Below are 226,554 nucleotides of genomic sequence, written 5' to 3' on the forward strand. Positions count from 1 at the left end.
CGAGGTCGACGGTCGAGGCGACCGCGGCGTGCGACGGAATCCGGGTGCGCAGCAGCTGATACGCGCCCAGCCGCAACGCGTCGAGCGCCGAGCCGTCCACTTCGGACAGCGGGCGGTCCGAGCACGCCTCGATGACGGCGTCGAGCAGGCCCTGGGCTCGCGCCGCGCCGTAGGTGAGCTCGGTGGCCAGGGCCGCGTCGCGGCCGGTGATGCGCCGGTCGCGAAGCATCTGCGGCAGCACCAGGTTCGCGTACGCGTCCCGCTGCCGCACGGCGCGCAGGGTCTCCAGCGCGGCGAGGCGTGCCGGGTCCTCCACGGGTGGCCGGGAGGGGCCGGTGCGCCGCTTCGGCGGGTGCGGCCTGCTCGGCCGGGAAGGCTTGGAGGCGCCTCGCGAGTGGTTGGTCATGCGGTGTACTCCACTGTCTCTGGCTCCCCTGCGGCGACACGGGTCACGCGCGCCGCGTTCATGTCCTGCCGCTCACCGGCGACGCCTGCCGAGCTCGGCCGGGTGCGCCTCATGCGATGCGCTCCCCTGCTTCGATCCGCGTGCCGCGCGCCCAGTCGGTTGCGGCCATGCGCTTCTTGCCCTGTGCCTGGACCTCGCCGAGGGCCACGGCGGTGGTCGCGGTGCCCACGAGCACGCGCTTGCGCTCGACGAGCACCTCGCCTGCCGGCAGCGTCACGTCGGCCACCGGCGTCACGGGGCCGAGCTTGAGCCGCTCGCCCCGGAACTCGGCCCACGCGCCGGGCTCCGGCGTCACGGCGCGCGCCAGGCGGTCGACGGCCGCGGCGGGCGTGGTGAAGTCGAGGCGCGCGTCCTCGACGGTGATCTTCGGGGCGTAGGTGACGCCGTCGGAGGGCTGGTCGACGGCGACCAGGCTGCCGTCCTCGATGCCGTCCACAGTGGACAGCAGCAGGTCTGCTCCCGAGACGGACAGCCGGGTCAGCAGGTCGCCGGAGGTGTCGTGGTCGCGCACCTTCTCGGTGACGACGCCGAACACCGGGCCCGCGTCGAGTTCCTTGACGATGCGGAACGTCGAGGCGCCGGTGATGTCGTCGCCGTTGCGCACGGAGGCCTGCACCGGCGCGGCGCCGCGCCACGCGGGCAGCACGGAGAAGTGGAGGTTGACCCAGCCGAACTTCGGCACGTCGAGCGTGCGCTGCGGGAGCAGGTTGCCGTAGGCGACGACCGGGCAGAGGTCGGGTTCCAGTGCGCGCAGGCGGTCCAGGAACTCGGGATCACCGGCCTTGGCCGGGGTGAGGACCTCGATGCCGTGCTCGTCGGCGAGCGCGCCCACAGGGGAGCGCTCGAGCCGGCGGCCGCGGCCGGAGGGTGCGTCGGGGCGGGTGACCACGGCGACGACGTCGTGGCGGGAGGAGTCGATGAGGGCGCGCAGCGAGGGCAGTGCGACCTCGGGCGTACCGGCGAACACGAGTCGCATGGTCAGCTGGACCTGCCGAAGAGTGGGTGCGGGCTCTGCTTCAAGGTGGGGACCGTACCGTCGAACCACTCGGACTGCCGGATTTCCCGCATGGCCTGCTTGCGGGTGTCGGCGTCGAGGCGGTCGAGGAACATCACGCCGTCGAGGTGGTCCGACTCGTGCTGGATGCAGCGCGCCAGCGTCTCGGTGCCCTCGACCTCGACGGGCTCACCGTGCATGTTCCAGCCCTTGGCCACGACGTGCAGGTGGCGCTTGCAGTCCCACGACATGCCGGGGATGGACAGGCAGCCCTCGGAACCGTCCTGCATCTCACTCCCGACCACGTCCCACGTGGGGTTGATGAGATGCCCCGCGAAGCCGTCGCAGTGGTACGTGAACACACGCAGTCCAACACCGAGCTGAGGCGCGGCGAGTCCTGCTCCGCCGGCGTCCTGCATCGTGTCCCACAGGTCCTTGACCAGGGTGCGCAGTTCCTTGTCGAAGTCGGTGACCTCGGTCGCCGCTGTGCGCAGCACGGGGTCGCCGAACAGGCGGATGGGTTGGACGGTCACGCAGTGCTCCTCGTGTGGACTGGAGGTCAGTCTACGAGGAGCGCGCTCAGTGCTCGGACGCGCTGCCGAGGAAGATCACGCCCACCAGCGCCACGACGAAGTGGCCGGTGAACCGCAGGGCCGTCAGCACGGGCCGCAGCAGCGCGTGGATGTCGAGGTGGGCTGCCGGGGCGCTGGTAACAGTGGTCGTCGTCATGCCATGAACTGTGCCGTTCGCGCAGGTCAGCTCACATCGGCTCGAGGTATCGAACCCGGGTCAGCCCGAGGTAGGAAGATCAGGTGCAACACTCGGCCATTAGGTGGACACCTCCAGGTCATGAGGCTGATGCGACCGAGCTGGGAGGGGGCGGCCGCCTTGCCGGACGACGCCCCGCCGGACGCCGAACTGTGGGCACGAGGCGACGAGCGCGCCTTCGGTGAGCTGTACGACCGCTACGCCGAGGCCGTGTGGAACCACGCGTACCGGCTGACGGCGTCGTGGTCGACGGCGGAGGACCTGACGTCGGCGACGTTCATGACGGCGTGGCGCCGCCGTGGCCAGGTGACGCTGGTCCGGGACAGCGCGCTGCCGTGGCTGTTCACCGTCGCGGGTTACCTCGCCCGGTCGGAGTTCCGCCGCAGGACCAGGTTCACCCGCCTGCTGACGCGCGTGCCCAGGAACGACGTGCAGGGCGACCACGCCGAGGAGGTCGTGTCGGCGCTGGACCACGAGGCGCGCCTGAGCCAGGTGTTGCGGGCCGTGGACCGGCTGCCCCGCGCCGAACGCGAGGCCGTCGAGCTCGTGCTGCTCGGCGAGCTGACCACCGCGGAGGCCGCCGAGGCGTTGGGGGTGGCCGAGGTGAGCGTTCGGTCGCGCCTCTCCCGCGCACGCAGCCGCCTGCGCAAGGTGCTCTCCGACGACACCCTGGAGGTGGAGTGATGACGATCGGCCTGCCACCTCGCCGCGCGTTGCCCGAGGACGTCAAGGAACGCATGCGCCCGGACGTCGCCGGGGACCGGGGCCGTCACCCCCTCACACCGCTGGCCGTCGCCGCCGGTGTGGTGCTCCTAGTGGTAGGCGGTGTCGTCCTCACGCGCCCCGCGCCCCACGCGCTCGATCCGGGCCGCGATGGAGTCATCGCTCCCTCCGAGCGCGACGTCACCCGGTGCCGGGACGCCCTGCGGGACGCGACCTGGTCCTCCTCGAAGATGGTGGTCTTCGGTCTGCGCAAGGTGCTCGTCGGTGACGACGGCCGCTTCTGCGAGCTCACGAGGTCCAGGGCGACGGTGGCGTCGAAGGAGTTCGAGCCGGTCGCGTTGGGGACGGGCAGGATGACCCACCGCACCGGTCAGATCATCGCGGGCGTACCGCCGCAGGGCGCGCGGACGGCGAAGGCGCGTGAGGTGGGCCCCTCGCACAGCCGCAGTTCCAGCGGGAGCGTGGTCACCCCGGATTTCTTCGTCATCCACTCGCAGAACGCGATGGCTTCGTCCGAACTGATCTTCGACGGCACCGTCACGCAGATCCCGCCCGTGCAGCTCGAACGGTTCCCGGAGTGGCCGGCGGACGGCGAATCCGACAGCTACGAGAGTGGTGACGCGGACTCCCGCAGTGCGGTGAACGTCCTCGCCAGGTGCGCCGACAACGCCTTCGCCACCAGCGGGAACGCGGACGAGCTGAGGGGCTGGGAGCCGTTGCTGATGACGGACCCGAACCAGCCGGGCGGCATGCTGCTCGCGCATCGCGGCCACGAGGAGTGGGCGAACTGCCCTCTGTCCGAATCAGATCCGGGTGCCCTCTCGACGATCCGGACCGCCGACCGGGCCCCCGAGTCCGCCGCGGTCCTCATCGGCGGCTACCAGTCGGGAACGCGGTTCGTCGTGGTCGGCCGCACCCACAGGTCCGCGAAGGCGGTGGAGGTGTCCGACAGCGGCGGGGCACGGGTGACGACCGAGGTCGCCGACGGTCACTTCATCGCGATGCTGCCCGTCACGGGCTCGCCGCCCTCCCCCGCCACCCTGCGCCTGGTCGCCCGCGACGAGCGAAACAAGGTCGTCTACGACGGCGGCATCGGCTAGGCATGTCCCCATGACGTGGACAGCACCTGAGGTCGAGCTGGTCGAAGAACCCCTGCTCGGCGCCGAACGCCCGATGCTGGAAGCGTGGCTCGACCGCCATCGAGCCACCTTCCTGGCCAACTGCGCGGGACTGAGCGGCGAACAACTCGCCATGACGTCCGCACCGCCGTCGAACCTGAGCCTGCTCGGCCTCGTCCGCCACCTCTCCGACGTCGAGCGGATGTGGTTCCGGGTCCGGCTGGCGGGCCAGGACGTCAAGACCCGCTACAGCGCGCCGGGCGAGTGGAACGACGGCTTCGAGCACCTGGACCCGGCCCGTGCCGAGGCGGAGTACGCGGACCTGCTCGCCGAGATGGCGGAGTCGCGCGCCGCTGCGGCCGGCCGGGACCTGGACGACACGTTCGTGCACGAGCGCGCCGGTGAGATCTCCGTGCGCTGGCTCTACATCCACCTGATCGAGGAGTACGCGCAGCACAACGGTCACGCCGACCTCATCCGCGAGCGCATCGACGGCCGCACCAACTCCTGACCGTCCGCTGGGCGGCTGGAGCACGGATGCCCGCGCTCCAGCCAGCTCAGGACGTGCTCAGCCCACCTTCACGACGCGGGCCGCTCCACCGCCGCGCCGGGTCGGCTCGGCGACGGCGCGCCAGCGGCCGTCCTTGGCGCGTTCGACGGCCGTGGCGGCGCCGATCTCGGCGTTCTGGCTGAACCTGTGCCCGATGGCCTGCAGGCCCGCGGTGGTCGAGGCCGCGATGAACGCCGCCTCGGCCGGGGTGGTGGCCGCGTTGCGCTGGGAGGCGCGCGGGGCCGCCACGGCGTCGACGAGGGACATCTTGCGGTCCAGGCGGGCGGTCAGGATCTGGGTGACCGTGGTGATGATCGTGGAGCCGCCCGGTGAGCCGACGGCGAGCACGACCTTGCCGTGGTCGAGGACGATCGTCGGGGCCATGGACGAGCGCGGGCGCTTGCCGGGGCCGGGGAGGTTCGGGTGCGGAACGCCGGGGGTCGGGGCGACGAACTCGAAGTCGGTGAGTTCGTTGTTGAGCAGGAAGCCCCGGTTCGGGACGACGATGCCGCTGCCGCCCTCCGCCTCGATGGTCAGCGTGTAGGCGACGACGTTGCCCCAGCGGTCGGCGGTCGTGAGGTGCGTGGTGCGCTCGGCGTCCTCGCGCAGTGCCGAGATGCCGGCGGTGGCTTCGCAGGCCTTGGGGTTGCGCGGGTCGGCGGCGGGCTGCGGGGCGGGCAGCACGGCGTCGGGCTTGATCAGGCACGCGCGGCTGTCCGCGAACTTCTGCGAGAGCAGGCCCTCGGTCGGCACGCGGGAGAACTTGGGGTCACCGACCCAGCGCAGGCGGTCGGCGAAGGAGAGCTTGGTCGACTCGATGAAGCGGTGCAGGTACTCGACGTCGGAGACCTTCGACAGGTCGGTCGACTCGAGGATGTTGAGCGCCTCGCCGACGGTCGTGCCGCCGGACGACGGTGCCGCCATGCCGTAGACGTCGAGGCCGCGGTAGCGCGTGTGCGTCGGGTCGCGGCGTTCGACCTGGTACCGGGCCAGGTCGGAGACCTGCATGTCACCGGCGCGGACGTTGCGGGTCGAGCCGGGCACCACCGGCGGCGTGCGCACGGCGTTCACCAGGTCACGGCCGACCGCGCCGCCGTAGAGCGACGCGAGTTCGGTGCGGGCGAGCTCGCGGTAGGTGTCGGCGAGCTGCGGGTTGCGGAACGTGCTGCCGACCGCGGGCGGCTGGCCGCCGGGCAGGTAGAGGTCGCGGGTCGAGGTGAAGTCGGCGAAGCGGGCGGCGTTGTTCGCGATCTGCGAGTTGAACGTCTGGTCGACGACGAAACCGCGTCGTGCCAACGACTCCGCGGGCGCCATGGCCTCGCGCAGATTCAGCGTGCCCCACTTGCGCAGCGCCTGCTGCCACGTCTTGGGCGTGCCGGGGACGCCGACGGACTTGCCGCTGGTCATCGCCTCGGCGAACGGCAGGGGCTTGCCGTCCTCCACGAAGAGCTGGTCGGTGGCGGACCGCGGCGCGGTCTCCCGTCCGTCCAGAGTGGACACACGCCCGCTGCGGGCGTCGTAGTGGACGAAGAACCCGCCGCCGCCGATGCCCGCGCTGAACGGGTCGGTCACGCCGAGCGCGGCGGCGGTGGCGACGGCGGCGTCGACGGCGTTGCCACCGCGGCGGAGCACGTCGATGCCGATCTGGGACGCGTCGGGGTCGACGCTCGAGACAGCGCCTCCCCAGCCCACCTGTTCGGGCACGCGTGGCGCTGATTCCGCCGCGCCCGCCGGAGCAGGCGCGACCATCACGACGGAGAGTGTGAGCGCGGCAACCGTTCGCAACATGCGGAAACTTCTACTCCGTTGCGACCGGATGGCAACACTCCTTGAGGAAGGCCTAAGGTGCGGGCGTGTCGATCGATCTTGACCAGTTGCGAACCAGTTTCACGAACACCCCGCTCGACGAGGCCGACCGCGAGGAGGCGTTGCACCTCCTGCTGCGCGAACGCCGCGACGGCGACGCCGGCCTGCTGCGCCACCTGCTCGCCGAGGAGACCGCCGCGCACCAGGAGGGCTGGGGCGTCAGCGAGGCGCTGGGCCTCGCCGCGCTGCTGCTCGCCGAGTGCGGCCGCGAGGACGACGTCTGGGCCCTCTGGGAGGCCAAGAACGCCTCCTTCGACACCATGGCGGGCCTCGACGGCTTCCTGCTGTTCCCGGCGGGCATCGCGGGCACGACGGCGCACGTGATCGCGGGCGAGGACCACCCGGAACGCGGCGACCTCATGACCTACCTGAGCGAGTACCTCGAGTACGAGAAGCTCACCGACGAGGACATCCGCGACCACATGGCGGGCCTGCGCTCCCACTACGAGGGCTGAACGCGCGTCAGCCTGGGCGGGCCTACAGGACCTCCAGCGGGTCGAGCTTGATGCGCACCAGGTCCTGTTCCTTGCGGGCCGTCCGCACGGCCTGTGCCTCGGCGAGCACGGCCGCGAGCTGACGGCCCTCCGCGCGGGCGACCCGCACCAGGGCCCGTTCCTTGGTCTCGTCGTCGCCCAGCGGTACCGGGCCGAGGATCTCACCGGTGGGCGGCAGGCGGAGTTCGTCGAGCACGGCGTTCACCGCGTCCGGGGTGCCGTCGACGGTCGCCATCCGGACCGCCGGCGGGAAGCCGAGCTCGGTGCGCGCGGCGAGCTCGGTGGAGGCGTGCCACACCGGGTCCCAGCGGACCAGGGCCTGCACCGGGGTGAGGGACGAGTCCGCGATCACGACCACGCGCCCGTTGCCCGGCCGCACCAGGCCCGCCGCCGTCATCCACCGCCGCAGCGCCTCCTCCGAGGCACGGAGGTCGGCCCTGCCCAGCAACGCCCACCCGTCGAGCAGCAGCACCGCGCCGTAGCCACCCTCGGCCACGGGTTCGGCGCCCGGCGTGGCGACCACCAGCGACGGTTTGCCCGGCACCTTGGTCAGCACCTCGTCCGCTCCGCTGGTCCGCACCGGGTAGCCGGGGAACGCCCGCCCGAGCTCCTCCGCGGTGCGCCTGGCGCCGATGATCTGTCCGCGCAGCTTGCGCGACCCGCACGTGGGGCAGCGGAACCCGGCCTCCGTCGCCGCGCACCACCGGCAGTACGCGGGCTTCGGCGCCCCGTCCTGGGTACCTCCCGGCAACGCCAGCGGCCCGGCGCACCGGCGGCACCGCGCGGGTCCCCGGCACTCGCCGCAGGCGAGCGACGGCACGTATCCCCGGCGCGGCACCTGGATCAGCACCGGCGAGTCGGCGAGGGCGAACCGGGCCGCGTCGAACGCGATGGACGGCAACCGGGCGGTGCGGGCCGCCGAGTCCTTGACGTCCTGCCAGTCGTTGTCGCCCACCGACACCACGCGCGGCGCGACGGACCTCAGCGTCTCCCGCGACGCCACGATCTCGTGCGCCCAGCCCGTCTCGACCAGCAACTGCGCCTCGGCCGTGCGCGCGAACCCGCCGATGAGCAGCGCGGCCCCCGTCATGTGCGCGCGCTGCACCAGCACGTCGCGCACGTTCGGATACGGCGACCGCTGCTCGACGTGCAGGTCGTCCCCGTCGTCCCAGACCACGAGCAGCCCGGGATCCTTGACCGGCGCGAACGCCGTCGCCCGCGTTCCCACGACCACCCGCGCCACACCACGACGCACGGCCAGCCACCGCTTGTAGCGCTCCGACGGCCCGAGGTCGGCCGACAGCGTCACCACGCCCTCGATCACCTTGGCGCACGCCTCGGCGACACGAGCCAGATCGCGGTGGTCCGGCACCACGATGGCCACTCCGCGCCCGGACGACGCGACAGCGGCGGCCGCCTCCGCGAGCCGGGCGGGCCAGTCCTCGGCCGGCAGCGCCTGCCAGACGGCGTGGGCGGGACGCCCCTCGCGCAGGGCCTCCAGGTACTTCGGGCCGCGGGGATAACGCGACCAGGCGTCGGCGGGAACGGGCGGCAGCTGCGACCGCGCGGGCGCGTCCGTGGGAGGGGCAACGGGGGCAACGGCAGGCGAAGCCTCGTCAGAGGGCGGCTCAGCGGCGGACAAGCTCTCGCCTGCGACGACCGGCTGCTCCTCGGAACCCCCACCGGCCACCACAACGTGCTGTTCCTCGACGGGTCGCTCGCCGACGACCTCCTCCGCCACCTCAGCCGGTTGCCCCGCAGAGGTCCTGTCGGCCACCTCAGCCGACTCCCCAGCCGACAGTTCCCCCACCCACGCGGGAAGCTGCGGCAACGGCGGCGCCTCCCCCGACGACGCGGCCTCCGCGCGGGCGTGCCGGGGCGGGATGGCCAGCCGCAGCACGTCGATCATGCCGCCCGCGTACCGGTCCGCGATCGCCCGCGCCAGCACCGCGATCTCCGGCGCGAGCACCGGCTCGGGCGACACGACCTTCTCGATGAAGGCGAGCTTCTTGCCGTACTCCGTCGTCTCGACGCGCTCCAGCAGGTATCCGTCGACCAACTGGCCCGCGAACCTCACGCGGACGCGGCAGCCGGGCACCGCGGCTTCGTCCAGTTCGGACGGAACCGAGTAGTCGAAGGGCCTGTCCAGGTGGGCCAGCGGCACGTCCACCACGATCCGGGCGACCGGCAGCGACTCCGCGGGGACCCGCTCCCCTTTTCTCGCTCCGGTCTTCGCGCTCATGCCTCCTGGTGTATCAGACACCCCCGACAGTCACGCGTTGCGCCTCACCAATCCGGTGAAGCCCGCCACGAACAGGGTGGCGAAAGCCCACGCCAGGACCTGCAGCAGCCACGTCACCGCCAGAACGGCCTGGCCCGCTCCCGCGGCCGTGTCCACGGTGCACCGCGCCGAATCCACCTTGACCAGCGGCGTCGCCACGTTCAGGGCGTAGCCGACCTGTTCGACCACCGAGCACCGCACCGCGCCGGAGACCAGCACCACACCGATCGACACGGCGAGCACCCCGGCCAGCCACACGAGGGCCAGGCCAGGCCGGTAGCCGTGGCCGACCGTCACGCCGCGCAGGAGGTGCCAGGCGCGTCCCCACCGCGAGAGCTGGCCGCGGCGGCGCAGATCACGTTGCTGGGCGACCCGGATCCGCCGCACGTCGCGTTCGTGCCCGGCGCCCTGGTGCGCGGCGGCGAGCTGCGCCCATGGCTGCGCCGAGTAACGCAGGGTGCGCGCCGGCAGGAACGCCAGCCAATCGTCCAAAGTGGCGTCTCGCGGCAGGCCCTCGTAGGTCAGGCCTTCGAGCTGCGCCCTGCCCTCGACCCTCTCGAAGGACAGGAACAGTTCCTTGCCCACGCGCACGTGCCGCAGGTCGAGCGCCACGTCGGACGAGCTGAAAAGCCCCTCCCGCAGAACGAGCTGCCCGTCGACCCGCGTCCCGCGCATCCGCACCGACGCGTGCTTGCCGCCACCGGTGACGTGACACCCCTGGGACAGGAAGATCCCGTCGCCGACCCGCAGGTCGACCAGGAAGATCCCGTCCTCGAAACGCGCGCCGGCGCACCGGAGCACGGCCGAGATCTGCGACCCGCTCAGCGTCACCGAGCCCTCCGCGTGGAACCCGTCGTCGAGGTAGACGCTGCCGCCGATGCGCATGTGCAGCGCGTCGATCGACTGCGCGGCGCTCAGCCGGGCACCGCTCAGGCTGAGGTTGTGGTCGACCGTCAGCCCGCGAGCGTGCACGGCGGGCGCGGTCAGGCCGCGCAGGTCCAGCTGCGTGAACTGCGCCCGGTCGAGCAGCACCGGCTGCTCGGTCGTGCAGTCGCGCAGCACCAACGGCTTCTTCGCCACGACGTCGGACAGGTCGAGCTGACCCGTGATCTTCGCGTCGGCGAGCACGAACCCGCCGGGATCCAAAGATTCATGATCGATCATCCGCCGCCGGATCTCGTCCCCCGTGATCTCCACGGGCGCAACGTTAACCGGAGATCGACTCCTGGCCGTTCTCGATGTGACCGCACAGACGGCGGCGGAACCCCGGTTCTTCCTCCACCGTCACCGTCAGGTCGTACCAGCCGGAGTTCATGATGGTCAGCCACGGGATCACGTGCCGATGCCCCGGCCTCACAACGTAGCGACGCCGCCCCAGCACGAACGTCAGCCGCGTCGATCCGCTGTTCTCGAACGTCAAGGTCAGCACACGGCTGTATCCGCGCACCGACGACGAGACGCGCGCACGGTCCGTGGAAGTGCCAGCGAACTCACGACGGAAGCCGTTGGGACCCAACAACACGAGGTCGTGCTTACCCGCAAGCTCCAGCGAAGCCGCGGACGCGACGTCGAAGTGCTGCGGCAGCGCGAACTGCCCTGAGTACGGGTACAGAGCGAAGTGCACCGACGCCGCGCCGGAGTTCGACATCTCCAGCAACGACCCGCGCAACGACGCGTCAGGCTGGTACGGAAGGGCGCGCGCACGCCGCCGTCCGGCCTCCTGCTCCGGCATCTTCTGCTCGGACGGCGGCGCGGGACGCCAGCGCGGCGTGGCGGGCGGCACCGCGGCGGGCTCACCGACCTCGGGCCACGTCCGGCGCCGGTCGAAGTCGAACGCCGAGGTCAGGTCACCGGCGACGGTCCGGCGCCACGCGGAGATCTCCTCCGACCGCACCCCGGTCCACTTCTCCAGGAACCGCGTCATCGACGTGTGGTCGAACACCTGCGAGTTCACGTAACCGCCAACGGACCACGGCGAGACGACGGTCATCGGTACGCGCGCACCCAATCCCAACGGCCGGTCACCCACGTACTCGTCGGCAACGGACAACGGCGGGCGCGGCGGCGGCACGTGGTCGAAGAAACCGTCGTTCTCGTCATAGGTGATGAACAGGACCGTCGACTCCCACACCTCCTGGTTGGACGCCAGCGCGTCCAGCACCTGGTAGGTGATCGAGGCGGAGGCCGCGGGCGAGGACGCGCCGGGGTGCTCGGAGTCCACAGAGGACGGGACCAGGTACGACACGGCGGGCAACCGTCCGGCGGTGACGTCCGCGCGGAACGTCTCCCCCAGCCCGCCCGGCTTCACCCGGTGCAATCCGCGCGTGTACAACGACTTCTCCGCCGCGGAGAGCTTCGAGAGGTCCAGCGAGCCGATCAACGCCGGGTCGCCCGTCCCGTACAGCTTGTCCAGCGACTTGAACCCGGCGGGCAGCACCTTGCGCGCGATCTCCTTGAAGCGCAGGTAGAACTCCAGGTTGTTGTCCTGGAAGTTGTCCCACTCCTGATACACCCGCCACGACTTCCCAGCGGCCTCGAGGCGTTCCGGGTACGTCTTCCACGTGTAGCCGCCGTGGGTGTCTTCGCTGTAAGCGGCGTTGCCGGTCGCGCGGCCGCCTGAGGGCTCGAAACCCGTGTACCCGGACACCCAGTAGTTGCGGTTCGGTGAGGTCGAGGACGGCACCGAGCAGTGGTAGGCGTCGCACAGCGTGAAGGTGTCCGCGAGCTCGTAGTGGAACGGGATGTCCTGACGTGTGTAGAACGCCATCGTCGCCCCGGTCTTCGCCGGCACCCAGTTGTCGTTCCACCCGCCGCGCAACGCCGAGTGGCCGCCGTTCCAGCTGTGGTCCAGGTCGGCGATGTACTGGATGTCCCGTCCGGAGGCTGCCTCACGCACCGGGAACGGCAGCACGCCCGACTGGTTGAACACACCCCTCAGCGCGTTGCGGTCGGAGAACCCACGCACGCCACGCAGAGTTCCGTAGTAGTGGTCGAACGAACGGTTCTCCTGCATCAACAGCACGACGTGCTTGATCGCGCGCAACCCTCCCGTACGGGGCTCACGTGCCAACGCGGCGTACACCGACGGTGGCAGCAGCGTGCCCGCACCAGCAGCAGCGACGGCAGCCATGAACCCACGACGAGAAAGCGACATGAACCGAGTTTGTAGTCGCGGTACATGTCGCGTAACCAACCCTCGTATGAACAAAGGCCCCGGATGACCAGGGCCTTGTTCACAGATCACATCAGGCGGCGGCGATAGCGGCGGCAACGCTCTGCCGCGCGTCGAGCAGGCCCTTGCCGCACTGAGCGGCGGCGGGGAGCACCTTTGCCTTCAGGTGCAGCAGCACCTGCGCGGGCGTCAGCAACGCCTTGCCGTGCTGCACACGGGCGTGCTGCATCAACGCGACGACACCGGCGACGTGCGGCGTGGCCATGCTCGTGCCCTGGTAGCGCTGGTAGATCGACCCGGCGGGCACCGTCGGGCCGTTGTTCAGCGTCGACAGCACACCGTTGGCGGCCAGCGGCGAGGTCTCGCCACCCGGCGCGCAGATCTCGATCGTGGCGCCGAAGTTCGCGTACGAGGCCCTGTTGGCCTGCCGGTCCGTGGCACCCGTGGTGACGACGCCGACGCAGTTCGCGGGTGTGGCCCCGGCGGCGTTGGCCGAACTGTTGCCCGCCGCCACCACGACGGTCGCGCGGTGCACGTTGCGAGCGGTGTTGATCGCGTTCTGCAGCGTCGCGGGGCACGCCGCCGAGGGACCGCCGAGCGAGAGGTTCAGGACCTTCGCCGGGTTCGGGTTCGCCGGAACGCCCGGAACGGCGCCACCCGCTGCCCAGACGATGCCTGCGGCGATGTCCGCCAACGTGCCACCGCACGTGCCGAGGACGCGCACGGGCACGACCCTGGCCGACGGTGCGACGCCCGTGACACCGGTCGCGTTGTTGCGCAACGCCGCCACGGTGCCGGCGACGTGCAGCCCGTGCCAGCTCGAGGCCCGCGCCGCCGTGCCGGGACCGCACTGGTTCGCCAGCCGCCAGTCGCCCTGGTCCGCCGGGTTGGCGTCCCGGCCGCCGCCGTCCTTGGCGTAGGCCGCGTTGCTGATGAAGTCGTAGCCGCCGATGTAGTTGGCGGACATGTCCGGGTGGGCGGTGCGGCCGGTGTCGATCACCGCGACCCGCTGGCCGGCGCCGGACGGCCCGAGGTCCCAGGCGGGCGAGAGCTGGATGCCGCCGGTCGCCTCCCAGTAGTGCCACTGCTGCGGCCACATCGGGTCGTTCGGCACGGCCGTGGCCTCGAGCACGATGTTCGGCTCGGCGTACTCGACGTCACCGCGGGCCATGAGCACGCGGATCGACTCGGCGGCGTCCCTCGACGCCAGCACCTCGGCGCCGTCGGTGGCGTCGGCGACGGCCCGCGACTTCGACTGGGTGAGCGCGTCCCCTCGCGACGCGCCGTCGCGGAACTTGACGATGATCTCCTGCTCCTCGGGTTCCTCCTGCGCCGCCGCGGTCAGCGGCGTCACGGTCAACGCCATCACGACGCCGAGCAGAGCTGCCATGCCTGTTCTCACGGTCTTCCTCCCCTTCACGAGCGGACTGACTGCGAGAAGGAGAAACCGGCGCGGTTGTGGCACGGATGCGATGGCCACAACAGATTCACAACAGGCCACGCGTACTCACGTGCACAACGTCTTCGAGGGGGAACATCATGCTCACGCTCGTCATAGCGGCCGCACTGGCCGCATCGGGAACCGCCGCCGCACCAGAGCCCGCGACCGTCGCACGGGTCGAGGCCGGCAGGCTCGTCGTCACCGGGGCGCCGTCGCGCGCCAGCCAGATCCACGTCTCCGGCACCACCATCAGCGATGCCGGCACGATGCGGCCCGGCACCGGGTGCACGCGCCTGTCGGCCTCACGCGTCCAGTGCGCGCAGGTCCAGAAGGTCGTCCTCTACCTGGGCAACCGCGACGACACCGTGCTCTACGACAGCGCCGTGCCCACCGAGCAGCACGGTGGCGACGGCGACGACTCGTTGCAGGGCGGGTCGGGCGCGGACGTCCTGCAGGGCGGCGAGGGCGACGACGTGATCAACGGCGGACTGGGCCCCGACCAGTTGTTCGGCGGGGACGGCGACGACGTGCTCGACGAGCCGCAGGCCGACGCGGGCGGCAACTTCCTGCAGGGCGGCTACGGCAACGACAAGATCGACGGCGCCAAGCTGAACATGCGCGACCGCGCGGATTTCAGCGACCACTCCGAGGGCATGACGATCGACCTCGCGGCGGGCACGGCGAGTCGGCCGGGCGAGTTCGACCAGCTCAAGAACGTGCAGGACGTGTACGGCACCCAGGGCGACGACGTGCTGAGCGGCAACGCCTGGCCCAACAAGATGTACGGCCTCGGCGGCAACGACACGTGCACGCAGGGTCCGCTCGACATGTGCGTTCAGTGAGTTCGCCCGGCCGATGTATCAGGGTCGGCCATGAGAACTCCGCTCGTGCGTGGACCAACTAGACGTCCGCCTGCTCGGACCCCTTGAAGTCACCGGGCCAGGCGGCGTGCTGCGCCTCGCCGGCACGCGCCAGCGCTCCCTCCTGGCGCTGCTGGCGTTGCGCGCACCCTCGGTGCTCCCCGCAACGCGTCTGATCGACGCGTTGTGGGGCACCGAGCCCCCACTCACGGCGTTGCGGACGCTGCACAGCCACATCGCCCGCGTCCGTTCGGCTCTCGCCGCGATCGGCCTTCCGGACGTCCTGGTCACCACCACTGCCGGCTACGCGCTGCGAATCGATCCGACGCGCGTCGACGTCACACGGTTCGAGCGCGCTTCCTCACCCCGTGCGGCACTCACGTTGTGGCGCGGCGACCCCTTGACCGACTGCGCCGTCTCCGAGTGGGCGTCCGCCGAAATCACTCGATTGCATGAAGCACGTCTCGCGGCCGAGGAGGCGTTGGCACAGCAAGAGATCGGCCGTGGCGCCTACGGAGCCGCCGCCGCGCAACTCGAACGGCTCGTCGTCGGTCATCCGTTGCGAGAACGCTTCTGGGAGCTGCTCGCCGACGCACAACTACGTGACGGCCGACGCGCCGATGCGTTGAGCACGATCCGTCGGGCGCGCAAGGTGCTCGTCGACGAGTTGGGCGTCGATCCCGGACGGGGCCTGCGCGCGGTCGAGGCGGAGGCGCTCGCCTGTCCGCCCCCGGACTCCGACACGGGGCTGGTCGGACGGCAGCGCGAGACTCAGGACGTCGTGCGGCTGCTGGAGAAGTCGCGGCTCGTCACGCTCACCGGACCGGCGGGCTGCGGCAAGTCCCGGCTCGCCCAGCACGTCACGCCGTCGTCCACGGTGGTCGACCTGACGTCCGCGTCGTGCGTCGAAGACGCGGTCGCGGTGGCATTCGCGATCACCACACGTGAGCTGAGCACGCTCGGGAACGCGTTGATGGTGTTGGACAACTGCGAGCACCTACGGGCCGCGTGCGCGGCGTTCGTCGAGGCTCACCCACAGCTGCGTGTGCTCGCCACGAGCCGTGAACCCCTTGCTGTGCCGGGCGAAACGGTCTACCCGTTGCCGCCACTGGCCGTTCCCGACCCTGACGTGCATCGCTCGTTGGCCGAACTGGCCGCCTATGACGCCGTGCGGCTGTTCTTGGACCGTGCGGCACACACGTACACCGACGCCGATGCACCGGCGATCGCCCAGCTCTGCGCGGCGCTCGACGGCTTGCCGCTGGCGCTGGAACTCGCCGCCGCCCGCACGTCCGTCCTCACCCCCGCCCAGATCGTGCGGCGATTGCGTGACCGGTTCGGGCTGCTGGGACCGTTGCGGGCCGCGATCGCGTGGAGCCACGACCTGCTGACGTCGTCCGAACGCACGCTGTTCGCCGATCTCGCGGTGTGCGCGGGCGGGTTCCCGGCGGATCTGGTGGAGGCGCTGGCCAGTTCGCTCGACGCGCTGACCGGGCTGGTGGCCAAATCGCTCGTGCGGGTGTCACGGGTGGCGGGCGAGACCCGTTTCTCCATGCTGGAAACCGTTCATGCGTTCGCGATGGAGCAACGCTCTTCCGCACACGCACGTGCCGCAGACTTCTTCTTGTGTCTGGCCGAACGTGCCGAGGCCGACCCCACGGGCACGTTGCTCAACGAGTTACGCGTGGAGCACGCGAACCTGAGACGCACCATGGAGTGGTTCAAGTCGACCGGTGACGCGGGCAAGATCCTTCGCCTGGTGGTGGCGTTGGCCCGCTACTGGCACCGCACCGGCAACTACGGCGAGGGCCGGCAGTGGTTGAACGTGGCGCTGGAAAGCTCGGGACCGTTGCGCGGCAAGGCTTTGGCGTCCGCGGCGGCACTGGCGCTGCTGGAGTGCGACTACCCCTCAGCGGTGCGCTATGCTGAAGATGGATTGGAGACCGATCCATCCCTGGCCGGAAGGCTGCACCGGCTGCTCGGCTCGGTCGCGCGAGAACGCGGTCATTACGAAGCTGCGCTACACCATTACCAAGAGGCCGCGTGCGCCTCGAATCCGATGAACGCCGCCTACGCCCGGCAACTCGCGGGCGCCACGTCCTGGCTGTCCGGTGATCTCGTGGTGGCCGAGGCCGATCTTCAGGCATCACTGAAGTCACTGCGAGAACTGGGTGACCGGCGCGGTGCCACGTCGTCGCTCGCCTACCTCGGCGCCGTCGCCTGGTACCGGGGTGATGCCGTGCGGGCTCGCAGGATGCTCGACGAAGCGCTGGACACGTTCGGGGAACTCGAGTTCAAGGAGGGCATCGCCTGGGCACTGAACCTGCTCGGTGTGGTCGAACAGGGCACCGGCAACCCGCGGGCCGCGCGGCCGTTGCTGGAGCGCAGTCTCACGCTGCACCGCGAACTGGGCGATCGCTGGCGTGAGGCGAGCGTCCTGGAGGCTCTCGCCCGCTCGACGGGCAGGCGAGAGCTGTTGAGCGAGGCCGCGGCGATCCGGACCAGGATCGGCGCGCCGGTGCCGACCGTCGAACGGGACATGGCGCGCTCCGGTTAGCGTTCGGGCAACGCCCCGTTGTCACTCTCTTCTCAGGCAAGAAACCGAAGAGGGGAAACGACAATGAGACTGCGCATCGCCGCCGCCGCGCTCGCCATCGGACTGTGCACCGCCGGTGTCGCCCAGGCGGACGACGTCCCGCCGGAGTTCCAGAACAGACCGCCGCAGGCGGCCTGCTACAACGCCGTGCCCACGATCGTCGGGGCGGGCTTCATCCCCGGCGGCCCCGGCCCGGACGTGATCCTCGGCAGCAACGGGCCGGACGTGATCGTCGGCATGGAGGGCAACGACATCATCCTCGGTCTCGGTGCCGACGACGTGATCGTCGGCGGCCCCGGCAACGACCTGATCTGCGCCGGCTGGGGCGACGACAAGGTCGACGGCGGTCTGCACCACGACACCGTCTACGGCGAGCCCGGAGACGACACGATGCTCGGTGGCGACGGGATGGACCTGCTGTCGGGAGGCCTGAACTCCGACGACGGTGACGGCGAGGCAGGGTTCGACTTCTGCACGGCGTCCACCGAGGGCCAGGTCAGCTGCTAGCGACCGCCTGCCGCAACAGGATCTCCGTGGCCGGATCGGGTCTGATCCCGAGCTGCCGCAACGAGTCCAGCACGCGCGCACGCGTCCTCACCATCCTGTGTGGATTGCGTGCGCGCACTGCTGCGGCGAGCGCGAGCCGATGCCCGCGTGGCTCGAACGGCTCCAGTTCCAGGGCCCGTTCCGCCAGGTGGTGAGCCTCGGCCGGATCACCCGTGACGAGCCTGAGTTCGCCCAGTGCCAACAGGTTCCGCACGTGCCTGGTCCTGATGTCGGTGATCTCGGCCTCGCACAGGTCGGTCAGGTCCGGGAGCGGCTCTCCTCGCCACAGCGACACGGCGTCGTCGGCGCCCGCTTCCTGGAACGACCACAGGTCCACCGTCAGCTGATCGCTCCGGACGAGCCGGATCGTCTCGCTGTCGCTGCGCAGGAAGTAACTGGCCTCGCCGCCCGCGCGGCCGGGTTCCAGCAACCGCCTGAGGTGGGTCATGGTGACGCGCAGGTTCCGTGCGGCGCTGGCGGCGTCCAGTTCGGGCCACAGCAGGTCCATCGCCTGCTCTCGGGACAGCGAGGTGCGCAACGTGAGAAGGCCGAGGAGCTGCCGGACGCGTGCCCTGCGCAGTTCGGGTGCGTCGGTGGCGACGCCGTTCCTCGTGACGCGCATCGGCCCGATGACCTCGATGCCGATCGGGTGGTCCGGTGGCGCGGGCACGGTGGCGAGGAGTCTGGCGGCACCGGCGGCGAGGTCCGGATCCCTGGCCAGTTCACGGAACTGGCGGTGCGCGGCCGTTCCGACCCGATCAGCCAGCCAGGTGCCCAGGTGCGTGCTGCCCGCTGCCGCCTGACGCGCGGCGAGTTCGACGGACCACGGCAACGGCAGGAAGCAGAACGCGTGTGCTGCCGGTAGATCTCTTCGCAGATCGCCTTTCCTCGCGTCGAGGAACGCGCGCCCGGCAGCTCGTGCTTTGCGGTGCGACGGCCCCAGATCGATGCTGTCCCAGCGTTCTCTGAGTTCGTCGCTGAGCACGTACCCGAGCGTGAGAAACCGGCGCAGATGCCGTTCGGCGAGCGCGATCTCCAGCGGCCACCGGTCCAGGTGCTGCTTGTAGAGGTCGCGGGCCAGGTCTTCCTCCCCGCGTGTGACGGCCGCCGCCGCTTGCGCGGCACACGCCAGGACCGCGTCGCGCGGGTTGTCCTGCTCCGCCGCCGGTTCCGGAGCGGTCTCACCGAACGACGCCGCGACGACCGCGTGAATGGCCCGCGCCACGAACTCGTCGCGCGCCGTGCTGTCCGTGCCGTCTCCTTGGAAATCAACGGCTTCACCGTCGAACCAGCGAGCCGTCGCGGCATGACGACGGGCCAGGTCGTCCTCGAGCATCCGTTCGGCGAGTTCGGCCGCTTCCCGGCCCCGCCCGCACAGTGCCAGGCAATGCACGTGGAACCTGATCGTGGACACCGCAAGCGCTTGGGGCACAGCGTTGACGGGCGCCTGGGCGAGATGCGTGAGCGCCGCTTCCGGGTCGCCGGCGAGTTCGGCGACGACCGCGGCGACACTGTGCTGGAGCACTTTCAACACCGGCGACTGCGCGTCGAGCCGTTGGGCCCGTTGGGCAACAGCGGCCAGCCGGACCAGATCACCCCTGGAGTGCGCGGTGATCACAGCCTGTCCCAGCGCCACCGCCGCACTCTCGTGGTCACCGGCTTCCAGCATCACCGCGCACGCCCGGTCGACCAGGCAGTCGATCGACGGATCGGTGAAGTCGTTGGCGTGCACCAACGCGGCCTTCAGCAACAGGAACGCCGCCTCTTGCTCGTGCTGTGCGGGAACCGCGTTGAGCCACTTCTGAGCCGTAGCGCCCGGCAGGACCGACAGCGTGGTCCGCACGAGCTCGACCGCAAGCTCGGCGAGCAAAGTCCAGTCGCCGGCACGACACGCGACCCGCCCCGCCGCAGCCAGGTCGCCGCGCCCGGTGAGCACCTCGACGGCCCTGCCCCGCAGATGACCGGTGGACACCAGACCCGCCCACAGGTCGTGGGCCCGGTACCGCCCGTCGTCGAGCCGGTCGACCAGCGGCACCTCACGTGTGAGGTGCTCCAGATCAGTGGACTCCCCCGCCACGACGCCGACCTCCTCGGCCGTCGCCGACCCGAGGATCACCAGCGCGGCCAACGAGGTGCGCGTCCGCTCGGGCAGCCGGCTCAGCACCTCCTCCGCGGCGTACCGCCACGACGCGGCCGGACCGGCCGTGAGCGACAACCTGACAAGGGCCGGCCACCCCTGCAGGTCCTCGGTCAACTCACGCCCGAGTTTCCGGGCCAGCGCGGACGCTTCGGCGCCGGTGAACGCCAGGTCCTTCGTCTCGATGACCGCCACCTCTCCCGCCGCCTGCCTCCGAGCCAGCGGAAGGGCAGGCGTCGAGCGCCCGGACAACACGAGATGCGCGGTGTCGGGCAGGGCACGCGCGACCTGTGCGAGCAACTCCGCGCCCGGCGACCCGTCCGGGACCTCGTGGACGTCGTCGAGCAGCAGACAGACGTCCAGCGGAGCCTTGCCTCGCAACACCGCGAGGACCTCGCGTGGATCGCCCCCAGAGGCCGGATGTCCGAGGGCGCTGAGGATCGCCGACGCCAGACGGGCGGCGTCCTCGTGGCCGGGGCCGCACGTCACCCAGGCGTCGATGCCCCGCGGCGCCAGGAGGTTCGCCCGGACGGCCTGCGCCAGCGCCGTGGTCTTGCCGAAGCCGGGGCCGGCCGTGACCAGCGTGACCGGGCGGGACCAGCGGGCGCCGAGGCGGTCGACCAGCCGCAGGCGGGGCAGCTCGACGTCGAGCGGGCGCGGTACGGCGCGCAGACCGGTCGTGTTGTCCCCCACGGTGGGCGGAGGTGCGCGGAGGGCCGGAAATACGCGCCTGGCAGGCTTCCGCAGCTAGGAGGCGCCAGTTCCAGAGTGGGTGACGACCTTGGGATCAGCGCGAAGTCTGTGCCTGGACGAGGTCCCCGGATGCGAAACGGCCCGCCTCCCCGGTGGGGAAGCGGGCCGTTCGGGATTGCGGAGCGATCAGGCGCCGGCGGCGTTGCGCAGAGCCTCGGCGCGGTCCGTCGACTCCCAGGGGAGGTCGATGTCGGTGCGGCCGAAGTGTCCGTACGCGGCGGTCGGGGCGTAGATCGGGCGGAGCAGGTCGAGGTCGCGGATGATCGCGGCGGGCCGGAGGTCGAAGACCTCGCTGATGGCCTGCTGGATCTTCTGCGGGTCCACGGTCTCGGTGCCGAACGTCTCGACGAACAGGCCCACGGGGGCCGCCTTGCCGATGGCGTAGGCGACCTGGACCTCGACGCGGGTGGCGAGGCCTGCCGCGACGGTGTTCTTCGCTACCCAGCGCATGGCGTAGGCGGCGGAGCGGTCGACCTTCGACGGGTCCTTGCCGGAGAACGCGCCGCCGCCGTGGCGGGCCATGCCGCCGTAGGTGTCGACGATGATCTTGCGGCCGGTGAGGCCCGCGTCGCCCATCGGGCCGCCGATGACGAAGCGGCCGGTCGGGTTGGTGAGCAGGCGGACGTTCGAGGTGTCCAGGGTGAGCTCGGCGAGCTCGGGGGCCACCACGTGCTCGCGCAGGTCGACGCCGAGGAGCTTCTCGAGGTCGATGCCGTCGGCGTGCTGCGTGCTGATGACGACGGTGTCGAGGCGCACGGGCTGGTCGCCCGCGTACTCGATGGTGACCTGCGTCTTGCCGTCCGGGCGCAGGTACGGGACGGTGCCGTCCTTGCGGACCGCGCTCAGGCGGCGCGAGAGGCGGTGGGCCAGCGCGATCGGCAGCGGCATGAGCTCGGGCGTGTCGGTGCACGCGTAGCCGAACATCAGGCCCTGGTCGCCGGCGCCCTGCTTGTCGATCTCGTCGTCGGCACCTTCGACGCGGTTCTCGAAGGCGGTGTCGACGCCCTGCGCGATGTCCGGGGACTGCGCGCCGATGGCGATGTTCACGCCACAGGAGTTGCCGTCGAAGCCCTTCTGCGACGAGTCGTAGCCGATCTCGAGGATCTTCTCGCGGACGATCGTGGGGATGTCCGCGTAGGCCTCGGTGGTGACCTCACCCGCGACGTGGACCTGGCCGGTGGTGATGAGCGTTTCCACGGCGACGCGGGAACGCGCGTCCTTGGCCAGCAACGCGTCCAGGATCGAGTCGCTGATCGCGTCGCAGATCTTGTCGGGGTGTCCCTCGGTCACCGACTCACTCGTGAATAGCCTGCTGCCGTGCTGGCTCACGGACACTCCTTCGTTGCTGGTTGGACTTGGGAAAATACTACTGAGACTGCGTCAAGCGAGCGGTAACCGCGTCCCACACGGCGGACGCCACTTGTGTCTTGGGGCCGTGGGGTATAGGCGTCTCGGCGCCGTCCGGGGACAGCAGCCAGCCGGCGTTGTCGTCCTGCTCGAACGCCTTGCCGTCGCCGACCGCGTTCAGCACCAGGAGGTCGCACCCCTTGCGGCGCAGCTTCGCCCGCCCGTAGTCGAGCACCGACGTCGTCTCGTCGCCGGTCTCCGCGGCGAACCCGACGATCAGCTGGCCCGTCCTACGTGCGGAAACGAGTTCCACGAGGATGTCGGGGTTCTTCGTCAGCGCGATCGGGTCCGGGTCGCCGTCGGTCTTCTTGATCTTGTGTCCGGTGAGCGACAACGGCCGGAAGTCGGCGACCGCGGCGGCCATCACGACCACGTCCGCGTCCGCCGCGACCTTGTGCATGGCGTCGCGCAGTTCCACCGCCGAGCCGACCTTCACGAGGTCGACACCCGCCGGCGTGCTGAGATCCGCCGTGTTCCCGGCGACCAAGGTCACGCGTGCGCCGCGCTGGGCCGCCACCCTGGCGAGTGCGTATCCCTGCTTGCCGGACGACCGGTTGCCGATGAACCGCACCGGGTCGAGTGGTTCGCGCGTGCCGCCCGCGGAGATCGCGACGTGCACGCCCTCCAGTGTCCGCGCGAGCGCGTCGCGGCGCACCAGCAGCAGCCGGGCCAGCTCGACGATCTCGGCGGGGTCGGGCAGCCGGCCCTTGCCGGTGTCCTTGCCCGTGAGACGTCCCGACGCCGGCTCGGCGACGATGACGCCGCGCGACCGCAGCAACGCCACGTTGTGCTGGGTGGCGGGGTGCTCCCACATCTCCGTGTGCATCGCCGGCACCAGCAGGACCGGGCAGCGCGCGGTCAGCAGGGTGTTCGTCAGGAGGTCGTCCGCGAGGCCGTGCGCGGCCTTCGCGATCAGGTTCGCCGTCGCCGGGGCCACCACGACGAGGTCGGCGTTCTGCCCGAGCTTGACGTGCGGCACCTCGTGCACGTCGTCGAACGGATCCGCGGACACGACCTTGCCGGACAGCGCCTCGAACGTGGCGGCTCCCACGAACTTCAGCGCGCCCTCGGTGGGGATGACCCGCACGGAGTGACCGGACTCGGTCAGCCGGCGCAGGACCTCACAGGCCTTGTACGCGGCGATGCCCCCGCCGACCCCAAGAACGACCTCGGGGCGAACAGGGGCATCAGCGTCAGACGACGCGGTCACTCGCCCTCGGTGTGCTCGAGAAGGCCGGCGTGGATCTCGCGGAGCGCGATCGACAAAGGCTTCTCACGCGGGCCCGGCTCGACGAGCGGGCCGACGTACTCGAGCAGGCCCTCGCCGAGCTGCGCGTAGTAGTCGTTGATCTGGCGGGCACGCTTCGCGGCGTAGATCACCAACGCGTACTTCGAGCTCACCTGCTCAAGCAGGTCGTCGATCGGCGGGTTGGTGATGCCCTCCGGAGAACCGGTCAGGTGACCGAGCTCGGTGTGGGTGATCACTCGCATACTCCTGAAATTCGTGGTCCGACCATCAAGGATAGCAAGTCGGCCGCGGCCGACTTCACGTCGGCGTTCACGACGACCTCGTCGAACTCCTTCTCGGCCGCCAGCTCCTCGCGAGCGATGACGAGCCGGCGTTCGACGACGTCCGGGTGTTCGGTGCCTCTGCCGGTCAGCCGGTCGACCAGGTGCTCCCAGGACGGGGGCATCAGCATGACCAGCTGGGCTTGTGGCATCGCCTCGCGGACCTGCCGCGCGCCCTGCAGTTCGATCTCGAGCAGGGCGGGGCGGCCGGAGGCCAGAGCTTCGTCGACGGGCCTGCGAGGGGTTCCGTAGCGGTTGCCGGCGAAGTCGGCGTGTTCGAGGAACTCGCCGTCGTCAACCATCTGCTGGAACTTCTCGTGGTCCACGAAGTGGTAGTGCACTCCGTCGACCTCGCCCGGCCTCGGCTTCCTGGTGGTCGCCGAGACGGAAAAGTAGACGTCGGGTTGCTGCCTGCGCAGCTCCGCCAGGACGCTGGACTTGCCAACGCCGGACGGCCCGGACAAGACGGTGAGGCGGGAACGGGCAGAGCCCGTTCCCGCCTCGCTGCCAATCACTCTCCGCTGAACTCGGAAAGCAGGGCCTTGCGCTGGCGGTCGCCAAGACCGCGCAGGCGACGGCTGGGAGCGATCTCGAGGCGCTCCATGATCTGCTGAGCACGCACCTTGCCGACACCCGGCAGGGCCTCGAGCAGCGCGGACACCTTCATCTTGCCAAGGATCTCATCGCTCTCGGCGGCCTTCAGCACGTCCGTCAGGGTCGTGCCGCCACGCTTCAGGCGCTCCTTGAGCTCAGCCCGGACGCGACGAGCGGCAGCAGCCTTCTCCAGCGCTGCGGCCCGCTGCTCCTCGGTAAGCTGGGGAAGAGCCACGATTTCCTCCGTGGTGTGGATTCTTTTCGGATCGGTGCCGCGAACATACCGACCGCAATTGCCTGAGTACAACGTGACCCAGTCAGGTAAATCCTCAGCGGTCATGAGTGAAGCGGCGGGTGGTAGTAGTACCAAACCATCCGGCGGCCTGATCACCGCCACCGGCGACTCGTCGCCCACTCTAGGTGTGCTATGAGGCCGGTGACCAGCGGGGCAGCCGGTGGCGTGGACCCTACCAACACATGTTTGCCCAGGTGAGCGCACCACACCCGAAAAGGCGTGGCGCGCCCCGCCTCAGAGGCTGTCCTGCACGCTCCGCACGGCCCTGACCAGCGAAGACACGTCCGGACCATGTTTGAGAACATCTCGTGAAGAAGCTGGAAAGACGTTGCGCATGTCGGGTCCGAAGAGCCGTTTCAGATCAGCGACCGAGCCGCCCTGAGCACCGAAACCGGGCGCCAGGATCGGTCCGTTGAACCCTCCGAGGTCCACATCCGTTTCCCCGATCGTGGCACCCACGACAAGACCCACATCGCCGCACGGGGAAATGCCTGAATTTCGAGCCGCCGCGAAATCGATGATCGTCTGCGCCGCGGTTCGCCCGTCTGGAGCAACCGCCCGCTGGACCTGCTCGCCCTCCGGGTTCGACGTGAGGGCGAGCACGAACACGCCCCGGCCCGTCGCCCGCGCCGTGTCCAGGGCGGGCTGCAACGACCCGAAGCCGAGGAACGGGGAGACCGTGACGGCGTCACCGGCGAGCGGTGAGCCGTCGCCGAGGTACGCCTGCGCGTAGGCGGCCATGGTCGAGCCGATGTCGCCGCGCTTGGCGTCCACGAGCACCAGCGTGCCCGAGTCGCGCAGCTCCGCGATCACCCGCTCCAGCACGGCGACGCCCCGCGACCCGTAGGCCTCGAAGAACGCCGCCTGCGGCTTCACCATCGACACCTTGCCGCCGAACGCCTCCACGGCCGTCAGGGCGAACCGTTCGAGGCCCTCGGCGGTCCTGGAGAGGCCCCAGGCGTCCAGCAGGCTCGGGTGCGGGTCGATCCCGACGCACAGAGGTCCGTGCGCCCCAACGGCTTTCTCGAGCTTCTCGCCGAACGTCACGCGTCACCCCGCAGCGCGGCCTGGAGGGCCTGCAGCGGCTGGACCCCGATGTCACCCCGGATGAGCGCCTCGATGCCGTGCACGGCCGCGGCAGCGCCCTGGATCGTGGTCACACACGGGATGTCCTTGGCCACGGCGGCGGTGCGGATCTCGTAGCCGTCGATGCGCGGGCCGCTGTTGCCGTACGGCGTGTTGAAGATCATGTCGATCTCGCCGTTCAGGATCATGTCGACGACGTTGCCCTCGCCCTCGAAGTGCTTGCGCACCTCGGTGCACGCGATCCCGTTGCGCTTGAGCACCTCCGCCGTGCCCGAGGTCGCCAGGATCTGGAAACCGAGGTCGGCGAGCCGCTTGACCGGGAAGATCATCGCGCGCTTGTCGCGGTTCGCGAACGACACGAACACCTTGCCGGACGTGGGAAGCGAGCCGTACGAGGCCGTCTGCGACTTCGCGAACGCCTTGCCGAACGACGAGTCGATGCCCATGACCTCGCCGGTGGACTTCATCTCCGGGCCCAGCAACGAGTCGACGCCGTGGCCCTCGGGCGTGCGGAAGCGGTGGAACTGCATGACCGCCTCCTTCACCGCGACCGGCGCGTGCTCGGGCAGCCGGGCACCGTCACCGGTGGCGGGCAGGATGCCCTCGACGCGCAGTTCGGCGATCGTGGCGCCGAGCATGACGCGGGACGCGGCCTTGGCCATCGACACCGCCGTCGCCTTGGACACGAACGGCACCGTGCGCGACGCACGCGGGTTCGCCTCCAGGACGTACAGCACGTCGTCCTTGAGCGCGTACTGGACGTTCAGGAGGCCCTTCACGCCGATGCCGCGCGCGATGGCCTCGGTGGAGCGGCGAACGTTCTCGATGTCCGAGGCGCCCAAGGTGATCGGGGGCAGCGCACAAGACGAGTCGCCGGAGTGGACGCCGGCTTCCTCGATGTGTTCCATCACACCGCCGATGAACACCTCTTCGCCGTCGCACAGCGCGTCGACGTCGATCTCGATGGCGTCGTCGAGGAACCGGTCGACCAGCACCGGGTGCTCGGGCGTCACCTCGGTCGCACGGGCGATGTAGCCCGACAGCGACTCCTCGTCGTACACGATCTCCATGCCGCGCCCACCGAGCACGTAGGAGGGACGCACGAGGACCGGGTAACCGATCTCGTCCGCGATCTCCTTCGCCTCGCCGAACGACGTGGCCGTGCCGAACTTCGGCGCGGGCAGCCCGGCCTCGGTCAGCACCTTGCCGAACTGGCCGCGGTCCTCGGCGAGGTGGATCGCCTCGGGCGTGGTGCCCACGACGGGCACGCCGGCGTCGGCCAGGCGCTTCGCGAGGCCCAGCGGCGTCTGGCCGCCCAGCTGCACGATCACGCCTGCGACGGTGCCGGAGCGCTGCTCGGAGTGCACGACCTCCAGCACGTCCTCGAACGTCAACGGCTCGAAGTACAGGCGGTCGGAGGTGTCGTAGTCCGTCGACACCGTCTCCGGGTTGCAGTTGACCATGACGGTCTCGTACCCGGCCGCCCGCAACGCCATCGCCGCGTGCACGCACGAGTAGTCGAACTCGATGCCCTGGCCGATGCGGTTCGGACCGGAGCCCAGGATCAGCACCTTCGGCTTCACCCGCTGCTCCGCGACCTCCGTCTCGGCGTTCGGGTCGAGCTCGTACGCGGAGTAGTGGTACGGCGTCTCGGACTTGAACTCCGCCGCGCACGTGTCGACCGTCTTGTAGACCGGACGCACGCCCAGGCGATGCCGCAAGGTGCGCACGCCGTCTTCACCGGCCAGCTCCGAACGCAGCGTGGCGATCTGCCGGTCGGACAGACCAGCGCGCTTCGCCTTGCGCAGCAACGGTTCGTCGAGCACCGGGGCGTCCAGCAGCTCCGTGCGCAACGTGCCGAGCCAGGCGATCTGCTCGATGAACCACGGGTCGATCTTCGACGCGTTGTACACGTCCTCAATGGACGCGCCGAGCCGAAGAGCACGCTCGACCGTGTAGAGGCGGCCGTCGTGCCCGCGCTCCAACTGCTTCAGGGTCGACTCGAGCGTAGCGTCCTCGGGGTCGGGCTGCGTCCAGAAACCGACCGATTTCGTTTCCAGCGAACGCAGCGCCTTGCCCAGCGCCTCCACGAAGTTCCGGCCGATCGACATGGCCTCGCCGACAGACTTCATCGTGGTCGTCAGCGTCGGGTCGGCGCCGGGGAACTTCTCGAACGCGAACCGCGGCGCCTTCACGACGACGTAGTCGAGCGAGGGCTCGAACGACGCCGGCGTCTCCCCCGTGATGTCGTTGGTGATCTCGTCGAGCGTGTACCCGATGGCGAGCTTCGCGGCGATCTTGGCGATCGGGAAGCCCGTCGCCTTGGACGCCAGCGCCGACGACCGCGACACGCGCGGGTTCATCTCGATGACGACCATGCGGCCGTTGTCCGGGTGGATCGCGAACTGGATGTTGCAGCCACCGGTGTCGACGCCGACCTCGCGGATGACCTGGATGCCGACGTCGCGCATGTGCTGGTACTCGCGGTCGGTCAGCGTCATCGCGGGCGCGACCGTCACCGAGTCACCGGTGTGCACGCCCATCGGGTCGATGTTCTCGATCGAGCAGATGACCACCACGTTGTCGTTGCGGTCGCGCATCAGCTCGAGCTCGTACTCCTTCCAGCCGAGCACGCTCTCCTCGATGAGCACCTCGGTGACCGGGGACTCCTCCAGGCCGATCGCCGCGAGGCGCTCCAACTCGTCCGCGGTGTACGCCATGCCCGACCCCAGGCCGCCCATGGTGAACGACGGGCGGATGACGACCGGCAGGCCGAGGTCGGCGACGGTCTTGCGCACCTCGTCCATCGTCTTGCACACGGCCGAACGCGGGACCTCGGAACCGATGCCGCGCACCAGGTCCTTGAAGATCTGCCGGTCCTCGCCGCGCTGGATGGCGTCGATGTCCGCGCCGATCAGCTCGACGTTGTACTTCTCCAGCACGCCGCGCTCGTGCAGCGCGATGGCCGTGTTGAGCGCCGTCTGGCCGCCCAGCGTCGCCAGGATCGCGTCGGGACGCTCCTGCGCGATGACCTTCTCCACGAACTCGGCCGTGATCGGCTCGATGTAGGTGGCGTCGGCGAACTCGGGGTCGGTCATGATCGTCGCCGGGTTGGAGTTCACCAGGCTGACCCTGATGCCCTCCTCCCGCAGCACCCGGCACGCCTGGGTGCCGGAGTAGTCGAACTCGCAGGCCTGACCGATGACGATCGGACCGGAGCCGATGACCAGGATGTGCTTGAGATCAGTCCTCTTCGGCATCAGCGGGCCTCATTCATCATGGTCACGAAGTCGTCGAACAGGGGCGCGGCGTCGTGCGGGCCCGCCGCGGCCTCGGGGTGGTACTGCACGGAGAACGCCGGCGCGTCGAGCAGCCGGACGCCCTCGACGGTGCCGTCGTTCGGGCAGTAGTGCGACAGCACGGCGCGGCCGAACTCCGAGGAGAACTCCTCCCCCGGCGTGCCCTCAAGCGCGAATCCGTGGTTCTGCGAGGTGATGGCGACCTTGCCGGTGGTCACGTCGATGACCGGGATGTTGATGCCGCGGTGGCCGTAGCGCATCTTGTACGTCCCGCGGCCGACCGCGCGGCCCAGGATCTGGTTGCCGAAGCAGATGCCGAACAGCGGCAGCTTGCGGCCCAGCGCCTCGCGGGTCAGCGCGATGGCGTGGTCCTGCGTGGCCGGGTCGCCCGGGCCGTTGGACAGGAACAGGCCGTCCGGGCTCGTCGCGAGGATCTCCTCGAAGGAGCTCGTCAGCGGCAGCACGTGCACCTCGATGCCGCGCGCCGCCATCATCCGCGGGGTGTTCGACTTGATGCCCAGGTCCAGAGCGGCGACGGTGAACTTCTTCTCACCGATCGCCTCGACCACGTACGGCTTCGACGTGGTGACGTCGACCGCGAGGTTCGCGCCGACCATCTGCGCCGACGCCTTGACCTGCTCGACCATCGACGCGTCGTCGGACAGCTCGGCACCGGAGAACACCCCGGCGCGCATCGCGCCCTGCTCGCGGATGTGGCGGGTCAGGGTGCGGGTGTCGAGGCCCGCGATGCCGACGACGCCCTGGTTCGCGAGCTCCTCGTCGAGACCGCGCTTGGAGCGCCAGTTCGACGGCGTGCGCGCGGGGTCGCGGACCACGTAGCCGGCGACCCAGATCTTCGACGACTCGTCGTCCTCGTCGTTCCAGCCGGTGTTGCCGATCTGCGGCGCGGTCTGCACCACGATCTGGCGGTGGTAGGACGGGTCGGTCAGGGTTTCCTGGTACCCGGTCATGGCCGTGGAGAACACGACCTCACCGAGCGAGACGCCGGTCGCTCCGTACGCCTCACCGCGGAAGACACGTCCGTCTTCCAGCACCAATGCCGCGTTCGTCACGCCTTGTCCTCCGTGTTCAATGCCTTCTGGCTGAGAGCTTCAACCCATTCGCCGTAAACGTCTTTGTCGTCGCCACGGAAGCCCGTGTCGAACAAGTGGCCGTCGTTCTCCCACTGGACCACCAGCAGGCCTTCTTCGCTGAACATGACCTTCCCGGCGAGGCCGCGGTCGGTTCGCGCGTCCCGGATGGACTCGGCCGGGATGAACAACGGTGACGCGCCAACACGTTCGATGGCGACGCCCTCCGGCACGAGGCTCAGCGTGGCCTCGGCGCGGAAGCCGATGTCACCGACCTGGATGCGGTCCTGCCAGTTGCCCGCGTTCGTCGTTCCGATGTAGACGCCCGTGGTCGCGAGCCTGGGCTCACCCAGGGTCGCCGGTGTCGAGGGGAACGCCGGCAGGTCGGCCTGCTTGCGCTGACGTCGCTTCCAGCCGTGCCACATCCCGTAGACGCACAGGGCGAAGAAGACGAAGACCGCCAGGGACAGGAGGATGCGCGTCATTCCGCAATCCTCCCCGCCACCGCGGTCACCCGGCCACGCAAGATGGTGGCCGTCACCGCGGCGGGCAGCTCCATGCCCTCGAACGGGGTGTTGCCGGCGATGCTCGCGAGCTGCGCTCCGTTCACCGTCCACGACGCGTCCGGGTCGACCAGCACGAGGTTCGCGGGCTCGCCGACCGCGATCGGACGGCCCTGGTCGGTCAGGCCGGCGATCTCGGCGGGCTTCTCGCTCATCACGCGGGCGACGCCGCGCCAGTCCAGCAGACCCGTCCTGACCATGGTCTCGACGACGATGCCGAGGGCGGTCTGCAGGCCGAGCATGCCCGGACGGGCCGCCGACCACTCGCAGTCCTTGTCCTGGATCGCGTGCGGGGCGTGGTCCGTGGCGACGCAGTCGATCGTGCCGTCGGCCAGCGCCTGGCGCAGCGCGTCGACGTCGGCCTGAGTGCGCAGCGGCGGGTTGACCTTGTTGACCGGGTCGTAGGTGGCGAGCCGGTCGTCGGTCAGGATCAGGTGGTGCGGGGTGACCTCGGCGCTGACCTTGGTTCCGCGCGCCTTGGCCCACTTCAGGACGTCCGCCGTGCCGGTCGTGCTGACGTGGCAGACGTGCAGCCTCGCGTCGACCTGCTTCGCGAGGATGCAGTCACGGGCGACGATCGACTCCTCGGCCGCCGCGGGCCAGCCCTGCAGGCCGAGCCGGGACGCGTTCTCCCCCTCGTGCGCCTGGGCACCGACCGTGAGGCGCGGTTCCTCGGCGTGCTGGGCGATCACGGCGTTCAGGGACTTGGAGTACTCCAGCGCGCGCCGCATGATCAGCGGGTCGTGCACGCAGTGGCCGTCGTCGGAGAAGACCCTGACGCGTGCCTTGGAGTTCGCCATCGTGCCGAGCTCGGCGAGCTTCTCGCCCTTGAGCCCGACGGTGACGGCGCCGACCGGGTGGACGTCGACGAGGCCGACCTCCTGGCCGCGGCGGGCGACGTGCTCGACGATGACGGCGTTGTCGGCGACCGGGTCGGTGTTGGCCATGGCGAAGACGGCCGTGTAGCCACCGAGGGCGGCGGCCTTCGAGCCCGTCTCGATGGTCTCCGTGTCCTCGCGGCCAGGCTCACGCAGGTGGGTGTGCAGGTCGACGAAGCCCGGCAGCAGAACCGCGCCGTTGCCTTCGATGACCTCCGCGTTCTCGTCCGTGCCCTCGGCGATCACGCCGTCACGGATGAGAACGTCCTGCGGTGCCCCCTCGCCGTAGGGCCTAACTCCCTTGAGAAGCAAGGGTTTCACGCGTTTTCCTCCTCGTGGGCGAGCAAGTGGTACAGCACGGCCATGCGCACGTGGACACCGTTGCGGACCTGCTCGGTGATGGCGGCCTGCGGGCTGTCGGCGACGACGGAGGCGATCTCCATGCCGCGCAGCATCGGGCCGGGGTGCAGCACGACGGCGTGCTCGGGGAGCAGCTTCAGACGCCGCTCGTTGAGGCCGTACGCGATCGAGTACTCGCGTGAGCTCGGGAAGAACCCGCCGGTCATCCGCTCGGCCTGCACGCGCAGCAACATCACCGCGTCCTGCGAGGCGAGCTGCGAGTCGATCTCGTGCGAGACCGTGACCGGCCAGTTCTCGACGCCGGTGGGCAGCAGGGTCGGCGGGGCGACCAGCGTGACCTCGGCACCGAGCGTGGTGAGCAGGTGCACGTTCGAGCGGGCGACCCGGCTGTGCAGCACGTCACCGACGATCGCGACGCGGCGGCCGTCGAGACTGCCGAGGCGGTCGCGCAGCGTGGCGGCGTCGAGCAGCGCCTGCGTGGGGTGCTCGTGCATGCCGTCGCCGGCGTTCACCACGGACGTGTTCGTGTGCTTGAGCCAGCCCGCGAGCCGGTGGGCCGCACCGGACGCCGGGTGGCGCACGATCACGCAGTCGGCGCCCGCGGCCTGCAGGGTCAGCGCGGTGTCACGAAGGCTTTCGCCCTTGCTGACGCTGGAACCGGAACTGCTGACGTTGATCACGTCCGCGGACATCCACTTGCCGGCGATCTCGAAGCTGACGCGGGTGCGGGTGCTGTTCTCGTAGAACATCGTGATCACCGTGCGGCCGCGCAACGTCGGCAGCTTGCGGACCTCGCGGCCGAGCAGCGCCTGCTTCAGCCGGTCCGCGGTGTCGAGGATCGCGATCGCCTGGTCGCGGTCGAGGCCGTCGGTGGAGAGCAGGTGCTTCACTTCAGCACCACTCCGTCGCGACCGTCGAACTCTTCCAGCATGACCACGACGTCCTCCGTCTTGGACGTCGGCAGGTTCTTGCCCACGTAGTCCGCGCGGATCGGCAGCTCGCGGTGACCCCGGTCGACCAGCACGGCGAGCTGGACGGCGCGGGGCCGGCCGTGGTCGCGCAGGGCGTCGAGGGCGGAGCGGATCGTGCGACCGGAGAACAGCACGTCGTCCACGAGCACGACCAGCTTGTCGTCGATGCCGCCCTCGGGCAGCTTCGTCGCTTCCAGGGGCCTGGTGGGGCCTCGGCGCAGGTCGTCGCGGTAGAGGGTGATGTCGAGCGTGCCCTCGTGCACCGTCCGGCCGGAAAATTCGGCGATCTTAGCGGCTAGACGTCGGGCGAGGGGGGCTCCCCGGCTGGGAATACCCATCAAGACGACGTCGGGTGCGCTGGGTGCATCGAGAGCGGTCTTCTCGATGATCTGATGGGCCATTCGGGCGACAGTGCGCGCGACGTCACCGGCCGAAAGAATCTCGCGATCCCCGGCCGGATCCGTCGCGCCACGTTGACGTGACGCCACGGCTGGACCTCCTTCCCCGCCTCACTGGACGGGTCCTTAAAGGACGTCGGACACCTAGTAATAACTAGGCTGACCTGCACCGTATCACCTACGGACGGTCAACCATCCGAGTGGTAGGCCAGGCGTGGCGCGCGTCTCTCCTTGAGATCAGCTTGACCTGTCGACCACGGCGAGTAATCATTACTCTGCGTATCGATCTAAGCCTCCCCGCAGCACGCGCGTACTGCTGACGGGGCGAATGAACGGAGAACCGCCACATGGGCGACTACGCCAAGGCGTTGGGGGCCAAGCTCCGCGCTATCCGCCAGCAGCAGGGTTTGTCCCTGCACGGCGTCGAGCAGAAGTCCGGCGGTCGCTGGAAGGCCGTGGTCGTCGGCTCCTACGAGCGCGGTGACCGCGCGGTGACCGTGCAGAAGCTGGCCGAGCTGGCCGACTTCTACGGGGTTCCCGTCGCCGAGCTCCTGCCCGAGGGCCGGGTGCCCTCCGGTGCCGAGCCGGCCACCAAGATCGTGATCAACCTCGAACGGCTGCAGCAGCTGCCGGTCGAGAAGGTCGGCCCGCTGGCCCGCTACGCCGCGACCATCCAGTCGCAGCGCGGCGACTACAACGGCAAGGTCCTCTCCATCCGCACCGAGGACCTGCGTTCGCTCGCGATCATCTACGACATGACGCCGGGCGAGCTCACCGAGCAGCTCATCGACTGGGGCGTGCTGCCTCCCGAGGCCCGTCCCGCCAAGGAAGACTGAGCTCTCCTTCCGCCTTCGGAGCAGTGGCTCCCCTGACGTCCTGCCAGTCGCCCTGAGGACGTCGGGGGAGCCATTGCCGCTTTCTGCTGACGCTGTGTCAGCGCGGTGCCACGAGCCGGCGGACGTGCTCCCGGTCCGTGATCGCGTGGATCGCGGCGATCCGGCTCTCCCGCACCGTGAACGCCACCAGCAGGACCGGCTGTCCGTCCACTGTCGACACCAGACCGGCCTCGCCGCCGACGACGGCGGGTTCCACGCACGGCGCCGCCTGCAGCACCGACGCCTTGGGTGCGACCATGCCGGCACCGCGCAGCCAGATCTCCTCGGAGCGCAGCGTCACGTCGGCGTCCAGCACGTCCTCCCCCGCCAGGAACGCGTCGACGACCACGCGCTGCCCGGCCAGGTCCACATCGGACACCGGTCTGTCCGCCACCCGTCTGCGGGCCCGCGCCTCGACCTGCAGCGCGCCCAGCGGCGTGCGCCCGATCAGGGGCGCCACCTGCTCGAACGACTCCTCGAACATGTCGTGCAGCACGTACGCGACGCGTTCGTCGGGGGTCAGCGCGTCAAGTGCGGTCAGCACGCCGAGACCGGGTTCGTGGTTCGGCTCCCTGCTCACGACCGGGTCCGGCATCTGGAACCCGTTCCTCGCCCGCACGCGGAGCCTCGTGAGGCTGACCCGCGCCACCACCGTGCTCAGCCAGCCCGGCTCACCGCTCTTCTCGATCTTGCGGCTCGCCTCCCGCACCGCGTCCGCGGCCTCGGCGAACCGCCCGAGCATCCGATAAGCGAGCCTGTTCCCCTGGTCCCACTCCCCGATCACGTCGGTCCCCTTCACCTCGAGCGCCCACTTCCAATAGACACCCGGCGGGCGTTCGACGTGACCAGTGACGCCAGTGGTATTGCTCACGGAACAAGGGCGGCGAGTTGCTCTTTGTCCTGGATCACGTGGATTGCGGCGATCTGCCCGTCCCGCACGGTGAAGGCCATGATCGAGACCGGCACGCCGTCCACCCACGAGATGAAGCCGGCCTCGCCGCCGATGACCGCGAACTCGACGGACACCCGCGCGGCGACCCGGCGGAACAGGCTCGCCCGGTCCGCGACGTTCCGGCCGCCGATGACCTCCAGGGCGCCCGCCCGCAGCACGGCGTCCGGGTGCAGCACCGCGACCAGGCCTTCCAGGTCGCCTTCCCGCGACGCCTTGATGAACGCGCGGACCACCTCGCGCTGCTTCGGCAGGTCGACGTTCGGCTGCGGCCGGTCCTGCACGCGCTTGCGTGCGCGCGACGCCAGCTGACGGGCCGTGGCCGGGGTCTTCTCGATCAACGACGCGATGTCGTCGAACGGCACGGCGAACATGTCGTGCAGCACGAACGCAAGCCGTTCGTCGGGCTTCAGCGAGTCCAGCACGATCAGCATCGCGAGCCCGACCTGGTCCTTCGCGACGGCCTGCTGCTCGGGCTCCTCCCCCGTCTCGATCACGGGGTCGGGCATCTCGAACGCGTGCTCCCGCCTGTCCCGCATCATGTTCAGGCACACCCGCCCGACGACGGTGGTGAGCCACGCGGCCGGGTTGTCGATCTCCGCGGTGTCCGCGCGTTCGACGCGCAGCCAGGCGTCCTGCAGCGCGTCGTCGGCCTCGGCGAACGATCCGAGCATGCGGTGGGCGATGGCGCGCAAACGCGTGCGCTCCTGTTCGAACTGCGCGATCAAAGCTTCCCCCTGTGGCCTGGCACACAGCCTGTCACGTTCGTGAGCGCTGCCGGGTCGGGCAGGCAACGGACTCGTTCGGGAGGGTAATCATGAAGATCGTCGTCACGGGTGGAACCGGCGTTCTCGGCCGGCACGTCGTCCCCCTGCTGCGGGCGGCAGGAGCGGAGGTGGCGGTGCTGAGCCGCCGCGGCGACATCGCCTGCGACCTGCTCGGAGAGGTCCCGGCGATCGAGGCCGACGTCGTGGTGCACCTCGCCGGAGGGCAGAAGGGGGACGACGTCGCGACCCGCAACCTGCTGGCGGCGTGCCGAGGTGTCCGGCACCTCGTGTTCATCTCGGTGATCGGCGCCGACACCGTGCCGCTGGCGTGGTTGCGCACGAAGCTCGCCTGCGAGAAGGCGGTCGAGGCGTCGGGCATCCCGTTCACGATCCTGCGCGCGGCCCAGTTCCACGACCTCACGCTGACGATGGTGCGGGGTCTCGCGAAGCTCCCGGTCGTACCGGTGCCGGGGATGCGGTTGCAGCCGGTGGACACCCGTGACGTGGCGTTTCGGCTGGTCGAACTGGCGCTGGGACAGCCCGCCGGTCGCGTGGCGGACCTCGCCGGACCCGAGGTCCACGAGATGAGGCAGCTCGTGCGGGACTACCTGACGACCGCGGGCAAGCGCCGGCTCACGGTGCCGGTGCGGCTGCCGGGCAAGGCCGGGAAGGCCTACCGGGGCGGGCTGAACCTGACCCTGGACGGCGACCGCGGCACTCGCACGTGGGACGAGTTCCTGGCGGGCCGGTAGCATCCTGGCAACGTGACAGGACTTCTCGCTGATCAGAACCCGTTGCCGTCCGGTGTGGACTCCCGGCTGCGCGAGCACCTCACGTTCCTCATCGAGGTCGACCAGCTCAAGACCGTGCTGCGTGCGTCTCCTCTCGCGGCGGCGGACAGGCGTGAGAACGACGCCGAGCACTCGTGGCACCTCGCGCTGATGGTCATGACGCTCGCGGAGTACGCCGACGAACCGATCGACGTCGGCCACACGATGAAGCTCGTGGTGGTGCACGACCTCGTCGAGATCTACGCCGGGGACACCCCCATCTACGACACCGCGCTGGGCGAGAGTCAGCAGGAACGCGAGGAGGCGGCCGCCGACAGGTTGTTCGGCATCCTGCCGCCGGACGCGGGCCGGACGGTGCGGGCGCTGTGGGACGAGTTCGAGGCGCGGCAGACACCCGAGGCGCGGTTCGCGAAGGCCATGGACCGGCTGCAACCGTTGCTGCTCAACTGGATGGCGAAGGGCGGGACCTGGCGGACGCCCGGCGTGACCGCGGACGACGTGCGGGCGCGCAAGGCCGTGATCGGTGAGGGGTCGGCGAAGCTCTGGGAAGCGGCGCTGGAACTGATCGACGAGGGTGAGCGGCGAGGCTGGGCACGCGGCTGAACGCGCAACGGCCGTCCACCCCCGAGGGGCAGGCGGCCGTCAGGCGGATCAGGAACTACAGCACGGCGCGCAACTGGTCCGCGATGACCGCGATCCGGCCGAGCACACCGTTCACGAACCGCGGCGAGTCGTCCGTGGACAGGCCCTTGGCGAGCTCCACGGCCTCGTCGATGGCCACCGCGTCCGGCACGTCGGTCGCCCACAGCAGCTCGTAGAGGCCGAGGCGCAGCACCGCCCGGTCCACCGCCGGCATGCGCTGCAGGGTCCAGCCCTCGGCGTGCTCCGAGATCAGGTCGTCGATGCGGGCGCGATGAGCCGTGACGCCCTCGACCAGCGCGACCGTGTAGTCGTTGATCGGCGGGACGTCCGGGGACCCGATGCGCGAGGCCAGCAACGTCACCGCGTCGCTGCCGAGCAGGTCGGCTTCGTAGAGGAAGTCGACCGCGCGCTTGCGGGCCTTGCTCCGAGCACCCATCAGGACTTGTCGCTGATGCGGCCGAGGTAGCGGCCGTCGCGGGTGTCGACCTTGATCTTCTCGCCGGTCGTGACGAACAGCGGGACCTGGATCTCGGCACCGGTCTCGAGGCGGGCGGGCTTGGTGCCACCCGTGGAGCGGTCGCCCTGCAGGCCGGGGTCGGTGTGCTCGATGACCAGCTCGACCGAGGTCGGGAGCTCGACGAACAGCGGCACGCCCTCGTGCGTGGCGACCATCGCCTCCTGGTTCTCCAGCAGGTAGTTCGCGGCGTCACTGACCGTCTCGGCCGGAACCGGGATCTGGTCGTAGGTGTCACCGTCCATGAAGATGAAGTCGGTGCCTTCCTTGTACAGGTAGGTCATGCCGCGCTTGTCCACGGTGGCGGTCTCGACCTTGGTGCCCGCGTTGAAGGTCTTGTCGACGACCTTCCCGGTCAGCACGTGCTTGAGGGTCGTGCGCACGAAGGCGCCACCCTTGCCGGGCTTGACGTGCTGGAACGCGGTGACGGTCCAGAGCTGGCCGTCGAGGTTCAGCACCAGGCCGTTCTTCAGGTCGTTCGTGGTGGCCACGGTGGGATTTCTCCTGTGTAGGACGGGGGGTGTCAGACGACCACGAGTTCTTTCGTGGTCAGGGTGAGGAGCTCCGGCCCGCTTTCGCGCACCACGAGGGTGTCCTCGATGCGGACCCCGCCCCGCCCCGACAAGTAGACGCCGGGCTCGACGGTGACCGCCATACCGGCCGAAAGTGTACCGGCACCCGCCTTCGACAACGCCGGTGCCTCGTGGATCTCCAGCCCGACCCCGTGGCCCAGGCCGTGCAGGAACTCGTTCCCGTGCCCGGCCTTCTCGATCACCTCGCGCGACGCGTGGTCGACGTCGCTCACCCGCGCGCCGGGCGTGAGGGCGGCCCGGCCCGCCGCCTGCGACCGCGCGACCAGGTCGTACAGGTCGCGCTGCCAGTCCGCGGGCCTGCCGAGCACGAGCGTGCGGGTCATGTCGGAGTGGTAGCCGTCGACGAGCGCGCCGAAGTCGAGCTTGATGAGGTCGCCGGCGTGCAGCGTCGCGTCCGTCGGCGAGTGGTGGGGCACGGCCGAGTTCGCGCCGAACGCCACGATGGAGGAGAACGACGGACCCTCGGCGCCGTGGTCGAGCATGCGGCTCTCCAGCTCGCGCGCGACCTCGCGTTCGGTCCGGCCCGCGCGCAGTCCGCCGTGCCCGATCAACGCGGCGAGCGCCCGGTCGGCCGCCGCGCACGCCATCCGCAGCGCCTCGATCTCGACCTCGTCCTTGACCAGGCGCAGCTTCTCGACCAGGCCACCGGCCTTGTGCAGCTCGGCCTTGGTGGCGGCCGCGGTCAGCTCGTCCAGGCCGTCGACCGTGACGTGCTGGCTCTCGAACCCGAGCCTGCCCTTCGCCCTTGCCGCGAGCGTGGTGTCGCACGGCCGGTCGATCAGCCGCTCCAGGTCCGGCACCTGCTTGGCCGACTGGGTGAGATACCGGCCGTCCGTGCAGAACACGTCGTCGCCGTCCGCGCCGATGAGCACGGCGGCGTTCGATCCGGTGAATCCGGTGAGGTACCGGACGTTCAGCAGGTTCGTCACGAGCAGCGCGTCCAGGTTCGTGGCCTGGAGCTCCTGGCGCAGTGCGGTTCGGCGTGCGGCGTACGACGACATGTCTCGCAGCGTACGGCCAGTCCTAAGCTGTCCGCATGAGTCCTTGGTTCGTCCGTGCGTTGTGGATGGGGCTCCTGCACGGAGCCGTGCAGACCGGCGTGGCGGCGGTGGGCGTGCGCAGCCCCGAGGCCTCGTCGGTCCGGCCGATCGCTCTCGGCCTGCTGATCGTGGCGGCGGTGCTCTGGGGTGCCGTCGACACGCTGCGCGAGCTGGAGGGGCGCGGCATGCAGTGGTTCATCGCGTCGCTGATCGCCGGGCCGTTCGCCGGGGCCCTGGGCGTGATCGGGTCGGCGTTGCTGGTCGACCAGACCGGGCAGGAGGCGCTGTGGGTGGCGCTGACGGGCGGGGCGGCGTTCACGGCGTTGCTCGTGCTCGCCCCCGCGGGCCTGGGGATGCTGCTGGGCGGGTTCCTGGTGAAGAAGGACCCGGCTAGTCCGACGAGCTGACGGTGAGCAGGTAGCGCGCCGAGGTGCGGAAGTCGCCGAACTCCCCCTCGATCCGCAGCTCGTGCTCACCCGGCGACAACGGCGGGATCCACGCCCACAGCCCGCACGCCTGAGCCCGCACCCCGCCCCCGGGGGCTCCCACCGCGTTGTCCTTCACGGCCTGGAAGGTGATCCCGACCGGGGCGATCCGGCGCAGCTCGACCAGCTGCCCGTCGAGGGTGATCGAGCCCTTCCCGCTGGCCACGAACGTCTCGCAGTTCGTGACCGTGTTGACCGCCGGGCCGGCGAGCGGCCTCCCGGCGGGCACCTGACACCGGCGGTTGACGGTGCCACCGAACGTGCCGGCGAAGAACCACACGTCCTTCGGCTGGTCCTCCGCGCACCACTGCCCGGTCTCGTCGACCACGGGGTTGCGGTTCTCCGGGCTCGACGCGGCCCACGTCCACCACTTCGCCTGCAGCTCCTGGTCCGACAGCTGCCCGCTCGACTCCGTCGTCGTCTCGCTGCTGACGGGCGCGGGCTCCGGCGCGGCCGCGCACCCGGCCAGGAGCAGGGCGAACGCGGCGATGAACAGTCTCGGCACGATCGGCATCTTTACACGTTCAGACGCCGACCAGCTCGATTTCGAACCCGTCGTCGTTCTCCATGAACGCGGCGTAGTGGTCCGGTCCTCCCGCGTGAGGATGCCTGTCCGCGAACATGAGCTTCCAGCCGTTGGCCTCGGATTCCCGGGTCAGGCGGTCGACGTTCTCCTTGCTGCCCGCGTGCAGGGCGAGGTGGTTCAGGCCCGCCCTCATGCGGTCGTGCGGACCTGTCGCGGCACTGGACTGCTCGACCACGACGTAGGTGTCGCCGAGCTTCCAGCTGACGCCGGCGGGCCAGCGCTGGTGCTCGGTCCAGCCGAGCTCGGTGAAGATCCACCCGAAGGTGGACTCGGCGCGGGTGAGGTCGGGTACCCAGAGTTCGACGTGGTGCAGCATGGCCCCAGTTTTCTACGACCGGCGCCGGGGAGATCGTGCCGGACTCCTCGCGCCCCGCCGCAGGACGGCGGGCCGGAGTTCGTGCCGCTCGGGCAGATTCTCGGGCCCGCGCCCCAGTCGATGGTGGCGATCGACCGGGAACTCGACCAGGAGGTCTACGAGAAGACGAACCCCTGAATGCGCCATCCGGGCGGCGCTACTTTTCCGCTTCTCCGCCACACTTCGCATGATTTGCGCATTACCTCAGTCCGAACACCCGAATGCGGAATGTCCAGGATTTGGCCTGGGACTGACCGCTATCCGGAGCCTTTTCGGGTCATGATCGCAACTAGCCTTCTGGACATTCCATCGTGAGTCCCAGATCAAGGGCGGCCATGACCGACGAGTCCCGCACGCACAACAACGTCTCCGGCAACATCGCGGACACCAGCGCGGTCCTGCAGGTGCACAACCTGATGGGTGACCTGCAGTCCGCGATGGACCCCGCGCGGCCGGCGACCGCGGTCCGCCCGCGACTCGGCGCGAGCACGGTCGAGGCGGTGTTCATCAGCGCGACCGCGCTCGCCGCCGTCGCCCTGCTGAGCTGGCGCTACTTCCTGAGCGACAGCCAGCGCAGGGCGAGCAGGTAGCCCTCGACGCCGAGTCCGGCGATCACGCCGGTCGCGACCGCCGAGATGACGCTGTGGTGCCGGAACTCCTCGCGCTGGTGGATGTTCGAGATGTGCACCTCGACCAGCGGCGCCGTGAGCTGGGAGCACGCGTCGCGCAGCGCGATCGAGTAGTGCGTCCACGCCGCGCCGTTCAACACCACCGGGGTGGCGGCGTCGGCGGCCTCGTGCAGCCACCCCACCATCTCGCCCTCGTGGTTGGTCTGGCGGACCTCCACGTCGAAACCGAGGTCCTTGCCCTCCGCCACGCACAGCTCGACGAGGTCTGCGTGCGTGGTGCTGCCGTAGATGAGCGGCTCGCGGGTGCCCAGGCGGTTGAGGTTCGGGCCGTTGAGAACCAGGACCTTCACAGCAGCACCGTCCCGCCGGAGGTGGGCTTGGGTTCCGCGGCGACGGCTCCGTACGCGGCGGCGATCAGGGCCGGGTCCGGGCCTTCGAGGCGGCCGGGCTTCGCCAGGCCGTCGAGGACGACGAAGCGGAGCACGCCCGCCTTGTTCTTCTTGTCGACCTTCATGCCCTCCATGAGCTGCGGGAGGCCGTCCGCGTCGTAGGTCGTCGGCAGGCCGAGCGACTCCAGGACGCGCTTGTGGCGGTCGGCCGTCTCGTCGTCGAGGCGGCCTGCCAGGCGGGCCAGTTCGGCGGCGAAGACCAGGCCCACGCTGATCGCGGCGCCGTGGCGCCAGCGGTAGCGCTCGCGGCGTTCGATGGCGTGGCCGAGGGTGTGGCCGTAGTTCAGGATCTCGCGCAGGTTCGACTCGCGCAGGTCGGTCGTGACGACGTCGGCCTTGATCTGGATCTTGCGGCGGACCAGGTCGGCGAGCACCTCGCCCGTGGGGTCCAGAGCGGCCTGGGGGTCGGCCTCGATCAGGTCGAGGATGACCGGGTCGGCGATGAAGCCGCCCTTCACGATCTCGGCCATGCCCGCGATGAGCTCGTTGCGCGGCAACGTTTCCAGGGTCGCGAGGTCGACGAAGATGGCGTCAGGCTCGTAGAACGTGCCGACGAGGTTCTTGCCCGCGTCGGTGTTGATGCCGGTCTTGCCGCCGACCGCCGCGTCGACCATGCCGAGCAGCGTCGTCGGGATGTTGACCAGCCGTACGCCGCGCATCCACGTGGACGCGACGAAGCCCGCGAGGTCCGTGACCGCGCCGCCGCCGAGGCCGACGACGACGTCGGAGCGCGACAGGCCGATCTTGCCCAGCACGTCCCAGCAGAAGCCCGCGACGGCCAGGTCCTTGCCGTCCTCGGCGTCCGGGACCTCGACGCGGTGCGCGTCGGCGCCCGCGGCCTTGAGCTCGTCGACGAGCACCTTCGCGGTCTCGGCCAGCGTCGGCTGGTGCACGATCGCGATCTTGGCGGTGCCGCCGAGGAACTCGACGATGTCGCCGAGCAGGCCGCGGCCGACCACCACGTCGTAGGGCTTCTCCGCGGCGACCCGGATGCGCACGGGCTCGGTCATGCTTGCTCTCCCTTGATCACCGCGTCGGTCACCTGGTCCGGATCGAGCGAGTCCGTGAGGACCTCGATCGTCGCGACCTCGCGGTACAGCGGCAGGCGCGCGTCCAGCAGCGCCTTGAAGGTGGCGCGCGGGTTGATGCCGGTCAGCAGCGGGCGGTTGGCCGCCAGCCCCGTGCGGCGCACGCCCTCGGCCATGCCCACGTTCAGGAAGACGACGGTGTGCTCGCGCAGCCGTTCGCGGGTCGTGGCGGACAGCACCGCTCCCCCGCCCAGCGCCAGCACACCCTCGTGCTCGACCAGCGCCTTGGCGACCGCTTCCTCTTCCATGGCGCGGAAAACGGGCTCGCCGTCGTCGGTGAAGATGTCCGAGATGGGCTTGCCGGCCAGCTCGACGATGTCCGCGTCGACATCGCGGAACGGCACGCCGAGCCTGGCCGCCAGCAGCTCGCTGACGGTGGTCTTGCCCGCGCCGGGCGGGCCGACCACGACGTAGTGCGGGCTCACATGCCCTCCCAGCGGGCTTCCAGGGCCTTGAGGTACGCGTGGGCGTTGCGGCGCGTCTCGTCGAGCGAGTCGCCGCCGAACTTCTCCAGCGCGGCCTCGGCCAGCACCAGCGCCACGACGGACTCCAGCACCACACCGGCGCGCGGCACGGCGCAGACGTCCGAACGCTGGTGGATGGCGGTGGCGGCCTCGCCGGTGCGGACGTCCACAGTGGCCAGTGCGCGCGGGACCGTCGAGATGGGCTTCATGGCCACGCGGACGCGCAGGATCTCGCCGTTGGTGATGCCGCCCTCGAGGCCACCGGCGCGGTTCGAGCGGCGCGTCACGCCGACCGGGCCGCTGCCGCGGTCGATCTCGTCGTGCGCCTGCGAACCCCAGCGCTGGGCGGAGGTGAAGCCGTCGCCGATCTCCACGCCCTTCATCGCCTGCACGCCCATCAACGCGGCCGCGAGGCGCGCGTCGAGGCGGCGGTCCCAGTGCACGTGCGAGCCGAGGCCCGGCGGCAGCCCGTAGACGAGCACCTCGATCACACCACCCACGGTGTCCGCGGCCTTCTGCACGGCCTCGACCTCGGCGACCATCGCGTCGGTGCCGCGAGCGTCGAAGCAGCGCACCGGCGAGGAGTCGATCGCGGGCAGGTCGTCCGGCGTCGGCAGCCCGGAGTCCTCAGGCGTCACGGCCTTGCCGATCGACACCACGTGGCTCAGGACCCGCACGCCGAGCAACTGCTGCAGGAACTGCCGGGCGACCGTGCCGAGCGCGGTGCGGGCCGCGGTCTCCCGGGCGGAGGCGCGCTCCAGCACCGGGCGGGCCTCGTCGAAGCCGAACTTCTGCATGCCCGGCAGGTCGGCGTGGCCGGGGCGCGGACGGGTGAGGGCCTCGTTGCGGCCGGTGGGCTTGAGCAGGCTCGGGTCGACCGGGTCCGGCGACATGACCGTCTGCCACTTGGGCCACTCGGAGTTGCCGATCGTGACCGCGATCGGACCGCCCTGGGTCTTGCCGTGGCGTACGCCGCCGAGGATCTCGACCTCGTCCTGCTCGAAGCCCATGCGGGGCGAGCGGCCGAAGCCGAGCCGGCGGCGCCCGAGCTGGGCGACCAGGTCCTCCGTGGTCACCTCCACTCCGGCGGGCATGCCCTCCAGGACGGCGACGAGGGCGGGGCCGTGTGACTCTCCAGCGGTGATCCAGCGCAGCACGTTCACAATCCTTTCACAGCGTCGTCAACGCCCAGGTGGCGGCCAGCAAGCCCGGCCCGTGCGGCACCGCGCGCCGGTGCCGGAGGGCGGCGACACCGAGGGTGACCACGCTCGACAGGATCGCCGCAGGTAACAGCGCCGGCAACGGCAGCGCCGCGCCGAGTCCGAAGGCGAGCTTCACGTCCCCGCCGCCCATCAGCGCGGGCCGCCACCGCCGCACGGCGAGATGCGCGCCACCGAAAACGAGCGCCGACAGCACCGCCGCTCCCAGCCCGTGGAACTGCAGGAGCAACAACGAGGCACCCAACGGGAGGGTCAGCGCGTCCGGCAACCGGTGGTGCCGCAGATCGATCATCGCGAGCACGATGCCGAACCAGGCCAGCAGGAACGACGAGGGCGGAGCCTCCAGGACGGCGGCGACCGTCCACAGCGAACCCAGTGCGAACGCGAGCAGGACCGTGGTCATGGCACCACGGTCCTGCTCGGTACGGCTGAGTACAAATCCCGACCTGTCGTGAACGGTCCGTTCGCGACAGCCTTCAGGCAGGGCGGAACGGGTCAGCGAGACCAGTCGAACAGCGCGTCGTTCGCCACCACGTCGACGCCCAGCGCGAGGTCGCCGAGCACCTCGGCGGACGCGTCCAGCGCGATCACCGGGCAGATCGGCGCGAACCCGGCCGCCTCGACCTCGGCCGGGTCCCACGTCACGATCTTCTGACCGGCCTGGACCTGCTCGCCCTTGACGACGTGGAGCTCGAAGCCCTCGCCCTTGCGCTTCACGGTGTCGATGCCGAGGTGGACCAGGACGGCCGCCCCGTCACCGTTGGCGACCACGAACGCGTGCGGGTGCAGCGTGACCACGGTGCCGTCGAGCGGCGAAACCACATCGGCCTTCGATCGAACGGGCTCGACGGCCACACCGGGACCGACCATCGCCTCGGCGAAGACCTGGTCCGGAACCTCGGAGAGCGCGACCACCCGGCCGGCCACGGGGCTGCCGACGCGGAGGCTCACAGCAGGTCCTCGATGTCCGACGCGATGGTGTCCGCCTCCGGTCCGACGACGACCTGGACGACGTTGCCGGAACGCATGACTCCGTGCGCTCCCAACGCCTTCAGGGCCTTCTCGTCCACGACGGAACCGTCTTCGAGCTCGCACCGCAGGCGGGTGATGCAGGGCTCGATCTCGATGATGTTGTCCCGGCCGCCCAGCGCCTCGAGGATCTTCTGAGCCTTCTCGTCAGCCACGTTCGTACCTCTCGTTCCCGTAACAGCGGTTGACACCCGCTCGGTGCGCGGAGCATTCTCCCGCACCAACTGGTCTAGACCGGAAAGTACCACTAGCGAGGAGGTGAGCGAGTGAACGAGATCGTGGACGGGCCCAAGCCGAAGCACGCGCAGCTGCGCGAGATCCTGCGGCGGCTGGCCGAACAGGACCTCGCTCCCGGCTCACCGATCCCGTCCGAGCGCGATCTCGCCGAGCGGTACGGGGTCTCTCGCATCACCGTGCGGGCCGCAGTCGGCCAGCTGGTCGCCGACGGCCTGCTCACCCGGGCCAAGGGACGTGGGACGTTCACCGCCAAGCGGCGCTACGACCTGCAGCTCTTCCTGGCGTCCTTCACCTCGGACATGAAGGCGCGCGGGGTCGAACCCAGCACCGAGGTGATCAGCTGCGGCCAGGCGGCTCCCGGCTCGAAGGCCTCGCTGGGCCTGGAGGCCGACGAGTACGCGTACCGCGTCGTGCGGCTGCGCAAGGCCGACGGAGCCCCGTTGGCGCTCGAAGCCGGCTGGTACAGCCCGCACGTGCTTCCCGAACTAGACCGATGTGACCTGACCGGGTCGATCTACGAGATCATCGCGACCCGGTACGGCGTCCAGCTCGACCACGCGCGGCAGACCGTGTGGGCCGAGACCGCCGACGCGGAGACCGCGAAGGCGCTCGACGTCCGCAAGGGCAGCCCGCTTCTCGTGTTCAGGAGGGTCGCCAGCTCCGACGGGCGGCCCTGCGAAGACGTGACCTCCTGGTACCGGGGCGATCTCTACCAGGTGACCATGCAACTGGACCGGACCGTCCCGGGTTCGGGCCTCGACTCCGCCAAGGGAGGAACCCGATGAGCACGGACGCCGCAACCGGTGGTCGTGAGATCAAGGGTCTCGCCACGTTGCAACGCTTCGGTCGCAGCCTCATGCTGCCGATCGCCGTGCTGCCCGCGGCAGGCCTGCTGCTCCGCCTCGGTCAAGACGACCTGCTGGGCAAGGACGGTCTCGGCTGGAACGCCGTGGCCGCAGTGATCGGTGCGGCCGGCGACGCGTTGTTCAGCAACCTCGCCCTGCTGTTCGCGGTCGGCATCGCCGTCGGGTTCGCCCGGCGCGGTGACGGTTCCACCGCACTCGCCGCAGTGGTCGGCTACGTCACGCTGACGAGCGTCTTCAAGGCCATGTCACCGCTGGTCCTCGACCAGCCGACCGAAGCGGGCGCCAAGCCGGAGCTGATCGACTACCGCGTCCTCGGCGGTATCGTCGTCGGCCTGCTGACCGCACTGCTGTGGCAGAAGTACCACCGCATCAAGCTGCCCCCGTACCTGGCGTTCTTCGGTGGCAGGCGTTTCGTGCCCATCATCGTCGCCGGCGTCATGGTGCTGGTCGGTGTCGCACTCGGCCTCGTGTACCCGTGGTTCGACGCGGGCATCACCGCGCTGGGTGAGTGGGTCACCGGCAGCACGATCATCGGCGCCTTCATCTACGGCGTCATCAACCGGCTGCTCATCCCGCTCGGCCTGCACCACATCATCAACAACGTCGTGTGGTTCCAGTTCGGCGAGTTCAACGACAAGACCGGTGACATCCCGCGCTTCCTCGCGCAGGACCCGACGGCCGGCACGTTCCAGACCGGCTTCTTCCCGATCCTCATGTTCGCGCTGCCGGCCGCCGCTCTGGCGATCGTGCACACCGCGAAGCCGAGCCAGCGCAAGCTCATCGGCGGCATCATGGGCTCCGCCGCTCTCACCGCGTTCATCACCGGTGTGACGGAGCCGCTGGAGTTCGCGTTCATGTTCGTGGCGTGGCCGCTGTACCTGATCCACGCGGTGCTGACCGGTACGTCGCTCGCGATCTCGAACGCGCTCGACGTCCACTCGGGCTTCTCGTTCTCGGCCGGTGCGATCGACTTCATCCTGAACTGGAACATCTCCCAGAAGCCGTGGATGCTCATCATCCTGGGTCTGATCTACGGTGCGATCTACTACTTCCTGTTCCGCTGGGTCATCACCAAGTGGAACCTGAAGACGCCGGGCCGCGAGGACGACGAGTCCCCGGAGGCCGACGAGAGCATCGTCGGCAGCAGTGGCGACACGGCGGTGCGCGAGAAGCCGAAGCGCAACCCGACCGAACAGCAGTAACGAGAACCAGCTCTACCGGGAGGAACCATCATGGCCGAGCGACGGGTCACCGTGGCCAGCAAGGTCGGACTGCACGCCCGGCCTGCCGCACTGCTGGCGAAGGCCGCCGCCGACCAGCCGGTGACGGTCAGCATCGCCAAGGACGGCGGCGAAGCCGTTGACGCGGCGAGTGTTCTGGGTCTGATGACCCTGGGCGCCATGCACGGTGACGAGGTGGTGCTCAGCGCCGAGGGGGACGGAGCGGACGCCGCTCTGGACGCCATCGCCGAACTGATCGCCACCGATCACGACGAGTGATTCCGGCTGTGAGTGGTCTCGGTCGCCCCGATGACGGTTCCGATTTCCGGGACCACTCACAGCCCACCCGAAGTGCAGCACGACACCCGCGGTCACGACGCCGGCCAAGGTCGACGGCGTGGCCTGCGGGTAGCTCACCATCAGCCAGACGCCTCCCACGGCCAGTGCGGGCGGCACGATCAACCCCGCGGTCCACTTGCGCAGCAGCAGGAACGCGAGCGTCGAGACCAGCAGCGCCGCGCCGAGCGTGTCGCTGAACCGGTGCCAGCCCAGCGACACCGTCTCCGCCGCGACCGCCCCCGCGCCGATCGCCCCCGGCACCGCCACGAACAGCGCGAACCGCTGGGGCACCGCCATCGTCACCGCGATCACCGACGCCACCGCGGCCGTCGTGTGTCCACTCGGGAAGCTGTTGTGCACCAGCACCGCGTCGTCGTCGAGCGGCGGCCGCACCAGCACGTAGAGCTTCAACGCCTGCGCACCCAGCACCGAACCGCCGAGCAGCGCCAACGGCGCGAGCGACTTCTTACGTGCGAAGAGAACCACGAGGACCGCGGCGACGAGGATCGCCATGTCCACGTTGGACGCCCACGAGCGTTGGAGTGAGAGCTCGGGCAACGCGGCGTTCTCCGCCTTCTGCCCGAACGACGTCCACACCAGCGCGAAGTACGTGAAGAGGAATCCCAGCAAGCTTCCGGCCATGTGTTCGACGTTCCGCGAGCCGCTCTATGGGAACGTCCACGCCGTGTCATGGTTCCGCAACAGATCCGGCGCGGGTGCCGTTTCCCGCCGATAATGGATCTCGTGGCGATGGTGTTGCTGGTCGAGGACGACCCTTCGGTGCGTGAAGGACTCGGGCTGGCGTTGCGCCGCCAGGGACACGACGTCCGGGCAGCCGGAACGGGTGAGGAAGGCGTCGAGAAGCTGCGCGAGTCCCGTCCCGACATCGTGGTCCTCGACATCATGCTGCCCGGCATCGACGGCTTCGAGACGTGCCGGCGAATGCGCACGCACGCCGAGGTGCCGATCATCATGCTCACCGCGCGCGGCGACGACTTCGACGTGGTCGCGGGCCTGGAGGCGGGCGCGGACGACTACGTGGTCAAGCCCGTCGAACCCCGCGTGCTGGAGGCCCGGATCCGCGCCGTGCTGCGGCGGACCGTCTCCGAACCGTCGTCGATCGAACGGCACGGCTCGCTGGTGATCGATCGGGCAGGGTTGCAGGTCCTGAAGAACGACGTGAAGGTCGCGCTCACCCCGACCGAGCTGAAGCTGCTGCTCGAACTGTCCCGCACCCCCGGCCGTGTGCTGACCCGCCAGCAGATCCTCGAGGCCGTCTGGGAGCACGACTACCTGGGCGACTCGCGGCTCGTCGACGCGTGCGTGCAGCGGTTGCGCGCGAAGATCGAGGACGTGCCCTCCGACCCCGGCTACGTCCACACGGTGCGCGGCTTCGGTTACCGCTTCGGCCCCCGATGAGGTCGTTGTTCCGCGGCCTGCGCCCGCGACTGATGGCGGCGTTCCTGCTGTTGACGGTCCTGGGCGCGGTGGGAGCGGCGGGCGCCTCGTACGCGACCGCCCGCACGTTGCTGCTGGAGGACGCGCAGGACAACTTCATGAACCCGCTCGTGAAGGACGTCCGCGACTACGCGGAGCGCCTGACCGTGCCGCCGGCGCAGGAGGACCTGGACGGCTTCGGCACGTACCTGCGCGGCTCGGCGGTCGTGGTCTACCAGGATCTGCGCTCCACCCAGGGCCCTGACCCGTCGTTCATCCCCAACGACATGCGCGAGATGCTCAAGACGAGCGGGACGACCCTCTGGCAGCGCCGCACGGACCTCACCGACCCGTACGTCGTCGTGGGCATCCCGTTGGTCCGTGCGGATGGCACGCCCACCGGCGTCGAGGTGTGGGCGCTGCAGTACCTGAGAGGCCCGCAGGCGGCCATCGACAGCTTCTCGACCGCCGCCTGGGTGGGCGTCAGCCTCGTGCTCCCCCTCGCCCTCGGTCTCGCGCTCTTCACGGCCCGCGGCGTCCTGCGTCCCGTCCGGCGCCTCGGCGCCGCGGCCCGCGCGCTGGGCTCCGGCCGCCTGGACACCCGCGTGGACGAACGCGGCTCCGACGAACTCGCCGACCTGGCCCGCACGTTCAACCGCGCCGCCGAGCAACTGGAAGCCTCCCAGGCCGCCTCCCGCCGGTTCGTCGCCGACGTGTCGCACGAACTCCGCACCCCGCTCACGGCGATGAACGCCGTGACCGCCGTCCTGGACGAGGACGCCGACACCCTGCCACCGGACACGGCCGTAGCGGCCCGCCTGGTCTCCGCCGAGACCCGCAAGCTGACCCGCCTGGTCAACGACCTGATGGAGATCTCCCGCTTCGACGAGGGCCGCAACCTCCTCGAACTGGACGACTGGGACATCGGCACGGCCGTGCGCGACACCCTCGCCGCCCGCGGCTGGACCACGTCCGTGGAGGCCTCCCTGCCGGAAGGCGTGGTCGCGCGCGTGGACCGCCGCCGCCTGGACGTCATCGTCGCCAACCTCGTGGGCAACGCCTTGAAGCACGGAGGCGTCCCAGTCCATGTGACCGTACGACCGGGCGTCATCGAGGTCGCCGACCAAGGCCCGGGCATCCCGCCGGACGCCCTCCCCCACATCTTCGACCGCTTCTACAAGGCAGACACGGCCCGCTCCCGTTCCGAGGGCAGCGGACTGGGATTGGCGATCGCATGGGAGAACGCACGCCTGCACGGCTGCACCATCGAAGCGGCCAACGCGCCCTCGGGCGGCGCGGTCTTCACCTTGCGCTTGCCCTCGTGACCCTCACCGCGTGCGGCATCCGCCCGACCCCGGTCCTCACCGGAGCCGAAGCCCCCACGGTCTCCTCGCACACGCTGACCATCTTCCTGGTGACGGCGGCACACGACGGCCTGGTCCGCCGCACCCGCACCTACACGGGCACCGTCGACATCACGACCGCGATGAACCTCCTCCTGGCCGGGCCGAACGACGAGGAGAAGAAACTCGGCCTCACCACCGAACTGCCCGCGACGTCCTCGAAGGCGGTCCCGGTCCTGGACGTGATCGTGATGCCGGAGGACGTCGCGCCGCCGACGTCGAAGTGGGCGATCTTCCAGGTGCACTGCACGGCGATGGCGAGCCGCGCGAAGGTGGCGGGCGTGGCGCCGGTGGCCGACGAGTACTGCCCTTAGAACGCGCCGTGGCGTCGCGAGGGCGAAGCGAGCCACCTGCAGCCGCAACGCAAAGGCGAAGCCGAGGCGTCCCTCCACACACAACAGGGCAAAGCCGAAGGCAAGCCACCCTGCCCCGCAACGCAATGGCGGAGCCGAGGCGTACCTACCTGGGCGCACCGGGTAGCGGTGACGTGACCAGCTCGGCGATTGGGGCTTGACCTTGAGGGGCTGGATGCAATCGTGGCAGGGATCGGATGGGTTCCTGGGCCCATCTTTCAAGTCCGATCAGGCATCCAGCTAGAGGCTCGAGGTCAAGCCCCAATCGCTATCGGCGCGAAGCGGCGATGACCGGCACCGGCCCGTCTAGACCTGCGCAACCGCCCGAGCAAGGTGACCATCCGCAACGGCAGGCGACCACCCCGCTGGAACGCAACAACCAACGCAAGTCAGCCAAAGATGGAGAGCGGGGCGCACCGGCGGCCGTGGTGCCGGACCGGTTGGCCCACGCGCCCAAGCGGAGCCCCCGGCAGGCACACCCGTGCGCCCCACCCACCGGCCCCCTCCCAAGGTGAGCGGACCGGCATGCGATGACTCCGGCCGAGTGGCACATCGTCCGCAGCCAAACGAGTCGGACGTAGGCAATCACACGACGAGCATCGGCCGATATCGAACAGGCCAAGATCAAGCCGAAAGTTACGAACGCGCGGTGAGCTCCGCGGCCAGCGCCTCGCGCATGACGTCTTCCGGCGCGGGCATGCCCGTGAACTGCGCGACCTGCCCGAAAGCCTGGTGCAGCAACATGTCCAGCCCGGTGGCCAGTCGGGCACCGGAGGCCTCCACGGCCGAGGCGACCGGCGTGGGCCACGGGTGGTAGATCACGTCCAGCACGTACGGCGCCCGCGCCAGCGCGTCGGCCAGCGCGACGGTGGCCGAGGCGGGCACCGTCGACACCACCACGTCCGCCGCGCCGGCCAGCAGAGGAAGGTCCACAGCGGACAGTTCCAGCACCTCGACCGAGACGCCGACCCGCGCCGCGGTCTCCAGAGCCTCCACGGCGCGCGAAGGGTCGCGCACCACAAGGGAAACCGACGAGATCCCCAGGGTGGCGAGGCCGGCCAGCGCGGCCGTCGCCGTGCCGCCCGCTCCCAGCACCACGCCGTGCGTGCCGCCGGAGAAACCCTTCTCCCGCAACGCTCCCACGACGCCGTCCACGTCGGTGCAGTCGGCGTGCCACTCGGAACCCTTGCGCACCAGCGTGTTCGCCGCACCGACGGCGAGAGCTCGTGGGGTCACGACCGAGGCGAACGCCAGCGCGGCCCGTTTGGTCGGCATAGTGCAGGACAGTCCTGCCCACTCCGGGCCCAGTGAGGACACCAGAGCGGGCACCTCGGCCTCGGAGCACTCCAGGCGCGTGTACTCCCAGTCGAGACCGAGGGCGGCGTACGCGGCGTTGTGCAGCACCGGCGAAAGGGAGTGCTCGATCGGCGAACCGATCACCGCGGCCTTGCGCACCACTAGTAGACGCCGTCCTTCTGAGCCTTCTGGTCGTTCGCGTTGTGCTCCTCGAACGTCGTCGCGAAGCACGACGTGCCGTCCGTCTGGCACTTCACGAAGAACAGGATGTCGCCGCCCGCAGGCTTGATCGCGGCGGCGATCGCCTGCTGCGAAGGTGAGCCGATCGGTGTAGGGGTCAGGCCCTGGTTCTTGTAGGTGTTGTACGGCTGGTTCGCGGCGCGGTCCGCGTCGGACGTGCGGATGTGCGGCTGGTTGTTCCTGTAGTTGATCGTCGAGTCGAACTCCAGCCTCATGGGCTTCGCGATCCGGTTGTAGATGACCTGCGAGACCTTCGGGAAGTCCTTCTCGATCGCTTCCTTCTCGATCAGCGAGGCGATGACGAGGATCTCGTAGGGGCGGAAGCCCGTGTTCATCGTGCCGCCGGGGATGCCGGCGCCCTGCAGCTTCTGGACCGAGGCCACGATGACGCTGCGGATCAGCTCGACCGCGCTGACCCCCGGCTTGACCTGGTAGACGCCGCGCATGATCAGGCCTTCGAGGCGGAACGCGGGCTCGGCGGCCTTCACGTCGGCGAGCGCCCACTCCGGCACGCCCAGGGCCACCGGGTCGGTCTGCTCGGCCGCGGCCCTGATCTCCTCGGCGGACAGGCACGTCTTGGCGCCGTCCTTCTCCGTGCAGCTCGCGGCGGCGAGCTGGGAGTAGATGCCGGCGACGGTCTTGCCGTTGGCCTGGATGTCGGTGAGCTTCAGGCCACCGACGATCTGAACGGCCGGGACGCGCGTCTTCGGGTCGATCATCTTGGCGACGGCGGTCTGACCCGACATCTTCGTCTTCATCAGGTAGAAGCCGGGCTGGATCGACGTCACGCGCGCGTCGGTCTTGCTGGCCTGGATGAAAGCCGTCGAGGACGCGACGACGCCGTTCTCCTGCAGGGTCGACGCGATCTTGCTGACCACGTCGCCGTCCTGGACCTCGACGATCGTGTCCGTCTCGCCGGAACCCGCGTAGTCCTCGAACGACCCGATGCCTCGCAGCTCCTGGTAGCCGTAATACGCGCCACCCATGCCCACGGCGAGGACCAGCGCGACGACGAGCCACAGGACCGTCTTCTTGCGCTTCTTCGCCTTCGCCCTGGCGTTGTCCCGCTCTCGGTCGCGCTTTCTGACCGGGCGTCGCTCATCAGCTTCGGGGTCGGTGAACAACCCGAGATCGTCGCCGCTCACGCCTCGTCCTTTCGGGCGGACACCGAACGTGCCCGTGCGTCCAGCCAAGATTGCAGGATCTCGACAGCAGCGGCCTGATCGACCACGGCACGCTGTTTCTTGCCCTTCACACCGCGCTGCGCCAGCACGCGGCTCACCACGACCGTCGTCAGTCGTTCGTCGGTCAGCCGCACCGGCACCGGGGCGATGCGCCCGGCCAAGGCCGCAGCGTACGCGGTCGCTGCCTCGGCAGCGGGTCCGTGCCTGCCTGCCAGCGTCTTCGGCAGACCGACGACGACCTCGACGACGTCATGCTCGGCGACGAGGCGTACGAGCTCCGTGAGGTCGGAGCCCTTCTTCTCGTCACGCTGCAGGGTAACCAGCGGGGTCGCCAGGAACGGCGTCGGATCGCTGAGGGAAATTCCCACGCGAACCGACCCGACGTCGACGCCGAGCCTCCGTCCGAGGCCCGGATCGTCGACACCAGGAACATCAGCCCTGCTCAAGCACCTTGTCCAGTTCGTTCGTCAGGGCCGTGATGGCCTCCGGAACACCGGCAGGGTTCGTGCCACCACCCTGGGCCAGGTCCGGCTTGCCGCCACCACGGGCGGCGATGGCCGGGCCGAACACCGGGACGAGCTTGCCGGCGGCGAGCCCCAGGTCGCGGGCGGCGGCCGTGGTGGCCACGACGAAGCTGACCTTGTCGCCGTCGGCCGAGAACAGGGCCACCACACCGGGCTTGCTGCCCAGGCGGTTGCGGACCTCGCCACCGAGCGTGCGCAGGTCGTTGCCCGACACACCCTCGAGGCCCAGGGCCACGAGCGACAGGCCGCGGATGTCGAGAGCCTTGTCGGCCAGGGCGCCGGCGTTGCCGAGCAGCTCGGCGGCGCGGACCTTCTCGAGCTCCTTCTCGGCGGACTTCAGGCGCTCGACCAGCGACTCGATCCGCTCGGGCAGGCCCTCGGAGCCGACCTTGAGCATGTCGGAGAGGTTCTGCACGATGGCGCGTTCCTTGGCGAGGAACCGCATGGCCTCGATGCCGACGTAGGCCTCCAGGCGGCGCACGCCGGAGCCGACCGACGACTCACCCAGCAGGGTGATCGGGCCGATCTGCGACGAGTGCTCGACGTGGGTGCCACCGCACAGCTCGCGGGACCACTCGCCACCGATCTCGATGACGCGCACGGTCTCGTCGTAGGTCTCGCCGAACAGGGCGACGGCACCCAGCTCCTGGGCACCGGCCATGTCGGTGTAGACGACGCTGACCGGCAGGTCGCGGCGCACGGCGAGGTTCGAGACCTCCTCGATCTCGCTCTTGGCCTCGGTGGACAGGCCACCGGTCCAGGCGAAGTCGAGACGCAGGTAGCCGGGCTTGTTGTACGAACCGCTCTGCAGGGCCGACGGGCCGAGCACGTGCCTCAGGGCGGCGTGCACGACGTGCGTGCCCGAGTGACCCTGGCGGGCACCGACGCGCCACTCCGGGTCGACGCGGGCCTCGACGTGCTCACCCTCGCTGACCTCACCGGAGCGGACGCGCACCTGGTGCACCCACAGCTTGCGGGCGACCTTCTGCACGTCGAGCACCTCGAGCTCGGCGTTGGCCGTGACGATGGTGCCGGCGTCGGACTCCTGGCCACCGGACTCGGCGTAGAGCGGCGTGCGGTCGAGGACGACCTCGACGATGTCGCCCTCACGAGCGGACTTCACCCGAGCGCCGTTCAGCACGATGCCGCGCAGCGTGGCCTCGGAGGCCAGCTCGGTGTAGCCGGTGAACTCGGTCGGGCCCTGCTCCAGCAGCTCGCGGTACACCGACTGGTCGCCGTGGACGGTCTTCTTGCCGGCGGCGTCGGCCTTGGCGCGGGCGCGCTGCTCGGCCATCAGCTTGCGGAAGCCGTCCTCGTCGACCGTGAGACCGGCCTCGGAGGCCATCTCCAGCGTGAGGTCGATCGGGAAGCCGTACGTGTCGTGCAGCTGGAAGGCCTTGTCACCGGGCAGCGTGGCGCGGCCGTCGGACTTCACCTCGGCGGCGGCACCCTCGAAGATCCGCGAACCGGCGTCGAGCGTCCGCAGGAACGTGTCCTCCTCGGCCTTGAGCACCTGCTGGATGCGGGCGAACCCGCTGACCAGCTCGGGGTAGGCCTCGCCCATCGAGTCGCGGACGACCTCGGCGAACTGCTGCAGCACCGGCTCGTTCACGCCCAGCAGGCGCGACGAACGCACGATGCGGCGCAGCAGGCGGCGCAGCACGTAGCCGCGGGCCTCGTTGCCGGGCGTGACGCCGTCACCCACGAGCAGCACACCGCTGCGGGCGTGGTCGGCGATGACGCGGAAGCGGACGTCGTCGACCTCGTTGGCGCCGTACTTGCGGCCGGACAGGTCCTCGGCCTTGGTGATGACGGCGCGGACCAGGTCGGTCTCGTAGACGTTGTCGACGCCCTGCAGCAGGTAGGCGACGCGCTCGACGCCCATGCCGGTGTCGATGTTCTTCGACGGCAGCTCACCGATGACCGGGTAGTCCTTCTTGGCACCACCCTCGCCGCGGATGTTCTGCATGAAGACGAGGTTCCAGATCTCCAGGTACCTGTCCTCGTCGACTACCGGGCCGCCCTCCTTGCCGTACTCGGGGCCGCGGTCGTAGTAGATCTCCGAGCAGGGGCCGCACGGGCCGGGGACGCCCATCGACCAGAAGTTGTCCTCGACGCCGCGGCGCTGGATGCGCTCCAGCGGCATGCCGGCGACCTTCTGCCACAGCTCGATGGCCTCGTCGTCGGTCTCGTAGACCGTGACCCAGATGCGCTCGGGGTCGAAGCCGTAGCCACCCTCGTCCTGGGAGTTGGTGATCAGCTCCCAGGCCAGGCGGATGGCGTCTTCCTTGAAGTAGTCGCCGAGCGAGAAGTTGCCGGCCATCTGGAAGAACGTGAGGTGGCGCGTGGTCTTGCCGACCTCGTCGATGTCCGGCGTGCGCACGCACTTCTGGATGCTCGTCATCCGCGGGGCGGGCGGCGGGGCCTCGCCGAGGAAGTACGGCTTGAACGGCACCATGCCGGCGTTGACGAACAGCAGGTTCGGGTCGTCGAGCAGCAGCGAGGCGCTGGGGATGTACTTGTGCCCGGCCTTCTCGAAGTGCTCGCGGAAACGCTTGATGATCTCGTGGGTCTGCACGGGAAGTTCCTAAGTGTGTTGCTGGGGAATGTCAGAGCTATCCAAAAAAGGAAACACAGTCGAGGCGAACGGTCAGTGCTTCCCGTTCGCCCTGGGCGCTCGGCGCCCCGGCGTGAATCCCGTCTGACGTTCCACGGTGTCCTGCAACTCCTGTTCCCGTTCGGCCATTCCCGCGCGCACCTCGGCACCGAAGGAACCGAGAGCGCCGGCGAGTTCGCGCAGGCCTTCACCCACGTTAGCGCCGACCCCGGCCGGAGTCGCCTGCTTTGCGACCTCGGAGGCCTTCTTCGCGACGAACAGGCCCGCGGCGGCACCCAGGCCGAACCAGAAGAGGCGGCTCACTTCGCACCTCGCCTGGGACGGCGCTTGCTGTGCTTGTTCGGCTGTTCAGCGGCCTTGCGACGGGCCTTGACGGCCTTGCTCACGCCGTAGGACAGCGCGGCGGCCTTGACCAGCGGACCGCCGAGAGTGGCGGTGAACAGGCTGGTGAGCGCCGAGACGTTGCCCGTCACAGCGCGCGCGTTGGCCGTGATGCCGTCGACGCGCTCGAGCTGCGTGTTCACGTGCGTGAGCGTCGTGTTGGCCTCGACGAACAACGGGTCCGTGTTCTCGTGTGCCTTGCGCATCGCGATCGTGGCCTCGTCGAAGAACCGTGCTGCCTTGATCCCGACGAACACCAGCACGATCACGAGCAGAACGAAAGCACCGGCGGCGAGCCACCCTGGCGACACGGATCCTCCTGGTGAACAGGCGTTCAGGCTTGGTTGCGGAGGAGATTACCGGGTGGGCCCGACACTCGGCTGGGCGGCACCATTCGTTGATCTTCAACGACCTGTGACGCCGTCGATCTGCTCGCGGAGGACGTCGGCGTGACCCGCGTGCCGGGCGGTTTCGGCGGTCATGTGCGCGAGAACCCACCTCAGTGTTTTCGGCGCGTCGTCGATCGGAACCGCCGTCGGGGTCTCGGGGTGGCGGCCACTGACGGCCTTGTCGCTGTCCGCGATCGCGGCCCGGTAGTCCTCGACCACGTCCTCGGCCGGACGGTCGCGCGCCACGGTCATGCTCAGGGCGTCGTCGCCGGGGTCCTCACCGCCGGCGACGACGTGGGTGAACCAGAAGCGCTCGGCCCCGGCCAGGTGCTGGACCAGCCCCAGGATCGAGGTGCCGCTCGCGACCAGCGGCCGGCGGAGCTGCTCGCCGGTCAGTCCCTCCGCCTTCTTGAGAACGCAGTGGCGCTGGAACGCGAGGAACGCGAGGGCCGTGTCGAGTTCGCCGGTGTCAACACGAGGCACCGGTTCGCGCTGGGTCTCCTGCATGCCGAGAACGTACGGGACAGCTCATTGACGCGCGGCCGTCACAGCCTGTGAAATACCCGTCACACAGGGCTTGACATCGGCGGCCTTGCGCAACTGAAGTAAGGCAACCCTAAGTTGACCCGCGCAGGAGGCCAAGTGAAGCCGGTGTCGCACCTGGACTCCTACCGCCTCCAGATCACCGCGGGCCCGCCGCCGGTCCCGGAGCTGTCGATGCCGTGGGACGCGCGCGTCGCCCGTTCGGACGGCTACGACCTGCACCTCGTGCACCGCTGGAACCAGGCACCGCACGTGGCGGCGTTCTGGCGGCAGGCGTGGACGTTGCCGCACTGGGAGGAGGAGCTCCAGGCCCAGCTGAACGGCGACGACGTCCGGCCGGTGCTGGTGAGCTGGCACGGCCGCCCGGTGATCTACGCCGAGGTCTACCGCGCGGCCAGGCGGGCCGTCTCCCACTGCTACCGGGCACGGCCGCACGACCTCGGGCTGAACCTCGCGGTCGGAGAGCTGGCGATGACCGACCGCGGACTGGTGCGGTCGCTGCTCCCCCGGCTCACCGACGCGCTGTTCGAGGCCGACCCGCACTGCACGCGGATCGTGCTGGAACCGGACGTGCGCAACACCCGCGCCATCAGGTCGTTCGAGGCCGGCGGCTTCGTGGCGGCGGACGAGATCATGCTGCCGGGCAAGGTCGCGCTGCTGATGGTGTGCAAGCGCTAGGTGCTGTTCTGCGAGTTCGTCTGGTGAGAGACGCGGGCGAGAGTCCCGGAGCCCTCGGCCGCCGCTCTCGCCCGACGAGACTTGCAGGACAGCGCCTAGAACGCCGTGATGTCCTGCGGTGCGCGTTCCTTGCGACTGAGCGCGCGCACCACGTCGATCGCGCGATGCTTGTTGAGCGCCATGCGGGTCAGCAGGTCGATGACGGTCTCGTTGACGTGGCGGGGGAACTCCGGCGTCTCCACACCGACGCTCACCGCCAGGTCGTCGGAGTGCACGACGAACTCCATGAGCCGGCTGACCAGGTACTCGTCCACCCGCACCGACCACGGCCCCCAGTGCGGCATGCGCAGACCGCGGTCCTCCAGGCCGGGCAACGACTTCTCGAGTTCCCGGAGCGTCTGCTCGAACCTGTCGGCCAGCGCCGCCGGACCCTCCGCGGCCAGCTTCTCGCCGCCCGCGCGGATGCGGGTGTGGAACTCGGAGTCGACGTCCAGGTCGGTCCACTTCGCCCGCGCGTAGTGCTCCATCAGCGAGACGACCGGCTCGTCGCCGGGCGCGGCGGAGATCATGTCCGGCAACGGCAACGCCTGGTACGCGAGGTGGCCGGCGAGGCCGCTGACGCCGAACTCCGGCAGGGCGCTCGGCTTCTCCCAGTTCTCCGCGACCTGCTCGTGGCGCAGGAGGTCCAGGGCGATGCGGGCGGTGGTCAGGAAGTCTTCTCTGATCGTCACTTCGCCGAACCTACCGACGTCACCCGGTGGGGATCATCTCGATTTCCACCAGCCGGTCGCGGTGGCGGTCTCACTCGCCCCTGATCACCCGGCGCAGGCGCGGCAGCCGTTCCGCCACAGCGCGTTCGTTGCCACGGCCGGTCGGCTCGTAGTAGTCGCGCCCCACCAGGTCGTCCGGCGCGTACTGCTGTGTCAGCACGCCCTCGGGCACGTCGTGCGGGTACCGGTAGCCCTGCGCGTTGCCCAGCTTCGCGGCTCCCGCGTAGTGACCGTCGCGCAGATGCGCGGGCACGGAACCGATGGCGCCCTTGCGCACGTCCTCGATCGCGCCGTAGATCGCGGTGGTCACGGCGTTCGACTTCGGTGCGGTGGCGAGGTGGATCGTGGCCTGCGCGAGGTTCAGCGTGCATTCGGGCAGTCCGATGAGCTGCACGGCCTGAGCCGCCGCCACGCACGTCTGCAACGCCGTCGGGTCGGCCATGCCGACGTCCTCGCTGGCGTGGATCACCAGCCGCCGCGCGATGAAGCGCGGGTCCTCCCCCGCCTCGATCATCCGCGCGAGGTAGTGCAGCGCCGCGTCGACGTCCGAGCCCCGGATCGACTTGATGAACGCCGACGTCACGTCGTAGTGCTGGTCGCCGTCGCGGTCGTAGCGCACCGCCGCCTTGTCCACTGTGGACTCCAGCAGCGCCAGCGTGATCACGCCCTCGTTCGACGCCACCGCGGAGTCCGCGGCGGCCTCCAGGGCGGTGAGCGACCGGCGCGCGTCACCTCCGGCCAGGCGGATCAGGTGGTCCTCGGCCTCGGGTTCCAGTACCACGGACCCGCCCAGGCCGCGTTCGTCGGACACCGCGCGCTGGATCACCGCGCGCACCCCGTCGTCGCTCAGCGACTTGAGCTGCAGCACGAGAGAACGCGACAGCAGCGGTGACACGACCGAGAAGAACGGGTTCTCCGTGGTGGCCGCGACGAGCAGCACGATCCGGTCCTCGACCGCGCCGAGCAGGGCGTCCTGCTGGGTCTTGGAGAACCGGTGCACCTCGTCGATGAACAGCACCGTCGACTCGCCGGAGCGCACCAGGCGGCGCCGGGCCTCGTCGATGACGGCCCGCACCTCCTTGACGCCCGCCGACAGCGCGGACAGGGCGACGAACCGGCGCCCGGTCGCCTTCGAGACCAGCGTCGCGAGGGTCGTCTTGCCGGTGCCGGGAGGGCCGTAGAGCATCACGGACGCCGGCGTGGCGCCCTCGACCAGGCGGCGCAGCGGGGCACCCGGCCCGAGCAGGTGGTCCTGGCCGACGACCTCGTCCAGCGTGGCCGGGCGCATCCGCACGGCCAGCGGGGCGTTGGCCGCGATGCGCTCGGCCTTCTCCTCGTCGGTCGCGCCGAAGAGGCCCTCGTCGAACAGACCTTCGCTCATGCGTTCGAGCCTAGCCCCTGCCCTGCGAGCCTCGTCGGGCGACAGCGGCGGCCGAGGGCCCCGGAGACGGCACCGCCGCAACGCCCGAATACGCCCGGTATGAGGGCGTCGCGACGGCACCGCCTCCGGGACTCTCGACCGCGTCTCTCACCTGACGACCTCACAGGGCAGGGGCCGAGTCATGTGCGAGGATCGCGTTCCGTGCCCATCCCTCGTGCCGTGCTGCTCGCCGGACCCTCCGGCTCAGGCAAGTCGACACTCGCCGCCCACCTCGGCTGGCCGGTCCTGCGCCTCGACGACTTCTACCGCGACGGCGACGACCCGTTGCTCCCCCGCGACGAGCACGGCCGCGCCGACTGGGACGACGTCCGCTCGTGGAACGCCGACAAGGCGCTGCGCGCCGTGATCGAGCTGTCGGACACGGGCAGGGTCGAGGCGCCGGTCTACTCCATCAGCGAGGACCGCGCGGTCGGCACCCAGGTGATCGAACTCGGTGACGCGCCCGCGTTCATCGCGGAAGGCCTGTTCGCGGACCTGCTGGTCCAGGGCGCGAAGGAGGCCGGGGTGCTGCGGGACGCGATCGTGCTCGCGCCCAGTCCGCCCGTCACGTTCGTGCGCCGGTTCGCCCGTGACGTCGCCGAGGCCCGCAAGCCGGTCCCGACGCTGGTCAGGCGCGGGCTGCGGCTCATGCGGGAGCAACCTCAGGTGGTGAAGAGGTGCGTCAGCGCGGGCATGCGACGCACGACACCTTCGAAGGCGCGGACCGAGCTCGTTTCGTGATCAGGTTGCCGGGTGGCGGTGGGCCTGATCTGGCAGGATGCCGCTCACACCACGACCGGGGGTAGCCGAGATGTCCGAAACGCCCGGCTGGTCCTCACCGGACCAGCCCCAGAACCAGCCGCAGCAGCCGCAGTACGGGCAGCAGCCGCCCCAGTACGGCCAGCAGCCGGGCTACAACGCCCCGCCGCCGCCCGGGGCGGGCCCGACGATCAAGCCCGGCGTGATCCCGCTGCGGCCGCTCGCCGTCGGCGAGATCGTCGACGGCGCCATCACGACGATGCGCCGCTACCCGAAGCTGATCATCGGCGCGGCCGCGATCGTCGCCGCTGTCACGCAGATCGTCGGCCTGCTGGTGCAGCTGCCGTTCCTCGACGACCTCACCGCGGTCGTGACGCTCGACCCGAACACGGTCACGCAGGAACAGGCGATGGACCAGCTCACCGGTGCCATCACCGGTTTCTTCACCGGCACGCTGCTCAGCGTCCTGCTGCTGCTGATCGGCACGGTGTTCCTGTCGGGCTTCATCACCGTCATCGTGGGCCACGCCGTGCTGGGCAAGCCGGTCACGTTCGCGCAGGCGTGGGAGGAGTTCAAGCCCCGGCTGCTCCCGCTGCTCGGCGCGACGCTGCTCTCCGGCCTCGTGATCACCGTCGGCCTGGTCCTCTGCATCGTGCCCGGCGTCTGGCTGTGGGTGCTGTTCGCCCTGGTCACGCCCGCGCTGGTGCTGGAGCGCTGCGGCGTCACGGCCGCGTTCGGCCGGTCGAAGAAGCTCGTGGACGGCGCCTGGTGGCGGACGTTCGGCATCCTGCTGCTCACCGTCGTGATCGGCTGGGTGATCAGCTGGATCATCAGCCTGCCGTTCGGTCTGCTGGGCGCGGCGACGACCGGCTTCTCCGCCGACCCGTCGGCGGCGTTCAGCGCCGGTTCGCTGGTCCTGTCGACGATCGGCGCGATCATCGCCTCGACGATCACGCTGCCGTTCAGCTCCGCGGTGACCGTGCTGCTCTACGTCGACCGCCGGATGCGTTCCGAGGGCATGGACATCGAACTCCAGCGGGCCGCAGGGCATGGCGGTATCTGACGTACCGGTAGATCTCGGCCGCGACGAGGCGAGGGAGGCGGCCGTCCGGGAGCTCAGCGACCCGGCGTACGTCTCCGACGACCCGAACCCGCTGGAACGCGCCGTCGACTGGGTGCTGGAACGCCTCGGCGAACTGTTCGCCGGGGCGGGCGGCATGAGCGGCCTCACCGCAGTCGTGATCGTCGTGGCCGTGGTGGTGCTGATCGTCATCGTCGTCCGGCTCCGTGTGGGACGCACCGGCCGTGCGTTGCGATCGAGCGGCAAGGTGTTCGGTTCGACCGTCATGACGGCGGCCGAGCACCGGGCCGCCGCCGAGAAGGCCGCGGCCGCGGGCGACTTCGCCGAGGCCGTGCGTGAACGCTTCCGCGCGGTGGTGCGAGAGTTGGAGCAACGGGGCGTGCTCGACGCACGGGCCGGACGCACCGTGGACGAGGTCGCTTTCGAGGCGGGCCAGGCACTTCCGGTGCTCGCCGGCGACCTGCGCGGCGCGGCGGTGCAGTTCGACGACGTCTGGTACGGCGGCAGGCCCGCGACGGCGGAGGGGTACCAGGCGCTGGTCTCCGTGGACGGCAAGGTGCGCGCATGACGGCGGTGTCCCCCGACGCCGGGAGGATCTGGACGGCCGCGCGCGGTCCCGTGCTGATCGGCGTGATCATCCTCTTCGCGGCGATCGTGATCACGCTGCTGCGCGGCGGCGGCGAGGGCGGCGCGCTCGACCCCCGCTCGTTCCAGCCGGACGGCAGCCACGCGGTCGCGAAGCTGCTGGAGCAGAACGGTGTGCGCGTCGAGCTCACCGACAACGCGTCCTCAGTGGACGGTGCGACGCTGTTCGTGACGCAGCCGAACCTCATCGACCCGGACCGGCTCGCGGACCTGAGCGACCGGGCCGCGGCGACCGTGCTCCTCGCGCCCGCGACCGGGGTGAGCAGGCTGGAGCCCGAGACCCGCGATCCGGGCTGCCCGCTGGCGGCCAAGGCCGGCCGGGCGACCACGGGCGGGTTCGTCTACGAGGGCGAACAGCGGTGCTACGACTCGACGCTGGTCCGCACGGGCACGGTGACGATGATCGGCTACGGCGGGATCTTCACCAACCGCGACATCGACTCCGAGGGCAACGCGGCACTCGCGTTGTCGTTGCTGGGCCAGCACGAACGGCTGGTCTGGTACGTGCCGTCGGCGGCGGACCGGTCGCAGCAGAAGTCGCTGACCGACCTGATCCCCGACGGCTGGAAGTTCGGCGCGTTCCAGCTCGGCGTCGCGGCCGTGCTGATAGCGCTGTGGCGGGCCCGCAGGCTCGGCCGGGTGGTGCCCGAACCGCTGCCGGTCGTGGTGCGCGCCGCCGAGACGGTGGAGGGCAGGGCGCGGCTGTACCGCCGGTCGCACGCCGCCCCGCACGCCGCTTCCGTGCTGCGCCAGGCGACCCGTGACCGGCTGGCGCCGCTGCTGGGGGTGCCGCAGGGCGACGATCCGTCCGAGGAGATCGCCCGCAGGACTTCGCGTCCCGTCGCAACGGTACGGGCGCTGCTTGACGACAGGGAGCCGGTGGACGACCGGGGGTTGGTCGCGCTGGCCCACGAGCTGGACGTTCTGGAGAACGAGGTGCGCAAGGCATGACGGCAGTGGTCACCACCGAGGAAGCCCGTACGGCGCTGGTGGCGTTGCGCGCGGAGATCGGCAAGGCCGTGGTGGGCAACGATGCCGCCGTGACGTCGTTGATCCTCGCGTTGCTGTGCAAGGGACACGTGCTGTTGGAGGGTGTTCCGGGCGTCGCGAAGACGTTGCTCGTGCGTGCTCTCGCGCGCGCGTTGGACCTGTCGACGACGCGCGTGCAGTTCACGCCGGACCTGATGCCCGGCGACCTGACGGGGTCGCTGGTCTACGACTCGCACAACGCGGCGTTCTCGTTCCGCGAGGGCCCGGTGTTCACGAACCTGCTGCTCGCCGACGAGATCAACCGGACGCCGCCGAAGACGCAGTCCGCGTTGCTGGAGGCGATGGAGGAACGGCAGGTCTCCGCCGACGGCAAGACGCGGCCGCTGCCGTCGCCGTTCATCGTCGTGGCGACGCAGAACCCGGTGGAGTACGAGGGCACCTACCCGTTGCCCGAGGCGCAGCTCGACCGGTTCCTGCTGAAGGTGACGATGCCGATCCCGGCGCGGGAGCACGAGATCGACGTGCTGACGCGGCACGCTTCCGGTTTCGACCCGCGTGACCTGTCGTCGTTGAACCCGGTCGCGAGCGCCGCGCACCTGGAGGCGGGAACGGCGGCAGTGCGTTCGCTGGTCGTGGCTCCCGAGGTCATCGCGTACGTCGTGGACGTGTGCCGTGCGACGCGTCAGTCACCGGCCGTGCGTCTGGGTGTTTCTCCGCGTGGCGCCACGGCTCTGCTGGCCGCTGCGCGCGCGTGGGCGTGGCTCTCGGGCCGTGACTACGTGACGCCGGACGACGTGAAGGCGCTCGCACGGCCTGCGTTGCGGCACCGGCTGGAACTGCGGCCGGAAGCCGAACTGGAGGGCGTGACGGCCGACGGCGTGCTGGACGGCGTGCTCGGCGCTGTTCAGGTGCCGCGCTGACGTGGCGCTCACGGGCCGCGCGGGACTTCTCGCGCTCATCGGGGTTCTCGTCGTCGGGCTTCTCTTGCCTTCGTGGCAAGGGATTCTCCTCTTGCTCGGTGTGTTGGTGGCGTGTGTGGCCGTCGACCTCGTGCTGGCGGCAGGTGTCCGGCGGTTGACGTTCTCGCGCGCGGGGGCGACCTCTGTGCGCACGGGCGAGCCGTGTGTGGTGCAGCTGACGGTGCACAACCCCGGCCGTCGGCTACGTGGCGTTCTACGTGACGCATGGGCGCCTTCTGCCGGTGTGGTCGCCGACAGGGTTCCGGTCGACGTGCCCGCTGGTGGGTCTCGTGTGCTGTCGTTCGAGCTACGGCCCGTGCGTCGCGGCGATCGCGTCGCGGACCGTGTGACCGTGCGTTCCCACGGTCCGTTGGGCATCGCGGCCCGGCAAGGCTCACACGTCGTGCCGTGGACAGTGCGCGCGCTACCGCCGTTCCACAGCCGTCGCCACCTGCCGCCGCTGCTGGAACGCCTGCGTGAACTTGATGGTCGCCGCGCTTCGTTGATCCGTGGCGCGGGCACGGAGTTCGACTCACTACGCGCGTACGTGATCGGTGATGACGTGCGCTCGATCGACTGGCGTGCGTCGGCGCGGTCGTCGGACGTGGTGGTGCGCACGTGGCGCCCGGAACGCGACCGTCAGGTGACGATCGTGCTCGACACGGCCCGCACCTCGGCGGGACGCGTGGACGGCGCGCTGGGCGGCCTGCCACGCCTGGACACGTCGATGGACGCCGCGTTGTTGTTGTCCGCCCTGGCATCGCAGGCCCGCGATCAGGTCGACTTCCTGGCGTTCAGCCACAAGGTGCGCGCCTCGGTACCGCGCGCCACGCTGCCGGTGCTCGTGCAGGCCATGGCACCGCTGGAGGCCGAACTGGTCGAGTTCGACGCCCGCGGCGCCGTCGCCGAGGTCCTGCGCCGCGCCGGTCGACGCTCGCTGGTCGTGCTGCTGACGTCGCTGGAACCGTCGATCGAGCACGGCCTGATCCCGTTGCTGCCGACGCTGGCGTCACGGCACCACCTGCTGATCGCGTCGGTGTCCGACCCGGCGGTGCACGCGATGGCCGCCGGACGTGGCGACCTGGAGGCCGTGTACGCCGCAGCTGCCGCGGAACGGACTCTGGCCGAACGCCGCCGGCTCACCGCGTTGCTCGCACGGCACGGTGTCGACGTGGTGGACGCACTGCCCGATGACCTGCCGCGCGCTCTCGCGGACCGCTATCTCTCGTTGAAGGCTGCGGGAAAGCTCTAAACAGCGACGGGCGCGACGTCCTCACGTTCGGTCGCGTCCATGTCACCCGTCTCGCCCTGCTGCGCGGCCCGGCGCCCGATCACGAAGACGTAGAGCAGGAACAGCACCTCGGCCACCACACCGATGCCGACGCGGGCCCACGTCGGCAGCCCGGACGGCGTCACGAAGCCCTCCAGCACACCGGCGACCAGCAGCACCAGGACCAGTCCGAGCGCCACCGCGACGACCGACCGGCCTTCTGTCGCCAGGGCTTGGGCACGGGTGCGCTTGCCGGGGTCGATCACCTGCCAGCCGAGCCGCATGCCGATGCCGGCCGCGACGAACACCGCCGTGAGCTCCAAGAGCCCGTGCGGCGCCAACAGCCCGAGGAACAGCTCTCCGCGTCCCGCGCCGAACATCAGCCCAATGCCGACGCCGACGTTCAGGGCGTTGGTGAAGAGCAGGTAGATCGGCGGAATCGCGAACAGCACGCCCAGCAGCAGGCAGGCGGCGGCGATCCAGGCGTTGTTCGTCCACACCTTCGCCGCGAACGAACCGGCCGGGTCGCTGGAGTAGTACGACTCGTAGCCGCCGCCGACCCTCGTCATCTCGCGCAGTTCGTCGGGCGCGGCGATGGTGGCCTGCACGTCCGGGTTGGCCGCGATCCACGCCGCGATGATGCCCGTGACCAGGTAGAACGCGAGTCCGGCCGGTACCCACCACCGCCAGCCTCGGTAGATCGCGGCGGGCAGCCGGTGGGTGAAGAAGCGCGTGAACGTCCGCCAGGCCGGCGTGTGCGTGCCCGTCAGCACCGACCGCGCCCGTGCGACCAGCGCCGACAGCCGTTCGACGGTGGCGGGGTCCGGCATCTGGCTGCGCACGACCGACAGGTGCGTCGTCACCCGCTGGTAGAGCTCGATCAGCTCGTCGGCCTCGGCCCCGTCGAGCCGGCCGGAGCGCTTGACCAGCTGCTCGAGCCGCTGCCACGACGCGCGGTGGCGATCGATGAAGACGTCCAGATCCACGATGAGTCACACTATCCGCGTGGGGGACCTAGTCACCGGTGAAGCGGTAGTTCTTGACCTGCGCGTCGCACAACTGGCCAGCAGGGCGGTCGCGTTCGCGATCGACGTGGCCGTGCAGTTCGGCCTGCTCGTGCTGATGTTCGTGATGGCGCCGATCGACATCGACAACGCGCTGCAGTCCGCGGTCGCGCTCGCGCTGCTGATAGCCGTGATGATCGGCTTCCCGACGGCGATGGAGACCGCGACGCGCGGCCGTTCGCTGGGCAAGCTCGCCATGGGGTTGCGGGTGGTGCGCGACGACGGCGGCGCGATCCGCTTCCGTCACGCCCTGGTGCGCTCGCTGGCCGGCTTCGTCGTGGACTTCTGGCTCCTCGGCCTGGGCGGTGCCATCGCCCTGTTCGTCTCGCTGTTCTCGGAGAAGGGCAAGCGGGTCGGCGACTACCTCGCGGGCACCGTCGTGATCCACACGCGCGTGCCCCGCCAGGAGGTGGAGCTCGCCGTCATGCCTCCGCAGCTCGCGGACTGGGCCGCCGGGCTCGACCTGTCGCAACTGCCGGACGAGCTGGCGCTGGCGGTCCGGCAGTACCTGAGCCGCTACCACGAGCTCTCCGAGCAGGCCCGGTGGGATCTGGGGTCGCGGTTGTCGGAGGACGTCGGCGCGGCGATCCGGTCGCCTCGGGTGGAGTACACGCATCCGCACCCGTACCTGTCCGCCGTGCTGGCGGAACGGCGGCGGCGCGCGGCAGGCTGATCCACGCGAAAGGGCCCTGCGGGAGTTCACACTCCCGCAGGGCCCTTTCGCGATGTTGCTAAGCCGGTACAGAGGTCAGGGTGCGGCGTGGCACGAACTGGTCGTGCCACTGGTCGTGCACGCCCCGGTCACCAACGCGCAGTCCGCATCGGTCGCACACCTCGTCCACTCGGGACGTCACGAGCGCACCTGCTGTGGACGCTGGAATCGGGTCGATCAGGTCCCTGATCTCGATCCAGCGGGCCTTCCATCGCGACATCTCGCTCTCGGCGACCCGGCAAGCCGTCAAGAATGCACGCAGCACGTCCCACTTCGGAAGATCCGCGCCCTTGAGCACGCGGTGCAGGGTCGCCTTCGAGTAGCCAGCGCGGCGAGCCATGACGTCGAAAGACGGTTCCCCGTCCTCACGGTGAGCCCGGCGCAGGTCGAGGACGAGTCCGTCGATCCGCTGGGCAACGACGTCGGGTTCGTTCATGTCGTTCTCCTTCGTCTCGAGGGACGGCTCCGGTGCCCGCTCTGCAAAGCGGGCACCGGAGCCGACCGGACGTGTCCTACGTGAGCGGTCGCAACCTGGTGAGAACACCGGGCGGGGGCGGCGCTTCCGGACCACCGAGCAACCGGTGGGCGATCTCCGCCGCGATCACGCCCCCGGCACCCGCTGCGAGCAGCGCGGTGCTGAGGGGGTGACCCATGTGCAGCAGGACCACCAGGAAGGAGAGGACACCCAGCACGATCAGCGTCGCAGCTGAAGTTTTCTGGTTCACGGTTCTCCAATCGCTATGGAATTGTTCTGGTTGGCGCAGGCAGGCCTTGTCGACCGTCTGAGTAAGTCTCGCCTCGATCAGATGATCTTGGCGGCCACACCGACCAAACACGAGTGCGACCACACAGGAATACCAGAGGAAAACACCCGGCGCAAACCTCCGGCGCAAAGAGACCTCAAAATCAGGGATCCGAAATTGGACACAAAACAGGACAGTCCCGCAAGAAAGTCAGCCGAGGCAAAGGTATTCCACACCAGAAGCAAACCGTGCTTGCGCTAACCAACCTTCGGCTCGCCTCGGATCCACCAAAGAAAAGGACATCGAGTCAACCTGAAGACCATGGATAGAAAATTGACCAAAAGTGGTCAATGACAGCAGCAGGCCCCCCGTTGCAGCGGGGGGCCTGCTGACTCTTCTTGCACGGGATCGCTCCCGCGATCAAGAGATGTCACCATCTCTGATCCTTTCCCGACTGCCCGCCTGCGCCAACAGAACGATTGCGATCGGGGTTTCCTGCGGCATCGCGGCCGCAGAAGAATGAGTTATCGAGCCGCGACGTGCCGGTCGACAGCTCTGACCAGGCAGCTCACCGGCCGACGGTCTCGACCGACCGGAGATTTCCTCGTGCCATGCCGGCCGGGAACAACCGGCCCGCGCACACGACAGGGCCTCGCAGGCATACGAGCGGTGCCGGGACCGGCGGACGACAGCGCCGTCGCACGACAGCTCCGGGGAGCAGCCGCCCGGCGGATGCTTCCGTCGTCTGCGCCAGAGCTCGTCGCGAGGGCGGGTTCGTGCTGCTCGGTCACGGGTCGCGGCAGTGTGAACCGCACTCCGATGCCACCGCCGGTCCCTCCGGCGACCGAGAAGGCGACGAACGAGCAACGTGAAGCAGTGGTGGCACCGCCAGCACACTCGCGCGGCCTGATGTGCACCCAGAAAGACAGCTGAACTGCGCTTACGGACGAGCTGAGCGACGGTCGCAGCTGCCGCCCAGCACCTCGCGGCAACACAACAACCGGACTCCATGCGCGTGCGACGACAGTCGCGGCAGACTCCCCACAGCTCCAGCTCAACCAAAGCGAGTCCGCCGGCAATCGTTCACGCGGAACCTGGCTGCGCGGACAGGGCACGAGCGTCGAGCCGCCACTCTTGAAATCGGCCAGAACACGGACTGGTTTCGTCGACGGCCGAGGGGCGACGAACGGAATCGACTCGGCGAGGGCCATCGTCGCTTCCGACACCGTCACCAGCCGGCACGAACGCAGGCGGATGAGCCGATGCGCACTCTCAACGGCAGCCGGGAGGCGATTCCACCGGTCCTCGGGCGTGGCCTGCCACGCGGACAACGCTGGCGCCAGGAAATCACCGCCTGGACCATACGACGATCGGAGCCAATCGTCCTCACCTTCGGACAGGTCCGCGTAGAGGAACTGCAGGCACGAAGGCAGCTGATAACCTTCGCGCGCCCAGTTGTACTGAAACCCTGTTTCGCACGGGCCGCGAAGTTCTGCACGCATCCGGCGTTCGAGCTCGGCACCCACACGGCAGCCGGTGCCTCCCAGCCCGACGAACAGCATTGGCTGGTAGCAATGCACCGAGCAGCTCCCTCTGATCGACCTCGACCTCTCGCACCGAATTCGACCCGACCGGCCATTCACCACGATGCCGAACAGCGTGTGCAAGAACGCGGTTTTGCCCTCGCCCGTCCACGAGCCAATGCCGTGAAGCGTCACTCCATACGACGAAGCCAGCCACGCTCCACATTCGGCGATCGCACGCGACCACGACAGTTGGGCCGCTCGGCGCACCAAACCAGAGATGCCGGGGAACTGTGGCGATTCCATCTGATAGACGACATAGGAACTGCGGCGAAGCTGAGACGTGGTGCCAGACGATCCGGCAGCGAGAACGGAGGTCAAGTTCGTGACGAACGCACCATCACGCGGGCGAGGAAGCCTGCGGCCCCACCGTTCGGTGCCGACGTGCCGCAGCGACTTCATCGGCGGGTTCGCCGGGCGCCGCACCACGACCGGGCGGGCCTGCTCGACCAGTTCACGCTTCCTGCGTGCAGGCTTCACGCGCGACCGCTCGGAACGGCCGGCTGACTCGGCCAGCAACGACGCCGCCAGCAGCGTGTCGGCGAGTTCCGCCTCCCCCAGTTCCTCGGCCAGCGCCGCATCGGACAGCAGACTGTCCGCACGCCGCTTCATCCTGGACCGCAGCTTCCGCATCTCGCTCGCCGCGGAGACGCCCGAACGAGAAGCAGGACGACCGCGGGTCGCAACCGGGTCAACGTCAAAGACGCCGGACTTCACAACGTTCGCCTCCTCCGCCCTACATTCGATGAACGGCACGTCTGACCGCACACGCTTGTGTCCGCGCCGCGCCAACGACGCACGACTCGTGCGATTCCAAGTACCCGGAAGCTAAGCGGCCCACGATCCCAGCAGCAACCGACAGGAGCCTTGTGAGACGTTTTGACACTGCCGCGCGACAAGTCGAAGCCGGTCTGCACTCTCACGACTGGTGGTCAACGACTGGACAACGCTTGGAACAAATGCGGCTTCGATGCGGACCAAAACTGGACAGTTGGTCAGCTGGTCACGTTGCGATCAAACCGATCCTTCGCGAACGGCAGCCCACCGTTCGATGGCTGGTCAGGCGTTCGCCAACCGCAGCCGCTCCGCAGCCTGAGCACGCACTGCGTCACCCGACGGCGTCAGATCGCCGTGCAGCACTTCCCACCGTGCGTTGTGCACGGCGGTCCACAGGCTCGCGGCCCACGCGATCTCCATCTCCTCCAAAGAGAACACACGGCCGCGGCCGCGTTGATAGGTCTCGATGAACGCCGCCGAACTGGCGACCGGCACCAGCCCCGGTGGCGACACGTTGGCGAATGCTCCGGACGCGGCACCGACCAGTGCCGCTTCCGGCTGCCACGCCAGGCTGTCCCAGTCGTGCACGGCCAGCACCGCGCCGTCCTGCCAGCGCAGGTTCTGCGCCTCGAAGTCCGCGTGGCCCAGCACGCACGGCAGCGAGGTGGCCAGTAGTCGCGTACGAACCCGTGCGGCCACGTCGAGCACGTACCGCGGCACCACGCTCTGGTCCCGTGCGTCGAGGAAGTCGATCGTCGGCCAGAGCCCGGGATCGGTGTGGTCCCAACGGGCCCAGCGTGGTGACGGCAGCGGCGGCGGGACGGTGACGTCGGCTAGCAGCGCCATCAGCCGGACGAACACCTCCGCGTAGCGCCGGGCCACGTCCGGTGAGAAGCCGGGCAGCACCTCACCGCCCGGCAACGGTTCTTCGGCGTGCACGGCCAGCCCACCCGACACCACCACCGCGGTGAGCGGGCGGGGGCACGGGAATCCTCGTGTGGCCAGGAAAGCCTGTGCGGCGAGGCATGCGGCGCCTCGGCCGTCGTCCGGGCGGACCTTCACGTACGCCTCGCGGCCGTCTGCCAGGAGCACGCCGTGGACCGACGAGATCGACTCGCGCGAGTAGAACACCGAGGCGACCGGGCTGCCCAGCTCCGAGGTGCACCACGCGGACAGGTCGAAGGTCATACGCCGAGGAGTTCCTGCAGCAGCAGTGGGTTCATGTAGTCGTCGTAGCGGACGATCTCGCCGTCACGCAAGTGGATGATCGCTACGGCGGTGAACGTGCAGTAGTCCTGCGTCACCTTCGACCAGCTGCGGTGGGTGATCTCGGCGACGACGACGTCCGGGCCGTCGGTGCGGACCTGGCCGCGTTCCTCCCGACGATGGCGGGCGCCAAGCGGGACATGTCCGACGCGATCGTGGTGCCGTCAGAGCCGCGCGACAGCCTGCACGCCACCCTCGACGGACCGCTCGAACGGGCCCACCGTCCGCACCTGCCGGAGATCGTGCTCAACGGCCTTCAGTCGAGCCGGAAGCCGTAGGGCAGTTCGAGGCGGTGGCGGGCGAGCAGCGCGGAGTCGGCGAGGATCTCGCGGGTAGGGCCGTCCGCCACGACCACGCCGTCGTCGATCAGCACGCTGCGGGGGCAGATCTGCAGCGCGAACGGCAGGTCGTGCGTGACCATGAGCATGGTGGGGGCCAACGAGAGCAGCAGCTCGGCCAGTTCGCGGCGGGCCACCGGTTCGAGGTTCGCCGACGGCTCGTCGAGCACCAGGATCTCCGGTGCGCAGGCCAGCACGGAGGCCAGGGCGACACGACGCCGCTGGCCGCCCGACAGGTGCAGCGGTGAGCGGTCCGCGACCGACTCCATGCCGACCGCGCCCAAGGCCCGCGCCACCCGTTCGTCCACATCGGACATGCCGAAGTTGCGCGGCCCGAACGCGACGTCCTCGAAGACCGTCGGGCAGAACAGCTGGTCGTCGGGGTCCTGGAAGACGAGTCCGACGCGGCGCCGGATCTCGCGCAGGTTCTGCTTGCGGACCTCCAGGCCGGCGATCGAGATCGAACCCGAGCCACCGGACAGGACTCCGTTGAGGTGCAACGCGAAGGTGGTCTTCCCGGCGCCGTTCGGGCCGAGCACCGCCACCCGTTCGCCCTGCTCGACGCGCAGGTCGACGCCGAACAGCGCCTGGTGCCCGTCCGGGTAGGCGAACGCGAGCTTCGAGACCTCCAGGGCAGCGGCGGCGGGGGTTTCCGGAACGATCATCGCGGAGCCTCCCGGACTGCCCGTCCAGCCACGCGACACCATCGCGAGGTGCACCCTCTCTCCACGTTCGTAGGACCGGATGAACAACGTGCCGACCGCGCGTGCGGTCGCCCCCGCCTGCCACAGGAAGCGCGGGTCGTCGCCGCGGGAGATGCGGGCGACGCGCATGCGTTTCGCCTCGCCCACCACGACCTCGCCGTACCGCAGCATCAGCGTGGCGATCATGATCAACGGCGCGGGCACGCGCAACGTCTGCAGGCCGCGCAGCAGGTCCCCCGGCGCCGTTGTGGCGGCCAGGGTCAGGCTGATCAACACGCCCAAAGTGCCCTTGGCGAGGATGTTCCAGCCCGCCAGAGAACCTTCCACGGACACCGAGAGCCCCAGGAAGTCGGTGCGCGGGTCCGTGCCGAAGATCGGCAGCAGGAACGCCAGCGCCACGAACGGCACCTCGATCACCGCGCGCTTCACGAACCACAGCACGGGAACCCGCGCGACCAGCCACACCGCGACGATCAGCAGCAGGTACAGGCCGAACAGCGGGAACCACGTGCGAGGGGTCGCCACGACACCCAGCACCGCCGCGAACGCCACGAGGATCTTCACGTGGGGCGCGAGGCGGTGCACCGGCGAGGAGCCGGCGTGGTGCAGGACGTCGTGACTCCCGCCCACTACGCGTCGGACTTCTTGCGCAGCACCCAGAACAGGCCGAACGAGAGACCCAGCACCACGACGACGCCGAGCACGCCCGCGAGGCCGGTGAACTTGTCGTCACCGCCGAGCGCGTAGTCGGCGAACGTGCTGCCGGAGAACGGGTGCTCCTGCGCGTGCTCGGCGATACCGGTGTCCTCGACGGTCTTGTCGAGGCCGTCCGGGTCGCCGGACGCGAAGTAGGACAGCACCCCCGCGATCAGCAGGGACACGAACACGAACCCGATGGCGAACTTCTTCACGACCTGACCTCCAGAGGCTTCTGGCTGCCCTTGAGCAGATGGACGAGATCGGGCCGGATCGACGCGACCGAGGTGACCGTGACGGCGGTGATCAGGCCCTCGCCGATGCCGATCAACGCGTGCAGGCCCCACATCAGCAGCGCGACCTTGCCGATCTCCACGCCGCCCGCGCCGCCGATCGCGTACTCGACGACGAAGCCGGTGGCGGCCAGGAGGGTGTTGACGAACGCCGAGATGAACGCGACGGCCGCGAGCCCGCCCTTGCCCTTCTCCGCGAACTTGCGCAGCGCCACCGCGACGAGGAACCCGGTCGCGGTGCCGATCAGCGCCATGTTGGTGACGTTGGCGCCCAGCGCGGTGAGGCCGCCGTCGGCGAACAGCAGCGCCTGCACCACGAGCACGATCGTCACGCACAGCGCGCCGACGTACGGGCCGACCAGGATCGCCGCGAGCGCGCCGCCGAGCAGGTGGCCGGAGGCGCCGGGCAGGATCGGGAAGTTGATCATCTGGACGGCGAAGATGAACGTGGCCACCAGGCCCGCCATCGGCGCCGTGCGGTCGTCGAGGTCCGCACGGGCCTTGACCAACGCGAACCCGACGCCCACCGCCGCTACGACGAGGAAGACGACCGAGACCGGCGCGTTCAGGAGACCGTCGCTCATGTGCATGGCAACAGGTGACATGTGCCGAGACGCTAATTGCCACTCCCCCGCTGTGGCCAGCGTTGTGCAACAACATTTCCCTCACACATCTGTGTCAACGCTCAAGCGCTCCGCTAGTCATCGGATGACTTCTGCGGTTAGATCCGTTCGCCGCCGCCACGGCACGGGAGGGACGAACGGTGACAGAGCTGTCGCGTAGAACCTTTTTGTATGGAACAGGCGCAGCCGTGGGGGCTTCCGCACTGGGCACGGGCACCTCGGTCGCAGCACCGACGATCCCCGAGACATCGGGTCACAACGTGCACCGGGACGTGGTCAGGGACGCTCGGATGGAATGGAGGCGGCTACCGGCGAATTGGGGCGATAGTCCCTTTCTGGCCAACGGTTTCCTCGGCGTCCAGGTCTACGCGGGACGGACCGCGAACGAGCTGAAACTCATGCTCAGCCACTCGGAGGTGCAGGACCAGCGCGAGCACTGGGAGGCCGCGGTCGGCCTGTCCCGGCTGCCGATCGGGTACCTGACCCTGCAGTTCGCCGGCGCGATCACCGCGGTCGACTGGACGCTCGACCTGTGGAACGCCGAGCTCACGGGCTCCGTGACGACCACGCAGGGCTCGGCGACGTTCACGATGCTCGTGCACAACTCGCGCAGCACGTTCCTCGCGTCGGTGAGGGGCGACGTGACCTGGGGTTTCCAGCCGCTGGAGTCGTCGACGACACGGCAGATCCGCAGGCCGGCGGACTACACGGCCAACCCGGCGCCGACCCTGGGCACGGCCAACGGCGTCTCCTACGCCGCACAGCCACTGCACGCGGGCGGTGGCTACACAACGGCCTGGCAGACCCGCAACGGCCGTTTCGCGGCCCACGTGGCGTACACACACCCTGCGGACACGCACACGTCCGACGCGATCCGTGAGGTGCGTCAGGCGCTCGCGATCCCGTTCGAGGTGCTGACGCTGCAGCACCGCCGCTGGTGGAACGCCTACTTCGCGAAGTCGCTGGTCTCGGTGCCGGACAAGCTCGTGCAGCGCTTCTACTGGTTGCAGCTCTACAAGATGGCGGCCGCCACGAGGGCCGACGCACCGGTCATCTCCGAGTGGGGCCCGTGGTTCCCCGAGCAGGGCAACAGCTGGACGGCCGTGTGGTGGAACCTCAACGTCCAGATCTCGTACCCGCTGGTCAACGGCTCGAACCACCACGAGCTCGACGCGGTGACGACGACGCTGAAGCGGTTCGAGCACAACCTCGAACTCAACGTGAACCCCGCCTACCGCGACGGGAACTCGTACGCGATCTGCCATCCCGGCGACCGCACACTGCGTTCGGGACCGCGCTACTGCGGTGTTCCGGGGGTGGCGCCGAACGACCATACGGGCAATCTTCTGTGGGCCTGCCACAACGTCTGGCTGGGCTACCGGCACACGATGGACAAGAAGATCCTCAAGGACGTCCTCTTCCCGATCCTGACGAAGGCGGTCAACTACTACGCCCGGTTCCTCGTCGAAGGAACGGACGGGAAGCTCCATCTGCCGGAGACGCGCTCACCGGAGTACGCGAACGCCACGGACACGACGTACGACCTCTCGTTGATCCGCTGGGGTGTGCGCACGTTGCTGTCCATCGAGGAGAACGCCCGCTGGCGCGACATCGCGAACCGGCTCGTGCCCTACGCCCTGGGCCCGGACGGCGTGCTGATCGGCAAGGACGTGGCGCTCAACGACTCGCACCGCCACTTCTCGCACATGCTGTGGTTCTACCCGTTGCGCGAACTGACGTACGACATGCCGGAACACCAGGCGCTGATCAACAAGACGTTCGACCACTGGGTCTCGCGGCAGCAGGCGTGGGCGGGCTACAGCTACGGCGCCGCGTCCGCGATGGCGTCGGCGATGGGCCGCCCGGAGGAGGCGCTCCAGTTCCTGCGCTACTTCCTCGACCGCAAGCAGGTCGGCACGAACGCCGTGCTGACCGAGAACACCTTCTACCGCGAGGGCGGCAACCTCGCGATCGAGTCGCCGTTGATGTCCGGCCAGGCCGTGCTGGAGATGATGGTCCAGTCGCACAACAACGTCGTGCGCGTCTTCCCCTCCGTTTCGTCCACTTGGGCCGATGCGTCCATCTCGTCGTTGCGCACGCAAGGCGCGTTCCTCGTGGACGCTTCACGGTCCGGAGGTCGCACCGACTGGGTCAAGGTCCACTCGGAGGCGGGCTCGCCTTTGTTGCTGGAGCACGGGATCACCGGCGACATCGACGTCCGCGACACGTGGGGCCGCCGGCTCGAGTACAAAACCCGTGGCTCGGCCGTCGAGATCCCGCTTCGCCGAGGTCAGAGCGCCGTGGTCTCCCGTCGCGGCACGCGTCCCGACACCTCGGCGCGTGATGTGAAAGCCAACGGCTCGTCTTCGCGCTGGGGTCTGCCGTAACGTCCAAATTCGAACATTCGGATGTGTGCGTGAACGAGTGGGGTGTGCGCGGTGGATCTTCAGCACTGGCTCAACGAGGCGCTGGCCAACCACGAGAAGTGGACAGCCGACTACGGCACCTTCACACCCCACTCGTCACTGCAGGTCGACCCGGCGGTCTTCGGCTCGGCGCTCGCCGAGCTGCAGGACCGCCTGCGCGACAACTACCCGTTCTTCCACCCGCGCTACGCGGGACAGATGCTCAAGCCGCCGCACCCGGCGGCCGTGGTGGGCTACCTGTCCGCGATGCTGATCAACCCGAACAACCACGCCCTCGACGGCGGCCCCGCGACCGCCGCGATGGAACGTGAGGTCGTCTCCGGCCTCGCGACGATGTTCGGTTACGGCGAGCAGCACCTCGGTCACCTGACGTCCAGCGGCACGATCGCGAACCTCGAGGCCCTCTTCGTGGCCCGTTCGCTGCATCCGGGCCGTGGCATCGCGTACTCCTCCGAGGCGCACTACACGCACTCACGGATGTGCGGCGTCCTCGGAATCGAGGGCCATCCGGTGCCGGTGGACGGCCTTGGCCGCATGGATCTGGACGCCCTGGAAGAGCTGTTGAAGACCGGCAAGGTCGGCACGGTCGTGGTCACTCCGGGAACTACCGCTCTGGGTGCCATCGAACCGGTGAATCTGGTGCTGGACGTCGCACGCCGCTACGACGCGCGGGTGCACGTGGACGGCGCGTACGGCGGCTTCTTCACCCTGCTCGCCGGCACGGACCTCGCCCCCGAGCCGTGGGAGGCCATCGGCTCGTGCGACTCCGTGGTGGTGGACCCGCACAAGCACGGCCTACAGCCCTACGGCTGTGGCGCGGTCCTGTTCCGCGACCCGTCCGTGGGCCGCTTCTACCTGCACGACTCCCCGTACACCTACTTCACGTCCGACGAACTGCACCTGGGCGAGATCAGCCTGGAGTGTTCCCGGGCGGGAGCCGCGGCGGCGGGCCTCTGGCTGACGCTGCGGCTGCTGCCGCTGACGCGCGACGGCCTGGGCGAGGTGCTGGCTGCCGGACGGCGGGCGGCCGTCCGGTGGGCGTCGATCATCCGCGAGTCGGACGCGCTGGAGCTCTACCAGGAGCCCGAGCTCGACATCGTCACGTACTTCCCGCGCACCGACCCGCTCACGCTGTCCGCCGTGGACGCGGCCTCGCACCGCGTGATGGACACCGGCATGAACGCGCCCGTCGACCCGATCTTCCTGAGCGTGGCACGGGCCTCGAAGAGCGCGTTCGCCGCCCGCCACCCGCAGGTGACGGGCGACGCGGACGGTGCGCGGGTGCTGCGCAGCGTGCTGATGAAGCCGGAGTCCGAGGACTACCTGGACACGCTGCACGCGCGGGTGCTGAGCCTGCTCTGAAGTCCTGGTCAGGGGCCTGCCCTCTGACCGGCCAGACTGAGAACGAACGCCGAATTGGGCGACTCACCCCCGGTGAGTCGCCCAGTGGGCGTCGGATCAGCCGTGCTTGGCGCGCCGCCCGGACCGCCGAGGCGGCAGCGGCGTGTCTCCACGCAGATCCAACCGGCGCTGCTCCCCGTTGGCCTCCAGGTGCGTCACCATGCGGCGCAGCATCTCGGCCAGCGACTGGGCCTCGGAGGACTCCAGCGGGTCTGAGACGAAGACTTCTTCCTCGTTGAACTTGGGGAAGAGGTCCGCCATCAGTTCTTCACCCTCAGGGGTGAGCCGCAGAACCGCGAGGCGCCCGTCGGTCGGGTGGCCCATGCGCTCCAGCAGGCCCCGTGACTGCAGCGTCTTGGCGACGCCCGTCAGGGTCCCCTTGGAGATCCCGGCCTCCTCGGCGACGTACCGCGTCTCCATCTCGCCCCAGATCCACACGACCCAGAGCACGACGAAGCCGGTCCAGGTCAGATCGCTGGTGCGCAGCACCGAGTTCTCGAGGTGCTGGCGAATCGCGGTCGCGGCGCGGTGGATGTTCGACACCGCCGCCATCTGCTCGCGATGCAGCGGCACCGCACCGAGTTTCGCCTGGACGGCTTTCTCGGTCTCGGCAATCGTGTGGTGACCAGACAACTCAAAGTCTCCCGTGCTCGAGCTCAGGTGTTCCCGGCACAATACTTGCGGTTCCGAACTATGTCTGTGATGCGGTGCGAGTCGATCCGCAACCTCTTTGATCACGATCCCACATCGTGCATGATCTCGTGACGGTCGTCACCCGTCCAGTTACGGACTGTTGCCTCGTGGTGGACGATGAGTGTGGAGCACCGACGGGGGCCGATGACGGCCCCTGCTCCACGGACGGGTCGATAGCGTTTGCCCCTCAACGTTATCCCCTTCCGCGCCAGCAACACACTGTGCCGGAAAGGTAGTTCGACGTGGTCGGTGAACAGGTGACACGGGAACTCGCGGCAAGACTCGGCGAGGACGGGATCGACGTGGTGCGCGTCGTCTTCCCCGACCTGCTCGGCACCGACCGGGGCCGTGACGTCCTGGTAGAGCACCTACCTGCGGTGATTCAGCGCGGACTGTCGTTCTGCCGGGCCGTCTACAGCACCACCCCGGGCGGCAAGACGACCGAGACCGGGGGTGTGCTCGACGCCGGGCTGCCCGACGTGATCGTCGTCCCGGACCTCGACACGCTGCTCCCGATCCCGTGGGAGCCGGGCGTGGCGTGGTGCATCGGCGACGCCGTGAGCCCGGCCGACGAGAGACCGGTGGACGAATCGCCCCGGCAGGTGCTGCGCCGGGCGCTGGAAATATTCGAGACCACCGGGCTCACCCCCGTCGTGGGACCCGAGCTGGAATATTTTCTGTGCGAACCCGACGAAGATCGCCCGAACGGGTGGCGTCCTTACTGCGACGAGCCGGGCAACGTCTACGCGACCGGCCGCCGGGGCGATTCGGACGGTCATCTGTTGAGAACTCTTCGCACACTCAGTTCGGCGGGTCTCCAAACGACCGGCGGCAACCACGAGTACGCGGGCGGGCAGTTCGAAATCAACCTCGTCCATTCGCCCGCCATGGACGCGGCCGATCGCGCGTTCCGCTTCAAGACGAGCGTGAAGGAACTCGCCCGGCGCGAAGGCCGGATGGCGACGTTCATGGCCAAGCCGTTCAACGACGGCGGCGGCAGCGGTTTCCACCTGCACCTGTCGTGCCACGAGAAGGACGGCCGCAACGCGTTCCAGGCGCCGGGCACCACGAGCGGCCTGTCGGACGAGGCGCGCTGGGCCATCGGCGGGATCCTCAAGCACGCCCCGGCGCTGGCCGCGCTGCTCAACCCCACGGTCAACTCCTACAAGCGGTTCGGGCCGGACTCGCTCGCTCCGTGGCTGATCGACTGGGGCCTCGACAACCGCAGCGCGATGCTCCGGGTGCCGGCCGAACGCGGCGACACCACCCGGCTCGAACTGCGGCTCGGCGACGCGAGCGCGAACCCGTACCTCGGCATCGCCGGTCTCATCGCCGCGACCTACCTGGGCATCCGCGACCAGATCGAGCCGCCGCGGCCGTCCGCCGGGTACGGCTACGACCCGTCGAAGGCCCCGACACTGCCCGCCACGCTGCCCGACGCCCTCGCCTACCTGGAGGAGGACACGTCGATGGTCGACGTGCTGGGCAAGGACTTCGTGCGGTCCTATGTGGACTTCAAGTGGGAGGAGGTGGCCCGGTTCCAGCGGTTCGTGACCGACTGGGAGTTCACCGAATACGCGTACCACCTATAGTTCACCTGCGATGACTGCACTCACGGACCGGCTCACCTCGATCGCCGACGAAGACGAACTGTTCGACGCTTTCTCCCACTGGGCGACCGAGCGCGGCCTGGCGCTGTACCCGGCGCAGGAGGAAGCGGTCATCGAGCTCGTCTCGGGCGCCAACGTCATCCTCAGCACGCCCACGGGGTCGGGCAAGAGCCTGGTGGCCATCGGTGCCCACCTGGTCGCGATGGCGGCGAACCAGCGCAGCTTCTACACCGCGCCGATCAAGGCGCTGGTCTCGGAGAAGTTCTTCGCGCTGTGCGAGGTGTTCGGGCCGGAGAACGTCGGCATGATGACCGGCGACGCCAGCGTCAACGACCAGGCGCCCATCATCTGCTGCACGGCGGAGATCCTCGCGAACATCGCCCTGCGCGACGGCACCGCGGCCGACGTCGGCCAGGTCGTCATGGACGAGTTCCACTTCTACAGCGAGCCCGACCGCGGCTGGGCCTGGCAGGTGCCGATCGTCGAGCTGCCGCAGGCCCAGTTCCTGCTGATGTCGGCGACGCTGGGCGACGTCTCGTTCTTCGAGAAGGACCTGACCCGCCGCACCGGCAGGCCGACCGCGGTGGTCCGCTCGGCGCAGCGACCGGTGCCGCTCAACTTCCAGTACGTCTCCACGCCGTTGCACGAGACGATCGAAGACCTCCTGCACGGCCGTGAGGCGCCGATCTACGTCGTGCACTTCACGCAGGCCGCCGCTCTGGAGCGCGCGCAGTCGCTGATGAGCGTCAACGTCGCGACGAAGCCGGAGAAGGAGGCCATCGCGGCGAAGATGGGCAACTTCCGGTTCTCGTCCGGGTTCGGCAAGACGCTCTCCCGGCTGGTCCGGCACGGCATCGGCGTGCACCACGCCGGCATGCTGCCCAAGTACCGCCGCCTGGTCGAACAGCTCGCGCAGGCGGGCCTGATGAAGGTCATCTGCGGCACGGACACCCTCGGCGTCGGCATCAACGTGCCGATCCGCACGGTCGTGTTCACGGCTCTCGCGAAGTACGACGGCACGCGCACGCGCATCCTGAAGGCCCGTGAGTTCCACCAGATCGCCGGCCGGGCGGGCCGCGCGGGCTACGACACCGTCGGCACGGTCGTCGTGCAGGCGCCCGAGCACGAGGTCGAGAACATCAAGGCGCTGGCGAAGGCCGGCGACGACCCGAAGAAGCGCCGCAAGGTCGTGCGCAAGAAGGCCCCCGACGGGTTCGTGTCGTGGGGCGAGTCGACGTTCGAACGGCTCGTCGGCGCCGAGCCCGAGCCGCTGACCTCGTCGTTCCAGGTCTCGCACGCGATGCTGCTGAACGTGATCGGCCGGCCAGCCGGTGGCGCGTTCCAGGCGATGCGGCACCTGCTGGAGGACAACCACGAGGACCGCCCGAAGCAGCTCAGGCACATCAAGCGCGCTTTGGCGATGTACAAGGCACTGGTCGCGGCCGGTGTCGTGGAACGCGACGGCAACGACTTCCGGCTCACCGTCGACCTGCAGTTCAACTTCGCGCTGAACCAGCCGCTGTCGCCGTTCGCACTGGCCGCGATCGAGCTGCTCGACCGCGAGGCGCCGGGCTACGAGCTGGACGTGCTGTCGGTGATCGAGTCCATCCTGGACGACCCGCGGCAGATCCTGGGCGCGCAGGAGCACAAGGCGCGCGGCGAGGCGATCGGCGCGATGAAGGCCGACGGCATCGAGTACGACCAGCGGATGGAGCTGCTGGAAGAGGTCACGTACCCGAAGCCGCTCAACGAGTTGCTCGAGGCCGCGTTCTTCACCTACCGCCGCGGCCACCCGTGGGTCGGCGACTACCACCTGTCCCCCAAGGCCGTCGTGCGCGACATGTACGAGCGCGCGATGACGTTCACGGAGTACGTGGCGTTCTACGGCCTCGCCCGCTCCGAGGGCCTGGTGCTGCGGTACCTGGCCGACGCCTACAAGACGCTGTCGCAGACGGTGCCGGACGAGGCGAAGACCGAGGAGCTCAACGACCTGATCGCGTGGCTGGGCGAGCTCGTCCGCCAGGTCGACTCGTCGCTGATCGACGAGTGGGAGAAGCTCACGAACCCGGACGCGCCTGTGGAGGAGGTCCGCGTCGACCTCCCGCCCGCCGTCACCCGCAACGTCCGCGCGTTCCGCGTGCTGGTCCGCAACGCGCTGTTCCGCCGCGTGGAGCTCGCCGCGAAGCGCGACTGGTACTCGCTGGGCGAGCTCGACCACGAGTCGGGCTGGACGGCCAAGGAGTGGATGGACGCGCTGGAGCCGTACTTCGAGGAGCACAGCGACCTCGGCGCGGGCCCGAACGCGCGCGGCCCGGCGTTCCTGATCATCAACGTCGAGCGCGAGCGCTGGGTGTGCCGGCAGATCTTCGAGGACCCGGCGGGCGACAAGGACTGGGGCTTCAACGCCGAGGTCGACCTGGCCGCGTCGGACGAGGTCGGCGAGGCGGTCGTGACGATCACGGACGTCGGGCGTCTCTGACGGTCAGCGGGCGTCGAGGAGCTCCATCAGCCGCCGGGCCTCGTCCGGGCTGATCGGCAGCTCCTCGTAGGTGTTGCCGCCGTTGCTGACGCCCCGGAGCAGCGAGCACCGCGTCCACTCCCCCCGGCGGTACACGTACTCCTCCCAGGTGTCCCCCTCGACGAGCGCGATCGCGTTCGTGAGCTCGAGGGCTTGGCAGATGTCGGTGAAGATCGCGTGGTACCGAGGTCCCTGCCACTCGTGGCTCTGCCACAGCCTGCGCTGCGCGAGGGCCAGCCGGTACGCGGCGTGGTCGGCTGACTCGCCGGGCGAGAGCTCCTCGACCCACCGGCCGCGGTGCTCGCGCACGTCGGCCAGCAGGGTCGACGGCCCCCACACCAGGTCGCGTGTGAACGCCTCCTCGTGCTCGCCGTCCACCCGGACCACGGCGAACGGGAGGTGCGGCCCTTCCACGGACAGCACCCGGAAGCACCGCCGCGCGGGCTCGGCCGCGATGATCACCCCGGCCTCCTCCTCACTGACGGGAAGCGCCTTGAGGAGCGTGTCCTCCAGGCGGCGCAGCACTCTCGTCGGCTGCCAGCCCCCGCGCCCGGTGTGGACCTCCTCGGCACCCAGCGCGGTCCGCCTGATCACGGAGTGCAGGTACCGCGGTTCGGACTCTTTCCCGTCCCACAGCGCGAAGTACCGGGTCAGGCCGCGGTGCCGCCGGCCGCGCACGGCGACCTCGATGGCCATTCTCGCGTCCTTCGCGGCGTACTCGTGGACCTCCTCGACCCGCAGGCCGGTGCGACCGAGCAGGTCGGACGGCTCCCAGCGCAGCTCGCGCGTGAAGGCCTCCTCCGCGGACGGGATCTTCCTGACCACGGCGCGCACCCGGTCGTTCGACTCGTGCAGGACGAACCACGACGGCCGCGCGGCCGTCCACTGGTGACGGCCGAGCTCTTCCTCGCTGATGGGCAGCCGGATCGTCCCGCCGGGGTCTCCCGGCTGCCAGACGTTGTCCCTGCCGAGCCACTCCTCGACGCCGTCGCGCCGGCGCAGCACCGCGGTCACGGTGACGAACTCGTCGACGCGGTAGGTGGACGAGAGCACCGCCACACACGGCAGCCCGGCCCGTGCCTCGCGCATGGCCTCGTACACGTGGTCGTAGAACTCGTGCGCCGCGGTCTCCGTCACGGTCCACCCCGGCTCGGGAGCGGCGAGCAGGGCGGAATCGGCCCACTCCCCGGTGCCGGCGAGCTTCTGTTCCCGGTCGCCGTCCGTGCGCACGAGAGCGAGTGGAGCGGGGCCACCGTCCTGAATCACGAAATACTTCACCGCATCCCCCCAGATCGGCCGTGTACAAGTCATACCACTCGACACCGCGTCCTTTTCGGACTACCGCCGAATGTGTGCGCCAAGTGAGACAAGCGCCTGATGAGACGGAATGCGCAATCGATTGACCATGTGACGCCGTTGGGGGCAACATCATTGCAGTGGGCCACAGTCTTCGGGATATGGTGAGGCCCAGTGGCAAAATGGCTGGCGCGGCCTGTCTGGAGGACTGAAGTGGACCCGGCACTGGACGCCTTGCGCGACCGGCTGGCGGAGATCATCGAGTCACCGCCGGACAACACCGAGGAGCTCGTGGACACGCTGAGCGGTCTCGCGAAGCTCTCGAACCAGTGGTCCGAGGCGATCCAGGCGTTGCGCGCCCCCACCCGCAGACTGATCGGCCCGGCGGCCGCCGCCTCCGTGAGCGTGGCCGCCCGTCGTGCCGAGGAGTCGTTCATCGAGTTGGAGATCACGCTTGGTGACGCGCTGGCGGCTCAGCCGCGCGCGATCCGGCAGTCCTGACACCCGATCGGAGGGTTTCCGCTCGTCCTCCCCCTGGCGGATGATGCGGCCGATCGGCGTTTCCGGGGTCGGAGGGGGTGCTCGTTCTCGTGCACACGCTGTGCAACCGGACCCCCGCAGCGGGTCACCCTCCGTGAGGGGGCATGATCGCGTATCCGACGCCCTCGGCTCACCAGGCGCGCGATGACCGAACGTGGTCCAATCGCGCCACGTGAGGATCGGCCGTACACAGTTTGGACTCGATCTCGAATGACCTCAGGTCTGCCCTGCCCCATCTGCGAGGGGCCGGATCGACGTGGCAGCCTCGAGCGCTCGCTGCGGGTGCTCGCCGTCGACGACGAGGCTCCCGCGCTGGAAGACCTCACCTACCTGTTGCGCTCCGATCCGCGCATCGCCCACGTGGAAGCGGTCACCGACGCGACCAAGGCGCTGCGGGTGCTGCACCGCGCGATGGACGCCGGTCAGCCGTTGGACGCGGTCTTCCTCGACATCCGCATGCCCGGGCTCGACGGTCTCGACCTCGCCAGGGTGCTCTCGCGGTTCGCGCAGCCGCCGCCCGTCGTGTTCGTGACGGCGCACCAGCAGCCCGCCGTGGAAGCGTTCGAGCTCAAGGCGCTCGACTACCTGCTCAAGCCCGTGCGTCCCGAACGGCTCGCGGAGTCCGTGCACCGCATAGTGCACGAGGTCTGGGACTCGAAGACCGCGGCCGAACCCACCGCCCCGCCGCCCGCGCAGCCCACGAACTCCACGCCGCCGGAGATGGGTGACGAGGTCATCCCCGTCGAACTCGGCGGCGTCACCCGGTTCATCCGCCTCGCCGACATCCGGTACGTGGAGGCGCACGGCGACTACGCCCGCCTGCACACCGCGACCGGCAGCGGCCTGGTGCGCGCGGCGTTGAACGGCCTCGAGGAACGCTGGCGCAGCGCCGGGTTCGTCCGCATCCACCGCAGCCACCTGGTGTCGCTCGGCCACATCGACGAACTGCGCCTGGAGGACGGCCACCTGAGCGTCACGATCGGCGGCGCGGTGCTGCCGGTCAGCCGCCGGCACGCCCGTCACCTGCGGCAACTGCTCGTCCGCCGCGCCCGGCCCACACCGGTCACCGGGGTACTGCAACCGAGGAACGGGCTCGGGTCGTGACGACGCCGCCACCCCGGAGACCGGACCCGAGGCCGACTCAGCGCGTGGTGGTGACGAGCCCGCGCACGCGGGCACCCCGTGCGCGCCGCCCCTACCCCGGCACGCGCGAGATCAACGAGCAGAGCGAGCTCGGCGCCGTCTACATGCGCACGCTGATCCGCGCGCAACGGCGGCTGGGCCTGTCGGTGTGCCTGGTGGCGACCGGGGCGCTGGCCCTGTTGCCGCTGCTGTTCGCGATCGAGCCGGAGCTCGGCAGGTTCCGGATCCTCGGGCTCGGCCTGCCGTGGTTCCTGCTGTGCGTGGCGACGTGCCCGATGCTGCTGCTGGCCGGCTGGTTCTACGTGCGCCAGGCCGAGCGCAGTGAACGCGAGTTCGCGGAGCTGGTCGAACGTCCATGACGAGTGGGTACGCCATCGTGGCGGTGGTGGTCGTCGCACTGGGCACGATCCTGGTCGGCACCTACGGGCTGCGCGTCTCCCGCACGACGTCCGACTTCTACGTCGCCTCGCGCACGGTCTCGCCGTGGTGGAACGCCTCCGCGATCGGCGGTGAGTACCTCTCGGCGGCGTCGTTCGTCGGCATCGCCGGGCTGATCTTCGCCTACGGGCCGGACATGCTGTGGTTCCCGGTCGGCTACACCGCCGGGTACCTGGTGCTGCTGACGATGGTCGCGGCGCCGTTGCGGCGGTCCGGCGCCTACACGCTGCCGGACTTCGCCGAGGCCCGCTTCCGGTCCCGCGGCGTGCGGGCGGTCGCGTCGGTCCTGGCGCTGGCGATCGGCTGGCTGTACCTGTTGCCGCAGTTGGAAGGCGCCGGACTGACGCTGAACACGGTGACGGGCGCGCCGGACTGGGTGGGCGCGCTGATCGTCACGGTGGTCGTGACGGCGAACGTGATGTCCGGCGGGATGCGGTCGATCACGTTCGTGCAGGCGTTCCAGTACTGGCTCAAGCTCACCGCGATCACCGTGCCGATCGTGTTCCTGATCGTCGTGTGGCAGGTGCACGGCGCCGACTCGCTGACCGAGCCCGAGTACCCGATGTTCCGGCAGGACACCGAGGTCGTCTTCCAGCGCTCGACGACGATCCACGCCGAGAAGTTCATCTCCATCAGGGGCACCGGCGAGATCGACGGCGCACGCGTCGAGAACACCGTCGTGGTGCTGACCGAGGGCTACCACCGCATCGGGCAGGGGTCGGAGTTCACGTTCCCGAAGGACGCGCCGGTCCCGCACCTGTCCACGATGGAGCACAACACCAACGAGATGTGGTCGCTGCCGATGTCGAGCGGCCAGGACTTCCCGTTGTACGGCGCCTATTCGCTCATCATCGCGACGTTCCTCGGCACCATGGGCCTGCCGCACGTGATCGTGCGCTTCTACACCAACCCGAACGGCACGGCCGCGCGCCGCACGACGTTGATCGTGCTGGGCCTGTTGGCGGTCTTCTACCTGATGCCACCGATGTACGGCGCTCTCGGCCGTCTGTACACGCCCGAGCTGCTGATGACCGGCCAGACCGACGCCGTGGTGCTGGTGCTGCCGACGCGGATGATCGACGGCATCGGCGGCGAACTGCTCGGCGCGCTGGTCGCGGGGGGCGCGTTCGCGGCGTTCCTCTCCACGTCGTCGGGCCTGGTGGTGTCGCTCGCGGGAGTGCTCTCGCAGGACGTGCTGCGGCTGGGCGGGGTGCGCGGCTTCCGGATCTCCACGGTGCTCGCGGGGATCGTGCCGCTCGCGATGACGTTCGTGTCGACCGGCATGCCCGTCGCGGACATGGTCGGTCTCGCGTTCGCCGTCGCCGCGTCCTCGTTGTGCCCGTTGCTGATGCTGGGCATCTGGTCGAGTCGCATCACGACGGTCGGCGCGATCGCCGGCATGCTCGCGGGCGGTGTGCCGGCGTTGACCGCGGGCCTCGTCACGATGTTCACCGACACCGGCGACGCCTGGTACGAGATCCTGCTGTCGCGTCCCGCCGCGTGGACGGTCCCGCTCGGCTTCTCGGTGATGTACGTCGTCTCGCTGCTCACCCAACGGCACGTGCCGCCGGGCGTGCAGCGCACGATGGTCAAGCTCCACGCGCCCGAGAACCTCGGGCTGGACGGCTCCGGTCCTTCGTCAGGCGAAGAGCGAAGCTGAAGGGGACGCGCCCATGCAAGACTTCCTCACCGCCGCCGCGATCCTCATCGTCGGCGGAGCGGCCGTCCTCGTCCTGTGGCGGGGCACGCGCAACAAGCAGTCGCTCTCGACAGAGGCCCAGCGCGTCACCTACGAGACCCTCCACACGGCGTGGTCGGCCGCTCCCCCGCTGCGCGCCGGCCTGGTCCCGGACGCGGCGAAGAAGTCGGCGAGGCACCTGCGGACGTTGCTGGACACGCCCGCGCTGGCGTTGACCGACGAGACCGAGGTCGTGGCCTGGGAGGGCGTCTCCGAGCACCACGCCCACGAGGCCATGGCCCAGGCCGAGGACGTCTTCCTGACCGGCCGCACCCAGGCGTTCGACATCGGCTGCACCGAACCGAACTGCCCGATCAACTGCGCCGTCGTGGCCCCGCTGACCGTCGAGGGCCGGGTCGTCGGCACCCTGGCGGCCTACTCCCGTGAGGCCTCGGCCGGACTGGTGCGGGCGACGAACCAGGTGGCGCGCTGGGCTGCGGGCCAGCTGGAACTGGCCGAGCTGGACCGCTCGCGGACGCGCCTGGTCGAGGCCGAGGTGCGGGCCCTGCGCGCGCAGATCTCGCCGCACTTCATCTACAACTCGCTGTCCGCCATCGCCTCCTACGTCCGCACGAACCCGGAGCGCGCCCGGACCCTGCTGCTGGACTTCGCGGACTTCACGCGGTACTCGTTCCGCCGCCACGGCGACTTCACGACGCTGGCCGAGGAGCTGCGGTCGATCGACCAGTACCTGGCCCTGGAGCGGGCCCGGTTCGGCGAACGGCTGAAGGTGACGTTGCAGGTGGCGCCCGAGGTGTTGCCGGTGACCGTCCCGTTCCTGTGCCTGCAGCCGCTGGTGGAGAACGCCGTGCGGCACGGCATGGAGGGCAAGGTCGAGCCCGGCCACATCCAGATCTACGCGAACGACGGCGGCGCCGAGGCCCACATCACGATCGAGGACGACGGCATCGGCATGGACCCCGAGAAGCTGCGCCGCACGCTCGCCGGGCAGGTGGACGAGTCCGCGGGCATCGGCCTCGGGAACATCGACGAGCGGTTGCGGCGGGTCTACGGGGACGAGTACGGCCTGGTCGTGGAGACGGCGTGCGGGCTGGGCACGAAGATCACCGTGCGGGTGCCGAAGTACCACGCGGGCATCAACGGCATCTGAGAGCACGAAAACGCCGGAGCCACCCTTGCGCAGGGTGACTCCGGCGAGGTCGGAACGATCAGCCGGCGGCCTTCGCGGCCCGGCGATCGGCGGCGTCCAGCACGGCGCGGATCCAGTCGAGCTCCTCGGTCCCGCAGGCGCCCTCGGCCGCGGCACGGCGGAGCCGGACCCACAGGCCCATGTCGGTCCACTCCTGGAACCGCCGGTGCACGGTCGGCACGGTCACCCCGAACGACGCGGGCAGGTGCCTCCAGGCGCACCCGGAGGACAGCACGAACACGATCGCGGTGAACACCGACCGGTTGCAGACCCGGCCGCGGCCGCCACCCTGGCGGCGGACTTTGGCCGGCGGGATCAGCGGTTCGACCACGGCCCACAGGTTCGCGGACACCAGCCGGGCGGACAGCTGCTCGATCACGTCACCGCGGCTGGACTCGGCCGCGGTCTCGGGCCACGCGGAGGGCCGCATCCACGAGTCGCGGGGCAGCACGTCGGCGGGCCGCGGGTCCTGGCGGGCGGACTCGGCACGCTGACGGGAGCGGAGCAGGGTGGCCAGGGCCGTGTCCTCGGCCGTGGTGCGGCGCTGCGGAACGGCGTAGGTCTGCTGCTGGGCGTGGCGGGCGATCTCGGCGCCGACCGTGCGGCGGAACGACGGGTTGCCCGCGAGACGCGGGTCGACCGGCTGGCCGTAGCGGACCGGGGCCTGGCCCACGGCCGCCTGGCGCGGCGGGACCACCGGCTGACGCGGGGGTACGGCACGCCCTGGCACCTGACGGGGCGGGACCTGCCGCGCGAGCCGCGGGTCCGGGGTGCGAGCGAACTGTGAGTCGGTCATGGTGTGGTCCTCCGCCAGGACTTTTCCGTCAGGTGACAGCGCTCACAGTAAGAAGGCGGCCGGAAAACAGGTAAGTAGGTAGGCCATGAAAGGCGATGAGCGGCGGCACGACGGCGACGCACGGCCTGCCCTGTTGAGACGAGTGGCGCACTGTCTGCGACGAACGGATAACCGGTCGTGGTATCGCTCCCACGACCGGGTGGACCCCGGTCACTCCACCGGGCACCGATCATCCTTCGTTGACGTCCCGGCTACCGTCGAAGCGTGAAGCTCTTGGCCACCAGCGACCTGCACGTCTCCTACCAGGACAACCGCGACGTCGTGGCGGCGATCGCCCCGGCGGACCCGGCCGACTGGCTGATCATCGCCGGGGACGTCGCGGAGAAGTTCGACTCCATCGAATGGACGCTCAGGACGCTCCGTCCGAAGTTCGCGAAGGTGATCTGGTCGCCGGGCAACCACGAGCTCTGGACCACCAAGGACGACCACAACCAGTCGCGCGGCGAGATGCGCTACAAGCAGCTCGTGGAGCTGTGCCGCAGCCTCGACGTGATCACGCCCGAGGACCCGTACGTCACGTTCGACGGTCCTCAGGGCCCGGTCACTGTGTGTCCACTCTTCCTGGGTTACGACTACTCCTTTCGGCCGCAGGGTGCCACGGACGTGAAATCCGCTCTCGCCATCGCGCACGAGGCGGGCGTGGTGTGCACGGACGAGTACTTCCTGCACCCCGACCCGTACCCGTCCCGCGAGGCGTGGTGCGAGGCGCGCGTGAAGGAGACCGAGGAGCGGCTGGCGCGGATCGACGGCCCGACCGTGCTGATCAACCACTACCCGCTCGTCCGCGACCCCACGTTCGTGCTGCGCTACCCCGAGTTCGCGCTCTGGTGCGGCACGACGCTGACCGCCGACTGGCACAAGCGGTTCAACGTGGTCGAGATGGTCTACGGCCACCTGCACATCCCGCGCACGACGCACTACGACGGCGTGCGCTTCGACGAGGTCTCGCTCGGCTACCCGCGCGAGTGGAAACCACGCGGCACCACCCGGGTGAAGCTGCACGACGTGCTGCGGGAGTCGTGACCGTGCTGGAGCAGCTTTTCCTCCCGCCCATCGCGGTGGTCGAGCGGTACCACGACGACGAGCCGGTCGAGCTCTTCCCCGAGGAGGAGGCGCAGCTCGGCAACGCCGTGCCCAAGCGCCGCTTCGAGTTCAGCACCGTCCGCGCGTGCGCCCGTGAGGCCATGCGCGCCCTGGACGTCGAACCCGCCGCGATCCTGCCGGGCCCGAAGCGCGAGCCCCTGTGGCCGGAGGGCGTCGTCGGCAGCCTCACGCACTGCGCGGGGTACCGGGCCGCGGCGCTCGCGAGGAGCACGGACTTCGAGACGATCGGCATCGACGCCGAACCGCACAAGCCCGCGCCGGACGGCGTGCTGGGCGCGATCGCCATCCCTGCCGAGATCGCCAGGATGGCGGGACTGCGGGCCGCCGACCCGAAGATCTGCTGGGACCGGCTGCTGTTCAGCGCCAAGGAGAGCACCTACAAGGCCTGGTTCCCGGTCACGAAGCGCTGGCTCGGCTTCGAGGACGCGGACATCACCCTCGACGCCGACGGCACGTTCCACAGCCGTGTCCTGCTGCCCGACAGCCCGATCGCCGGGTTCGACGGCCGCTGGCTCGTGCAGGGCGACATCCTGGTCACCGCCATCGCGGTGCCCGCGGGAGGCCTGTCCGTCTAGATCTGGAACAAGACACACGACTGTCGGCTTGATCAATCATGGTGCACAGTGGTGGGGTGAACCCTCGACCGCCGGGAGGCCACCATGGGCGAGGACGTCGCGAAGCACGAGTTCACGCGCGAGGACCGCACGCGGTACCGCACCAAGGTGCGCCGGTGCCTCGACGTGTTCGCGCGGATGCTGCGTGAAGCGAGGTTCGACTTCGAGAGGCCGATGACCGGCCTCGAGATCGAGATCAACCTGATCGACGAACACGGCGACCCCGCCATGAAGAACCACGAAGCGCTGAACGTCATCGACGATCCCGACTTCGTGACCGAGCTCGGCCAGTGGAACATCGAGATCAACGTGGCTCCGCGCCGGCTCGCGGGCGGCGGCATCACGGCGTTCGAGGAGACGGTCCGCCGCAGCCTCAACGACGCCGAGCAGAAGGCGCGCGAAGTCGGCGCGCACATGGTCATCAACGGCATCCTGCCGACCCTGCGCACCAGCGACATCTCCCCCGACCTGCTCTCGGGCAACCCGCGCTACGCGTTGCTCAACGAGCAGGTGCTCGCCGCACGGGGCGAGGACCTGCAGATCTCCATCGACGGCGTCGAGCGCCTGCACCTCACGGCGAGCTCGATCGTCCCCGAGGCCGCCTGCACGAGCACGCAGCTGCACCTGCAAGTCAGCCCCGAGCAGTTCCCCGCCTACTGGAACGCCGCCCAGGCCATCGCGGGCGTGCAGGTCGCGGTCGGCGCGAACTCGCCGTTCTTCCTCGGCAAGGAGCTGTGGCGCGAGACCCGCATCGCGTTGTTCCAGCAGGCCACCGACACCCGCGGTGACGAGCTGAAGGCCCAGGGCGTCCGGCCGCGCGTGTGGTTCGGCGAACGGTGGATCAACTCGATCTTCGACCTGTTCGAGGAGAACGTCCGCTACTTCCCCGCGTTGCTGCCCATCACCGACGACGAGGACCCGCTGGCCGTGCTGGACAAGGGCGACACGCCCTCGTTGAGCGAGCTGAAGCTGCACAACGGCACCATCTACCGCTGGAACAGGCCGGTCTACGACGTCGTGCGCGACCGCCCGCACCTGCGCGTGGAGAACCGGGTGCTGCCCGCCGGGCCGACCGTCGTGGACACGCTCGCCAACGCGGCGTTGTACTTCGGCCTGGTGCGCGCGCTGGCGGAGGACGAACGTCCACTGTGGTCGCAGATGAGCTTCCAGGCGGCGGAGGAGAACTTCAACGCCGCCTCGCGCAACGGCATGGACGCGCAGATGTACTGGCCCGGCGTCGGCACGGTGCCGGTGGTCGAACTGGTGCTGCGCCGGCTGCTGCCGCTGGCGCACGAGGGCCTGATCCGGTGGGGCGTCGACTCGTCCGAGCGGGATCGTCTGCTGGGCGTGATCGAGCAGCGGTGCCTCAGCGGCGTGAACGGCGCCACCTGGCAGGCCCGGGAGTTCCACCGGCACTACGACCACACGCACATGGACCGGGCCGATGCGCTGCGCACGATGCTGCGGACCTATGTGGACCTGATGCACGCCAACGAACCCGTGCACACCTGGCCGCTGACGTAACAGAACGGGGTGTGGCCGCGCGTGCGGCCACACCCCGTTTCAGTCAGCTCAAGACGTCGGGAAGTTGTCCGGCGTCCGGATGCGCTCGCGCACCCACACACCGGCCGGCTTCAGCACGCCGGTGCCCGCGAACGTCGTGCCCGAGCAGGTGCCGGTCTTGAACACCGCACCCGTCAGGCCGTCGTCGGAGAAGTTCCAGTTGGCCCACGAGATCTTCTTGCGGGCCATCAGGTCGACGTACTTCTGCGACATGGTGAAGTCGTTCGACCCACCACCGGACGCGGCCTGCGTGCCGAACTCGGTCACGAACACGGGGACCTGGCTCGACACCTGGTCCAGGACGCTGAGGTACGCGTCCTTGTGGGCCTGGGCGTAGAAGTGGAACGAGTACATGAAGTTGGTCGCGTTGACCCTGTTGTTCAGCACCTGCGACGGGCTCTGGCCGTCGGAGTGGCCGAACGTCGACCAGCCGTTCGTGCCCGAGACGATGAGGCTGTCCGGGTCGATGTTGCGGATGACCGGGATCATCTGCTCGGCGTAGGACTTCACGCTCGCCCACGACGTGCCGTTCGGCTCGTTGGCGATGTCGTAGATGATGTTGGTCTTGTCCTTGTGCCGGTTGGCGATCTCAGTGAAGAACGTCTTGGCGCGGGACAGGTTGTAGTTCGGGTCACCGGGCGAGAGCTGGTGCCAGTCCACGAGGACGTAGATGCCACGACGCGTGGCTTCCTCGATGTAGCCGTGCATCATGTCGGTGAACTTGCGGGGGTCGGTCTCGTACCCGTCCTCCTGGATGTACATGGCGACGCGGATGAAGTCCGCGTTCCAGTCGTTCACCAGCGCGTCCCACCACTGGGACTTGGAGCACTGGTGGTACCACTGGATGCCGTGCGTGCTCATGCCCCGCAACTGGATCGGGTTGCCGTACTGGTTGCAGAGCTGCACACCGCACACCCGCAGCAGGCCGTTGATGTCGTGCGGCCTGGTGCCGCCGGGAGTGCCCGGCTGGGTGCGCACCGAGAGCGAGTTCGACGCGCCGGACAGGTTGCCCGCCGCGTCCCGCGCCTGCACGGTGAAGGTGTACGAGGTGTCCGGCGTCAGGCCGGTGACGGTGTGCGTGGTGCCGGAGGCGTTCTGCCCGTTGGACAGCACGTACCCGGTCACGCCCACGTTGTCGGTGGACGCGTTCCACGCCAGCGACACCGAGGTCGCCGTGGTGCCGGTCGAGCGCAGGCTGCCGGGGACCGAGGGGGCCACGGTGTCCGGCGTGCCCGACCCGGCGTCGACGTCGATCCGGTCCAGGTTCGGGCCGCCGTTGACCGTCGTCGCGACAGTCTTGATCTTGTTCGAGCCCGCGTTGAGGGTGACGGTCGTGGACTTGGTCGTCCACGTCGTCCACGCGCCCGTGCTCGGGAACGAGAGCTGGCCCGCCACCACCGAGCCGTTCACCGAGATGTCCATCGGGCGGTTCGCCGTCTGGCCGTTGGCGAACCGGAACGTGAGCGTCGCCGGACCGGCGGTGCCCGCGTTCACGGTGAACTCGACGGAGCTGCCGACCTCGTTGTCGTAGTTGACGAACCCGGAGCCGGTGAAGCCGGCGTGGTTCGACTCGACGAGGCCGTTGGAGATGGTCGCGCTCTCCGCCTGGTACTGGACCACGGCGGCGTTGGCTACGGCCGGGACGACAGCGATGGCTAGTGCTGCCGGGACGACCAACATCAGGGGTCTGGCCACAGGGAGCCTCCTGTGCACGAGGGGACTGCAGGGCGCGGCGGCGATTTAGTTAAGAAGGTTTCCTATCAGTGGTGGCTTGAATCACAGCACTAGACCTCTGCCCGTGTCAACAAATTCGGGCGACCGGAACAAGTCGGATCAGGCATCCTCAAGCCCTCATGCGATCCACAACCACCGTGACACCAGCACAGCTCCCGGAGGTGCTGCTGCACGTCGCCGTCGTCCGACCGGTCTTCCTCTGGGGAGCACCGGGTATCGGCAAGTCCTCGCTCGTCCGCAAGTTCGCCGCCGAACTGGGCCTCGAGTGCGTCACGCTGCTGGGCACGCAGCTCGCGCCGGAGGACCTCATCGGAGTTCCGGAACTGGTCGGTGGCCGATCCCGGTTCGCCCCGCCGGAGTCGATCGCGCGGCACGACCCCTACTGCCTGTTCCTCGACGAGCTCAACGCCAGCTCCCCCGAGGTGCAGAAGGCGTTCTACTCGCTGATCCTCGACCGGCGGATCGGCTCCTACGAGCTGCCCAAGGGCTCCATCGTGATCGGGGCCGGCAACCGGGCGGTCGACAACGCCCTGGCGCGCCCGATGGCGTCCGCGCTCGTGAACCGCATGATCCACGTGCACCTCACGGCGTCCGCGCGCGACTGGCTGGCGTGGGCGCGGGAGAGCGACATCCACCCGTGGGTGCTGGACTACCTGACGCAGCGCCCGGACCACCTGTGGAGCGCGGCGCCGAAGGTCGAGGAGACGTTCTCCACGCCGCGTGGCTGGCACATGCTGTCCGACGCGCTGCGCTCGTTCGGTGACGACATCTCCGAGGACCTGCTGGGAGTGCTGGCCTTCGGCACGGTCACCGCGAACCACGCCTCGATGTTCAAGGCGTACGTGAAGACGGTGCGCAACGCGTTCGGGCTGGAGGCCGTGCTGCGCGGGGACGCCCGCTGGCCGTCCGCTCCGCAGGACCGGGACCTGCTGTACTTCCTGGGCGAGGCGTTCCGCGCCCGGCTGGTGAAGGAACTGCCGCACGACAAGGCGCACGCGTCCGCGGCGGGCAAGCAGCTCGCGCACCGGGGCAAGGCGTTGCTGCTGGAACTGGCCGAGCTGTCGCTGGAGATCGCGCAGATGGTGATCGCGGCCGACGACGACGGCAACCCCGTGCTGCCCGCGTGGTTCCTCGTCGAGGTCACCCGCGACCTGCCCCGGCTGGTCGCGGCCCGCGCATGAGCAGGCGTTCGCACAAGGCCCACGCCGACCCGGCCGCGCTGGCGTTCGCCGCGGCGAACAAGCGGATCGACTCGCATCCGCTGTTCGCCGCGCTGGGCACCTGGGTGCGCCGGCAGTCCGATCATCCGTGGGCGGACATCTCGCTGGACGGCTCGTTGTTCGCCCATCCGACGAGGAGGGCGACCGACGACGAGTGGGCGTGGGTGTTCGCGCACTGCCTGCTGCACCTGGGGTTCGGCACGCACTCGTGTGCGGACGTGCTCGACTTCCAGCCCGCGCTGAAGTTCGGCACGCGCCCGTTCTCGTGGGAGCCGGACAGGTGCGTGCGCGGGGGTGAGTCCGCGAGTCCGGAGAAGTGGGCGCAGCGGTTCGCCGCCGGGCTGTCCAACGCCGCCGTCGCCGCGATCGACGTGGCGGGGGGCGCGCGGTCGTCGCTGACCGACTCGCGGCCGGTCAGGACGCAGTGGCAGCTCGCGCTGGGCTGGTTCGTGTCGTCCTACCCGCTGCTGGGCGCGCTGGCGTCGACGATGACGGTCGTGGCGGACGCGGAACTGGCGCGCGGCTGGAACATCTCGATCGCGGCGGTGTCCACGGCCTCGGCCGAGATCTACGTGAACCCGTTGGCGGGCCTGGCGAAGCAGGAGTGGCGGTTCGTGCTCGCGCACGAGATGCTGCACGCCGCGCTGCGCCACTGCGACCGGGTCGGCGGGCGGGACCCGTACCTGTGGAACGTCGCCGCGGACTTCGTCGTGAACGGCTGGCTCGTCGAGATGGGCGTCGGCGCGCCACCGGAGGGCGTGCTGCACGACCCGGAACTGCGCGGCCTGTCGGTGGAGTCGGTGTACGACCGGATCGCCGTGGACCTGCGGCGGTACCGCAAGCTGCTCACGTTGCGGGGCCACCAACAGGGCGACCTGCTCGGCGAACCCCTGCGCGGCCCTGCGGACGTCACCGGCCTGGACGAGTTCTACCGGCGCGCGTTGCTGACCGGGCTGGGCCACCACACGTCCGCCCGCGGTCTCCTGCCCGCCGGGCTGGTCGAGGAGATCCGGGCACTGGAGCACCCGCCGTTGTCCTGGGACGCCCAGCTGGCGCGGTGGTTCGAGGAGTTCGTTCCGGCCGCGGAGAAGCGGCGCACCTACGCGCGTGCGTCCCGGCGGCAAGCGTCCACTCCGGACATTCCGCGGCCCGGCTGGGTGCGGCCGGAGTCGCTGGAGTCGAGGCCGACGTTCGGCGTCGTGCTCGACACGTCCGGTTCGATGGACCCCAAGTTGCTGGGCAAGGCGCTCGGCGCGATCGCCTCCTACGCCGCGGCACGTGACGTGCCGGCCGCACGCGTGGTTTTCTGTGACGCGATGGCATATGACGCCGGGTACGTGCCCGTGGAGGACATCGCGGGACGGGTGACGGTGCGGGGGCGCGGCGGCACGGTGCTGCAGCCCGGCATCGACCTGCTCGAACGCGCGGACGACTTCCCGTCGAGCGGTCCGGTCCTGGTCATCACCGACGGCGGGTGCGACGTGCTGCGGATCCGGCGCGAGCACGCGTTCCTCGTACCGGCGGGCGCGCACCTGCCGTTCCGCGCCCGTGGGCCCGTGTTCCGGATGTCCTGATGGAGATCGCCTGCGACGAGTCCGGGTCCGAGGGCGAGAAGCTCGTCGGCGGGGTCACGGCGGTCTTCGCGCACGCCGGCGTCTCGCTGTCCGAGGCGGAGGCCGCGGGGTGTGTCGAGACGCTGCGCGAGATGATCAAGTCGCCCGCCTTGGAATACAAGGCGAACCACCTGCTGCGGACGAAGAACCGGTGGGTGCTGCTGTGGTTCCTCGGACCGGACGGGCCGCTGGCCGGTCGCGCCCGTGTGCAGCTCGTGGACAAGCGGCGGTTCCTGGCCTCGCGGGTGCGGGCGGAGTTCGGTTCGGTGACCGGGCCTCTGGAGCTCTACAACGACCTGCTGCGCGCTAGGGGACCTCGCGGGAACCTCGACCCCTTGTTCCCGGCTATCCTTCGGGCCGTGGCCCAGTGGGGAGGGCCGGTGTCGATCGTGCACGACCAGCAGCTGTCCCTGACCGATGGCCGGATACAGCAGCTCAAGAACCTGGCGCCGTGGCTCGAAAGCCTCACTCTGGTCGATTCGCAGTACGACGCCCGCGTGCAGGTGGCCGATTTCCTGGCCGGCATCGCGCGGCGCGTCGCGGAGGAAGAGCTGTACGGAAAGCCTGACCGAGAGGTGATCGAGTTGCTGATGCCGTTCGTCGTAGGACCGAGGATGTGGCATGCCTGACGCGATTTTCGCCGATCCGCGACTGGCCAGGGTCTACGACGCCTTCGACGGCCCGCGCGACGACCTGGCCCTGTACGTGGGGATCGCCACCGAGCTCAGGGCGAACAGCGCGCTGGACGTCGGCTGCGGCACGGGTTCCCTCGGGACGTTGCTGGCGGACGCCGGGCTCACCGTCGTGGGCGTGGATCCCGCGCTCGCGTCGCTGGAACTCGCGCGCGCCAAGGATTCCCGGGTCACCTGGATCCACGGCGACGCGACGACGCTGCCCCCGCTCCAGGTGGACCTGGCGACGATGACCGGGAACGTGGCGCAGGTGTTCCTGGGCGACGACTGGGAGGCCACGCTGCGAGGTGTGAGGGGCGCGTTGCGGCCCGGCGGGCACTTCGTGTTCGAGACCCGGCGGCCGGAGCAACGCGCCTGGGAGGACTGGGCGCGGGCGGAACCGCGAGTGCGCGGCGGGGTCCGGCAGCAGCTCGAACTGCTCGACGTGAGCCTGCCGTTCGTCTCGTTCCGGCACAGCTACCGCTTCACGGACGGGTCGGTGATCGCCTCGGACTCGACGCTGCGGTTCCGCTCCCGGCCCGAGGTCGAGCAGAGCCTGGTCCGTTCGGGTTTCGAGGTCGTCGACGTGCGGGACGCGCCGGACCGTCCGGGCAGCGAGTACGTGTTCGTGGCCAGGAAGGTCAGCGCCGGCCCGGTTTCCACACGACGACCTTGAGCAGCAGCTGTCCCTCCTGAGCCTTGTCCACGAGCTTGATCCACGCGACGTTGCCCGCCTTCGAGGTCACGCAGACGGCGAACTGGCCGGGCTTGAGGTCGCCCCTGTTCCACTGCGCCCGCGAGCCCCGCTTGGACTGCGTCTCGCACTGCTCGGCGGTGGGCTGGGTGAGCGGCGCCTCGGCGATGTACTTGCCGCCACGGGAGTCGATCTCGAAGTTCTGCAGGCAGTTCGAGATCGTGGGCTTGTCGCCGTCCGGTGCCAGTTCGTCGATGTTGAGCGTGCCCTCGAGGGTGGTGTCGCACGGGCTGGTGCCCAGCGTGAAGTCCGTCAGCTCGTGCAGCACGGTGAAGTTCGACCCGTCGGGTGCGGGAACGGGAGGGGCGAGTGACCCGCTCGGCGTGCTGGGGGTGGCGACGGGGACCGGCACGGTCGACACGACCGTGCGCGTCTCTGTGGTCGCCGTGGTCGCCGTGTCCATGAGGGTGCTGAGCTTCGTCCTGGGCACGGTCACGGCGATGGTGATCGCGGCCCCGACGGCCAGGACGATCGCGGCGGCCATCCAGATCCGGATCTTCTTCCTGGACTCCTTCAGCTCGCGGTCGAGCGCGAGCCGCAGGAGGGTGTCGGCGGTCTTCGGGTCGCTCTCGCCCCGCACGTGACCGACCTGCCGCACCACGTCCTCGGTGTCACCCTGCCGCAGCGCTTTCTGGACCTGGTCCAGCCGGTCCGCGAGGTACTGCTCGTCGTCTCCGCGCACGGTCTCCACGGTCGGGCACGGTGGCGCGGCGGGAGAAGCGTTCGCTCCAACTGTCCATGAACTGGCAGCGAACGAGGGATCAGCTGACGAGCGCCGGCTGTTTCCAGGCCTGCACCAGCCAGGGCAGGATCCGGGGCAGCCGGTCGGCCACGATGTCGTGCAGCACCAGCACCATCCGGCCGGAGTGCGCGGGCCCGGCGTCGAGCCACACCACGTGCATCAGGACACCGGAGGGCAGGTCGAGTCCCGCTTCCGCCTCCGCGAGGGCGGCGGGGGTGGCGGCGGCGGGATCGGCGACCACGTGGTGCGCGAAGCCGGAACGACACAGCTCGGGATGCAGTTCCACCAGGGACTCCATGGCGGCGGCCAGGCGTCCGACGCCCAGCCCTGCCCGAACCTGCACCGTAATGGCTCTCACATTAGGAGAGCCTAACCTAGGCTCCACCCAGGATTCCGCCCACTGAGTCCCAGGACACGGTCGAGCAGAGGCGCGTCCGAGCCGACCTCCACCGCCGCACCGAACAGCGACCCGTCGCGGTCGTCCGGGCCGATCGACGACACGAAGCCGTGGACGACCTGGAGCAGGCCTTCGTCGACCTCGAACGGCTGCCCGGTCGCCTTCGCCAGGTCCCAGCCGTGCAGCACGATCTCGTCGAGCGCCACGGCGGCCGCGACCTCACCGGGCAGGTCGACGCCACCCGCGCGAGTCATGCCCTCCCACGCTTCGGGCGCGCGCCAGGCCGTCGCGAGGTCGGCCAGCCGCGCCGGCACGGACTCGCGGAAGTCGATCGGCAGCCGGGCCGCGTCGCCGGAAGCGGTGCCCTCCAACGGGGTCTTGCGCGCCGCCATCGTGAACGCGACCGCCAGGCCGTTCACGTGGTCCAGCAGGTCACCGACCGTGTAGTCGGGACACGGGGTCGACGCCTTCAGGTCGCCGTCCGTCACGTTTCGCACCAGGCCCGCGAGCTGATCAGCCGCAGGAGTCAGGTCGAACATCAGTAGCCGTCGCCTCCCCAGAACTGTTCTTCCAACGTGTCCGCGGTACCGGCGAGCAGCTGGAGCGGGTCGGTGAACTCGTGGATGTCGAGGTCCTTGAGCGGCAGCGAGTGCCGCACCACGACGTGCTCCCCCATGATCGCGAGACCGCACGCGACGGTGGAGTTGCCCACCTCCTCCAGGACGGCTCGGAGGTCCACCTGCGACGCCAGCCCGCACGGGGAGGCGATCTGCACCCACTCGTGCATCTTGTCGAGCACTTCCCGGACGATGATCACGACCTGCGTGCGGTCGTCCTCGTCCTCCTCCACGTCCCCGAAGGTGAAGAGGACCCTCAGCTCCTCGCCCTGGTCCTCGATGACGTCGTACTCGGCGCGGATGTAATCCGCGAGGTCTCCCCAACTCGCCATGGCGCAACCCTACTGGCCGCGACGGCCCACAGCCCGACCACGAGCACGGCGCCGACCTCGGCGATGAGCAAGATCCTCTCGATGTACCCCAACGGGAACACGCGCCACCACCGAACGTCGGAGACCATGCCCAGCACAATGGCGTACAGCAGCGGCATGAATGCGACAACGCTCAACAAACCGGACGCCATCGTCCATCTGGCGTGTCGCCCCCACACGTGATCCCTGAGCCACGGCCGGGCGAGCGCGATGATCGCGATCGGCAGGCTCACGAACGCGACCATGCTGCCGAACCGGTGGATGCTGCCGCTGAGCTCGTTGGTGCCCAGCGCCCAGTTGGTCTTCGGGAACGCCACCACGAGGAACAGGCCGGCGGACCACAGGGCGAGCGCGATCGACCCGGCCGACCGCCACTTCGCCAGCCCCTTGTGGATCAGCACACCGAGGATCGCGAGAGAACCGACGGCCAGCAGCAGCACGGCGACGTCGAACACCGGGCGGTAGTCGCCCAGCGCGTACTCGCTGATCGTGCGGCGCAGCGGCCCGACCGTCAGGTCCAGCGCGCCGACCATGGCGATCGTCGCGACGACGGCGAGGGAACCGCCGGCGGCGGCTAGTCGAGGTATCAGCACATATCGGACAACGCCCAGGCCGGTGCGCCGGGTTCCTGGGTTCAGCAACCCGACAGGTTCCGCCCAGGAACCGGACAGCTTCAGCTCAGAACGCTCCCGCACGTGATGTTGACCTGCGCTCCCGTGATCGTGCGGCCCCAGTCCGAGGCCGCGAACACCGCCGCCCTGCCGACGTCCTCCAGGGTCGCCGCCCTGCCGAGCGCCGTCTGGCCGACGATGTCGGGTTCGACCTGGTCGCGGAAGGTCCCGGGGACGGACTCCGGGATGCCGCCGGTCTGCAGCGTCACCGTCCGGACGCCGTGCGGGCCCAACTCGGCGGCGATCTGCCGGCGCATCGCCTCGACCGCGTCGAACGCCGTGACCAGGCCACCCAGCTGCCAGCGCCGGTGCACCCGCCCGTCACTCGTGCCGCCGAAGAACAGGATGACTCCCCCGCCCTGCCTGATCATGTGCCGGGCGGCGGCGCGGGCGGTGAGGAACTTCGAGCGGACGTTGGTGACGACCGGGCTCAGGTAGTCGTCGACGCTCATCTCGTGCAGCGGTGTGCCCTGGACGTCGTTGTCGGAGATGACGTTGACCGAGATGTCGATCCGGTCGAGCGTCGCCGCGTGCTCGTCCACGCTCCGTTCGTCCAGCGCGTCGACCACGGCGTACTCGACGCCCAGTTCCCCGGCCTTGGCCTTGAGCGACGCCTCGGTGCGGGCAGCCAGGTGGACCTCGGCTCCCGCCTGCGCGAACGCCCTCGCGATCGCGCCGCCGATCGTGCCCGCGCCGTAGATGACCGCGATCTTCCCGTTGAGGTTCATCGGTTCGCCCGTCATGCCTGGAGGCTAATCGCTACCGCAGCGCCACGCGCGCTTCAGCGGCCACCGCCTCGGCGACCGCGGTCAGCGCCGGCGAGTCGAGCTTCCACTGCTGCCAGTAGAGCGGCACCGAGATCGTGCGACCCGGCGCGAGGTCGACCAGGCCCGCCTGGAGTTGTTGCGGTGGCACCATTCCCCAGCCGAGGCCGGTCACGATCGCCCGCACGTACACCTCGGACGACGGGACGTGGTGGCGGTGTTCCGAGGCGCCGCGGCCACGGGTCAGCGTGCGCACGAACCGGTCCTGGAGGTCGTCGTTGCGGTCGAACACGATCACCGGCGCCTTCGGCAACCACGACTTGAGCGGACCGTCCTCATGCTGATCCACAAAGGACTGAGAGGCCATTGCCGCGTAACGGATCTCGCCGAGCTTGGTGACCGAGCAGCCCGCCACCGGTTCGCGTGAGGACGTCACCGCCGCCATCACCAGGCCCTGCCTCAGCAACGCCGTCGTGTGGTCCTGGTCCTCGCGGTGCAGGTCGAACGAGATCCTGAGCTCCGGCGAGACCCGGTGCAGGGCGGGCAGGAACCACGTGGCGAGCGAGTCGGCGTTCACCGCGATCGGCACCCGCACCACGGCGTCCTCGCCGAGCGCCGCGTCCAGGTCCTGGTCCAGGGCGAGCAGTTGCCGACCGTAGCGGACGATCGCCTCGCCCGACGGGGTCAGCCGCACCGGGCGGGCCCGCACCAGCAGCACACGGCCGGTTCGTTGCTCCAACGCCTTGATGCGTTGCGAGACAGCGGAAGGCGTGACGTGCAACGCGGTGGCGGCAGCGTCGAACGTGCCCGCGTCGACGACCGCGAGCAACGTCCGCACCAGGTCCAGGTCCATCACGAGCGCTAATGATACGTAAGAATCTTTAGCTGGTCTCATCAAGAGCGCGTCAATACCGTCGACCGCGTGACAGACCTGCTGCTCGGCTTCGGCACCATGATCACCCTCATCGTCGCGATCGGCGCGCAGAACGCTTTCGTGCTGCGCCAAGGCCTTCGGCGCCACGCGGTCGCGCAGGTCGTCGCCGTGTGCGCGATCTCGGACGCGATCCTGGTCGCGGTGGGCGTCGCCGGGTTCGGCGCGATCGTGAAGGCCTTCCCCGCCGCGATCACCGTGGCAGCGGTCGTCGGCGGGCTTTTCCTGTTGGGATACGGGTTTCTAGCGGCACGAAGGGCGTTCAGGCCGTCAGCGCTGAACGCCGCGCCGGAGACCAGCAGCCGGCCCGTGCTGACCGCGCTGGCGCTGACGTGGCTCAACCCGCACGTGTACCTCGACACCCTGCTGCTGCTCGGGTCGATCGCGGCCGGCCGGTGGCTGTTCGGGGTCGGCGCGGTGACCGCGAGCATCACCTGGTTCGTCGCACTCGGGTACGGCGCGCGACTGCTCAGCCCGCTGTTCGCGAAGCCCCGCTCGTGGCGGGTGCTCGACGGCCTCATCGCCGCCGTGATGATCACTCTCGGGGCGACCCTGATCGCCGGGTGGTGATCATCACCAGCACCGAAGACGACCCGAGGCCGAGATCGAGAACCCGCACCTGTGAAACGACGTGTTCCAGAAGGAGGTGCGGACCATGCTCGCGGAGAGGTGTGAGCTGGAGATCGCGTACGGCCGCGACACCATGCCGAACGGCATCCTGGGGCTGAACGCCGAGCCGTGCGAGCGGTACATGCGGTTCATCACGAACCGCCGGTGCGCACAGCTCGGCCTGGAGCCGGTGTGGGAGACGACGGAGAACCCGTTCCCGTGGATGTCGGAGATGATGGATCTGAAGAAGGAGAAGAACTTCTTCGAGACCCGCGTCATCGAGTACCGGAACGGCGGATCACTGGAGTGGTGACAGCACCACGGCTTCAGGAAGCCCGGCCCGGTCCGCGACAGGCCACGCCAGCGGATCGGGCCCGAGCCGCACGAGCTCGGCGACCTGGAGCTTCGACCACGGCGAGATCTCGCGCGTGCCGTCGAGCACAGAAGCCGCGAACGAAGCCCACGGAACCCGTTCGGTCGAGTCGACCTCGTCCGGGTTCGGCTCCGGCTCGTCGTCGGTGAGGACGCGGAACACCGGGCACATCTCGTTCTCGACGACGCCGTCCATGACCGCGCGGTAGCGGAAGGCGGGCAGGAGCAGTTCGGCGGAGGAGACCTTCATGCCGAGCTCGTCCCGCAGGCGCCGCAGCACGGCCTGCTCCATGTCCTCGGCGGGCAACGGGTGGCCGCAGCAGGTGTTCGTCCACAGTCCGGGGAAGGTCTTCTTGTGCAGGGCCCGGCGGGTGAGGATCGTGTTGCCGGCCGAGTCGAAGACGTAGCTCGAGAACGCCAGGTGCAGCGGGGTGTCCGCGTGGTGCACCACTGCCTTGTCCTCGACGCCGATGGCCGAACCGTCCTCGGCCAGGAGGACCACCTGTTCCACAGTCACGGGCACCACGTAATCACACGCGGGCGGAGATCGGGAACCGCGCGGTCGGGTGAGCTTGAGCGTGGAGATAGCCGGACCCTAGGTGGCGCAGGTCACTCTGGGGACATGACATCCCCGTTAGCTCAGGCTCACACCATGTTCCTGGTGCTGGTCAGCCCGACGGGCCAGTACTCGATCTGGCCCGCGGTGCTGCAGGTGCCCGCCGGCTGGCAGGTCGTTCACGGAGTCGCGTCCAGGCAGTCCTGTGCGGACTACGTGGACGCGCTCCGCATCGACGTGCCGATGGCGGCTTAGCGAAGTTCTGCCACCACCGACCTACTTCTTCTACAGCAGGGTGATGTACCCGTGCGACGAGGCGCCACCGTGCTCGTTGTTGCCCGCGTACGAGGCCGTGAAGCCCTGCAGCAGTGTGGACAGGCCGACCAGCAGTGACGCCTGCGCGTCACAGGTGGCCTTGCCGGACGAGTTGGTCGTCGCGGTGCAGAGCGGGTTGCCCTTCACCGTGCGGAAGACGACCTGCTGCCCGGCGACCGGTGCCCCGGTGTGCTTGTCGGTCAGCGTCGCGTCGAGCGAGCGGACCGTGAAACCGAGGAGCCGCAACTGCAGCTGGGCGGACCCGGCCGCGAGCTTCGACGTGGCGGGCGGCACGAAGTTGATCGCGATGCCCACCGGGCGCTGGCCGACGGCGATGGTGCCGGTGACCGTGTCGGACGCCGTGTCGATGACCGACACCGTGTTGCTGTTGAAGTTCGTCACGTAGGCCGACGCGCCGTCCGGCGTGAGGGCCACGCTGATCGGGCGGTCGCCGACGCCGATCTTGCGCAGTTCGGTCATCGTCGTGAGGTCCACGACGGACACCGAGTCGAACTCGCTGTTCGTCACGTACGCACGGGTTCCGTTGGGCGCCAACGCGATGCCGTGCGGCGTGAAGCCGACGGCGGCGGTGCCGACGACGGTGCGCGAGGCGACGTCGATGGCGGAGACGCTGTCCGAACCCTTGTTGACCACGTACATCCGCTTGCCGTCGGCCGATGCCGCGATCGCGGTGGCCGCGTTGCCCACCGGGATCGTGGCGACGACGGTGTTGGACGTCGTGTCGATGACCGAGACCTTGCCCGGACCGGGGAGGTCGTGCGTGACGTAGACGGCGGAACCGTCCCTCGTCACGACGACGCCGTCGGCGTTCGAGCCGACCGTGACGGTCGCGGTGACCGTGAGCGTGGCCGTGTCGACCACGGACACCGTGCCGTCGAGGTAGTTGGTGACGTAGGCGAAGCCGCCACCGGGGGCGACCGCGACGCCCGCCGGGTGGAGCCCGACGGGAACGGACTTGTCGACCGTGTTGGTCGGCGTGTCGATGACCGTCAGCGTGTTCTGCACGGAGTTCGTCACGTAACCGCGGGTCCCGTCGAACGCGACCGCTGCCATGTACGGCGAGTTGCCGCCGCTGTCAGCGATCGTCGTGGACACCGCGTTCGTGGCCGTGTCGATCACCGACACCCCGCCGCCGTTGTTGGCGACGTAACCGAGGACCCGGCCGGCGGGAGCCGCCTGGGCCGGGGTCACCACCAGTGCCGAGGTGATGGCAACCGCCATCACCAATGGACGCAACCGCATGTTGAAAGCCTCCTGGCGAGTCATCCCGACCCTTCAGGACATCGCGGCTGGGCGATCGGACGTTAGCCTCTTCTCGAACCAGTGATCGGAGTACTCGGCTGCGTTGTACGGAGCAATCTCCACGAAACCGAGCTTCGCGTAGAGACTCCGCGCCTCCACGAGATCGTCGCGGGTGTCGAGCCGCAACGCCGTGAGGCCGCGCGCCGCCGCCTCGGCCTCCATCGCGGTGATCAGGGCCGACGCGGCGCCCTGTCCGCGGAACGGCTCACGCACGAACATCCGCGTCAGCTCGCCGACACCGTTGTCGAGGAAGCGCATCCCCAGACAGCCGACATCGTTGCCATCGCGGGACGCGACGAGGAACACCGGTACGTCGTGATCTTGCTCGTCGCGTTCGTAGGCGTCGATCTCGGCGTCGCCCGCCGGCCTGCCCCAGTAGCGGCTGATCATCTCGGCGTTGTACTCGCGGTTGAGCGGCGAACGCGCGGCCTCGGCGGCCGTCACGGTCCAGTTGGTCATGAGACCATCATCGAAAGCCCATCAAGTGTGATTCAGGTCACTGCAACACCGGCGCCGCGAGAAGCCAACTGGGGACGTGATGTTCGCGGAACTGTTCGACGAGCACGCCCATCCGTTGCACCGCTATCTGGCGAGACGGGTGGGCGTCGACGTCGCCGACGACCTGGTCAGCGAGACCTTCCTCGCCGCCATGCGCGGTGAGGCCGGCTACGACCCGGAGAGGGGCAGCGTCGTCGGCTGGCTCTACGGCATAGCCACGAACCTGTTGCGCGGCCACGCCAAGCGCGAGACCCGCCTGTTGCGCACCGCCGAGCGGTACGGCGTCGACGTGGGTGTCGCCGAGTCGCTGGAGCACACGGTGGTCACCCGCATCGACTCCCGCGCGCACCTGCGCCGGATCGCCCGTGAGCTGGCCAGAATGACCCAGGCGGACCGCGACCTGGTGCTGCTCGTGTCGCTGGCCGGCCTGACCGTGCAGGAAGCGGCGGAGGCCCTCGACCTCAACCCCGGCACCGCCCGGTCGCGTCTGCACCGCCTGCGCGCGAAGCTGAAGGAAGTGGAACATGCGTGACGTGCTGGACGACGACCTCGCCGAGCTGTACTCCGTGCGGCCGGCCGACGACGTGCGGATGGCCCGGTTGCGCGAGCGGTTGTTCGCCGAGGAGCCGCCACGCCGTTCGCGGCGCTGGATCGGCATCGCCGCGGCGGCCGCGGCGGTGGTGATGATCACCGGGCTCGTGGTGACGCTGCGGCCCGTCTCGCGGGACGCACCCGCGACCATGCCGGTCGCGCCCGCCACCTCGCTGGCGGAGGCGGCGGCCCTGCTGGAGCGGGCGGGACAGCCGACCGCGAAGTACCGGCACATCAGGTACCAGGTGTGGCAGCTGGTCACGCATGCCGAGCCGCCGTTCGACGCGACCTCGGTCAAGTTCGAGTACGACGTGTGGCTGCCCACCGCGCCGGACGAGATGGTGGTGATCTACCGCAGGTTCACCGGCGAGCACCGGGCCGTCACCGGTCCGCAGCGGCCGATCGGGGAGATCGAGGAGCGGACCAGCGGCGCCGTCCTGTGGAACTCGTTCTGCGCGGCCACCCCGTGCAAGGAGGACAGCCTCGCGACGCCGTTGCCCGTCAACGACTTCGAGAAGCTGGAGGCCGTGGCACCGGCCATGCTCTCCCCGTTCACCACCACCGAGGAGAAGGCCTCGCTCTACCGCAGGCTCGCCGAGGGTCCCGCGATCCGCTGGGACAACGGGAAGGTGTTCGCCGAGGGCAGCCGCTGGGTGTTCCGGATCGATCCCGCCACGGGTGAGGTGGCCGGCATGGACGTGGACGCGCCGCCCGACACCAGGCTGCCCGGCGGCACGCTGACGTTGAGCGTCACGGTCTCCTACGAGTGGGCCGATCAGCGCCCGTCGTAGGAACGCGGCAGGTACCAGGCCAGGGCGGCGCGCAGCTCGGCGACGTCGCGCTCGCGCCGCCTCCTGGTGCGCTCGTGGGCGATCGGGAACACGCGCACACCGCCGTGGTGCGCGCCGAAGAAGCGACGCGGGGCCGGGTCCTTCAGCCAGACGACGACCCACGGCCGTTTCTTGTGCGGCACCACGCGCACTCGTGCGAGCTCATACCACCAGTACTGGTGGAACTTGCCGTTGCGCGTCGTGGCGATGCCCTCGCGGCTGATCTCGATGACGACCTTGCGGCGTGCGGCGGCGCTGAAGTACCGCACCGCGCGCACGAGCAGCACGCAGAACGCGGCGAGTGCGAGCAGTTGCGTGGCGCCGTTGGCCTGCGCGGCCGGGTCGGCGATCGCGGCGGCGAGCAGGGCCACGGCGAGGTTCAGGCCACCCCACGCCATCGGCACGAACCGCGACGTCGAGAACGTCGCGGCGGCGGGCGTCATCGGGGCGGGCAGCTTGTTCGTCGGCTGCTTCGGCGTGACGACCTGCGAGAGCAGGCGCGTCACCTCGGACGGTTCGGGGCGCTTGGCCGGGTCGCGGTGCATGCACTTCTGCACCAGCGGCCGCAGAGCCTTGGGCACGCCGTCGATGTCCGGCTCGCCGTGCGCGGCCTTGTAGAGCAACGTCGCCGTCGGCCCCTCGCCGAACGGGCCCTGGCCCGTCGCCGCGTAGACCAGCACGGCGCCGAGCGCGAAGACGTCGCTCGGGGACGCGACCTCCTGGCCGGTGATCTGCTCGGGCGAGAGGAAGCCGGGCGTGCCGAAGACCATGCCGGTCTCCGTCAGCGCCGTGTGTTCCATCGCGCGCGAGATGCCGAAGTCGATGACTCGGGGTCCGTCGGCTCCGAGGAGCACGTTCGACGGCTTGAGGTCGCGGTGCACGAGGCCGGCGCGGTGGATCGCGGTGAGCGCCTCGGCCAGTCCCTCGGCGAGTCGTCTCAAATGGTGCTCCGGCAACGGACCGTGCCGTTCGATCGCCTCTTGCAGCGTCGGGCCGGGCACGTACTCGGTGGCCATCCACGGGCGAGGCGCGCGCGTGTCGGCGTCCACGACCGCGGCGGTGCCGGCGCTGCCGACCGCGCGGGCCATCTGCACCTCGCGGCGGAACCGCTCCCGGAAGCGCGGGTCGTCGGCCAGTTCGGCACGGGCGACCTTGACCGCGACCTGGCGGCCGTCGCTGCCTTGTCCCAGGTAGACCGTTCCCATGGCACCACGACCAAGCCTGCCCAAGAGCAGGTAGTCCCCAATGCGTTGTGGTTGGTCCACCTTCACCGGATCGAGGGTAGCGGGAACTCGGGCTGAAACCTCACATCTGAGTAGATCTACGTATCGTTGTCGCCCATGGGCCGGACCCGCTTGTACCGCAACGGCGAACTCGTGGACAGGGACTTCCCGGTCACGGAGGTCGCCGGGCGTCTCGAAGATCACTCCGCCATCGTGTGGTTCGACCTCTGCGCGCCGTCCGAGTCCGAGATAGGTCTCCTGCGCGACGAACTGGGATTGCACGAGCTCGCGATCGAGGACGCGTTCTCCGAACGGCAGCGCCCGAAGGTCGACCGTTACCCCACTCATCTGTTCCTCTCCGTGTACGCGGTGCGGTACGAGAAGCACGAGATGAAGGCGTGCGAGGTCGACGTCTTCGTGACCAAGAACGTGCTCGTGACGGTGCGCGAGAGTGAGGACTACTCGCTCGACGGCGTGCAGCGACGGTGGGACAGCGCACCGACGCTGGCCTCGTCGGGCATCGGGTTCCTGCTGCACGGACTGCTCGACGACGTCGTGGACGGCCACTACGCGGCGGCTCAGGCGCTCGACGACGACATCGAGGCCCTCGAGGACCGCATCTACGAGGAGAGGCCGCACGTCGGGCGCAAGGCGTTGCAGCTCCGGCGTGCTCTGGTGCAGCTCAGGCGTGTCGCTCTGCCGATGCGTGAGGTGCTGGGGTCGCTGTTGCACCGCGAGCACGACCTCGTGGACGACGTGATGATGCCGTACTACCTGGACGTGAAGGACCACACGCTGTTCACGGCCGAGCTGACCGAGTCGATGCGGGAGCTGATCACGAACCTGCGCGAGGCCGAGGTCGCCGTGCAGGGCAACCGGCTCAACTCGATCATGAAGAAGGTCACCAGCTGGGCCGCGATCATCGCGGTGCCGACGGCGATCTCGGGCTACTACGGCATGAACGTCCCGTACCCCGGCTTCGAGCAGAAGTGGGGGTTCTGGGTCTCCACCCTGGGTATCTTCGGCCTTTCGTACTTCCTGTACCTGATGTTCAAGCGCCGCGATTGGTTGTGAACCAGCTGTGAAGATCCACCTGACCCGCCGCGACGAGCTCGCGATCATCACGATCGACGCGCCGCCGCTCAACCTCTACTCCCTCGACCTCGACGCGGAGTTCCACGAGGCCCTGGACGAACTGGGAGACGCGCGGGCACTGCTGGTCAACGCCTCGGGCAAGGTCGTGTCGGGCGGCGTGGACGTGTCGCTGTTCGCCGCGCAGGAGTACCGCGCCGAGGCGCAGCAGCTGTTCGACCGCATGCTCGTGCTCCCCCAGCGCCTCGCCGCGTTGCCGATCCCGACCGTGTTCGCCGCGCACGCGTTGTGCCTGACCTGGGCTTTCGAGCTCGCGGTGGCGTGCGACCTGATCCTGGCCTCCTCGTCGGCGCGGTTCGGGCTGGTCGAGAAGGTCGTGGGCCTGACGCCGACGATGGGCGGCACGCAGCGGCTGGCGGCGCGGGCGGGGGTGGGTCGCGCGAAGGAGTTCGTGATGACCGGCGACCTTTACGACGCGGCGACGCTCGAGCGGTGGAATGTCGTCAACCGGGTGTTCCCCGACGAGGGGTTCGCTTTGGCGGCGGAGCAGTTCGCTTTGTCTCTGGCGACCGGTCCGACGCAGGCACACTTTGCGACCAAACAGGTGCTCGCGCATTTCGAGAACGGCGGCGTCCCGGAGGCCGACGCTCACGTCACGACGATCGCGTCGGCGTTGTTCGAGACCGAGGACCTGCCACGCGCTGTGCACAGCTTCCTCACGGACGGTCCCGGTCGCGCGACTTTCACGGGTCGCTGATCTCACACATCAAAGAATCATATGGCTCGGTGATAAAACCGTGATCTACCAGCTCACGCGGATGGAGCATTCCCCGCCGCACGGAAGATGATGTTGCGGCACAACGAGATCCGCTTGACTCCTCCGGTCGTCCCAGGCATCGTGCTGACCGTTCAACGGCCCCGTACGAACTCCGTCGCACGAGTTCTGTACACATTCCGCAACGGCCGACGACACAATTAGCGAGTTCACGGTCCCCCGTCGTGAACGCGCGTGGAGGTAGAACCAGCCGTGAGACTGAGATTGGCCGTACTGCTGACCGGTGGTGTCATCGCGTTAGCCGCCTGTACCCCGACGAAGGCGGCCCAACCGACTCCCATCGCCGACAGCACCAGTGCCACCTCGACCAGCACGCCCAGCAGTTCCTCGGCCGCACCGAGCAGCAGCTCCGAGGCCCCCAGCAGCTCCACCACGAAGTCCGCCACCAACGGCCCCGTGAAGCCGCCCGTCGCCCCGGCCCCCGCGGGTTCCCCGGGCTGGAAGCTCACCCAGGGCAACACCGGCCTGGCCGCGCACGGCCTGAACTGCGACTCCCTGCCGCTCTACACCGGCCCCGGCGCCCCCGCCGCCGGCACCGTGATCTCCGGCAAGCGCATCGAGCAGACCCTGACGTTGTTCGCCGGCAACATCACGATCGAGAAGTCCTGCGTCCGCCCCACCCGTGCCGGCGAGACGCAACCGCTGATCACGACGAACGGCCCGTGCGGCAGCAACTCCTGCCAGGTCACCGGCGCCCCCGTGACCATCCGCGACTCGAACATCGACGGCTCGGCCCTCTCGGCCAAGACGATCGCGGGCTCCTGCGCGTTCCTCGGCGTCGGCACCCTGCAGCGCAACTACATCAGCGGCATGGGTTCCGGCATCTGCTTCTACAACACCGGCAGCACCCTGAGCGGCCTCGCCGAGGGCAACTACGTCCGAGGCCTGCGCTCCGACGGCGACAGCCACAACGACGGCGCCACCGTCCGCGACTTCCCGCTGGACCGCAACGCGGGCCGCACCCTGACGTTCCGCAACAACCGCATCGACTGCTCCACCGGCAACGACACCGGGGCCCTGTTCATCCAGACCTACGGCGGCGACATCGACAACGTCACCGTCGAGGGCAACCTCCTGGAGGGCGGCGGCTACCAGCTCGGGCTGGAGTCGGGCTTCGACAACGTGTACGGGCGCAACATGAGGTCCATCAACAACCGCTTCACCGGAACCGGGTGGGGCGCGGCCTATGTGAGCCAGAAGGGCGCGAACTACAAGTGGGCGGTGTGGCAGGACAACTTCCTGCACGACGCCGGCGCGCCTGATGGCAAGGGGAAGCCGGCGGGTACGCCGTAGCTCCTGGCCTTGGTCTCTGGACCGCCGACCGCCTCTGACCGCCTTCGCCGCCGAGCCCCCGCCGGCGGCGGGGGCGGTTCGGTGTTTCGGGGTGGGGTAGCGGATGTGCGAGTGCGGAGAGCGCGCAGCGTGCGGCCGCACACGTCCCAGCACCTTCGTCGCGCTCCCCCGGCCCCTCGCACCCGGCCGACCCGGCACCCCAGGCACGCCGCCCCAGGCCCAGCCACCCCACCTCACCCGTTGTCGCGGAACCTCAACCACCGCGAACTGAGCGAGTCCCAGATCTCCTGGTACCGCTCGAACATCTCCCGCACCTTCTCCGGATCCACCTCCTCGGCCGGCGTGGACGCCACGTAGTACGCGAGGTCGTCTTCCAGCCGGTGGAACTTGTAGCTCGCCTCCTCCATCAACACCCACAACGAGCGCCAGGCGAAGAACGGCTCCAAAGCGGACACCACGGTCACCACCGCCACCAGTGAGAACGCCGTCCCCGTCCAGGGGTCGAGGTTCTGCAGGCCGAGAATGATCGTCGACACCGCCGAAAGCACCAAAGTGGTCAGTCGGACAGTTACGGACTTCCACCTGAACCGCTGCTTGCGCGAGCGGGCATACGCGTGCCCTCGGGAGATCTGTCCACGAAGGTGCTGAGCGAGTTCCAACGGCTTCAAGCCGGACGGCAAGTCGGTCACCGGCAAGACAATAGTTTCGAGGTACCTTCGCCGCGTGCAGTTCGATGGACCGAGAACCTTGCTGGCCGTCCACGCTCACCCTGACGACGAGTCTCGGTCGACCGGAGGAATCCTGGCCCACTACGCCCGCCAGGGCGTCCGGATCGTCCTCGTCACGTGTACCGGTGGCGAGATGGGTGACATGCCCGGTGGTGTCAAACCCGGCGAGCTGAACCACCACCCCCAGGCCGTGGCGGCGCGGCGCAGGGCGCAGCTCAACGCGGCGTGCGACGTGCTGGGCATCACGGACCTGGAACTGTTGGGGTATCACGACTCCGGTGAGACCGGGGAGGTGCCGCCCGGCGCGTTCTGCTCCATTCCCGTCGAGACCGCGGCCGGCCGGTTGGCTGCCCTCATCGAGCACTTCCGGCCCCAGGTCGTCGTCACGCACGACCACCACAACCCGCACCAGCACCGCGATCACGTGCACGCGGCCCGCGTCGCTCACCACGCGGTCAAGGAGACGGGGATCCCGGCGAAGCTGTACCTGGAGGCGCACGACACCCTCGCCACGACGACGGTGGACACCTCGGCCGTCGCCGACGTGAAGCGCAAAGCGTTGTACTGCTACGAGAGTCAGTCGTTGATCGGGAAGCTGACGGCGCAGCAGAGGTTCGCGGCCGAGTCGTACATCCGCGCGTTCGACACCACCGACGCGCCGTTGCCCGAGACCGATCTGTTCGCCGGCATCACGCACCACGGGCCGGATCTGCCGCGGTGGTGAGAACGCTGCTGGTCGTGCTCGCGGACGACATCAGCGGGACGGCCGGCACAGTGGCACTCTATGCCAGAAAAGGCGTCAGAACCGTTGTGCACAGCCAGAACGAGGAAGTCCGCCGCCAAGCAGAACGCCTCGGGGCGATCGCGCAGACTGCGGACCCGTACGACCTGATCGAGAAGTACTCACCGCAGGTCGTCGTCTGCGACTACAAGGGACCGCTGCGCGTCACGAAACTGGCGGTGTACCGGACCGGGATCCCGGCGAAGTTCTACCTGACCGCCACCGAGGGTGCCACGGTCGTCGACGTGGGGGCGTCCGCCGTCCAGAAGCAGCAGGAGCACTACTTCCGAGACCTGGACAGGACGAACGCCCCGCTGCCGGAGACAGACCTGTTCGCGGGTCTCTAGAGCGGCAGAGCGGACAGCAGGCCCTGAGCGAGATGCGTTGCCTGCGCCAGCAAACCAGAAGCCTGGTGCACGAGACCGCTGACCATGTCCATGAGTCCAGCCACGGCGGAACCTCCCGACGAACCCCGGTGGGCGAGTCCCACCGGGTGTTGCCGGGAATCAAAGCGCTAGCACAACCACCGCGCGCGCCCTGTCACACCATTGAGCTAAAAGGACAGTCCCAAGAGGACTAGCGACCCAGTGACGTGCAGGTCAGACCCGCGCGGCGGATGACGTCCGGGTCCAGCAGGTTGCGCGTGTCGACGACCACGGGCTGCCGCACGGTCTCCGCCAGGCGCGCCCAGTCGAGCGAGCGGAACTCCGGCCACTCGGTCAGCACGACGAGGGCGTCGACGTCCTTCGCGGCCTGGTAGGGATCGTCCACAACGGACACCGGGCCGAGGTCCGTGCCGCCGGCGAGAGCCGGGTCGTAACCGACGAGCTCGGCACCGGCTTGACGGAGCAGCGCGGCCACGGCCAGGGCCGGGGAGTCGCGCAGGTCGTCCGTGCCGGCCTTGAACGTCAGGCCCAGCAGGCCCAGACGGACGTGCGACAGCGAGCCGCCGCGCTTGCCCGTCACCGCGAGACGCACCTTCTCGACCATCCGCTGGCGCTGGCGCTCGTTGGTGTCGATCGTGGCGCGCAGCAGGCGGAACTCGAAGTCGGCGGCGTCGGCGACCTGGAGCATCGCGTGCGTGTCCTTGGGCAGGCATGAGCCGCCCCAGCCGGGGCCGGGGTTCAGGAACGCCTGACCGATGCGCTTGTCGTAGCCCATGCCCTCGGTGACGTCGGTGATGTTCGCACCGAGGCGCTCGCACAACTCGGCCACGGCATTCACATAGGACAGCTTCATCGCGAGGAAGCAGTTCGCCGCGTACTTGACCATCTCGGCGGAAGCCGCGTCGGTCAGCACCGTCGGCGCACCCAACCGGGCGTAGAGCGCCGCGACACGTTCGGCGGCGTCCTGCTGGTCGCAGCCGACGACGATGCGGTCCGGGTTGAGGAAGTCGTGCACGGCCGAGCCCTCGCGCAGGAACTCGGGGTTCGAGACGACGGCCACGTCGTCACGGCGCAGCAGCTCGGCGGTCCGGATCGAGGTCCCGACCGGCACGGTGGACTTGTTCACGATCACGGTGCCGGACGGCAGCAGGTCGCGCGTCTCGTCCACAACGGACTCGACGGCGTGCAGGTCCGCGATGCCGCCGACGCCCATGGGCGTGGGCACGCACAGGAACACGACCTCGGCGTCGGCCACCGCGGCCGACGCGCCCAGCACGAACGACAGGCGACCGGAAGCCAAACCTTCGGCGACCAGCTCGGCAAGTCGCGGTTCGAGGATGTCGACCTCACCGCGCGAGAGCCGCTCGACCTTGCCCGCGTCGACGTCCGCGCACACCACGCGGTGGCCCAGCGAGGCGAGGCAGGCACCGGTGGTCAGACCGACGTAGCCGGTGCCGACGACAGCGATCCTTCTGACGAACATCATTCTCCCGTTCGGGTCACGGCGAACGCGCGGAGCACGGCGTCGTCGCTCACGTCGATCATCTTGTTGCCCCACTGGTCGGTCCCGGCGCCGAGCTCGGGCCTGCCGTCGGGGAACGGGCCGCGCGAGGCGAACCCGGTCAGCCCGTCGAACACCGCCACGTAGTTCTCGGCCTGCGGGCGCCAGTCGAGCACCGCCTCGCAGCGGCGGCGGCCCTCGAAACCGAGGCGCGCACGGCGTTCCGCGTCGTCGAGCAGGTCGAGCAGCGACGTGGTGAACGCCTCGACGTCACCCGGCTCGACGAGCACGGCGCACTCGCCGGCGGACACCACGGTCTCCTGCAACCGGTACGTGACGACCGGCAGCGCGTAGGCCATGTACTCCATGGTCTTGTTCATAGTGGACACGTCGTTCAAAGGCGACAACGGATCCGGGCCCAGTCCGACCGACGAGGTCGACAGGTAACGGGTGATCTGTTCGGGCCCGACCCGGCCGGTGAACTCCACGTACGGATCGAGTCCCCACGCCGTGGCCTGCTTCTTCAGGTCTTCGAGGCAGTCGCCGAAGCCCAGCAGGGCGAAGCGGACGTCGGTGCGGCCGCGGTCGAAAACAACTCTCCGTGCGACTTCGAGCACGCCGTCGACGCCGTCCTGCGGTCCCATGATTCCGAGATAGGCCACCAGGTGTTTGCCGCCGCGCCGGAGTTCGTCCACGCCCTCGACAGGTCGCATCACGGTGGTGTCCGGACCGGAGCGCACGACGGTGGTGTGCTCGGGCGGCACGTTGCCGCGCGTCCACGCGATCTTCTGGTACGAGGTGTTGGTCGACGTCACCCGGTTGGCCGTGCGGAACGTCCGGCGCTCCAGCCACTTCAGGATCCGGTACTGCAGCTTGCCGGCGACGCCCTTGGGCTCGCCGAAGCGGGACAGGAAGACCTCGGGGTTGAGGTCGTGGTGGTCGAAGACGAACTTCACGCCGCCAAGACGCCACAGCAGAGCCAACGCCCAGTACGTGTCCGGCGGGTTGCACGCCTGCATGACGTCGAACCGCCTGCGGGCACGCACCTTCACGCTCAGCAACGCCGTGCGCACCCAGCAGTACAGGAACTCCCACGCGTAGCCCAGCGCGCCCTCGGCCTGGGGCGGCGGAGCGTACTTGTAGATGTGCACTCCGTCGAGGAGTTGGTAGGCGGGATCACCCGGACCCTTGGGGCAGATCACCGAAACCTCGTACCCGGCGTTGGTCAGGGCGCGGCATTCCAGCCACACCCGGCGGTCCAGCGGCACGGGGAGGTTCTGCACGATGATCAGCACGTGAGGCGATGACGTCACGCTCTGGTTCTCGTTTCCGAGGGCAAAACGGTTACACCTGAGCCCAATCTCGTAACGGAGGTTGCAAAACGCTCGATGTAGGCGCAGAGGCCCGAAAAGCGAGGAGCGGTTGTGGAGCGGTCACCTGTCGCGGTGGTCATCGTCACTTACCAGAGCGAACAGGTCATCGCGGGATGCCTGGACTCGTTGCCCGACGGCGTGAAAGTGATCGTCGTCGACAACGCCTCGACGGACGGCACTGTGGCGGCCGCCACTCGACCCGGCGTGGAAATTCTGCGCAGCCCGGTCAACGGTGGATACGCCGCCGGTGTGAATTTGGGCATCAAAGCCGCAGAAGGACATGACGTCCTCATCCTGAACGCCGACATCCGGTTGCACCCGGGAGCCGTGGAATCACTCCGCGCCGCGAACAAGCCGATCGTCGCGCCCAAGCTGGTGGACGAATCCGGCGCGCTCTCCTTCTCGCTGCGCCGCAAGCCCACCGCTCCGGGAGCCCTCGCGGAAGCCCTCATCGGCGGGGGCAGGGCCGGCGGCGTCGGCCTCGGTGAGACCGTCACGGACGCGAAGGCCTACCAGGGCGCGCACGCCGTCGACTGGGCCACGGGCTGCGCGTGGCTGGTCAGAAGGGACGTGATCGAGCGACACGGCCTTTTGGACGAACGCTACTTCCTCTATTCGGAGGAAACGGAGTACATGCTCCGGGCCGGCGGCGTCTGGTTCGAGCCGCGCGCCGTCGTCACGCACATCGGTGGCGAGGTCTCCACGAACGCGCGCCTCTGGTCGATGCTCACCTCGAACAAGGTCCGCCTGCACCGCGAACTGCACGGCAGGTTCGCCGCCGCGTTCATGTGGCTCGCCATGGTCGTGAACGAAGGGCTTCGCGCGCGTTCGCCGAAGCACCGCACCGCGTTGAAGGGGCTTTTCAGCATGCGCCGCTGGCCGGAGGAAGTCGCCTCCGAAGGACCGAGCTACCTGTGCTTCTCCGCGCAGGACTGGTGGTACCACAACCGCGCCCACTCGGACTTCCAGCTGCTGCGCCGCGTCGCGAAGCACCGCAAGGTGTTGCTGGTCAACAGCATCGGCCTGCGGATGCCGTCGCCCGGCAAGAGCACGCAGTTCCTGCGCCGGATCTTCCGCAAGGCCATGAGCGTCGCGAAGCTCGTGCGGCAGCCGATCGAGGACACGCCGAACTTCTACGTGATGACGCCCGCTCCCCTGCCGTTCTACGGCAAGCCGTGGCTGCGCAAGCTGAACTCGGTCCTGGTCCGCACCCAGGTCAAAGCTGTGTGCTTCTTCCTGCGCATGGGCACACCCGTCGTCGTCGCGACGATCCCCACCGCGTGGGATGTCGTGGAGCCGATGAAGACCAAGGGCCTGATCTTCAACCGCTCCGACCGGCACTCGGCGTTCCCCGAGGCCGACCAGGGCACGATCGCCGCGCTGGAGAACCAGCTGCTGTCCAATTCGGACACCGTGCTCTACGTCTCACGAGCGCTCCAGGAAGAGGAGTCGAAGCTCACCGGCGATCGGGCGCACTTCCTCGACCACGGCGTGGACGTCGACCACTTCACCCGCCGCACCGACCTGCCCGCGGACATCGCGAGCATCCCGGGCCCGCGCATCGGGTTCTTCGGCAGCCTCGACGACTACCTCGTGGACTTCGACCTGATCGAGAAGGTCGCACAGGAGTTCCCGGAGGCGTCGGTCGTGCTGATCGGTGACGCCACCTGCTCGATGGAGCGCTACGACAAGTACCCCAACGTGCACTGGCTGGACTTCCGCTCCTACGACCAGATCCCCGGTTACGGCAGCGGCTTCGACGTCGCGCTGATGCCGTGGCTGGACAACGACTGGATCAAGCACGCGAACCCGATCAAGATGAAGGAGTACCTGGCCCTGGGCCTGGCCGTCGTCTCGACGGACTTCCCCGAGGTCGAGCGGTACGGCGACGTCATCCGGATCGCCCAGGGCGAGGCCGACTTCATCGACCAGATCCGGCTCACCCTCAAGGACAGCGGTCTCAAGACCCCGGCTGAGCGCCGCAACGCCGTGCTGGCCTCCTCCTGGGACTCCCGCGCCCGTGAGCTCATGCAGATCGCGGAGGACCGCTGACATGTGCGGCATCGCAGGAATCAGAAGGTTCGACGGTGCCCCCGTCTCGCGGGAGCTGCTCGCCGAGATGGCGAAGCGGCTGCACCACCGCGGCCCGGACGACAGCGGGTTCTGGACCGACGGCTCGATCGGCTTCGCGCACACCCGGCTGTCGATCATCGACCTCGCCGGGTCGCCGCAGCCGATGGCGGGCGCGTCCGGCACGACCACGATCGCGTTCAACGGCGAGATCCTGAACTACAAGCAGCTGCGCACCGACCTGGCATACCCGTTCCGCACGAACGGCGACACCGAGGTCCTGCTGGCGCTCTACGAACAGCACGGGCCGAAAGCGGTCGAGAAGCTGCGCGGCCAGTTCGCGTACGCCATCCACGACGAGCACACCGGCGAGACGCACCTGTTCCGCGACCGGCTCGGCATCCTGCCGCTCTACTACTACGTCGACGGCGACCAGTTCGCGTTCGCGTCCGAGATCAAGGCGCTGCTGCCGGCGATCGGCGCGGCCGAGGTCGACCAGGAGTCGCTGCACGACTACCTCGCGCACCGGTCCGTTCCCGCGCCGTACACGCTGGTCAGAGGCGTGCGGAAGGTGCCACAGGGCCACCACCTGGTCGTCACGGCCCAGGGTGGGGTCCGCACCGAGGCGTACTGGGAACTGCCGCGCGAGTCGGAGATCCGCCAGGTCACCCCCGAGGAGGCCGTGCGGCTCGTGGACGAGGCCCTCACGGCCTCTGTGCGCGACGCTCTGGTCGCGGACGTGCCGGTCGGCGCCTACCTGTCCGGCGGCGTGGACTCGTCGCTGATCACGGCTCTGGTGGCGCGGGAACGCGACGGCGCCGAGCTGCACACGTTCTCCGCCGGCTTCGGCGACCCGCGCGTGGACGAGATCCACCACGCCGAGAAGGTCGCGAAACTCGTCGGCAGCAGGCACCACAACGTGATCGTCACCGCCGACGACTTCCGCGACAGCTGGGCCAAGCTCTCCTGGCACCGCGACGCGCCGCTGTCCGAACCCGCCGACGTGGCCGTGTTCCGCCTCGCCGAACTGGCCCGCAGGGACGTGAAGGTCGTGCTGTCCGGCGAGGGCAGCGACGAACTGTTCGGCGGCTACCCCAAGTACCGCTTCGCCCAGGCCACCAGGCTCGCCGGGTTCGCCCCCTCCGCCGCGCTCAAGCGGCTGGAGAAGGCGCTGCCGGCGTCCAAGGCACGGCTGGGCGTCGCTCTGCGCGCCATCTCCGAGCCTTCCTACGCCGAACGCATGCGCGGCTGGTTCGCGCCGTTCACGGTGGCCGAACGGGCAGCGCTGCTCGGCGGTCCGGCGACGAGGTCCGTGCTGGCCCCGTACGAGAACGGCCGCGGGGACGCGCTGCGGCGCATGCTCTACGCCGACTCGCACACCTGGCTCGCCGACAACCTCCTCGAACGCGGCGACCGCATGTCGATGGCCGCGTCGCTGGAGCTGCGGCCGCCGTTCCTCGACCACCGCGTCGCCGAGCTGGCGTTCTCGCTGCCCAGCAACGTGAAGGTGCGCGGCGGCACGACCAAGTGGGTCGTGAAGGAGGTCGCGCGCCAGCACCTGCCGGCCGACATCGTCGACCGGCCGAAGTCCGGCTTCAAGGTGCCGCTCGACGCCTGGTTCCGCGACGGACTGCGGGACATGGCGTACGACCTGCTGACCGGGCCCACGTCGTTCGTGGGCAAGACCTTCGACCGGGCCGCGGTGCGCTCGTTGCTCGACGACCACGATTCCGGTGACCGCAACGAGCAGCCGCGCATCTGGACGCTGCTCTCGCTCGAAGTGTGGCACCAAACGCTCAGCTGGTAGGACGGTCCATGAACAGGGATTTCATCGCCGGGGCAGGTGGGTGACCGATGTACGTCGCCTCTTCGCGCCCGTCCAAGACCGACTTCCGCAAACGGTTGCCGGGCACCGTGTTCGCGCTCGGCACGGTCAGCCTGCTGACCGACGTCTCCGCCGAGATGATCACCGCGTTCCTGCCGGTGTACCTGCTGTTCACGCTGAACCTGGGCTACGCGCAGTTCGGCCTGCTCGACGGCATCTACACCGGTGCCACGGCAGTGCTGCGGCTGGTCGGGGGCGGCGTGTCGGACAAGTTCCGCAAGCCCAAGGCCGTCGCGGCCGCCGGCTACGGGCTCTCCGCCGCCACCAAGATCTTCTTCCCGCTGGTCGGCGCGTCCCCGTTCGGCATCGGCGCGCTGATGGCGGCGGACCGGGCGGGCAAGGGCATCCGGACCGCTCCTCGTGACGCGATGATCTCCCTGGCCACGCCGGAAGACCGTCTCGGCGCGGCGTTCGGCGTGCACCGCAGCATGGACACGGTCGGCGCGCTGCTGGGCCCGCTCATCACGTTCGTGCTGCTCGTCCAGATCGGGACGGTGCCGGGGCCGATCTTCGCGGTGTCGGCGGCGTTCGCGATCATCGGGTTGATCGTGCTCGTCGGATTCGTGCGGGAGCCGAAGACCGGCGAGAAGCCGAAGGGGCCGCGGCCGTCGTTCCGGGCCGGGCTGAACCTGCTCACGGACAAGCACTTCCGCCGGACCACCCTCTCGGCGGGCATGCTGGGCCTCGCGACCGTGTCGGACGCGTTCGTCTACGTGCTGGTGCAGAAGGCCACGAACATCTCGCCCGGCTACCTGCCGCTGCTGCCGCTGGGCACGGCGATCGTGTTCCTCGCCGCCGCCGCTCCGCTGGGCAAGCTGTCGGACAAGGTCGGCCGCTGGCGGATGTTCCTCACCGGCCACGGGTTGTTGCTGGGCGTGTACGCGCTGCTGTTCATCCCCGAGGGCGGGATGGGGGTCGCGATCGCGGCGCTGCTGCTGCACGGCCTGTTCTACGCGGCCACGGACGGCGTGCTGTCGGCCAAGGTGAGCGAGACGGCGCCGGAGTCGTTGCGCGCATCGGGGCTTTCCGTGGTGCAGACCGGCCAGGCGCTGGGGCGTCTTGTTTCGTCCGTCGCGTTCGGACTGCTGCTGCAGTTCTCGAGCTTCGGCACGAGCGTCACGGTGGCGCTCGCAGCACTCACCGTGACGCTCATCATCGCTGCGCACCTGGGAGGCTCGGAAAGGCAGCGCCTGTCTCTCTCACGAGAAAAGCGCTCGTGAGAGAGACAGGCGGGATCAACCGCGAGACGCCAGCTTCTGCTTGATCTTCTCAAAGCCGCCCTTGCCGAGGACCTTCATGGCCGCGTTCTTCGCGGCCACCCGGCCCGAGTCGCGCAGGAACCGGACCGGCTGGTCCACGAGCCGGTCCTGGGCGACCGCGAGGGACCTGGGTGCCGCCACGTCGTCCAGCGAGTCGCCGAACGACCCCTTGTAGGCCTCGGGCGACACGAGACGGCCGCGTGTGCGGTTCGACACGTTCCCGCCGTGCACGACCTGCAGCCAGCCGGGCGCGCCGCCCAGCTCCACGACGGGGAAGTGCAGGTGCATGTGGTTGTGCCAGTGCGCCCAGCACGTCACCGGCTCGTCCCAGCTCTCGCGGACCGAGACGAACGCGTTGTGCCGGTCGACCCGGTGGTACAGCCCGCCCGGAGACTTGATCAGGCCGTTGACCAGGTAGTACGCCGCCGTGGTGGTGGGGCGGGGAGCCGCGCAGAGGCGTTCCACGAAGTCGACCGCGAGGCCGTCGTCGTTGTCCAGGTTCGTGGTGATGAGCTCGGAACCGGTCTCGGTGAAAAGCGACCGGATGTCCGATCGGAGTTCTTCCCGCGAGACTTCCGGACGGTAAACGGGCGTGTAAGCGTCACCGTGTGAGGCGATTTTGTCCTTGAGCCATTGCGGTGATTCGGGGTCGAAATAGATGAGCCAACGCGTCCGTTTGTCCGTTTGGGCCACGACCGATGGCAGGCAGTAGCGCTCGAACAGCGCAACGCGCTCGGTCAGCCATCCTTCCTTTGCCCGGACGTAACTCTCGGCACCCTTCGAAGGCAGGTTGAAGCGCGTCAGGATGACGTGGTCGGCCATGACTCCCCTTACTCCGGTCATCGCGTACATCGCCGGATGGGACCAAAACGTTGCGGCTAACGAATGCTCACCGAGACCGATAGTGAGGATGTGCCAACGCTTCCCACAGTGGACGTCGTGATCCCCTGTTACAACTACGCCCACTTCCTACCCGCCTGCGTCCGCAGCGTCCTCGAGCAGCCGGGCGTGGACGTGCGGGTGCTTGTGATCGACGACACGTCCTCGGACAACACCCCCGAGGTGATGGCCGAACTGATGGCCGCGGACAAGCGCGTCGAGGGCTACCGGCACGAGGTGAACAAAGGGCACATCGCCACCTACAACGAGGGCCTGCTGGACTGGGCGACCGCCGACTACACGGTGCTGCTGTCCGCGGACGACCTGCTGGCGCCGGGAGCGTTGCACCGCGCGGCCGAGGTCTTCGAGCAGAACCCCGAAGTGGGCATGGTCTACGGGCGCGTCGTGTACTACAGCGACCACGACGCGCTGCCGAAGGTCACCCAGCTGCCGACGAGCTCGAAGGTCTGGCGCGGCGAGGAGTGGATCGAGAACCGCTTCCGCAGCAGCCGCAACGTGATCTCCTCGCCCGAGGTCGTGGTGCGCACGAAGGTCCAGCAGAAGGTCGGCGGCTACCGCTCGGACCTCCCCCACGCGGGTGACCTGGAGATGTGGCTGCGCATCGCCGCGGTGTCCGACATCGGGTACGTCAGCGGCAAGCCCGGCGCGTACTACCGGGTGCACGAGAACTCGATGATGCGCACGACGTTCAAGTCGGTGTTCGCCGACCTGGAGCAACGGCGTGACGTGTTCGACCTCGTCCTGGAGCAGAACCCCGGCCTGCCCGCGCGGCTGAAGACGCTGGCGCACAAGGCGATCGCGGCGGACGCGCTGTGGCGGGCCGTGCGGCTGCACGACCGCGACCAGCTCGACGGCACCGAGAAGGAACTGCTCGACTTCGCCCGCGAGACCTATTCGAACATCGAAGAGCTACCGGAGCATCGCGCTCTGTTGCGACGCCAGAAGTTCAGCCCGTCTTTCCTGAGTCGCACGCAACTTTTCCTTGCGCCGCACGCCTACAAGAGGGCGAAGTTGTGGATCGGCACGCAACGGTGGAAGTGGCGGGGCGAATGGTGACGCAGGAGACGGACCAGCTCGAAGGCAAGGTGTCTTCGGCGATCCGCTGGAGCGCCGTCAACTCGCTGTTGCAACGTCTCGCCGCGGTCGGCATCAGCATCCTGCTCGCGCGCCTCATCGCGCCCGAGCAGTTCGGTGTGTTCGCGGTCGCCCTGGTCGTGCTCAACATCGTCCTGAGCGTCTCCGAACTCGGCGTCAGCGCCGCCCTGGTCCGCCACAACGGCCCGATCGACGAGATGGCACCGACCGTCACGACGCTGTCCCTCGCGTCGGGCGGTCTGCTGGCGTTGATCTGCGTGCTCGGCGCGCCGTGGTTCTCGAACGCCATGGACGCCCCGGAAGCGGCCGGCATCATCCAGCTCATGTCGGTCGCCCTCGTCATCGCCGGCGCGACGGCGGTGCCGGGCGCGATGATGCAGCGCAACTTCCGGCAGGACCACAAGTTCTACGCCGACACGGCCGCCTTCGTCATGGGGACGGCCGTCGCCGTCGTGCTGGCGTTCATGGGCTTCGGCGCGTGGAGCCTCGCGTGGCAGCGGATCGCGCAGAACCTCTCGGCCGCGGTCATCATGTTCTGGCTCACCAAGGACAGGTTCCGGCCCGGCTGGAACTCCGTGCAGGCCAAGGAACTTCTCGCGTTCGGCCTGCCGCTCGCCGGGTCGAGCCTGCTGATCCTGGGCGTGATGAACGTCGACTACATCGTCGTCGGCGCGATGCTCGGCACCGTCCCGCTCGGCTTCTACCTGCTGGCGTTCAACCTCGCGAGCTGGCCGGTGGCGGCGTTCAGCGCCCCGGTCAGAAGCGTGTCGCTGGCCGCGTTCTCGAAGGTCCGCGAAGATCCCGAGCTGTTCCAGAGGTCGTTCGGACGTGCACTGGGGCTCTTGGCGCTTGTCACCGTGCCCGCGTGCGTGCTGCTGGCCGCGCTGGCCGAACCGTTGATCCGCGTCGTCTACGGCGAACGCTGGGCCCCTGCCGCCACCGCGCTGGCGTTGCTGGTGCTCCTCGGCGCGGTCAGGGTCGCCCTCGAACTCGGCTACGACTTCCTCGCGTCGGCGGGGCGGTCGCGAGCGATCCTCGTGATCCACCTCGTGTGGCTCGGCGCGCTGGTGCCGTTGCTGGCGCTCGGCGCGCACCTCGACGGCATCCGCGGCGTCGCGGCGGCCCACGTGATCGTCGCGGTGCTGATCATCACGCCGGCGTACCTGATCACGTTCAAGCCCTACGGCATCCGCGCCGGGGCACTCGGCGCGCGCCTGCTCCGGCCGTTCCTCGGCGGGGTGCTGATGGTCGCGGTGGTGCTCGGGGTCAGGAACGCGATCGACAGCGAGGTGCTCCAGATCCTCGTCGGCGGCGCGCTGTCCTGTCTCGCCTACGCGCTCGTGGTGTTTCCGATGCGACACGAAATCATTGCGGTGCTGAAGAAGAGGGCCAACGCGTGAGACGACTGAGGCAGGTCACGAAGATCGTCCGCGAGCAGGGCGCCAAGAAGCTCGGCGTCCGGCTGCTGACGGCCGCGACCCGCAGGCTCGGCGCCGAGGGCGAGGACCTGCCGGTGCGCCTCGAGGACGTCCGCAAGGCCGACGTCGAGGCGCGCAAGCCCGTGGTGATCCCGCCGATCCCCCAGGACGGCAGGCTCACGATCAACTGGGTCACCACTCCCCCGTCCAAGGGCTCCGGCGGCCACACCACCATGTTCCGGCTCATCCGGCACCTGGAGTCGATCGGCCACGACTGCCGGCTCTACCTGTACGACACGTTCGGCAACACGGTCGCCGACCTCGAACCCGGTATCAGGGAAGCGTTCCCGTTCTTCAAGGGCACGATCCACGACGTGACCGATGGCATGGCGGACGCCCACGCGGTGTTCGCCACGGCGTGGATCACGGCGTACCCGGCGTTCAACGACCCGTGTGCGGGCAAGAGGTTCTACCTCGTGCAGGACTACGAGCCGTGGTTCTACCCGTCCGGCGGCCTGTACGCGCTGGCGGAGAACACGTACCGGATGGGCATGCACGGCTTCACGGCCGGAAGGTTCCTCGCCGACAAGGTCCGCGACGAGCACGGCATGCCGGCCGACTACTTCGACTTCGGCTGCGACGCGGACAGGTACAAGCTCGGTGACGAGAAGCGCGACGGCATCGTCTTCTACGCCCGGCGCAAGGCACCGCGCAGGGCGTTCGAGCTCGGTGTGCTCGCGCTGGAGGTCTTCGCCGAGAAGCACCCCGACCTCAAGATCCACGTGTACGGCGAGAAGATCGGCGACCTCGGGCCGCAGTTCGTCGACCACGGCCTGGTCACGCCGGACGACCTGAACGCCATCTACAACCGCTGCTTCGCCGGGTTGTCGCTGTCGATGACCAACGTTTCCCTCGTGCCGCACGAAATGCTCGCGGCCGGATGTGTCCCCGTGGTGAACGACGCGCACTTCAACCGCGTAGTCCTGGACAACGACCACGTCCGGTACGCGACGCCCACCCCGCACTCACTGGCGCGTGCGTTGTCCGAAGTGGTCACATCGCCGGACTTCGACGCGGTCGCCCGTGCGGCCGCGTCCAGTGTGGAGGGACGTTCCTGGGATGCGGCAGGCCATGAGCTCGAGAAGGTGCTCCGCCGCGAACTCGCCACATGACTCGCGAGGACGTTCTTCACATCACTGGCGACGGCGACGTGGCATCGGCGATCAGCACCCGCGCGTCCGCGGACCCGTCGGCGGGCACCACGTGAACGGCCGGGAGCTTGGCGTCCTTGGGCACCGCGGCGAACGCGAGTTCGTCAGCCGTGAGCCACGTCGCCTGGTCGTCGATGCCGGCCGTGGCGGGCAGCCGCTTCTCCGTGTTCGTCGCGAGGTCGAGCACCGCGAGGTCCCACGGTCCGAGGCGGCCGATGCGCTTCTTGTACGCGACCTTCGTGCCGTCCGGCGACAGCGACGGGCATTCCGCGTCACGGCGCAAGGTCGTCACGGACTTCGTCACGAGATCGCCCTTCACCAGCCAGGTGAAACCGCCGCTGGCGAGCGTCGCGTAAAAGGTCCTGTCGTCGGAAGCCACGGTCAGGCCCCAGTAGTTGACGTCACTGGCCGTGTGCGGGACACCCTCCACAGTGGCGGCGAAGTGTTCGAGCGACTCGGCCGTCTCCCCCGTGCGCAGGTCGTAGAAACCGGTGCGGGTGGAGAAACCACCGGGCACCGAGTACGAGTCGCCGGTGACGAAACTGGTCCACGACACCACGTTCCCGGACTGCGAAACCTTCGCACGGCTCGGGATGCCCGGCAGCGGAACGCTCTTGACGGGCTTGCCGCCGCGGCTCACCTCGGCCGAGTAGGTCGGGCCGGGACCGGAGAGCTTGAGGCACACGCTGGTGCCACCGGCGGCGTAAAACCGCTGGCAGACGAGTTCCAACGGGGTGCGTGCGCCTCCGTCGGCGAGCTTCTCGACCCGGTTCTGACCACCCGCGAGATCGACGAACAGAAGATCGCCGGTCTTGGCCTGCGACACCTTCTCGGCGCCCGCCGGCTGTTTCGCGTCAGTGGCCGCCGTGACGACGTAAGCCGTTGTTCCACCGATGACCACGAGAATGGCCGCGATGGTCACGGTCAGTCGTCCTGCACGCATGCTGCCTCCTGGATTCCCTTCCTTCATCGCTCGTCAGCTACGGCCTGTAACAGTTGGCAGCTCACCCCGATTTTCAAAGCAGGCGATACCCTACGAACATTGCGTTCGCAAGACCGAGCCGCGGATCGGGGATTTTGATGGACTTCTGGGGAACCGTACGAGTGCTGCGGCGGCGGTGGTACATCGCCCTGCCCGCAGTGCTGCTCACGGGCATCCTCGCGTTGTACGTCTACGCCACGGTGCCCACGCGGTACGAGTCGAGTGGCGTGCTCGTCCTCACCTCCCCCGCGGCCGGCGGCCGGTACACGGCGAACACCAAGCCCGAGGACGTCGTCAGGGTCAACCCGCTGCTGCAGTTCGACGGCAGCCTCACGACGACCGCGCAGATCCTCACCCAGATCCTCGGCGACCCGAAGACCGCCGAAGAACTGGCGGGCAAGGGCTCGACGTCCGTCTACACCGCGAACACCGGCCCTGTCGGCGGCCCGCTGCTCTTCATCACGACGGAGTCCGACTCGGCCGAGTCCGCCGAGGGCCTCGTCGGCAAGGTGCTCGAGAAGACCGTCGCGGAGCTCGCGGCGCAGCAGAAGGCGTTGAGCGCGCCCGAACAGACGTTCATCACCGCGCAGGTCCTGGTGAAGCCGACGACGGCATCGGCCAAGATCGGCGGCAAGGTCCGGTACGTCGGCGCGGCCACGGTCGTGTTGCTGCTGCTGACGCTCGCCTCGACGTTCGCCGCCGACTCGATCCTGCTGAAGGCCAAGCGCCGCAAGGACGGCAAGGACCCCAAGGACCCCAAGGACCCGGCACCGTCCGAGAAGGACACAACGCCGGCTCCCCTGCCCCCGGTCCGGCCGAACCCGCAGACCAACGGCAACGGCACTCCCCCGCGTCCGGTGCCCCAGGGCGTGCCGAACGCGCACCAGAAGACCGTCATCATCGCCGCTCCCAAACCTGACCCGGCATGGCCGACGAAAGACGACTGACCGCCCAGCGAGCCGACGGCGCCACCCTCCTCATCTTCTACATGGTGGCGCTGCTCGTCGTCCCCGCCCGGTTCACGATCGCGTTCGTCCCGATCACGCTGCCACCGGCGTTGTTCATGGCGATGTGCCTCATGATCGTGTGGTTCGCCGCGCACCTCGTCGACCACCTCGGCATCGCCAAGGGCCGCAACGCCGTCCGCACGATCCTCGCGATCTACGTGATCCTGCACCTGATGACGTACGCGCTGGCGACCCGGCGCTACCTGCCGATCGACGAGCTGTCGGTGTCGGACTCGGCGCTGATCAGGATCGTGTCGATGGCGGCGCTCGCGGTGTTCATCGCCGACGGCGTCCGCACCGGTGACCGGCTCAGCCGAGCACTGCGGGTGATGGTGGCCTGCCTGACGGTCAGCGCGTTCGTCGGCCTGTTCCAGTTCGGCCTGGGCCTCGACCTCGCCTCGTACATCACGCTGCCGGGCCTGCGCGTGCAGGACAACGGCTACTCGGCGCTGGAGTCGCGTTCGATCTTCTTCCGCCCGGCCGGCACGGTGAACCACCCGATCGAGTTCGGTCTGGTGTGCGTGCTGGGCGTGCCGTTCGCCGCGCACTTCGTGTTCCAGGCGAAGGACCGCGGCGAACCCGTCGGCCGCTGGTGGACCGCCCTGTCGCTGCTGGCGCTGATGGCGATCCTGTCGCTCTCGCGCACGGCGATCATCGGCCTGGTGGTGACGGGCATCGTGATGGCGATCCTGCTCCCCCGCGACCGGGGCCTGCCGCTGCTCGGCATCGGCGCGGTGTTCCTGGGCGGCGCCTCCGTCGTCGTGCCGGGCCTGTTCGGCACGGTCACGTCGATGTTCTCGAACATCGAGGACGACCCGTCGTTCCAGGGCCGCACCAAGGACTACGACGGCGCATGGCTGGAGATCGCCAAACACCCCTGGCTGGGCCGGGGGTTCGGCACGTTCCTGCCCTCGAAGTACACGATCCTCGACAACCAGTACCTGCTGACGATGATCGAGAACGGCTACCTGGGCCTGATCGCGTTCGTCCTGCTGTTCGTCGGCGCCATCTTCGCGGCACTGAGGGCTCGCGCGCTGTCCCGCGACGAGGGCGTTCGCGGCATCGCCATGTGCCTGGTGGCGGCGATGCTGACGTCCGCGCTGGGTGCCGCGACCTTCGACGAGCTCGCGTTCAGCGTCGCGACCGGCATGACTTTCATGCTGATCGGGGTGTCCGGGGCGTTGCTGCGGATAGCCAGACAGGAGGCCGCCTTGCGCAAGGCGGCCGAGGTCAGTCCAGCCAGCTGAGCAGGCTGCGCCAGGCAGGGGCGGAGAACGCGAGGACGTCGCCGCTCGCGTTCTTCGAGTCCCGCACCAACGCGTCCTGGGTCAGGGACACCTCGACGCAGCTGCTGTCGCCGGTACCACCGCTGTAGCTGCTCTTACGCCAGGTCCGTTCGGTGGCCATGAGGGTCCTCTCGCAGTCCGCTGACGTACGCCGCCAGCATGCTTCGAGATTGTTCCTCATCCAGCGCGACCGCATCCAACTGCTCGAAGAGCTTCTTGCTCGACGTGATGGCCGAGGGTTCCTGCGCGAAAACCTTGGCCAGATCGCTTTCCGTGTAGGCCAACGGTGATGCCTTGCCGAACTCGAACATCATGCGCATCGACTTGAGCGCGAGACCGAGGGCGTTCGCTGGGACGATCCGCACGATGTGCGCGTTGAAGAGAAGGCGCAGGTACTGGTCCTCCATGACCTTGGCATCGCCGATCCGCATCCGCAGTGCCAGTTCGTGCACGTAGAACACGCACTCGGGACGGTACGGGCGCCGCCAGATGGCTTGCCGCTCCATCCTCAGCTCGACGAACCGCTTGATGTCCTCCGCCGACTCGCACCCGGTCTCCACGAAGAGGGCATGGGCGTAGGCCTCGGTCTGCAGGAGGCCGGGAATCGTCAGGATCTCGTAGACGAAGATCTTCGTTGCCATCGCCTCGACCATCGCGAGCGTGCGCAGGTTCTCCGGCACTTGGGCGAAGTACAGGTCGAACGCGTGGCGGTACCGGCTGGTGAAGTCCAGCAGGAAGTCGAGGTCCTTGCCGCACGTCGCGAAGTACTGGGCGAGGTCGACCTCGGTCGCGCGGGCCTTGCCGGTCTCGATGTTCGAGACCTTGCTCGGATCCCACCCCAACTGGTGGGCCATCGCGCGGCCGCCGAAGCTGGTGCAGTTCTCGCGCAGTCTGCGCAGCTCATCGCCTAGATCGCGGCTGTACGCGGTGGATGTGATGACGGTCATGCTCTTGGACCGTATGCGTTGAAGCGGCTCCAATGAACGGCTCGTTCGGGTGAAAACGGCCGGGAAAATCGCTCGCCGCCCACGTGCCCCGGTGGTAGACAGCGCGCGTGCACAACCCCATCGCCTTCCCGGACCTGCTCCGTCTGATCGACGAGCGGACCGCCGCCTTCATCGCCTCCGTGGGCGACCTCGACGCACCGGTGCCGACCTGCCCGGGCTGGACGGTGTTCGACCTCGTGCAGCACCTCGGCGACGGCCGCCGCAAGTGGGCGGGCATCGTGACCGACGGCCCGACGGAGAGGACTCCGGAGGAGGCTCCCCGCGAGGGCTGGCAGGAGTGGATGGCGGAGTCGAGCCGCCTGCTCGTGACGGCCCTGGAGAAGGCCGGGCCCGACCGCGACTGCTGGGGCTGGTGGGGCGACTCGCAGTCGCCGCTGACCGTCGCGACCGCGGCCCGCCGCCAGCTGCACGAGATCGCCGTCCACACCTACGACGCCCAGGTCGCGGCCGGTGCCCCGCGACCGCTGCCGGCGGAGATCGTGGTCGACGCCGTGGACGAGTTCCTGATGACCTGCTTCTCGACGTCGAGCCCGTGGCCGTACGAACCCGCTGTCGTCGACTACTACGTGACCGAGGGCGCTTCGTGGCGCCTCACGCTCGACGCGAACGGCGGGCGGATCGGTGAGCCCGGCGACGGCACGCCCCACGCCACGGCCAAGGCAGCGGCCCACGACCTGCTGATGGTCGTGTACGGGCGGGGCTCGCTGGAGTCGCTGGAGATCGACGGTGATCTGCGGCTGTTCGATCAGCTGGAGGCCTGGGAGCCCGCCTAGTAGTGCAGTTCGAAGTCGCGGTGGTCGTCGGGGTCGACCATCGCGACGAGCTTGTTCCTGGGCTTCAGAGCCGGGTCGTACGTGGTGTCGTGCTCGATCACGAACTCGGGCACGTCCGGGCCCTTGATCAGGAGCCGGACGCGGACCGTGGAGTCCTCGCTGATCGGCTCCACGGACAGGACCACGGCGGTCGCGGGCAGGCCCACCTCGTCCAGGCGCAGCAGCCGCCGCTTGGCACGCGCGATACCGCGCCACACGGCGATTCCCAGCGGCAGCAGCACCACGGTGAGCACGATGCCGACGGTGCCGCCGTCGTTGGCCGCGTAGACGATCGGTCCGGCCACCATCAACGCCACGGCGAAGAGGTGCAGGATCACGTTGTTGTGCCGGTTGGCACCGCGTACTTCGACGAACCCGTCCCCCGCCATTCCGACAACCTAACCAGGTCGTGGGGTGCCACGGGTCGGGTTCATGCGAAAGGCCGCCGAAGCTGTGCTTCGACGGCCTTGAACGCGATGTCAGACGGCTTTCAGGCCGTCCGGGGTCTCCTCGTGCCGGATCCCGCACTCGGGACACGACAGATCATCTGAGAGCCGCGCACCGCAGGCGCAGACCCAGCCCTTCACCACAGCCGGGTTGCCCGCCACGAAAGCGTGCGCGGGCACCGACTTCGTCACGACCGCACCGGCGGCGGCGAACGCGTGCTCGCCGATCACCGTGCCGCACACCACGACCGCACCGGCGCCCAGCGTCGCGCCACGACGCACAAGCGTGGTCTCCAGCGCATCGCCGGTCTTCTTGACGTGCGAGCGCGGCCGCAGGTCGTTGGTGAACAACACGTTCGGCCCAAGAAACACGTCGTCCTCACACGTGACTCCGTCGAAGACGAGGGTCCCGTTCTTGACCGTCACGTTGTTGCCCAGCACCGCGCGCGACTCGACGAACGCGCCGTCGCAGATGTTGCAGTCACGGCCGATGCGCGCGCCTGGCAGTACGTGCGCGAACGCCCACACGCGCGTGCCGTCGCCGACGTCGTCCGACTCGCACAGGCCGTGCGGGTGAACCCGGACGCCCGTCATCAGAGCGCTGCCTTCAGCGCCTGGACGACGCGGGCCTGCTGCGCCTCGGTGATCTCCGGGAACAGCGGCAGAGACAGGATCTCCGCGGCCGAGGTCTCCGCCACCGGGAACGAGCCGTCGAGGTGAGCGAACGCACCGGTCTTGTGCAGCGGCGTCGGGTAGTGGATGCCCGCGCCGATGCCGGCCTCGTGCAACGACTTCAGCACGCGGTCGCGCTCGGCCACGCGCACGACGTAGAGGTGCCACACGGGCAGGTTGCCGTCGAGGACCACCGGGGTGCGGACACCGGGAACGTCGGCCAGCATCTCTGTGTAGCGGGACGCCGCGGCACGACGGGCCTGGTTCCAGCCTTCCAACCGGCGCAGCTTCGCGGACAGCACCACGGCCTGCAGCGTGTCGAGGCGGCTGTTGAAGCCGAGCACCGGGTGCTCGTACTTGCGCGGTGAACCGTGCTCGCGCAGCAACTTCACCGACTCGGCGATGGCGTCCGACGTCGTCAGCACCGCGCCGCCGTCGCCGTACGCGCCGAGGTTCTTGCCGGGGTAGAACGAGGTCGCGGCGGCGACACCGAGGCCACCGATGGCGACGCCGTTGCGGCGGGCGCCCTGGGCCTGGGCGGCGTCCTCGACGACCGGCACGCCCAGCGGCAGCAGTTCGACGGGTGCGGCCTGGCCGTACAGGTGAACCGGCACGATGGCCTTGGTGCGCGAAGTGACCACAGAGGACACCTGCGACGTGTCGATCAGCAGCGTGTCGTCCACGCAGTCCACGAGCACAGGCGTCGCGCCGGCACGGGCGACGGCCTCGGCCGTGGCGATGAAGGTGTTGGCGGGCAGCACGACCTCGTCGCCGTGGCCGACGCCCAACGCGCGCAACGCCAGTTCGATGGCGTCGGTGCCGTTGGCGACACCGATGGCGTGCGGAACTTCCTGGTAGGCAGCGAATTCCGACTCGAACCGGGCGACCTGGGGGCCGCCGATGAAGGCCGTCGTCTTGAGCACCTCGGCCCAGCCGTCGGCCACCTCGTCGGCCACCTGCTCGTGCTGGGCACGCAGGTCCACCAGCGGAATCTCGATCACGCGCTCTCCCCACGCAACGGGCGGGCCGGCACGCCGGCCCACGTCTCTCCTGCCGGAACGTCCCGCAGGACAACGGCTCCCATGCCGATCACGGCACCGGCGCCGATCTTCAACCCCTCGCGCACCAGGGCTCCCTGTCCCAGGTACGCGGCCTCCCCGACGTGCACCGACCCCGCGAGCGAGGCGCGGCCGGCGAACGTGACGCCGTCCGACACCTCGTCGTCGTGGGTGATCAGCACGTGGGGCATGGCCACCACGTGCTTGCCGATCGACAGCGGGGTCGTGATGACGACACCCGCCAGCAGAATCGTGCCGGCGCCCAGAGAAGCGCCGGAGGTGACGGCCGCCGGGTGCACGACGGTCGCCCATCGCTCGTCCGGCAGGTCGAGCCTCCTGGCCACGTTCAGCCGGACCAGCGACCGCCGCGCGCTCGCGATGCAGAGCACGACGGCCGCGTCCGGGTGATCGGCCAGGGTGTCGAGCCCGCCCAGCACGGGCACCCCGTCGATCAGGGTGCCGTGCAGGGCGGTGGAGTCGTCGAGAGCCCCGACGGGGTTCCACGTCTCCGGGAGGAGGCGGACCGCCGCGAGAGTCTCGCGGGTCAGTCCACCTGCCCCGATGAACAGCAGTGGCCTCGCGGTCACCCGTGCATCACTGGAACACCACGTCCACCCAGTAGTTGCCACCGTTGTAGGTCGAGGTCGGGAAGCCCGACCCGGCCGTGAACACACCGGCGGACGGCGAGGCGGTCAGCGGCGGTGAGGTCACCGTGCCGAAGTAGCCCGCGTTGACCGCGTAGTGGCCCGTGGTGGTCGTGTACGAGGCCGTGTACTCGGTGTTCGCCGTGATCGCCACCGGCGAGCTGAACGTCAGCGTCTGCCAGCCCGACTCGGTTTCACCCGAGAACGTGCCGGTGGCCAGGCGCTGGCCGTCCGCGGACCAGAGCGACCCGGTGTGGGTGCCCGTGTTGCCCGCTCCCTTGTAGAACTTCACGCCGGTGATCTGCCCGGCCGTGCCGGACGTGAACTTGACGCCCAGCTCGTACGCGCCGTTGTCATCAGCCGAAGTTACCGTCGGAACGGTCGCGGCGCTGAACAGCGAGCACGGGCAGGTCTGCGTCGTCGCCGTCGTGAACGACCACGTGACCGGGTTGGCCATCATGTTGCCGAACGTGTCCGCGGCCTTGGCGCTCACCGAGTACACAGTGGACGCCGCGAACCTGGCGGCGGGCGTGAACGTGATCATCCTGCTGTCCGGCGAGAGCGACCTCGTGCCGGCGATCTTCGCGCCACCGGGGTCGGTGACGTCGAACTGCGCCGAGTTGAGGTCCACGGGCTCGTCGAACGACACGGTGACCGTGGAGTTCAGCGCGACGGCCTGCGCACCCGTCAGCGGGGTGTGCGACTGCGCCACCGGAGCGACGTTGTCGGCGTTGGGCTGGTACATGACGTCGACCCAGTAGTTGCCGGAGCCGTACGTCATGGTCGGGAACCCGTTGCCCGGCATGAAGACGCCGTTGGTCTCCTGCGGTGCCGTCAGCGGACCGGAGGTGACCGGGCCCGTCCCGAAGTACCCGGCGTTCACCGCGTAGTGCCCGGTGGTCGTCGTGTACGAGGCGGTGTAGGTCTGACCGGAGCTGACGATCACCGGCTGGGCGAACGTGAGCGTCTGCCAGCCCGTCGCGGTCTCACCCGTGAAGGTGCCCGTGGCGAGGCGCTGACCGTTGGCGTTCCAGAGGCTGCCGGTGTGCGTGCCGGTGTTGCCGGATCCCTTGTAGAAGCGGACACCGGTGATCTGGCCCGACTGGGTCGGGGTGATCCTCACACCGAGCTCGTAGGCGCCCGAGTCGTCCGCGGACGTCTCGTCCGGCACCGTCGCCGTGCTGAAGAGCGAGCACGGGCAGGTCGGTGTCGTCGTGGTCGTGAAGTTCCACTCCGCGGCCGCCGGCATCGCGATGCCGTTGACGTCCGCGATGCCCACGTGCGCCTGGTACTGCGTGCCGGACACGAGCTTGGCGGACGGTGTCCAGGTGACCGTCTTCTGGTCGCCGGACAGCGACACCGAGCCGGAGAGCTTGCCGCCCTTCGGGTCCTTCAGCCAGATCTGCGCCGACGCGGGGTCGACCGGCTCGCTGAACGTCGCCGACAGCGCGCTCTGCAGGCCCACGTTCGTCGCGTTCACGGCCGGCGTGCGGTTCGTGATCGTCGGCGGCGTGGTGTCACCGTTGAGCCCGTTGCGGTAGATGACGTCGACCCAGTAGTTGGTGGCGTTGTAGGAGTTGTTCGGGAACCCGGCGCCGTACTTGTAGACGCCGTTGCCACCGTCCGTGCCGTTCTGCAGCGCGTGCAGCGACTGGTAGCTCGCCTCCTGGCCGTTGAAGTAGCCGGAGGTGACCGAGTAGCGGCCGTTCGGCGCGGTGTAGGAGACGACGTACGTCGTGTTCGCCTGCACCTGGACCGGCGAGGTGAACATCAGCTTCTGCCAGCCGGACGTGGTCTCACCGGTGAACGTGCCGGTCGCGAGCAGCAGACCCGTGGAGGTCCACAGCGAGCCGGTGTGCGAGCCGGTGTTGCCGGTGCCCTTGTAGAAGCGGACGCCGAGCACCTCGCCCTTGCCGTCGAAGCGCACCTTCGTGCCGACCTCGACCGCGCTGGTGTCACCGGAGTCGATCACGGCCGGTGCCGCGAAGTCGTCCCAGACGGTGCACGGGCAGGTCGCCGGGCGCGGCGAGCCTGTCGTGAACGTCCAGTTCGCCTGCGAGGACAGGTTCCCCGCCGCGTCCGCCGCCCTCATCGTGACGGTGTAGGCCGTGGCCGCCGCCAGAGGTGCCGAGGGCGTGAACGTGATCGTGCGGGCGTCGTTGGAGATCGACTTGGTGCCCGTGACCGCACCCGACGGACCCGTCACCGTGACCTGGGCCGAAGCGAGCGTCACGTTCTCGTCGAACGTGCCGGACACCGTGGTGTTCAGCGCGACCGAACCGGCGTTGGCCACCGGGGACATCGCGCTCTGCAGCGGCGCGCGGGTGTCGGGACCGGGGTCCGTCGCCCACACCACGTCGACCCAGTAGTTGGTGTGGTCGAACGTCTGGTTCGGGAAGCCGGCGCCGAAGCGGAAGACGCCGTTCGGTCCGTCCACACCGGACTGCAGGCCGGTGATCGGCTGCATGTACGCCTGCTGCTGGTAGAACCCGCCGGTGTCGTAGGCGAAGTGCCCGGTCGGCGTGTAGTAGCTGACGATGTAGGTCGTGTTCGCGTTCACCGCGACCGGTTGCGGGAAGAGCAGTGTCTGCCAGCCGGTCGGGCTCTCGTTCGAGAACGTGCCGGTGGCGAGCAGGTCACCGGTGGAGCTCCACAGGCTGCCGGTGTGCGTGCCGGTGTTGCCGGTGCCCTTGTAGAACTTCACGCCGCGGACGTAGCCGTTGCTCGCGGCCTTCCACTTGACGCCGAGCTCGAGCTGCGAGCTGTCGTCGGCGGAGGTGACCTTCGGGACCTCCGTGCCGGAGAACATGCCGCACGGGCAGGTCTTGGCGTTGACGTTCGGCGTCGCGGACACGGGCGTCGACAGGTTCAGCGAGTCGTCGACCGCGCGGACCCTGATCTGTGCCGTGCCGGACTGGTTCGGCGTGTAGGTGTAGCTCCACGACGTCTGGCCGGCTTGCCAGTTCGCGTAGTGCCAGCGGTTTCCGCCGTCGGTCGAGACCTCGACGCCCGCGACCCTGCCGGCGGCGTCGATGACGGTGCCGCTGAAGGTGTAGGCCTGGCCGACCGTCGACTGCGCGGGCAGGGTCGTGATCTGCACGCCCGGTGCCGCGTTGTCGTTGATGGCGCCGGAGATCGTCAGCTGGTCCGCCCCCCACAGCTGGTAGGGCTGGACGCCCATGTCAGCGAGGAAGTTGACGGTGGCCTGCTTGATCCGCTTGTCCGACGTCGGGGTGTTGGTCGGGAACGCGTGTTCGTCGTCGACGCCCCACGCCCACTGGACCGTGCCCGCGCCGAACACCAGTGCGCCGGAGGGCGCGCGGTAGTACGTGATCGCGTGCGTCTCGGTGCTCGAGCCGTACTCGTCGCCGTAGTTCTTCAGCGCGTAGTAACCGTCGAGCTGCACCGTCGTGCGGGACATCTGCGCGACGCCGGCGGGCTGGAAGCCGTTGTCGTAGACGGTGTTCCACTCGTAGCCCAGCGTGCCGGGCTCGAAGGTGTACGTGGTGCCCGCGGCCATGTTGACCAGGTCGGTGTTGCGCCAGAGCCGCATCTTGCCGTACGCGGCCGGGACCTGCAGCGCGTCGTCACGCCGACCGTTGACCGTGAACATGTTGCCGAGCAACGCGTTCTCGGGCCTGCCGCCGTCCTGCGGTGGGCTGTACCTGGGGTCACGCCACGTGCCGGTCCAGGTGTTCTCGCCATCGTTCTGCGCGCCCTTCGTCTCCTTGTAGCAGACGATGGTGCGCCAGTCCGTCTGGGAGGAGTCGATGCTCTTCTCGTACTTGGTCTTCCAGAAGATCTCGTTACCGGTCAGGAACGCCATGTGCACACCCGCGTCACGGGCGGCCATCACGTTGTTCCACTGCTCGTTCGACCAGTACTCGTCGTGGCCGACCGCCATGAAGACCTTGTGGTTCTTGATCAGGTTGCCGCGGCGGGCGGAGTCGACGTCGGTCGTGTAGCTCATGTCGTACCCGTTGCGCTCCAGGAATCTGAGCATCGGGTACTCGGCGTTGAAGATGAAGTTCTCGTCGCCGTCGCCGCCGGTGTACGGGCGGTTGTAGCTGACCTTGTACGAGGAACCGCCCTGGCCGGGGCCGTCACCGAAGTAGAGGCTGTTGCCGCCGTAGCGGTTGTAGGCGACCCAGGTGGCGTCGGAGGTCTGGAAGAAGATCTTCGACTGCGAGCTGTCGTCGCGGACGACGAACGCCATCTCGTTCTCGGCGCCGGTGTCGTTGCGCGTCATGCGCACGTAGTAGATGCCGGAGACCGCGGTGGACGGGATGTTCCAGGTGACCGACACGGCCCAGTTGCCGCAGTCGATGAGCGCGGACGGGGTGTCCCGCAGACATGGTGGCTGGTTCTGCGGGGTGTTCCGGTTGACCGTGCCCATGTATCGGGCGCCCTTGCCGCCGTACCAGCCCATCCGGTAGATGTCGAGCTTGTACGAGGAGGCCGACGTCAGCATCTTGAAGCTGACGGTCTGGCCGATGTTGTAGCTGATGTCCGTCGTGTACCCGAGGATCGTGTCGTCCCGGTACTGGGCCTGCCAGTTGTCCGCTCCGGTCTGCGTGTTCTCACACGCGACCTTGTTGGTGACCGGGAAGTCACACGGAGCGGCGTTGGCCTTCGGAGGGTTGAAGACGCCGAGCACGAACATCGTCGATGCGATTAATGCCGTGATCACAAGCACCCGCACGAGACGCGACTGCTGAGCCACCATTGGGTTTCACCTCTCGGACGGAGTTACCGTGTGTGATCCGCGCACTACGCTGGACAGCACAGGGCTGCTACTCCGAACGTCGGCGATCTCGTTAAAACTGTTACGTGTCAACACAAAAATGTTCCTGTGGGGGTTGAATCTTTATCTTTCAACCACGCACGGTCAGTTGGGATGTGTGGAGAGTTTCCGACAACGCTGACACGACTGTGTCCTGTTCGGACTCGGTCATGTCGTGGAACAGCGGCAGGATCAGCGTCCGGGCCGTGAAGGCCTCCGTGACGGGGAGATCCGCGGCCGGGTGACCGCAGTAGGCGGGTTCGAGGTGTGACGCCATGATTCCGCGCCGTGCACTCACGCCGCGTTCGGCAAGGCCCGCAAGGACTTCCTGGCGGTCGGCGCCATCCGGAAGCCAGACCCAGAACGACTGGTAGTTCGTCGTCCCGTACTCAGGGTCACGGACGGTGGTGATGTTCAGGTCCGCCAGCAACTCGTGGTAGCGCGCGGCCAACTCACGGCGACGGGCGATGATCGCGTCCAGTTTGGACAACTGCACCAGGCCGACGGCGGCCTGGATGTCGGTCATCCGGTAGTTGAACGCGGTCTCGAGGTACTGCTCGATGACGGCGCTGCCGCCGTGGTGGCGGTCGGCCGCCGACACGCTCATGCCGTGCTCGCGCAGGCGCTTGAGCCGGACCGCCCACTCGGGGTCGTCGGTGGTGACCATGCCGCCCTCACCGGTGGTGAGGAGCTTGCGGGGGTGGAACGACCAGGCGGCCAGCAGCGCGTTCGTGCCGACCGGCTTCCCCTTGTAGGTGGAACCCGCGGCGCAGGCCGCGTCCTCGATGACCGCGATGCCACGCGGTTCGCACAGCGACTTGATGGCGTCGACGTCCGCGGGGACGCCCGCCTGGTGCACGATCATGACCGCGCGGGTGCGGTCCGTGAGCACCGGTTCCACCGTGGACGCGCTGAGGTTGCCCGTCTCCGCCTCGATGTCGGCGAAGACCGGGGTCGCGCCGGTGTAGCGCACCGAGTTCGCGGTGGCGATGAACGACAACGACGGCACGACGACCTCGTCACCGGGGCCGATGCCGAGCAGGTGCACGGCGAGGTGCAGGCCGGTCGTGCACGACGACACGGCGACACCGTGACCGGCGCCGACCGACGCGGCGAACGCCTCTTCGAACTCGCGGACCCGCGGGCCCTGCGCCACCCAGCCGGACCGGACGGCCTCGGCGGCGGCGAGCGCCTCTTCCTCACCGAGCAACGGCCGCATAACCGGAATCACTGGTACTGCCCTTCATCGGTGGTTCTGGTGCCGGCGGGTGCCGGCCTGCTCGACGGCGGTGTGGAGCAGGCCGGCACCCGCCGGCGTCTTGGGGGTGCGGCCGCGGCGCACGCCGACCTGGGGGTGTCGGCGGCGCCACGGCCGCGGCTCGTGGTGTGCGGTGGCGGCGACTCCTGCGTCACCCGGCCCCGCGATTCGAGCGGTACTGCCCGCGCCGAAGCGTCAGGCGCTCTCGGCTGCCTTCTCGGTGGCGGCCTTCTCGGCGAGCCACCACGCGACGAGGTCGCGCAGACCGCCGTCCATCTCGATCTCGGGCTTCCACCCGAGCTCGGTGGCCGCGAGGCTGATGTCGGCGAGCCGGCGCGTCACGCCGTTCACCTTGCGCTCGGGGCCGTGCTCCAGCGGCAGGTCGGAGTCCATCGCGGCAAGCAACGCGAGGGCGAGCTCCTTGAGCGACGTCTCCTGGGAGGACGCGATGTTGTACACCGTGTCCGTGACCGGCGCCTTGGCCGCGAGGATGTTGGCGCGGGCGATGTCGTGCACGTGCACGAAGTCCATCGTCTGGGCGCCGTCGCCGAAGATGAGCGGCGACTTGCCGTCGACGATGCGCTCCATCCAGCGGATGAGCACCTCGGTGTACAGGCCGTGGACGTCCATCCGCGGGCCGTACACGTTGAAGTAGCGCAGCGCCACGAAGTCGAGGTCGTACATGGCCTTGAAGCTGCGCAGCATTCCTTCGTTGAACGCCTTGGCGGCGCCGTAGAAGGTGTCGTTGTTGTACGGGTGGTGGCGTTCGTTCGTGGGGAACGACTCCGCGAGGCCGTAGATCGAGGCCGACGACGACGCGATGACCTTCTTCACCCCGGCGGCCGCGGCGGCCTCGAGGATCGTGAACGTGCCGTCGACCAGGCACTCCAGTGCGAGCCGCGGTTCCTCGGCGCACTGGGTGATGCGGATGGCGGCGAGGTGGAAGACGAGGTCCATGCCCTCGGTCAGCTCGCGCACCAGGGCCTTGTCGTTGATGTCGCCCTCGACGACGCGCACGACACCGGACTCCAGGGCGGACGCCAGGTTCTCGCGGCGGCCGCGCACGAAGTTGTCCAGCACGACGACCTCGGCCGCGCCGGCCTCGACGAGCTGGTCCACCACCGAGGAGCCGATCGTGCCCGCACCACCGGTGACCAGCGCACGCTGCCCGGTGATCGGCTGGCCCAGTTCGTTCTGGCCCAATTCGTTCTGGGCGGTCATCAAGACACCTTGCCTTCGACTTGTTGAACGGGAACGAAGACCCCGCCGGAGCGCAGCGACTCCGATGCCGCCTCCAGCACCGCCAGCACGCGCAGACCCGCGCGGCCGTCGGTCAGCGGTGCGCGCTTCTCGGTGATGGACGCGGCGAACTCCGCCATCATCGTGCGCAACGCCTCGCGTTCCACCAACGCCGGCGCGACCATGTCGCCGGTGCGGTAGGAGATCTTCTGCTGCTCCGGGGAGAGGTCGACACCCCGGTCGTAAATGGACAGTCGCTGAGCGGGATTGTTGTCGTCCCACACGACCGTGCGCTGCGAACCGCCGATGACCATCGTGCGAATCTTCGTCGGCGACAGCCAGTTCACGTGCACGTGCGTGATTGCCCCGTTGGACAGCCGCACCGTGAGGTGGCCGACGCACGCGACGCCCGCACCGATCGGGTCGGAGCCGTGCGCCGAGACCTCCACCGGGGTGACGTCGTCGGGCAGGATCGCCTCGAAGATCGACAGGTCGTGCGGGGCGAGGTCCCACAGCACGTCGACGTCCGGCTGCACCAGACCGAGGTTGATGCGCACCGAGTCGATGTACTGGATGTCGCCGAGCTCACCACCGCGGATGATCTTGCGCAGGTGCTGCACCGACGACGTGTACGCGAAGGTGTGGTCCAGCATCAGCGTGAGGCCGCGCTGTTCGGCGGTCTCGACGAGCTTGAGGCCGTCCTCGAAGTTGGCCGCGAGGGGCTTCTCCACGAGGACGTGCTTGCCGGCCTCCAGCGCCGCCAGTGCGACGGGCAGGTGGGTGGCCGCGGGTGTCGCGATGGCGACCGCGTGGACCTCGGGGTCGGCGAGGACCTCGTCCAGGGACGGGGTCGCACGCACCGTCGAGTACTGGCCCAGCACGCGCTGGGCCTTCTCGACGTCGAGGTCGCAGAGGTAGCGGAGATGCAGCTCCGGGGTGGCCTGGGCGTTGCGAACGAGGTTCGGCCCCCAGTACCCGGCTCCGATGACGGCAAGGCCAATCACGTCTTGGTTCCCCATCAGTAAGCCCCCTGGCCGCCGAAGACGGCGCGGAAGGTCTTCCACATGATCACGAGGTCGAGTGCGAGCGACCAGTCCTCGACGTAGCGCAGGTCGAGGCGGATCGACTCCTCCCACGAGAGATCGCTCCGGCCGCTCACCTGCCACAGACCGGTCAGGCCGGGCTTCACGAGCAGGCGGCGTCGCACGTCCGAGGAGTACTTCGCGGTCTCCTCCGGCAGCGGCGGGCGCGGACCGACGAGCGACATGCTGCCCGCGAGGACGTTGAACAGCTGCGGTAGCTCGTCGATCGAGTAGCGGCGCAGGAACGTGCCGACCTTGGTGATGCGCGGGTCCTTCTTCATCTTGAACAGCACGCCGTTGCCTTCGTCGACACTGGCGAGCCTGGCGCGCAACGCGTCGGCGTTGGTCACCATGGTGCGGAACTTGATGATCGTGAACGGGACACCGGTCTTGCCGACCCGCTTCTGGCGGTAGAAGACGGGGCCACGACTGTCGATCATCACGAACGCGGCGACGGCGAACATGAGCGGTGCCAGCAGGACGAGGAGGAGGAACGCTCCGACGCGATCCACGACTTCCTTGACCAGGCGGCGGAATCCGCTCAGTGCCGGTTCGCTCACGCGGAGCAGCGGCATGCCGAGCACGGCGCTCATGTGCAGTCGCGGGCCGGCGACCTCCATGAGTCCGGGCGACACGACCATTTCGGCACCGGAGCCTTCGAGTGCCCACGCGAGCTGCTGGAGACGGCGAGGTGTCCAGTAGGCGTCGGGCGTGACGGCGACGATGCGGTACCCACCGCGGCGGACGTGCTCGGCGAGCTCGCGCAGCTGGCCGACGACGGGAACACCGTCGACGTCCGTGCCGGAGCGGCCGCGGCCGTCGATCGTGCAGATCGCGTCCACGCGCCAGCCCAGGTGGGCGACGCGCTTGGTGCGGAGGATGAGGTCCTCGACGGTGTCCAGGTTGCCGGCGGCGAGGACCGAGAGCAGGAAACGTCCTTCACTGCGGCCGCGGTGCAGCGGGCGGCGCAGGAGGTAGCGCATGGGAAACGCGACCAGGGCGATCGCGGGAACCACGACGAAGATCCACAGGCGAGCGCCGGGGATGTCGACGGCGAGCGCTCCGAGGCCGAGCGCCACAACGGCACCGAACAAACCCCGGCCGAGTCTTCGGAACTCCTCAGCTCCCTGCCCCAGAACGGTAGGGGTCCACACGCGGTTGATCGCGAGCGAACCGACGACGAGGACTACTGTGAGTATGTCCAGCAATGCAAGGGAAAGCGGGCCGAAGGCCGTGTGACGCATGCTCATGACGGCACCGACGGCGATGACGACCAGGGCAACGGTCAGCACGTCGGCGGTGATCACGGCATAGCGGTAGCGACTTTCCCAGCGCGCTACGGGCGGATGGGTCTGTCTGCGTTCCGACAGCGTGTTGAGCGTGGAGCGCAACCCGTCGACGTCACGGGCAGCGCGGACCTGCTCACTCATCGTTCTGATCTCCCCGGCTCAGCGGCGATTCCGGACGTGCACGTGCACAGGTCACCCCGAGGACCTTGATTCTTCGGACTCCGCGGTCTTCGACAACGCCCGTGAAACTGGATCGGCGTCCGAAGCTCGCAACCGGTGATTCGCACGTACGGGGATCGGCGTTACAGACCGTGGAAAAAAGTTTCCCGAAGTCCGAATACCGGACGTGACGCGCGTCTCACCGCCTGAAAAACCGTGGCGACGTAACACGTTTCCAGATGTCCACAAGGGACATAAAGAGTACGTATGCCGCGAGGTAATCGTTCAGAAGAGGCCTTCAGGCCCTAGTCTGATCGACTGCGATTGTGCATGTACTTACCGCTGAACGGAGTAACAGCCTACGACCGAACGGAAATGCGCACTTCGTCACCCTCGACAACCACCACGTCGCCGTGCTTCAGCTGGGCCCCGCGCCGCACCTCCACAGCGCCGTTGACGTGGACTTCTCCGTCCTCGATGAGCACTTTGGCGTGCACGCCGTCCTGAGCCAGCTGCGCCAGCTTGAGGAACTGTCCTAGCCTGATCGGCTCTTCGGAGATCTCGACCGTCCGCATGAGTCACATCATCCCAGTAGGGCGCACCCCACTGCTTGCTCGGGGGCACACCCCAGCGCGTTCGAGTGAAACCGTTGACACCCTTACGAGCATGAAAACTTCGAGGGGGTATGCCGCCTGGTTGGCGGTGTCGGGATTCGTCTGCGTCGCGATAACGATCTTCGCGGCGAGCGCGTACGTCACTCTGGACATGGAGCAGTCGCGGCCTCCGTTGCACGGGGCCGTTCACTACGGGCTCCTGGTCGCGCACATCTTCACCGGAACGGTTGCCGTCCTGGCGGGTGTCTCGCAGTTCTGGCCGGGCCTGAGAGCCCGCCATCCGCGGGTGCACCGGGTGATGGGCCGCGTCTACTTCGCGGCGGTCCTGCCGTCGTCTCTGCTCGGCGTGGTGTGCGCGCAGCTGTCACTGGCCGGCCTGGCGTCGTCCGCGCCCCTGACGGTGCTCTCGGTGCTCTGGTTCGTCAGCGCGGTCTACGGGCTGAAAACGGCACGGCGGCGCCAGTTCGGCGAACACCGCATCTGGATGATCCGCGGTTTCGCTCTCACCGGCGCCGCCGTGACGGGTCGCCTCTGGGGCCTTGCTCTCGGCGCCTTGATGCCCGACGGGGACGGGCTGCTGGTCTTCGCCACCGCGAACTGGCTGTCGTTCGTGGTGAACCTGCTGGTGGCCGAGTGGTGGATCCAGTCGCGGGGTTACACCCGGACCTTGCCCTCCGTGGCGCTCAAGCCGAGCATTTCGAGCAGGTCAGCGCAGTCGAGCGCGTCCGTGGCGTGACAGGCCACGGTGCGTGCCGCCTTGCTGTTCTGAATCGTGCTGTGCTCCTTTTCCAGAGCCTTGGCCTCGGCAAAGGTGCCGGTTTCGGGCTCGGCGATCGCGGGACGCGCCCAAGTCATGTCGTGCCTGCTTCCGCATCGGGGGATGTGGTCATCATGACAACTGCATGACGGAAACACCAGAACTTGTGCTTACCGTAATCGATCACCCACGCAGCGTGTAAACCGTGGGAGCGCTTTCCTGGAACCTACCAGTGATCATTGTTGCCGGGATTCGGCATTACCTGCCGTACCTCAGCACCGACTCCACTTCGGTCACAAATGCGACCAGCCGTTCGTCGTCCACATCGTCCGGCGTGGGACCGTCCACCGCGAGCCGTTGCAGCGCAACGGAAGTGGTGGCACTCTCCCGCGCCAGGCGGCGGAACCCGAACGTCGCCTCGTACAGCGACATCGCGGTGCCCAAGGCAGCCAAAGTCGTTGCCACGAAAGACCACATGGCCCTGCGCGGCCCGTCCGCCATGCCGATCGCGGCGGCCGCGGCGGCGGCGATGAAGAAGGCCGCGGCGAGCGCGACCGTCCACGTGCGAGCGCGGGAGTAGCGCTTGCGGCCGCGTTCGAAGTGGTCGAGGCGGTCCTGGAAGCGGTGGCGCAGATAGGCTTCCACGAACTGGGCCTGGCGCTGCTTGTCGCTCATGTCCGGACCACCTCGTGCTTGCGGTTGCTGACCGCTGCTTCCAGATCGGCCACCTTGTCCTGCCGTTCCTCGTCCGTGGCGGGTGCGACGGAGGCGAGGTGCGCGAAGTACAGCGCCCGCAGGCGTTCCGCGCGCGACCGGGCGGTGAGGTACTTGTCGAGCGACTCGCGCTTGCGTGCCACGATCGTGATGGCCGCGGCGAACGCGCCGCCCGCCACGACGAGCACCCCGGGCCACGGCGTGTCGCTGAGCCACGTCTGCAACCCGGCGAACACCGTCGTCGTCAGGCCGCCCACGATCGCGAGCACGGCCATCAGCCGGTAGCGGTTCTGCTCGACCTCCGCCTCGGCGTCCAGTTCCTGGAACGCGGGCGCGACGACCTGGTTGGCGTCGTGGATGGCGTCCGCGAGCGTCGGGTACGCGACGACGAAGCCGGGGTCGACGAGCGGCCGCGCCTCCGGGGCCTTGTACCGGACCTTGGGCAGGATCCTCGGCGGCTTGACGGGCTTCTCCTTGCCCAGCAGCCGCTCCAGCGCGGTGACGGCCTTACCGGCGCCCTCGTCGACGTGGATGATGAAGATCTTGCCGCTGCGCACGAGCACCGCGAGGTCGCCCTTGAGGTCCCCCGTCGCGATGCGGTCCGCGAGCCCGCCCGTGCCGGCGAGCACCAGCAACGGGTTGTCGCCGCTGAGGTGGTCGACCACCTCCTGCTCGTTCTCGCCTCCGACGACGAGGGCGACGACGGGCTTCTTGTTGCGCACGGCGTCGATCGTGCGGAACAGCACCGGCGTCGCGTCCGTCCACTCCGAACCCGGGACGATGACGGCGACGCTGTGGTTGGGTTCCAGCGCGACCTGACCGTTGGTGGAGGCCTCGGTGAGGTCGTGCACCTTGCTGCTGGGCGCGACTCCGATCACGACGGGCCAGCGCTGCTCGCACGCCTGCAAAGCCATGCCCAGCAAGTGGACAACGCCTCGGTCGGTGCCTTCGGTGACGAACACGGCGCTGTTGCGCGCCGCGGTCACGACGACGGATCTGAGCACCGGCAACAACTTCGCGGCGAGATCCGTCTCGATGTCTTCTGTGGAGCCGAAGACCGAGATCACCGTGCGGCCTCGGGGCAGTCCGAGGGCCTTGGGTTTGATGTCGGCGTCCGGCTGGGACAGCCGTTTGACTGTCGGGCCGCCTGCTGTGGGCATGCCGCGCACCATAACGCCATGATCGAGGTGAGGCCAGGGCCGTTCAGACCCGTCTCAGGAGGCCCACACGCTGCTGGCCAGCAGTTCCAGGTCGTTCAGGTCGTCGATCACGATCTGGGCTCCAGCTCGGTGGAGGTCCTGTCGCGAACTGCGCCCGGTGGCCACGGCGACGAGCCGCACCCCCGCCTTCGTCGCGGCGTACACGTCGTGCGGGGTGTCACCGATGAGCACGACCTCGTCGTGGGTGAACGGCCGGATGTGCTGCGCGCGCTCGCGGGCGAACGTCACCAGCTCGGCCCGGTCGGCGTGCTCGTCGCCGAACGCGCTGACGTCCCAGTCGACGAGGTGCGCCAGCCCGAACTCCTCCAGCTTGATCAGCGCGACGCTGCGGAGGTTCGCGGTCAGCACGCCCTGGTGCACGCGCGGGTCGTCCGCGAAGTGCTGGAGGGCCTCCAACGCCCCCGGCAGGACCTCGCCGTGACCGGGCAGCTCGGCACGCCGGGTCTCGAACGAGTCCGCCAGCGCGTCGCTGAGGAGCTGGGCCGTCGCATCGGTGTGCTCGATGCCGTGCAGGCGCAGCGTCTCCTCGATGATGTCCACCTCGGTGCGCCCGCCCAGGTCGACGGGGCCGCTGAGCTCCCTGCCGAACGCCGTCCGGAACGCCTCGCGGTACATCAGCCCGCCGAACCCGCGTGCCGAGATCAGCGTGTTGTCGATGTCCCACAGCACCAGCAGCTCGGGCCCGGTCACCGGACCACCCCCCACTCCCCGTAAAATGCCTGATCATGACCTCGATCGACCCCGCAGAGCTGGAAGTCTGCCTGCGCGTGCTTGCCCAGGTCGAGGACCTGCCGGCGGAACACGACGACGCCGTGCGCGTCCGCCGGGCCACCGCGAAGATCTTCAAGGCCGCGAAGAAGTTCCGCAAAACCGAGCGCAAGGCCGCCATCACGGCCAACGATCGCGCGGTCACCGCGTTGACGGCCACCGGCTCGCCGGACCGCATCGACGACGAGACGCAGGGTCTCCCCCTCGTGTCGAACGCGGCCGGCGCGACCGCCGGCACGTTGCTGCGCGCGCGGTCCTGCTACACGTGCCGCAAGAGGTTTGTCGAGGTAGACGCCTTTTACCACAACCTCTGCCCCGAGTGCGCCGCCTTCAACCACGGCAAGCGCGACGCCCGCACGGACCTGACGGGCCGCAACGCGCTGCTGACCGGTGGCCGCGCGAAGATCGGCATGTACATCGCGCTGCGGCTGCTGCGTGACGGCGCGCACACCACGATCACCACCCGGTTCCCGAAGGACGCGGCACGGCGGTTCGCCACGATGCCCGACGCCGAGGACTGGATCGACCGCCTCAAGATCGTCGGCATCGACCTGCGCGACCCGGCCCAGGTGCTGGCACTGGCCGACGAGGTGGCGTCGCGCGGCCCGCTGGACGTGCTGATCAACAACGCCGCGCAGACCGTGCGCCGCTCCGCCGGTGCCTACGCGCCGCTGGCGCACGCCGAGCACGACGCCCTGACCGGGGACGCCGCTCGTCCGGAGCTGATCTCGTTCGGCGGCCACGGCCAGCTCGCCCTGCCCGGCACGGCGGTGCCCGAGGCCCACTCGGTGACGACGCTGGCGTTGATGGCGGGGTCCAAGGACATCGACGCGGGCGGCCTGGTGCCGGACACCGCGGCGGTGAACTCGTGGATCCAGAACGTCGACGAGGTCGACCCGGTCGAGCTGCTGGAGGTGCAGCTGTGCAACTCGACGGCGCCGTTCCTGCTGATCTCACGACTGCGCGCGTCGATGGCGAAGTCGTCGTACCGCCGCAAGTACGTGGTGAACGTGTCGGCGATGGAGGGGCAGTTCTCCCGCGCCTACAAGGGTTCCGGGCACCCGCACACCAACATGGCGAAGGCCGCGCTGAACATGTTGACGCGGACCAGCGCCGAGGAGATGCTGCAGGCCGACGGCATCCTGATGACCGCCGTCGACACGGGCTGGATCACCGACGAGCGCCCGCACCCCATGAAGATGCGGCTCGCCGACGAGGGCTTCCACGCCCCGTTGGACCTGGTCGACGGCGCTGCCCGGGTGTACGACCCGATCGTGCGCGGCGAGGCCGGTGAGGACCTGTACGGCTGCTTCCTGAAGGACTACGCGCCCAGTCCTTGGTGATGTCGTCACGCGAGTGCTTTTCTCGCGTGACGACATCACCAACTCAAGCTTCTAGGAATGTCACAGTAGGCCTTCGGAGTGAGTTTCGTCGGATACACGTGTCCGAGGTATCCGTCGGGCGCGTCCGAACGAGGCCTTCCACCAGTGCTTATGCTTAGTTGAACACCTGTTCGAGTACTCATTTGTCATGAGAACTGTGTGGCGGGGAGCACTTCGGTTCGGGATGACGACGATGACGGTGCGGCTGGTGTCGGCCGCCACCGAACATCGCAGCAAGGTGCACCTGGTGCACCGCGAGGACAGCGGCCGCGTGCGTCACCAACAGGTGTGCGGCGAGTGCTCGTTGCGGCTCACGCCGGAGGACATCGGGCGGGGCTACGAGCTCGACGACGGCCGGATCGTGCAGATAGATCCGGGCGACCTGCCGGCGCCGGAGGACGGCGTGATCGACGTGCAGCAGTTCGCGCCGCAGGTCGACGTGGACCCGGTCGCGTTGCACCGCAGCTACTACGTGGAGCCGGACGACCTGGCCGTGCGGTCGTACGTGCTGCTGCGGGAGACGCTGGAGCGCACCAAGACGGCGGCGATCGTGAAGTTCGCGTTGCGGAGCAAGGAGACTCTCGCCGCATTGCGACCGCAGCAGGGGGTTCTGGTGCTGCACACGCTGTTGTGGCCAGATGAGGTGCGGGAGCCGCACTTCGCGTTCCTGCACCGGGACACCGAGGTGCGGACCGGTGAGCTTGCTGCGGCGGCGGCGTTGGTGCGGGCGCAGACGCGTCCGTTCCGGGCGCACGACTACCCGAACACGCACCACGAGGCCCTGCTGCACCTGGTGGAGGCGAACGTCTAGCGATGGTTCGGGCGCGCGACCCGCGAGTCGGGGATGAACGCGGGTCGCGCGCCCGTTCTGTCGGTGGTGCTCGCTAGCATCCCGTTCCATGCTCGCCAGCCCGTCCGATCTCGTCGACCTGCTCGAGTGCGAGCACCGCAGTTTCCTGGCGCGGGACGAGAGGCGGGGCGACCCGGCTGAACTGGCCGAGGCCGCCGAACGCACCGCCGCGCAGATGCGGTCCGGCGCGGACCTGGTCGAGAACGCCGTGTTCTTCGACGGCGTGTTCCACTGCTCGGCCCAGACCCTCGTGCGCACGGCCGACGGCTACGAGCCGTGCGACGAGGTTGCGGATGCCACTCCCCTGACCGTGTTGTCGCTGGTCGCGGCCGCTCAGGCGGTGGATGCCGAGCGGGCGCACCTGGTCGTGGACGGGCGGCGCACGTCGTTCCGGATCGCCGACTTCACTCCCCTGCTCGGGCGGTTGCGGGCCCGGCTCGCGACGCCCTCCCCCGCGCCGTCCCGGTCCTGGGGTGACGTGCGGGCGGCCTGCACCGGGTGCCGGTTCGCCCGTCACTGCGCTTCCGGTCGCGAGCAGGCCCGGGATCTCTCGCTGGTGGCCGGGCTGCGCGCGGACCAGCGGCGGAAGCTGGTTTCGGTCGGCATTGACACGATCGACGCGCTTGCGGCCACCGAGGAACGGCCCGCGACGCTGTCACCGGCGAGCTTCACGGCGCTGACCGCGCAGGCCCGCCTTCAGGTGGAGCAGGAACGCACGGGCGTCATCACGTACGAGGTCGTCGCCCCGGAGGCGTTGGCGAACCTGCCGGAGCCGGCCGAGGACGACGTCTTCCTGGAGGTCGACGGCGACACGTTCCGGACTCCGGGGTGGTCCGGCACCTTCGCGGAGTTCGTCTCCCGCACACCGTCCGGCACGGTCTACCACTTCACGCCGCACGACCTCGCCGGGCGCGCTGCGCGGACCGCCACCCTGGAGTCCGAAGTGGACGAGCTGGTGCGGCGGTGCGTCGACCTCGGAGCGTTGACGCGGCGGGTGTTGCGAGTGTCCACAAGGGAGTACACGCTGCCCGCGTTGACACCGTTGCTGGACGACGAGGTTCCCACCCGCGGGCTCCGGGATCTGTTGCACGGCATCAAGGTCGAGCGGGAGATCGAGACCGTGGCACCACAGGAACGCGACGAGGCGGCGTTGGAGAAGGCCGCCGAACGGGCGCGGCGGATGGCGGCGCTGACGGAGCCGTTGCTGGCCGAGGGGCACGACCTGTTCGCGGCGACCGTCGGTTATCACCGGCGCGAGGCGAGTCCGGCGTGGGGCGACTTCTTCCGGCAGGCCCTCGCGCCGATCTCCGACCTGGAGACGGACTCCAACTGCGCGGTGCCGATCACGCTGAAGGCCGAGGACTGGGTACCGCCTGCGGGCCGGATCCGCACGCACAAGCGGCAGGTGCACGCGCGGATCGACCCGGAGCGGCCGCATCCGTTCGGATCAGGCGAGAACGTCCGGTTGCTGTATCCCGGCAACGTCACGCGCAACGCCGTGGTGTCGGACGACAACCCGTACGAGCTGGTGCTGACCGAGAGCAACGCGGTCGAGCACGGCGAGATGCCGATCGCGGTGCTGCCGGGCAGTCCGGTGCCCGCCTCCCCCAAGGACGAGGCCGTCGCGGAACTGGCCGAGGAGGCCGTCGGACTGCTGCCGCTGCTCCCCCGCAACCCCGGCATCGACCTGTTGCTGCGCACACCGCCCGCGCAACCGTTGCCGCAGCACGACGACGTGGTGCAGGCCGTGATCAAGGCCGTCGACCAGCTCGACGGCGGCACGCTCGCGGTGCAGGGCCCGCCCGGCGCCGGCAAGACGTACCTCGCGACCAAGCTCGTGCGGCACCTGATCGACCAGGGCAAGACCGTCGCGGTGACGTCGACGTCGCACAAGGCCGTGGAGAACGTGCTGTCGTCGGTCGATCCGGACATCCCGATGGCCAAGCGCCCCAAGGAGAAGAAGCCCGAGGAGGGCCTGCCGTGGGACCAGCCGAAGAACAACGCGGCTCTCGCGCAGTGGCGTGAGGAGCACTCGCGGGGCCATCTGGTCGGCGGCACTGCTTGGACCTTCTCCAACGCCATCATCAAGGCGCAGCCGTTCGACGTGATGATCATCGACGAGGCCGGCCAGTTCGCCCTGGCCGACGCGGTGGCAGTGGGGACGGCGGCCCGCAACCTCGTGCTGCTGGGCGATCCGCAGCAGCTGCCGCAGGTCGTGCAGGGGGTGCACCCACCCGGTTCGGACGCGTCGGCGCTGGGCCACCTGCTCGGCGACGCCGACGTGATCCCTCCGCATCTGGGCTATTTCCTCGCCGAGACGCGGCGAATGCACCCGGCGGTATGTCAGCCGGTGTCCGAACTTTCTTATGCCGGACTGCTCCATTCGCACGAAACGGCCGCGCACCGGTCGATCTCCGGCATCGAGCCCGGGATCTACCTGCGCGAGGTCGACCACCGGCACAACATCACGTCGTCGGTCGAGGAGGCCTACGCCGTGGTGGACACGGTGCGCGCGATCGTCGGTCGTACGTGGACGGACAACGACAAAACGCGCGAACTGACCGATGCGGACATTCTCGTGGTGGCGCCGTACAACCTGCAGGTCAGGGTGATCCGGCGGCGGTTGGCCGAAGCGGGGTTCACCGAGACGCGAGTGGGCACCGTGGACCGCTTCCAGGGCCAGGAAGCACCCGCCGTCATCATGTCCATGACGTCGTCGTCCACCGTGGACCTACCCCGTGGCCTGGACTTTCTTTTGTCACGTAACAGATTGAACGTGGCACTCTCCCGTGCCCAGACGCTCGCCGTGATGATCTGCTCGCCACGGCTGCTGGACGCTGACGTGCGCGGTGTCGACCAAATGAGACTGGTCGCGGGCGTCATCGGCCTAACAGAAAACATGAGGATCTTTCCGTGGTGACACCGTAGCGTTGTCATACGGTGACCTTTCGACCGCTCAGAGTTGTTAGCGTGGCGCGGTTCACCCGGTCGGGTGATTCAGATCATGAATGTTTGCTCGACCCCGCCACGCATCAACGCAGAGCAGGAGAGATTCGTTGGCAAGGAGAGTTCTCGGCGCGTTCGCGGTGACCGCCACCGCAGCGGTGGCCACGCTGGCCATGGCAACCCCGGCCAGTGCGCACGACGCCAATTGGAGCGCGTCCTGCGATGCGAAGGCCAACGCCACCAAGGTGTCGTTCAACCTGACGCGGTACGTGAAGAAGGGCAAGAACACCGTCGTTCTGACGGATGGCAACACCGAGCTCAAGAAGACCGACTTCGAAGAGTCGATCAAGTGGAGCAAGAACGACCTCGACCCGACGATCAAGCACGTGTTCCGCATCGTCGTGACCTCGTGGGACGGTCACAACAAGGACGAGACGAAGACCGTCGAGGCGTGCGTGACGAAGCCGACGACCACGACGACGAAGCCGACGACCACCACGACCAAGCCGACGACGACCACGACCACGGTCGCCACGTCCCCGGAGGTGCCCTCGACCTCCGAGGCCCCGTCGACCACCCCGGTCGCCCCCGGCGGCAGCAACCCGGAACCGCCCCTCGCGGCCACGGGTGCGTCCCCGACGGGGCTGCTGCTCGCGGGTCTGGGCCTCGTGGGCGCCGGTGCCGGCACCCTGCTGTTCCTGCGTCGCCGCCGCAGCGCGTGAACTAGCTGAACGACGAACGGGGGCGGTCCACTTCGGACCGCCCCCGTTTCACGTCTACAGGTCGAGCGATGTCGCGGGTTCGTGGCCCTCGCGGATGAACCACTCCGTGGCGAACGCGTGCGCGAACGTGGGGTCGTCGAGCGACAGGAAGAACGACTGCTCGGGGATCTGCGAGGCGTGCGCGCGCATCGCCTTTCGCTTCACGTCCAGGTACTTCGTGACGTCGACGCCGACGTTGATCTCGGACTCCGGCACCGCGCCCTCGCCCAGTGGCGGCGGCTGCTCGAGGCCGGAGCGGACGAACGCCTCGCGGAACGACGACTCGCGCACCATCGCCTGGTAGACCGCGGGTGTGCCGGCGATCTCGGCGGCACGCATGCCCACCCGGTGCGTCTGGATGTGGTCCGGGTGGCCGTAGCCGCCGAAGCTGTCGTACGTGGTGAGGACCTTCGCGTCCTCTTCGACGAGGATCGCCGCGAGCTTCTGGGCGGCCTCCTCGACATCGGCGGTCCAGAACGAGCCGGGCCGGTCGTTGAGCTCGTCGCCCATCATCCCGGAGTCGCGGTATCCCAGGAACTCCACGCGCGCGACGCCCAGCAGGTCGGCCGCGGCGTGCGTCTCGACGACCCGGCGCTGCCAGAGTTCCTCGCCGTCCTCCAGGAAGTCCGGGATCTCGCCGGCCTCTCCGCGCGTGGCGACGACGAGCACGACCCGGTGGCCCTCTTCGAACGCCTTGCGCATCACGCCACCCGTCACGATGCACTCGTCGTCGGGATGGGCGTGGAACGTCACCAGTGTGGCCATGAACGCGACGTTACCCGTGCATGTGAAAGGGCGGCGCACTCCCAGGATCAGGCTGGGAGGCACCGCCCCTCGGCGAACTCGTGGAGCTATCGCAGGGTCAGGTTCCAGGAGTTGATGTACCCGGTGTCACCGGAGTACAGGTCCTGGACCCGCAGCTTCCACGTGCCCGCCGCGACCTCGGACGAGGCGTTGACCGTGTAGGTCGCCACCACGTTGTCGGCACTGTCCGAAGAGGACGCGTTCTTCAGCCGGTAGGCGGTGCCGTCCGGCGCGATCAGGTCGATCACCAGGTCACCGCGGTAGGAGTGGACGATGTCCACGCCGACCTTGGTGGCCGAGGAGGCGTTGCCCGTCACCGTGGAGGTGATGGACGACGTCACGGCGGTGCCGCGGTCCGGGATGGCGACGTCGGTCGTGTTCTCCAGGCCACCGGAGGGCGGCGGAGTCGAGTCGATCGCGGCCACGGTCTTGGCGGCGTCCGCCAGACCCGCGCCACAGCCACCCGTGCAGGTGCCGGCGAGCGGGCGGGCGTTGGTCTTGATCAGGTCCTTGATCTGGGCCGGCGTGAGCGACGGCTTCTTGGCGACCAGCAGTGCCGCGAGGCCCGCGACGTGCGGAGCGGCCATCGAGGTGCCCTGGTACGGCTTGTAGTTCTCCGCACCGGGGGTGGTGGTGCCGGCGTTCAGCGTCGACCAGATGCCGTTCTCCGGCGTGGTGATGGTGCCGGGGGTGTCGGTGCCACGACGGGTCTCGCCGCCGGGCGCCGCGATGTCGACGCGGGTGCCGTAGTTCGAGTAGTACGTGCGGTTGCCCTCACGGGACGACGCGGCGACGGTGATCACGCCGGAGCAGTTGGCCGGGGTGTAGAGCGACGTGTTGTCGTTCGAGTTGCCGGCCGCGACGACGACCGTGGTGCCGCGGTTGATCGCACCGTTGATCGCGTTCTGGTACGTGGTGGAGCAGGACGACTTGCCGCCCAGCGACATGTTGATGACCTTGGCGACGTTCTGGTTCGCGGGCACGCCGCTCACCGTCCCGCCGGACGCCCAGGTGATCGCGTCGGCGATGTCCGAGGTGGCGCCACCGCACTTGGCGAGCACGCGCAACGGCTGGATCTTGGCGTCGTAGGCGATGCCCGCGATGCCCTTGCCGTTGTTGGTGGACGCGGCGATCGTGCCGGCCACGTGGGTGCCGTGCCAGGACGAGTTGCTGTCCTGCGCGGGCACCGGGTTGCCGTTGGCGTCGGTGCCGCACTCGCCGCGCGCCGCCCAGTCACCCTGGTCGGCCGGGTTGGAGTCACGGCCGTTGTTGTCCCGGGCACGCGCCGAGTCGGAGACGAAGTCGTACCCCGCGACGACCCGGTCCGCCAGGTCGCTGTGCGCGACGTAGCCGGTGTCGATGACGGCGACGGTCACGCCGGCGCCGGTGGTGCTGGACCACGCGCTGGGCACGTTCATGCCCGCGGTGGCCTCGAAGAGGTCCCACTGCCGGGAGTACTCGGTGTCGTTCGGCTCGGCGAACGGCTGCATCAGCAGGTCCGGCTCGACGTAGGCGACCTTGGGGTCGCTCTTGAACGCCTGGATCGTGTTGTCGGCGTTCGTGGTCTTCGAACCGAGGTCGACGACGACCGCACCGCTCGACATGCGGCGGTGCACGGACTTGCCCTTCTTGCGGGCGTCGTCCGAGGCAGCGGTGTCGGACGAGGCCTCGGCGGTGCCCGGCTTGTAGCCGACGATCAGCCGCTCGAAGGGACGGTTCACCTGGGTCGAGTCCGGTTGGGACTGGATCTGGGCGGGGGCAGCGGTCGCCGATGGGGCGACAACGCTGAGCACGGCGGCGGAAACTGCCGCGGCGCACACACTCGTGCGTCGCAATCCGTTCACGTGAGGTCCTTCCACGCAGGGCCTTCGCGTGCCGTTGAGGGCGTCAGTGTTCTGAACCGGCTGCGGAGGTGGAGGGACCGTAAGTCGCGTCACACCTGCGAAAACAGGTCTAGCGGAGTCCGAATAACGACACTGTCGTGTTCACGACAGGGTTGCTGGGCTGAATGGCGCACAATATGGCCGTGTTCGGACACTTGGGCGTATCGCCAGAGCTCTCCGCCGTCTACGAGTTGCTCGTGACGGGCGGTAGCCGCACCACCGACGAGGTCGGCGTCGCGGTCCCGGTGCTGGAGCGGATGCGCGAGCTCGGCCTGGTCCGGCACCTGCCCGGCGACGTGTGGCAGGCCATCGCGCCCGACCTCGCCGTCGAGGCGCTGATCGCGGCCCGCGAGGAGGCGAACCGCCGGGCCCGCGCGGACGTCGGCCCGTTGATGGAGCTGTACCTGCGCAACCGCGACGAGGAACTGGCCGACAACGCGTTCGTCGAGGTGGTGTCCGGAGTGGACGCCGTCCGCGAGCTGTGGCACGCCCTGCTGCGCGGGGCCCGCGACGAGGTCTGCGTGCTCGACCAGCCGCCGTACGTGACGCCGCTGGGTCAGCACGTCGCGCTGGAGGACGAGACGCGCGAGCGGGACGTTCAGTGGCGCGTCGTCTACGACCGCTCCGCCGTCGACATCCCGGGCCGCGTCACCGAGATCATCGAACTGGTCGCCGCCGGCGAACGCGCCCGCGTCACGCCGACCCTGCCGTTCAAGCTCGCGGTGATCGACCTGCACGCGGCGGTGCTCCCCGTCGTGAACGGCGACGTGGTCGACAAGGTGCTGCTGATCCGGCCGTCCGCGTTGCTCGACGTGCTGCGCTCGACGTTCGAGCTGTACTGGGACAAGGGGATCCCGTTCAGCCCCGGCGGCATCTACGCGGCTGCGGCCGACGTGGACCCGAACCTGCTCGGGCTGCTCGCGGCGGGGCTGACCGACGAGTCGATCGCGCGGCAGCTCGGGCTGGCGCCTCGGACGGTGCAGCGGCGGGTGCGGCAGCTGATGGACCGGTGCGGGGCGCAGACGCGGTTCCAGGCGGGGGTCCAGGCGATGCGGCGAGGGTGGCTGTAGGACCGACGCAACCCCCGGCGATCTTGTGGCGTCTTAACCCCTGCAAGCAAGTTCTCATCCAGGGGGATTCGGAAAATGCGCATGCGCAAGGTGATGGCGGCTGCCCTGACGGGCCTGGCACTCATCGGTCTCGCCGGCACGGCATCGGCCTCGGCACAGGGTTCTGGGGACCTCGTGTGGCCGCCGAAGGACATCACGCCGGTCCACAAGACCAAGGCGGAGCTGCAGAAGCAGGCGGACGGGTTCTCCGCCCGCCAGCAGCAGACCTACCCGAAGGTCTTCCGCGGCGCGCAGAACGTCTCGACCGGCAACTGGGGCGGCGAGGCCGAGGGCGTGTTCGACGACATGCAGTACATGGGCAACACGGTGACGCTGACCTACAAGGGCCAGAACGTCACGGCGTACACGCAGGTCAACGCGCCGGGCATGCACGCGTGGTCACCGAAGGAGTACTGCGAGAAGCACGCCACGTGCACCGGCCGGGTCAGCGACCACCGGGGCGGTCTGACCGTCTTCTCGAAGCACGAGCAGTTCGGCATCGTCGAGGCCCGGAACTTCCGCGCCAACGGTGAGGTCGTCTGGGTCCAGGCCTGGACCCAGGGCATCGAGCCGCAGCTCGCGGCTCTGGCCACCGACCGCGCCTTCACGTTCACGCGCTAGGACAAGAGAGAGCGGGCGCTTCCGGTCGTGGAAGAAACCGGAAGCGCCCGCTCGATCAACTGGCGACCTTGCGCGCGGCCACCAGCTGTCCGTCCGCGAACCCCTCGACGCGCACCTCGCGCCCGGTCGCGGTCAACGTCGCGGTGTGCGCGCCGTCGGTCACGTCCAGCGAGGTCGTCGGGCGGCCGTCGACGTAGACGTCCACCCGGTCGAGGTTCACGGTGTCCAGTGAGACGGTCGTGCCCGCGACCGCCACTCCGAGCCTGCGCACGGGCAGGGCGTCCAGCAGCTCTCCCGCCCTCGCGAGCAGGTCCACGTTGCCCTCCAACAGGTCCGCACGCGTGATCTTGTGCTGGTGCGTCGGGCGCACGCCCAGATCCTCCACCGGCGTGCCGGCGAGCTTGCCGACGCGCAACGTGCGGCGGATCGACACGCGCATGTTCGCCTTGTTGGGCAACGACTTGTACGGCGACTCCGCGTCGAAGGGCGCCGGGATCTTCAGCAGCGTCATCAGAAGTCCGTGCGTCCACACGTTCGCGCCGCCCGCGCCGGTGTTGTCGTCCACGCCGAGGATCGGGCCCAGGTCGTGGTCGGCCCAGCCCGCGGCGAAGATGTCGGTGGCCGAGTAGCAGCGCGCGTCCGTGATCAGCACGACCGGACCGTGGTAGGTCTGGCCCACGGCGTTCGCGCCCTCGACCGGCGTGATGGTGTGCGAGCAGGAGAACGCCTGGCCCGTCTCCGTCGAGCTGTCGAGCGACGGGAACCACGGGCCGAGGTCGATCTGGCCGGTCGGGTCCTCCGCGTGGCGGCGGCAGATCCGCAGGTTCAGCGGCGTGCTGAGGAACTGCACGGGTTCCGGTGCGATCGGCTTCGGCGTCATCGTCTGCAGCAGGAACTCCGAGGCGAAGATGTGGCCGCCGCCGTTGTCACGCACGTCGACGATGAGTCCGTTCTGCGGCAACAGGTTCGCGAGCCGCACGAACTCGGCGAGGAACGCGTCCGGGTCGTCGACGCTGAACGTGAAGATCCGCAGGTGCCCGAACGTGCCGGACGGCGTGACCACCGGGCGCGCGCGGAACACACCGGGCATCGTCGTCGGGACGTCCGTCACGGACATCGCGACCGCACCGCCGGAGGCCTCGGCCTGCACGACCTTGGGCGCGTGCAACAACTTCTTGGCGCGTGCCTTCTCGTCCGAGTCGAGGTCGACGCCCTGCGCGGCCGCGGCCGGTGACAGCGAGTCGGCGTCCGTCATCGGCGGCAGGTTCTCCGTCACCTGCCAGTCGACGCGCAGTTCCCCGGCGGCACCGGTCTCGGTGCGGTAGCTGACGACCACCCAGTCCTCGTCGGGCGGGAGCTGGATCACCAGGGGACGCAACGTGAGCGACTCGAGGCCGCGGGCGAGGTTCGCGGCGGTGTTGCTGCCCGCGAAGACCGCGCCGTTCAACGCGACCGCGCGGGCGATCTGCGTGCCGTTCCAGTGCGTCACCTCGGCGCCGATCTCGAGACCGGTGAAACCGGCGACCGTGCGGGCGACGAGGTACTGCTCGGTGCCGTCGTCGGCGAAGTAGCGCTCCAGCTGGAACGGCAGGAAGGCGATCTTGCCCGCGAACGGCGCCGGCAGGAGGTAGTTCGTGTGCAGGTCGCGCACCGAGTGGAAGGTGCTCGACAGCTCGCGGTGGAACTGCCACTCGGCCTCGGCCGTGGCGTCGGTCTGCCGTTCGAGTCTCGCTCTGAGCACTCTGAGTCTCTGCACCGGGTTCACCGCGTGCATCGCGACTTTCAGAGGCAGGTGCGCGTAGTTCTGCTCCAGCATGATCAGCGCCTGGTCGACGATGAGCTTGCGCTGCGCCAGCGTGAGCGTGCCCGCCGTGGCGAGGAACTCGGCCAGGCCGACGGAATTTGCGACGTTCGGGTGAGCGGTTGTGGTCATGGTGAGGCCTCCTTGCTCAGTAGAGGCTTTCCAGGGCGCCTGGATACACCTTTTTCACCCGTTCGGCCGCTAACTGGAGCAGTTTTCCTGACGACAACTGGAGTAAAGGGGAGGCCGCGATGAGTCCTGCCGTCCTGGAGCTGCGCATCCACGGGGTCAACAACACGCCCCCGGACGCGATGCTGGCCCTCCCCGACCACGCCGTCGAACAGTTCCGCGGCGACCGCTTCGGCAGCTTCTGGCGGCCGAAGCCGGACAAACTCGCCGAGCTGCCACCGGATCACGCCGGCCAGGTGCCCGTGGAGGTGCGGCGCGAGGCGTACTCGTGGGGCGGGATGGCGCGCAGCAGTCCCGGTGTGCCGGGCAGCGGGGTGCCGTCGGTGCTCGCGAACGTGCTGGGGCGCGTCGGCTGGGCGTTGCTGCTGCCGTTCGGGCTCGCGAACGTCGCGTACTGGTCCCGGAAGCTGCCCGACGACTCGGTTCCCACGACGCGGAAGATGGTGTGGTGGAACGCCGGGCGCGGGGCGGCGTCGACCCGGTTGTTCGGACTGGGGCTGACGGTGTTGCTGGTGCTCGCGGTGTGCGAAGTGGCGATCGACGTCTACGCGATCCAGTGTTCGTTGCCGGGCACCACGTGCAAGCGCCTGCCGGACTTCCTGGACGTGCTGGGGGATCCGGCGCGGCACGTCCGGGTGCTGGCCGCGTCCGCCGTGCCGGTGTTGCTGCTGCTCGGGTTGCTGGCGCTGACCTCGTTGTCGCGCAGCAGGTACGAGATGACGTCCGTGCGCACGCCGGAGCGGCGCGCGGGCGTGATGCTGAGCCGGTCGTCGATGTGGGAGGGCAGTCCCCGGATCCGCCGGCTCACGCGGCTGCACATCTCGGCCGGGTGTTGCGTGGTGGTGCTGGTGACGAGCACGCAGTTGTGGCAGCACGTGTTCTTCCTGGTGCTGAGCGTGCTCGCCGGCGGTGTGCTGGCCGTGGTGATGGCGCGGGTGGTGGTGACGGCCACCGACTGCCCGGACGTGCCGTCGACCGAGCAGGGCGGGCTGTGGTCGTGGCTGCTGATGATCTCGGCGGTCGTCGTCCTGGTGACGCACGGGTTCGGCCTGTACGCGATCGCGCCGGTGTTCGACGGGCCGTTGTGGCTGACGTCGTGGGGACCGCCGGTGGTGACGGTGGCGTTGCTCGGGTCGGTGATGGCGGCGTGGTCGTGGCGGCGCAACGACGCCAAGGGGCCGCTGGTCCTGGTGGTGCTGTTCGTGGCGTTCATGGTTGCCACGTTCTGGTTTCCGCTCGCCTGGGCCGGGGCTCTCGCGGCCGGCGCGGTGCTGGCGTGGCGGGCGCGACCGCGGGCCGGTGACGAGTGGCAGGCCTGGAGCGGTGCCGGACCCGGTGTGCTGCTGGGGTTGTCGCTCGTGGCGTCGGTGATGTCGTCGACGGTGCTGGTGCTGACGTTCCGGGGCTGGGTCGGGACGGGACTGGTCGCGCCGTCGTTCTACTCGTGGTTCAGCGCGGCGTTCGCGTGTGCGTTGGTGCCGCTGGTGTTGCTGGTCCTCGCACAGGCCTTCGTGTTGCTGTCCCGGCTGATCGCTCCCGCCGTGCTGGACGGCGAGGGCGAGGTGCTCGTCGTGCGCGCGCGGCACGTGGTGGCGGTGACGCACCGGGCCGAGACGGTGGCCGGAGTGTTGTCGGTGCTCGGGGTGCTCGCCCTGCTGCTGACGAGTTACCTCACGTTCGCGGCGCCGTCTTGGGCGCAGTGGTCCGGCGTGCAGTGGGTGCTGGGCAAGGGCGACTGGGTGACCGGGCTCGCCGGGGTCGCGGTGGTCGGGTCGTTCGTCGGGGCGGGGATGCTGACCAACCGGCGGCCGCTCGGGCTGGTGTGGGACCTGATGTGCTTCCTGCCGCGCACCGCCCACCCGTTCGCGCCGCCGTGTTATGCCGAGCGGGCGGTGCCGGAGATCGCCGATCGTGCGCGCGAGTTCCTGGACGAGTCGCCGGATCGCCGCGTGGTGCTGTCGGCGCACAGTTTGGGCGCCGTGCTGGCCGTGGCGGCGTTGTACGCGTTGCCCGCCGGGTACCTGGGCCGCGTCCAGCTGCTGACGTACGGCGTGCAGCTGCGGCCCTACTTCGGGCGGATCTTCCCCGAACTGCTGGGACCCGTCGTGCTGGGAACACCTCCGGTGCGCGCGGGTGCGTTGTTCTCGTGCGACCCGTGGGTGCGGGCGAGTGGGGTTGCGCCGGACCGCGGGCTGTCGGTGTTGCTGGGCCCCAACTGGATCAACCTGTGGCGCCGCACCGACTACCTCGGTTTCCCGGTGCACGGCTGGGGGTCCAACCCGCTCGACCGCCGTGCCGACGAGGGCACACCGGACAAAGTGGAGACCCACGGCAGCTATCACCTGTGCGCGGCCTACCGGCAGGCGTTCGCGGACCTCGTCTCGATCGACCTGAACCAGTCACCCGATAGTGGACGCGGCGGGGGTGGGAACCTGGGAGGCAGCTGACTCAAGGAGAAACATGCGCACGACTGTGGCGACCCTCGCGGGTGCCGTACTGCTCATCGGCCTGACCGCCTGCTCCGGCACGCCCGCGACTCCCGAGGTGAAGCCGGTGGCGGAGACGGACGTGGCCGCACCCGCGGCGTCCGGAGACCAGCCGAAGGGCATCACCTACGACACCGCGCGGATCCCGTTGGGCGCCAAGCTCTCGACGACCTCGTCCGTCGAGAGTGGACATACCACGGTGGAGCTGAAGGTGTCCGGCCTGCTGCCGGACACGAAGTACGGCTCGCACGTGCACACCAAGCCCTGCGGCGCCAAGCCGGCCGACTCCGGCCCGCACTACCAGGACAAGGCGGACCCGTTCACGCCCAGCGTCGACCCGGCGTTCGCCAACGCGCAGAACGAGATCTGGCTCGACTTCACCACCGACGCCCAGGGGGCCGGTGTGGGCAGGGCGACGGTGAAGTGGGAGTTCCGCAAGGGCGAGGCGAACTCGATCGTCGTGCACGCCACGCACACCAGCACCGAGCACGGCAAGGCGGGCACGGCCGGTGACCGCCTCGCGTGCTTGACCGCAGCGTTCTAGACGGGCCAGGTCAGGGCCACTCCTCCGGCGAGGTGTGGCCCTGACACCGGTTCCAGCACCGCCGCGCGCACGAGGTTCAGCACCTCGTATCGGGGTCCGGCGCGACGAACGAGCCCGCGCACGCACAGTTCCCTGACCTGCCGGCTGTGCCCGGGGTCTTCTCCCTCGGCCATCCGCACCAGCAGCCCGCGCTCCTCGTCGTCCACAGTGGACAGCGAGCGGCGCAGCGAGTCGCGCAGGTGGGCCGACGTCGGGTCGAGCGGGTTGGACCGCAGCCGTTCGAGCAGGTGCTGCGGCGAGTAGACCATGAACCACCCGGCGGCGAACTCCAGTGCCGACGGCAGCCCGTCCAGTTCGTGGACGAGGCCCATGAGCGCGGCCCGGTTCGCCGGCTCCGGCCTGAACGCGGGCCGCACCCGGTGCACGTGCGTGAGCAGCAGGCGCACCGCGGCGTCGTCGCCCAGCGCGCCGAGCGGGAACACGTGCTCGCCGGGCAGGCCGGTCGGGGCCAGCGCGGTGACGACGATCCGCAGCCGGGGGTGCGCCTCCAGCAGGCGCGGATCGGGGCGGTGGTCGGTGACGAGGACGGTGTCCTGCTCGTCGTCGACGGCCGGGGTCGTCTGGGACGGGTGCCACAGGACCGACCAGCCGTGCCGGAAGTGGAGCTCGCCGGCGACCTCCAGGACGAGGCGGGTCTTGCCCACCCCGCTCACGCCGGTGACGGTGACGAGCCGTCGGCCGGCTGACGCGCGTCCGTCGGCGGGTGCGCCGAACTCCACGCCGCCGGCCTCCACCGGGTACCCGGCGTGCGGCCACCCCTCCGTCAGCAACGCCGTCAGCGCCGCCGCCTCCGCCTCCCGCCCCACGATCACCCCGGCGGGCCCGGCCGGCGCGGGTGGTGCCACCGCGGCACGCCCGGCGGAGCGACCCCCGGCCTGCTGCAGGTCCGCGCGGCTCCCCTCGTCGAGCCGCAGCCCGTCCGCGAGCAGGCGCACCGTCTCCGCCCGCGGCGACCGGGTGCGGCCGCACTCCAGGTCGCGGATGGCCCGCACGCTCACCATCGCGAAGTCAGCCAGCTGTTGCTGGGTGAGGCCCGCGCCGATGCGGTGCGTGCGCAGCAGTTCTCCGAACTCCCTCATGCCCGTTCCCCTCCTCGGACTCCGAGTCTCGGGGCGATCGGGCGGCGAAACATGGGTGGCGGACCCCCATATTCACCTCCACGCGCAAATCTGGGGGGTTGGTCCCCATGTGCCGCCCGCCCGCGCGTGCGAGGTTGGCCCGGTGACCTCAGCCGCCGAGACCAGCACCGGCGAGAGCTGGACAGCGGCTTTCGCCCACGCGCTGCGCCCGCTGATCGACGCGTCCCGCACGGAGGTCGCGCCGCCGTTCGACGCCGCGTTCGCCGAGCAACTGGGACGCAGACTCGTGGCGATCGCCGCGCGCACCCTCGTGCTGGAGCTGCACAACGCGCGGGACTCGCTGACCGGCCCGACGAGCACCGAGCGGTTCACCGAGTTCACGCGGACGTTGAACCTGTCGTCCATCTTCAACCGCTACCCGGTGCTCGCGCGGTTGCTCGCGCAGGCCTGTGAACAGGCGGTTTCCACCCACCACGAGTTGTCGTCGCGGTTCACGCGGGACCGGGCGCAGATCGTCGGCACGATCTTCGACGGCGTCGACCCCGGTGCGTTGATCTCGATCGAGATGGGCCAGGGGGACGCGCACCAGCAGGGCCGGACCGTCGCGATCCTGACGTTCGAGTCCGGCGCGCGCCTGGTCTACCGGCCCCGTCCGGTCGGGTTGCACGTGCGGTTCACCGAGCAGCTCGAGTGGCTGGCCGGACGCACCGGGCTCACGTTCCGGGCGCCGCGGCTCCTCCCCCGTGACGGGTACGGGTGGATCGAGCACATCAGCCACGAGCCGTGCACGGACGTGGCCGGGGTCGCCGAGTTCTACCGGCGGCTCGGCGCGCTGCTCGCGTTGCTCTACGCGGTCGACGGCACGGACATGCATTACGAGAACCTGATCGCGTGCGGCGACCAGCCGGTGCTCGTGGACGTGGAGACGTTGTTCCACCCCACGCTCACGCCGGACACCGACCCCGCGGTGCTGGCGCTGGTGCGGTCGGTGCACCGCACGGCCCTGCTCCCCCACGTGCTGCTCGGCGACAACGGGGTCGCGGACGTGTCCGGGGTCGGCGGTGACCACGGCGTGCTGTCGCCGTTGAACGCCGTCGACTGGGCCGACGCGGGCACCGACCGGATGCGGCTGGTCCGGCGTCCCAAGACGTCGTCGGGAGCGCTCAACCGCCCGTTGCTCGGGGACACCCCCGCCGAACCCGCGGACTACCAGGACTCGCTGCTCGCCGGGTTCCGCGCGGGCTACGACGCGATAGTGGCGCACAGGGACGAGCTGCTGCAGCTCGTGCGCCAGTGCGTCAACGAGGAAGTGCGGTTCGTGGCACGCGCGACGCGGCAGTACGCGCGGTTGCTGGACGAGTCGACGCACCCCTCCGTGCTGGCCGACGCACTGGACCGCGACCTGGCGTTCGGCGTGCTCGTCGTGGACGATCCGCTGCTCGACCGGCTGGTGCCGTTCGAGGTGTCCGACCTGTGGCGCGGGGACGTGCCGCTGTTCACGTGCCGGCCCGGGTCGACCGACCTGTGGACCGCGTCCGGGCTCCGGCTGCCGGGGATGCTGCCGGAGCCCGGACTGCACGCCGTGACGCGCAAGGTCCTGGCGATGAGCGAGGTCGACCGGCACGACCAGCAGTGGATGATCACGGCCCTGCTGGCGTCGCGGCCGCGGCCGGTGTCGCACCACAGCGGTGTCCCGGTCTCGGGTCACGTCGCGCCGGTCGACCCGGACCCGGCCCGGCTGCTGGTCGCCGCGTGCGGGATCGCGGACCAGATCCTCGCGCACGCCGTCACGGGCGAGAACCGGGTCAACTGGCTCGGGCTCGAACTGATCGACGACCGGCACTGGACGGTGCAGCCGCTCGGGGCCGGTCTGTCCAACGGCTACACGGGTGTCGCGCTGTTCCTCGCCGAACTGGGTGAGCTCACCGGCGCCGCGCGGTACGTCGACTTCGCCCGCGACGCGCTCAGACCGCTGCCCTCACTGCTGGAGATGTTCGCCCACGAGCCCGAGCTGGTCACGGCCGCCGGCGGCGGAATCCACGGCCTGGGCGGCATTTGCCACGGCCTCGCGCGCCTCACCCCGTTGCTCGGCCTCGACCGCGCGCTGCTGGCACAGGCCGTACAGCTGATGCCGAAAGAAGATTCGTCGTTCACCGTCGCGGACGGTGTCGCGGGCTCGCTGGCGGCGATGCTCGCCGTGGGCACGCCCGAGGCACTCGCGCTGGCCGACCACTACGCCGCTGCTCTGCGGGGCGTCATTTGCCCGGCGAATGGGTTCGCCCGCGGCCATGCCGGAATCGGATGGGCGCTGAAGCGTTACGCGGCAACGGTTCGTGACGAGTTATCTGACGTGGCCGCGCGAACGTTCCTGGAGAGCGACGCCATCGACCCGACCGACACCGGCTGGTGCACCGGTCTGGCCGGTGTCGCGCTCGCCCGTGACGACGAGCGGCTGGCCGGCCTGCTGGCGTCCAGGGAACCGTTGCGGGACATGAGTCTCTGCCACGGTGAACTGGGTGTCGTCGAAGCACTGGCCGCCCACCACCCCAGCGCCGCGACCCGCCGCACGGCGCTGTTGCTGGGAGCACTGGAGGAACACGGCGCCCGGTGCGCCACCCCGGGCGGTGTTCCTTCTCCCGGCCTGCTCACGGGCCTGGCCGGCATCGGCCACGGCCTGTTGAGACAGGGGTTCGGCATCCCGTCAGTCCTGCTACTGCAAGCGTCACCCGACACAGAGGAGTCCACCCGATGAACGAGTCCCTGCACCGCACGGCCGACCAGCCCGAACCGGCCGAGCACGCGATCGGGGAGATGGAACTCGCGCCGAAGACCTTCGCGGGCGCACGGGCCCGTGCGCTGATGGGGCTGACGATGGCGATGAGCGCGTTCGTGGCGATCACACCCGCCATCTCGGACACCACGGTGAGCGACAAGTAAGAAACTTTCACCCCGAATACGTCTGGGCGGTCGATACGGAGACCCCATCGGGACCGTTAGGGTCCAGACATGCAGACCCGAGCGCCCCACGTGGTCGGCCGTGATCGTGAGGTCACGGCCATCACGGGGGCCCTCGCACACACGCGGGAGTCCCGTGGCGGCGCCGTCTTCCTCACCGGCGAGGCGGGGATCGGCAAGTCGAGGCTCGCCCGGTACGCGGCGGGCCAGGCGTACGACGAGGGCATGCGGGTGCTCAAAGGACGCGGCACGACCATCGGCCCGATGGTGCCGTTCCGTCCGATCGCGGAGGCCCTGCTGGGGTTGTTCCGCGGCGAACCGCCGGACGACTCCGCGCTCGGGCCGTACAAACCGGTGCTGGGCACGCTGATCCCGGAGTGGCACGACCACAGGTCCACGAAGGAGTCGGTCGTCGTGCTGGCCGAGGCGGTGCTCAGGCTGCTCGCGTCCGTCGCGCGCAAGACGCCGTGCCTGCTCGTGCTCGAGGACCTGCACGAGGCGGACGCGGAGACGCTCGCGGTCGTGGAGTACCTGGCGGACAACCTGGAGGACCAGCCCGTCCTGCTGCTGGCCACGATCCGCACCGAACCCGGCCACGCGCTGGAGCTGGTGCACAGGATGGTGCAACGAGGTTCCGGCGCGCTGGTGGAGCTGCACCGGTTGTCGCAGGACGAGGTCGGCCAGATGACGAGCGCCTGCCTGGAGAGCACGCTCGTCCCGGCCGAGCTCGTCGATCGCTTGTGGACGGACAGCGCCGGGAACCCGTTCGTCATCGAGGAACTGTTGCACGGCATGGTGAGCAGCGGCCTGCTCGTCGCCGGGGCGCACGGCTGGCAGGTGCTGGGCGAGCTCAAGCTGCCCGTGCCGGCGGCGTTCGTGCGCAGCGTCGCGCACCGCACGGACCGGCTGGGGCCGCAGGGGCGTGAGGTGCTGTCCATCGCGGCGGTGCTCGGCCACCGGTTCCCGCTCTCCGTGGTGCAGAAGGTGACCGAGATCGACGACCGCCGGCTGCTGAGCCACCTGCACGCCGGGGTGGCCGCGCAGCTCGTGACGCCGGACGAGCCCGCGCCCGACTGGTACGCGTTCCGGCACCCGCTCACCGCGGACGCGCTGCTGGCCCAGCTGACCCCGGCCGAACGCGCGGACCTGTCGTCGCGCACGGCCGACGCGGTCGAGGACCTGCACCCCGGCCTGCCCGGCGACTGGTGCCCGCTCGTCGCGAAGCTGCGGTTCGACGCGGGATCCCCGACGCAGGCGGGACTCCTGTTCGCCGAGGCGGGCAAGCGGGCGTTGTCGGGTGGCGCGGCGGAGTCGGCCGTCTCGTTGCTCGACCGCGCGCAGGGCCTGCTCACCGACGAGGCCGAGGTCCGGGCCGAGGTGCTCGACACGTTGCTGCCCGCGCTGGCCGAGACCGGTGACTTCGAACGGGCTTTCGCCCTGGAGGTGAACGACCTCCACGGCCTGGACGGCCCGCTGCGCGCGAAGCTCCACACGCGACTGTCCCGCGTCGCCTACCTCGCGGGCTGGTTCACCGAAGGCGTGGAACAGGTGCGCATCGCGCGGACGTTGCTCGGCCAGGACGCGCCGGACGACCTGGCCGCGCAGCTCGACGTCAACTCCGCCTACCTCACGCTGAACATCCCGAGCACCGACCGGATCTCGTCCGCCGCGGGCCTCGCGCGGCAGGCGGCGCTGGCGGCGGACCGGGCCCAGCTGCCGATGGTGGCGTGCGAGGCGTGGCAGCTGCTCGGGATCATCGCCCGCGAGCACGACATCAACGAGGCGAACGCCTGCTTCAGCAAGGCTCTCGCACTCGCGGACGAGCACCAGCTGCCGATCCAGCACGTCTACGCGCTGGTCCGGCTGGCGGGCAACGACTGGCTGGAGACCGGCAGCACCGCGTCCCTCGGCCGCACGCACGCCGAGGCGTGGCGGACGGGCGCGATCACGGTGGCGCACAACGTGGACGCGATCCTGGCGCTGCAGTCGGTGCTGACCGGCGACTACGCCGGGGCGGCCGAGGAGGTCGAGCGGTGCCTGCGCACGACGACGCGCCTGCGGTTCCACGCCCTGACGCGCTACCTGCTGATGACCAAGGCCGTGCTGGCCGGGCACCGGGGCAACCGCGCCGAGACCGAGCACGCCGTCGGCCAGTTCGAGGCGGTCGCGAAGAGCGGGGCGCAGGAGTACCCGCTGTGCTTCGGTCTGGCGCGCGCGTTCTGCGCGTTGCTGGAGGAGAACCACGCGCTGGCGATGACGGAGCTCGACCGCGCGCTCGCGCTGGAGTCGCAGAACCCCACGACGTTCCACCTGTCCGGCACGCACGGCATGCGGGTGCTGCTCGGCGTGCTCGACGGCCGGTTCGGCTGGACCGACTACCGCTCGCTCACCGCGGCCTCGGCCTGCGGGATGCGGTGGAACCGGCAGTTCACCGAACTGGCGCACGCGGTGCTGCTCGGGCGTGACGGGCTCTGGGAAGAGGCCCGGCAGGCGTTCCAGCGCGCCCAGGAGGCCGCGGAACTGTATCCGCTGGCCCGGCACCTGGGCCGGCGGCTCATCGCCGCGGAGGCGGCGGAGTGGGGCGATCCGGTGTCCTGGCTGCGGTCGGCCGAGGAGTACTTCCACCAGGCCACGATCCCGGCGGTGGCGTCGGCGTGCCGGGGCCTGCTGCGGCAGGCGGGAGCGCCGGTGCAGCAACGGCGCAGCGGCACCGACCAGGTGCCGCGGCAGCTGCGCGGGCACGGTGTGACGGTGCGCGAGTTCGAGGTGTTCGTGCTGCTGGCTGATCGAATGGGCAACAAGGCGATCGGCACGCGGCTGCACATCTCCCCGCGCACGGTGGAGAAGCACGTCGCGTCGCTGATCGCCAAGACCGGCCAGCCGGACCGTGAGGCGCTGTCCACCTACGCGGCCGCGATGGGGCGCTGACGCTCGCTGTCACTCCGGCGTCCTGTCGGTGCGGACGCGCTTGCGGTGACTGGTGTCGCAGAAGGGAAAGCGTTTGCTGCGGCGGCACGCGCACACGGCGACCACGAACCGGTCGCTCGTGTGCGTCACCCCGTCCTCGGTGACCAGCTCGACCGGCCCTTCGACGAGCATCGGCCCGTTGGGCACCATCGTCACCTTGCGGACGTTCTGGCCGGTCACCTCGGATCACCACCAGTTCTCTCGCGCCTCACCTTCGTGGGCTCCCCCGCCGGAAGAGCTTGAAACACCGTGTTTTTCGAGGTTTTTCACGGGTACACGAGGATGTGCTGCGCACCGCCGGCTCAGGCGTGATGCCCCGGGTTCACGACTTCAGCTTGTCGTAGCCGATGTTCAGCGCGTCGGACGCGGCCACGGCCGTGAGCGCGGTCGACACCAGCCTGGTCAGCCTCGGCGCGAACACCAGCCCGGCGGTGAGCCCGCTCGCGATCCACACGCCCGCGCAGAACGGGCACGTCAGCAGCTCACCGATCGCGTGCCGCGCAGGGTTGTCCGAGCGCACGGTCTCCTTGAGCTCCGCGTGCCCCGCCGGTTCCTCGTAGCGGGTGAACGGGGCCCGGATCGGGCTCGTCACCGCCTCCTTGGTGAGCAACCGGCTCGCCTTGTGCGTCGCCACGGCCACGAGCGCGGTGTCACCGAACGAGAACCGCTCGGGCAGCCGGACGCCGGTGAGGCGTCCCGCGACCGAGACCGCTCCGGCGAGAACCACGTAACTGCCGATGGCGAGCAGGTAGCCGGGGAGCGGCCTGTCCTCGCCGTAGGCCTGCCAGATCCGCTTCACGCTTCGAAAACCCTTCTGCCTCGTTGCACCGCCGCTCACTCGGCCGCAGATCCGGGCTCGGTCATCGTCTGCATCGTTCGCGCCTTCACCGCGAGCACGTCGACCGGGCGCCCGAGGGCGCGGACGCGCGAGACGAGGGATTCCACGCCGTCGTACCCGCGCAGGTCGGCGCGCACCGGTTCGACGCGCACACCACCGCTGCGCAGCCTCAGTAGCGCGGCCGCGTCGTCAATCCTTTCGTCCTCAGCCACAACAACGAGGTCGAAGGCGTTGTCCGCGAGGACTTTCGCGAGTTCGTACCCTGTTCCACTGGACGCACCGGTCACCACGGCAAGCATTCACAGGCCATCTCCTTCCGGGTCAACGCCCGGATACCCATGACCACCAGGTCGATGCCACATCGGCCGAAAGACTGATGCAACCTCCACGGCCCATCGGGTGTCCTTATCGGTAGGTTGGTCGAAACGACATGGGGGACATTCGTGCGCAAAATCGTTCTCGCGCCGCTGTGCGCGCTGGTCACGGTGACCGTGGCGGCGTGCAGTCCGTCAGGTCCGGACCAGACCAATCCGGAGCTGGCGCCGCGCGGCACGCCGATGACCAAGGTCAAGCCCACCAGGCAGGACCTGACCACCAAGATCAGCATCGCGGGCAAGGTCGACCTGAACCCCACGTTCGGGCTCGTCGCGCCGGTCGACGGCGAGGTGCGGTACTTCGACGTCCCGACGCCGAACGGCACGCCGACGAAGCCCATCCGGGTCGCCACGGTGTGGAAGAACCAGACGCCGAACTACGTCGAGGCCCCGGCGGGGTCCACGTTCAGCGGCCGGCTCGTCGACGACAAGGCGACCGTGAAGGCGGGCATGCCGATCGCGTCGGCCAAGCACGCCGGGTACGCGATCGTCGGCGACATCGACGGCCAGCAGGCGTACAAGATCAGCGGTGCGCTCACCGACGTCGTGGTGCAGATCAAGAACGGGCCCGGCCCGTTCCCGTGCACCGTGCTCGGCACGATCGCCGCGCTGCCGCAGGGCACCGTCCCGGAGAAGCCGCCGGTCACGCCGGACACCAAGGACGAGAAGAAGGACCAGCCGCAGCAACCCCAGCAGCCGCAACAGCCCCAGCAGCAGCCGAGCGCGTCGACGGGCCTGCGCATCGTGTGCACCGCGCCCGCGGACGTCCAGATGATCAACGGCGCCACCGCGTCGATCGAGGTCACGACGGGCAAGTCGGCGCAGGCGCTGGTCGTGCCGGTCGAGGCCGTGGCGGGCCAGCAGGGCAAGGGCAAGGTCGACGTCATCTCGCCGGACGGCTCGCGCCGCACCACCGACGTGGTGCTGGGCCTGACCGACGGCAAGGTCATCGAGGTCAAGTCCGGTCTCACCGGTGACGAGGAGCTCGCCGTGCCGGGCCCGAACGTGCCCGAGGGCCAGCAGCAGCAGGGCGGCGACCAGAGCAAGCCGACGGGTCCGTGATGACGCAGACCTTCGAACAACCCACGGTTCAGGTGCAGGCACCGCTGCTGCAGCTCAACGGCATCACGAAGGTCCTGAAGGGCCAAGGGGAACCGCGCACCATCCTCTCCGGCGTGGACTTCACCGTCCACCCAGGACAGAGCGTGGCGATCCTCGGCAGGTCCGGCTCGGGCAAGTCGACGCTGCTGTCGCTGATCGGTCTCTTCGACCGCGCCGACGAGGGCCAGTACTTCCTGCACGGCAACGACATCACGAAGCTTCCCGAGCGCAGGGCCGCGGCGTTGCGCAGCGCGGAGTTCGGGTTCGTGTTCCAGCGCTTCTTCCTGCTCAAGCACCTCACCGCGGCGCAGAACGTGGCCATGGCGCTGGTGAACGGCCAGGGCTGGTCGTCGCCGCGCAAGCGCAAGCAGCAGGTGATGGAGGCGCTGGAGCAGGTCGGCATCGCGCACCTGTCGAAGTCCAAGCCCACCAGGCTTTCCGGCGGTGAGCAGCAGCGCGTCGCGATCGCCCGCGCTCTCGTGCGCAAGCCGCGCATCATCCTCGCCGACGAGCCCACGGGCGCGCTCGACACCGAGACCGGCAACCTCGTCGTCGAGGTGCTGCTCAACACGACCAGGCAGGGCTGCGGCCTCGTGCTGGTCACCCACGACCACGACCACGCACGCAAGATGGGCCGCGTGATGGAATTGCGCGACGGGCGGTTCAACTGATGCTTTCCGGCAAGTTCCGGTCCGCCCTGGTCATCGGCGGACAGGGCATCCGCGCCCGAAAACTGCGCACGTTCCTCTCGATGGTCTCGCTGTTCCTCGGCGTCCTCGCCGTCGTGGCCGTGCAGGCGGGGTCCGAGATCGCCGAACGCGCGATGCTCACCGACGTCGAACTGCAGTCCGGCAAGGACGGCACGGTCCGGGGGTACGTCCCCGGTGAGAAGGGCGCGCCGGCCATCGTCGAGTCCACGCTGAAGGGCCGCACCGACGCCGTCGCGATGATCAGCTCGAACGCGATCATCGGCGAGCCGGGCGTGCGGCCGATCAACGAGGGCGGCATGCCGTTCGAGTACGCGGGCCAGGGCCGCAGTTACTCCGGCCCGATGATGATCTGCGACTCCAACGGCACGTGCCAGGAGCAGAAGCAGCCGGAGAAGAAGCCGGACGGCCAGGCCATCGAGGTCAACATGGTCGCGCTGACCGGCGACATCCGCCCGTTCAAGCCGTTCCGCCCGGTCTCCGGCAGCTGGCTGGAGTTCGCCTCCGCGCCGTCGCTCGCCCCCCGGATCGTGCTGAACGAGGAGGCAGCCAAGGGGCTGCGGCAGTACCGCGTGCCGGGCGAGATGACGATCGAGGGCGCCACCCACCACGTGACGCCGCAGATCATCGGCGTGGTGCAGGACGGCGACATGCAGCCGCGCGTCTACATGCGGCTCGACGAGCTGCGCACGTGGATGCCGTCGGCCACGGAGACCACCAACCCCAACCAGTTCCGGGGTGGCGGCACGAGCCTGGACCTGTTCATGCAGCCCGGCACGGACGACCTGCAGCAGCTGATCAAGGCGAAGCTCGTCGGCGCCGGGATCCCTCAGGACCAGATGCAGTTCCAGACGGTGAAGTCCAAGGAGCGCATGGAGTCCGAGCTCCGGATCATGCGGCTGATCTTCCTCGGCATGGCGTTCCTGGTGCTGCTGATCGGTGTCGCGGGCATCCTGAACGTCGGCCTCGCCACGGTCGGCGAACGCGTCGAGGAGTTCGCCCTGCGCCGCGCCGTGGGCATGTCACGACTGCTGCTCGCGGGCATCGTGCTCGCCGAGACGCTGCTGACCGGCCTGCTGACCGCCGCGCTGGCGATCGGCGCGGGCGCGGCCGGGTTGCAGGTGGCGCTGATGATGTTCGGCAGCAGGTTCCCGTCGCTGGCGGGCACGACGTTCCCCTGGGAGGCAGGCGTGGCCGGCGTGATCGCGGGCCTCATCGCCGGTGTGCTCGGCGGGCTCATCCCGGCCATCCGCGCGGCACAGATTCCCATCGCCACAGTCATGCGAGCCTGAGTGCTGTGGCCGCCGAACCCCGCTCCGGTGTTCGGCGGCCACAGCGCTGTCCGGCTCGTCGCCGGCGAAGCCCCGGACCGCGATCAAGCGGGCCGGGGCTTCGTGTTTCCGCGACACAGGAACTAGTTCAGCTCGTCCGGGTTCGGCCCGATGCGGCCGCCGCGGTCCAGCTCCGACAGCGCCTCGACCTCGGCGTCCGGCAGCTCGAAGTCGAACACGTCGATGTTCTCCTGGATCCGCGACGGCGTCACGGACTTCGGGATCACGACGTTGCCGAGCTGCAGGTGCCAGCGCAGCACGACCTGCGCCGCGGACTTGCCGTGCGCCAGCGCGATCTTCTGCACGACCGGGTCGGTGAGCAGCTCGCCGCCCTGGCCGAGCGGCGACCAGGCCTCGGTCACGATGCCGTGCTCGGTGTTGAACGCGCGCACGTCGGCCTGCTGGAAGTACGGGTGCAGCTCGATCTGGTTGACGGCCGGCACGACACCGGTCTCGTCGATCAGCCGCCGCAGGTGCGCGGGCTGGAAGTTGGAGACGCCGATCGCGCGGACGCGGCCCTCCTTCTGCAGCTCGACGAACGCCTTCCAGGTGTCGACGTAGTTGTCGCGGGCCGGGGTCGGCCAGTGGATCAGGTAGAGGTCGAGCACGTCGAGGCCGAGTTTGCCCATCGACGCGTCGAACGCGCGCTTCGTCGCGTCGTAGCCGTGGTCGTCGTTCCACAGCTTCGTGGTGACGAAGACGTCGTCACGGTCCACACCGGACTGGGTGATGGCCGCGCCGGTGCCGGCCTCGTTGCCGTAGGCGGCGGCGGTGTCGATGCTGCGGTAACCCGCCTTCAGCGCCTCCGCGACGGCGGGGGTGGCCTCCGCGTCCGGCACCTGCCAGACGCCGAAACCGAGCTGGGGCATGACAACGCCGTTGTTGAGCTTCACGGTGTTCAAGAGAAATCCTTACTGTGCTTACGGGATGAGCGTCGGTGCGGTGCCGCCGTCGACGCGCAACGCGGCTCCGGTCGTCGCGGACGACAGGTCCGACGCGACGTAGGTGATGAGGTTCGCGACCTCGTGCGGGCGGATCAGGCGGCCCAGCAGCAACGTGGGGCGTTCGGTGCGGACGAACTCGGCCTCGCCGCCCTCGCCGACGCGGTCGCGGATGAACTCCTCGACGCCGGGCGTGAGCGTCGGGCCGGGCAGCACCGAGTTCACGGTGACGCCGGTGCCCTTCACGGACTGGGCCATGCCGCGTGCGATGGCGAGCTGCGCGGTCTTGGTCATGCCGTAATGGACCATCTCGGTCGGGGTGAAGACGGACGACTCGCTGCTCACGAAGATCACCCGGCCCCAGCCGCGCTCGACCATGCGGGGCGTGTAGTGGCGGGCGAGCCGGACGCCGGACATGACGTTGGTGTCGAAGTACCGCTGCCACTCGTCGTCGTCGATCTCGAAGACCGGCTTGGCACCGTAGATGCCCAGGTTGTTGACCAGCACGTCCACGTCCGGCACCTGGCCGACCAGGTCGGCCGCGCCCTCGGCGGTCGCGAGGTCCGTCGCGACGCCGCGCACGTCACCGTGGGCGCTGAGCTTGCCGACCGCCTCGGCCACGCGCTCCTCGCTGCGGCCCGTGACGACGACCGCGGCACCGGCCTTGAGCAGGCCCTCCGCCACGGCGTACCCGATGCCGGCGGTGGAGCCCGTCACAAGTGCCGTGCGTCCCGACAGATCCATGTCTCTCCCCGGTAGACTTGTTGAAGACGATTACAAGCGTACGCAATAGTTGCAGACGCTGTCTATTCGAGAAGGGTTGACCTATGTCACTGGACGACGACGCCGTCCAGGCGCGCGCACAGGGCTGGCGCACGCTCGCGGCGTTGCACGCGCGCATCGAGGACCGCCTCGAGAGAGCACTGCAAAAGGCGCACGCCCTCTCCGTCAGCGAGTACACCGTTCTGGACGTCCTCAACCGCCAGGACGGCTTCCACCTTCGGATGAACCAGCTCTCCAACGCCGTGGTGCTCAGCCAGTCGGCCACGACGCGCCTGGTCACGCGCCTCGAGGACCGCGGGCTGCTCGCGCGTTACCTCTGCCCCACCGACCGGCGCGGCATCTACACCGAGGTCACCGAGAAGGGCCACGAGCTGCTCGCGCTCGCCCGCCCCACGCACGACGAGGTGCTGTCCGAGTCACTCGAGGAAGCGTCCGACGCCCCGGAGCTCAAGCCACTCGTTGAGGCGCTCGCCAAGCTGTAGCTGTTCGAGCAAGATCGCCCGCATGGATCTCCACGCCCTGATCCGCGCCGAGGCTCCGGCCGCCGAACAGCAGCGCGCCCTGACCGAACCGGTGCTGACCGCGCTCGTCGACCACGGTGTGCACCGCCTGATCGCCCCGAAGCGCTACGGCGGCGCCGAGCTGGGGCTGCCCGAGTGGAGCCGGGAGGTCCAGGAGCTCTCGCGGGCCGACGCCTCGACCGGCTGGACCGCGATGACGACCACGACCTCGTCGTCGCTGGCCTGGTACCTGCCGACGGACGCCGCGGACGAGATCTTCGGCGACCCCCGCGCGTTGATCGCGGGCACCGCCGCACCGCTGGGCAAGGCCGTGGAGGCTGACGGCGGTTATCGCGTGACCGGCCGTTGGGGCTGGGGCAGCGCGGTCGCGTACTCCTCATGGGTCATCGGTGGCACCTTCACGCCCGTGGGCCCGCGTCTGGCCGTGTACCCGCGTGCGGACGTGACGATCCACGACACCTGGCACGCCGCCGGCCTGCGCGCCACCAGCTCACATGAGTTCTCCGTCGAGGACGCCTACCTGCCGTCGAGGCGCGCGGTGTGGCCGATCGGCATCACGCCCGGCATCGAGGGTCCGATCACGGTCTTCCCGTACTTCAGCTTTCTTGCCGTGGGCGTCGCGTCCGTGTGCCTGGGCGTGGCCCGCCGCGCGATCGACGAGATCGAGGCGCTGGCCGTCGGCAAAACGCCGCAGTACGCGTCGACCCGGCTCGCCGAGCAGACCGGCCTGCAGATCGAGCTCGCACTGATGGAGGCGCGGCTGTCGTCCGCGACCGCGTTCCTGCACGAGACGCTGAGCACCGCCTGGGCGCACGCGCTGAACGCGGAACAGGCTCCGGACGCGGTGAAGGCACGGCTGCGGCTGGCCTGCTCGTTCGCCACCGGTGAGGCGGCGGACGTGGCGCAGAAGGCGTTCGCGGCGGGTGGCGGCAGCTCGGTCTTCGAGTCGTCCGCGCTGCAACGCTGCCTGCGCGACGTGCACGTGGCCGCCCAGCACACGGTGGTGTCGCGGCGGATGCTGGAGACCTACTCGATGCTGCGGCTGGGCCTCGCCCCGGACATGACGAGGTTCTGATGGACGCCCTCGAAGCGATCATGACCACGCGGGCGATCCGCCGGTTCACCGACGAACCCGTCTCCGAGGACGACGTCTGGACGTGCCTGCGCGCGGCCCAGCAGGCGCCGTCCGGCGGCAACGTCCAGCCCACCCGGTACCTGGTCGTCACGGATGCCGAGACGCGCACGGAGGTGGGCAAGCTCTACCGCAGCGCGTTCACCAGGTACTCCGAGATGGCGCCGGAACGCACGGACGCCGTCGGTCTGCGCATCGGCCGCTCGGCGAACCACCTCGCGGACACCCTGGCGTCCGTGCCGGTGATCGTGTTCTTCCTCATGCCTCGGCTGCCGTCGCTGGTGGACGGCATCGACATCGGCCCGGTGCACGCGTCGGTCTACCCGGCCGTGCAGAACTTCTGCCTGGCGGCGCGGGCGCTGGGCCTCGGCACCACGCTGACCACGGTGATCCGGGTGCACCACGCCGAGGCGCTGGAGCTGCTCGGCGTGCCGGAGAAGTGGGAGATCGCCGCGATGGTGCCGTTGGGACACCCCGCGGAGAAGTTCTCGGTGGCCCAGCGGCGGGACGTGTCGAAGGTGACCAGTTTCAACCGCTGGAGTTAGGGTGCGGGCATGCCCGACACGCAGTACGAAGACCTGCTCCGCCACGTCCTGAAGGAGGGCGTGCGCAAGGAGGACCGCACCGGCACCGGCACGCGGTCGATCTTCGGCCACCAGCTGCGCTACCCGCTCGCCGCGGGCTTCCCGCTGATCACGACGAAGAAGGTCCACTTCAAGTCGATCGCGTACGAGCTGCTGTGGTTCCTGCGCGGCGAGAGCAACGTGAAGTGGTTGCAGGAGCACGGTGTGTCCATCTGGGACGAGTGGGCCTCCCCCGAGGGTGAGCTCGGCCCCGTTTACGGCGTGCAGTGGCGTTCGTGGCCCACCCCGGACGGCGGGCACGTCGACCAGATCGCCGAGGTGCTCAGGACGCTGAAGACGAACCCGGACTCGCGGCGGATCATCGTCTCCGCCTGGAACGTCGGCGAGATCTCGAACATGGCGCTCCCGCCGTGCCACGCGTTCTTCCAGTTCTACGTGGCGGACGGCAAGCTCTCCTGCCAGCTCTACCAGCGCAGCGCGGACCTGTTCCTCGGCGTGCCGTTCAACATCGCCTCCTACGCGCTGCTCACGCACATGATCGCCGCGCAGACCGGCCTCGGCGTCGGCGACTTCATCTGGACCGGCGGCGACTGCCACATCTACGACAACCACGTCGAGCAGGTCGAGCTGCAGCTCAGCCGCGACGCGCGCGAGTTCCCCGCGCTGAGGATGGCGGACGCCGCGTCCCTGTTCGACTACGCCTACGAGGACTTCACGATCGAGGGTTACGACCCGCATCCCGGCATCAAGGCTCCGGTGGCGGTGTGATCGGGCTGATCTGGGCGCAGGCCGCGAACGGCGTCATCGGCCGCGACAACGCCATCCCGTGGCACGTCCCGGAGGACATGAAGCACTTCCGGGAGCTGACCGCGGGCTCGGCCGTCCTGATGGGCCGCCGCACCTGGGAGTCGCTGCCGCCGCGCTTCCGCCCGTTGCCCGGCCGCCGCAACCTGGTGCTGTCGCGCACGGCCCAGGAGGGCGCGGAGACGTTCTCCTCGCTGGAGAAGGCGCTGGCGGACGTCACCGGTGACCTGTGGGTGATGGGCGGGTCGGCGGTGTACGCGGCGGCGCTGCCGTTCGCCGACCGCGTCGAGGTGACGGAGATCCGCGAGTCGTTCGAGGGTGACACCTACGCGCCCGCCGTGGACCGGGAGCCGGTCAGCGTCGGCGAGTGGCTGGAGTCGAGCAGCGGGCTGCACTACCGGTTCGTCCGCTACTAACGCCGTCCGCCGGGCTCCCACTCGTGCACCTCGACCGCGTCGTAGCGGCCCGCGGTCAGCACCGCCGCGGGGTCGGCCGACCTGACCAGCGCCGCCGTCCCGAGCCAGGCCGCGCCGTCGTCGGACAGCAACGGTCCGTACGCGACCAGGCCCTCCGCTCGCGCCGGCGCGGGGTCGGCGGGCTCACCCGAGCCGAACCCGAGCACCAGATGGCCGCCACCGCCGGGGAAGTCCCACATGGTCCGCCCGAGCACGTTGCGCCACCTGCGCACCAGCACGTCGCGGTAACCACCGGCCTGGTAGACGGGTTCCTCGAACGCGAACGCACGGGCCGCGGCCGCGTCCGGCACCTCGACGACGTGCACGCTGCCGGTGAGCACACCGTCCGTGAACGTGGGGCCGCGAGCGATGAGCTCGAAGCCGTCCATGTAGGACCAGTGCTCGTGGAGAAGCTTCTCCCGCAACGGCATCGAGCCCGGCCTGTCCCGGTGGAAGCAGAAGAACTCCGTCACCGGCGACGCGCCCGTGCGTGCCACGCCTCGACGATCAACTCTTCCAACTCCCCCACCTCGATGTGTTCCAGCCGCACCAGGATCGCCGGATACCCGTGGAAGTGCGGCGTCGTGAAGTAGACCGAGCGGTCCGAGGCCAGCAACGCCTCCTTGGCGCCCAGGTCCGGCACCCGCGCGGCCAGGATCGGCCCGGACGGGGCCGCCGCTCCCAGCGCGCTGAGGTCGTTCTTGCGCAGCGGCCGTTCCCAGACGAAGAGCTTGTCCTTGACCCGCCAGTCGACGACGCCCTCCCGCACCCGCTCCGTGACGTCGGGCATGGAGGTGGCGATCCTGTGCACGTCGTCCCAGGTGGCCATCGGCTTGCTCCTACAGGTGGTCCGGCGGACGCTGCTGCTCGGCCAGGAACCTCTCGAACTCGGCACCCAGTTCGTCCGCGCTGGGGATGTCGGTGTTGCCGACAGTCTGGATGAACGCGTCGTACTGCCGCTCGAGCGCTTCCACCACCTGCGAGACCTCCTCCGACTCCGCGACCTGGCGGTGGATCTCGGCGTCCGCGGCCTGGGCGGCGTCGACCAGGCCGCCGATGGGCAGCGCGAGGCCGGTGGCGCGGGCCAGGGCGTCGAGCAGGGTCACGGCGGCGTTCGGGTACTGCGACTGCGCCAGGTAGTGCGGCACCTGGGCGGCGAAGCCCATCGCGTCGTGGCCGGCCTGGCCGAGGCGGAACTCCAGCAACCCGGACACGTTGCCCGGCACCTGCACGCGGTTGAAGAACGGCTGGTACTCGCTCACGAGCTCAGGGCGCGTGGCGTGGCCGATGACGTTCAACGGCCGTGTGTGCGGTACGCCCATCGGGATGCCGTGGAAGCCCACGGTCAGACGCACGCCCCAGCGATCGATCAGCGAGCGCACGGCCTGGATGAACGCCTCCCAGCGGCGGTCCGGCTCAGGGCCGGTGAGCAGCAGGAACGGGTGACCCGCGCTGTCCCAGAGCAGGTGCACGACCAGTGCGGGGGCGGCGTAGTCCTCCCAGTGGTCGGTCGCGTAGGTCATCAGCGGGCGGCGCGAGCGGTAGTCGATCAGGCCGTCGACGTCGAAGCGCGCGATGATCCGGCTCTCCAGCGTCTCCAGCAGGTGTTCGGAGAGCAGGCGTCCCGCGGCGCCGGCGTCCATGAAGCCCTCGAAGTGGTGCAGCAGCACCGCACCCGTCAGGTCCGGCACCTCCGAGTCCACCTCGTACAGGTTCTCCGGGTCCACCGCACGCCTCCTGATCAATCGCTCTCGTCTCGTCCAAAGCCAACCACGTGGACACGGAACTGATTCCGCACGGGTCGATTAGCCCATACGGACCGTGTGCGCGCATCACCTCACGGGTACTCCCACGCGGTGGACAGGCGCTGGGTGATGCGTGGAACTCTGGTCGCGGCCGTCGTCATTCTCCTTGGCGCGGCGGTGTACGTCTTCGGCCAATTCAGGCCCTTCGGTTACGAATCCATCGACCGCAGTCAGCCCGCGATGCTCAAGTCGGTGCGGGACCTGAGCCAGTACCACGCCGCGGCGGGCGAGTTCCAGGTCGTGCTGGACATCGAGAACGACGTGAAGTGGGTACCCGCGGCGCTGGCGGGCGACCGCACGCTGTTCGTCGCGGCCGGGTCGGTCAACGCGTTCGTGGACCTGGGGACGCTGAAGGACGACGGGCTGGTCGTCTCGGCGGACGGCAAGACCGTCGAACTGCGCGTGCCGAAGGCGCAGCTGGACAAGCCGAACCTGCACCACGACCGTTCGTACGTGTTCAGCCAGGAACGCGGCCTGATCAACGATCTGCAGGCGCTGGCGGGACCTCCCGACCAGCAGAAGTTCTACGTCGCCGCCGAGGCCAAGCTCGCGGAGGCGGCCAAGCAGTCGGAGCTGCTCAAGCGGGCCGAGGACAACACCCGCGTGATGCTCACCGGAATGCTGCAGTCGCTGGGATTCCAGGTGAAGGTGGCCACCGACTGATCCGAACCTTTCCGGCCGATCCTTCCGAACGTTCAGCGGTGACCACAGCACTCCGGGATAGGATCCGCCGGTGGAAGACGATCTGATGGCCTGGGCTCCGGCACAGGGCGCCGCGCAGGCGCCCGGCATCGTGTTGCCCGGCTTCAGCGCCTTCCGCGTGATCGCGCAGGGCGGCGAGGGCACGATCTACCGCGCCCGCCAGGACGGTCTGGGCCGTGACGTCGCGGTCAAGGTGCTGCAGGTGACGGACCCGGCGACGGTGGCGCGCTTCCGCCGTGAGCTGGCGATCACCGTCGAACTCGGCCGCCAGCACCCGCACATCGTCACGGTGCTCGACACAGGGACGTTGCCGGACGGACGCCCGTGCATCGTCATGGAGTTCTACGAACGCGGTTCGCTGCACGACCGGTTGCGCGCCATGGGCCCGTTGCCCGTGCCGGACGTCATCGCTGCGGGTATCGCGGTGGCGGACGCGCTGGCGTTCGCGCACGGCCAGGGCATCCTGCACCGGGACGTGAAGCCGCAGAACGTCCTGGTGCTCCCGACTTCATACGTGCTGGCCGATTTCGGCATCGCGCGCGGCGCCGACGCGGGGCATTCCGCGTCGCTGCAGATGGTCAGCTACCGGCACGCCGCCCCGCAGATGCTGGAGGGCGCCACGCCGTCGTTCGCGGACGACGTCTGGTCGCTCGGCTCGACGCTGTTCACGTTGCTGGAGGGCAAACCGCCGTTCGCGTCGGACAACCCGGACGAGGACACGCTGCTGTCCTACGTCGGCCGAGTGAGCAGTGGCGAACCACGGTCGCTGACCCGGTTCGACGTGCCGGCGTGGCTGGTCGCGGTGATCGAGCGCTGCCTGCGCAAGGACCGGGCCGAGCGCTTCGGTTCGGCGCTGGAGCTGCGGGACGCGTTGACGGCGGCGAACTCGGGCACCGCGCTGTCCACTGTGGACCCGGACGCGACGGCGATGCTGGGTGAGCGTCCCGACTTCTACCCGGAGGGCCCGACCGAGGCGCCGGGCTTCGGTCCGCGCGGCTTCCAGCCCGAACCGGAACCCGAACCGGAACCCGAGGCCGAGCGCGACGATTCGTGGCGCGGGCAGCTGGAAGACCTGACGTACCGGCAACGCGACTTCGTCCCGCCGCCTCCTCCTCCGCGTCCCGTTCCGGTCGCGGTGCTCCCCAGCGTGGAGCTGCCTCCCGTCGAGCCGATGACGGCGCCGGTCCCCAAGAGCAAACGCGGTGGAGTGCTCGCGTTGCTGGCGGTGATCGCGGTGACGGGCGGGATCGCCGCGGGCGTGGTCCTCAACCGCGGCGGCGACGGCCAGAAGGCCCAACCACCAGTGACCACAACGACACCGCCTGTGCCGACGTCGGATTCGGCGGACGCGGGCCCGTCGCCGAACACCGACCCGAAGTTCGTCCCGGTCCTCAAGCGCGCGGAGTACAAGGGCAGGTCGATCGAGCTGGAGTGGACCGATCCGAGCGACGGCCAGGCCCAGTTCGTGGTGGTCGACGTGACCGGTGCCAAACCGACCGCGCTCACGACGGTGACCGGCGGCGGCACGAAGTACGTCGTCGAGGACGGTGGCGGCGACCGGCGGTGTTTCCAGATCGCGGCGCTCGGCCTCAACGGCGAACGTGGCAGCTCCGCAAAGGTCTGTGCCAACAAGAACTGAACGATGCGGGCCCGATGTTGTTGCGGGCGCACGAACTGGCGTACGGTCCCCCGGTGCAAAGCGCTCGTTATGCCGGCCCACCGATGTTCGCTCGTGGACGAAAGCGCCGAACACTTGTGTTGTGGGCGGCCGTTCCGCTCGTCGTCGGCATCGGGATCGGTGTGCTGATCGGCGGCGGCCTCCAGTCCCGGTCCCCCCAGAACACCGGTGCCACACCGACGACGTCACCTGTGCCCGATCAGCTCGAATACACGGACATGCCCTGTGACCCCGGATCGTCCGTCCTGGTGCTGCACTCGCTGGAGGGCGCGATGTCCGAGGCGGACGTCCGGGTGCTGGTGGACTACGAGACGTTGTGGGTCAAGTACCGCCAGAACGCGAGCCCCGCGCTGCGCGGCCAAAGCGCGTTCCTGAGCAGACGCGACGACGTCTGCCCGGTCATCGTCCCGGAGGACACGCGGTTCACGCAGTTCATCTGGATCGGCCCGTTCCCGTCGGAGACGGCACCGGCGCTGTGCGAGGCGCTGCTCAAGGTCACCGGGAAGAACTGCATCCCCGCCCAGGTCGTGCGCTGATCCGTCAGCGCCGGAACAACGGCCTCGGGTCGACCGCCCAGAGGATCCTGCGCCACCAGGTAGCCTTGCGCCGCACCGCTTTTCGCACCTGCCGGGCGAGCCGCCAGCTGTTCTCGTGGTGTGCCGGCCGCGGCGCGAACGCGGCCTGGTCGACCATGACCGCCAGTTGAGCGCCCGCGTCGCCCCACTCACGCGCGACGTCCGGCACCGTCCGGCTCGGTCTCGGCCTGAGCCCCGCGAGTTGTAATGCGTCGAGCACCTCGTTCCACGCTCCGACCGGCCCTGCCGCCCGGAACCGGAGACGACGGGACGTGCGTGCCACGAACAGCACCATGAGGATCAGCACCGGCGCGAACACCCAGAACGGGAAGCCCTTCGGTGCGGCGGGCGCGGCGGTGTTCTCGGCCTGCACCGCGGTCGGCTGCACCAGCGGCGGCACCGACGGCAACGAGGTCGGCGTCGGCTTCGCGGTGGTCGACGCGAGCCGGTTCAGCACCTCGCGCTTCGAGGCGGCGCTCGGCCCGCTTCCGTTGCCGGACACGGGATCGAACGCGACCCAGCCCCACCCGCTGAAGTACACCTCGGGCCACGCGGTGGCGTCCGCGGCGCGCACGATCCGTTCACCGTTCTGCTCGGGCACCGGCTGGAACCCGACCACCACCCGCGTGGGCAACCCGACCGCCCGTGCGAGCACGGCGTACGCCGACGCGAACTGCTCCGCAGTCCCAGCGCCGGCCCCGGACTCCCCGGCAGCCCCGAACAGGAACGTCTCCAGCCGCGCGTAGGACGACCCGACCGGCGCCTCGGCGTCCGGCCTGCGGTTGAGCCGCACGACCTGTTCCAGCGCAACGGCCTTCTCGTACGGCGTGCGCGCGTTCTGCGTCGCCTGCCGTGCGTACTCGGCGAGCGTGAACGGCAGCCGCGGCAACGCCGTGTACTTGGTGGCGGTCGTGGGAACCTGTGCCTCAGCCAGATCCGCGTCGGCCGGCGTCTCGACGACACCGCGGACCGTGTAGCTCAGCCCGGTCCTGAGCCCGTCGGCCACCACGAGCGACCCGGTGTCCGGATCCACCATGGCGTTGCTCAGCGACACCGCCTGCGGCTTCCCGACCCCCGGCAGCCACTCTCCCTGCAACCCGGTGATCCGCAGATCCACACTGGCGTCCTGGAACTTCCCGCCGGTGGGCAGGTCCGGCGCGTCGACCACACCGAGCGGCCCGTACGTCGAGGCCGCCTCCCACGACGCCCCGGAGTACCGGCTGAGCGTCACCAGCCGCACCGGCACCTCGGGTCCGCGCATCCGGAACAGCTCCGCCTCCCCCTGCGCCGCCCACGACGCGAGCTGCGGCAGCGGGTTGGAGATGGCGATGTCCGTGACCGGCGGCGTGACGAGCTTGCGAGGCTCGAACCCGTTGGTGGGCAACACGAACGTCAGCAACGTGAGCGCGGCCAGCACCGTCGCGAGCACCGCGGGCGGCACCACGGGCCCGCGCCGGTCGATGATCAGCCAGCCCAGCGCCAGCAACGTCACCAACGTGAGCGCGACGAGCCCGTACCGGTCCGCGCGGCCTGTCGTCAGCAGCGCCGCCGACACGTACAGGGTGGCCGAGCCGAGCGCCGGCACGAAGAGGGCGGTGCCGCGCTTGGTCACCGACAGCACCATGCCCGTGGAGATGCCGATGATGAGCAGCAGTCCGGGGACGAGCAGTTCGGGCGTCGCGGGTGCCGGGCGGGCGGCGGTGAGGAGCCTCGGGACGGTGTCGAGCAGGACCCACGTCGGGTCGCGGTCCGGGGACGCGCCGCGGGCGAGGAAGAACCCGCCCGCCATCGCCGCGACCATGACCGCGAGGGCGGCCAGGCCCGCCGGGACGATCCGCTTGAGCAGCAGGGCCGCGAAGCCGGCCGCGGCGGCGAGTCCGAAGTAGAGGGTGGCGCCGTCCCAGGCCTGGGAGAGCTGGAGCGCGCCGACCAGGAGGAGGGCTGCGACCCAGGCGAACTTCATCAGGGAGTTGCTCATCGGGTCACCGCCGTGAGCGTCGGGCCGACGGGGAGGACGGCGTTGAGGAGAGCAGGGTTGGGGAGGACGGAGCCAGGGCGGGCGGCGCCAGCGCGAACCGCGTTGGGGAGAGCGGCATGAGGGCGGCCCGCGCCAGCCCAACTGCGCTTCAGGCCGGTGCTCGCCACGCCAGGCGCGGTACGCACTGCCAGGCCTCGTGCGGCACACCCCGCCACACCACACGCGGCACGCGCCGCCAGGCCTCGTCCACCGCGCGTCATCGCGCCACCACCGCGTTCCACGAGTCGACCAGGTCCTCCGCCCGTGCCCCGCTGACCACCAGCACCGAACCCGCCGCCCCCACCGGCCGCTTCTCGTCCACCACCAGGACCACGCCGAACGCCGCCCGGCCCGCCTCCAGCACCAGGGCCGGAACCTGCTTGCCGCTGACCACGGCCACCACGTCGAGGTCGCGCACCGGCACGGTCGGGCGGCCGTCCACGTCCTTCAGTTCGAGGTCGGCCAGGGCGGACAGGATCGGCGCCGAGTCCTGCTGTTCCTCGATGTCGGTGCCGCCGGACGACGTCAGCAGCCGCACCGGGTGTCCCTGCTCCAGGGCCGAGGTGATGAGGGACGCCGCCACCTCCACGGCCTCCTCGAAGCGCTGGGCTTCGGCGTACGAGGACTCGCTGTCGTCCAGCAGCACGGCCAGGTGCGGGCGGGCCGGGTCGGCGTCCTCTCGGATCATGAGGGTGCCGGTGCGGGCCGAGGTGGCCCAGTGCAGGCGCCTCAGGTCGTCGCCCGGCACGTACTCGCGCAGGCCCACCAGGTCGGTGCCGCCGCGCTCGACGCGTTCGTCGGCTCCCACCTGGCCTCGGCGGGCGCCTGACGGCAGGCCGCGGACTGGCAGGACGCGCGGGATCACCCGTACCTGGACGACCTCGCCCAGCACCGTGCGGGCCTGTGCCAGGCCAGCCAAGCCCTTGCGGCGCAACGTCAGCGGGCCCACGTCGAAGACGCCTCGGCGTTCGGTCGGGATCGCGTAGTCGACGGCCTCGACCTCGCCGGGCTTGAGCAGCGGTACGTCCACGTCCATCGGGGCGCCGGCCACCATGTCGACGGCGTCCAGCGCCACCGGCCACCTGCCGGTGGACGAGAGTTCCAGGCGGCCGTTGCAGCGCGCGAGTCTGGGGACGGTGCGCGGGCGGACGGTGCGGGAGACCGAGAGTGGCGAGGCGATGAGCACGGAGACGATCGAGGCGATGACCAGTGCGGTCAGTGCCAGGCCGAACGCCGCCATGCCCGCGTAACGCCACCACAGACCGACGCCGAGCATCAGCAGGCCCAGCACCGCGGTGCCGGTGCCGCGCACGGTGAGTCTCATTGTGCCGCGGGCTTGGGCACCGCCACGTGCGAGAGCACGTCGGCCAGCACCTCCGACGTCGTCACGCCCGACAGGACGCTCTCGCGCGTCAGCACCAGGCGGTGCGCGAGCACCGGGTCCGCGATGTCCTGGATGTCCTGCGGCACAACGAAGTGCCGGCCCTTCGACGCCGCGTACACCTGTGCGCAACGCACGAGCGTGCGCAGGCCACGGGTCGAGGCGCCCAGGCGGAGCCGTTCGTCGGAACGCGTGCCCGTGCCCAGGGACGAGATGTACTGCAGGATCGGGTCCGCGACGTGCAGCAACTGCAGGCGGCCGCTGAACGAGCTGATCTCGCGCGGCGACGACACCGTGCGGACGTCGGCGATCCGGCCCGCGCCGCTGCCGGGGCGCAGCACGTCCAGCTCGTCCTCGACCGACGGGTAGCCGATCGAGGTGCGCAGCATGAAGCGGTCGAGCTGCGCCTCGGGCAGGCGGTAGGTGCCGTCGAGGTCGATCGGGTTCTGCGTCGCGACCACGAGGAACGGATCGGGCACCGCGTGCCCGATGCCGTCGATCGTGACCGTGCGCTCCTCCATGACCTCCAGCAGCGCGGACTGCGTCTTGGCCGCCGCGCGGTTGATCTCGTCCGCCAGCACGATGTTCGCGAACACCGGACCCGGCCGGAACCGGATCTGGCCCGTCTGCGGGTCGTAGACCGAGGTGCCCGTGACGTCGGACGGCAGCAGGTCCGGCGTGAACTGCACGCGCCGCGACACCCCGCCCAGCGCCCCCGCGACGGCACGCGCCAGCGTCGTCTTCCCGGTGCCCGGCACGTCCTCGAGCAGCACGTGACCGCCCGCGAACATCGCCACCAGCACCAGGTCGACCACGTCGCGCTTGCCGCGCACGGCGCTCTCGACCGCGTCGCCCAGGCGGGTGTGCAGGTCGCGGAAGGCCGAGACCTCACCGGTGTCGATCACTTTTCCTCATCTCCACGACGACGAGCACCGATGCGCAGCAGGAACGCACACGCCAGCAGCCCGAGGCCACCCGCACCCATGGGCGCGGTCTCCACCCCGGCCGGAACCATCCGCGGAACGCAGCCGGGCTTCCCCTGGCACTCGTCGATGATGTACATCGCGTTGCGCGACGCCGAGTCGACCTGGCCACCGCCGGACGCCGCGTAGGCGCGCACGACGATGAGGTTGCCGCCCTCTTCCAGGTCGATCTGCGCAGTGGTGGCGTTGCACGGGATTCCGACCGCGTAGCCCTGCGTCGTGTTCACGACCTCGCAGCGCCCGTTGTGGCTCGCCCAGTCCGCGGGCGGCGCCATGTTCACGGTGCGCCTGGGAAGCATCCGGCCACCGGTGATGCTCGTGATCACCACGGCACCCGCGCTCGGCAACGAGGGCGGTGGCGGCGGAGGCGGCGGAGGCGGCGGGGTCGTCGTGGTCGTCACCGGCGGCGGAGGTGGAGGCGGCGGAGGCGTCGTGGTCGTCGTCACCGGCGGGGGCGGCGGCGGGTTGTTCGGCGGCGGCGTCACCGTGAACGCGGCCATGCCCGCGGCACCGGCGACCGAAGCCGTCGACGCGCGCACCGTCACGTCCAACCGGCCGCTGGTGCAGAACGTGGAACCCGCGCAGGGCACCGAGAGATCGACGGACGTGCCCGCCGACTGCGCCGACACCGAGCCACCGCTGAACGAACCGGAGCCCGACACGGTGTAACCGACGATCGGATCGGCCGACGTGGCCGCGTTCCAGCTCACCGTCACGACGAGCGCGGAGGCGTTGCGGGACTTCTCCCGCACCGAGACGCCCGCGGGCGCGGCCGGAGCCGTGCCCCCGGCGGACGGCGGCACCGACGGCGTGGACGGAGTCGAGACCTCGGTGGTCGGCGGGGGGTTGTTGCCGTTGCCGGGGTTGCGCGGCGGCTTCTGCGGCTCGTTCGGGTTCGGCGGCGGGGGTGGCGGCACCGAAGGCGGCGGCGAGCGGTCCGGGTCCTTCACCGGGAGTTCGGGGCTGCGGATCGTCAGCGAGCGCGTCGCGCCGTCCGGGTCGACCAGCACACCCGACGAGGAGCCCGGCACGTTCACGAACAGCCGGCCGTCGTCGAACACGAGCTCGGGGTCGGCACCACCGGACGTGCGGACGTCGTCGCCACCGCGACTGCCACCGCGGTCGAGGATGATGACCTTGCCGGAGCCCTTGCAGGGCACGTAGACCTTGTCGCGGAACACCGCGGGCCGGCCCGGCTTCGGGCACCCCATCGCGCCGACGTCGACGCGGAGCACCTCACGGCCGACGACCAGCACGACGACCGAGGACGACGGCACCGACGCGGGCACGAGGTCGATCGGCGAGGACTGCGCGGCGATCACCTCGGCGTCCGAGCGGTCCGTGGACGAGTCCACGTCCTCACCCGTGCCGTCGCGCACGACGACACCGCCGTCGAGACCGATGAGCGTGACGCCCTGGTCGTGCGGCACGAGAACGGTGCGGGGCCCGGCGCCGGTGACCTGGCGGTGCGAGCGCTCCTGGAACCGCTCCTCGTCGTCCGACCAGTCGAGCGACCTCAGCGTGCCGCCGTGATCGACGAGCCAGAGCACGCCGCGCTCGTCCACGACGGCGTCGGCGAGCGGCTGACCGGCCTGCCAGCTCTGCCCGATGTCGGCCAGGGACAGCGGATCGGCGGTGTGCACGGTGCCGGACGCGCGGTCGACGACGAACACCATCCCGTTCGCCACCAGCACCTTGCTCGTCGCACCGGGCGGCGCCTGCCGGCGGCCGGAGGCGAGCAGCGTCGCCAGGTCGATGACGGTGATCTCGCCGGTGCGCCGGTTCAGGACGATCAGCCGGCCGTCCTCCTGCGCGATCTCGAGCTGCGAATCGGGGCCGCTGATCTGCAACCGCGTCTGCGGCTTGCCCGAACCGGGGTTGATCTGCACGACCTCACCGCGCTGGTCGTCGCCCAGCCAGGTGAGCCCGTCCGACACCGCGACCGACGTGCGGGAGATGCCCTGCCCGAGCGCGGCGCCCGCGAGCACCAGAACACCCAGCAGTGCCGCGACGAAACTCGCCGACTCCCGCCCTCCACCGGAGATAATGCGTCTGATCCGGTGCCACCAAGACATAACGCGCCCTCCCTCGCCCGCCGGGGATGCTAACCCCCGGCTCTGACAACTTCGGGCGGCGCATGGTTCCCGGTTCGCCCGGCCAGCCGGTTGGCAGACATCAGTGAATGTAATGACGGGGTCTGACAGTTTTGGAAAACGTATGGCGTTCCCCCAAACCGACCAACGCGTAAGGCAGAGTGGACGCATGGAAATCCCCGGCATGGGACTTGCCAAGCAGGCGCTCGACACCGCGCTCGGCACCACGGCGGCCGTCGCGGCGGTTCCGGCCCGTGTGCTGAGCCTCATCGGCGAAGTCGAACAACTCGTCCGCAAGGTGAACGGCACCATAGACGCCGTTGATGGCATCGTCGCGAGGGCCGGCGAACTGGTCGACCGCACGGCCGATGTGGTCGCCGACGCGGAGAAGGCCGTCGTCGAGGTCCGCGCGATCACGGCGAGCGCGAGCGACGTCGCCGATCGGGCCGGCCTCGTCGTCACGGCGGCCGGCAACACCGCGCACACGGCCAACGAGCTGATCGACATGTACGAGCCGATAGCGAAGCAGGCGCAGCCGCTCGCGAAGCGGTTCGTCGAGGAGCTCTCGCCGCACGAGATCGAGGCCGCGATCAAGCTCGTTGACGAGCTGCCGGTGCTGACAGAGCACCTGACCAGCGACATCCTGCCGATCCTCGCCACCCTGGACAAGGTCGGCCCCGAGGTCCACCAGCTGCTCGAAGTCACCAGCGACATGCGTCAGGCGATCCTCGGCATCCCCGGTTTCGGGTTCATGCGCCGGCGCGGTGAGAAAAAAGAGGAAGAAGAGGGTGTGAAAGCGGAGGACAACGGGTAGCCCACCCACATGAGCGCTGACGCGAACGACGATTTGCTGACCTGGTGGCTGCTGACCAGCGTGTTCGGGCTGCTGTCCGCGATCAACGTCGCGCTGGCGGTCACGGAACGCACGACCTGGCCCTACGCGCTCGCGGCGTTGCTTCTCGCCGCGAGCGCGTGGAGTGCCAGACAGGCGCTCAGGCCTTCCCCGTCGTCTGATGCGTCAGGTTCGACGGTGACCCGAACCGGAACGCGCGCACCCGATAGGTCGCGACCTTCTCGTCTGGGAGTGTGATCACCCCGTACGAGGTGGTGTCCGGGTCGAGCTGCACGGCGACGCGGTAGTCCGCCGCACCCGAGGGCTTGACCTCGATCAGGTACCCGTCCTCGTCCGCCGCCCGGTCCTGCCAGGTGAACAGGATCCCGTTGGCGTTCTTCACCTCGGCTTTCAGCTCCGCCGCCGCGGACTCCGGCGAGGACACGGGGTTCTTGCCCCCGCCGGCCTTGACCGGCGCGGTCCAGTCCGGCCCCTCGATCTCCGGCACCTCGTCGCCTGGCGGCAACGAGACGTCCACAGTGGTCGAGGCGGCGCCCGTGAACGGCCGGACCCGGTAGTAGAACTGGGTTTCCGGGATCAGGTCCGGGTGCTCGTAGGTGTCCTTCGCCGGTGCGGCGAACTCCAGGATCGTGTACTCGCCGTCGGCGGAGTTCGCGTACTCGACGACCTGCCCGGCCGACCCCGCCTCCGGACGCCAGTGCAGCGTCACGTCGATCGGCGAGGTCAGCTCGGACGTCAGCGCGGGGTCCTGCTGTTCCTGGCCGCAGGCAGCCAAGAACAGCAGGAACACCATCACAGAGCGTTTGATCACTTGCGCCAGAACCGCACGTTGCTCCAGGTGACCGTGGCCGGTCCCTGGCCGCTGGACGTCCGGTACGCGCCGAACTTGTCGTAGAAACTCGTACCGCTGCTCGCGTACGTGTGTGCACGGGAGCCGTTGATGTACGTGCGGTGTTCCGTGGACGTGTTGTGCACGGTGTTCACGCGCACGGTCGTGCCCACGGTCGCGCCGGTGGCGATGGTGGCGCCCCCGTGCACTGCGTAGAGCCGGCCGCCGCGTTCCACGGCAAGCATCCAGAACGGTCCCGCGCTGGGGGCCTCCCGGAACGTCTGCTTGAGACTGATGCGGGTGCCGCCGAGACTCGTGATCCGGAAGCTGCCCTCGAACTGGCGCGTGCCGCCGGTGTAAGTGGCGTAACGCCGCTCGGCACGCTGGTCACCGCTCGCGGTGGAGCAGGTGAGTTGGAAAGTCAGGTTGCTGACGGTGCCGCAGCCGCGTTCCTGGACGGTGAACGACGGGGAGTAGCTGGTCCACGGACCGGTTTCAACCTGGGCCTGTGCCGGGGCGACCGACACGAGCAGACCGGTTGCCATCGCGATCCCCGCGACGTTGCGGAGTCGTTTGGACATACCGATACCTCCTCAAAACGTGCTGAGGACAGCACGTATTTCCAGGGGGCGGTGACGAGACTGTATCGGATAATGATCCGATGTTCGACCTCCATCGTCTGCGACTGCTGCGCGAACTTTCCCGAAGGGGAACGCTCGCGGCCGTCGCGCAGGCGCTGAACTACAGCCCCTCGTCGGTCTCGCAGCAGCTGTCGTTGCTGGAAACCGAGGTCGGCGTGCCCCTGCTGGAACCGGTCGGGCGTCGTGTCAAGCTCACGCCGCAGGCCGAAATTCTGGTGCGGCACACCGAGGAGGTGCTCGCGCGGCTGGACCAGGCCGAGTCCGAGGTGGCCGCCTCCCTGCACGAGATCACCGGCACGCTGCGGGTCGCGACGTTCCAGACCGCGGCGCTGGCGCTGATCCCGGCGACGCTGGCGCGGATGAGGGACGAGCACCCGTCGTTGCGGATCGAGTTCCAGGTCCTCGACCCGGCGGAAGCGCTTTCCGCGTTGAACGCCAGGGACTTCGACCTCGTCTTCGTGGAGGAGTGGCCGGACCAGCCGGAGGCCAGGTTCACGGGTCTGGAGTACCGGGAACTGTGCCGGGACCCGATCCGGCTCGCCGTCCCACGTGGACTCGCGACGGACGAGATCGGCTCCTACCCGTGGATCATGGAGACCGAGGGGTTCCCTCAGCGGATCTTCAACGTGAACTGGTGCCGCCACAACGGCTTCGAGCCGGACGTGCGCTTCTCCTCGACCGACGTGCTGGTGAAGCTGCGGTTCGTGGAACGGGGTCTCGCGGTCGCGTTGCTGCCGGACCTGATCTGGTACGACCGCGAGATCACCGTGGACCTGCACGAGCTGCCGGAACCGAAGTCCCGGCTGCTGTTCACTGCGGCACGGGCAGGACGAGGTCAGCATCCCGCGGTGCGGGCCTTCCGCGAGGCGCTGGCGCTCTCCGTAGCGCCGCTCCAACCCCTGCCGTGATCACCAGCGCCATGCCGCACAACGAGATCAGGCTCAGGTGCTGGCCGAGCAGCAACGCTCCGGCCAGCGCGGCCGCGGCGGGTTCGAGCGCGAGCACCACGCCGAACGTGCTGGCCTGCAACGTCTTCAGAGCGCGGATCTCCAGCGTGTACGGGATCGCGGACGCGAGCAGCGCCACGAGAGTGCCGAGCAGGAGCATCTTGGGCTCGAACAACGCGGCTCCGGCCGTCGACAGCCCGTACGGCAACGTGAGCGCCGCCGCGATCAGGCTCGCCCCGGCGAGCCCACCGGTGCCGAGCCCGGCCGTCGCGAGCTTGCGCCCGGCGAGGATGTAGCAGGCCCAGAACGCGGCCGCGATCAACGCGAGCGCCACGCCGATCAGGTCGAGCTTCGCGCCGGTGTACTCGTGCACGCCGAGGACCACGACACCGGCGAGCGCCAGCCCGACCCACACGAAGTCCCGCGCCCGCCTGCTCAGCACGGCCGCGAGCCCGAGCGGCCCGAGGAACTCGATCGTCACCGCCACGCCGAGCGGGATGCGGTCGAGCGCGAGGTAGAACGTGCCGTTCATGCCGGCCATGGTCATCCCGAGCACGAGCGTCTCCTGACGGAACTTCGGCCTGACCACCACGCACAGCATCAGCGCCGCGATGCCGAGCCTCAGTGCCGTGGCGCCGGGCGCGTCGATCTGGCCGAAGAGCTGGTTCGCGAACGCCGCGCCGAACTGCAGTGAGATGACCGAGCCGAGGACGAGGAAGACCGACATGCGCCCAGTCTCGGGTCCACCATCCCTTCGGTACAGCGAATGTTTGTAAGCGATATCGTTCGGTTTTCCCGAATATTTAGACTGGCCGGTGCGATGAGACGCAAACCCTCCTCCCCACTTCCCCAGCGCAACGGCCTGGACGCGGCGCGGCTGAAGATGCCCTCCGAGGGCCACTGGCCGTCGTTGCGCGACCACCTCGTGGAACGGCTGCCGCGCGTGGCCGCCGAACGCGTCGACGAGATGCTGGCCGAGGAGCGGATCTGGGGCGTCTCCGGGCCGTTGGGCGTCGACGCGCCGTTCGTGCCCGACTCCTACATCTGGTTCCACCGCGACCTGCCCGTCGAGGTGCCGGTGCCGTTCGAGGTGGGCGTGGTCCACCAGGACGACGACATCGTGGTGGCCGACAAGCCGCACTTCCTCGCGACGATCCCGCGCGGCGCCCACATCATGCAAACGGCGCTGGTGAAGCTCCGCGACTCGCTGGGCCTGCCCGACCTCTCCCCCGCGCACCGGCTCGACCGCGTCACGGCCGGTCTCGTGCTGTTCGTGGTGCGGCGCGAGCTGCGCGGCAAGTACCAGACGATGTTCCGCGACCGGGTGGTGCGCAAGGAGTACGAGGCGATCGCCCCGTACGACCCCGCGCTCGAACTGCCGCGCGTGGTGCGGTCGCGGATCATCAAGGAGCGCGGCATCATCACCGCGTTCGAGGTCGACGGCGAGCCGAACGCCGAGACCCACGTGTCCCTTGTGGAGCATCGCGGTTCGCTGGGGCGCTACCACCTCAAGCCGTTGACGGGCCGCACGCACCAGCTGCGGCTGCACATGTCCGGGCTCGGGGTGCCGATCGTGAACGACGACTTCTACCCGGTGCTGCGGGACCAGCCGCTGGACGACTTCTCGTCGCCGTTGCAGTTGCTGGCGCGCGATCTGTCCTTCGTGGACCCGGTGTCGGGTGTGGAACGGTCGTTCACCTCGCGGCTGAAGCTGTCCGCCTGGTCATGAGACGTGGGTGCGGACGGTGCCGATCGGCTGCGGCTCCCAGACCTGACCCATCCGGTCGAGCAACCGCCGTGCCAGCGCGCTCGTCTCCGGGTGGGTCTCGGTGAACGTCGCCACCACGCGCGCCCGGTACATCAGCCGGCCGCGCGCGGTCGTGCTGTACCAGAACCAGTCCTCGTCGACGACCTTCGCGAGGTGGTCAGTGCCGTCCCGCTCAGCGCGCTGCACCAGCGCGTCGCCGTTCACGAACCACCGCACGCACGCGTCCTCGAGCGGCGCCGTGAAGCCGCGTTCCTCGAAGTAGGCCTGTTCGGCGGCCTCGCGCAGCTCGCGGGGCGTCTCCGTGACGGTCGCGCAGGTCGGGAACCCGATGCGGAGGTAGACGACCTCGGCCAGCCCGTCCCCCAGCGCCGCGCCTTCGAGGTCGACGAACCGGGCGCCCTGGTCGGTGTACATGTCGTTGCCGGCGCACGGGTCCCCGTGCAGCAGGTCGAACCTCCCGGTGTCCTCGAACACCAGCTCGGCCTCGGCGCCGCCGATCTCGACCTCCATCGCCCGCACGAACCGCAGGAACGGCGCCGGGTCCGGGATCACCTGACGGGGCAGCAGCCCGGCGTGCTCCGGACCGGTCGCCCCGTGCAGACGGGCGAGGCCGCGGGCGTAGTCGACCACCCAGTCCTCGCGCGGCGGGTCGGAGCGCAGGCGTTCGAGCACCACGGTCCGCTGCTCGTGGTCGACCTCGAGGACGCGCGGCACCACGCCGGTGTGCTCGGCGAGCCGCAGGGCCGTGATCTCCCGCTCGAACGCCGCCGGGTCGCCGACCACCTGCTTGACGATCCGGTCGCCGTCGGCCCACACGCGCGACCGGACACCGCTCTGCAAACGTTCCACGAAGTCCACTATTCCACAGTCAGGACGAATTCTGTAACAATGGTGTTCACGCGCGCGAGTCCACGATCGTGCAGAACCAGGAAGCGAGACTGGCGCGATTACCCTCCCTGACCGGCATGCGATTCGTCGCCGCGTTCATCGTGTTCGGATTCCACATCAACGCGGCCGGTCTCTGGCCCTATCTGGACGTCCCGTTCCGACAGGGCGCCACCGGCGTCAGCTTCTTCTTCATCCTGTCCGGATTCGTGCTCACCTGGTCCGCGAAACCGGACACCGGACCGGTCACCGTCTGGCGGCGCCGGGCGGCCAAGATCTTCCCCAACCACCTCGCGACCTGGATCATCGTGCTGGTCTCAGCAGGTGCGGTGACCCCGGCGGCCGCCCTCGCGAACCTCTCGCTCACGCAGGCCTGGTTCCCGAGCGAAAGCGTCTACTTCGGTCTGAACACACCCGCCTGGTCATTGTCGTGCGAATTGGCTTTCTATCTGGCCTTCCCACTTCTGATCAGGTGGCGGATGCAGAAGCCGTGGCTCGTCGCAAGTGCGGCGGTGATCGCGATTTTGACAGTTCCGGCGATTGCACTGTCAATGCCAGGACACCTCGAATACTGGTTTGTGTTCGTCTTTCCTCCGGTACGTGCGCTTGAGTTCGTTTTGGGCATGGCAATGGCCCGAGTGGTCCAGCAGAACAAGTGGATCGGAGTAGGGCTCTGGCCCGCGAGCGCACTGTTCGTGGCCGCGTACCTCGGCTCGTGGTACCTGCCCGCGTCGTTCCCGTACGTCGCGGGCACGGTGATCCCGCTGGCGCTGCTCATCCCGGCCGCCGCCGTCGCCGACCTCACCGGCAAGTGGTCACCGTGGCGGTCGAAGTGGATGGTGTGGCTGGGCACCGTGTCGTTCGCGTTCTACATGGTCCACCAGATCGTCATCCGGGTGAGCGAGAAGTTCCTCGACGTGCACGCGTTCCCGCTGGTCGCGGCACTGGGGATGTTCGTGGTCTCGATGGTCGCGGCCTGGCTGCTGTACCGGCTGGTCGAGGTGCCCGCGGAACGGTTCATCAAGGGGGCACCCCGACCAGCACTGGTCACGCCAGCGTCAACGCGTACAGCTCCACCCGCGGATCGTCGGGCAGCGTGACCGAACGGACCGTCTTGGTCGCGTCGAGCCTCAGCGACTGACCGAACAACCGGACCGGCGGTCCGTCGACGCCCTGCCCCGCCTTGATGCGGTGGGGCATCTCCAGCACCGCCGGACCGCCGCCCGCCCAGTCCGGCACGGACGCCGCGACCTCGGCCGAGGTGCCGTCGGTGTACCAGACGGTGAAGGCGGCCGACACCGGTCCGTTGTGCGACGAGCCCACGACGTGCAGCCAGGAGTACTGGCCGGTGGGCAGCAGCAGCCCCTGCCCGTGCGCCTCCACGAAGTTCGGCTTCGTGCCGGTGGGGTCAGGTGCCTGGTAGGTGATGCCGCCCCACGTCACGGGTCCCGCCGGTGGCAGCAGAGCCGCGTCGTAGCTCCAGCCGCCGCCGTCGAAGTTGCCCGCGGCGGAGTCGGCGACCGTCGCCGTGCCGTCGTGGTTGAGCTCCGGCGTCACGTCCACCGAGCACGTCGAGAGTGCGCACAGGGCAGCCGGTTTGACCTCGACCACCGCCTTCAGCGACACCGACTCGACCTGCACGGCGACCTCGTACGAACCGGCGGCCACACCCGCGGGCACCGTGAACGTCAGCGGCACCGTCTTCTGCGTCGGCAGGTGCCTCGACACGATCGCGAACGGCTTGGCACCGCTCACCTTCCAGCCCGCCGGAGCCGTGACGACCGGCTTCACCGACGTCGCACCCGGCGCCTGCGCCAGTACGTCGAGCTGCACGGTCAGCGACTGCGCGGACTCCGAGGTGGGCAGCACGATCTCGGTGCTGCGCAACGACGCCGACAGCGCGCGGCGCGAGTCCTGGTCGCCGTCGTTGAGCGACGGCGGCTCGTCCCCGCGCCCGGTGCCCCACGAAGACGGCTTCGACGAGACCTCGTGGGTCAGCTTCCCGCCGCGCTGCAACGAGGACCACGACAGCCAGGTCTTGCGGACGTCACGGCCGCCGAAGGACACGTTCTTGATGTACCGGTTGGTGTCCGACACACCTCGCGCCGACACGGTCAGCGTGCCGCCCTGCGAGCCGTGCTGTCCGATTCGGACGGTCGCGGACTCGAACTGCGGTGAGGACAGGGCGAGGAAGTCCGCGCCGTTGAACGTCGGGTAGATGCCCAGCGACGAGAAGACGTACCAGGCCGACATCGTGCCCAGGTCGTCGTTGCCGGTCATGCCGTCCGGACCGGTCGTGAACAACGTCATCGCCGCCCGCACGACCGTCGCGGTCTTCGACGGCGTGCCCGACCACAGGTACATGTACGGCGCGAGCAGGTCGGGTTCGTTGTTCGGGTTGTAGGTCGGCTTGCCGTAGTAGTCGTACGGCTCGGTGATCCAGTCCTGCCGGGCGGTGCCGGCCGGGTCGATCAGCAGCTTGTCGTAGGCGAAGAACGAGTCGAGCCGCTTCTCCGTCGCCTTCCGGCCGCCCATCAGCGACACGAGTCCGGCGGGGTCCTGCGGCACGAGCCACTGGTACTGGTAGGCGCCACCCTCGTGGAACTGGTGCGACGCGTCCACCGGGTTGTACGGCGCAAGCCACGTGCCGGCGGCGGTGCGCGGCCGGAACTGGCCGATCGAGGAGTCCCACAGGTTGCGGTACCACTGGCCGCGATCGGCGAACATCCGCGCGTCGGCCTTCTTGCCCAGTCCCTTGGCCATCAAGGCGAGCGACGCGTCGGCCGCCGAGTACTCCAGGGTCGCGGACGCCGGGTGCACGCAGTCGTTGTCGCCGCCCTTGTGCGCGCAGTCCTTGCCCAGCTCCAGGCCGGAGGGGATGTAGCCGCGATCGTTGTAGTAGGTGACACCGGAGCGTCCGTTGTACGGCGACTCGGCGGGAGGCAACGACGTGGCGTTGGCGCGCAACAGCTTGTACGTCTCCTCCTCGTGTCCCTTCAGCAGTCCCTTGGACCAGGCCTCGACGAGGAACGGCGTCACCGGGTCACCGGTCATGATGTTGGTCTCGGACGACGCCAACGCCCAGCGCGGCAACCATCCGCCGTCCCGTCCACTGGCCACGACGGACAGTGCGACGTCCCGGGCGACCTTGGGTTCCAATATCTGCAGCAACTGGTTCTGCGGCCGATACGTGTCCCACAACGAGAAGTTCTGGTATGGCGTGTAGCCCGAGGCCGTGCGCACCTTCCCGTCGAAGCCCATGTACTTGCCGTCGACGTCGCCGGCGAGGTTCGGGTGCAGCACCGAGTGGTAGAGCGCGGTGTAGAAGGCGACCTGCCGATCACGTGGGCCACCGGACACCCGGACGGCGTCCAGCTGTTTCCTCCAGGTGTCCTTGGCCGCCGCCACCGTGGCGTCGAAGTCGTGGGAGGGAGCCTCCGCCGCGAGGTTCTTCCGCGCGCCCTCGATGCCGGTGTACGACAGGCCGAGCTTCAGCACGACGTCCCGGTCGGCGGTCGCGTCGAACGTGACCCACGCGCCGTTCCCGCCCGTGCCGGCGGCGTCCCGGACGCCCGGCGTGGGAACGCTCCCCCGCCACGCGCCGAAGGAGGCGAACGGGCGGTCGAACGTCGCCGTGAAGTACACGGTGTGCTCGTCCTTGCCCGCGCAGAACCGGCCGTTGCGCACCCGGCCCTCGATGGTTCTGTCGCCGACGACGTGGATCTCCGAGTCCAGCACCGTCTGGTTCGACCGTCCGGTGTTGAACAGGACGTTGGCCGCGCCCGAGGAGGGGAACGTGTAGCGCTGCCAGCCGGTCCGCTGCGTGGCCGTGAGCTCGGCGTTCACGCCGTACTTGGGCAGCCCGACCCGGTAGTACCCGGGCTGCGCTGCCTCGTCCGAATGGCTGAAGTCCGACTTGTAGGCGTTGATGTCAACGTTGTCAACGGACCCGACTGTCGGCATCACCGGCAGCTCGCCCATGACGCCGCAACCCACACCGGACAGGTGTGTCTGCGAGAAGCCGTAGATGGAGGTGGCCTTGTAGTCGTACCCGCCCTGACCTCCCGTGTCAGGGCTGACCTGCACCATTCCGAACGGCACCGAGGCGCCGGGGAAGGTGTTGCCGAAGTTCTGCGTACCCACGAAGGGGTTCACCAACGACGAAGGGTCCTCGTCGACCTGTGCCGCGTGCGCGGGGACTGCTAGACCCAGTAACAGCCCGGCTACAACCAGTGTCCGCATGGAAGGCAGTATTGTCTGATCGTCGCCGCCCCGACACCCATCGGAGGTCGGCGATGCGCGCTTTGGCCGCAGTGTTGCTGCTTCTTGTCGCGTTTTGTCAACCGGCGCAGGCCGCGCCCACTCTCGACACCGTCACCACGGCGAGCGTCTACGGGTGCCTGCGCACCAACGGCGCGGGCGTGTACGACGCCACGGTGAACAAGACGTTCGTGACGTACTCGGGGACCAGGCACGACATCTACGTCAAGGCGTTCGACCACGCCGCGAACACGTGGTCGGCGGCCGTCCGGGTCGCCACGCTGAACCTGACGCACGACAACGCCTACCACGACTACCCGGTGCTCACGCAGCTCGGCGACGGCAGGCTGGCGGTCTTCCGCGCCACGCACACGGCGTCGATGCAGCTCTACACGGCGCCCACGCCGCGGTCGATCACGGGCACGTGGACCGCGCGGACGATCAGCACGGACAAGAACACCTACCCCGAGCCGATCGTCACGGGCAACACGATCCACCTGTTCTACAGCCACAACACGGATCTGTCCTACCCGTACCGCACGTACAAGGTGATCAAGTCGACGGACAACGGCAGGACGTGGTCCGCGCCCCGCACGATCATCGACTCCGGCCGCACGGCCGACAGGTACGCCGAGGTGTACGCGTTCGGTGTGACGCAACGCAACGGCCGCGTCTACCTGACCTGGTCGCTGCACGGCGGTCCGAAGGGCCACAACGGCAGCGGCAAGAACATCTACGTCGCCTACTTCGACACGGCGTCCGGAAACCTGTTCACGGTCGGCGGCGCGTCACTCGGCACGGTGATCGACTCGTCGGACACCGACAAGACCCGCGTGGTCACGACGAACCCGACTGACCTGCCCGCGGACAAGGCGTTGCCGGAGGAGAACCCGGTGACGGTGCCGTTGAACGACGGCTCGCTCGTGCTGGGCTACGGCGTGCACACGAGCAGCAGCACCAGGATCGTGCTCGCACGGTTCGCCGGTGGCGCTTGGACTTCCACGACGGTCGACACGTCGACGTCGTTGTTCAAGGACCTCGTCGCGACCGGCAACGGCGTGGACTTCTCCTACGCCAGCAAGGATCGCAGGCGGTTGCTGGTGAAGTCGTGGACGCCGGGTGGCGCGGTGACGGCGAAGCACGACCTGACGGTGCCGTATTCGGCCGGTGCCGACACGACGTTCTACGCGAACTTCGTGGAGAACCGGCCGAGCGACCTGATCGCCAACACGATCGACTACGAGACCCGCAGGACCAACCACACCGGCACGTGGCCGGTGTTCTCGATCCGCGGCTAGCAGCGCTTGCTGGAGAACGCGGTGAAGTTGTCGTCCTGCTGAACGCTGATCATGCCGTAGGCGGCAGTGCACTTGGACAGGGTGGAGGCCGGCTTGCCCCAGAGCTCGACGGGGGCGAACTGGCTGCTGTTCCCGCCTTTGTAGGTGTCCGGTGTGCTGTCGCCGGCGCTGCCGTAGACGGCGATCGCGGTCTGCGTGCCCCAGTAACGGCCGGTGGCGCGGAAACTCTCCCAGACGTAGACGTAGGAGTAGTTCGCACCGCACCCGGCGAACTGCTTCACGGACGCGATGTTGTTGCCGCGCCACTTGATGTACCCGGCGGACCCGATCTGCGCGGCGCTCACGCAACCGGGCACGGTCTCCGCGTTGGCCACACCGGGAGAGACGAAACCGAGCAGCACGAACACGGTGGCGATGATTGCCCTCTTCATGCGGGTGATCGTCGCCGTTCACGCTGACAACTCGCTGACACGCGGGTAAGCAGGACACATGCCCGTACAGCTCAACCACACCATCGTCCACGTCAGCGACCAGAACCACTCCGCCCGCTTCCTCACCGAACTGCTCGGCCTGCCGGACCCGGTGCGCTACGGCCCGTTCCTCGTCGTCGAGGTCGCGAACGGCGTGTCCCTCGACTACATGACCGCGCAGGGCCCGATCACCGAGCAGCACTACGCGTTCCTGGTCTCGGAGGAGGAGTTCGACGAGATCTTCGGCCGCATCCAGGAGCGCGGCCTGAACTACTGGGCCGACCCCTTCCACTCCCAGCCCCAGCAGATCAACCGCAACGACGGCGGTCGCGGCGTCTACTGGAACGACCCGGACGGCCACGCGCTGGAGATCATCACCCGCCCGTACGGTTCCGGTTCCTGACGAACCGGTTCACGTATCTAAAAGGTATAGACCACCTCTTGTGCTCGGAGTCCCTGCCTGCCACCGTGAGAGCGGTAACACACCGTGGGCGCGCAGATGCTCCGAGGAGTTGGTCCCCATGTTCCGGACACGCGCCGCCGCCCTGATCGTCGCGCTGATCGGCGTCTTCACGCTCGTTCAGCCGGCGACGGCAGCGCCGTTCATCGTCACCGAAGCGCAGTTCAACCGCATGTTCCCGTCCCGCAACGCCTTCTACACCTACTCGGGCCTGAAGAACGCGATCAACTGGTCGGGTTCCTTCGCGAACCAGGGCAGCGACACGGTGAAGAAGCAGGAGCTCGCGGCGTTCCTCGCCAACGTCTCCCACGAGACCGGCGGCCTGTACTACATCCGCGAGATCAACCAGAGCGGCGACTACTGCGACGAGAGCAAGCCCTACGGCTGCCCCGCCGGCACCAGGCAGTACTACGGCCGTGGACCGATCCAGCTGTCGTGGAACTTCAACTACAAGGCCGCCGGCGACTACCTCGGCATCAACCTGCTGAACAACCCGGACCAGGTGGCCACCAACGCCACCACGTCGTGGAAGACCGCGATCTGGTACTGGATGACGCAGAACGGCCCCGGCACCATGACCCCGCACAACGCGATGGTCAACTCGCGCGGCTTCGGCCAGACGATCCGCAGCATCAACGGATCGCTGGAGTGCGACGGCCGCAACCCCGGCACGGTGGAGAGCCGCGTTTCGAAGTACCGCTCGTTCACGTCGATCATCGGTGTCGCAACGGGATCGAACCTCTACTGCTAGTGACAAAATAGGTCTAGACCCTTGACTGGTCTGGACCAGTGATGCCAACCTCAGCGTTGTTCACATACCTGATCCTCCGGGCGCAAGACTCCAGGAGTGAGTGACCTTGCTGAGAAAACGAATTCTGGCGTCGCTCGCGGCGGTGGCGATGGCGGCGACCGTGGCCGTCATCGCACCGACCGCGTCATCCCAGGCGGAAGTGTCCGCACAGGCCTGCTCGTTCACCAACTGGGCAGCGGGCACGTGGTACACGACCGGCTCGATCGTGAAGTTCAACGGCTCCTACTACATCGCGGAGCACGACAACCCCGGTTACGACCCGACGGTCTCCACCTGGTTCTGGGAGCCGACGAGCTGTGACGGCGGTGGAGGTGGCGGCGGCGGCACCTGCACCAGCGCCACCGACTGGGTCGCCGGGCGGCAGTACTACACGGGCAACATCGTGAAGTACAACGGTTCCTACTACATCGCCGAGCACGACAACCCCGGTTACGACCCGACGATCTCGACGTGGTTCTGGGAGCCGCACAACTGCGGCGGTGGCGGAAACCCGGGCACCGGCTTCCCCATCAGCGAGTCCCAGTTCAACAGCTTGTTCTCCGGTCGCAACAGCTTCTACACCTACCAGGGCTTCGTCGACGCGGCACGCACCATCCCCGCGTTCGGCACCTCCGGCAGCGACACGGTGAAGAAGCAGGAAGTCGCGGCGTTCCTCGCGAACACCGCGCACGAGACCGGCAACTTCGTCTACATCGAAGAGATCAACAAGAACAACGACCTCTGCGATGAGAGCCAGCCCTACGGCTGCCCGGCCGGCACCTACGCCTACTACGGCCGCGGTCCGATCCAGCTGTCGTGGAACTTCAACTACAAGGCCGCCGGTGACTACCTGGGCCTGAACCTGTTGCAGAACCCGTACCAGGTGGCGCAGAACTCCACGACCGCGTGGCGGACGGCGATCTGGTACTGGATGACGCAGCGCGGTCCCGGCTCGATGACCGCGCACGACGCGATGGTCAACGGCGCCGGATTCGGCCAGACCATCCGCAGCATCAACGGTTCCCTGGAGTGCGACGGCCGCAACCCGGCGCAGGTCCAGAGCCGCGTCAACAACTACAACCGGATCACCGGCGCCATCGGCGTGACCCCCGGCGGCAACCTCTACTGCTAGTGGTTGTCCTGACTAGGACTTGAGCGGTCCTAGTTCGGTCATAGCTTCACTGCATGACCATGGAGCTCACCGATCTGCTGCACGAACTGAACGACCAGCGCAGGACCTTCCGGGTCACCGTGCGGGGTCTCACCCCGGCCGACGCGGTGAAGCGGACGACGGTCAGCGAGCTCACGCTGGGTGGGTTGCTCCAGCACCTCACCCGGTGTGAGCGCGGCTGGACCCACATCATGACCGAGCAGCCCCTGCCCCCGCCCGGCATGCTGGACTTCGACCAGTACACCTGGACGGGCAACGACTTCGAGGGACTGCTCGCTTCGTACGACGAGGCGGTGCGCGCGACCGACGAGGCCGTGCGCACCGCCTCTCTCGACAAACTCGTACCGCTGCCCTCTGCGCCGTGGGACGAGAATCCGCAGCCCATGTCGATCCGGCGGATCGTGCTGCACCTCATCCGGGAGACCGCGCAGCACGCGGGCCACGCCGACATCCTCCGCGAGACGCTCGACGGTCAGTCGACCACGGCGTCCCTGTACGAGTAGGCCTCACCCACGAGCAGGCCCTCAGGCCGCGAGCTGCTCCTTCACCTGCGCCAGCGACGGGTTGGTGAGCGCCGCGCCGTTCGGGAAGTGGACGGTGGGAACCGTGCGGTTGCCGCCGTTCACCTCCATCACGAAGTCGGCCGCGCCCGGCGTCTCCTCGATGTTGATCTCGACGTACTCGATGCCTTCGCGGTCGAGCGAGCTCTTCAGGATGCGGCAGTAGCCGCACCACGAGGTCGAGTAGACGGTCAGCTGGTCGGGAGCCATCAGGCGCACTCCTCGTCGGGGTCGGACGGTGTCACCAGAGTCAACACCGGGCGACGGGCGCTTCTTCCCCGGGGTGCCGGCGGGATCGTCAGGCAATCGTCAGGTCAATTCCCGTAACCGTGAGTCAGCATAGTTCGCGCGCGTCCGAGAATTTCGGCCGCGCAATTCGTCGTGCATTCGCCCGAACACCCCCTACGAATTCAGTCACCCAATCGGCGGCCCATCACCACGCAGGGTTTCCGATATCGTCTGAATTCCGCCGCCGCTCACCGCAGTCATGAATGGAAAGGCTGGCCATGCTGAAAAAGGTGGCGGCTGCTGCCCTCGCGCTGTCCGCGGTCCTGACCGCGCCGGCCGCCCACGCAGCACCCGACGTTCCTGATTTCGTGACGATCGACGTCGTCACCGTGAACGGTTCCGGCTGTCCCGCCGGCACCGCGGCCGTCGCGGCCGGGGACGACCGCACGGCGTTCACAGTCACGTACAGCCAGTACCTCGCGCAGGCCGGCCAGGGCTCCGGCCCCACCGACTTCCGCAAGAACTGCCAGCTCAACATCAGAGTGAGCTACCCGCAGGGCTTCACGTTCGGCATCGCCCAGGCCGACTACCGCGGGTTCGCCAACCTCCAGCAGGGCGCCACCGGCACGGAGAAGGGGAACTACTACTTCCAGGGCATGTCCCAGGGCGCGAGCCGCAGCCACACGTTCACCGGACCGAAGAGCGACAACTGGCAGGCGACCGACCGCGCGACGGTCTCGGAAATCATCTACGCCCCCTGCGGAGAAGTCCGGCACCTGAACATCAACACCGAACTGCGCGTGAACGCCGGAACAGCGTCGAAGGCCAACAGCTTCATGACGATGGATTCGACGGACAGCAGCGTGAGCACGAAGTACCAGTTCTCCTGGAAGCGCTGCTGATCGAGGCACCGATAACCGCCGCCCGTTCATTTCGTTGAACAACCCCGACGGAAAGGTGCCCCATGCTCAACACACTGGCCGCGGCCGTGTTCGCGATGTCGACGATCGTCATCCCGCCCGGCGGCGCCCCCGGTGACACTCCCCCGCCGGACCACATCACCATCGACGTCGTGACCATCAACGGCTCCGGCTGCCGGGCGGGAACGGCCGCCGTGGCCGTCAGCCCGGACAACAAGGCGTTCACCGTCACGTACAGCGAGTTCATGGCGCAGGTCGGCCCGCAGGCCCTGCCCACCGACTTCCGCAAGAACTGCCAGCTGAACCTGCGCGTCAACGTGCCGTCCGGCTTCACCTACGGCATCGCGTCGACCGACTACCGCGGCTTCGCGCACCTCGAACGCGGTGCCACGGCCCTGGAGAAGGCGAACTACTACTTCCAGGGCATGTCGCAGACGGAGTACAAGCAGCACAACTACAAGGGCCCGTTCAGCGACGACTGGCAGGCGACGGACACGACCGACGTGGCCGCCATCGTCTACCACCCGTGTGGTGAGAAGCGGAACTTCAACATCAACACGGAGCTCCGGGTCATGGCCGGCACGTCCGACAAGAAGCTCACCAGCTTCATCTCGATGGACTCGACGGACGGGGCCATCGAGACGACCTACCACTTCGCGTGGAAGGTCTGCCCTCCCCCGAGGCCGTAGTACCAGCCAGGTGCCGGGCATTCCGCGAACCGGGGTGCCCGGCACGCCCCTGATCAGATCAGGAAGCGGTACGCCGTCGACCCCGGCTCCACGTGCTGGATCTTGAGCGGGGACTCCTTCATCCGCCCCCACAACAGGTCGTAGTCCTCACGACGCCCCAGCTCGATGCACACCAGCGCGGCACCGGTCTCCCGGTTGTCCCGCTTCATGTACTCGAACTGCACGATGTCGTCGTCCTTGCCCAGCACGTCGTCGAGGAACCGCCGCAGCGCGCCGGGCTCCTGCGGGAACTCCACCAGGAACCAGTGCTTCAGACCGCGGTGGATCATCGACCGCTCGACGATCTCGGCGTAGCGCGACACGTCGTTGTTGCCGCCGGACAGCAGGCACACCACCGTCGAGTCGGGCGCGACGGAGATCTCCTCCAGCAACGCCGCGGACGCCAGCGCACCGGCGGGCTCCGCGATGATGCCGTCGATCTGGTACAGCTCCAGCATCTCCGTGCAGACCGCGCCCTCGGACACCGTCAGGAGTTCGGCGCCGCTGTCGCGCACCATCGGGAACGTCACGTCGCCCGCGCGGCGGACCGCGGCGCCGTCGACGAACGAGTCGACCTCGGGCAGCGTCACCGGGTGCCCGGCCTGGATGGCGGCGATCATGCTGGCGGCCCCGGCGGGCTCGACGCCGATGATGCGGGTGCGCGGGAAGCGTTCCTTGAACCACGTGCCCACGCCGGAGAGCAGGCCGCCCCCTCCGATCGGCACCACGACCACGTCGGGGGCGCCGCCGAGCTGCTGGACGATCTCCAGGCCCACGGTGCCCTGGCCCGCGACCGTCCGCGGGTCGTCGAAGGCAGGGACCAGGGTCGCGCCGGTCGCGGTCGCGTACTCCTTGGCGAGCGCGGCCGCGTCGTCGTAGGTGTCGCCGTCGACGACCAACTGGACCATGCCCTGACCCAGGGCGTGGATGCGGTCGCGTTTCTGGCGCGGGGTGGTCCGCGGGACGTGCACGCGGCCCTCGATGCCCAGGCGGCGGCAGGCGTACGCCATGCCCTGGCCGTGGTTGCCGGCCGACGCGCAGACCGCGCCGCCGAACGCGAACTCGGTCTGGCAGAGCAGGTTGAACGCTCCGCGCAGCTTGTAGGAGCGACCGACCTGCAGGTCCTCGCGCTTGAACCACACGCGCGCCCCGGTCCGCTCCGACAACCGCTGGTTCACCTCGAGCGGCGTGGTGCGGGCGACTCCACCGAGCCGGGCTGCGGCCGCGGACACCTCATCAGCGAAGGACATGTCAATACATCTTCCGTGAACGACTTGGGTCTGGCACGCGTACCCCTAGAAGGAAGGGGGCGGTGCCTGTGTTTCGCCTTGTGGGCGTGCTATCGCTGCTCATGATGCTCTCTGCTGTGCCGGCGCACGCCCATGGCGCGCCCACCGACCCCGCGAGCAGGGCTTTCCTGTGTTCACCGGGTCAGCCCACAGCATCATCCTCGCCGTGCCGCAGCGCCATCGCGGCGGGGTTGCCGTCCAAGGAGTGGGACAACATCCGCCTCCCGAACGTGCGCGGGCAGGACGCCGCGAAGGTTCCGGACGGCCGGTTGTGCAGCGCGGGCCTGGCGAAATACGCCGGTCTGGACGCGCCGAGCGCCGAGTGGCCTGTGACGAAGCTCAAGAGCACCGGCTTCACCTACAAGGCGACGATCCCGCACCAGGGCTCGTTCCGCTTCTACGTCACGCGCGACGGCTACACGCCGAACCAGCCGCTGCGGTGGGCGGACCTGGACCAGTTCCTCAACGTCCCCTCGCCCCCGCTCGTGAACGGCTCCTACGAGTTCAAGGTGCAGCTGCCGAAGGACCGCACCGGCCGCCACCTGATCTACACGGTCTGGCAGAACACGGACACGCCCGACACCTACTACTCGTGCACGGACGTGGAGATCGCGACAGCGGTCCGGACGCCGGTGGCACAGCAGGCACCCGCCGCACCGCCCGTGAAGGCCGCGCCTCCCACCCGGAAGACGAGCCAGCCGGCGGCGCCGTCGACCACGCCGTCCGCGCCGAGGTCGAGCATCCCCCAGCCGGTTCCCGTTGCGTCGAGTGCCGAACAACCTCCTTCGGACGCAACGAGGTTCGGCATGTCGGCCGTGGTCGCCGCACTGGGCGGGCTCGCCGTGCTCGGCGGGTTCATGTTGTGGCGCAAAAGAATTCTGTGAACGTCCCGGTCCCCAACAGGTCTAGACCTTCCCTACGATGATCTTCGGGCGCGCAACCCCTGCTACACGAAGGTGTGTACCCGATGGCTCGAAAACTGTTGGCGTTACTGGCAATGCTCGCCGCCACACTCGTCCCGGTTTCTCTCTCGGCATCGAACACGGCACAAGCGGCACCGTTCAAGGTGCTGGCGTTCTACAACGGAACGTGGGACGCGGCGCACATCGCGTTCGTCAAAGAGGCGAACCCGTGGCTGACCCGCGCGGGCCAGGAGAACGGCTTCACCTACGAGTCGACCACCGACTGGAACCGGCTGAACAACCTCACCCCGGCCCAGGCGCAGGTCGTGCTCTTCCTCGACGACGCCCCCACCGGCGCCGCGGCACGCACCGGGTTCCAGCGCTACATCGAGGCCGGCGGCGGGTTCTTCGGCTTCCACGTCAGCGCGTTCACCCAGAACGCGAACGAGTGGTCCTGGTACCACAACACGTTCCTGGCCAAGGGGAACTTCGTCAGCAACACGTGGGGTCCGACCACCGCGGTGCTGAAGGTGGAGACCCGCACCCACCCGTCGACGCTGAGGCTGCCGGAGCGGTTCACCTCGGCGGTCAGCGAGTGGTACAGCTGGGACCGCGACCTGCGGCAGAACCCGAACATCCAGGTCCTGGCGAGCGTCGACCCGTCGAGCTTCCCGCTCGGCACCGACCCGAACCAGACCTGGCGCAGCGGCTACTACCCGATCATGTGGACGAACAAGAACTACAAGATGATCTACGCGAACTTCGGCCACAACGCCATGGACTACGCGGCGAACAAGCCGCTGTCGTCCACGTTCGCGAGCCAGACGCAGAACAACTTCCTCATCGACAGCCTGCTGTGGCTGGGCGGTGGCGGCACCCCGCCGCCGCAGGGTGAGTGGAAGACGGTCGTCAACCGCGGCAACGGCAAGTGCGTCGACGCCGCGGCGGCGGGGCTGAACAACGGCACCGTCATCCAGCAGTACGCGTGCAACGGCACCACGGCGCAGAACTTCCGCGCGGTGGCGACGACCGACGGGTACTCCCGCGTCGAGTACCGCAACGACTCGACCAAGGTGCTGGACGTGAGCAACGTGTCCACCGCCGACAACGCCGGCATCCACCTCTGGACCTACGGTGGCGGCACGAACCAGCAGTGGCGCGTGACCACGGGTTCGGACGGCTACTCGACGATCACCGCGAGGCACTCGAACAAGTGCCTGTCGGCGCCGGCCAGTGCGGCCGACGGCGTGCAACTGGTCCAGGCGACCTGCAACGGCTCCGCCGCGCAGAGCTTCAAGATCGGTTAGGTGAGGACCGTGAGTGGTTCCGGTCGTCCAGGCGGCCGGAACCGCTCACGACCACCCGTTCACCGGGAACCGGGTCGCCCGCCTGCGGCGTCCCCAGGAACCCGTACATGTCGTTGAGCTGGTGCAGCGCCTGCACCGCGTCCCGCCACACCGGGCACGGCCACGCGCGATGCCGCCCGTACCAGGCACGACACGACCTGCACCGATGCCGTTCGTTCGGCTCGTGCATCCGCAGCAGCCCCCGCCACCACGGCAGCGCGTCACGAAGCCGCTCGCGCAGCGCGAAGACCTCGTGGGGCGCCTCGGTCTGGGCGAGCTGGTCCATGGTCTTGTAGACGACGTCGATCACCGAGCGGTGAAACGACCCCTGTCGTTCAGCAAGCGCCATCTCCCAGGTCCTCCGAAGTTGAGACAGGGACGGGCGGAGTCTATGTTGGCCAATGGAGGGCTTTCAACTGGCGAAAATCCACTCACCCGGATAGCCCTTTCTGTGGGTGGAGACGCTCACTGCGCGCGACTGGGGAGGCGGCGATGGCGGGGGAACGTTCCCTGGCCGACAGGCTCAACCACCTCTTCGCCCGGTACACGGCCCGTTCCGGCCAGGAGTTCAGCAACGAACAGGTGGCCGCGGCCATCGCGGACACCGGCGTGACCATCTCCCAGAGCTACATCTGGCAGCTGCGCAAGGCCAAGAAGGACAACCCGACGTTCAAGCACCTGCAGGCCCTGGCAGGCTTCTTCGGTGTGCCCGTGAGCTACTTCTTCGACGACGAGGTCACCGACCGCGTCGACGAGCAGCTGAAGTCGTTGCAGGACGAGCAGTCGCGCCTGCACGAGATCACCTCGGGCAGCGACGCGCAGCTCATGGCGATGCGCGCGGGGGAACTGTCGCCGGACCGCCGCCGCCTGGTCATGGAACTGCTCGACGTCGTCTACCGGCAGGAACAGGCCGAGCGCGGCGAGGGGTGACCCGTGGCCGAACGGGAGTTGCGCAGGCGGTGCCGCCGTCTGCTGAACGAGCTGGACATCCAGCCGCCGCTCGACGTCTCCGAGCTCTGCCGCCGCGTCGGTGAGCAGCGGGGCAAGCCGATTCGGCTGATCGCGCACCCGATCCCGGTGCCCGGCCCGTACGGCGTGTGGATCGCCACCGCGAAGGCCGACTACATCCTGTACCAGCAGGAGACGTCCAAGGCGCACCAGAACCACATCATCCTGCACGAACTCGGTCATCTGCTGGCCGGTCACACCAGCGACGAGCAGGACGACGACCTGCTCACGGGCCTCTACCCGGACCTGGAACCGGACGCGGTGCGGCGAGCGTTGCGGCGCACGTCCTACGACTCCGAGCACGAGCGCGAGGCCGAGACGGTCGCGACGATCATCCTGGAGTGGGCGTCGGTGCTGGACGCGGTGGCGCCCCGCGCGTCGGAGGGTCCCGCGCGCCGCATGTCGTCCTCGCTCGCCGACCGCCTGGGGTGGTTGTAGGTGGAGTACCTGAAGGAGACGCAGGGCGTCGTCGCGATCTCCGCGCTGGCCGTGGTCCTGTACCTGCTCGCGCGCCGCCCTCGTGACCCGCGCCTGCGGTCGGTGACGGCGCTGGTGGCGGGCTGGGCGGTCGGCTACCCGTTCGGGCGGGCGGCGTCCGGCGGGCGGTGGTTGTTCGGTCTCGACCCGATGGTCTGCCAACTGATCCAGCACTCGATGCTGCAGATCGGCGTGTACGGCCTGATCTGCTTCTTCATCTTCTCCGCACTGGACGACGCGCGCGCGAAACGGCAGGCGTTGCTCCAGCTCGCGCCGTTGGTGCTGTGCGTCAGCGTCATGACGTGGGCGGTGCTCGCGATCCCGGACGACCTGCGGGTGGCGGCGGCGCGCGTGCCGAACTCGCTGGGCGGCGGCCCGACCGGGATCCTCGCGATCACGGTGTTCTACGCGCTGGGCAACGGTTATCTGCTCTACGGCTTCGCGACGATGTTCGTGTGGGCCCGGCGGTACGCCCGTGACGCCGAGCCTCGTCTGCGACGCGGCCTGCTGATCGCGTCGACCGGGTTCGCGCTGCTGGTGCCGGCGGACGCGATCTTCGTGTCCTCCAACGTCTCCCGCTACTTCGGCGAGCCACTCCCCCGCTGGCTGCTGACCACCGCCGTGTTCTTCCTGCTGCCGGGCGTGCTGCTCTGCGTCGTCGGCGTGATCTACCCGATCGCCGCGATGCGGTTCGCGGCGACCCGCCTGTGGCTGCGGCACCTGCGGGCGTACCACCGGCTCGCTCCACTGTGGACGTTGCTGCACCAGTCGTTCCCCGAGGACGCCCTGCACCGCGTGCCGTCGCGCCGGGACGCGTTCTCGCTTCGCGGTGTCCACCGGCGCTACTACCGGCGCGTGATCGAGTGCCGGGACGGACTGGTGCGGATCAGCCCGTACGTCGCCGAGACGCCTTCCGGGCTGCCGCTGGCCGAACGGCTGCGGGCGGGACTCGAGACGCGCCGGTCGGGGGTGGTCACGCTGCGGCGGCCGATCGCGCTGGCAGTTCCCGAGGACGACGGCATGGACGCGGACGTGCGGGAACTCGAAAAGCTCGCGGTGGCCCTGCGCTGACCTTATGGTCCATTCGTGGACCTGCCCGTGATGCCGCCGGTGAAGCCGATGCTCGCGAAGTCCGTCCCTTCGCTGCCACGCGGGGACGGGCTGGCGTACGAGCCCAAGTGGGACGGCTTCCGCTGCATCGTGTTCCGCGACGGCGACGAGATCGAGCTCGGGTCGCGCAACGACAAGCCGCTGACCCGGTACTTCCCCGAGGTCGTCGAGCTGCTGAAGGACGCGCTGCCGCCCCGGTGCGTCGTGGACGGCGAGATCGTGCTGGTCACGCCGGACGGACTGAGCTTCGACACGCTCCAGTTGCGACTGCACCCGGCGGCGTCGCGCGTCCGCAAGCTCTCGGTCGAGACGCCCGCGAGCTTCGTCGCGTTCGACCTGCTGGCCCTGGGCGACGACGACGTGACGGGGCTGTCGCTGGCCGAGCGGCGGTCCCGGCTGGAGAAGGCCGTCACCGAGGTCCCCGGGATCTACCTGACACCGTCCACAGCGGACCCCGATGTGGCGCAGGACTGGTTCACGCGGTTCGAGGGCGCGGGGTTCGACGGCGTCATGGTGAAGGCCCTGGACGGCGTCTACGAGCCGGACAAGCGCGTGATGTTCAAGGTGAAGCACGAACGGACCGCCGACTGCGTGGTCGCGGGCTACCGGCTGCACAAGGACGGCGAGAGCGTGGGGTCGCTGGTGCTCGGGCTCTACCAGGACGGCGAGCTGCACAACGTGGGCGTGGCCAGCAGTTTCACGGCGGCGCGGCGGCGGGAGCTGGTCGAGGAGCTGGCGCCGTTGCTGAATCCGGCCGAGCACCCGTGGAGCGCGTGGGCGACGTACGAGGGGCCTGGCATGAACAGCCGGTGGAACCCCGAGAAGCAGCTTCAGGTCGTGCTGCTCGAACCGACTCGTGTCGCTGAGGTGCGGTACGAGCACGTGCAGGGCGGGCGGTTCCGGCACACGGCCCGTCTGGTGCGGTTCCGCGAGGACAAGACACCTTCGGAATGCACGTACGAGCAGCTGGAAGAGGTGGCGCCGGCCGAGCTGGACGCGCTGTTCGGCGAGGCGGAGAAAAGGCGGACAATCGAGCCGTGAAGGTGATCAGGCGGGACGGCACGCACGAGATCGAGATCCAGCGATCGAGGTTCCTGTGCCACGTCGCCCGCGTCACCACCGACTCCGAGGCCTCGGAGTTCTTCGCCCGCGTCCGCAAGGAGCACTGGCAGGCCTCGCACAACTGCACGGCGTTCCGGACCGCGGACACCCAGCGCTCGTCCGACGACGGCGAACCCGCCGGGACCGCCGGCGTGCCGATGCTGGAGGTCCTGACGCGCCGGGACCTGGTCGACACCGCCGTCGTCGTCACCCGCTACTTCGGTGGGATCAAGCTGGGTGCCGGTGGCCTGGTCCGTGCCTACGGACGGGCCGTGTCGGAAGCCGTCGACGCGATCGGCACGCTCACCCGGGAGCGCCACGAGACGAGACGTCTCGTCTCGGCTCACGACCAGGCGGGGAGGCTGGAGAACGCGTTGCGCGCGGCCGGGTACCACGTCGCGGACACCGAATACGGTCATGACGTCACCTTCACCGTTCTCACGAAGGACCCGGAGGCGTTCGAGGTCTGGCTCGCCGCTGCGACGGGCGGTGGGGTCACCGCGGTCAGGGGCGAGCCCGTGGACCTCGACGGTTAGAACTTCGCGGCCCAGTTCAGGGCGTAGTCGGCGACCTCTTCCCAGCCCTCCACACCCAGGACGAAGTGCGGGCGGTTCGGGAACTCCTTGATCTCGGTGATCGCGGGACCCTTGTACCGGCGGGCGTTCTCGCGGTTCATCGACGCGGGCACGACGTTGTCGCCCTCACTCGCGATGAACAGCAGCGGCGCGCGGTTCGGGTTCTTCAGGTCGACCTTGGTCGCGTTGTGCGTGGTGAAGTTCGCGGTCGCGGCCTGGAACAACGGGCGTCCGGGCGCGGTGATCGCGAACTGCTGCCGCAGCGCCTCGGCCTCGTCGGCCGGCAGCGTGTTCGTGAAGGCGTAGTGCCATTCCTTCGCGGTCAGCTCGACGTTGCGCTTGACGTTGGCCGGGTTCTTCAGCACCGGCGAGGCGGCCCTGAGCGCCGAGAACGGCAGCCCGAACGTGCCCTTGGCGGGAGCCGAGTGGATCGCGACGCCGGCCCTGCCGAGGCCCCGGTCCAGCAGCTTCTGCGTGATCAGGCCGCCGAACGAGTGGCCCATGATGATCGCGTCCTCCGCGTTGTTGTCGCGGATGAACTTCTCGACGTGGTCGGTGATCTCGACGACGCCGAGGCCGTTCGCGATCTCCGGGTGGGCCCGCATCTCGGCGACCTCGCCGTAGCCGGGCCAGGTCGGGGTGAGCACCTCGTGGCCTGCCGCCTCGAAGCGCTCGGCGACGTTCTTCCAGCTCGCGGGGGTCAGCCACAGTCCGTGAACCAGCACGATCTTCGACATTTCCGTCTCCCTCGGTCGTGGAGAACGCTCGTTCTCCGGCATGAGTGCTAAGGTAGAGAACGAGCGTTCTCCAGCACAAGGGGCTACTGAAGTGACGACGGACACAGAGGCTCGCGAGAGGGTCCTAGAGGCCGCTGACCGGCTGTTTTACGCCAAGAGCGCGCACGCGGTCGGCATGGACGAGCTGCGCACGGAGGCCGGTGTCTCGCTGAAGAAGCTCTACCAGCTCTTCGACGGCAAGGACGCGCTCGTCGAGGAGGTGCTGCGCAGGCGGGAGGAGGCCATCACCGCCGAGACCATGAAGTACGTGCTGCGCGCGTCGTCGCCGGAGGAGCAGGTCCTGGCGGTCTTCGACTGGATGGCGGACTCGTCGGGGACGACCGACTTCCGCGGTTGCGCCTTCATCAACTCCTACGCGGAGCTGGGGCCGTCCTCGGAGCGCGTGACGACGGTGGTGCGCCACCAGAAGTCCGGCGTGCGGGGCGCGATCGCGGCGATGGTCGCGGCGACCGGGCGGCCGGAGTGGGTGGCGGACTCGATCTTCCTGCTGTTCGAGGGGGCGATGACGAACACCGCGATCACGGTGTCGTCCGAACCCGCCCGCCAGGCACAGGTGGCGGCGCGCTTCCTGCTGGAGAAGACAGCCTGAAGCGCGCCGCGTTTACCTGTTGGTGCTTACGTGCAGGGCAATGCGTCCGGATCGGCGCCCGCCTTGGGCACCCACCGGATGTTCGCGAACGAGGCCTGGAACGCGCCGTCGGTGTAGACGAGGAACGGCGTGTTGACGGTCTCCAGGTCCAGTCCCTTGTTGGAGAAGCAGGAGACCGGGATCTTGACGGTCGACTTCTGTCCGACGGGGAGGTCCCGGAACGCCTGCGTGGCATCGATCTCGGCCATGCACGGGTACTGGCAGTGCGAGCTGATGACCGTGCGGTTGGCCGGGGCCTGGTGCACGATCACGTCGAACACGATGGCCGCGTTGGCGTTGCCGTAGCCGCGCAGGTCGCTGACCGCGGGGCTCTGCAGGTACACCTGGCCGGGGCCGGTACCGGTCCACGTCGTCTTGAGCGCGTCCTGCTGGACGTTGACGTCGGACTGCACGACGTTGATCTCGGCGTGCGAGGCCTGGCCGTCGGGCCCGACCACGGTGCCGCCCCAGTTCTCCGCCGAACCGATCATCGACTGGTACGGCGCGATGTCGGTGCGGTTGAAGATCTCGAGGTCCTCGGTCGCGGTACCACCGCCACCACCGGAGCACAGGACGCCGGGGCTGGTCTCGTCGAGCTTGCCGACGCGGCCGGTCTCCCAGTCGCGCAGGCCGTAGCCGAGCTTGAACAGCGGCTTCTTGGCGGGCTCGCCGGCCAGTGCCGGGCAGGCCTCGCCGGGCCACGAGTAGGACAGCTTGCCGCTGAAACCGTTGTGGCGGCCCTTGATCAGCAGGTCGGCGATGCCGCCGCCCTCGGAGCCCGGCAGCCAGGCGGCCACGAACGCGTCGGAGCGGTTGATCTCCTTGTTCATGTACAGCGCGCGGCCACCGACGTAGACGGTGATGACCGGCTTGCCCTTGCCCGAGACCTTGTCCAGCACGGCCAGGTCCTGCGGCTGCAGGCGGGCGGACTCGAACGACCGCTTGCCCAGGTCGCCCACGCCCTCCGCGTACGGGGTCTCACCGATCACGGCGATGACGGCGTCGAACTGGGACGCGTCCACACCGTCGGCGGTCTCGGCGAACGTGACGTTCGCGGCGCCCAGGGTGTCCTGGATGCCCTTGAGGATGCTGGTGGCGTTGGGGAAGTCGGCGTTGGTGTTGCCGGTGCCCTGCCAGGACAACGTCCAGCCACCGGTCTGGTTGCCGATGTTGTCGGCGCTCTTGCCGACGACGAGCACCTTGCTGCGCTTGGAAAGCGGCAGCACGCGCTTGTCGTTCTTCAGCAGCACAGCGGACTCGCGCACGGCTTCGCGGGCCAGTTCCTTGTGCTGCAACGCCTTCGCTTCACCAGCGTGCTCACGCAGTGACGGCTTCTTCGCCTCGAACACACCGGCGCGCAGCTTGACGCGCAGGATGCGGGTCACCGCGTCGTCGATGCGGGCCATCGGGATCTCACCGGCGTTGACCTGGGCGATCGTGTTGGTGATGAGCGCCTTCCAGTCGTTCGGCACCATGAGGATGTCCAGGCCGGCGTTGATCGCCGCCGCACAGCTGCCGTTCGTGCAGCCGGTGACCTGGCCGTGGCCGTTCCAGTCGCCGACGAGAAGGCCGTCGAAGCCCATCTTCTCCTTGAGGATGCCGGTCTGCACGTACTTGGAGCCGTGCACCTTGCCCTCGTTGATGACGTCGTTCGTCCAGCTGTTGAACGAGATCATCACCGTCTGGGCACCCGCGGCGAGAGCGCCGTAGTAACCCTGACCGTGGATGTTGATCATGTCCTTCTCGGACGAGGCGTTGACGCCCTGGTCCTTGCCGCCGGTCGTGCCGCCGTCACCGAGGAAGTGCTTCGCCGTGGCGATGACGCCGTCCTCGCCGATGCGCTTCTTCGCGTTGTCCTGCAAGCCCTTGACGGCCTCGTAGCCGTAGGCGCGCGTGATGCGCGGGTCCTCGGAGAAGCCCTCGTACGTGCGACCCCACCGGTCGTCCTGCACGACGGCGAGGGTGGGCGCGAAGGCCCAGTCCTGGCCCGTGGCACGGATCTGCTCGGCCGTGGCCTCGTTGATGTCGCGGATGAGGCACGGGTCCTGCGTCGCACCGAGACCGATGTTGTGCGGGAAGACCGTGGCGCCGTAGACGTTGTTGTTGCCGTGCACGGCGTCGATGCCCCAGATGGCGGGGATCTTCGTGCGCGACTGCTTCGAGGCCTCGAAGTACGCGTCGGCGAGCGCCAGCCACTCCTGCGGCGTCGCGTTCTTCTTGGCGCCGGGCCAGCTGCCGCCACCGTTGAGGACGGAGCCGAACCCGTAGGTCGTGACGTCCGCGGGCGTGATCGCGCCGATCTCGGGCTGCGTCATCTGGCCGACCTTCTCGGCCAGCGTCATGTCCTTGAGGATCGCCTTGATGCGGGCCTCGTCCTTGCGGTCGCCGTCGAGCTGGCTGTCGACCTTCGGCCAGTCCTTGAGCGTGGGCAAGGACTTCTCGATGCGAGCACAGCCGTGCTCCGTCTTGGGCGCCCCGATGACCGTCTGCTTAGGCGGCTTCGGCGGCCAGTGCTGCGCGTCCTGCGCCACGGCCGCCGAGGTCGTGCCGGCGGCGAGCGTCAGCCCCAGCACTGCGGCGAGAGTGCTTCTCCAATGCATGCCGCCGATCCTCAACGGCGTGTTACGTCCGCGTCAATGGGAACGCTCTCACGACTTTTTTCCGGGAAACTTCCAGGACGAAGTTCCCATACCGGGCCTGTTGGTTCGTGTGGGATTTTGAGCTGGTTCGTCAGAGTTCGACCAGGGTGAAGGCCAGCAGCGATTCGTCAAGCCGATGGGACTCCCGCACCCTGCCGCGGTACGCAAGCGGGCTGGGCCGACCTCGTCCGAACAACGCGAAGGCCCCCGGTTCCAATGAGAACCGAGGGCCGTCCACACACGTGCGTCAGCCGGCGAGCGCGCGCACCCGGCGCAGCACCTCGTCGGCACCCAGGGTCCGGGCCACGGCGTGCAGGTCCGGGCTCGCCTTGGAACCGGTGAGCGCCACGCGGATCAGCTGCGCGGCCTCACGGATGGAGCCGGGGTACGCGTCCGGGTTCTTCTTGAGCTCCTTGGGGTTCGGCGCGAACCCGTGCTTCGCGGCGAGCTCGCGGATCTGACCGAACCACTCCTGGCCGTCCTCCAGGTCCGCGTAGCCGTCGGCGAAGTCCGCGGCGAACGCGGAGATCAGCTCGGGCGACAGGCCGCCGAGGCGCTCGTCGGTGCGGTCGGAGACGAGCGGGAAGAGCGACGCGAAGAAGAAGCCGTAGGCGGTGCGGAAGTCCGACCACTTGCGGAGGTCCTTGCGCGGGTTCGCGACCTCCGGGCCGCGCTCGACCTGCAGCGCCGCGAGGGCCGCGTCACGCTCGGAAGCCAGCACCGTGACCAGCTCGGGGTCGAAGGTGGCAGCCCACTCCGACACCCGCGAGATGATCTCCTCGCCGGACAGCGTGGCCACGTAGTCGGCGCAGATGTCGTCGAGCTTCACCAGGTCGACGAGCGGGCCCGCCACGCCGCACTCGGCCAGCGAGATCGGCGACGCCAACGCCTCGTCGAGCGGCAGCTCCGCCAGGCGGGCGTTCACGAGGCCGCGCAGGTAGTACTGGACGGCCTGGGCCGGGAAGCCCGCCTCGATGAAGAACTCGACGGACGCCTCGGGGTCCTTGCGCTTCGAGAGCTTGCGCCGGGAGCCGCCCTGCTGCTTCATCAGCGGCGCGATGTGGGCGTACTCGACGCGCTCGAAGCCCAGTGCGTCGAACAGCTGCAGGTGCGTCGGCACCGAGGAGATCCACTCCTCGCCGCGGATCACCAGGTTCACGCGCATCAGGTGGTCGTCGACGGCGTGCGCGAAGTGGTACGTGGGCAGGCGCGGCGACTGGTCGGACGCCTTGAGGATCACCACGTCGTTGCGGTTCGCGTCGTGCTCGAGCTCGCCGCGGATGGCGTCGACGAACTTGGTCCGCTCCCCTGCCTTGCCCGGCGAACGGAAGCGCACGACGTACGGGCGGCCCGCCTCCAGCGCCTCGGCGACGTCCTCGGCGGTCTTGTCGCGCCAGATCGCCCACCGGCCGTAGTAGCCGGTCGGCAGCTTGGTGGCCTGCTGGCGCGCGGTGATGTCCGCGAGCTCGTCCTTCGTCGCGAAGCACAGGTAGGCCGCACCGGAGCGCACCAGCTCGCGCACGTACGTCAGGTAGATCTGCTCGCGCTTCGACTGGTGGTACGGGCCGTAGGCGCCCACCTCGTCGGCCTCGTCCGGCTGGATGCCGAAGTACTCGAACGCCTGGTTGAACTGCGCGACGGCGCCGGCGACCTCACGCGCCTGGTCGGTGTCCTCGACGCGCACGATGTACGAGCCACCGGAGTGGGTCGCGATGTCGCGGTCGATGGAGCCGACGTACAGGCCACCGATGTGCAGGAACCCGGTCGGCGAGGGACCCAGGCGGGTGACCTTCGCGCCTTCGCCCAGCCCGCGAGGCGGGTACTGCTCCTCCCAGAAGGACGGCTCAGGCAGGTCCGAGGGGAACAGGGCGTCGACGACGGCACGGTCGAGCATCGCTAAGGGTCTCCAAACCAGGGAAAGAAGTACGCCCAGGTTATCAACGTGCGCGAGCCGAAATGCTGGCCCCTCGGTGATCGGCCCAGAGCCTGTCTCCTGGGTCTCGTCCCCGAGAGCCGCGCCTGAGGTGGTTCCTGGCGGTGCGGGCGGCAGACCCACGTACCGGTGTTGTACGTGGGTCTGCCGCCCGTGCCCCCAGGGGCCGCCTCAGGCCTGGGTCTCGCGGGCGAGACCCAGGAGACAGGCTCTAGGCTGCACGGCCATGGCCAAGTACCTCGACGTCCACCCGGTCAACCCGCAGAAGCGCGCCATCGACCAGGCGGTGCGGATCCTGCAGGAGGACGGCCTGATCGCGTACCCGACCGACTCCTGTTACGCGCTCGGCTGCAGGCTGGGCAACAAGGACGGCATCGACCGCATCCGGGAGATCCGCAAGCTCGACGACAAGCACCACTTCACGCTGATGTGCGAGAACTTCGCGCAGCTCGGCCAGTTCGTGGTGGTGGACAACGCGGTGTTCCGCTCGATCAAGGCGTCCACGCCGGGCAACTACACGTTCATCCTGCCCGCGACGAAGGAGGTGCCGCGCCGCATGATGCACCCGAAGAAGAAGACGGTGGGCGCGCGCATCCCCGACCACGTCGTGACGCAGGCGCTGCTGGAGGCGATGGGCGAACCGCTGCTCACGTCCACGCTGCTGCTGCCCGACGAGGCCGAGCCGCTGGTGCAGGGCTGGGAGATCAAGGAACGCCTCGACCACGTGGTGGACGCGGTGATCGACTCCGGGGAGTGCGGCACCACGCCCACCACGGTGGTGGACTTCTCGAGCGGTGAGGCCGAGATCATCCGCTACGGCGCGGGCGACGCCGAACGGTTCGAGTAGCGGCTAGCGGCGGAACCACGCCTGGTAGTTGGTGCCGTCGCACGGCTCCAGCCGGACGTTGGTCGTGCCGAGCCGTTCGAGGCACCGGCCGGAGCTGAGGTGGCGGATGGTGAGGCGCGAGGCCGAGCCACTCACGACCCAGACCTGCGACGGGGAGCCGTTGCAGGCAGCGAGGCTCACGGAG

At 69.3% G+C, this 226,554-nt stretch carries 223 protein-coding genes and 2 pseudogenes (2 of these 225 running past the window's edge); 105 read left to right on the top strand and 120 right to left on the bottom strand.

Features of this window, described 5'->3' with window-relative positions; translation table 11 throughout:
- From PV646_RS31710 to PV646_RS31725, 4 genes are all read right to left on the bottom strand, one after another.
- Positions 1-406: the 5' portion of an RsmB/NOP family class I SAM-dependent RNA methyltransferase gene (locus tag PV646_RS31710; protein ID WP_500345977.1), read on the bottom strand. 1,046 nt of this gene lie to the left of the window's left edge; 406 of the gene's 1,452 nt are visible here — the first part of the coding sequence; it begins with the start codon at positions 404-406; its stop codon lies beyond the left edge, outside the window.
- Between the two features lie 109 nt (positions 407-515).
- Complete coding sequence (fmt, locus tag PV646_RS31715; RefSeq protein ID WP_500345978.1) at positions 516-1,442, bottom strand: methionyl-tRNA formyltransferase; 927 nt, start codon at positions 1,440-1,442, stop codon at positions 516-518.
- Between the two features lie 2 nt (positions 1,443-1,444).
- Positions 1,445-1,993: a peptide deformylase gene (gene def / locus PV646_RS31720; protein WP_500345979.1), complete on the bottom strand. Its 549-nt coding sequence runs from the start codon at positions 1,991-1,993 to the stop codon at positions 1,445-1,447.
- 46 nt (positions 1,994-2,039) lie between these two features.
- Positions 2,040-2,189, bottom strand: coding sequence for a hypothetical protein (locus tag PV646_RS31725; RefSeq protein WP_500345980.1), 150 nt, complete (start codon positions 2,187-2,189; stop codon positions 2,040-2,042).
- Positions 2,190-2,309: 120 nt separating this feature from the next.
- On the opposite strand from PV646_RS31725, the gene PV646_RS31730 reads away from it, so the two are divergent.
- From PV646_RS31730 to PV646_RS31740, 3 genes are read left to right on the top strand one after another with little or no spacing between them, the layout of a single operon-like run.
- A complete protein-coding gene (locus PV646_RS31730) occupies positions 2,310-2,912 on the top strand; it encodes an RNA polymerase sigma factor (protein WP_500345981.1) in 603 nt (200 codons plus the stop codon).
- Positions 2,912-4,051 (top strand): hypothetical protein, encoded by a 1,140-nt coding sequence (locus PV646_RS31735; RefSeq protein ID WP_500345982.1) that lies wholly within the window; start codon positions 2,912-2,914, stop codon positions 4,049-4,051. Before PV646_RS31730 ends, PV646_RS31735 begins: the two co-directional genes overlap by 1 nt.
- Positions 4,052-4,061: 10 nt before the next feature.
- Positions 4,062-4,580: a DinB family protein gene (locus PV646_RS31740; protein WP_500345983.1), complete on the top strand. Its 519-nt coding sequence runs from the start codon at positions 4,062-4,064 to the stop codon at positions 4,578-4,580.
- 57 nt (positions 4,581-4,637) lie between these two features.
- Here the strand turns inward: PV646_RS31740 and ggt are convergent, their stop codons facing one another.
- Positions 4,638-6,407 (bottom strand): gamma-glutamyltransferase, encoded by a 1,770-nt coding sequence (ggt, locus tag PV646_RS31745; protein ID WP_500345984.1) that lies wholly within the window; start codon positions 6,405-6,407, stop codon positions 4,638-4,640.
- 65 nt (positions 6,408-6,472) lie between these two features.
- Between ggt and PV646_RS31750 the strand changes: the two genes are divergently transcribed.
- Complete coding sequence (locus tag PV646_RS31750; RefSeq protein ID WP_500345985.1) at positions 6,473-6,940, top strand: hypothetical protein; 468 nt, start codon at positions 6,473-6,475, stop codon at positions 6,938-6,940.
- Between the two features lie 22 nt (positions 6,941-6,962).
- Here the strand turns inward: PV646_RS31750 and PV646_RS31755 are convergent, their stop codons facing one another.
- The 4 genes from PV646_RS31755 to PV646_RS31770 all read right to left on the bottom strand — a co-directional run bounded on the left by PV646_RS31755 (position 6,963) and on the right by PV646_RS31770 (position 13,834).
- Positions 6,963-9,221 carry a primosomal protein N' gene (locus PV646_RS31755; protein WP_500345986.1) on the bottom strand — a complete coding sequence of 753 codons (2,259 nt, stop codon included), beginning with the start codon at positions 9,219-9,221 and terminating at the stop codon, positions 6,963-6,965.
- A 30-nt stretch (positions 9,222-9,251) separates the two neighbouring features.
- Positions 9,252-10,457, bottom strand: a complete 1,206-nt coding sequence (locus PV646_RS31760) for a hypothetical protein (RefSeq protein WP_500345987.1) — start codon at positions 10,455-10,457, stop codon at positions 9,252-9,254.
- Between the two features lie 10 nt (positions 10,458-10,467).
- Positions 10,468-12,414: a phosphocholine-specific phospholipase C gene (locus PV646_RS31765; RefSeq protein WP_500345988.1), complete on the bottom strand. Its 1,947-nt coding sequence runs from the start codon at positions 12,412-12,414 to the stop codon at positions 10,468-10,470.
- A 91-nt stretch (positions 12,415-12,505) separates the two neighbouring features.
- Positions 12,506-13,834, bottom strand: coding sequence for a S8 family peptidase (locus tag PV646_RS31770; RefSeq protein WP_500345989.1), 1,329 nt, complete (start codon positions 13,832-13,834; stop codon positions 12,506-12,508).
- Positions 13,835-13,971: 137 nt separating this feature from the next.
- Between PV646_RS31770 and PV646_RS31775 the strand changes: the two genes are divergently transcribed.
- The 3 genes from PV646_RS31775 (at position 13,972) to PV646_RS31785 (ending at position 17,836) form a co-directional block, all read left to right on the top strand.
- Entirely contained in the window at positions 13,972-14,715 is a 744-nt protein-coding gene (locus tag PV646_RS31775; protein ID WP_500345990.1) for a hypothetical protein, read from the top strand.
- Between the two features lie 49 nt (positions 14,716-14,764).
- Entirely contained in the window at positions 14,765-17,290 is a 2,526-nt protein-coding gene (locus PV646_RS31780) for an AfsR/SARP family transcriptional regulator (RefSeq protein ID WP_500345991.1), read from the top strand.
- A 63-nt stretch (positions 17,291-17,353) separates the two neighbouring features.
- The gene (locus PV646_RS31785) at positions 17,354-17,836 is read left to right on the top strand and encodes a calcium-binding protein (protein WP_500345992.1); all 483 of its coding nucleotides are present in this window, start codon (positions 17,354-17,356) and stop codon (positions 17,834-17,836) included.
- Here the strand turns inward: PV646_RS31785 and PV646_RS31790 are convergent.
- The 13 genes from PV646_RS31790 to pyrR form a co-directional block, all read right to left on the bottom strand.
- On the bottom strand, positions 17,826-20,705 hold the full coding sequence (locus PV646_RS31790) for an AfsR/SARP family transcriptional regulator (RefSeq protein WP_500345993.1): 2,880 nt from the start codon (positions 20,703-20,705) through the stop codon (positions 17,826-17,828). The two genes, PV646_RS31785 and PV646_RS31790, sit on opposite strands and share 11 nt — an antisense overlap.
- Before the next feature lie 186 nt (positions 20,706-20,891).
- Positions 20,892-22,094 carry a methionine adenosyltransferase gene (metK, locus tag PV646_RS31795; protein ID WP_500345994.1) on the bottom strand — a complete coding sequence of 401 codons (1,203 nt, stop codon included), beginning with the start codon at positions 22,092-22,094 and terminating at the stop codon, positions 20,892-20,894.
- A gap of 37 nt (positions 22,095-22,131) precedes the next feature.
- Complete coding sequence (coaBC, locus tag PV646_RS31800) at positions 22,132-23,382, bottom strand: bifunctional phosphopantothenoylcysteine decarboxylase/phosphopantothenate--cysteine ligase CoaBC (protein ID WP_500345995.1); 1,251 nt, start codon at positions 23,380-23,382, stop codon at positions 22,132-22,134.
- Positions 23,379-23,630, bottom strand: coding sequence for a DNA-directed RNA polymerase subunit omega (rpoZ, locus tag PV646_RS31805; RefSeq protein ID WP_030471601.1), 252 nt, complete (start codon positions 23,628-23,630; stop codon positions 23,379-23,381). The genes coaBC and rpoZ overlap by 4 nt, the downstream gene beginning before the upstream one ends.
- 23 nt (positions 23,631-23,653) lie before the next feature.
- The gene (gmk, locus tag PV646_RS31810; RefSeq protein ID WP_500345996.1) at positions 23,654-24,256 is read right to left on the bottom strand and encodes a guanylate kinase; all 603 of its coding nucleotides are present in this window, start codon (positions 24,254-24,256) and stop codon (positions 23,654-23,656) included.
- On the bottom strand, positions 24,253-24,570 hold the full coding sequence (mihF, locus tag PV646_RS31815) for an integration host factor, actinobacterial type (protein WP_330278182.1): 318 nt from the start codon (positions 24,568-24,570) through the stop codon (positions 24,253-24,255). Before mihF ends, gmk begins: the two co-directional genes overlap by 4 nt.
- Positions 24,571-24,864: 294 nt before the next feature.
- Positions 24,865-25,677: an orotidine-5'-phosphate decarboxylase gene (pyrF, locus tag PV646_RS31820; RefSeq protein WP_500345997.1), complete on the bottom strand. Its 813-nt coding sequence runs from the start codon at positions 25,675-25,677 to the stop codon at positions 24,865-24,867.
- A complete protein-coding gene (gene carB, locus PV646_RS31825; RefSeq protein ID WP_500345998.1) occupies positions 25,674-28,976 on the bottom strand; it encodes a carbamoyl-phosphate synthase large subunit in 3,303 nt (1,100 codons plus the stop codon). Before carB ends, pyrF begins: the two co-directional genes overlap by 4 nt.
- Positions 28,976-30,088: a glutamine-hydrolyzing carbamoyl-phosphate synthase small subunit gene (carA, locus tag PV646_RS31830; protein ID WP_500345999.1), complete on the bottom strand. Its 1,113-nt coding sequence runs from the start codon at positions 30,086-30,088 to the stop codon at positions 28,976-28,978. Before carA ends, carB begins: the two co-directional genes overlap by 1 nt.
- Complete coding sequence (locus PV646_RS31835) at positions 30,085-30,591, bottom strand: PH-like domain-containing protein (protein ID WP_500346000.1); 507 nt, start codon at positions 30,589-30,591, stop codon at positions 30,085-30,087. The genes carA and PV646_RS31835 overlap by 4 nt, the downstream gene beginning before the upstream one ends.
- On the bottom strand, positions 30,588-31,868 hold the full coding sequence (locus PV646_RS31840; protein WP_500346001.1) for a dihydroorotase: 1,281 nt from the start codon (positions 31,866-31,868) through the stop codon (positions 30,588-30,590). The genes PV646_RS31835 and PV646_RS31840 overlap by 4 nt, the downstream gene beginning before the upstream one ends.
- Positions 31,865-32,797: an aspartate carbamoyltransferase catalytic subunit gene (locus PV646_RS31845; protein ID WP_189156799.1), complete on the bottom strand. Its 933-nt coding sequence runs from the start codon at positions 32,795-32,797 to the stop codon at positions 31,865-31,867. Before PV646_RS31845 ends, PV646_RS31840 begins: the two co-directional genes overlap by 4 nt.
- Entirely contained in the window at positions 32,794-33,366 is a 573-nt protein-coding gene (pyrR, locus tag PV646_RS31850) for a bifunctional pyr operon transcriptional regulator/uracil phosphoribosyltransferase PyrR (protein ID WP_089912344.1), read from the bottom strand. The genes PV646_RS31845 and pyrR overlap by 4 nt, the downstream gene beginning before the upstream one ends.
- A 257-nt stretch (positions 33,367-33,623) precedes the next feature.
- Here pyrR and bldD point away from each other — a divergent pair, with 257 nt between their 5' ends.
- Entirely contained in the window at positions 33,624-34,112 is a 489-nt protein-coding gene (gene bldD / locus PV646_RS31855; RefSeq protein WP_030471611.1) for a transcriptional regulator BldD, read from the top strand.
- 97 nt (positions 34,113-34,209) lie between these two features.
- Here the strand turns inward: bldD and PV646_RS31860 are convergent, their stop codons facing one another.
- The gene (locus tag PV646_RS31860) at positions 34,210-35,022 is read right to left on the bottom strand and encodes a sigma-70 family RNA polymerase sigma factor family protein (protein ID WP_500346002.1); all 813 of its coding nucleotides are present in this window, start codon (positions 35,020-35,022) and stop codon (positions 34,210-34,212) included.
- The gene (locus tag PV646_RS31865) at positions 35,019-35,828 is read right to left on the bottom strand and encodes a sigma-70 family RNA polymerase sigma factor (RefSeq protein ID WP_500346003.1); all 810 of its coding nucleotides are present in this window, start codon (positions 35,826-35,828) and stop codon (positions 35,019-35,021) included. Before PV646_RS31865 ends, PV646_RS31860 begins: the two co-directional genes overlap by 4 nt.
- 89 nt (positions 35,829-35,917) lie before the next feature.
- On the opposite strand from PV646_RS31865, the gene PV646_RS31870 reads away from it, so the two are divergent.
- Together PV646_RS31870 and PV646_RS31875 are read left to right on the top strand one after the other, a co-directional pair.
- Entirely contained in the window at positions 35,918-36,619 is a 702-nt protein-coding gene (locus tag PV646_RS31870; protein WP_500346004.1) for an SDR family oxidoreductase, read from the top strand.
- 12 nt (positions 36,620-36,631) lie between these two features.
- The gene (locus PV646_RS31875; RefSeq protein WP_500346005.1) at positions 36,632-37,261 is read left to right on the top strand and encodes an HD domain-containing protein; all 630 of its coding nucleotides are present in this window, start codon (positions 36,632-36,634) and stop codon (positions 37,259-37,261) included.
- Positions 37,262-37,316: 55 nt separating this feature from the next.
- Here the strand turns inward: PV646_RS31875 and nusB are convergent, their stop codons facing one another.
- The 3 genes from nusB to PV646_RS31890 are packed head-to-tail and all read right to left on the bottom strand — an operon-like array spanning position 37,317 to position 39,408.
- Positions 37,317-37,736 carry a transcription antitermination factor NusB gene (gene nusB / locus PV646_RS31880; protein ID WP_500346006.1) on the bottom strand — a complete coding sequence of 140 codons (420 nt, stop codon included), beginning with the start codon at positions 37,734-37,736 and terminating at the stop codon, positions 37,317-37,319.
- Positions 37,736-38,305 carry an elongation factor P gene (gene efp / locus PV646_RS31885; protein WP_189156805.1) on the bottom strand — a complete coding sequence of 190 codons (570 nt, stop codon included), beginning with the start codon at positions 38,303-38,305 and terminating at the stop codon, positions 37,736-37,738. The genes nusB and efp overlap by 1 nt, the downstream gene beginning before the upstream one ends.
- A 32-nt stretch (positions 38,306-38,337) precedes the next feature.
- Positions 38,338-39,408, bottom strand: a complete 1,071-nt coding sequence (locus tag PV646_RS31890; RefSeq protein ID WP_500346007.1) for a M24 family metallopeptidase — start codon at positions 39,406-39,408, stop codon at positions 38,338-38,340.
- 35 nt (positions 39,409-39,443) lie between these two features.
- On the opposite strand from PV646_RS31890, the gene PV646_RS31895 reads away from it, so the two are divergent.
- Complete coding sequence (locus PV646_RS31895) at positions 39,444-39,854, top strand: B-4DMT family transporter (RefSeq protein WP_500346008.1); 411 nt, start codon at positions 39,444-39,446, stop codon at positions 39,852-39,854.
- On the opposite strand, the gene PV646_RS31900 is transcribed toward PV646_RS31895, so the two are convergent.
- Both PV646_RS31900 and PV646_RS31905 read right to left on the bottom strand, forming a co-directional pair.
- On the bottom strand, positions 39,838-40,437 hold the full coding sequence (locus PV646_RS31900) for a signal protein (protein ID WP_500346009.1): 600 nt from the start codon (positions 40,435-40,437) through the stop codon (positions 39,838-39,840). The two genes, PV646_RS31895 and PV646_RS31900, sit on opposite strands and share 17 nt — an antisense overlap.
- Before the next feature lie 19 nt (positions 40,438-40,456).
- Positions 40,457-40,834, bottom strand: a complete 378-nt coding sequence (locus PV646_RS31905; protein WP_500346010.1) for a VOC family protein — start codon at positions 40,832-40,834, stop codon at positions 40,457-40,459.
- A 374-nt stretch (positions 40,835-41,208) separates the two neighbouring features.
- Here PV646_RS31905 and PV646_RS31910 point away from each other — a divergent pair, with 374 nt between their 5' ends.
- Entirely contained in the window at positions 41,209-41,463 is a 255-nt protein-coding gene (locus PV646_RS31910; protein WP_500346011.1) for a hypothetical protein, read from the top strand.
- Here PV646_RS31910 and aroQ read toward each other — a convergent pair.
- The 7 genes from aroQ to PV646_RS31945 form a co-directional block, all read right to left on the bottom strand.
- Positions 41,424-41,852, bottom strand: a complete 429-nt coding sequence (gene aroQ / locus PV646_RS31915) for a type II 3-dehydroquinate dehydratase (protein WP_500346012.1) — start codon at positions 41,850-41,852, stop codon at positions 41,424-41,426. The two genes, PV646_RS31910 and aroQ, sit on opposite strands and share 40 nt — an antisense overlap.
- Positions 41,849-42,961: a 3-dehydroquinate synthase gene (gene aroB, locus PV646_RS31920; protein ID WP_500346013.1), complete on the bottom strand. Its 1,113-nt coding sequence runs from the start codon at positions 42,959-42,961 to the stop codon at positions 41,849-41,851. The genes aroQ and aroB overlap by 4 nt, the downstream gene beginning before the upstream one ends.
- Positions 42,958-43,464, bottom strand: a complete 507-nt coding sequence (locus PV646_RS31925; RefSeq protein WP_500346014.1) for a shikimate kinase — start codon at positions 43,462-43,464, stop codon at positions 42,958-42,960. Before PV646_RS31925 ends, aroB begins: the two co-directional genes overlap by 4 nt.
- Positions 43,461-44,666, bottom strand: coding sequence for a chorismate synthase (gene aroC, locus PV646_RS31930; protein ID WP_500346015.1), 1,206 nt, complete (start codon positions 44,664-44,666; stop codon positions 43,461-43,463). The genes PV646_RS31925 and aroC overlap by 4 nt, the downstream gene beginning before the upstream one ends.
- 7 nt (positions 44,667-44,673) lie before the next feature.
- Positions 44,674-45,126: a prepilin peptidase gene (locus PV646_RS31935; protein WP_500346016.1), complete on the bottom strand. Its 453-nt coding sequence runs from the start codon at positions 45,124-45,126 to the stop codon at positions 44,674-44,676.
- A gap of 92 nt (positions 45,127-45,218) precedes the next feature.
- Complete coding sequence (locus PV646_RS31940) at positions 45,219-45,674, bottom strand: PTS sugar transporter subunit IIA (RefSeq protein ID WP_500346017.1); 456 nt, start codon at positions 45,672-45,674, stop codon at positions 45,219-45,221.
- Positions 45,671-45,907 carry a PTS sugar transporter subunit IIB gene (locus PV646_RS31945; RefSeq protein WP_090005969.1) on the bottom strand — a complete coding sequence of 79 codons (237 nt, stop codon included), beginning with the start codon at positions 45,905-45,907 and terminating at the stop codon, positions 45,671-45,673. Before PV646_RS31945 ends, PV646_RS31940 begins: the two co-directional genes overlap by 4 nt.
- A 111-nt stretch (positions 45,908-46,018) precedes the next feature.
- Between PV646_RS31945 and PV646_RS31950 the strand changes: the two genes are divergently transcribed.
- The 3 genes from PV646_RS31950 to PV646_RS31960 are packed head-to-tail and all read left to right on the top strand — an operon-like array spanning position 46,019 to position 48,354.
- A complete protein-coding gene (locus PV646_RS31950; protein WP_500346018.1) occupies positions 46,019-46,774 on the top strand; it encodes a GntR family transcriptional regulator in 756 nt (251 codons plus the stop codon).
- Positions 46,771-48,057: a PTS transporter subunit EIIC gene (locus PV646_RS31955; RefSeq protein WP_500346019.1), complete on the top strand. Its 1,287-nt coding sequence runs from the start codon at positions 46,771-46,773 to the stop codon at positions 48,055-48,057. The genes PV646_RS31950 and PV646_RS31955 overlap by 4 nt, the downstream gene beginning before the upstream one ends.
- Before the next feature lie 30 nt (positions 48,058-48,087).
- A complete protein-coding gene (locus PV646_RS31960; RefSeq protein WP_170176508.1) occupies positions 48,088-48,354 on the top strand; it encodes an HPr family phosphocarrier protein in 267 nt (88 codons plus the stop codon).
- Positions 48,355-48,564: 210 nt separating this feature from the next.
- On the opposite strand, the pseudogene PV646_RS31965 reads toward PV646_RS31960, so the two are convergent.
- A pseudogene (locus tag PV646_RS31965) lies at positions 48,565-49,056 on the bottom strand (phosphatase PAP2 family protein); the annotation flags it as partial.
- Positions 49,057-49,149: 93 nt separating this feature from the next.
- On the opposite strand from PV646_RS31965, the gene PV646_RS31970 reads away from it, so the two are divergent.
- Genes PV646_RS31970 through PV646_RS31980 form a run of 3 tightly spaced genes read left to right on the top strand, consistent with a single transcriptional unit; the run spans position 49,150 to position 51,568 of the window.
- Positions 49,150-49,833 carry a response regulator gene (locus PV646_RS31970; protein WP_500346020.1) on the top strand — a complete coding sequence of 228 codons (684 nt, stop codon included), beginning with the start codon at positions 49,150-49,152 and terminating at the stop codon, positions 49,831-49,833.
- Complete coding sequence (locus tag PV646_RS31975) at positions 49,830-51,176, top strand: sensor histidine kinase (RefSeq protein ID WP_500346021.1); 1,347 nt, start codon at positions 49,830-49,832, stop codon at positions 51,174-51,176. Before PV646_RS31970 ends, PV646_RS31975 begins: the two co-directional genes overlap by 4 nt.
- On the top strand, positions 51,173-51,568 hold the full coding sequence (locus PV646_RS31980; RefSeq protein WP_500346022.1) for a hypothetical protein: 396 nt from the start codon (positions 51,173-51,175) through the stop codon (positions 51,566-51,568). The genes PV646_RS31975 and PV646_RS31980 overlap by 4 nt, the downstream gene beginning before the upstream one ends.
- Positions 51,569-52,243: 675 nt before the next feature.
- Here the strand turns inward: PV646_RS31980 and PV646_RS31985 are convergent.
- From PV646_RS31985 to PV646_RS32015, 7 genes are all read right to left on the bottom strand, one after another.
- A complete protein-coding gene (locus PV646_RS31985) occupies positions 52,244-53,065 on the bottom strand; it encodes a shikimate dehydrogenase (protein WP_500346023.1) in 822 nt (273 codons plus the stop codon).
- A complete protein-coding gene (gene mltG / locus PV646_RS31990; RefSeq protein WP_500346024.1) occupies positions 53,065-54,288 on the bottom strand; it encodes an endolytic transglycosylase MltG in 1,224 nt (407 codons plus the stop codon). Before mltG ends, PV646_RS31985 begins: the two co-directional genes overlap by 1 nt.
- Positions 54,285-54,695, bottom strand: a complete 411-nt coding sequence (gene ruvX / locus PV646_RS31995) for a Holliday junction resolvase RuvX (protein ID WP_500346025.1) — start codon at positions 54,693-54,695, stop codon at positions 54,285-54,287. The genes mltG and ruvX overlap by 4 nt, the downstream gene beginning before the upstream one ends.
- A 64-nt stretch (positions 54,696-54,759) precedes the next feature.
- Positions 54,760-57,429 carry an alanine--tRNA ligase gene (alaS, locus tag PV646_RS32000; RefSeq protein ID WP_500346026.1) on the bottom strand — a complete coding sequence of 890 codons (2,670 nt, stop codon included), beginning with the start codon at positions 57,427-57,429 and terminating at the stop codon, positions 54,760-54,762.
- A gap of 72 nt (positions 57,430-57,501) precedes the next feature.
- Complete coding sequence (locus PV646_RS32005; RefSeq protein WP_189156824.1) at positions 57,502-57,771, bottom strand: hypothetical protein; 270 nt, start codon at positions 57,769-57,771, stop codon at positions 57,502-57,504.
- Entirely contained in the window at positions 57,768-58,160 is a 393-nt protein-coding gene (locus tag PV646_RS32010; RefSeq protein WP_189156825.1) for a DUF948 domain-containing protein, read from the bottom strand. The genes PV646_RS32005 and PV646_RS32010 overlap by 4 nt, the downstream gene beginning before the upstream one ends.
- 93 nt (positions 58,161-58,253) lie before the next feature.
- Positions 58,254-58,745, bottom strand: coding sequence for a DinB family protein (locus tag PV646_RS32015; RefSeq protein ID WP_500346027.1), 492 nt, complete (start codon positions 58,743-58,745; stop codon positions 58,254-58,256).
- Between the two features lie 135 nt (positions 58,746-58,880).
- Here PV646_RS32015 and PV646_RS32020 point away from each other — a divergent pair, with 135 nt between their 5' ends.
- Positions 58,881-59,459: a GNAT family N-acetyltransferase gene (locus tag PV646_RS32020; protein ID WP_500346028.1), complete on the top strand. Its 579-nt coding sequence runs from the start codon at positions 58,881-58,883 to the stop codon at positions 59,457-59,459.
- A 95-nt stretch (positions 59,460-59,554) separates the two neighbouring features.
- Here PV646_RS32020 and PV646_RS32025 read toward each other — a convergent pair whose 3' ends face one another.
- Positions 59,555-60,190, bottom strand: a complete 636-nt coding sequence (locus PV646_RS32025) for a maleylpyruvate isomerase N-terminal domain-containing protein (protein ID WP_500346029.1) — start codon at positions 60,188-60,190, stop codon at positions 59,555-59,557.
- 70 nt (positions 60,191-60,260) lie between these two features.
- Positions 60,261-61,610 (bottom strand): replication-associated recombination protein A, encoded by a 1,350-nt coding sequence (locus tag PV646_RS32030; protein ID WP_500346030.1) that lies wholly within the window; start codon positions 61,608-61,610, stop codon positions 60,261-60,263.
- A gap of 201 nt (positions 61,611-61,811) precedes the next feature.
- On the opposite strand from PV646_RS32030, the gene PV646_RS32035 reads away from it, so the two are divergent.
- The 6 genes from PV646_RS32035 to PV646_RS32060 all read left to right on the top strand — a co-directional run bounded on the left by PV646_RS32035 (position 61,812) and on the right by PV646_RS32060 (position 67,335).
- Positions 61,812-62,390 carry a uridine kinase family protein gene (locus PV646_RS32035; RefSeq protein ID WP_500346031.1) on the top strand — a complete coding sequence of 193 codons (579 nt, stop codon included), beginning with the start codon at positions 61,812-61,814 and terminating at the stop codon, positions 62,388-62,390.
- Positions 62,391-62,460: 70 nt separating this feature from the next.
- Positions 62,461-63,471 (top strand): DUF7847 domain-containing protein, encoded by a 1,011-nt coding sequence (locus tag PV646_RS32040; protein WP_500346032.1) that lies wholly within the window; start codon positions 62,461-62,463, stop codon positions 63,469-63,471.
- Entirely contained in the window at positions 63,458-64,057 is a 600-nt protein-coding gene (locus PV646_RS32045) for a DUF4129 domain-containing protein (RefSeq protein WP_500346033.1), read from the top strand. Before PV646_RS32040 ends, PV646_RS32045 begins: the two co-directional genes overlap by 14 nt.
- Positions 64,054-65,085, top strand: a complete 1,032-nt coding sequence (locus PV646_RS32050) for a DUF4350 domain-containing protein (protein WP_500346034.1) — start codon at positions 64,054-64,056, stop codon at positions 65,083-65,085. Before PV646_RS32045 ends, PV646_RS32050 begins: the two co-directional genes overlap by 4 nt.
- Complete coding sequence (locus PV646_RS32055) at positions 65,082-66,044, top strand: AAA family ATPase (protein WP_500346035.1); 963 nt, start codon at positions 65,082-65,084, stop codon at positions 66,042-66,044. The genes PV646_RS32050 and PV646_RS32055 overlap by 4 nt, the downstream gene beginning before the upstream one ends.
- 1 nt (position 66,045) lies before the next feature.
- Positions 66,046-67,335 (top strand): DUF58 domain-containing protein, encoded by a 1,290-nt coding sequence (locus tag PV646_RS32060; RefSeq protein ID WP_500346036.1) that lies wholly within the window; start codon positions 66,046-66,048, stop codon positions 67,333-67,335.
- Here the strand turns inward: PV646_RS32060 and PV646_RS32065 are convergent.
- Positions 67,332-68,339 carry a stage II sporulation protein M gene (locus PV646_RS32065; protein ID WP_500346037.1) on the bottom strand — a complete coding sequence of 336 codons (1,008 nt, stop codon included), beginning with the start codon at positions 68,337-68,339 and terminating at the stop codon, positions 67,332-67,334. The genes PV646_RS32060 and PV646_RS32065 overlap by 4 nt on opposite strands.
- A gap of 19 nt (positions 68,340-68,358) precedes the next feature.
- Here PV646_RS32065 and PV646_RS32070 point away from each other — a divergent pair, with 19 nt between their 5' ends.
- Entirely contained in the window at positions 68,359-69,090 is a 732-nt protein-coding gene (locus PV646_RS32070) for an RDD family protein (RefSeq protein ID WP_500346038.1), read from the top strand.
- Positions 69,091-69,148: 58 nt separating this feature from the next.
- Here PV646_RS32070 and PV646_RS32075 read toward each other — a convergent pair whose 3' ends face one another.
- From PV646_RS32075 to PV646_RS32090, 4 genes are all read right to left on the bottom strand, one after another.
- Entirely contained in the window at positions 69,149-69,565 is a 417-nt protein-coding gene (locus tag PV646_RS32075) for a helix-turn-helix domain-containing protein (RefSeq protein WP_500346039.1), read from the bottom strand.
- Between the two features lie 76 nt (positions 69,566-69,641).
- Positions 69,642-69,854 (bottom strand): hypothetical protein, encoded by a 213-nt coding sequence (locus PV646_RS32080; RefSeq protein WP_500346040.1) that lies wholly within the window; start codon positions 69,852-69,854, stop codon positions 69,642-69,644.
- 542 nt (positions 69,855-70,396) lie between these two features.
- The gene (locus PV646_RS32085) at positions 70,397-72,211 is read right to left on the bottom strand and encodes a tubulin-like doman-containing protein (RefSeq protein ID WP_500346041.1); all 1,815 of its coding nucleotides are present in this window, start codon (positions 72,209-72,211) and stop codon (positions 70,397-70,399) included.
- A gap of 303 nt (positions 72,212-72,514) precedes the next feature.
- Positions 72,515-73,420, bottom strand: a complete 906-nt coding sequence (locus PV646_RS32090) for a phosphotransferase (RefSeq protein ID WP_500346042.1) — start codon at positions 73,418-73,420, stop codon at positions 72,515-72,517.
- Between the two features lie 131 nt (positions 73,421-73,551).
- Here PV646_RS32090 and PV646_RS32095 point away from each other — a divergent pair, with 131 nt between their 5' ends.
- On the top strand, positions 73,552-73,776 hold the full coding sequence (locus tag PV646_RS32095) for a hypothetical protein (RefSeq protein ID WP_500346043.1): 225 nt from the start codon (positions 73,552-73,554) through the stop codon (positions 73,774-73,776).
- On the opposite strand, the gene PV646_RS32100 is transcribed toward PV646_RS32095, so the two are convergent.
- The 4 genes and pseudogenes from PV646_RS32100 to PV646_RS32115 form a co-directional block, all read right to left on the bottom strand.
- Positions 73,755-74,501, bottom strand: a complete 747-nt coding sequence (locus PV646_RS32100) for an energy-coupling factor ABC transporter ATP-binding protein (protein WP_500346506.1) — start codon at positions 74,499-74,501, stop codon at positions 73,755-73,757. The genes PV646_RS32095 and PV646_RS32100 overlap by 22 nt on opposite strands.
- A 30-nt stretch (positions 74,502-74,531) precedes the next feature.
- A pseudogene (cbiQ, locus tag PV646_RS32105) lies at positions 74,532-75,170 on the bottom strand (cobalt ECF transporter T component CbiQ); the annotation flags it as partial.
- Positions 75,170-75,451, bottom strand: a complete 282-nt coding sequence (locus PV646_RS32110; protein WP_319973283.1) for a PDGLE domain-containing protein — start codon at positions 75,449-75,451, stop codon at positions 75,170-75,172. The pseudogene cbiQ and the gene PV646_RS32110, both read right to left, overlap by 1 nt.
- Positions 75,448-76,134 carry an energy-coupling factor ABC transporter permease gene (locus PV646_RS32115; protein ID WP_500346044.1) on the bottom strand — a complete coding sequence of 229 codons (687 nt, stop codon included), beginning with the start codon at positions 76,132-76,134 and terminating at the stop codon, positions 75,448-75,450. The genes PV646_RS32110 and PV646_RS32115 overlap by 4 nt, the downstream gene beginning before the upstream one ends.
- Before the next feature lie 158 nt (positions 76,135-76,292).
- Here PV646_RS32115 and PV646_RS32120 point away from each other — a divergent pair, with 158 nt between their 5' ends.
- Positions 76,293-78,539, top strand: coding sequence for a glycosyl hydrolase family 95 catalytic domain-containing protein (locus PV646_RS32120; RefSeq protein WP_500346045.1), 2,247 nt, complete (start codon positions 76,293-76,295; stop codon positions 78,537-78,539).
- A 51-nt stretch (positions 78,540-78,590) separates the two neighbouring features.
- Positions 78,591-79,940, top strand: a complete 1,350-nt coding sequence (locus PV646_RS32125; protein WP_500346046.1) for a pyridoxal phosphate-dependent decarboxylase family protein — start codon at positions 78,591-78,593, stop codon at positions 79,938-79,940.
- A 96-nt stretch (positions 79,941-80,036) separates the two neighbouring features.
- Here PV646_RS32125 and PV646_RS32130 read toward each other — a convergent pair whose 3' ends face one another.
- Positions 80,037-80,612, bottom strand: a complete 576-nt coding sequence (locus PV646_RS32130; RefSeq protein ID WP_065920564.1) for a MarR family winged helix-turn-helix transcriptional regulator — start codon at positions 80,610-80,612, stop codon at positions 80,037-80,039.
- 302 nt (positions 80,613-80,914) lie between these two features.
- Here PV646_RS32130 and PV646_RS32135 point away from each other — a divergent pair, with 302 nt between their 5' ends.
- Both PV646_RS32135 and PV646_RS32140 read left to right on the top strand, forming a co-directional pair.
- Complete coding sequence (locus PV646_RS32135; protein ID WP_500346047.1) at positions 80,915-82,264, top strand: glutamine synthetase family protein; 1,350 nt, start codon at positions 80,915-80,917, stop codon at positions 82,262-82,264.
- A 10-nt stretch (positions 82,265-82,274) separates the two neighbouring features.
- Positions 82,275-84,761: a DEAD/DEAH box helicase gene (locus PV646_RS32140; RefSeq protein ID WP_500346048.1), complete on the top strand. Its 2,487-nt coding sequence runs from the start codon at positions 82,275-82,277 to the stop codon at positions 84,759-84,761.
- Positions 84,762-84,764: 3 nt separating this feature from the next.
- Here PV646_RS32140 and PV646_RS32145 read toward each other — a convergent pair whose 3' ends face one another.
- The gene (locus PV646_RS32145) at positions 84,765-86,078 is read right to left on the bottom strand and encodes a hypothetical protein (RefSeq protein ID WP_500346049.1); all 1,314 of its coding nucleotides are present in this window, start codon (positions 86,076-86,078) and stop codon (positions 84,765-84,767) included.
- 231 nt (positions 86,079-86,309) lie between these two features.
- On the opposite strand from PV646_RS32145, the gene PV646_RS32150 reads away from it, so the two are divergent.
- The 5 genes from PV646_RS32150 (at position 86,310) to PV646_RS32170 (ending at position 91,066) form a co-directional block, all read left to right on the top strand.
- Positions 86,310-86,597 carry a hypothetical protein gene (locus PV646_RS32150; RefSeq protein WP_500346050.1) on the top strand — a complete coding sequence of 96 codons (288 nt, stop codon included), beginning with the start codon at positions 86,310-86,312 and terminating at the stop codon, positions 86,595-86,597.
- 249 nt (positions 86,598-86,846) lie between these two features.
- A complete protein-coding gene (locus tag PV646_RS32155; RefSeq protein WP_500346051.1) occupies positions 86,847-87,740 on the top strand; it encodes a LytR/AlgR family response regulator transcription factor in 894 nt (297 codons plus the stop codon).
- A gap of 44 nt (positions 87,741-87,784) precedes the next feature.
- Positions 87,785-88,138, top strand: coding sequence for a hypothetical protein (locus tag PV646_RS32160; protein ID WP_500346052.1), 354 nt, complete (start codon positions 87,785-87,787; stop codon positions 88,136-88,138).
- Positions 88,135-89,877, top strand: a complete 1,743-nt coding sequence (locus PV646_RS32165; protein ID WP_500346053.1) for a sodium/solute symporter — start codon at positions 88,135-88,137, stop codon at positions 89,875-89,877. The genes PV646_RS32160 and PV646_RS32165 overlap by 4 nt, the downstream gene beginning before the upstream one ends.
- 13 nt (positions 89,878-89,890) lie before the next feature.
- Positions 89,891-91,066: a sensor histidine kinase gene (locus PV646_RS32170; protein WP_500346054.1), complete on the top strand. Its 1,176-nt coding sequence runs from the start codon at positions 89,891-89,893 to the stop codon at positions 91,064-91,066.
- A gap of 58 nt (positions 91,067-91,124) precedes the next feature.
- Here the strand turns inward: PV646_RS32170 and PV646_RS32175 are convergent, their stop codons facing one another.
- On the bottom strand, positions 91,125-91,901 hold the full coding sequence (locus PV646_RS32175; RefSeq protein ID WP_500346055.1) for a transposase: 777 nt from the start codon (positions 91,899-91,901) through the stop codon (positions 91,125-91,127).
- 264 nt (positions 91,902-92,165) lie between these two features.
- Between PV646_RS32175 and PV646_RS32180 the strand changes: the two genes are divergently transcribed.
- From PV646_RS32180 to PV646_RS32190, 3 genes are all read left to right on the top strand, one after another.
- Positions 92,166-92,984, top strand: coding sequence for a metallophosphoesterase family protein (locus PV646_RS32180; RefSeq protein ID WP_500346056.1), 819 nt, complete (start codon positions 92,166-92,168; stop codon positions 92,982-92,984).
- 2 nt (positions 92,985-92,986) lie between these two features.
- On the top strand, positions 92,987-93,640 hold the full coding sequence (locus PV646_RS32185; RefSeq protein WP_500346057.1) for a 4'-phosphopantetheinyl transferase family protein: 654 nt from the start codon (positions 92,987-92,989) through the stop codon (positions 93,638-93,640).
- An 84-nt stretch (positions 93,641-93,724) separates the two neighbouring features.
- Positions 93,725-95,203 (top strand): glutamate-cysteine ligase family protein, encoded by a 1,479-nt coding sequence (locus tag PV646_RS32190; RefSeq protein WP_500346058.1) that lies wholly within the window; start codon positions 93,725-93,727, stop codon positions 95,201-95,203.
- A gap of 48 nt (positions 95,204-95,251) precedes the next feature.
- Here the strand turns inward: PV646_RS32190 and PV646_RS32195 are convergent, their stop codons facing one another.
- Positions 95,252-96,937, bottom strand: a complete 1,686-nt coding sequence (locus tag PV646_RS32195) for a cellulase family glycosylhydrolase (protein ID WP_500346060.1) — start codon at positions 96,935-96,937, stop codon at positions 95,252-95,254.
- Positions 96,938-97,095: 158 nt separating this feature from the next.
- Between PV646_RS32195 and PV646_RS32200 the strand changes: the two genes are divergently transcribed.
- Genes PV646_RS32200 through PV646_RS32215 form a run of 4 tightly spaced genes read left to right on the top strand, consistent with a single transcriptional unit; the run spans position 97,096 to position 101,156 of the window.
- On the top strand, positions 97,096-98,157 hold the full coding sequence (locus PV646_RS32200) for an ATP-binding protein (RefSeq protein WP_500346062.1): 1,062 nt from the start codon (positions 97,096-97,098) through the stop codon (positions 98,155-98,157).
- Positions 98,154-99,770, top strand: a complete 1,617-nt coding sequence (locus PV646_RS32205; protein ID WP_500346063.1) for a vWA domain-containing protein — start codon at positions 98,154-98,156, stop codon at positions 99,768-99,770. The genes PV646_RS32200 and PV646_RS32205 overlap by 4 nt, the downstream gene beginning before the upstream one ends.
- The gene (locus PV646_RS32210) at positions 99,770-100,438 is read left to right on the top strand and encodes a hypothetical protein (protein WP_500346064.1); all 669 of its coding nucleotides are present in this window, start codon (positions 99,770-99,772) and stop codon (positions 100,436-100,438) included. Before PV646_RS32205 ends, PV646_RS32210 begins: the two co-directional genes overlap by 1 nt.
- A complete protein-coding gene (locus PV646_RS32215) occupies positions 100,431-101,156 on the top strand; it encodes a class I SAM-dependent DNA methyltransferase (protein WP_500346065.1) in 726 nt (241 codons plus the stop codon). The genes PV646_RS32210 and PV646_RS32215 overlap by 8 nt, the downstream gene beginning before the upstream one ends.
- On the opposite strand, the gene PV646_RS32220 is transcribed toward PV646_RS32215, so the two are convergent.
- The 7 genes from PV646_RS32220 to PV646_RS32250 all read right to left on the bottom strand — a co-directional run bounded on the left by PV646_RS32220 (position 101,122) and on the right by PV646_RS32250 (position 105,649).
- Entirely contained in the window at positions 101,122-101,925 is an 804-nt protein-coding gene (locus tag PV646_RS32220) for a hypothetical protein (protein WP_500346066.1), read from the bottom strand. The genes PV646_RS32215 and PV646_RS32220 overlap by 35 nt on opposite strands.
- A 70-nt stretch (positions 101,926-101,995) precedes the next feature.
- Entirely contained in the window at positions 101,996-102,334 is a 339-nt protein-coding gene (locus PV646_RS32225) for a hypothetical protein (RefSeq protein ID WP_500346067.1), read from the bottom strand.
- 11 nt (positions 102,335-102,345) lie between these two features.
- Entirely contained in the window at positions 102,346-102,912 is a 567-nt protein-coding gene (locus PV646_RS32230) for a TIGR03086 family metal-binding protein (RefSeq protein ID WP_500346068.1), read from the bottom strand.
- Positions 102,912-103,322, bottom strand: a complete 411-nt coding sequence (locus tag PV646_RS32235; protein WP_500346069.1) for a type III secretion system chaperone family protein — start codon at positions 103,320-103,322, stop codon at positions 102,912-102,914. The genes PV646_RS32230 and PV646_RS32235 overlap by 1 nt, the downstream gene beginning before the upstream one ends.
- The gene (locus tag PV646_RS32240) at positions 103,247-104,056 is read right to left on the bottom strand and encodes a DUF998 domain-containing protein (RefSeq protein WP_500346070.1); all 810 of its coding nucleotides are present in this window, start codon (positions 104,054-104,056) and stop codon (positions 103,247-103,249) included. Before PV646_RS32240 ends, PV646_RS32235 begins: the two co-directional genes overlap by 76 nt.
- Positions 104,035-104,775, bottom strand: a complete 741-nt coding sequence (locus PV646_RS32245; protein ID WP_500346071.1) for an SDR family NAD(P)-dependent oxidoreductase — start codon at positions 104,773-104,775, stop codon at positions 104,035-104,037. Before PV646_RS32245 ends, PV646_RS32240 begins: the two co-directional genes overlap by 22 nt.
- A gap of 16 nt (positions 104,776-104,791) precedes the next feature.
- Positions 104,792-105,649 (bottom strand): LysR family transcriptional regulator ArgP, encoded by an 858-nt coding sequence (locus tag PV646_RS32250; protein WP_500346507.1) that lies wholly within the window; start codon positions 105,647-105,649, stop codon positions 104,792-104,794.
- Between the two features lie 99 nt (positions 105,650-105,748).
- Here PV646_RS32250 and PV646_RS32255 point away from each other — a divergent pair, with 99 nt between their 5' ends.
- Positions 105,749-106,297, top strand: coding sequence for a LysE/ArgO family amino acid transporter (locus PV646_RS32255; RefSeq protein WP_500346508.1), 549 nt, complete (start codon positions 105,749-105,751; stop codon positions 106,295-106,297).
- Between the two features lie 61 nt (positions 106,298-106,358).
- The gene (locus tag PV646_RS32260) at positions 106,359-106,649 is read left to right on the top strand and encodes a ribonucleotide-diphosphate reductase subunit beta (RefSeq protein ID WP_500346072.1); all 291 of its coding nucleotides are present in this window, start codon (positions 106,359-106,361) and stop codon (positions 106,647-106,649) included.
- On the opposite strand, the gene idi is transcribed toward PV646_RS32260, so the two are convergent.
- A complete protein-coding gene (gene idi / locus PV646_RS32265) occupies positions 106,635-107,225 on the bottom strand; it encodes an isopentenyl-diphosphate Delta-isomerase (RefSeq protein ID WP_500346073.1) in 591 nt (196 codons plus the stop codon). The genes PV646_RS32260 and idi overlap by 15 nt on opposite strands.
- Before the next feature lie 105 nt (positions 107,226-107,330).
- Here idi and PV646_RS32270 point away from each other — a divergent pair, with 105 nt between their 5' ends.
- A complete protein-coding gene (locus PV646_RS32270; protein ID WP_500346074.1) occupies positions 107,331-107,519 on the top strand; it encodes an MbtH family protein in 189 nt (62 codons plus the stop codon).
- A 30-nt stretch (positions 107,520-107,549) separates the two neighbouring features.
- Here PV646_RS32270 and PV646_RS32275 read toward each other — a convergent pair whose 3' ends face one another.
- Both PV646_RS32275 and PV646_RS32280 read right to left on the bottom strand, forming a co-directional pair.
- Positions 107,550-108,821: a YVTN family beta-propeller repeat protein gene (locus PV646_RS32275; protein ID WP_500346509.1), complete on the bottom strand. Its 1,272-nt coding sequence runs from the start codon at positions 108,819-108,821 to the stop codon at positions 107,550-107,552.
- A 54-nt stretch (positions 108,822-108,875) separates the two neighbouring features.
- On the bottom strand, positions 108,876-109,361 hold the full coding sequence (locus PV646_RS32280) for a GNAT family N-acetyltransferase (protein WP_500346075.1): 486 nt from the start codon (positions 109,359-109,361) through the stop codon (positions 108,876-108,878).
- A gap of 79 nt (positions 109,362-109,440) precedes the next feature.
- On the opposite strand from PV646_RS32280, the gene PV646_RS32285 reads away from it, so the two are divergent.
- Both PV646_RS32285 and PV646_RS32290 read left to right on the top strand, forming a co-directional pair.
- The gene (locus PV646_RS32285) at positions 109,441-109,932 is read left to right on the top strand and encodes an RNA polymerase sigma factor (protein ID WP_500346076.1); all 492 of its coding nucleotides are present in this window, start codon (positions 109,441-109,443) and stop codon (positions 109,930-109,932) included.
- The gene (locus PV646_RS32290; protein WP_500346077.1) at positions 109,925-110,782 is read left to right on the top strand and encodes a hypothetical protein; all 858 of its coding nucleotides are present in this window, start codon (positions 109,925-109,927) and stop codon (positions 110,780-110,782) included. Before PV646_RS32285 ends, PV646_RS32290 begins: the two co-directional genes overlap by 8 nt.
- On the opposite strand, the gene PV646_RS32295 is transcribed toward PV646_RS32290, so the two are convergent.
- Positions 110,767-112,248: a serine/threonine-protein kinase gene (locus PV646_RS32295; protein ID WP_500346078.1), complete on the bottom strand. Its 1,482-nt coding sequence runs from the start codon at positions 112,246-112,248 to the stop codon at positions 110,767-110,769. The genes PV646_RS32290 and PV646_RS32295 overlap by 16 nt on opposite strands.
- Here PV646_RS32295 and PV646_RS32300 point away from each other — a divergent pair.
- Both PV646_RS32300 and PV646_RS32305 read left to right on the top strand, forming a co-directional pair.
- Positions 112,162-113,118, top strand: coding sequence for a magnesium transporter CorA family protein (locus tag PV646_RS32300; protein WP_500346079.1), 957 nt, complete (start codon positions 112,162-112,164; stop codon positions 113,116-113,118). The two genes, PV646_RS32295 and PV646_RS32300, sit on opposite strands and share 87 nt — an antisense overlap.
- Before the next feature lie 7 nt (positions 113,119-113,125).
- Positions 113,126-113,893 (top strand): enoyl-CoA hydratase/isomerase family protein, encoded by a 768-nt coding sequence (locus PV646_RS32305; protein ID WP_500346080.1) that lies wholly within the window; start codon positions 113,126-113,128, stop codon positions 113,891-113,893.
- 227 nt (positions 113,894-114,120) lie between these two features.
- On the opposite strand, the gene PV646_RS32310 is transcribed toward PV646_RS32305, so the two are convergent.
- Positions 114,121-114,357 carry a hypothetical protein gene (locus PV646_RS32310; protein ID WP_500346081.1) on the bottom strand — a complete coding sequence of 79 codons (237 nt, stop codon included), beginning with the start codon at positions 114,355-114,357 and terminating at the stop codon, positions 114,121-114,123.
- Positions 114,358-114,367: 10 nt separating this feature from the next.
- On the opposite strand from PV646_RS32310, the gene PV646_RS32315 reads away from it, so the two are divergent.
- On the top strand, positions 114,368-115,264 hold the full coding sequence (locus PV646_RS32315; protein WP_500346082.1) for a right-handed parallel beta-helix repeat-containing protein: 897 nt from the start codon (positions 114,368-114,370) through the stop codon (positions 115,262-115,264).
- A gap of 233 nt (positions 115,265-115,497) precedes the next feature.
- On the opposite strand, the gene PV646_RS32320 is transcribed toward PV646_RS32315, so the two are convergent.
- Positions 115,498-115,953: an SLATT domain-containing protein gene (locus tag PV646_RS32320; protein WP_500346083.1), complete on the bottom strand. Its 456-nt coding sequence runs from the start codon at positions 115,951-115,953 to the stop codon at positions 115,498-115,500.
- 34 nt (positions 115,954-115,987) lie between these two features.
- Between PV646_RS32320 and PV646_RS32325 the strand changes: the two genes are divergently transcribed.
- Both PV646_RS32325 and PV646_RS32330 read left to right on the top strand, forming a co-directional pair.
- Positions 115,988-116,716 (top strand): PIG-L deacetylase family protein, encoded by a 729-nt coding sequence (locus PV646_RS32325; protein WP_189156876.1) that lies wholly within the window; start codon positions 115,988-115,990, stop codon positions 116,714-116,716.
- Positions 116,713-117,120 (top strand): hypothetical protein, encoded by a 408-nt coding sequence (locus tag PV646_RS32330; protein WP_500346084.1) that lies wholly within the window; start codon positions 116,713-116,715, stop codon positions 117,118-117,120. Before PV646_RS32325 ends, PV646_RS32330 begins: the two co-directional genes overlap by 4 nt.
- 229 nt (positions 117,121-117,349) lie before the next feature.
- Here PV646_RS32330 and PV646_RS32335 read toward each other — a convergent pair whose 3' ends face one another.
- Together PV646_RS32335 and PV646_RS32340 are read right to left on the bottom strand one after the other, a co-directional pair.
- The gene (locus PV646_RS32335) at positions 117,350-118,642 is read right to left on the bottom strand and encodes a UDP-glucose dehydrogenase family protein (RefSeq protein WP_500346085.1); all 1,293 of its coding nucleotides are present in this window, start codon (positions 118,640-118,642) and stop codon (positions 117,350-117,352) included.
- Positions 118,642-119,973 (bottom strand): glycosyltransferase family 4 protein, encoded by a 1,332-nt coding sequence (locus PV646_RS32340; protein ID WP_500346086.1) that lies wholly within the window; start codon positions 119,971-119,973, stop codon positions 118,642-118,644. Before PV646_RS32340 ends, PV646_RS32335 begins: the two co-directional genes overlap by 1 nt.
- Before the next feature lie 111 nt (positions 119,974-120,084).
- On the opposite strand from PV646_RS32340, the gene PV646_RS32345 reads away from it, so the two are divergent.
- Genes PV646_RS32345 through PV646_RS32355 form a run of 3 tightly spaced genes read left to right on the top strand, consistent with a single transcriptional unit; the run spans position 120,085 to position 125,208 of the window.
- On the top strand, positions 120,085-122,085 hold the full coding sequence (locus PV646_RS32345; RefSeq protein ID WP_500346087.1) for a glycosyltransferase: 2,001 nt from the start codon (positions 120,085-120,087) through the stop codon (positions 122,083-122,085).
- Between the two features lies 1 nt (position 122,086).
- Positions 122,087-123,910 (top strand): asparagine synthase (glutamine-hydrolyzing), encoded by a 1,824-nt coding sequence (asnB, locus tag PV646_RS32350; protein WP_500346088.1) that lies wholly within the window; start codon positions 122,087-122,089, stop codon positions 123,908-123,910.
- A gap of 47 nt (positions 123,911-123,957) precedes the next feature.
- Positions 123,958-125,208 (top strand): MFS transporter, encoded by a 1,251-nt coding sequence (locus tag PV646_RS32355; RefSeq protein WP_500346089.1) that lies wholly within the window; start codon positions 123,958-123,960, stop codon positions 125,206-125,208.
- Between the two features lie 15 nt (positions 125,209-125,223).
- On the opposite strand, the gene PV646_RS32360 is transcribed toward PV646_RS32355, so the two are convergent.
- The gene (locus tag PV646_RS32360) at positions 125,224-126,069 is read right to left on the bottom strand and encodes a glycosyltransferase (RefSeq protein ID WP_500346090.1); all 846 of its coding nucleotides are present in this window, start codon (positions 126,067-126,069) and stop codon (positions 125,224-125,226) included.
- A gap of 108 nt (positions 126,070-126,177) precedes the next feature.
- Here PV646_RS32360 and PV646_RS32365 point away from each other — a divergent pair, with 108 nt between their 5' ends.
- The 3 genes from PV646_RS32365 to PV646_RS32375 are packed head-to-tail and all read left to right on the top strand — an operon-like array spanning position 126,178 to position 129,832.
- Positions 126,178-127,203 carry a glycosyltransferase gene (locus PV646_RS32365; RefSeq protein WP_500346091.1) on the top strand — a complete coding sequence of 342 codons (1,026 nt, stop codon included), beginning with the start codon at positions 126,178-126,180 and terminating at the stop codon, positions 127,201-127,203.
- Positions 127,200-128,642, top strand: a complete 1,443-nt coding sequence (locus PV646_RS32370; RefSeq protein ID WP_500346092.1) for a lipopolysaccharide biosynthesis protein — start codon at positions 127,200-127,202, stop codon at positions 128,640-128,642. Before PV646_RS32365 ends, PV646_RS32370 begins: the two co-directional genes overlap by 4 nt.
- Positions 128,639-129,832 carry a rhamnosyltransferase WsaF family glycosyltransferase gene (locus PV646_RS32375; RefSeq protein WP_500346093.1) on the top strand — a complete coding sequence of 398 codons (1,194 nt, stop codon included), beginning with the start codon at positions 128,639-128,641 and terminating at the stop codon, positions 129,830-129,832. Before PV646_RS32370 ends, PV646_RS32375 begins: the two co-directional genes overlap by 4 nt.
- Positions 129,833-129,848: 16 nt before the next feature.
- Here PV646_RS32375 and PV646_RS32380 read toward each other — a convergent pair whose 3' ends face one another.
- The gene (locus PV646_RS32380) at positions 129,849-130,814 is read right to left on the bottom strand and encodes a TolB-like translocation protein (protein WP_500346094.1); all 966 of its coding nucleotides are present in this window, start codon (positions 130,812-130,814) and stop codon (positions 129,849-129,851) included.
- Positions 130,815-130,951: 137 nt separating this feature from the next.
- On the opposite strand from PV646_RS32380, the gene PV646_RS32385 reads away from it, so the two are divergent.
- Both PV646_RS32385 and PV646_RS32390 read left to right on the top strand, forming a co-directional pair.
- Positions 130,952-131,800, top strand: a complete 849-nt coding sequence (locus tag PV646_RS32385; protein ID WP_500346095.1) for a YveK family protein — start codon at positions 130,952-130,954, stop codon at positions 131,798-131,800.
- Entirely contained in the window at positions 131,779-133,107 is a 1,329-nt protein-coding gene (locus PV646_RS32390) for an O-antigen ligase family protein (protein WP_500346096.1), read from the top strand. Before PV646_RS32385 ends, PV646_RS32390 begins: the two co-directional genes overlap by 22 nt.
- Here the strand turns inward: PV646_RS32390 and PV646_RS32395 are convergent.
- The gene (locus PV646_RS32395) at positions 133,091-133,267 is read right to left on the bottom strand and encodes a DUF397 domain-containing protein (protein WP_500346097.1); all 177 of its coding nucleotides are present in this window, start codon (positions 133,265-133,267) and stop codon (positions 133,091-133,093) included. The genes PV646_RS32390 and PV646_RS32395 overlap by 17 nt on opposite strands.
- Positions 133,242-134,093: a helix-turn-helix domain-containing protein gene (locus tag PV646_RS32400; protein WP_500346098.1), complete on the bottom strand. Its 852-nt coding sequence runs from the start codon at positions 134,091-134,093 to the stop codon at positions 133,242-133,244. The genes PV646_RS32395 and PV646_RS32400 overlap by 26 nt, the downstream gene beginning before the upstream one ends.
- A gap of 107 nt (positions 134,094-134,200) precedes the next feature.
- On the opposite strand from PV646_RS32400, the gene PV646_RS32405 reads away from it, so the two are divergent.
- Entirely contained in the window at positions 134,201-134,926 is a 726-nt protein-coding gene (locus PV646_RS32405) for a maleylpyruvate isomerase family mycothiol-dependent enzyme (protein ID WP_500346099.1), read from the top strand.
- On the opposite strand, the gene PV646_RS32410 is transcribed toward PV646_RS32405, so the two are convergent.
- The 10 genes from PV646_RS32410 to PV646_RS32455 all read right to left on the bottom strand — a co-directional run bounded on the left by PV646_RS32410 (position 134,923) and on the right by PV646_RS32455 (position 148,170).
- On the bottom strand, positions 134,923-135,354 hold the full coding sequence (locus PV646_RS32410; protein WP_500346100.1) for a hypothetical protein: 432 nt from the start codon (positions 135,352-135,354) through the stop codon (positions 134,923-134,925). The genes PV646_RS32405 and PV646_RS32410 overlap by 4 nt on opposite strands.
- A gap of 90 nt (positions 135,355-135,444) precedes the next feature.
- The gene (locus tag PV646_RS32415) at positions 135,445-136,005 is read right to left on the bottom strand and encodes an acyltransferase (protein ID WP_500346101.1); all 561 of its coding nucleotides are present in this window, start codon (positions 136,003-136,005) and stop codon (positions 135,445-135,447) included.
- The gene (locus PV646_RS32420) at positions 136,005-137,084 is read right to left on the bottom strand and encodes a DegT/DnrJ/EryC1/StrS family aminotransferase (RefSeq protein ID WP_500346102.1); all 1,080 of its coding nucleotides are present in this window, start codon (positions 137,082-137,084) and stop codon (positions 136,005-136,007) included. Before PV646_RS32420 ends, PV646_RS32415 begins: the two co-directional genes overlap by 1 nt.
- Positions 137,081-137,728 (bottom strand): acetyltransferase, encoded by a 648-nt coding sequence (locus PV646_RS32425; protein ID WP_500346103.1) that lies wholly within the window; start codon positions 137,726-137,728, stop codon positions 137,081-137,083. Before PV646_RS32425 ends, PV646_RS32420 begins: the two co-directional genes overlap by 4 nt.
- 7 nt (positions 137,729-137,735) lie before the next feature.
- A complete protein-coding gene (locus PV646_RS32430; protein WP_500346104.1) occupies positions 137,736-142,511 on the bottom strand; it encodes a DUF4082 domain-containing protein in 4,776 nt (1,591 codons plus the stop codon).
- Positions 142,512-142,659: 148 nt separating this feature from the next.
- Positions 142,660-143,787 (bottom strand): DegT/DnrJ/EryC1/StrS family aminotransferase, encoded by a 1,128-nt coding sequence (locus tag PV646_RS32435; RefSeq protein ID WP_500346105.1) that lies wholly within the window; start codon positions 143,785-143,787, stop codon positions 142,660-142,662.
- A 234-nt stretch (positions 143,788-144,021) separates the two neighbouring features.
- The gene (locus PV646_RS32440) at positions 144,022-145,047 is read right to left on the bottom strand and encodes an NAD-dependent epimerase/dehydratase family protein (RefSeq protein WP_500346106.1); all 1,026 of its coding nucleotides are present in this window, start codon (positions 145,045-145,047) and stop codon (positions 144,022-144,024) included.
- Positions 145,047-146,069: a Gfo/Idh/MocA family protein gene (locus PV646_RS32445; protein ID WP_500346107.1), complete on the bottom strand. Its 1,023-nt coding sequence runs from the start codon at positions 146,067-146,069 to the stop codon at positions 145,047-145,049. The genes PV646_RS32440 and PV646_RS32445 overlap by 1 nt, the downstream gene beginning before the upstream one ends.
- Positions 146,070-146,083: 14 nt before the next feature.
- Entirely contained in the window at positions 146,084-147,577 is a 1,494-nt protein-coding gene (locus PV646_RS32450; protein WP_500346108.1) for a sugar transferase, read from the bottom strand.
- A gap of 377 nt (positions 147,578-147,954) precedes the next feature.
- Entirely contained in the window at positions 147,955-148,170 is a 216-nt protein-coding gene (locus PV646_RS32455; RefSeq protein ID WP_500346109.1) for an RNA-binding S4 domain-containing protein, read from the bottom strand.
- Positions 148,171-148,261: 91 nt separating this feature from the next.
- Between PV646_RS32455 and PV646_RS32460 the strand changes: the two genes are divergently transcribed.
- The gene (locus PV646_RS32460) at positions 148,262-148,945 is read left to right on the top strand and encodes a DUF2306 domain-containing protein (RefSeq protein ID WP_500346110.1); all 684 of its coding nucleotides are present in this window, start codon (positions 148,262-148,264) and stop codon (positions 148,943-148,945) included.
- 279 nt (positions 148,946-149,224) lie between these two features.
- Here PV646_RS32460 and PV646_RS32465 read toward each other — a convergent pair whose 3' ends face one another.
- Genes PV646_RS32465 through PV646_RS32475 form a run of 3 tightly spaced genes read right to left on the bottom strand, consistent with a single transcriptional unit; the run spans position 149,225 to position 151,590 of the window.
- Positions 149,225-149,641 (bottom strand): SLATT domain-containing protein, encoded by a 417-nt coding sequence (locus PV646_RS32465; protein WP_500346111.1) that lies wholly within the window; start codon positions 149,639-149,641, stop codon positions 149,225-149,227.
- Entirely contained in the window at positions 149,638-150,840 is a 1,203-nt protein-coding gene (locus tag PV646_RS32470; protein WP_500346112.1) for a DUF4231 domain-containing protein, read from the bottom strand. Before PV646_RS32470 ends, PV646_RS32465 begins: the two co-directional genes overlap by 4 nt.
- Positions 150,841-150,894: 54 nt before the next feature.
- Positions 150,895-151,590: an HAD family hydrolase gene (locus tag PV646_RS32475; protein WP_500346113.1), complete on the bottom strand. Its 696-nt coding sequence runs from the start codon at positions 151,588-151,590 to the stop codon at positions 150,895-150,897.
- A 35-nt stretch (positions 151,591-151,625) separates the two neighbouring features.
- Between PV646_RS32475 and PV646_RS32480 the strand changes: the two genes are divergently transcribed.
- The 4 genes from PV646_RS32480 (at position 151,626) to PV646_RS32495 (ending at position 157,568) form a co-directional block, all read left to right on the top strand.
- Positions 151,626-153,011 (top strand): SDR family NAD(P)-dependent oxidoreductase, encoded by a 1,386-nt coding sequence (locus PV646_RS32480; protein ID WP_500346114.1) that lies wholly within the window; start codon positions 151,626-151,628, stop codon positions 153,009-153,011.
- Positions 153,012-153,198: 187 nt separating this feature from the next.
- Positions 153,199-153,861, top strand: a complete 663-nt coding sequence (gene ku / locus PV646_RS32485; RefSeq protein WP_500346115.1) for a non-homologous end joining protein Ku — start codon at positions 153,199-153,201, stop codon at positions 153,859-153,861.
- Between the two features lie 88 nt (positions 153,862-153,949).
- On the top strand, positions 153,950-156,820 hold the full coding sequence (locus tag PV646_RS32490; RefSeq protein WP_500346116.1) for a bifunctional RecB family nuclease/DEAD/DEAH box helicase: 2,871 nt from the start codon (positions 153,950-153,952) through the stop codon (positions 156,818-156,820).
- A gap of 136 nt (positions 156,821-156,956) precedes the next feature.
- A complete protein-coding gene (locus PV646_RS32495; protein WP_500346117.1) occupies positions 156,957-157,568 on the top strand; it encodes an LPXTG cell wall anchor domain-containing protein in 612 nt (203 codons plus the stop codon).
- Between the two features lie 54 nt (positions 157,569-157,622).
- Here the strand turns inward: PV646_RS32495 and PV646_RS32500 are convergent, their stop codons facing one another.
- Together PV646_RS32500 and PV646_RS32505 are read right to left on the bottom strand one after the other, a co-directional pair.
- Positions 157,623-158,372 carry a PIG-L family deacetylase gene (locus PV646_RS32500; protein WP_500346118.1) on the bottom strand — a complete coding sequence of 250 codons (750 nt, stop codon included), beginning with the start codon at positions 158,370-158,372 and terminating at the stop codon, positions 157,623-157,625.
- Positions 158,373-158,458: 86 nt separating this feature from the next.
- Entirely contained in the window at positions 158,459-160,255 is a 1,797-nt protein-coding gene (locus PV646_RS32505; RefSeq protein ID WP_500346119.1) for a S8 family peptidase, read from the bottom strand.
- A 182-nt stretch (positions 160,256-160,437) separates the two neighbouring features.
- Here PV646_RS32505 and PV646_RS32510 point away from each other — a divergent pair, with 182 nt between their 5' ends.
- Together PV646_RS32510 and PV646_RS32515 are read left to right on the top strand one after the other, a co-directional pair.
- A complete protein-coding gene (locus PV646_RS32510; protein WP_500346120.1) occupies positions 160,438-161,364 on the top strand; it encodes a TrmB family transcriptional regulator in 927 nt (308 codons plus the stop codon).
- Between the two features lie 75 nt (positions 161,365-161,439).
- Positions 161,440-162,024 (top strand): hypothetical protein, encoded by a 585-nt coding sequence (locus tag PV646_RS32515; protein ID WP_500346121.1) that lies wholly within the window; start codon positions 161,440-161,442, stop codon positions 162,022-162,024.
- A gap of 55 nt (positions 162,025-162,079) precedes the next feature.
- Here the strand turns inward: PV646_RS32515 and PV646_RS32520 are convergent, their stop codons facing one another.
- On the bottom strand, positions 162,080-163,957 hold the full coding sequence (locus PV646_RS32520; protein ID WP_500346122.1) for a S41 family peptidase: 1,878 nt from the start codon (positions 163,955-163,957) through the stop codon (positions 162,080-162,082).
- A 119-nt stretch (positions 163,958-164,076) separates the two neighbouring features.
- Here PV646_RS32520 and PV646_RS32525 point away from each other — a divergent pair, with 119 nt between their 5' ends.
- Positions 164,077-166,461 (top strand): hypothetical protein, encoded by a 2,385-nt coding sequence (locus tag PV646_RS32525; RefSeq protein ID WP_500346123.1) that lies wholly within the window; start codon positions 164,077-164,079, stop codon positions 166,459-166,461.
- A 13-nt stretch (positions 166,462-166,474) separates the two neighbouring features.
- Positions 166,475-167,044: a superoxide dismutase family protein gene (locus PV646_RS32530; protein ID WP_500346124.1), complete on the top strand. Its 570-nt coding sequence runs from the start codon at positions 166,475-166,477 to the stop codon at positions 167,042-167,044.
- On the opposite strand, the gene PV646_RS32535 is transcribed toward PV646_RS32530, so the two are convergent.
- Positions 167,041-168,183: a helix-turn-helix domain-containing protein gene (locus tag PV646_RS32535; protein ID WP_500346125.1), complete on the bottom strand. Its 1,143-nt coding sequence runs from the start codon at positions 168,181-168,183 to the stop codon at positions 167,041-167,043. The two genes, PV646_RS32530 and PV646_RS32535, sit on opposite strands and share 4 nt — an antisense overlap.
- 142 nt (positions 168,184-168,325) lie before the next feature.
- Here PV646_RS32535 and PV646_RS32540 point away from each other — a divergent pair, with 142 nt between their 5' ends.
- The 3 genes from PV646_RS32540 (at position 168,326) to PV646_RS32550 (ending at position 174,066) form a co-directional block, all read left to right on the top strand.
- The gene (locus tag PV646_RS32540; protein ID WP_500346126.1) at positions 168,326-170,935 is read left to right on the top strand and encodes a type 2 lanthipeptide synthetase LanM family protein; all 2,610 of its coding nucleotides are present in this window, start codon (positions 168,326-168,328) and stop codon (positions 170,933-170,935) included.
- Positions 170,932-171,120, top strand: a complete 189-nt coding sequence (locus PV646_RS32545; protein ID WP_189156918.1) for a hypothetical protein — start codon at positions 170,932-170,934, stop codon at positions 171,118-171,120. The genes PV646_RS32540 and PV646_RS32545 overlap by 4 nt, the downstream gene beginning before the upstream one ends.
- A 69-nt stretch (positions 171,121-171,189) precedes the next feature.
- Entirely contained in the window at positions 171,190-174,066 is a 2,877-nt protein-coding gene (locus tag PV646_RS32550; RefSeq protein ID WP_500346127.1) for an ATP-binding protein, read from the top strand.
- A gap of 9 nt (positions 174,067-174,075) precedes the next feature.
- Here the strand turns inward: PV646_RS32550 and PV646_RS32555 are convergent, their stop codons facing one another.
- The 3 genes from PV646_RS32555 to PV646_RS32565 all read right to left on the bottom strand — a co-directional run bounded on the left by PV646_RS32555 (position 174,076) and on the right by PV646_RS32565 (position 175,242).
- A complete protein-coding gene (locus PV646_RS32555) occupies positions 174,076-174,255 on the bottom strand; it encodes a CDGSH iron-sulfur domain-containing protein (protein WP_500346510.1) in 180 nt (59 codons plus the stop codon).
- Between the two features lie 172 nt (positions 174,256-174,427).
- Positions 174,428-174,904 carry a DUF1360 domain-containing protein gene (locus tag PV646_RS32560; RefSeq protein ID WP_500346128.1) on the bottom strand — a complete coding sequence of 159 codons (477 nt, stop codon included), beginning with the start codon at positions 174,902-174,904 and terminating at the stop codon, positions 174,428-174,430.
- Positions 174,905-174,939: 35 nt separating this feature from the next.
- Positions 174,940-175,242 carry an SDR family NAD(P)-dependent oxidoreductase gene (locus PV646_RS32565; RefSeq protein WP_500346129.1) on the bottom strand — a complete coding sequence of 101 codons (303 nt, stop codon included), beginning with the start codon at positions 175,240-175,242 and terminating at the stop codon, positions 174,940-174,942.
- A gap of 144 nt (positions 175,243-175,386) precedes the next feature.
- On the opposite strand from PV646_RS32565, the gene PV646_RS32570 reads away from it, so the two are divergent.
- The 3 genes from PV646_RS32570 to PV646_RS32580 are packed head-to-tail and all read left to right on the top strand — an operon-like array spanning position 175,387 to position 178,417.
- Complete coding sequence (locus tag PV646_RS32570; RefSeq protein WP_500346130.1) at positions 175,387-176,379, top strand: hypothetical protein; 993 nt, start codon at positions 175,387-175,389, stop codon at positions 176,377-176,379.
- Positions 176,379-177,089, top strand: coding sequence for an ABC transporter ATP-binding protein (locus PV646_RS32575; RefSeq protein ID WP_500346131.1), 711 nt, complete (start codon positions 176,379-176,381; stop codon positions 177,087-177,089). Before PV646_RS32570 ends, PV646_RS32575 begins: the two co-directional genes overlap by 1 nt.
- Positions 177,089-178,417, top strand: coding sequence for an ABC transporter permease (locus PV646_RS32580; RefSeq protein WP_500346132.1), 1,329 nt, complete (start codon positions 177,089-177,091; stop codon positions 178,415-178,417). Before PV646_RS32575 ends, PV646_RS32580 begins: the two co-directional genes overlap by 1 nt.
- 122 nt (positions 178,418-178,539) lie before the next feature.
- Here PV646_RS32580 and PV646_RS32585 read toward each other — a convergent pair whose 3' ends face one another.
- Together PV646_RS32585 and PV646_RS32590 are read right to left on the bottom strand one after the other, a co-directional pair.
- Positions 178,540-179,325 carry an aldo/keto reductase gene (locus PV646_RS32585; protein WP_500346511.1) on the bottom strand — a complete coding sequence of 262 codons (786 nt, stop codon included), beginning with the start codon at positions 179,323-179,325 and terminating at the stop codon, positions 178,540-178,542.
- Between the two features lie 51 nt (positions 179,326-179,376).
- On the bottom strand, positions 179,377-180,141 hold the full coding sequence (locus PV646_RS32590) for an SDR family NAD(P)-dependent oxidoreductase (RefSeq protein ID WP_500346133.1): 765 nt from the start codon (positions 180,139-180,141) through the stop codon (positions 179,377-179,379).
- Between the two features lie 83 nt (positions 180,142-180,224).
- Between PV646_RS32590 and PV646_RS32595 the strand changes: the two genes are divergently transcribed.
- The 5 genes from PV646_RS32595 to PV646_RS32615 are packed head-to-tail and all read left to right on the top strand — an operon-like array spanning position 180,225 to position 183,637.
- A complete protein-coding gene (locus PV646_RS32595; protein ID WP_500346134.1) occupies positions 180,225-180,662 on the top strand; it encodes a MarR family winged helix-turn-helix transcriptional regulator in 438 nt (145 codons plus the stop codon).
- 22 nt (positions 180,663-180,684) lie between these two features.
- Positions 180,685-181,776 carry an acyl-CoA dehydrogenase family protein gene (locus tag PV646_RS32600; RefSeq protein WP_500346135.1) on the top strand — a complete coding sequence of 364 codons (1,092 nt, stop codon included), beginning with the start codon at positions 180,685-180,687 and terminating at the stop codon, positions 181,774-181,776.
- Entirely contained in the window at positions 181,776-182,378 is a 603-nt protein-coding gene (locus PV646_RS32605; protein ID WP_500346136.1) for a nitroreductase family protein, read from the top strand. Before PV646_RS32600 ends, PV646_RS32605 begins: the two co-directional genes overlap by 1 nt.
- A gap of 9 nt (positions 182,379-182,387) precedes the next feature.
- Positions 182,388-183,185 carry a thymidylate synthase gene (locus tag PV646_RS32610; protein WP_500346137.1) on the top strand — a complete coding sequence of 266 codons (798 nt, stop codon included), beginning with the start codon at positions 182,388-182,390 and terminating at the stop codon, positions 183,183-183,185.
- Entirely contained in the window at positions 183,182-183,637 is a 456-nt protein-coding gene (locus PV646_RS32615) for a dihydrofolate reductase (protein WP_500346138.1), read from the top strand. Before PV646_RS32610 ends, PV646_RS32615 begins: the two co-directional genes overlap by 4 nt.
- On the opposite strand, the gene PV646_RS32620 is transcribed toward PV646_RS32615, so the two are convergent.
- From PV646_RS32620 to PV646_RS32630, 3 genes are read right to left on the bottom strand one after another with little or no spacing between them, the layout of a single operon-like run.
- Positions 183,634-184,173: a YciI family protein gene (locus PV646_RS32620; protein WP_500346139.1), complete on the bottom strand. Its 540-nt coding sequence runs from the start codon at positions 184,171-184,173 to the stop codon at positions 183,634-183,636. The two genes, PV646_RS32615 and PV646_RS32620, sit on opposite strands and share 4 nt — an antisense overlap.
- Positions 184,146-184,505 carry an MmcQ/YjbR family DNA-binding protein gene (locus PV646_RS32625; protein ID WP_500346140.1) on the bottom strand — a complete coding sequence of 120 codons (360 nt, stop codon included), beginning with the start codon at positions 184,503-184,505 and terminating at the stop codon, positions 184,146-184,148. The genes PV646_RS32620 and PV646_RS32625 overlap by 28 nt, the downstream gene beginning before the upstream one ends.
- A 10-nt stretch (positions 184,506-184,515) precedes the next feature.
- On the bottom strand, positions 184,516-185,403 hold the full coding sequence (locus PV646_RS32630) for a proteasome assembly chaperone family protein (RefSeq protein WP_500346141.1): 888 nt from the start codon (positions 185,401-185,403) through the stop codon (positions 184,516-184,518).
- Positions 185,404-185,550: 147 nt separating this feature from the next.
- On the opposite strand from PV646_RS32630, the gene PV646_RS32635 reads away from it, so the two are divergent.
- The 3 genes from PV646_RS32635 (at position 185,551) to PV646_RS32645 (ending at position 188,397) form a co-directional block, all read left to right on the top strand.
- Complete coding sequence (locus PV646_RS32635) at positions 185,551-186,144, top strand: DUF4230 domain-containing protein (RefSeq protein WP_500346142.1); 594 nt, start codon at positions 185,551-185,553, stop codon at positions 186,142-186,144.
- A 70-nt stretch (positions 186,145-186,214) separates the two neighbouring features.
- Positions 186,215-187,822, top strand: coding sequence for a serine/threonine-protein kinase (locus tag PV646_RS32640; protein WP_500346143.1), 1,608 nt, complete (start codon positions 186,215-186,217; stop codon positions 187,820-187,822).
- Positions 187,823-187,875: 53 nt separating this feature from the next.
- Entirely contained in the window at positions 187,876-188,397 is a 522-nt protein-coding gene (locus tag PV646_RS32645) for a hypothetical protein (RefSeq protein WP_500346144.1), read from the top strand.
- Between the two features lie 4 nt (positions 188,398-188,401).
- On the opposite strand, the gene PV646_RS32650 is transcribed toward PV646_RS32645, so the two are convergent.
- The 4 genes from PV646_RS32650 to PV646_RS32665 form a co-directional block, all read right to left on the bottom strand.
- A complete protein-coding gene (locus PV646_RS32650; RefSeq protein ID WP_500346145.1) occupies positions 188,402-190,414 on the bottom strand; it encodes a transglutaminase TgpA family protein in 2,013 nt (670 codons plus the stop codon).
- Positions 190,415-190,670: 256 nt separating this feature from the next.
- The gene (locus tag PV646_RS32655) at positions 190,671-191,777 is read right to left on the bottom strand and encodes a DUF58 domain-containing protein (RefSeq protein ID WP_500346146.1); all 1,107 of its coding nucleotides are present in this window, start codon (positions 191,775-191,777) and stop codon (positions 190,671-190,673) included.
- Positions 191,774-192,739 (bottom strand): AAA family ATPase, encoded by a 966-nt coding sequence (locus tag PV646_RS32660; protein ID WP_500346147.1) that lies wholly within the window; start codon positions 192,737-192,739, stop codon positions 191,774-191,776. The genes PV646_RS32655 and PV646_RS32660 overlap by 4 nt, the downstream gene beginning before the upstream one ends.
- Complete coding sequence (locus PV646_RS32665; protein ID WP_500346148.1) at positions 192,736-194,892, bottom strand: NHL repeat-containing protein; 2,157 nt, start codon at positions 194,890-194,892, stop codon at positions 192,736-192,738. Before PV646_RS32665 ends, PV646_RS32660 begins: the two co-directional genes overlap by 4 nt.
- 187 nt (positions 194,893-195,079) lie before the next feature.
- Here PV646_RS32665 and PV646_RS32670 point away from each other — a divergent pair, with 187 nt between their 5' ends.
- Complete coding sequence (locus PV646_RS32670; RefSeq protein ID WP_500346149.1) at positions 195,080-195,724, top strand: hypothetical protein; 645 nt, start codon at positions 195,080-195,082, stop codon at positions 195,722-195,724.
- A 178-nt stretch (positions 195,725-195,902) separates the two neighbouring features.
- Here PV646_RS32670 and PV646_RS32675 read toward each other — a convergent pair whose 3' ends face one another.
- Positions 195,903-196,574, bottom strand: a complete 672-nt coding sequence (locus PV646_RS32675) for a fibronectin type III domain-containing protein (protein WP_500346150.1) — start codon at positions 196,572-196,574, stop codon at positions 195,903-195,905.
- The gene (locus tag PV646_RS32680) at positions 196,571-197,173 is read right to left on the bottom strand and encodes a hypothetical protein (RefSeq protein ID WP_189156940.1); all 603 of its coding nucleotides are present in this window, start codon (positions 197,171-197,173) and stop codon (positions 196,571-196,573) included. Before PV646_RS32680 ends, PV646_RS32675 begins: the two co-directional genes overlap by 4 nt.
- A gap of 80 nt (positions 197,174-197,253) precedes the next feature.
- Here PV646_RS32680 and PV646_RS32685 point away from each other — a divergent pair, with 80 nt between their 5' ends.
- Positions 197,254-198,141 (top strand): LysR family transcriptional regulator, encoded by an 888-nt coding sequence (locus tag PV646_RS32685; RefSeq protein WP_500346151.1) that lies wholly within the window; start codon positions 197,254-197,256, stop codon positions 198,139-198,141.
- On the opposite strand, the gene PV646_RS32690 is transcribed toward PV646_RS32685, so the two are convergent.
- On the bottom strand, positions 198,044-198,907 hold the full coding sequence (locus PV646_RS32690; RefSeq protein WP_500346152.1) for an EamA family transporter: 864 nt from the start codon (positions 198,905-198,907) through the stop codon (positions 198,044-198,046). The genes PV646_RS32685 and PV646_RS32690 overlap by 98 nt on opposite strands.
- Before the next feature lie 93 nt (positions 198,908-199,000).
- Between PV646_RS32690 and PV646_RS32695 the strand changes: the two genes are divergently transcribed.
- Positions 199,001-199,909, top strand: coding sequence for an RluA family pseudouridine synthase (locus PV646_RS32695; RefSeq protein ID WP_500346153.1), 909 nt, complete (start codon positions 199,001-199,003; stop codon positions 199,907-199,909).
- On the opposite strand, the gene PV646_RS32700 is transcribed toward PV646_RS32695, so the two are convergent.
- Positions 199,904-200,797: a phosphotransferase family protein gene (locus PV646_RS32700; RefSeq protein WP_500346154.1), complete on the bottom strand. Its 894-nt coding sequence runs from the start codon at positions 200,795-200,797 to the stop codon at positions 199,904-199,906. The genes PV646_RS32695 and PV646_RS32700 overlap by 6 nt on opposite strands.
- 116 nt (positions 200,798-200,913) lie before the next feature.
- On the opposite strand from PV646_RS32700, the gene PV646_RS32705 reads away from it, so the two are divergent.
- Positions 200,914-201,933, top strand: a complete 1,020-nt coding sequence (locus PV646_RS32705; protein ID WP_500346155.1) for an acyltransferase family protein — start codon at positions 200,914-200,916, stop codon at positions 201,931-201,933.
- Here PV646_RS32705 and PV646_RS32710 read toward each other — a convergent pair.
- Positions 201,881-205,075, bottom strand: coding sequence for a GH92 family glycosyl hydrolase (locus PV646_RS32710; protein WP_500346156.1), 3,195 nt, complete (start codon positions 205,073-205,075; stop codon positions 201,881-201,883). The genes PV646_RS32705 and PV646_RS32710 overlap by 53 nt on opposite strands.
- 53 nt (positions 205,076-205,128) lie before the next feature.
- Here PV646_RS32710 and PV646_RS32715 point away from each other — a divergent pair, with 53 nt between their 5' ends.
- Entirely contained in the window at positions 205,129-206,391 is a 1,263-nt protein-coding gene (locus tag PV646_RS32715; RefSeq protein WP_500346157.1) for a BNR-4 repeat-containing protein, read from the top strand.
- Here the strand turns inward: PV646_RS32715 and PV646_RS32720 are convergent.
- A complete protein-coding gene (locus PV646_RS32720; RefSeq protein WP_500346158.1) occupies positions 206,388-206,822 on the bottom strand; it encodes a hypothetical protein in 435 nt (144 codons plus the stop codon). The genes PV646_RS32715 and PV646_RS32720 overlap by 4 nt on opposite strands.
- 58 nt (positions 206,823-206,880) lie before the next feature.
- Between PV646_RS32720 and PV646_RS32725 the strand changes: the two genes are divergently transcribed.
- From PV646_RS32725 to PV646_RS32740, 4 genes are all read left to right on the top strand, one after another.
- A complete protein-coding gene (locus tag PV646_RS32725) occupies positions 206,881-207,264 on the top strand; it encodes a VOC family protein (RefSeq protein ID WP_500346159.1) in 384 nt (127 codons plus the stop codon).
- A 118-nt stretch (positions 207,265-207,382) separates the two neighbouring features.
- On the top strand, positions 207,383-208,072 hold the full coding sequence (locus PV646_RS32730; protein WP_500346160.1) for a chitinase: 690 nt from the start codon (positions 207,383-207,385) through the stop codon (positions 208,070-208,072).
- 100 nt (positions 208,073-208,172) lie between these two features.
- Complete coding sequence (locus tag PV646_RS32735; RefSeq protein ID WP_500346161.1) at positions 208,173-209,243, top strand: glycoside hydrolase family 19 protein; 1,071 nt, start codon at positions 208,173-208,175, stop codon at positions 209,241-209,243.
- A gap of 53 nt (positions 209,244-209,296) precedes the next feature.
- Positions 209,297-209,785, top strand: a complete 489-nt coding sequence (locus tag PV646_RS32740) for a DinB family protein (protein ID WP_500346162.1) — start codon at positions 209,297-209,299, stop codon at positions 209,783-209,785.
- Between the two features lie 21 nt (positions 209,786-209,806).
- On the opposite strand, the gene PV646_RS32745 is transcribed toward PV646_RS32740, so the two are convergent.
- On the bottom strand, positions 209,807-210,052 hold the full coding sequence (locus PV646_RS32745) for a mycoredoxin (protein WP_090069138.1): 246 nt from the start codon (positions 210,050-210,052) through the stop codon (positions 209,807-209,809).
- 281 nt (positions 210,053-210,333) lie between these two features.
- Here PV646_RS32745 and PV646_RS32750 point away from each other — a divergent pair, with 281 nt between their 5' ends.
- A complete protein-coding gene (locus PV646_RS32750; RefSeq protein ID WP_500346163.1) occupies positions 210,334-210,972 on the top strand; it encodes a DUF4360 domain-containing protein in 639 nt (212 codons plus the stop codon).
- Positions 210,973-211,034: 62 nt separating this feature from the next.
- Positions 211,035-211,679, top strand: a complete 645-nt coding sequence (locus PV646_RS32755) for a DUF4360 domain-containing protein (protein WP_500346164.1) — start codon at positions 211,035-211,037, stop codon at positions 211,677-211,679.
- 53 nt (positions 211,680-211,732) lie between these two features.
- Here PV646_RS32755 and ilvA read toward each other — a convergent pair whose 3' ends face one another.
- Positions 211,733-212,968 carry a threonine ammonia-lyase IlvA gene (gene ilvA, locus PV646_RS32760; RefSeq protein ID WP_500346165.1) on the bottom strand — a complete coding sequence of 412 codons (1,236 nt, stop codon included), beginning with the start codon at positions 212,966-212,968 and terminating at the stop codon, positions 211,733-211,735.
- A gap of 86 nt (positions 212,969-213,054) precedes the next feature.
- On the opposite strand from ilvA, the gene PV646_RS32765 reads away from it, so the two are divergent.
- Positions 213,055-213,891 carry a lytic polysaccharide monooxygenase auxiliary activity family 9 protein gene (locus PV646_RS32765; RefSeq protein WP_500346166.1) on the top strand — a complete coding sequence of 279 codons (837 nt, stop codon included), beginning with the start codon at positions 213,055-213,057 and terminating at the stop codon, positions 213,889-213,891.
- An 83-nt stretch (positions 213,892-213,974) separates the two neighbouring features.
- The gene (locus PV646_RS32770; RefSeq protein ID WP_500346167.1) at positions 213,975-215,216 is read left to right on the top strand and encodes a ThuA domain-containing protein; all 1,242 of its coding nucleotides are present in this window, start codon (positions 213,975-213,977) and stop codon (positions 215,214-215,216) included.
- On the opposite strand, the gene PV646_RS32775 is transcribed toward PV646_RS32770, so the two are convergent.
- Complete coding sequence (locus tag PV646_RS32775) at positions 215,203-215,604, bottom strand: hypothetical protein (RefSeq protein WP_500346168.1); 402 nt, start codon at positions 215,602-215,604, stop codon at positions 215,203-215,205. The two genes, PV646_RS32770 and PV646_RS32775, sit on opposite strands and share 14 nt — an antisense overlap.
- Before the next feature lie 143 nt (positions 215,605-215,747).
- On the opposite strand from PV646_RS32775, the gene PV646_RS32780 reads away from it, so the two are divergent.
- From PV646_RS32780 to PV646_RS32800, 5 genes are read left to right on the top strand one after another with little or no spacing between them, the layout of a single operon-like run.
- Entirely contained in the window at positions 215,748-216,185 is a 438-nt protein-coding gene (locus tag PV646_RS32780; protein WP_500346169.1) for an XRE family transcriptional regulator, read from the top strand.
- 3 nt (positions 216,186-216,188) lie between these two features.
- Positions 216,189-216,701, top strand: coding sequence for a hypothetical protein (locus PV646_RS32785; protein ID WP_500346170.1), 513 nt, complete (start codon positions 216,189-216,191; stop codon positions 216,699-216,701).
- Positions 216,702-217,811, top strand: coding sequence for an MAB_1171c family putative transporter (locus PV646_RS32790; protein ID WP_500346171.1), 1,110 nt, complete (start codon positions 216,702-216,704; stop codon positions 217,809-217,811).
- A 15-nt stretch (positions 217,812-217,826) separates the two neighbouring features.
- Complete coding sequence (locus PV646_RS32795; RefSeq protein WP_500346172.1) at positions 217,827-218,891, top strand: ATP-dependent DNA ligase; 1,065 nt, start codon at positions 217,827-217,829, stop codon at positions 218,889-218,891.
- Complete coding sequence (locus tag PV646_RS32800; RefSeq protein WP_500346173.1) at positions 218,888-219,487, top strand: YigZ family protein; 600 nt, start codon at positions 218,888-218,890, stop codon at positions 219,485-219,487. Before PV646_RS32795 ends, PV646_RS32800 begins: the two co-directional genes overlap by 4 nt.
- Here PV646_RS32800 and PV646_RS32805 read toward each other — a convergent pair.
- Entirely contained in the window at positions 219,484-220,263 is a 780-nt protein-coding gene (locus PV646_RS32805) for an alpha/beta hydrolase (RefSeq protein WP_500346174.1), read from the bottom strand. The genes PV646_RS32800 and PV646_RS32805 overlap by 4 nt on opposite strands.
- 91 nt (positions 220,264-220,354) lie before the next feature.
- On the opposite strand from PV646_RS32805, the gene PV646_RS32810 reads away from it, so the two are divergent.
- Positions 220,355-220,912: a TetR/AcrR family transcriptional regulator gene (locus PV646_RS32810; RefSeq protein WP_500346175.1), complete on the top strand. Its 558-nt coding sequence runs from the start codon at positions 220,355-220,357 to the stop codon at positions 220,910-220,912.
- A 26-nt stretch (positions 220,913-220,938) separates the two neighbouring features.
- Here the strand turns inward: PV646_RS32810 and PV646_RS32815 are convergent, their stop codons facing one another.
- A complete protein-coding gene (locus PV646_RS32815; RefSeq protein WP_500346176.1) occupies positions 220,939-223,551 on the bottom strand; it encodes a glycoside hydrolase family 3 protein in 2,613 nt (870 codons plus the stop codon).
- 286 nt (positions 223,552-223,837) lie between these two features.
- Positions 223,838-225,484, bottom strand: coding sequence for a glutamate--tRNA ligase (locus PV646_RS32820; protein ID WP_500346177.1), 1,647 nt, complete (start codon positions 225,482-225,484; stop codon positions 223,838-223,840).
- A 265-nt stretch (positions 225,485-225,749) separates the two neighbouring features.
- Here PV646_RS32820 and PV646_RS32825 point away from each other — a divergent pair, with 265 nt between their 5' ends.
- Positions 225,750-226,370, top strand: coding sequence for an L-threonylcarbamoyladenylate synthase (locus tag PV646_RS32825; RefSeq protein ID WP_500346178.1), 621 nt, complete (start codon positions 225,750-225,752; stop codon positions 226,368-226,370).
- A gap of 3 nt (positions 226,371-226,373) precedes the next feature.
- Here the strand turns inward: PV646_RS32825 and PV646_RS32830 are convergent, their stop codons facing one another.
- Positions 226,374-226,554 carry the final stretch of an RICIN domain-containing protein gene (locus PV646_RS32830; RefSeq protein ID WP_500346179.1) on the bottom strand. The gene runs 287 nt beyond the window's last position, so the window shows 181 of its 468 coding nt (coding positions 288-468); the start codon falls outside the window, past its right edge — the gene reads right to left on this strand; the stop codon is at positions 226,374-226,376.

It is taken from the genome of Streptomyces sp. ID05-26A, assembly GCF_033794685.1.
Taxonomy (GTDB): domain Bacteria; phylum Actinomycetota; class Actinomycetes; order Mycobacteriales; family Pseudonocardiaceae; genus Lentzea.

Bases quoted from the DNA above. Each gene is read 5' to 3' on its own strand.
- PV646_RS32355 (WP_500346089.1), top strand. From the start codon at position 123,958: ATGTACGTCGCCTCTTCGCGCCCGTCCAAGACCGACTTCCGCAAACGG.
- PV646_RS32625 (WP_500346140.1), bottom strand. From the start codon at position 184,505: ATGGCCACCTGGGACGACGTGCACAGGATCGCCACCTCCATGCCCGAC.
- PV646_RS32090 (WP_500346042.1), bottom strand. From the start codon at position 73,420: ATGACCTTCGACCTGTCCGCGTGGTGCACCTCGGAGCTGGGCAGCCCG.
- PV646_RS32805 (WP_500346174.1), bottom strand. From the start codon at position 220,263: ATGTCGAAGATCGTGCTGGTTCACGGACTGTGGCTGACCCCCGCGAGC.
- PV646_RS32530 (WP_500346124.1), top strand. From the start codon at position 166,475: ATGCGCACGACTGTGGCGACCCTCGCGGGTGCCGTACTGCTCATCGGC.
- PV646_RS32045 (WP_500346033.1), top strand. From the start codon at position 63,458: ATGGCGGTATCTGACGTACCGGTAGATCTCGGCCGCGACGAGGCGAGG.
- PV646_RS32435 (WP_500346105.1), bottom strand. From the start codon at position 143,787: ATGCGGCCGTTGCTCGGTGAGGAAGAGGCGCTCGCCGCCGCCGAGGCC.
- nusB (WP_500346006.1), bottom strand. From the start codon at position 37,736: ATGGGTGCTCGGAGCAAGGCCCGCAAGCGCGCGGTCGACTTCCTCTAC.
- PV646_RS32400 (WP_500346098.1), bottom strand. From the start codon at position 134,093: ATGACCGTCATCACATCCACCGCGTACAGCCGCGATCTAGGCGATGAG.
- PV646_RS32480 (WP_500346114.1), top strand. From the start codon at position 151,626: ATGACCTCGATCGACCCCGCAGAGCTGGAAGTCTGCCTGCGCGTGCTT.
- PV646_RS31955 (WP_500346019.1), top strand. From the start codon at position 46,771: ATGAGCACGGACGCCGCAACCGGTGGTCGTGAGATCAAGGGTCTCGCC.
- PV646_RS32705 (WP_500346155.1), top strand. From the start codon at position 200,914: ATGCGATTCGTCGCCGCGTTCATCGTGTTCGGATTCCACATCAACGCG.
- PV646_RS32725 (WP_500346159.1), top strand. From the start codon at position 206,881: ATGCCCGTACAGCTCAACCACACCATCGTCCACGTCAGCGACCAGAAC.
- PV646_RS32215 (WP_500346065.1), top strand. From the start codon at position 100,431: ATGCCTGACGCGATTTTCGCCGATCCGCGACTGGCCAGGGTCTACGAC.
- PV646_RS31765 (WP_500345988.1), bottom strand. From the start codon at position 12,414: ATGTCGCTTTCTCGTCGTGGGTTCATGGCTGCCGTCGCTGCTGCTGGT.
- PV646_RS32395 (WP_500346097.1), bottom strand. From the start codon at position 133,267: ATGGCCACCGAACGGACCTGGCGTAAGAGCAGCTACAGCGGTGGTACC.
- PV646_RS32140 (WP_500346048.1), top strand. From the start codon at position 82,275: ATGACTGCACTCACGGACCGGCTCACCTCGATCGCCGACGAAGACGAA.
- PV646_RS32680 (WP_189156940.1), bottom strand. From the start codon at position 197,173: ATGTCCAAACGACTCCGCAACGTCGCGGGGATCGCGATGGCAACCGGT.
- PV646_RS32755 (WP_500346164.1), top strand. From the start codon at position 211,035: ATGCTCAACACACTGGCCGCGGCCGTGTTCGCGATGTCGACGATCGTC.
- PV646_RS32715 (WP_500346157.1), top strand. From the start codon at position 205,129: ATGCGCGCTTTGGCCGCAGTGTTGCTGCTTCTTGTCGCGTTTTGTCAA.
- PV646_RS32015 (WP_500346027.1), bottom strand. From the start codon at position 58,745: ATGCAGGAGACCCAGCGCGAACCGGTGCCTCGTGTTGACACCGGCGAA.
- PV646_RS32205 (WP_500346063.1), top strand. From the start codon at position 98,154: ATGAGCAGGCGTTCGCACAAGGCCCACGCCGACCCGGCCGCGCTGGCG.
- ilvA (WP_500346165.1), bottom strand. From the start codon at position 212,968: ATGTCCTTCGCTGATGAGGTGTCCGCGGCCGCAGCCCGGCTCGGTGGA.
- PV646_RS32490 (WP_500346116.1), top strand. From the start codon at position 153,950: ATGCTCGCCAGCCCGTCCGATCTCGTCGACCTGCTCGAGTGCGAGCAC.
- PV646_RS32815 (WP_500346176.1), bottom strand. From the start codon at position 223,551: ATGCATTGGAGAAGCACTCTCGCCGCAGTGCTGGGGCTGACGCTCGCC.
- PV646_RS32450 (WP_500346108.1), bottom strand. From the start codon at position 147,577: ATGAGTGAGCAGGTCCGCGCTGCCCGTGACGTCGACGGGTTGCGCTCC.
- PV646_RS32585 (WP_500346511.1), bottom strand. From the start codon at position 179,325: ATGCCCCAGCTCGGTTTCGGCGTCTGGCAGGTGCCGGACGCGGAGGCC.
- PV646_RS32235 (WP_500346069.1), bottom strand. From the start codon at position 103,322: ATGGCGAGTTGGGGAGACCTCGCGGATTACATCCGCGCCGAGTACGAC.
- PV646_RS31835 (WP_500346000.1), bottom strand. From the start codon at position 30,591: ATGACGCGCATCCTCCTGTCCCTGGCGGTCTTCGTCTTCTTCGCCCTG.
- PV646_RS32415 (WP_500346101.1), bottom strand. From the start codon at position 136,005: ATGACGGGCGTCCGGGTTCACCCGCACGGCCTGTGCGAGTCGGACGAC.
- PV646_RS31785 (WP_500345992.1), top strand. From the start codon at position 17,354: ATGAGACTGCGCATCGCCGCCGCCGCGCTCGCCATCGGACTGTGCACC.
- PV646_RS32190 (WP_500346058.1), top strand. From the start codon at position 93,725: ATGGGCGAGGACGTCGCGAAGCACGAGTTCACGCGCGAGGACCGCACG.
- PV646_RS32750 (WP_500346163.1), top strand. From the start codon at position 210,334: ATGGAAAGGCTGGCCATGCTGAAAAAGGTGGCGGCTGCTGCCCTCGCG.
- PV646_RS31975 (WP_500346021.1), top strand. From the start codon at position 49,830: ATGAGGTCGTTGTTCCGCGGCCTGCGCCCGCGACTGATGGCGGCGTTC.
- PV646_RS31905 (WP_500346010.1), bottom strand. From the start codon at position 40,834: ATGCTGCACCACGTCGAACTCTGGGTACCCGACCTCACCCGCGCCGAG.
- PV646_RS32165 (WP_500346053.1), top strand. From the start codon at position 88,135: ATGACGAGTGGGTACGCCATCGTGGCGGTGGTGGTCGTCGCACTGGGC.
- PV646_RS32605 (WP_500346136.1), top strand. From the start codon at position 181,776: ATGGACGCCCTCGAAGCGATCATGACCACGCGGGCGATCCGCCGGTTC.
- PV646_RS32500 (WP_500346118.1), bottom strand. From the start codon at position 158,372: ATGGCCACACTGGTGACGTTCCACGCCCATCCCGACGACGAGTGCATC.
- PV646_RS32030 (WP_500346030.1), bottom strand. From the start codon at position 61,610: ATGAGCGAAGGTCTGTTCGACGAGGGCCTCTTCGGCGCGACCGACGAG.
- PV646_RS32670 (WP_500346149.1), top strand. From the start codon at position 195,080: ATGGAAATCCCCGGCATGGGACTTGCCAAGCAGGCGCTCGACACCGCG.
- PV646_RS32650 (WP_500346145.1), bottom strand. From the start codon at position 190,414: ATGAGCAACTCCCTGATGAAGTTCGCCTGGGTCGCAGCCCTCCTCCTG.
- PV646_RS32155 (WP_500346051.1), top strand. From the start codon at position 86,847: ATGACCTCAGGTCTGCCCTGCCCCATCTGCGAGGGGCCGGATCGACGT.
- PV646_RS32175 (WP_500346055.1), bottom strand. From the start codon at position 91,901: ATGACCGACTCACAGTTCGCTCGCACCCCGGACCCGCGGCTCGCGCGG.
- PV646_RS32720 (WP_500346158.1), bottom strand. From the start codon at position 206,822: ATGAAGAGGGCAATCATCGCCACCGTGTTCGTGCTGCTCGGTTTCGTC.
- PV646_RS32050 (WP_500346034.1), top strand. From the start codon at position 64,054: ATGACGGCGGTGTCCCCCGACGCCGGGAGGATCTGGACGGCCGCGCGC.
- PV646_RS32520 (WP_500346122.1), bottom strand. From the start codon at position 163,957: ATGACCACAACCGCTCACCCGAACGTCGCAAATTCCGTCGGCCTGGCC.
- PV646_RS32780 (WP_500346169.1), top strand. From the start codon at position 215,748: ATGGCGGGGGAACGTTCCCTGGCCGACAGGCTCAACCACCTCTTCGCC.
- PV646_RS32230 (WP_500346068.1), bottom strand. From the start codon at position 102,912: ATGTTCGACCTGACTCCTGCGGCTGATCAGCTCGCGGGCCTGGTGCGA.
- PV646_RS32745 (WP_090069138.1), bottom strand. From the start codon at position 210,052: ATGGCTCCCGACCAGCTGACCGTCTACTCGACCTCGTGGTGCGGCTAC.
- PV646_RS32525 (WP_500346123.1), top strand. From the start codon at position 164,077: ATGAGTCCTGCCGTCCTGGAGCTGCGCATCCACGGGGTCAACAACACG.
- PV646_RS32580 (WP_500346132.1), top strand. From the start codon at position 177,089: ATGCTTTCCGGCAAGTTCCGGTCCGCCCTGGTCATCGGCGGACAGGGC.
- PV646_RS32380 (WP_500346094.1), bottom strand. From the start codon at position 130,814: ATGCGTGCAGGACGACTGACCGTGACCATCGCGGCCATTCTCGTGGTC.
- PV646_RS32285 (WP_500346076.1), top strand. From the start codon at position 109,441: ATGTTCGCGGAACTGTTCGACGAGCACGCCCATCCGTTGCACCGCTAT.
- PV646_RS32590 (WP_500346133.1), bottom strand. From the start codon at position 180,141: ATGGATCTGTCGGGACGCACGGCACTTGTGACGGGCTCCACCGCCGGC.
- PV646_RS32115 (WP_500346044.1), bottom strand. From the start codon at position 76,134: ATGTCACCTGTTGCCATGCACATGAGCGACGGTCTCCTGAACGCGCCG.
- PV646_RS32820 (WP_500346177.1), bottom strand. From the start codon at position 225,484: ATGCTCGACCGTGCCGTCGTCGACGCCCTGTTCCCCTCGGACCTGCCT.
- asnB (WP_500346088.1), top strand. From the start codon at position 122,087: ATGTGCGGCATCGCAGGAATCAGAAGGTTCGACGGTGCCCCCGTCTCG.
- ggt (WP_500345984.1), bottom strand. From the start codon at position 6,407: ATGTTGCGAACGGTTGCCGCGCTCACACTCTCCGTCGTGATGGTCGCG.
- PV646_RS32550 (WP_500346127.1), top strand. From the start codon at position 171,190: ATGCAGACCCGAGCGCCCCACGTGGTCGGCCGTGATCGTGAGGTCACG.
- PV646_RS32410 (WP_500346100.1), bottom strand. From the start codon at position 135,354: ATGGCGGGGGACGGGTTCGTCGAAGTACGCGGTGCCAACCGGCACAAC.
- PV646_RS32825 (WP_500346178.1), top strand. From the start codon at position 225,750: ATGGCCAAGTACCTCGACGTCCACCCGGTCAACCCGCAGAAGCGCGCC.
- PV646_RS32055 (WP_500346035.1), top strand. From the start codon at position 65,082: ATGACGGCAGTGGTCACCACCGAGGAAGCCCGTACGGCGCTGGTGGCG.
- PV646_RS32635 (WP_500346142.1), top strand. From the start codon at position 185,551: ATGCGTGGAACTCTGGTCGCGGCCGTCGTCATTCTCCTTGGCGCGGCG.
- PV646_RS31910 (WP_500346011.1), top strand. From the start codon at position 41,209: ATGACCGACGAGTCCCGCACGCACAACAACGTCTCCGGCAACATCGCG.
- carB (WP_500345998.1), bottom strand. From the start codon at position 28,976: ATGCCGAAGAGGACTGATCTCAAGCACATCCTGGTCATCGGCTCCGGT.
- PV646_RS32555 (WP_500346510.1), bottom strand. From the start codon at position 174,255: ATGGTGCCCAACGGGCCGATGCTCGTCGAAGGGCCGGTCGAGCTGGTC.
- PV646_RS32270 (WP_500346074.1), top strand. From the start codon at position 107,331: ATGACATCCCCGTTAGCTCAGGCTCACACCATGTTCCTGGTGCTGGTC.
- PV646_RS32770 (WP_500346167.1), top strand. From the start codon at position 213,975: ATGGCTCGAAAACTGTTGGCGTTACTGGCAATGCTCGCCGCCACACTC.
- PV646_RS32695 (WP_500346153.1), top strand. From the start codon at position 199,001: ATGAGACGCAAACCCTCCTCCCCACTTCCCCAGCGCAACGGCCTGGAC.
- PV646_RS32440 (WP_500346106.1), bottom strand. From the start codon at position 145,047: ATGACCGCCCAGAACGAATTGGGCCAGAACGAACTGGGCCAGCCGATC.
- PV646_RS32665 (WP_500346148.1), bottom strand. From the start codon at position 194,892: ATGTCTTGGTGGCACCGGATCAGACGCATTATCTCCGGTGGAGGGCGG.
- PV646_RS31895 (WP_500346008.1), top strand. From the start codon at position 39,444: ATGAGTCCTTGGTTCGTCCGTGCGTTGTGGATGGGGCTCCTGCACGGA.
- PV646_RS32275 (WP_500346509.1), bottom strand. From the start codon at position 108,821: ATGGCGGTTGCCATCACCTCGGCACTGGTGGTGACCCCGGCCCAGGCG.
- PV646_RS31755 (WP_500345986.1), bottom strand. From the start codon at position 9,221: ATGAGCGCGAAGACCGGAGCGAGAAAAGGGGAGCGGGTCCCCGCGGAG.
- PV646_RS32610 (WP_500346137.1), top strand. From the start codon at position 182,388: ATGCCCGACACGCAGTACGAAGACCTGCTCCGCCACGTCCTGAAGGAG.
- PV646_RS32535 (WP_500346125.1), bottom strand. From the start codon at position 168,183: ATGAGGGAGTTCGGAGAACTGCTGCGCACGCACCGCATCGGCGCGGGC.
- PV646_RS32200 (WP_500346062.1), top strand. From the start codon at position 97,096: ATGCGATCCACAACCACCGTGACACCAGCACAGCTCCCGGAGGTGCTG.
- PV646_RS32100 (WP_500346506.1), bottom strand. From the start codon at position 74,501: ATGATCGTTCCGGAAACCCCCGCCGCCGCTGCCCTGGAGGTCTCGAAG.
- PV646_RS32545 (WP_189156918.1), top strand. From the start codon at position 170,932: ATGAACGAGTCCCTGCACCGCACGGCCGACCAGCCCGAACCGGCCGAG.
- PV646_RS32600 (WP_500346135.1), top strand. From the start codon at position 180,685: ATGGATCTCCACGCCCTGATCCGCGCCGAGGCTCCGGCCGCCGAACAG.
- PV646_RS32280 (WP_500346075.1), bottom strand. From the start codon at position 109,361: ATGACCAACTGGACCGTGACGGCCGCCGAGGCCGCGCGTTCGCCGCTC.
- PV646_RS32775 (WP_500346168.1), bottom strand. From the start codon at position 215,604: ATGGCGCTTGCTGAACGACAGGGGTCGTTTCACCGCTCGGTGATCGAC.
- PV646_RS32290 (WP_500346077.1), top strand. From the start codon at position 109,925: ATGCGTGACGTGCTGGACGACGACCTCGCCGAGCTGTACTCCGTGCGG.
- PV646_RS32210 (WP_500346064.1), top strand. From the start codon at position 99,770: ATGGAGATCGCCTGCGACGAGTCCGGGTCCGAGGGCGAGAAGCTCGTC.
- PV646_RS31935 (WP_500346016.1), bottom strand. From the start codon at position 45,126: ATGACCACGGTCCTGCTCGCGTTCGCACTGGGTTCGCTGTGGACGGTC.
- PV646_RS31730 (WP_500345981.1), top strand. From the start codon at position 2,310: ATGAGGCTGATGCGACCGAGCTGGGAGGGGGCGGCCGCCTTGCCGGAC.
- PV646_RS31775 (WP_500345990.1), top strand. From the start codon at position 13,972: ATGCTCACGCTCGTCATAGCGGCCGCACTGGCCGCATCGGGAACCGCC.
- PV646_RS31725 (WP_500345980.1), bottom strand. From the start codon at position 2,189: ATGACGACGACCACTGTTACCAGCGCCCCGGCAGCCCACCTCGACATC.
- PV646_RS32335 (WP_500346085.1), bottom strand. From the start codon at position 118,642: ATGTTCGTCAGAAGGATCGCTGTCGTCGGCACCGGCTACGTCGGTCTG.
- PV646_RS32470 (WP_500346112.1), bottom strand. From the start codon at position 150,840: ATGCCCACAGCAGGCGGCCCGACAGTCAAACGGCTGTCCCAGCCGGAC.
- PV646_RS32655 (WP_500346146.1), bottom strand. From the start codon at position 191,777: ATGAGACTCACCGTGCGCGGCACCGGCACCGCGGTGCTGGGCCTGCTG.
- aroB (WP_500346013.1), bottom strand. From the start codon at position 42,961: ATGACCGAGCCCGTGCGCATCCGGGTCGCCGCGGAGAAGCCCTACGAC.
- PV646_RS32075 (WP_500346039.1), bottom strand. From the start codon at position 69,565: ATGAACGAACCCGACGTCGTTGCCCAGCGGATCGACGGACTCGTCCTC.
- PV646_RS32465 (WP_500346111.1), bottom strand. From the start codon at position 149,641: ATGAGCGACAAGCAGCGCCAGGCCCAGTTCGTGGAAGCCTATCTGCGC.
- PV646_RS31890 (WP_500346007.1), bottom strand. From the start codon at position 39,408: ATGTCGTCGTACGCCGCACGCCGAACCGCACTGCGCCAGGAGCTCCAG.
- PV646_RS32595 (WP_500346134.1), top strand. From the start codon at position 180,225: ATGTCACTGGACGACGACGCCGTCCAGGCGCGCGCACAGGGCTGGCGC.
- PV646_RS32040 (WP_500346032.1), top strand. From the start codon at position 62,461: ATGTCCGAAACGCCCGGCTGGTCCTCACCGGACCAGCCCCAGAACCAG.
- PV646_RS31970 (WP_500346020.1), top strand. From the start codon at position 49,150: ATGGATCTCGTGGCGATGGTGTTGCTGGTCGAGGACGACCCTTCGGTG.
- PV646_RS32455 (WP_500346109.1), bottom strand. From the start codon at position 148,170: ATGCGGACGGTCGAGATCTCCGAAGAGCCGATCAGGCTAGGACAGTTC.
- PV646_RS32255 (WP_500346508.1), top strand. From the start codon at position 105,749: ATGATCACCCTCATCGTCGCGATCGGCGCGCAGAACGCTTTCGTGCTG.
- fmt (WP_500345978.1), bottom strand. From the start codon at position 1,442: ATGCGACTCGTGTTCGCCGGTACGCCCGAGGTCGCACTGCCCTCGCTG.
- PV646_RS31870 (WP_500346004.1), top strand. From the start codon at position 35,918: ATGAAGATCGTCGTCACGGGTGGAACCGGCGTTCTCGGCCGGCACGTC.
- PV646_RS32515 (WP_500346121.1), top strand. From the start codon at position 161,440: ATGCGCATGCGCAAGGTGATGGCGGCTGCCCTGACGGGCCTGGCACTC.
- PV646_RS32575 (WP_500346131.1), top strand. From the start codon at position 176,379: ATGACGCAGACCTTCGAACAACCCACGGTTCAGGTGCAGGCACCGCTG.
- PV646_RS32460 (WP_500346110.1), top strand. From the start codon at position 148,262: ATGAAAACTTCGAGGGGGTATGCCGCCTGGTTGGCGGTGTCGGGATTC.
- PV646_RS32300 (WP_500346079.1), top strand. From the start codon at position 112,162: ATGGGCCGGACCCGCTTGTACCGCAACGGCGAACTCGTGGACAGGGAC.
- PV646_RS32565 (WP_500346129.1), bottom strand. From the start codon at position 175,242: ATGCTTGCCGTGGTGACCGGTGCGTCCAGTGGAACAGGGTACGAACTC.
- PV646_RS32685 (WP_500346151.1), top strand. From the start codon at position 197,254: ATGTTCGACCTCCATCGTCTGCGACTGCTGCGCGAACTTTCCCGAAGG.
- PV646_RS32730 (WP_500346160.1), top strand. From the start codon at position 207,383: ATGTTCCGGACACGCGCCGCCGCCCTGATCGTCGCGCTGATCGGCGTC.
- PV646_RS32250 (WP_500346507.1), bottom strand. From the start codon at position 105,649: ATGGACCTGGACCTGGTGCGGACGTTGCTCGCGGTCGTCGACGCGGGC.
- PV646_RS32360 (WP_500346090.1), bottom strand. From the start codon at position 126,069: ATGGCCGACCACGTCATCCTGACGCGCTTCAACCTGCCTTCGAAGGGT.
- PV646_RS32390 (WP_500346096.1), top strand. From the start codon at position 131,779: ATGGCCGACGAAAGACGACTGACCGCCCAGCGAGCCGACGGCGCCACC.
- PV646_RS32710 (WP_500346156.1), bottom strand. From the start codon at position 205,075: ATGCGGACACTGGTTGTAGCCGGGCTGTTACTGGGTCTAGCAGTCCCC.
- PV646_RS32740 (WP_500346162.1), top strand. From the start codon at position 209,297: ATGACCATGGAGCTCACCGATCTGCTGCACGAACTGAACGACCAGCGC.
- PV646_RS31735 (WP_500345982.1), top strand. From the start codon at position 2,912: ATGACGATCGGCCTGCCACCTCGCCGCGCGTTGCCCGAGGACGTCAAG.
- PV646_RS31960 (WP_170176508.1), top strand. From the start codon at position 48,088: ATGGCCGAGCGACGGGTCACCGTGGCCAGCAAGGTCGGACTGCACGCC.
- PV646_RS32690 (WP_500346152.1), bottom strand. From the start codon at position 198,907: ATGTCGGTCTTCCTCGTCCTCGGCTCGGTCATCTCACTGCAGTTCGGC.
- PV646_RS32385 (WP_500346095.1), top strand. From the start codon at position 130,952: ATGGACTTCTGGGGAACCGTACGAGTGCTGCGGCGGCGGTGGTACATC.
- bldD (WP_030471611.1), top strand. From the start codon at position 33,624: ATGGGCGACTACGCCAAGGCGTTGGGGGCCAAGCTCCGCGCTATCCGC.
- PV646_RS32170 (WP_500346054.1), top strand. From the start codon at position 89,891: ATGCAAGACTTCCTCACCGCCGCCGCGATCCTCATCGTCGGCGGAGCG.
- PV646_RS32430 (WP_500346104.1), bottom strand. From the start codon at position 142,511: ATGGTGGCTCAGCAGTCGCGTCTCGTGCGGGTGCTTGTGATCACGGCA.
- PV646_RS31740 (WP_500345983.1), top strand. From the start codon at position 4,062: ATGACGTGGACAGCACCTGAGGTCGAGCTGGTCGAAGAACCCCTGCTC.
- PV646_RS32245 (WP_500346071.1), bottom strand. From the start codon at position 104,775: ATGACGGGCGAACCGATGAACCTCAACGGGAAGATCGCGGTCATCTAC.
- ku (WP_500346115.1), top strand. From the start codon at position 153,199: ATGAGAACTGTGTGGCGGGGAGCACTTCGGTTCGGGATGACGACGATG.